This window comes from Streptosporangium nanhuense (genome assembly GCF_059358815.1).
Map to the genome: position 1 here is coordinate 1 of NZ_JCADBG010000004.1, position 230,686 is coordinate 230,686.

Annotated in this window: 175 protein-coding genes, 1 tRNA gene and 1 other RNA gene (1 of these 177 cut by a window edge); 84 read left to right on the top strand and 93 right to left on the bottom strand. The window is 71.9% G+C overall.

Translation table 11 applies throughout. The features are described from left to right. Positions 1-293: 293 nt before the first annotated feature. On the bottom strand, positions 294-1,274 hold the full coding sequence (locus tag AC5L38_RS09980) for a Gfo/Idh/MocA family protein (protein WP_495242468.1): 981 nt from the start codon (positions 1,272-1,274) through the stop codon (positions 294-296). A 130-nt stretch (positions 1,275-1,404) separates the two neighbouring features. After that, the gene (locus tag AC5L38_RS09985; RefSeq protein ID WP_495242469.1) at positions 1,405-2,988 is read right to left on the bottom strand and encodes a peptide chain release factor 3; all 1,584 of its coding nucleotides are present in this window, start codon (positions 2,986-2,988) and stop codon (positions 1,405-1,407) included. A 264-nt stretch (positions 2,989-3,252) separates the two neighbouring features. Between AC5L38_RS09985 and AC5L38_RS09990 the strand changes: the two genes are divergently transcribed. The 7 genes from AC5L38_RS09990 (at position 3,253) to AC5L38_RS10020 (ending at position 15,228) form a co-directional block, all read left to right on the top strand. Continuing rightward, positions 3,253-4,014, top strand: coding sequence for a PP2C family protein-serine/threonine phosphatase (locus AC5L38_RS09990; protein WP_495242470.1), 762 nt, complete (start codon positions 3,253-3,255; stop codon positions 4,012-4,014). A gap of 634 nt (positions 4,015-4,648) precedes the next feature. Further along, positions 4,649-5,263, top strand: a complete 615-nt coding sequence (locus AC5L38_RS09995; RefSeq protein ID WP_495242471.1) for a hypothetical protein — start codon at positions 4,649-4,651, stop codon at positions 5,261-5,263. Positions 5,264-5,276: 13 nt separating this feature from the next. After that, entirely contained in the window at positions 5,277-7,430 is a 2,154-nt protein-coding gene (locus tag AC5L38_RS10000; RefSeq protein ID WP_495242472.1) for a flotillin family protein, read from the top strand. Then, the gene (locus tag AC5L38_RS10005; protein WP_495242473.1) at positions 7,427-12,478 is read left to right on the top strand and encodes a DNA repair ATPase; all 5,052 of its coding nucleotides are present in this window, start codon (positions 7,427-7,429) and stop codon (positions 12,476-12,478) included. The genes AC5L38_RS10000 and AC5L38_RS10005 overlap by 4 nt, the downstream gene beginning before the upstream one ends. Before the next feature lie 72 nt (positions 12,479-12,550). Beyond that, on the top strand, positions 12,551-13,564 hold the full coding sequence (locus AC5L38_RS10010) for a hypothetical protein (RefSeq protein ID WP_495242474.1): 1,014 nt from the start codon (positions 12,551-12,553) through the stop codon (positions 13,562-13,564). 195 nt (positions 13,565-13,759) lie between these two features. After that, positions 13,760-14,122 (top strand): DUF488 domain-containing protein, encoded by a 363-nt coding sequence (locus AC5L38_RS10015; protein WP_495242475.1) that lies wholly within the window; start codon positions 13,760-13,762, stop codon positions 14,120-14,122. Between the two features lie 275 nt (positions 14,123-14,397). Beyond that, positions 14,398-15,228, top strand: coding sequence for a phosphoribosylaminoimidazolesuccinocarboxamide synthase (locus AC5L38_RS10020; protein WP_495242476.1), 831 nt, complete (start codon positions 14,398-14,400; stop codon positions 15,226-15,228). Between the two features lie 196 nt (positions 15,229-15,424). On the opposite strand, the gene AC5L38_RS10025 is transcribed toward AC5L38_RS10020, so the two are convergent. After that, complete coding sequence (locus AC5L38_RS10025) at positions 15,425-16,228, bottom strand: PP2C family protein-serine/threonine phosphatase (protein WP_495242477.1); 804 nt, start codon at positions 16,226-16,228, stop codon at positions 15,425-15,427. An 84-nt stretch (positions 16,229-16,312) separates the two neighbouring features. Here AC5L38_RS10025 and AC5L38_RS10030 point away from each other — a divergent pair, with 84 nt between their 5' ends. Next, complete coding sequence (locus tag AC5L38_RS10030; protein ID WP_495242478.1) at positions 16,313-18,232, top strand: HsdM family class I SAM-dependent methyltransferase; 1,920 nt, start codon at positions 16,313-16,315, stop codon at positions 18,230-18,232. Beyond that, a complete protein-coding gene (locus tag AC5L38_RS10035; protein WP_495242479.1) occupies positions 18,216-19,151 on the top strand; it encodes a serine/threonine-protein kinase in 936 nt (311 codons plus the stop codon). The genes AC5L38_RS10030 and AC5L38_RS10035 overlap by 17 nt, the downstream gene beginning before the upstream one ends. A 71-nt stretch (positions 19,152-19,222) precedes the next feature. On the opposite strand, the gene AC5L38_RS10040 is transcribed toward AC5L38_RS10035, so the two are convergent. Further along, positions 19,223-19,549, bottom strand: a complete 327-nt coding sequence (locus AC5L38_RS10040; RefSeq protein WP_495242480.1) for a hypothetical protein — start codon at positions 19,547-19,549, stop codon at positions 19,223-19,225. Between the two features lie 460 nt (positions 19,550-20,009). Between AC5L38_RS10040 and AC5L38_RS10045 the strand changes: the two genes are divergently transcribed. Continuing rightward, positions 20,010-20,891 (top strand): LysR family transcriptional regulator, encoded by an 882-nt coding sequence (locus AC5L38_RS10045; RefSeq protein ID WP_495242481.1) that lies wholly within the window; start codon positions 20,010-20,012, stop codon positions 20,889-20,891. Between the two features lie 46 nt (positions 20,892-20,937). Then, positions 20,938-21,906 carry an MBL fold metallo-hydrolase gene (locus AC5L38_RS10050; RefSeq protein ID WP_495242482.1) on the top strand — a complete coding sequence of 323 codons (969 nt, stop codon included), beginning with the start codon at positions 20,938-20,940 and terminating at the stop codon, positions 21,904-21,906. A 25-nt stretch (positions 21,907-21,931) separates the two neighbouring features. Here AC5L38_RS10050 and AC5L38_RS10055 read toward each other — a convergent pair whose 3' ends face one another. Both AC5L38_RS10055 and AC5L38_RS10060 read right to left on the bottom strand, forming a co-directional pair. Further along, complete coding sequence (locus AC5L38_RS10055) at positions 21,932-22,339, bottom strand: acyl carrier protein (RefSeq protein WP_495242483.1); 408 nt, start codon at positions 22,337-22,339, stop codon at positions 21,932-21,934. A gap of 105 nt (positions 22,340-22,444) precedes the next feature. After that, positions 22,445-29,101, bottom strand: a complete 6,657-nt coding sequence (locus AC5L38_RS10060) for an amino acid adenylation domain-containing protein (protein ID WP_495242484.1) — start codon at positions 29,099-29,101, stop codon at positions 22,445-22,447. Positions 29,102-29,588: 487 nt separating this feature from the next. Here AC5L38_RS10060 and AC5L38_RS10065 point away from each other — a divergent pair, with 487 nt between their 5' ends. Both AC5L38_RS10065 and AC5L38_RS10070 read left to right on the top strand, forming a co-directional pair. After that, a complete protein-coding gene (locus tag AC5L38_RS10065) occupies positions 29,589-31,058 on the top strand; it encodes a hypothetical protein (protein WP_495242485.1) in 1,470 nt (489 codons plus the stop codon). Between the two features lie 100 nt (positions 31,059-31,158). Continuing rightward, entirely contained in the window at positions 31,159-31,938 is a 780-nt protein-coding gene (locus AC5L38_RS10070) for a tyrosine-protein phosphatase (protein WP_495242486.1), read from the top strand. A gap of 91 nt (positions 31,939-32,029) precedes the next feature. On the opposite strand, the gene mshA is transcribed toward AC5L38_RS10070, so the two are convergent. Then, a complete protein-coding gene (gene mshA / locus AC5L38_RS10075; protein WP_495242487.1) occupies positions 32,030-33,307 on the bottom strand; it encodes a D-inositol-3-phosphate glycosyltransferase in 1,278 nt (425 codons plus the stop codon). Between the two features lie 593 nt (positions 33,308-33,900). On the opposite strand from mshA, the gene AC5L38_RS10080 reads away from it, so the two are divergent. Continuing rightward, positions 33,901-34,911 carry a hypothetical protein gene (locus AC5L38_RS10080; protein ID WP_495242488.1) on the top strand — a complete coding sequence of 337 codons (1,011 nt, stop codon included), beginning with the start codon at positions 33,901-33,903 and terminating at the stop codon, positions 34,909-34,911. 189 nt (positions 34,912-35,100) lie between these two features. Next, positions 35,101-35,952: an N-acetyl-1-D-myo-inositol-2-amino-2-deoxy-alpha-D-glucopyranoside deacetylase gene (mshB, locus tag AC5L38_RS10085; RefSeq protein WP_495242489.1), complete on the top strand. Its 852-nt coding sequence runs from the start codon at positions 35,101-35,103 to the stop codon at positions 35,950-35,952. A 51-nt stretch (positions 35,953-36,003) separates the two neighbouring features. Here the strand turns inward: mshB and ctaD are convergent, their stop codons facing one another. After that, entirely contained in the window at positions 36,004-37,671 is a 1,668-nt protein-coding gene (ctaD, locus tag AC5L38_RS10090) for an aa3-type cytochrome oxidase subunit I (RefSeq protein WP_495242784.1), read from the bottom strand. A gap of 452 nt (positions 37,672-38,123) precedes the next feature. Here ctaD and AC5L38_RS10095 point away from each other — a divergent pair, with 452 nt between their 5' ends. The 3 genes from AC5L38_RS10095 (at position 38,124) to AC5L38_RS10105 (ending at position 41,797) form a co-directional block, all read left to right on the top strand. Next, positions 38,124-39,494 (top strand): NAD(P)/FAD-dependent oxidoreductase, encoded by a 1,371-nt coding sequence (locus tag AC5L38_RS10095; protein WP_495242490.1) that lies wholly within the window; start codon positions 38,124-38,126, stop codon positions 39,492-39,494. A 62-nt stretch (positions 39,495-39,556) separates the two neighbouring features. Then, positions 39,557-40,522: an LLM class F420-dependent oxidoreductase gene (locus tag AC5L38_RS10100; RefSeq protein ID WP_495242491.1), complete on the top strand. Its 966-nt coding sequence runs from the start codon at positions 39,557-39,559 to the stop codon at positions 40,520-40,522. A 126-nt stretch (positions 40,523-40,648) separates the two neighbouring features. Beyond that, entirely contained in the window at positions 40,649-41,797 is a 1,149-nt protein-coding gene (locus AC5L38_RS10105; RefSeq protein WP_495242492.1) for an NAD(P)/FAD-dependent oxidoreductase, read from the top strand. Positions 41,798-41,981: 184 nt separating this feature from the next. On the opposite strand, the gene AC5L38_RS10110 is transcribed toward AC5L38_RS10105, so the two are convergent. Genes AC5L38_RS10110 through AC5L38_RS10120 form a run of 3 tightly spaced genes read right to left on the bottom strand, consistent with a single transcriptional unit; the run spans position 41,982 to position 44,598 of the window. Beyond that, positions 41,982-42,821 carry a class II fructose-bisphosphate aldolase gene (locus AC5L38_RS10110; protein WP_495242493.1) on the bottom strand — a complete coding sequence of 280 codons (840 nt, stop codon included), beginning with the start codon at positions 42,819-42,821 and terminating at the stop codon, positions 41,982-41,984. Beyond that, positions 42,821-43,726, bottom strand: a complete 906-nt coding sequence (locus AC5L38_RS10115; RefSeq protein ID WP_495242494.1) for a 1-phosphofructokinase family hexose kinase — start codon at positions 43,724-43,726, stop codon at positions 42,821-42,823. The genes AC5L38_RS10110 and AC5L38_RS10115 overlap by 1 nt, the downstream gene beginning before the upstream one ends. 2 nt (positions 43,727-43,728) lie before the next feature. Continuing rightward, positions 43,729-44,598 (bottom strand): SIS domain-containing protein, encoded by an 870-nt coding sequence (locus tag AC5L38_RS10120; RefSeq protein WP_495242495.1) that lies wholly within the window; start codon positions 44,596-44,598, stop codon positions 43,729-43,731. Between the two features lie 270 nt (positions 44,599-44,868). Here AC5L38_RS10120 and AC5L38_RS10125 point away from each other — a divergent pair, with 270 nt between their 5' ends. Then, positions 44,869-45,654 carry a DeoR/GlpR family DNA-binding transcription regulator gene (locus AC5L38_RS10125; RefSeq protein ID WP_495242496.1) on the top strand — a complete coding sequence of 262 codons (786 nt, stop codon included), beginning with the start codon at positions 44,869-44,871 and terminating at the stop codon, positions 45,652-45,654. Positions 45,655-45,851: 197 nt separating this feature from the next. Here the strand turns inward: AC5L38_RS10125 and AC5L38_RS10130 are convergent, their stop codons facing one another. From AC5L38_RS10130 to AC5L38_RS10140, 3 genes are all read right to left on the bottom strand, one after another. Beyond that, on the bottom strand, positions 45,852-47,159 hold the full coding sequence (locus tag AC5L38_RS10130; RefSeq protein ID WP_495242497.1) for an alpha-glucosidase/alpha-galactosidase: 1,308 nt from the start codon (positions 47,157-47,159) through the stop codon (positions 45,852-45,854). Next, positions 47,156-47,509, bottom strand: coding sequence for a carbohydrate kinase family protein (locus tag AC5L38_RS10135; protein WP_495242498.1), 354 nt, complete (start codon positions 47,507-47,509; stop codon positions 47,156-47,158). Before AC5L38_RS10135 ends, AC5L38_RS10130 begins: the two co-directional genes overlap by 4 nt. Before the next feature lie 653 nt (positions 47,510-48,162). Continuing rightward, positions 48,163-48,789 carry a class I SAM-dependent methyltransferase gene (locus tag AC5L38_RS10140; RefSeq protein ID WP_495242499.1) on the bottom strand — a complete coding sequence of 209 codons (627 nt, stop codon included), beginning with the start codon at positions 48,787-48,789 and terminating at the stop codon, positions 48,163-48,165. Positions 48,790-49,076: 287 nt separating this feature from the next. On the opposite strand from AC5L38_RS10140, the gene AC5L38_RS10145 reads away from it, so the two are divergent. Continuing rightward, positions 49,077-49,787 (top strand): helix-turn-helix domain-containing protein, encoded by a 711-nt coding sequence (locus AC5L38_RS10145; RefSeq protein WP_495242500.1) that lies wholly within the window; start codon positions 49,077-49,079, stop codon positions 49,785-49,787. Here AC5L38_RS10145 and AC5L38_RS10150 read toward each other — a convergent pair. The 3 genes from AC5L38_RS10150 to AC5L38_RS10160 all read right to left on the bottom strand — a co-directional run bounded on the left by AC5L38_RS10150 (position 49,769) and on the right by AC5L38_RS10160 (position 51,733). Next, positions 49,769-50,347 carry a dihydrofolate reductase family protein gene (locus AC5L38_RS10150; protein WP_495242501.1) on the bottom strand — a complete coding sequence of 193 codons (579 nt, stop codon included), beginning with the start codon at positions 50,345-50,347 and terminating at the stop codon, positions 49,769-49,771. The genes AC5L38_RS10145 and AC5L38_RS10150 overlap by 19 nt on opposite strands. A gap of 686 nt (positions 50,348-51,033) precedes the next feature. Further along, positions 51,034-51,108 (bottom strand) — tRNA-Arg (locus AC5L38_RS10155). A gap of 205 nt (positions 51,109-51,313) precedes the next feature. Continuing rightward, the gene (locus AC5L38_RS10160; protein ID WP_495242502.1) at positions 51,314-51,733 is read right to left on the bottom strand and encodes a C40 family peptidase; all 420 of its coding nucleotides are present in this window, start codon (positions 51,731-51,733) and stop codon (positions 51,314-51,316) included. Between the two features lie 774 nt (positions 51,734-52,507). Between AC5L38_RS10160 and AC5L38_RS10165 the strand changes: the two genes are divergently transcribed. Both AC5L38_RS10165 and AC5L38_RS10170 read left to right on the top strand, forming a co-directional pair. Beyond that, positions 52,508-53,509 carry a serine hydrolase domain-containing protein gene (locus tag AC5L38_RS10165; protein WP_495242503.1) on the top strand — a complete coding sequence of 334 codons (1,002 nt, stop codon included), beginning with the start codon at positions 52,508-52,510 and terminating at the stop codon, positions 53,507-53,509. A 258-nt stretch (positions 53,510-53,767) separates the two neighbouring features. Beyond that, positions 53,768-54,148 (top strand): response regulator transcription factor, encoded by a 381-nt coding sequence (locus AC5L38_RS10170; protein WP_495242785.1) that lies wholly within the window; start codon positions 53,768-53,770, stop codon positions 54,146-54,148. Positions 54,149-54,457: 309 nt separating this feature from the next. Here AC5L38_RS10170 and AC5L38_RS10175 read toward each other — a convergent pair whose 3' ends face one another. After that, positions 54,458-55,171, bottom strand: coding sequence for a TetR/AcrR family transcriptional regulator (locus tag AC5L38_RS10175; protein WP_495242504.1), 714 nt, complete (start codon positions 55,169-55,171; stop codon positions 54,458-54,460). A 265-nt stretch (positions 55,172-55,436) separates the two neighbouring features. Between AC5L38_RS10175 and AC5L38_RS10180 the strand changes: the two genes are divergently transcribed. Then, on the top strand, positions 55,437-55,859 hold the full coding sequence (locus AC5L38_RS10180) for a hypothetical protein (RefSeq protein WP_495242505.1): 423 nt from the start codon (positions 55,437-55,439) through the stop codon (positions 55,857-55,859). 43 nt (positions 55,860-55,902) lie between these two features. Here AC5L38_RS10180 and AC5L38_RS10185 read toward each other — a convergent pair whose 3' ends face one another. Beyond that, a complete protein-coding gene (locus AC5L38_RS10185; RefSeq protein ID WP_495242506.1) occupies positions 55,903-58,701 on the bottom strand; it encodes a helix-turn-helix transcriptional regulator in 2,799 nt (932 codons plus the stop codon). A 134-nt stretch (positions 58,702-58,835) separates the two neighbouring features. Here AC5L38_RS10185 and AC5L38_RS10190 point away from each other — a divergent pair, with 134 nt between their 5' ends. Continuing rightward, the gene (locus tag AC5L38_RS10190) at positions 58,836-59,456 is read left to right on the top strand and encodes a LysE family translocator (protein WP_495242507.1); all 621 of its coding nucleotides are present in this window, start codon (positions 58,836-58,838) and stop codon (positions 59,454-59,456) included. A gap of 86 nt (positions 59,457-59,542) precedes the next feature. On the opposite strand, the gene AC5L38_RS10195 is transcribed toward AC5L38_RS10190, so the two are convergent. Next, a complete protein-coding gene (locus AC5L38_RS10195; protein ID WP_495242508.1) occupies positions 59,543-60,289 on the bottom strand; it encodes an alpha/beta fold hydrolase in 747 nt (248 codons plus the stop codon). Positions 60,290-60,389: 100 nt separating this feature from the next. On the opposite strand from AC5L38_RS10195, the gene AC5L38_RS10200 reads away from it, so the two are divergent. Then, positions 60,390-60,944: a TetR/AcrR family transcriptional regulator gene (locus AC5L38_RS10200; protein ID WP_495242509.1), complete on the top strand. Its 555-nt coding sequence runs from the start codon at positions 60,390-60,392 to the stop codon at positions 60,942-60,944. Positions 60,945-61,192: 248 nt separating this feature from the next. On the opposite strand, the gene AC5L38_RS10205 is transcribed toward AC5L38_RS10200, so the two are convergent. From AC5L38_RS10205 to AC5L38_RS10220, 4 genes are all read right to left on the bottom strand, one after another. Next, positions 61,193-62,404, bottom strand: a complete 1,212-nt coding sequence (locus AC5L38_RS10205) for a hypothetical protein (protein WP_495242510.1) — start codon at positions 62,402-62,404, stop codon at positions 61,193-61,195. Between the two features lie 31 nt (positions 62,405-62,435). Continuing rightward, positions 62,436-62,822 (bottom strand): Rid family detoxifying hydrolase, encoded by a 387-nt coding sequence (locus tag AC5L38_RS10210; RefSeq protein WP_362679598.1) that lies wholly within the window; start codon positions 62,820-62,822, stop codon positions 62,436-62,438. Between the two features lie 50 nt (positions 62,823-62,872). Further along, a complete protein-coding gene (locus AC5L38_RS10215; protein WP_495242511.1) occupies positions 62,873-63,982 on the bottom strand; it encodes an alanine racemase in 1,110 nt (369 codons plus the stop codon). A 191-nt stretch (positions 63,983-64,173) separates the two neighbouring features. After that, the gene (locus tag AC5L38_RS10220; RefSeq protein WP_495242512.1) at positions 64,174-65,697 is read right to left on the bottom strand and encodes an N-acyl-D-amino-acid deacylase family protein; all 1,524 of its coding nucleotides are present in this window, start codon (positions 65,695-65,697) and stop codon (positions 64,174-64,176) included. 205 nt (positions 65,698-65,902) lie between these two features. Between AC5L38_RS10220 and AC5L38_RS10225 the strand changes: the two genes are divergently transcribed. The 3 genes from AC5L38_RS10225 (at position 65,903) to AC5L38_RS10235 (ending at position 68,886) form a co-directional block, all read left to right on the top strand. Further along, entirely contained in the window at positions 65,903-67,603 is a 1,701-nt protein-coding gene (locus AC5L38_RS10225) for a glycosyl hydrolase family 8 (RefSeq protein ID WP_495242513.1), read from the top strand. A 170-nt stretch (positions 67,604-67,773) separates the two neighbouring features. Beyond that, positions 67,774-68,541: a hypothetical protein gene (locus AC5L38_RS10230; RefSeq protein WP_495242514.1), complete on the top strand. Its 768-nt coding sequence runs from the start codon at positions 67,774-67,776 to the stop codon at positions 68,539-68,541. Positions 68,542-68,685: 144 nt separating this feature from the next. Then, a complete protein-coding gene (locus tag AC5L38_RS10235; protein ID WP_495242515.1) occupies positions 68,686-68,886 on the top strand; it encodes a hypothetical protein in 201 nt (66 codons plus the stop codon). A gap of 201 nt (positions 68,887-69,087) precedes the next feature. On the opposite strand, the gene AC5L38_RS10240 is transcribed toward AC5L38_RS10235, so the two are convergent. From AC5L38_RS10240 to AC5L38_RS10255, 4 genes are all read right to left on the bottom strand, one after another. Continuing rightward, a complete protein-coding gene (locus tag AC5L38_RS10240; RefSeq protein WP_495242516.1) occupies positions 69,088-72,642 on the bottom strand; it encodes a DUF4153 domain-containing protein in 3,555 nt (1,184 codons plus the stop codon). 186 nt (positions 72,643-72,828) lie between these two features. Beyond that, complete coding sequence (locus AC5L38_RS10245) at positions 72,829-73,518, bottom strand: response regulator transcription factor (protein WP_362679567.1); 690 nt, start codon at positions 73,516-73,518, stop codon at positions 72,829-72,831. A gap of 214 nt (positions 73,519-73,732) precedes the next feature. Then, the gene (locus tag AC5L38_RS10250; protein WP_495242517.1) at positions 73,733-74,713 is read right to left on the bottom strand and encodes a GNAT family N-acetyltransferase; all 981 of its coding nucleotides are present in this window, start codon (positions 74,711-74,713) and stop codon (positions 73,733-73,735) included. Between the two features lie 258 nt (positions 74,714-74,971). After that, a complete protein-coding gene (locus AC5L38_RS10255) occupies positions 74,972-75,958 on the bottom strand; it encodes a helix-turn-helix transcriptional regulator (protein ID WP_495242518.1) in 987 nt (328 codons plus the stop codon). A 62-nt stretch (positions 75,959-76,020) separates the two neighbouring features. Between AC5L38_RS10255 and AC5L38_RS10260 the strand changes: the two genes are divergently transcribed. Next, positions 76,021-77,139 carry an ATP-binding cassette domain-containing protein gene (locus AC5L38_RS10260; protein ID WP_495242519.1) on the top strand — a complete coding sequence of 373 codons (1,119 nt, stop codon included), beginning with the start codon at positions 76,021-76,023 and terminating at the stop codon, positions 77,137-77,139. Then, a complete protein-coding gene (locus AC5L38_RS10265; protein WP_495242520.1) occupies positions 77,136-77,885 on the top strand; it encodes an ABC transporter permease in 750 nt (249 codons plus the stop codon). Before AC5L38_RS10260 ends, AC5L38_RS10265 begins: the two co-directional genes overlap by 4 nt. Before the next feature lie 111 nt (positions 77,886-77,996). On the opposite strand, the gene AC5L38_RS10270 is transcribed toward AC5L38_RS10265, so the two are convergent. Then, complete coding sequence (locus AC5L38_RS10270; protein WP_495242521.1) at positions 77,997-79,622, bottom strand: class I adenylate-forming enzyme family protein; 1,626 nt, start codon at positions 79,620-79,622, stop codon at positions 77,997-77,999. A gap of 165 nt (positions 79,623-79,787) precedes the next feature. Between AC5L38_RS10270 and AC5L38_RS10275 the strand changes: the two genes are divergently transcribed. From AC5L38_RS10275 to AC5L38_RS10290, 4 genes are all read left to right on the top strand, one after another. After that, positions 79,788-81,356: a serine/threonine-protein kinase gene (locus AC5L38_RS10275; protein WP_495242522.1), complete on the top strand. Its 1,569-nt coding sequence runs from the start codon at positions 79,788-79,790 to the stop codon at positions 81,354-81,356. Between the two features lie 98 nt (positions 81,357-81,454). After that, on the top strand, positions 81,455-83,392 hold the full coding sequence (locus AC5L38_RS10280) for a protein kinase family protein (protein ID WP_495242523.1): 1,938 nt from the start codon (positions 81,455-81,457) through the stop codon (positions 83,390-83,392). Next, positions 83,385-84,935 carry a serine/threonine-protein kinase gene (locus AC5L38_RS10285; protein WP_495242524.1) on the top strand — a complete coding sequence of 517 codons (1,551 nt, stop codon included), beginning with the start codon at positions 83,385-83,387 and terminating at the stop codon, positions 84,933-84,935. The genes AC5L38_RS10280 and AC5L38_RS10285 overlap by 8 nt, the downstream gene beginning before the upstream one ends. 18 nt (positions 84,936-84,953) lie before the next feature. Continuing rightward, positions 84,954-86,285, top strand: a complete 1,332-nt coding sequence (locus tag AC5L38_RS10290) for a protein kinase family protein (RefSeq protein WP_495242525.1) — start codon at positions 84,954-84,956, stop codon at positions 86,283-86,285. Between the two features lie 64 nt (positions 86,286-86,349). Here the strand turns inward: AC5L38_RS10290 and AC5L38_RS10295 are convergent, their stop codons facing one another. Then, positions 86,350-86,817: a hypothetical protein gene (locus AC5L38_RS10295; RefSeq protein ID WP_495242526.1), complete on the bottom strand. Its 468-nt coding sequence runs from the start codon at positions 86,815-86,817 to the stop codon at positions 86,350-86,352. A 294-nt stretch (positions 86,818-87,111) separates the two neighbouring features. Then, on the bottom strand, positions 87,112-88,032 hold the full coding sequence (locus tag AC5L38_RS10300) for a winged helix-turn-helix transcriptional regulator (RefSeq protein WP_495242527.1): 921 nt from the start codon (positions 88,030-88,032) through the stop codon (positions 87,112-87,114). 263 nt (positions 88,033-88,295) lie between these two features. Here AC5L38_RS10300 and AC5L38_RS10305 point away from each other — a divergent pair, with 263 nt between their 5' ends. The 4 genes from AC5L38_RS10305 (at position 88,296) to AC5L38_RS10320 (ending at position 92,270) form a co-directional block, all read left to right on the top strand. After that, entirely contained in the window at positions 88,296-89,747 is a 1,452-nt protein-coding gene (locus tag AC5L38_RS10305; protein WP_495242528.1) for a carotenoid oxygenase family protein, read from the top strand. A gap of 70 nt (positions 89,748-89,817) precedes the next feature. Next, positions 89,818-90,987, top strand: a complete 1,170-nt coding sequence (locus AC5L38_RS10310; protein WP_495242529.1) for an acetyl-CoA C-acyltransferase — start codon at positions 89,818-89,820, stop codon at positions 90,985-90,987. After that, on the top strand, positions 90,984-91,964 hold the full coding sequence (locus AC5L38_RS10315; protein WP_495242530.1) for an LLM class F420-dependent oxidoreductase: 981 nt from the start codon (positions 90,984-90,986) through the stop codon (positions 91,962-91,964). The genes AC5L38_RS10310 and AC5L38_RS10315 overlap by 4 nt, the downstream gene beginning before the upstream one ends. Before the next feature lie 114 nt (positions 91,965-92,078). After that, complete coding sequence (locus AC5L38_RS10320; protein WP_329090742.1) at positions 92,079-92,270, top strand: tail-anchor membrane protein; 192 nt, start codon at positions 92,079-92,081, stop codon at positions 92,268-92,270. Positions 92,271-92,406: 136 nt separating this feature from the next. Here the strand turns inward: AC5L38_RS10320 and AC5L38_RS10325 are convergent, their stop codons facing one another. Both AC5L38_RS10325 and AC5L38_RS10330 read right to left on the bottom strand, forming a co-directional pair. After that, on the bottom strand, positions 92,407-92,715 hold the full coding sequence (locus AC5L38_RS10325; RefSeq protein ID WP_495242531.1) for a DUF3817 domain-containing protein: 309 nt from the start codon (positions 92,713-92,715) through the stop codon (positions 92,407-92,409). A 29-nt stretch (positions 92,716-92,744) separates the two neighbouring features. Beyond that, positions 92,745-93,614 (bottom strand): SURF1 family protein, encoded by an 870-nt coding sequence (locus tag AC5L38_RS10330; protein ID WP_495242532.1) that lies wholly within the window; start codon positions 93,612-93,614, stop codon positions 92,745-92,747. A 131-nt stretch (positions 93,615-93,745) separates the two neighbouring features. Between AC5L38_RS10330 and AC5L38_RS10335 the strand changes: the two genes are divergently transcribed. Then, complete coding sequence (locus AC5L38_RS10335) at positions 93,746-93,922, top strand: hypothetical protein (RefSeq protein WP_350971244.1); 177 nt, start codon at positions 93,746-93,748, stop codon at positions 93,920-93,922. Between the two features lie 375 nt (positions 93,923-94,297). Further along, positions 94,298-95,755 carry a flavin-containing monooxygenase gene (locus AC5L38_RS10340; RefSeq protein ID WP_495242533.1) on the top strand — a complete coding sequence of 486 codons (1,458 nt, stop codon included), beginning with the start codon at positions 94,298-94,300 and terminating at the stop codon, positions 95,753-95,755. Between the two features lie 85 nt (positions 95,756-95,840). On the opposite strand, the gene AC5L38_RS10345 is transcribed toward AC5L38_RS10340, so the two are convergent. Then, positions 95,841-97,595, bottom strand: coding sequence for a gamma-glutamyltransferase family protein (locus tag AC5L38_RS10345; RefSeq protein ID WP_495242534.1), 1,755 nt, complete (start codon positions 97,593-97,595; stop codon positions 95,841-95,843). Between the two features lie 130 nt (positions 97,596-97,725). Between AC5L38_RS10345 and AC5L38_RS10350 the strand changes: the two genes are divergently transcribed. The 7 genes from AC5L38_RS10350 to AC5L38_RS10380 all read left to right on the top strand — a co-directional run bounded on the left by AC5L38_RS10350 (position 97,726) and on the right by AC5L38_RS10380 (position 104,844). Continuing rightward, on the top strand, positions 97,726-98,853 hold the full coding sequence (locus AC5L38_RS10350) for a sensor histidine kinase (RefSeq protein WP_495242535.1): 1,128 nt from the start codon (positions 97,726-97,728) through the stop codon (positions 98,851-98,853). Further along, positions 98,850-99,497, top strand: coding sequence for a response regulator transcription factor (locus AC5L38_RS10355; RefSeq protein ID WP_495242536.1), 648 nt, complete (start codon positions 98,850-98,852; stop codon positions 99,495-99,497). Before AC5L38_RS10350 ends, AC5L38_RS10355 begins: the two co-directional genes overlap by 4 nt. 93 nt (positions 99,498-99,590) lie before the next feature. Beyond that, positions 99,591-100,214 carry a Uma2 family endonuclease gene (locus tag AC5L38_RS10360; RefSeq protein WP_495242537.1) on the top strand — a complete coding sequence of 208 codons (624 nt, stop codon included), beginning with the start codon at positions 99,591-99,593 and terminating at the stop codon, positions 100,212-100,214. Positions 100,215-100,357: 143 nt separating this feature from the next. Next, positions 100,358-100,876, top strand: a complete 519-nt coding sequence (locus AC5L38_RS10365) for an RNA polymerase sigma factor (RefSeq protein ID WP_495242538.1) — start codon at positions 100,358-100,360, stop codon at positions 100,874-100,876. Further along, on the top strand, positions 100,873-102,081 hold the full coding sequence (locus tag AC5L38_RS10370) for a TolB-like translocation protein (RefSeq protein ID WP_495242539.1): 1,209 nt from the start codon (positions 100,873-100,875) through the stop codon (positions 102,079-102,081). The genes AC5L38_RS10365 and AC5L38_RS10370 overlap by 4 nt, the downstream gene beginning before the upstream one ends. A 150-nt stretch (positions 102,082-102,231) precedes the next feature. Then, positions 102,232-103,278: a sulfite exporter TauE/SafE family protein gene (locus AC5L38_RS10375; protein WP_495242540.1), complete on the top strand. Its 1,047-nt coding sequence runs from the start codon at positions 102,232-102,234 to the stop codon at positions 103,276-103,278. A 114-nt stretch (positions 103,279-103,392) separates the two neighbouring features. Then, positions 103,393-104,844, top strand: coding sequence for a tetratricopeptide repeat protein (locus tag AC5L38_RS10380; protein WP_495242541.1), 1,452 nt, complete (start codon positions 103,393-103,395; stop codon positions 104,842-104,844). A gap of 71 nt (positions 104,845-104,915) precedes the next feature. On the opposite strand, the gene ald is transcribed toward AC5L38_RS10380, so the two are convergent. Then, positions 104,916-106,031, bottom strand: a complete 1,116-nt coding sequence (gene ald / locus AC5L38_RS10385) for an alanine dehydrogenase (protein WP_495242542.1) — start codon at positions 106,029-106,031, stop codon at positions 104,916-104,918. A gap of 229 nt (positions 106,032-106,260) precedes the next feature. Beyond that, positions 106,261-107,655 carry an aspartate aminotransferase family protein gene (locus AC5L38_RS10390; protein WP_495242543.1) on the bottom strand — a complete coding sequence of 465 codons (1,395 nt, stop codon included), beginning with the start codon at positions 107,653-107,655 and terminating at the stop codon, positions 106,261-106,263. 281 nt (positions 107,656-107,936) lie between these two features. Here AC5L38_RS10390 and AC5L38_RS10395 point away from each other — a divergent pair, with 281 nt between their 5' ends. Further along, on the top strand, positions 107,937-109,283 hold the full coding sequence (locus tag AC5L38_RS10395; RefSeq protein ID WP_495242544.1) for a M20/M25/M40 family metallo-hydrolase: 1,347 nt from the start codon (positions 107,937-107,939) through the stop codon (positions 109,281-109,283). A gap of 101 nt (positions 109,284-109,384) precedes the next feature. On the opposite strand, the gene AC5L38_RS10400 is transcribed toward AC5L38_RS10395, so the two are convergent. Continuing rightward, entirely contained in the window at positions 109,385-110,323 is a 939-nt protein-coding gene (locus AC5L38_RS10400) for a hypothetical protein (protein ID WP_495242545.1), read from the bottom strand. Between the two features lie 299 nt (positions 110,324-110,622). Between AC5L38_RS10400 and AC5L38_RS10405 the strand changes: the two genes are divergently transcribed. Genes AC5L38_RS10405 through AC5L38_RS10415 form a run of 3 tightly spaced genes read left to right on the top strand, consistent with a single transcriptional unit; the run spans position 110,623 to position 113,948 of the window. Further along, the gene (locus tag AC5L38_RS10405) at positions 110,623-112,461 is read left to right on the top strand and encodes a substrate-binding and VWA domain-containing protein (protein ID WP_495242546.1); all 1,839 of its coding nucleotides are present in this window, start codon (positions 110,623-110,625) and stop codon (positions 112,459-112,461) included. Beyond that, complete coding sequence (locus tag AC5L38_RS10410; RefSeq protein WP_495242547.1) at positions 112,461-113,192, top strand: hypothetical protein; 732 nt, start codon at positions 112,461-112,463, stop codon at positions 113,190-113,192. Before AC5L38_RS10405 ends, AC5L38_RS10410 begins: the two co-directional genes overlap by 1 nt. 9 nt (positions 113,193-113,201) lie before the next feature. Further along, the gene (locus tag AC5L38_RS10415) at positions 113,202-113,948 is read left to right on the top strand and encodes a PspA/IM30 family protein (protein ID WP_495242548.1); all 747 of its coding nucleotides are present in this window, start codon (positions 113,202-113,204) and stop codon (positions 113,946-113,948) included. Between the two features lie 181 nt (positions 113,949-114,129). Here AC5L38_RS10415 and AC5L38_RS10420 read toward each other — a convergent pair whose 3' ends face one another. Further along, positions 114,130-114,654 (bottom strand): cysteine dioxygenase family protein, encoded by a 525-nt coding sequence (locus AC5L38_RS10420; protein ID WP_495242549.1) that lies wholly within the window; start codon positions 114,652-114,654, stop codon positions 114,130-114,132. Positions 114,655-114,729: 75 nt separating this feature from the next. Here AC5L38_RS10420 and AC5L38_RS10425 point away from each other — a divergent pair, with 75 nt between their 5' ends. After that, positions 114,730-115,644 carry a LysR family transcriptional regulator gene (locus tag AC5L38_RS10425; RefSeq protein ID WP_495242550.1) on the top strand — a complete coding sequence of 305 codons (915 nt, stop codon included), beginning with the start codon at positions 114,730-114,732 and terminating at the stop codon, positions 115,642-115,644. 112 nt (positions 115,645-115,756) lie between these two features. Next, positions 115,757-116,401, top strand: a complete 645-nt coding sequence (locus AC5L38_RS10430; RefSeq protein WP_495242551.1) for a LysE family translocator — start codon at positions 115,757-115,759, stop codon at positions 116,399-116,401. A 174-nt stretch (positions 116,402-116,575) separates the two neighbouring features. Here AC5L38_RS10430 and AC5L38_RS10435 read toward each other — a convergent pair whose 3' ends face one another. Together AC5L38_RS10435 and AC5L38_RS10440 are read right to left on the bottom strand one after the other, a co-directional pair. Further along, positions 116,576-117,529 (bottom strand): aldose epimerase family protein, encoded by a 954-nt coding sequence (locus tag AC5L38_RS10435; protein ID WP_495242552.1) that lies wholly within the window; start codon positions 117,527-117,529, stop codon positions 116,576-116,578. After that, positions 117,526-118,497, bottom strand: coding sequence for a LacI family DNA-binding transcriptional regulator (locus AC5L38_RS10440; RefSeq protein WP_495242553.1), 972 nt, complete (start codon positions 118,495-118,497; stop codon positions 117,526-117,528). Before AC5L38_RS10440 ends, AC5L38_RS10435 begins: the two co-directional genes overlap by 4 nt. A gap of 495 nt (positions 118,498-118,992) precedes the next feature. On the opposite strand from AC5L38_RS10440, the gene AC5L38_RS10445 reads away from it, so the two are divergent. Continuing rightward, on the top strand, positions 118,993-120,165 hold the full coding sequence (locus AC5L38_RS10445) for a Gfo/Idh/MocA family protein (protein WP_495242554.1): 1,173 nt from the start codon (positions 118,993-118,995) through the stop codon (positions 120,163-120,165). Between the two features lie 287 nt (positions 120,166-120,452). After that, entirely contained in the window at positions 120,453-121,784 is a 1,332-nt protein-coding gene (locus AC5L38_RS10450; RefSeq protein ID WP_495242555.1) for a pectate lyase family protein, read from the top strand. Between the two features lie 398 nt (positions 121,785-122,182). Here the strand turns inward: AC5L38_RS10450 and AC5L38_RS10455 are convergent, their stop codons facing one another. The 6 genes from AC5L38_RS10455 to fdxA form a co-directional block, all read right to left on the bottom strand. Continuing rightward, entirely contained in the window at positions 122,183-125,914 is a 3,732-nt protein-coding gene (locus AC5L38_RS10455; RefSeq protein ID WP_495242556.1) for a family 78 glycoside hydrolase catalytic domain, read from the bottom strand. Between the two features lie 400 nt (positions 125,915-126,314). Beyond that, positions 126,315-127,781, bottom strand: a complete 1,467-nt coding sequence (locus tag AC5L38_RS10460; protein ID WP_495242557.1) for an aldehyde dehydrogenase (NADP(+)) — start codon at positions 127,779-127,781, stop codon at positions 126,315-126,317. Between the two features lie 212 nt (positions 127,782-127,993). Continuing rightward, on the bottom strand, positions 127,994-128,632 hold the full coding sequence (locus AC5L38_RS10465; RefSeq protein WP_495242558.1) for a hypothetical protein: 639 nt from the start codon (positions 128,630-128,632) through the stop codon (positions 127,994-127,996). Positions 128,633-129,058: 426 nt separating this feature from the next. Next, positions 129,059-129,790, bottom strand: coding sequence for a hypothetical protein (locus tag AC5L38_RS10470; protein WP_495242559.1), 732 nt, complete (start codon positions 129,788-129,790; stop codon positions 129,059-129,061). Between the two features lie 163 nt (positions 129,791-129,953). Beyond that, positions 129,954-130,403 carry a hypothetical protein gene (locus AC5L38_RS10475; RefSeq protein WP_495242560.1) on the bottom strand — a complete coding sequence of 150 codons (450 nt, stop codon included), beginning with the start codon at positions 130,401-130,403 and terminating at the stop codon, positions 129,954-129,956. Beyond that, positions 130,400-130,744, bottom strand: coding sequence for a ferredoxin (gene fdxA / locus AC5L38_RS10480; protein ID WP_495242561.1), 345 nt, complete (start codon positions 130,742-130,744; stop codon positions 130,400-130,402). Before fdxA ends, AC5L38_RS10475 begins: the two co-directional genes overlap by 4 nt. A gap of 56 nt (positions 130,745-130,800) precedes the next feature. Here fdxA and AC5L38_RS10485 point away from each other — a divergent pair, with 56 nt between their 5' ends. Further along, positions 130,801-131,394 (top strand): DUF2249 domain-containing protein, encoded by a 594-nt coding sequence (locus tag AC5L38_RS10485; protein ID WP_495242562.1) that lies wholly within the window; start codon positions 130,801-130,803, stop codon positions 131,392-131,394. A gap of 140 nt (positions 131,395-131,534) precedes the next feature. Beyond that, a complete protein-coding gene (locus AC5L38_RS10490) occupies positions 131,535-132,338 on the top strand; it encodes a class I SAM-dependent methyltransferase (RefSeq protein WP_495242563.1) in 804 nt (267 codons plus the stop codon). A gap of 172 nt (positions 132,339-132,510) precedes the next feature. On the opposite strand, the gene AC5L38_RS10495 is transcribed toward AC5L38_RS10490, so the two are convergent. From AC5L38_RS10495 to AC5L38_RS10515, 5 genes are read right to left on the bottom strand one after another with little or no spacing between them, the layout of a single operon-like run. Next, a complete protein-coding gene (locus AC5L38_RS10495) occupies positions 132,511-134,097 on the bottom strand; it encodes an acyl-CoA synthetase (RefSeq protein WP_495242564.1) in 1,587 nt (528 codons plus the stop codon). Positions 134,098-134,116: 19 nt separating this feature from the next. Then, positions 134,117-135,268 carry a thiolase family protein gene (locus AC5L38_RS10500; protein WP_495242565.1) on the bottom strand — a complete coding sequence of 384 codons (1,152 nt, stop codon included), beginning with the start codon at positions 135,266-135,268 and terminating at the stop codon, positions 134,117-134,119. A gap of 3 nt (positions 135,269-135,271) precedes the next feature. After that, positions 135,272-136,291 (bottom strand): thiolase family protein, encoded by a 1,020-nt coding sequence (locus AC5L38_RS10505; RefSeq protein WP_495242566.1) that lies wholly within the window; start codon positions 136,289-136,291, stop codon positions 135,272-135,274. Beyond that, the gene (locus AC5L38_RS10510; RefSeq protein WP_495242567.1) at positions 136,292-137,203 is read right to left on the bottom strand and encodes a Zn-ribbon domain-containing OB-fold protein; all 912 of its coding nucleotides are present in this window, start codon (positions 137,201-137,203) and stop codon (positions 136,292-136,294) included. Then, complete coding sequence (locus tag AC5L38_RS10515) at positions 137,193-138,755, bottom strand: acyl-CoA synthetase (RefSeq protein WP_495242568.1); 1,563 nt, start codon at positions 138,753-138,755, stop codon at positions 137,193-137,195. Before AC5L38_RS10515 ends, AC5L38_RS10510 begins: the two co-directional genes overlap by 11 nt. Positions 138,756-139,086: 331 nt before the next feature. Between AC5L38_RS10515 and AC5L38_RS10520 the strand changes: the two genes are divergently transcribed. The 3 genes from AC5L38_RS10520 (at position 139,087) to AC5L38_RS10530 (ending at position 143,371) form a co-directional block, all read left to right on the top strand. Further along, on the top strand, positions 139,087-139,902 hold the full coding sequence (locus AC5L38_RS10520) for a crotonase/enoyl-CoA hydratase family protein (RefSeq protein ID WP_495242569.1): 816 nt from the start codon (positions 139,087-139,089) through the stop codon (positions 139,900-139,902). Positions 139,903-139,983: 81 nt separating this feature from the next. Further along, a complete protein-coding gene (locus AC5L38_RS10525; protein WP_495242570.1) occupies positions 139,984-141,921 on the top strand; it encodes an ATP-binding protein in 1,938 nt (645 codons plus the stop codon). A gap of 238 nt (positions 141,922-142,159) precedes the next feature. Beyond that, positions 142,160-143,371, top strand: coding sequence for a cysteine desulfurase-like protein (locus AC5L38_RS10530; RefSeq protein ID WP_495242571.1), 1,212 nt, complete (start codon positions 142,160-142,162; stop codon positions 143,369-143,371). Between the two features lie 127 nt (positions 143,372-143,498). Here AC5L38_RS10530 and AC5L38_RS10535 read toward each other — a convergent pair whose 3' ends face one another. From AC5L38_RS10535 to pgfA (AC5L38_RS10550), 4 genes are all read right to left on the bottom strand, one after another. Further along, positions 143,499-146,840 carry a 3-keto-alpha-glucoside-1,2-lyase-like domain-containing protein gene (locus tag AC5L38_RS10535; protein WP_495242572.1) on the bottom strand — a complete coding sequence of 1,114 codons (3,342 nt, stop codon included), beginning with the start codon at positions 146,838-146,840 and terminating at the stop codon, positions 143,499-143,501. 383 nt (positions 146,841-147,223) lie between these two features. Then, on the bottom strand, positions 147,224-149,038 hold the full coding sequence (locus AC5L38_RS10540; protein WP_495242573.1) for a hypothetical protein: 1,815 nt from the start codon (positions 149,036-149,038) through the stop codon (positions 147,224-147,226). A gap of 57 nt (positions 149,039-149,095) precedes the next feature. After that, positions 149,096-150,211, bottom strand: coding sequence for an NAD(P)H-dependent flavin oxidoreductase (locus AC5L38_RS10545; protein ID WP_495242574.1), 1,116 nt, complete (start codon positions 150,209-150,211; stop codon positions 149,096-149,098). A gap of 246 nt (positions 150,212-150,457) precedes the next feature. Further along, a complete protein-coding gene (gene pgfA, locus AC5L38_RS10550) occupies positions 150,458-151,372 on the bottom strand; it encodes a cell envelope lipid trafficking protein PgfA (RefSeq protein WP_495242575.1) in 915 nt (304 codons plus the stop codon). 129 nt (positions 151,373-151,501) lie between these two features. On the opposite strand from pgfA (AC5L38_RS10550), the gene AC5L38_RS10555 reads away from it, so the two are divergent. Beyond that, positions 151,502-152,716: an acyltransferase family protein gene (locus AC5L38_RS10555; RefSeq protein WP_495242576.1), complete on the top strand. Its 1,215-nt coding sequence runs from the start codon at positions 151,502-151,504 to the stop codon at positions 152,714-152,716. Here AC5L38_RS10555 and pgfA (AC5L38_RS10560) read toward each other — a convergent pair. The 8 genes from pgfA (AC5L38_RS10560) to AC5L38_RS10595 all read right to left on the bottom strand — a co-directional run bounded on the left by pgfA (AC5L38_RS10560) (position 152,658) and on the right by AC5L38_RS10595 (position 166,038). Continuing rightward, the gene (gene pgfA, locus AC5L38_RS10560) at positions 152,658-153,719 is read right to left on the bottom strand and encodes a cell envelope lipid trafficking protein PgfA (protein ID WP_495242577.1); all 1,062 of its coding nucleotides are present in this window, start codon (positions 153,717-153,719) and stop codon (positions 152,658-152,660) included. The genes AC5L38_RS10555 and pgfA (AC5L38_RS10560) overlap by 59 nt on opposite strands. Continuing rightward, positions 153,716-158,041, bottom strand: coding sequence for an alpha-(1->3)-arabinofuranosyltransferase domain-containing protein (locus AC5L38_RS10565; RefSeq protein WP_495242578.1), 4,326 nt, complete (start codon positions 158,039-158,041; stop codon positions 153,716-153,718). Before AC5L38_RS10565 ends, pgfA (AC5L38_RS10560) begins: the two co-directional genes overlap by 4 nt. A 6-nt stretch (positions 158,042-158,047) precedes the next feature. Beyond that, positions 158,048-159,343, bottom strand: a complete 1,296-nt coding sequence (locus AC5L38_RS10570; protein WP_495242579.1) for a glycosyltransferase family 4 protein — start codon at positions 159,341-159,343, stop codon at positions 158,048-158,050. A 205-nt stretch (positions 159,344-159,548) separates the two neighbouring features. Next, positions 159,549-159,680, bottom strand: a complete 132-nt coding sequence (locus tag AC5L38_RS10575) for a hypothetical protein (protein ID WP_344745256.1) — start codon at positions 159,678-159,680, stop codon at positions 159,549-159,551. Positions 159,681-159,820: 140 nt separating this feature from the next. Further along, entirely contained in the window at positions 159,821-161,422 is a 1,602-nt protein-coding gene (locus tag AC5L38_RS10580) for a hypothetical protein (protein WP_495242580.1), read from the bottom strand. After that, positions 161,422-162,192 (bottom strand): FkbM family methyltransferase, encoded by a 771-nt coding sequence (locus tag AC5L38_RS10585; protein WP_495242581.1) that lies wholly within the window; start codon positions 162,190-162,192, stop codon positions 161,422-161,424. The genes AC5L38_RS10580 and AC5L38_RS10585 overlap by 1 nt, the downstream gene beginning before the upstream one ends. 213 nt (positions 162,193-162,405) lie before the next feature. Next, complete coding sequence (locus AC5L38_RS10590; RefSeq protein ID WP_495242582.1) at positions 162,406-164,634, bottom strand: acyl-CoA dehydrogenase family protein; 2,229 nt, start codon at positions 164,632-164,634, stop codon at positions 162,406-162,408. A gap of 135 nt (positions 164,635-164,769) precedes the next feature. After that, the gene (locus AC5L38_RS10595) at positions 164,770-166,038 is read right to left on the bottom strand and encodes a hypothetical protein (protein ID WP_495242583.1); all 1,269 of its coding nucleotides are present in this window, start codon (positions 166,036-166,038) and stop codon (positions 164,770-164,772) included. 134 nt (positions 166,039-166,172) lie between these two features. Here AC5L38_RS10595 and AC5L38_RS10600 point away from each other — a divergent pair, with 134 nt between their 5' ends. Both AC5L38_RS10600 and AC5L38_RS10605 read left to right on the top strand, forming a co-directional pair. Beyond that, positions 166,173-167,735 (top strand): AMP-binding protein, encoded by a 1,563-nt coding sequence (locus tag AC5L38_RS10600; RefSeq protein ID WP_495242584.1) that lies wholly within the window; start codon positions 166,173-166,175, stop codon positions 167,733-167,735. Between the two features lie 19 nt (positions 167,736-167,754). Continuing rightward, on the top strand, positions 167,755-168,876 hold the full coding sequence (locus AC5L38_RS10605) for a S1C family serine protease (protein WP_495242585.1): 1,122 nt from the start codon (positions 167,755-167,757) through the stop codon (positions 168,874-168,876). A 248-nt stretch (positions 168,877-169,124) separates the two neighbouring features. Here the strand turns inward: AC5L38_RS10605 and AC5L38_RS10610 are convergent, their stop codons facing one another. Further along, on the bottom strand, positions 169,125-170,195 hold the full coding sequence (locus AC5L38_RS10610; RefSeq protein WP_495242586.1) for a polysaccharide deacetylase family protein: 1,071 nt from the start codon (positions 170,193-170,195) through the stop codon (positions 169,125-169,127). A gap of 336 nt (positions 170,196-170,531) precedes the next feature. Here AC5L38_RS10610 and AC5L38_RS10615 point away from each other — a divergent pair, with 336 nt between their 5' ends. Together AC5L38_RS10615 and glpK are read left to right on the top strand one after the other, a co-directional pair. Then, a complete protein-coding gene (locus AC5L38_RS10615; protein WP_495242587.1) occupies positions 170,532-171,362 on the top strand; it encodes an MIP/aquaporin family protein in 831 nt (276 codons plus the stop codon). An 87-nt stretch (positions 171,363-171,449) separates the two neighbouring features. Further along, the gene (glpK, locus tag AC5L38_RS10620) at positions 171,450-172,967 is read left to right on the top strand and encodes a glycerol kinase GlpK (protein ID WP_495242588.1); all 1,518 of its coding nucleotides are present in this window, start codon (positions 171,450-171,452) and stop codon (positions 172,965-172,967) included. Between the two features lie 277 nt (positions 172,968-173,244). Here glpK and AC5L38_RS10625 read toward each other — a convergent pair whose 3' ends face one another. Together AC5L38_RS10625 and AC5L38_RS10630 are read right to left on the bottom strand one after the other, a co-directional pair. Beyond that, positions 173,245-173,613, bottom strand: coding sequence for a roadblock/LC7 domain-containing protein (locus tag AC5L38_RS10625; protein WP_495242589.1), 369 nt, complete (start codon positions 173,611-173,613; stop codon positions 173,245-173,247). A 75-nt stretch (positions 173,614-173,688) separates the two neighbouring features. Next, positions 173,689-174,600 carry a hypothetical protein gene (locus AC5L38_RS10630; RefSeq protein WP_495242590.1) on the bottom strand — a complete coding sequence of 304 codons (912 nt, stop codon included), beginning with the start codon at positions 174,598-174,600 and terminating at the stop codon, positions 173,689-173,691. Between the two features lie 494 nt (positions 174,601-175,094). On the opposite strand from AC5L38_RS10630, the gene AC5L38_RS10635 reads away from it, so the two are divergent. From AC5L38_RS10635 to AC5L38_RS10645, 3 genes are all read left to right on the top strand, one after another. Next, positions 175,095-175,460: a hypothetical protein gene (locus AC5L38_RS10635; RefSeq protein WP_495242591.1), complete on the top strand. Its 366-nt coding sequence runs from the start codon at positions 175,095-175,097 to the stop codon at positions 175,458-175,460. Between the two features lie 155 nt (positions 175,461-175,615). Further along, positions 175,616-175,816, top strand: coding sequence for a FitA-like ribbon-helix-helix domain-containing protein (locus AC5L38_RS10640; RefSeq protein WP_495242592.1), 201 nt, complete (start codon positions 175,616-175,618; stop codon positions 175,814-175,816). Next, positions 175,813-176,187, top strand: coding sequence for a type II toxin-antitoxin system death-on-curing family toxin (locus AC5L38_RS10645; protein WP_495242593.1), 375 nt, complete (start codon positions 175,813-175,815; stop codon positions 176,185-176,187). The genes AC5L38_RS10640 and AC5L38_RS10645 overlap by 4 nt, the downstream gene beginning before the upstream one ends. Positions 176,188-176,314: 127 nt before the next feature. Here the strand turns inward: AC5L38_RS10645 and ssrA are convergent. The 5 genes from ssrA to ftsE all read right to left on the bottom strand — a co-directional run bounded on the left by ssrA (position 176,315) and on the right by ftsE (position 181,134). Then, positions 176,315-176,699, bottom strand: a transfer-messenger RNA (tmRNA) gene (gene ssrA, locus AC5L38_RS10650). 318 nt (positions 176,700-177,017) lie between these two features. Further along, positions 177,018-178,913 carry a penicillin-binding transpeptidase domain-containing protein gene (locus AC5L38_RS10655; RefSeq protein WP_495242594.1) on the bottom strand — a complete coding sequence of 632 codons (1,896 nt, stop codon included), beginning with the start codon at positions 178,911-178,913 and terminating at the stop codon, positions 177,018-177,020. A gap of 2 nt (positions 178,914-178,915) precedes the next feature. After that, the gene (gene smpB / locus AC5L38_RS10660) at positions 178,916-179,383 is read right to left on the bottom strand and encodes an SsrA-binding protein SmpB (protein WP_495242595.1); all 468 of its coding nucleotides are present in this window, start codon (positions 179,381-179,383) and stop codon (positions 178,916-178,918) included. A gap of 121 nt (positions 179,384-179,504) precedes the next feature. After that, on the bottom strand, positions 179,505-180,413 hold the full coding sequence (gene ftsX, locus AC5L38_RS10665; protein ID WP_440067384.1) for a permease-like cell division protein FtsX: 909 nt from the start codon (positions 180,411-180,413) through the stop codon (positions 179,505-179,507). Positions 180,414-180,444: 31 nt separating this feature from the next. Next, positions 180,445-181,134, bottom strand: coding sequence for a cell division ATP-binding protein FtsE (ftsE, locus tag AC5L38_RS10670; RefSeq protein ID WP_012888192.1), 690 nt, complete (start codon positions 181,132-181,134; stop codon positions 180,445-180,447). A gap of 236 nt (positions 181,135-181,370) precedes the next feature. Between ftsE and AC5L38_RS10675 the strand changes: the two genes are divergently transcribed. Next, a complete protein-coding gene (locus tag AC5L38_RS10675; protein WP_495242596.1) occupies positions 181,371-181,562 on the top strand; it encodes a hypothetical protein in 192 nt (63 codons plus the stop codon). A 120-nt stretch (positions 181,563-181,682) separates the two neighbouring features. On the opposite strand, the gene prfB is transcribed toward AC5L38_RS10675, so the two are convergent. Then, positions 181,683-182,801, bottom strand: coding sequence for a peptide chain release factor 2 (prfB, locus tag AC5L38_RS10680; RefSeq protein ID WP_495242597.1), 1,119 nt, complete (start codon positions 182,799-182,801; stop codon positions 181,683-181,685). 75 nt (positions 182,802-182,876) lie between these two features. On the opposite strand from prfB, the gene AC5L38_RS10685 reads away from it, so the two are divergent. Further along, positions 182,877-183,971, top strand: a complete 1,095-nt coding sequence (locus AC5L38_RS10685; protein ID WP_495242598.1) for a DUF8094 domain-containing protein — start codon at positions 182,877-182,879, stop codon at positions 183,969-183,971. A gap of 97 nt (positions 183,972-184,068) precedes the next feature. On the opposite strand, the gene AC5L38_RS10690 is transcribed toward AC5L38_RS10685, so the two are convergent. From AC5L38_RS10690 to AC5L38_RS10700, 3 genes are all read right to left on the bottom strand, one after another. Further along, positions 184,069-188,949, bottom strand: a complete 4,881-nt coding sequence (locus AC5L38_RS10690; RefSeq protein ID WP_495242599.1) for an NAD-glutamate dehydrogenase — start codon at positions 188,947-188,949, stop codon at positions 184,069-184,071. Between the two features lie 587 nt (positions 188,950-189,536). Next, complete coding sequence (locus tag AC5L38_RS10695) at positions 189,537-189,716, bottom strand: zf-HC2 domain-containing protein (protein ID WP_389916463.1); 180 nt, start codon at positions 189,714-189,716, stop codon at positions 189,537-189,539. Between the two features lie 23 nt (positions 189,717-189,739). Then, entirely contained in the window at positions 189,740-190,279 is a 540-nt protein-coding gene (locus AC5L38_RS10700; RefSeq protein WP_329090583.1) for a sigma-70 family RNA polymerase sigma factor, read from the bottom strand. A gap of 159 nt (positions 190,280-190,438) precedes the next feature. Here AC5L38_RS10700 and AC5L38_RS10705 point away from each other — a divergent pair, with 159 nt between their 5' ends. The 6 genes from AC5L38_RS10705 to AC5L38_RS10730 all read left to right on the top strand — a co-directional run bounded on the left by AC5L38_RS10705 (position 190,439) and on the right by AC5L38_RS10730 (position 196,870). Next, on the top strand, positions 190,439-190,570 hold the full coding sequence (locus tag AC5L38_RS10705) for a hypothetical protein (RefSeq protein ID WP_389916461.1): 132 nt from the start codon (positions 190,439-190,441) through the stop codon (positions 190,568-190,570). 16 nt (positions 190,571-190,586) lie between these two features. Continuing rightward, positions 190,587-191,258, top strand: a complete 672-nt coding sequence (locus AC5L38_RS10710; protein ID WP_495242600.1) for a DUF4142 domain-containing protein — start codon at positions 190,587-190,589, stop codon at positions 191,256-191,258. Positions 191,259-191,263: 5 nt separating this feature from the next. Continuing rightward, positions 191,264-192,772 carry a DUF1996 domain-containing protein gene (locus AC5L38_RS10715; protein ID WP_495242786.1) on the top strand — a complete coding sequence of 503 codons (1,509 nt, stop codon included), beginning with the start codon at positions 191,264-191,266 and terminating at the stop codon, positions 192,770-192,772. A 143-nt stretch (positions 192,773-192,915) separates the two neighbouring features. Beyond that, entirely contained in the window at positions 192,916-193,755 is an 840-nt protein-coding gene (locus tag AC5L38_RS10720; protein ID WP_495242601.1) for a ferric reductase-like transmembrane domain-containing protein, read from the top strand. Further along, positions 193,752-195,209, top strand: a complete 1,458-nt coding sequence (locus AC5L38_RS10725) for an NADH-ubiquinone oxidoreductase-F iron-sulfur binding region domain-containing protein (protein ID WP_495242602.1) — start codon at positions 193,752-193,754, stop codon at positions 195,207-195,209. Before AC5L38_RS10720 ends, AC5L38_RS10725 begins: the two co-directional genes overlap by 4 nt. A 101-nt stretch (positions 195,210-195,310) precedes the next feature. Next, positions 195,311-196,870 carry an FAD-binding oxidoreductase gene (locus AC5L38_RS10730; protein ID WP_495242603.1) on the top strand — a complete coding sequence of 520 codons (1,560 nt, stop codon included), beginning with the start codon at positions 195,311-195,313 and terminating at the stop codon, positions 196,868-196,870. Between the two features lie 96 nt (positions 196,871-196,966). Here the strand turns inward: AC5L38_RS10730 and AC5L38_RS10735 are convergent, their stop codons facing one another. The 5 genes from AC5L38_RS10735 to AC5L38_RS10755 form a co-directional block, all read right to left on the bottom strand. Next, the gene (locus AC5L38_RS10735) at positions 196,967-198,970 is read right to left on the bottom strand and encodes an acetoacetate--CoA ligase (RefSeq protein ID WP_495242604.1); all 2,004 of its coding nucleotides are present in this window, start codon (positions 198,968-198,970) and stop codon (positions 196,967-196,969) included. A gap of 241 nt (positions 198,971-199,211) precedes the next feature. Then, positions 199,212-199,946, bottom strand: a complete 735-nt coding sequence (locus AC5L38_RS10740) for an HAD family hydrolase (protein WP_495242787.1) — start codon at positions 199,944-199,946, stop codon at positions 199,212-199,214. 285 nt (positions 199,947-200,231) lie between these two features. Further along, positions 200,232-200,864, bottom strand: a complete 633-nt coding sequence (locus AC5L38_RS10745; RefSeq protein WP_495242605.1) for an HAD family hydrolase — start codon at positions 200,862-200,864, stop codon at positions 200,232-200,234. A gap of 278 nt (positions 200,865-201,142) precedes the next feature. Next, entirely contained in the window at positions 201,143-201,649 is a 507-nt protein-coding gene (locus tag AC5L38_RS10750; RefSeq protein ID WP_495242788.1) for a DUF6912 family protein, read from the bottom strand. A 180-nt stretch (positions 201,650-201,829) separates the two neighbouring features. Further along, positions 201,830-202,474 carry an HAD family hydrolase gene (locus AC5L38_RS10755; RefSeq protein ID WP_495242606.1) on the bottom strand — a complete coding sequence of 215 codons (645 nt, stop codon included), beginning with the start codon at positions 202,472-202,474 and terminating at the stop codon, positions 201,830-201,832. 82 nt (positions 202,475-202,556) lie between these two features. Between AC5L38_RS10755 and AC5L38_RS10760 the strand changes: the two genes are divergently transcribed. Continuing rightward, positions 202,557-203,759, top strand: a complete 1,203-nt coding sequence (locus AC5L38_RS10760; RefSeq protein ID WP_495242607.1) for an acyl-CoA dehydrogenase family protein — start codon at positions 202,557-202,559, stop codon at positions 203,757-203,759. A 453-nt stretch (positions 203,760-204,212) separates the two neighbouring features. On the opposite strand, the gene AC5L38_RS10765 is transcribed toward AC5L38_RS10760, so the two are convergent. Continuing rightward, positions 204,213-205,883, bottom strand: coding sequence for a hypothetical protein (locus AC5L38_RS10765; RefSeq protein ID WP_495242608.1), 1,671 nt, complete (start codon positions 205,881-205,883; stop codon positions 204,213-204,215). A 132-nt stretch (positions 205,884-206,015) separates the two neighbouring features. Here AC5L38_RS10765 and AC5L38_RS10770 point away from each other — a divergent pair, with 132 nt between their 5' ends. Further along, on the top strand, positions 206,016-210,674 hold the full coding sequence (locus AC5L38_RS10770; protein WP_495242609.1) for a cation-translocating P-type ATPase: 4,659 nt from the start codon (positions 206,016-206,018) through the stop codon (positions 210,672-210,674). 66 nt (positions 210,675-210,740) lie between these two features. After that, positions 210,741-210,866, top strand: coding sequence for a hypothetical protein (locus tag AC5L38_RS10775; protein WP_495242610.1), 126 nt, complete (start codon positions 210,741-210,743; stop codon positions 210,864-210,866). 86 nt (positions 210,867-210,952) lie between these two features. On the opposite strand, the gene AC5L38_RS10780 is transcribed toward AC5L38_RS10775, so the two are convergent. The 7 genes from AC5L38_RS10780 to AC5L38_RS10810 form a co-directional block, all read right to left on the bottom strand. Beyond that, the gene (locus tag AC5L38_RS10780; protein WP_495242611.1) at positions 210,953-212,281 is read right to left on the bottom strand and encodes a glycoside hydrolase family 3 protein; all 1,329 of its coding nucleotides are present in this window, start codon (positions 212,279-212,281) and stop codon (positions 210,953-210,955) included. Positions 212,282-212,402: 121 nt separating this feature from the next. Then, positions 212,403-214,094 carry a phosphoenolpyruvate--protein phosphotransferase gene (ptsP, locus tag AC5L38_RS10785; protein WP_495242612.1) on the bottom strand — a complete coding sequence of 564 codons (1,692 nt, stop codon included), beginning with the start codon at positions 214,092-214,094 and terminating at the stop codon, positions 212,403-212,405. Then, positions 214,091-214,348 carry an HPr family phosphocarrier protein gene (locus AC5L38_RS10790; protein ID WP_389916433.1) on the bottom strand — a complete coding sequence of 86 codons (258 nt, stop codon included), beginning with the start codon at positions 214,346-214,348 and terminating at the stop codon, positions 214,091-214,093. The genes ptsP and AC5L38_RS10790 overlap by 4 nt, the downstream gene beginning before the upstream one ends. A gap of 28 nt (positions 214,349-214,376) precedes the next feature. Then, positions 214,377-215,051, bottom strand: a complete 675-nt coding sequence (locus tag AC5L38_RS10795) for an HAD family hydrolase (RefSeq protein ID WP_495242613.1) — start codon at positions 215,049-215,051, stop codon at positions 214,377-214,379. 143 nt (positions 215,052-215,194) lie between these two features. Further along, the gene (locus AC5L38_RS10800) at positions 215,195-215,659 is read right to left on the bottom strand and encodes a PTS sugar transporter subunit IIA (protein ID WP_495242614.1); all 465 of its coding nucleotides are present in this window, start codon (positions 215,657-215,659) and stop codon (positions 215,195-215,197) included. A gap of 203 nt (positions 215,660-215,862) precedes the next feature. Next, a complete protein-coding gene (locus tag AC5L38_RS10805) occupies positions 215,863-216,099 on the bottom strand; it encodes a PTS sugar transporter subunit IIB (RefSeq protein WP_495242615.1) in 237 nt (78 codons plus the stop codon). A gap of 64 nt (positions 216,100-216,163) precedes the next feature. Continuing rightward, the gene (locus tag AC5L38_RS10810) at positions 216,164-217,198 is read right to left on the bottom strand and encodes an SIS domain-containing protein (protein WP_495242616.1); all 1,035 of its coding nucleotides are present in this window, start codon (positions 217,196-217,198) and stop codon (positions 216,164-216,166) included. Between the two features lie 159 nt (positions 217,199-217,357). On the opposite strand from AC5L38_RS10810, the gene AC5L38_RS10815 reads away from it, so the two are divergent. The 3 genes from AC5L38_RS10815 to AC5L38_RS10825 all read left to right on the top strand — a co-directional run bounded on the left by AC5L38_RS10815 (position 217,358) and on the right by AC5L38_RS10825 (position 220,715). Next, positions 217,358-218,098 (top strand): GntR family transcriptional regulator, encoded by a 741-nt coding sequence (locus AC5L38_RS10815; protein WP_362837563.1) that lies wholly within the window; start codon positions 217,358-217,360, stop codon positions 218,096-218,098. Positions 218,099-218,426: 328 nt separating this feature from the next. After that, positions 218,427-219,848 carry a PTS transporter subunit EIIC gene (locus tag AC5L38_RS10820; protein WP_495242617.1) on the top strand — a complete coding sequence of 474 codons (1,422 nt, stop codon included), beginning with the start codon at positions 218,427-218,429 and terminating at the stop codon, positions 219,846-219,848. A gap of 309 nt (positions 219,849-220,157) precedes the next feature. Then, positions 220,158-220,715, top strand: coding sequence for an Rv3235 family protein (locus AC5L38_RS10825; RefSeq protein WP_495242618.1), 558 nt, complete (start codon positions 220,158-220,160; stop codon positions 220,713-220,715). 193 nt (positions 220,716-220,908) lie between these two features. Here AC5L38_RS10825 and secA read toward each other — a convergent pair whose 3' ends face one another. Then, entirely contained in the window at positions 220,909-223,722 is a 2,814-nt protein-coding gene (secA, locus tag AC5L38_RS10830; protein ID WP_495242619.1) for a preprotein translocase subunit SecA, read from the bottom strand. Positions 223,723-223,975: 253 nt separating this feature from the next. Between secA and AC5L38_RS10835 the strand changes: the two genes are divergently transcribed. Further along, positions 223,976-224,293, top strand: coding sequence for an HGxxPAAW family protein (locus tag AC5L38_RS10835; protein ID WP_495242620.1), 318 nt, complete (start codon positions 223,976-223,978; stop codon positions 224,291-224,293). 244 nt (positions 224,294-224,537) lie between these two features. After that, positions 224,538-225,734 carry a winged helix-turn-helix domain-containing protein gene (locus tag AC5L38_RS10840; RefSeq protein WP_495242621.1) on the top strand — a complete coding sequence of 399 codons (1,197 nt, stop codon included), beginning with the start codon at positions 224,538-224,540 and terminating at the stop codon, positions 225,732-225,734. A 188-nt stretch (positions 225,735-225,922) separates the two neighbouring features. Here the strand turns inward: AC5L38_RS10840 and AC5L38_RS10845 are convergent, their stop codons facing one another. The 4 genes from AC5L38_RS10845 to AC5L38_RS10860 form a co-directional block, all read right to left on the bottom strand. Next, entirely contained in the window at positions 225,923-226,627 is a 705-nt protein-coding gene (locus tag AC5L38_RS10845; RefSeq protein ID WP_329090540.1) for a response regulator transcription factor, read from the bottom strand. A 94-nt stretch (positions 226,628-226,721) separates the two neighbouring features. After that, positions 226,722-227,381: a ribosome hibernation-promoting factor, HPF/YfiA family gene (hpf, locus tag AC5L38_RS10850; RefSeq protein WP_495242622.1), complete on the bottom strand. Its 660-nt coding sequence runs from the start codon at positions 227,379-227,381 to the stop codon at positions 226,722-226,724. Positions 227,382-227,900: 519 nt separating this feature from the next. Next, positions 227,901-228,605, bottom strand: coding sequence for a ComF family protein (locus AC5L38_RS10855; RefSeq protein ID WP_495242623.1), 705 nt, complete (start codon positions 228,603-228,605; stop codon positions 227,901-227,903). Between the two features lie 430 nt (positions 228,606-229,035). After that, on the bottom strand, positions 229,036-230,686 hold the 3' portion of the coding sequence (locus AC5L38_RS10860; protein WP_495242624.1) for an LpqB family beta-propeller domain-containing protein. 98 nt of this gene lie beyond the right edge of the window; only the last 1,651 of its 1,749 coding nucleotides appear in the window; the start codon falls outside the window, past its right edge; it ends in the stop codon at positions 229,036-229,038.

Genomic DNA, 230,686 nt, shown 5'->3' on the forward strand with positions numbered 1-230,686 from the left:
CCGCAACCACCACGCCCGCGCAGGCCGGAGGCCTGAACCACCAGAGCGCAACTGAGACGGCCGTCCGGAACACCCGCCCACCGCAGCGAGCACCAACAACAACCACGAAGAACACCCGCCCACCACAGCGAACACCAACAACAACCACAAAGAACACCCGCCCACCACAGCGAACACCAAGACCAGCCACGAAGAACGCCCGCCCACCGCAGCGACCACACCGAGCGCACCCGGAAAACTCCGGGTGCGCTGAGAGGGAGCCGCTCCAGTGTCCGAAAAAGGGAAACGCTCGATCACTCGCCAGGAAAACGGACACCCACCTGCGAGCGGACCTCGTCCAGGATGCCCATCACGTCGAGAGTCGCCTGCCAGGGCATCAGCGGGCTCTCCAGCAGGCCCTCGCGCAGGCAGCGCATGGCCTCGGCCGCCTCGTGGAGCATGCCCTTCCCCTCGAAGGGGACGTGGAAGGTCTCCGGCTCGCCCTCCGTCGGGTGCAGGGTGAAGGTGTCGGGGCGGAAGAACGGGCCCGGCAGCTCGATCCGGCCGAGCGTGCCGGAGACGGACGCGGCGACCGGGCTGTGCGTGGTGATGCCGCAGGACAGCAGGGCGACCGCCCCGCTGTCGTAGCCGAGCAGCACGCCGGTGTTCTCGTCCACCCCCTCGGGGGTCAGCCGCGCCCAGGAACGCACCCCTGCGGGAGCGCCGAGCACCATGTGGGCGAAGGAGATCGGGTAGACGCCCACGTCGAGCAGGGCGCCACCGCCCAGTTCCGGGTTGCGGAGCCGGTGCTCGGGCGGGACGGAGACGGAGAACCCGAAGTCGGCGTGGACGGTCTGGACCGGGCCGATCGCGCCGCCCTCGACCAGTTCCATGACCTTGCGGACGGCCGGGAGGCAGCGCGTCCACATGGCCTCCATCAGGAACAGGCCCCGCTCCCGCGCGAGGTCGACCAGCTCGGCGGCCTCGGCCCGGTTGAGGGTGAACGACTTCTCGCACAGGACGGCCTTGCCCCCTTCGAGGCAGGTCCGTACGGCGTCGTGGTGGGCGTTCTGGGTGTTGGCGACGTAGACGATGTCCACCTCGGGGTCGGCGGCGAGTTCCGCCCAGCTCCCGTGGGCCCGCGGGATGCCGTGCCGGTCGGCGAAGGCCCGCGCGGACTCCTCCGACCGCGACCCGACCGCGACCACCTCGGCGTCCGGCAGGAGCTTCAGGTCCTCGGTGAAGGTCGCGGCGATGCCGCCGGTTGCCAGGATTCCCCACTTAATCGCGCTCATAACGACATATCTCACCACGAACGCCTGACGAGGGAGGCCCCCGGTACCCGGACCTCCCCGTCTCACCTCACACGAGCCCCGAACGAGCCCCGGATAAGCCCCGGACGACCCGTCTCACCTCACCGCGCCGTCAGCCGCGCGTGTCGGCGAGCAGGGCGTTCAGCACCAGGTCGGGGTTGTCGCGCATCACGCCGCGCATGCGCCACTCGTCGGTGAACAGCGCCAGCAGGGCGCCGTCGAGCGAGCGGGTGAAGACCTCCACCCCGCGCTGGCGGGCCAGGAACGGCGCCGACTCGGCGTCGGTGAGCCTGGCGATGCCGAAGTCGAGCCGGTCCATCAGGATCTCGGTGTTGAACTCGGCGGCCATCCGGTGCTTGACCACGTCGAACTGCATCGGGCCCACCGCGGCGAGCACCGGCGACTGGTCGCCGCGGACGTCGGAGCGGAGCACCTGGACCACGCCCTCGGCGTCGAGCTGCTCGATCCCCTTGCGGAACTGCTTGGAACGGCTGGAGTCGCGGACCCTGGCGGTGGAGAAGTGCTCGGGGGCGAAGCTCGGGATCCTCGGGAACTCGACGGCCGGGCCGTCGTAGAGCGTGTCGCCGGGGCGCAGGGCGCTGGCGTTGACCAGGCCGACCACGTCGCCGGGGTAGGCCTCGTCGATCGTGGCGCGCTCCTGGCCGAAGACCGACTGGGCGTACTTGGTCGCGAACGGGCGGGCGGTGGCCGCGTGGATGAGCACCATGCCGCGCTCGAACCTGCCCGAGCAGACCCGGACGAAGGCGATGCGGTCGCGGTGGGAGGGGTCCATGTTGGCCTGCACCTTGAAGACCAGGCCGGAGAACGGCTCCTCCAGCGGGCGCGGGTCGTCGGCGACGTCCGGGCGGGGCGCGGGGGCGGGGGCGATGTCGACCATGGCGTCCAGCAGGCGGCCGACGCCGAAGTTGGACAGCGCGGCCCCGAACAGCACCGGGGTCGACTCGTGCGCCTCGAAGGTCTTCTGGTCGTGGTCGGCGCCGATCGCGGAGAGCAGGTCGATCTCGTCCTTGGCCCGCTCCCAGTCGCCGCCCAGCTCCGCCAGCGCCTGCTCGGCGCTCAGGTCGGTCTCGATGGCCTTGGTGGCTCCGCCGGGGGTGCGGGTGTAGCGGACGATCCGGTCGGCGGCGCGGTCGGCCACCCCGTGGAAGAAGCCGCCGGTGCCGATCGGCCAGGTGATCGGCGTGGGCTTCAGACCGGTGCGCTCCTCGATCTCGTCCAGCAGCTCCAGCGCCTCGCGCCCCGGCCGGTCCCACTTGTTGACGAACGTGATCACCGGGATGCGGCGGTGCCGGCATACCTCGAACAGCTTCAGGGTCTGCGGCTCCATGCCCTTGGCCGCGTCGAGCAGCATGACCGCGCAGTCGACGGCGGCGAGCACCCGGTAGGTGTCCTCGGAGAAGTCGGCGTGGCCGGGGGTGTCGACCAGGTTGAACATGTGGCCGCGGTACTCGAACCGGAGCGCGGCGGAGGTGATGGAGATGCCCCGGGCCTTCTCCATCTCCATCCAGTCGGAGGTGACCCCGCGCCGCCCGGACTTGCCGTGCACCGCACCCGCCTGGCTGATCGCGGAGGCGTGCAGTGCCAGCGCCTCGGTCATGGTCGACTTACCCGCGTCAGGGTGGCTGATCACCGCGAACGTGCGGCGCCGAGCCGCCTCCTGAATGATCGCGGCCATTACTGATCTCCTAGCGATGCGTAAGGTGGGGAACTCCGGGCACAGTGCGGGGGCACTGAAGGGGCCCTTGGGTGGCACTGAGGGTGGCACTGAAACCAGCTTACGCGCCACCACAGGTGTCAACAGATGTGGCAACACTTCCCCAGGCCGCTTGCGCCACCATGGTGTTAAGTGGATCGTGGAACATCTCGGTTCGCCCTATGCCCATCCCAACTGTCCGAAAGCGGCTCAGCTCGTGCAACTCGACGATCTAGTGATGTGCAGATGATCACGCTGCGCTATACGGCAGGTTCCGACGTCGGCCGGATCCGGCAAGGCAACGAGGACGCCGCCTACGCGGGCGCCCGGCTTCTCGCCGTCGCCGACGGGATGGGCGGTCACGTGGGCGGGGAGGTCGCCAGTTCGGCGGCGATCGCCACCGTCGCGTCCCTGGACCAGGAGTGCCCCGGCGATCTCGCCGCCGCCGCCGAGGCCGGGGTCCGCAAGGCCAACCAGCGCCTGCGCGAGCTGGTCGAGGAAGACCCGTCGCTCACCGGCATGGGCACCACCCTGACCCTGATGCTCTGGAACGGCTCCCGCGTCGCCCTGGCCCACATCGGCGACTCCCGCGCCTACCTCCTGCGCAACGGTGACCTGTACCAGATCACCTACGACCACACCCTGGTCCAGACGCTGATGGACGACGGCAGGATCACCGCCGAGGAGGCCGCCCGCCACCCGCACCGGTCGATCCTGCTGCAGGTCCTCGACGGCGGCGACAACCTTGAGCTCGACCTCTCTCTCCGGGACGCCGAGCTCGGCGACCGCTATCTGCTCTGTTCCGACGGGCTGTCCGGGGTGGTCGACGCCGAACGGCTCCGCCAGGTGCTCGCCGAGGTCGACGACCTCGACGAGGTGACGCGTCAGCTGATCGCTCTCGCCTGCGAGGCGGGAGGTCCCGACAACATCACCTGTGTGGTCGCCGACGTGGTCGAGGGAGACCTCTCCGACGACCCGGTGGTGGTCGGCTCGGCCAACCCCTCGTAGCGGCCGTCCCCGTGACGGCCACCCCTGTATGACGGGCGGCCTCGCGTGGGCGGCCGACCTTTCGTGACGGGCACCCCTGCGTGAGAGGGGGAAACCCTCGTGGCGGGCGGCCCCCGTCCGGCGGACGACCTCACGCGGCGGGCCCCCGTGGCAAGCGGTTCCGGTACGCGGCGGGTTCTGGTCGCCGTCCGGGACAGCGGTTATCGTCGGAGATCCACGCTCCTCGCCGATCACCGCTTCGGAGGGATGTTCCTCATGTACAAGGAGTTCGCCATCGAGGCGATCGTGTGGCTCATTCCCGTCGTGATCCTCGTCGGCCTCGCCTACATGATCACTCGCCCCGCCTGACCTCCCGGGACGTCTCTCCGGGACAGGGCCGAGGACGCGGAGCCCCGCTCCCGTTCCTCCGCTTCTCCATGCCCCCGTTCTCCCGCCCCCGGGCCCTCCAACGCTTCCTGCCTCTCGCGCCCCGGGTGAGTCCCGCGCGCCGACGGCCCCTGTGAGCGGAAATTCATACGGATATTTGTCCATCTTGGGAACTATTCCCTTTAACTGAACTTTATCTGTATATAGTCACCCACACGTGCTCGGGGGAGCGCGTTCCGGTATGCCAGCAGGGGGATTTCACACGCCGATGGGCCAGTTCGTCGATGCCGCACTGTCTTTTCCGACCGTCCTGTTCACGTTCCTGCTCCTGGTGATCGTCGCGTACTGGGTGCTCGTCGTGGCCGGGGTGTTCGGGTTCGACGGTGGAGGCGACGGGGACGGGTCCGAGGCGACGGGGGCCACCGGCCTCCTGAGCGGTATGGGACTCGGCGGGGTCCCGGCCGCGGTGGCCGTCTCGCTGCTGGTCGCCGTCGCGTGGTTCGCGAGCCTCGTGGGCGGCACGCTGTTCACGAGCACCCCCGCCCTGGTCGCCGTACTGGTCGCGGCACTGGTCTGCGCCTGGGCGTGCACGCGCCTCGTCGTCCTGTCACTGCGGCGTCTCGTCCCGAAGGAGCGCGTCCCCTCCCGCGCCGACTTCGTGGGCCGCATGTGTGTCATCCGCACGCGCCGCGTGGGCCACGACTTCGGCCAGGCCGAGGTCACGTCCGCCGACGGCTCATCCGCTCTCGTTCAAGTACGACAGACCGGTGACGAGGTTTTCGCCGCCGGCAGCGTCGCCCTGATATTCGCCTATGACTCCCCCGGCGAGTTCTTCTGGGTGATGCCGTACGACGCGGAACTCGACCCTGATCGTCCTATTTAACCGAGGGACCACATTGGACGTCATCTCCACCGGGCTCGGCATCCTCCTCGCCGTCGTCCTCCTCGTCGTCATCGCCCTGCTCTTCATGATCAGCCGGCTGTTCAACAAGGTGGAACAGGGCAAGGCCCTGATCATCTCGAAGATCAACAAGGTCGACGTCACGTTCACCGGCGCCGTCGTGCTGCCCGTCTTCCACAAGTCCGAGCTCATGGACATCTCGGTGAAGACCATCGAGATCGCCCGTACCGGCCGTGAGGGCCTGATCTGTCGCGACAACATCCGCGCCGACATCCGCATCACCTTCTTCGTCCGGGTCAACAAGACCGTCGAGGACGTGGTGAAGGTCGCCCAGGCGATCGGCACCGCGCGGGCGAGCGACCAGGAGACGTTGCAGGAGCTGTTCAACGCCAAGTTCTCCGAGGCGCTCAAGACGGTCGGCAAGCAGCTCGACTTCGTGGACCTCTACACCCAGCGCGACCAGTTCCGCGACCAGATCATCCAGGTCATCGGCACCGACCTCAACGGCTACAGCCTCGAGGACGCGGCGATCGACTACCTGGAGCAGACCTCGCTGCTCTCCCTGGACAAGAACAACATCCTCGACGCGCAGGGCATCAGGAAGATCACCGAGCTGACCGCCATCGAGCACGTGCGGACCAACGAGTTCCAGCGGCGCGAGGAGAAGGAGATCACCCGCCAGAACGTGGACGCGCGGGAGGCCATCCTGGAGCTGGAGCGCCGCCAGGCCGACGCGGAGACCAAGCAGAAGCGCGAGGTCGAGACCATGCGCGCCCGCGAGGAGGCGGAGACCGCCAAGGTCCAGGCCGAGGAGCGGCTGAAGGCGCACGCCGCGCACCTGCGTACCGACGAGCAGCTCGGCGTCCAGCAGGAGAACCAGGCCCGCGAGATCGCGGTGGCGGCGAAGAACCGCGAGCGGGTCCTCGCCATCGAGACCGAGCGCATCGAGAAGGACCGCATGCTGGAGGTCATCGCCCGCGAGCGCGAGACCGAGCTGTCGCGCATCTCCAAGGACAAGGAGGTGGAGGGCGAGAAGCGCTCCATCGCCGAGGTGATCCGCGAGCGGATCGTGGTGGAGAAGACGGTCGCCGAGCAGGAGGAGAGCATCAAGCGCCTGCGCGTGGTCGAGGAGGCCGAGCGGACCCGCCAGGCTGTGATCATCCAGGCCGAGGCCGAGGCGCAGGAGAGCCTGGTCAAGGACATCAAGGCCGCCGAGGCCTCCGAGGCCGCGTCCAAGCACCGGGCGCGCGAGGCGCTGGTGCTGGCCGAGTCGCGGCAGCAGGCTGCCGAGCTCGACGCCCGCGCCAAGATCCGTCTCGCCGAGGGCGTGCAGGCCGAGGCGGCCGCCTCCGGTCTGGCCGAGGTACAGGTACGCGAGCGGGACGCCGCGGCGATCGAGAAGGTCGGCCGCGCCGAGGCCGCCGTCGAGCGGGAGAAGGCGCTGGCGGTCGCCGAGGGCGAGCAGGCCAGGGCGCACGCCGCGGCCACCGCGGTGCGCGAGAAGCTGAAGGCCGAGGCGGAGGGCGAGCAGGCGATGGCGCTGGCCGCCGCCGCGACGGTCGGCGAGAAGCTCAAGGCCGAGGCCGAGGGTCTCACCGAGAAGGCCGCGGCGATGGCCGCGCTCACCGACGCGACCCGCGCCCACGAGGAGTACCGCCTGCGGCTGGAGGCCGAGAAGGAGATCCGCCTCGCCGGGGTGAACGTCCAGCTCAAGATCGCCGAGGCGCAGGCCTCCGTGGTGTCGGCCGGACTGTCCAAGGCCAACATCGACATCGTCGGCGGCGACACCGTGTTCTTCGACCGGCTGATGAGCTCGATCACCATGGGCAAGGCCGTGGACGGCTTCGTGGAGAACTCCGACGTCGCCCGCACGCTGGCCGGGCCGTACCTGGACGGCTCCGCGAGTCTCCCCGCCGACCTGGGCAGGGTCCTCGGCTCGATCGACACCGCCGACGTGCGGAACCTCTCGCTGTCCGCGCTGCTGATGAAAATGATCAAGGAGGGCGGTCCCGACGCGGACCGGCTGCGCGGCCTGCTGAGCGAGGCCCAGGCGGCCACCACGACCGAGGTCCCCGTCGCCGCGCTCACCGGTACCAACGCCGGCGCCGGCAACTCCACCGGTAACTCCGCCGGTTCCGCCAAGCAGTGACGTCCTCCACGGCGGAGGCCGTCACCGGCGCCCCCGGCGAGGGGGCGGGGCTGGACGCGGGCACCTACGAGGTGCTCCGCGCCCGGCTGGCCGAGCAGGCCGCGGAGCTGGCCCGGCAGTCCGACGCGCTCAACGCCGAGCGCCTGGCGGTGTTCGGCGGGGCCGAACTGCGCCTGGTCGGCACCGAGCGGATACGCACCGAGAACAACTGCGTGCCGCGCGACATCGTGTCGGTCGGCGGGCTCATGCTCTTCGGCTACAACGTGTTCATCGGGATGAAGCCGGAGACGACCGTCGAGGACGTCTTCTCCGTGCACACGTTCGTCCGGGACGCGACGGGCGACGGCGGGGAGAGCGGGAACGGGTTCCGGTTCGACCCGGCGCCGATGTTCCGCGACCCGCGCTTCGAGCGGGACTTCGCCGAGCTCTACCGGTACTACCGGGAGACCCGGCTGCTCCAGCTCCGCCGCGTCGAGGGCAAGATGCTGGCCGTCTTCCAGACCGGCCCGCAGGACACCCGCGTGCTGCGCTGGCAGGTCGGGGGGGACGGCACGCTCTCCTACATCGACGACCGGGGGGAACGCGACCACACGTTCCCGCCCTCGCACGACTTCGAGTGGATCCCGGCCACCCGCGACGACCACGTGACGGGCCGCCACCCGCACATCTCGATCGGGGGCGAGGTGTTCGTCGAGACCGTCGGCGGCGACCTCACCATCAAGATCGAGAACAACACCGAGACCGGGGAGGGCGTCTACCGCGAGCCCGTCGCGGAGCCGCTGCAGAGCCTCGCCGACGCGGAGGTGCACCACGCCAGGATCGGCCCGCTGATCCTGCTGCGGGTGCGGCCGTACAAGGAGCCGGAGTGGCGGCACCTGGTGTTCAACACCCGGACCAAGGGCGTGGTCCGCCTCGACGGCATCGGGCAGGCCTGCCAGCGCCTGCCCGAGGACCAGGGGATCATCTTCCCCGGCGGCTACTACCTGTCCACCGGGGTCAGCAAGACGTTCGACACCGACGTTTCGGAGCTGGAGTTCGAGCGGGTCATCCGCTCCCCCAACGGCGAGGACGTGCTGTACGTCTTCCACGCCCGCGCCGAGGGGCGGTCGCTGCTGCTGCCGTACAACGTGATCCGCAAGCAGGTGGAGACACCGCTGTCCTGCCACGGGTACTCGCTGTTCGACGACGGCACGCTGGTCGTCTTCAGGGCCACCTCCGACGAGCCCACCCGCGTCCACCCCATGCAGGTCTGGCAGACGGCCTACCAGTCGGACCTCTACGCCGCCGGGCGTCCGGCCGGCACCGGGCCGCTGGAGCGGATCGGCAACGCGGAGCTGGTGCGGGGCATCTCCGACTGCCTGTCGGTGGCGCGGATGGTCGAGGAGATGGCGCCGTCCGTCCCGGTCTTCGAGGCGCTGATCGCCTCCTGCGCCCGGGCCTTCGACCACTACCACTGGCTGGGCGAGCACCGGCTGCGCGGCCCGCTCGCCGACCTGCGGGCCACCGCCGAGCAGGTGCTGGACGAGTTCGAGAAGGTCCAGTCGCTCACCCGGCAGGCCGCCGAGGCGCTGGAGGCCGCCGCCGCCGAGGTCACCGCGCTCGTACGGCACGCGCGCGGCGAGGCGCCCCGGTCCGCGCAGGGCTGGGTCGACCGGCTGGCGGAGCTGCGGCGGTCGCAGGGACACCTGGTGACCCTGCGCGAGCTGCGCCACGTCGACACCGCCAGGATCGACGCGCTCGACGCGGAGCTCGCGGCCGAGCTGGACAGCACCGCGCAGCGCGCGGCGGGATTCCTGCGGGGCGACGACGCCTTCGCCGGGTACCACGCGGAGGTCGAGCGGCTGGTCTCCGACGCGGGCGCCATCGCGACCGTGGCCGAGGCCGGGCCGATCGGCGAGCGGCTGGAGCGGCAGGCCAGGGGCCTGGAGATCGTGGTCGAGGTGGTCGGCACGCTCGACATCGCCGACGCCACCGTGCGTACCGCCATCCTGGAACGGGTCGGCGAGGTGCTCGGCGGGGTCAACCGCGCCCGCGCCACGCTGGAGGCCCGGCGCGGGGAGCTGCTGGCCGGTGAGGGGCGGGCGGCCTTCGCGGCCGAGTACGCCCTGCTGGGGCAGGCGGTCACCGGGGCGCTGGCGATGTCCGACACCCCCGAGCGCTGCGACGAGCAGCTGGGCCGCCTGATGCTCCAGCTGGAGAACCTGGAGTCGCGCTTCGCCGAGTTCGACGACTTCCTGGGAAAGCTGGCCGCCAAGCGGGAGGACGTCTACGAGGCGTTCTCCTCGCGGCGCCAGGCGCTGCTCGACGAGCGGGCCCGCCGCGCCGACCGGCTGGCCGACTCCGCGACCCGCATCCTGTCGAGCGTGCGGCGGCGGGTGGTCGGGCTGGCGTCGCTGGACGAGGTCAACACCTACTTCGGGTCCGACCCGATGGTGCTCAAGCTGAAGGGCGTGGCCGGGGAGCTGCGCGCGCTGGGCGACCAGGTGCGCGCGGAGGAGCTCGAAGGGCGGATCAAGTCCGCCCGCCAGGAGGCGGGCCGCGCCCTGCGCGACCGGCTCGACCTCTACAGCGACGGCGGGGAGACGATCCGGCTCGGCCGCCACCTGTTCGCGGTCAACACCCAGCCGGCCGACCTCACCCTGGTCCCCCACGAGGACCGGATGGCGTTCGCCGTCACCGGGACCGACTACCGCTCCCCGGTGCGCGACGCGGCCTTCGAGGACACCCGGCCGTTCTGGAACCAGCTGACGGTCTCGGAGTCGCCGGAGGTCTACCGGGGCGAGCACCTGGCCGCCTCGATCCTCGCCGCCGCCGAGGCCGGGGTGCCGACCATCCCGGGCGCCGTCTCTCCGGGCGCCGTCTCTCCGGGCGCTGTCTCCTCCGGCGGCGAGAGGCCGCTCTCCCTGGAGGCGCTGCACGAGGCCGCGGTGACCGGCGGGGAGCTGCTGGGGATCGTCCGCCGGGTGGCGGAGACCCGGTACGACGAGGGCTACGAGCGCGGCGTCCACGACCACGACGCCACCGCGATCCTCCAGGCCGCGCTCCGCCTGCACGCGGGGGCGGGGCTGCTCCGCTACCCGCCCGCGGCGAGGGCCGCCGCCCAGCTCTTCTGGGCCTTCGGCACCGACGAGGCCGCCCGGGCGACGTGGACCACCCGGGCGACGTCGCTCGCGCGGGCCCGGACCCTGTTCGGCGGGGTCGAGGCGGTCGAGGAGACCCGCGCCGCCCTCGGCTCCGCGATCGCCTCCTTCAGCCGGGGTCTGCGCGGCGACACCGGAGACGAGAGCCTCTTCGAGCTGGCCGGGGAGTACCTGTTCGAGGAGCTGCCGGGCAAGCCGTTCGGGTTCGTGACCAGCGCGGGGGCGCGGTCGCTGCTCGACCGGTTCGACCGGGCGCTGGGGCCCGCGCGCGGGGAGTTCGAGGACGACCTGCGGGCGCTCGGCGACGACCTCGCCGCGCGCCACCGCCTGGCCGAGGCGTGGCTCTCCGCCTTCGACGCCTCGGCTCCCGGCGCCGGGCCGGTTCCGGGCTCCGGACGGACTTCGGAGGCCGGGTCGGCGGAGCTGGTGGAGGCGGTGGCCGTACTGCTGTGCGAGGTGCCCCGGCACGACTCCTCGGCGGCGCTGACCGTCACGGTCGAGGGGCTGCTCGGCGCGCACCCCCGGATCTCCGGGCGCGCGATGGAGCTGCGCCTGGACGAGTTCCTCGCCAGGACCCGGCACTTCCGCCTGCACCGCGTCCCCGCGTACCGCGCCTACCAGCGGCGGCGCAACGAGCTGGTCGCGGCCGAGCGCGAGCGGCTGAGGCTGGAGGAGTTCCGGCCGAAGGTGATGACCGCCTTCGTCCGCAACCAGCTGCTCGACGAGGTCTACCTGCCGCTGATCGGCGACAACCTGGCCAAGCAGCTCGGCGCGGCCGGGGACGCCAAGCGGACCGACCAGATGGGCATGCTGCTGCTCATCTCCCCGCCGGGCTACGGCAAGACCACCCTCATGGAGTACGTGGCCAACCGGCTCGGGCTCATCTTCGTCAAGGTCAACGGGCCGGCCCTGGGCCACCTGGTGACCTCGGTGGACCCGGCGCGGGCGCCCGACGCGACGGCTCGGCAGGAGATCGAGAAGATCTCCTTCGCGCTGGAGATGGGCAACAACGTCCTGCTCTACCTGGACGACATCCAGCACACCTCCCCCGAGCTGCTGCAGAAGTTCGTCTCCCTGTGCGACGGCCAGCGCCGGATGGAGGGCGTCTGGGAGGGCAAGACCCGCACCTACGACCTGCGGGGCAAGCGCTTCGCGGTCTGCATGGCGGGCAACCCCTACACCGAGGCGGGCAAGCGCTTCCGCATCCCCGACATGCTCGCCAACCGCGCCGACGTGTGGAACCTGGGCGACGTGCTGTCGGGGCGGGAGGAGCTGTTCGCGCTGAGCTACATCGACAACGCGCTCACCTCCAACCCGGTCCTGTCGCCGCTCTCCACCCGCGACCGGGGCGACATCCGCCTCCTGGTGCGGCTGGCGCGCGGCGACTCGGGGGTCCGGGCCGACCAGCTCTCCCACCCGTACTCCCCGGTGGAGCTGGAACAGGTCCTCGCGGTGCTGCGCAAGCTGCTGCGGGTCCAGCGGGTGGTGCTGGCCAACAACCAGGCCTACATCGCCTCGGCCGCCCAGTCGGACGCGGCGCGGACCGAGCCGCCGTTCCAGCTCCAGGGCTCGTACCGGAACATGAACAAGCTCGCGGCCCGGGTCGTCCCGGTGATGAACGACGCCGAGCTGGAGGCGGTGATCGACGACCACTACCTCGGCGAGGCCCAGACCCTCACCTCGGGCGCGGAGGCCAACCTGCTCAAACTGGCCGAGCTGCGCGGCACCATGACCCCCGTACAGGCCGCGCGATGGGCCGAGGTGAAGGCAGCCCACCTGCGTTCCCAGGCCCTCGGCGGCGCGGAGGACGACCCGATGACCCGCGCGGTCGGCGCGGTCGGCCTGCTGGCCGACCGGGTGAGCACCGCCATCGAACACGCCGCCGACCGCCTGTCCCCCGAGGCGTGACGTTTTAGTTGGAGGCTTATACGAAATGTCGGGGGTGAACAGTGGCGGGGAGGGAACCCGGGAGGGAACACTGTGGCCTACCCCGACCGGCATCCGGGGGCGCGGCCCGGTGTCCCCCTCGGGGGGCGGCACGGCGGGCAAACGCTCGTCGATCCGGCCGCGCTCGCCGGTCCCGGCGGTCAGGTCGCTCCCGCAGGTCACGTCGCCCTCGCAGGTCCGGCCGCCTTCTCCGGTCCGGCCGCTCTCTCCGGTCCGGCCGCCGGATCGGGGCTCGCCCCCGGCGGGCGGGGTGACCTCGACGGCGACCCGACCTCGCCGTCCACCGGGGCGGCGCGTCCCGGACGGTCCGGGCGACACCCCCGGGGTCTGGTGATCGCGGTGGCGGCGACGGTCACGGCCCTGGCGGTGGTGGCCGGGGTGCTGCTCGCGCCGTCCCTGTTCGGCGAGCGGGAGGCGACGAACGCGGGGCGGACGGGGACGTCCCTCGACCTCGCGGCGTTCCCCCGGGTCGATGTCGTCGACCGGTTCACCGACGACACCTCCGGGCACTACGCCGCGTACCGGGAGAACAACAACGAGATCCTGCCGGTGACCACCGCCGGGGAGGGGAAGTTCGCCGGGACCGGCTCGGCGCCGTTCTTCGGCCTGGTCGCCGGGACCGGGAGGCCGTCCTCCGGCGAGGCGGTCAGCGTGCTGACCACCGGCACGTTCGCCGGTACCGGGCAGCCGGAGGACAGCGTCTTCGTGGGGTGGGTGAAGGGCGGGAACGACTACGTGACCGCCTGGTACAACAACACGCGCAAGGACACGGGGCTCAACGTCCGGGTGAACGGCACCTACCTGGAGACCCCCGGCCAGTCCGCGCTGGCCCTCGAACCCGGGGACCGCTTCGCGCTGCTGCTGTCCGGCAACATGGTCACTTCCTACGCCGAGACCGACGGGGTGTGGCACCGGCTGATCACCGCCGACATCGGCGACGTGCTCGCGACCCCGCAGGCGCGGCAGGATTACCGCTACGGCTTCGGCCTGCGCGGCTCGACCGGCACGATCGGCATCGCCGGGACGGAGGGCCGCAGCGCCGAGTAGGCGCCGCGTCCGGACAGTCGCCCGGGCCGCGCCCCTTCGCGAGAGCCGGTCCCCCGGGCCGTGGGTCCCGGGACCGGGCCATCGTCGGGATCCGCGAGGTGGGACACCTGACCCCGGATGGCCTCGACCCGTTGAACACCGACATTTGCCGCCACCTGTGGCTGCCGTCGCCGGTCGACCGGGAATGGTCACCGTATGGCTGTCAAACCAGAGGTGCGGGTGCGCCGGGTCTACGAGGAGCCGGTGCCCCAGGACGGTGCCCGGGTGCTGGTCGACCGGATCTGGCCGCGCGGGCTGTCCAAGGAGAAGGCGCGCCTGGAGGAGTGGTGCAAGGCGGTGGCGCCCTCGACCGAGCTGCGCACGTGGTACGGCCACGATCCGGCCCGGTTCGAGGAGTTCGGCCGCCGGTACCGGGCCGAGCTCGAGGATCCCGAGCGGGCCGCCGCGCTGGAGCACCTGCGGGAGATGGCGAGGAGCCGGACGGTGACGCTCCTGACCGCGAGCAGGCGGGCCGACATCAGCGAGGCCGTGGTCCTCGCCGACCTGCTGCGAAGCTGAGTGACGTCCTGATCCTCAGTGATGTCCCGATCCCCGGTGACGTCCCGGTCCTCGCCGGTCCGCCACGGCGTCGAAGGGTGCCGTGGTCCTCGCCGTCGTACCGCGAAGTCGGGTGCGGTGTCCCGTCGGGCCCGGCACGGGAGGACGAAGGCGGGGCCGGTCGTCCGGCAGGGCGGGCGCGGGGCGCCGCCCGGTGTCGAATACGGTGAGCAGGTGTCGGTCAGCGACCGGTGGCCCGCCGAGGGCCGCCGGGTCGAGCGAGAGCAAGGAACGCAGTGAAGCTTCTTCATTCCGGGAAGGTCCGCGACGTCTACGAGGATCGCGGGGACATCGTCCTCGTGGCGTCCGACCGGGTGTCGGTGTACGACGTGATCCTGCCCACCCCGATCCCCGACAAGGGGAAGATCCTCACGCGGCTGTCGCTGTGGTGGTTCGAGCAGCTCGCCGACATCGTGCCCAACCACGTGATCTCGGCGACCGACGTGCCCGCCGAGTTCGAGGGGCGTGCGGTGCGGTGCCGAAGGCTGGAGATGGTGCAGGTCGAGTGCATCGCACGCGGCTACCTGACCGGCAGCGGGCTGAAGGAGTACCGGGAGCACGGGTCGGTCTCGGGCGTGCCGCTGCCGCCCGGGCTGGTCGACGGCTCCAAGCTCCCCGAGCCGATCTTCACCCCGAGCACCAAGGCCCCGCTGGGGCAGCACGACGAGCCCATCTCCTTCGAGGACGTCGTCTCTCAGGAGGGCGCGGAGGCCGCCGAGGAGTTCAGGCGGATCACGCTGGAGGTCTACCGGCGCGGCTCCGAGCTCGCGGCCGAGCGGGGCGTCATCATCGCCGACACCAAGATCGAGCTGGGCCGGGCCGCCGACGGCACGCTCGTGCTCGGTGACGAGGTGCTGACCTCCGACTCCTCCCGCTTCTGGCCCGCCGACCGGTGGGAGCCCGGCCACGCGCAGTTCTCCTTCGACAAGCAGTACGTGCGCGACTGGGCCACCGGCACGGGCTGGGACAAGAAGGAGCCCGCCCCGGAGGTGCCCGCCGAGGTCGTGGAGGTCACCCGGGCGCGCTACGTCGAGGCGTACGAGCGCATCACCGGCAAGACCTGGTGAGCGCCGGAGGGACGTGACCCGCTGACGGTGCCCGCCCGCACCGTCCACCGGCTCCCTGCCGGCTCCCTGTAGGCGTCATGTCGGCTCCGAGCCGGCTGCGGACCGGCTGGCTGCGGACCGGGCACGGGGTCGTGCGGGCGCCGTGCTCTCGCCGCGCCCGTTCTCGCCGCGCCCCCGGGGCCGAGGGCCGTACAGGTCAAAGGGAGAGTCTCCGCTCGACCGCGGCGCCCACGATGGCCGGGCCCGTCTGGGCCGCGTCGGTGGGCGCCCCGAAGTCGGCCACGACGCAGGTGATGTTGTCGGGGCCGCCGCCCCGGTTGGCCAGGTCGATGAGCCGGCGGACGGCCTCGTCGGGGTCGGAGATCTCGGTCAGCGTGTTGAACAGGGTCTCGGGTCCGACCACGGCGGTCAGGCCGTCGGAGCACAGCAGGTAGCGGTCCTGCGGGTAGGCCTCGCGCAGCGACAGGTCCAGCTCCCCGTCGCCGGTGCCTTCGAGGACCCGCAGCACCATCGACCGGCGCGGGTGCTCGGCGGCCTGCTCCGGGGTGATCCGCCCCTCGTCCACCAGCGACTGGACCAGGGTGTGGTCGTGGGTGATCTGGTACAGGGCACCGTCGCGCAGCATGTAGGCCCGGGAGTCGCCGACGTGGGCCAGGGCGAAGGTCGCGCCGTCCCAGAGCATGGCGGTCAAGGTGGTTCCCATGCCGCGGAGCGTGGGATCCTGCTCGCTCATGTCGCGCAGCGTGTGGTTCACGTCCCTGGCGGCGCCCTTGAGCGCGGCGAGCAGGTCGACACCACCGGCGGGCAGGGTGTCGTCCAGCTTCGCCATGGCGGTGACGGCAAGTGAGCTGGCGACCTCTCCACCCGCGTGACCACCCATGCCGTCGGCTATGACAAGCAGGCGCGCACTCGCGTAGCCCGAATCCTCGTTCGCCTCACGGCGGACACCTACGTCGGAGCGGGCCGCGTAGCGCAGTGCAAGTGGTTGGTTCAGTGCCATGAGGGCAGTAAATCATTGGTTGAAGCACTTCACAAGCAAAGTCGTTGTAGACCGTTGCGGCACAGTCAACTACTGTGGCCATCCATGGAGGAGAGCCAGGAGATCACCGTGAACGCGGGCGACATCGCCCGGCTCGCCGGGGTCGGCAGGGCAGCGGTGAGCAACTGGCGCCGCCGCCATGAGGACTTTCCCCAGCCCGTGGGCGGCACCGCCTCCAGCCCGCTGTTCTCCCTGCCCGAGATCGCCGTGTGGTTGCGCGCGAACGGCAAGTCATTCGAGTTCTCGCTCGGCGACCTGGTCTGGCAGCGGATGCGCACCTCGGTCGACGACCTCAGGCTGGGCGAGCTGGTGGCCAAGGTCGGCGCGTTCCTGCTGTTCCTGCGCCGCGAGCCGACCGCCTGGCGTGATCATGGTATGAAGTCTCTCACCCGCGTGGCCGAGGTGACGACGGACCTCCCCGGCTCCGCCGATCTCCGCCTGGACGACGTGGCCCTCGTCCGGCTGGTCGCCGAACTGGCCGCCGAGCACGGCCCCCTGGAGGTCTTCGAGTTCCTGTTCGGGCGTTACGCCGAGGCCCACTCCCGCCAGCTCCCGGTCACCAGGGACGACGTGGCCGCGCTCATGGTCCGGCTGGCGGCCGAGGACGGGGGCGTCGTCCTCGACCCCGCGTGCGGCGTCGGGACGCTGCTGCTGGGCGCGGACTCCCGGGCAGGGCGGAGGACCGTCCTGATGGGGCAGGAGATCAACGAGACGAACGCGCTGCTCACCGCCGTACGGATGCTGCTGCGCGGGGCCGAGGCGCGGATCGTCGCCGGTGACTCCCTGCGCGAGGACCGCCTGGCCGGGGAGCCCGCCGACGCCGTGGTCTGCGACCCGCCGTTCAACGAGCGGGTGTGGGGACACGAGGAGCTCGCCGGCGACCCGCGCTGGGAGTACGGGCTGCCGCCGCGCGGGGAGTCGGAGCTGGCCTGGGTGCAGCACTGCCTGGCCCGGGTGAGGCCGGGCGGCCTGGTGGCGATCCTGATGCCCACCGCCGCCGCCAGCCGCCGTCCCGGCAAGCGGATCCGCGGCAACCTGCTCCGGGCGGGGGCGCTGCGGGCCGTGGTGACGCTGGCGCCCGGCGGCCCCGACCTGTGGATGCTGCGCAGGCCCGACGGCGGGCGTCCGCCGTCCCAGCTGCTGGTGGTGGACGCCGGCGACGACCTGTCGATCGTGGAGCCCGCCTGGCGCGCGTACCTGGAGAACCCCGAGGCCGAGCTGTCCGGCGAGAGCCGGACGGTGCGGATCATCGACCTGCTCGACGACGAGGTCGACCTCGCCCCGTCCAGGCACCGCCCGCAGCACGGCGGCCTCGACTTCCTGCGCGACTTCACCGACGCGCTGGCCAGGTTCAAGGAGACCTCGGCCCTGCTGCCGGACGCCACGCCCGCCCTCCAGCCGCTCGCCGAGCGGCAGGACCTGCCGACCACCACGGTCGGCGAGCTGGCCAAGGCGGGGCTGATCACGATCCTGCAGGCACCGGCGAGGATGTCGGCCGACGAGGGCCCGCTCCCGGTGCTGACCGCCGACGACACCGCGGCGGGCGCGCCGCCCTCGGGCCGCACCACCCTCGACCCGGCCCTGGTCATGATCAGGCCGGGTGACGTGGTGACCACCGTGCTGGGCGCGGTCAGGGTGATCACCCACAGTGGCGCGGCGCTCGGCCCGCAGCTCACGCTCTACCGGGTCGACCCGCAGCGGCTCGACTCCGGGTTCCTCGCCGGTTTCCTGCGCTCGGCCGACGCGGCCAGGGTCCATCCCAGCTCCAGCCGCCTCGACGTGCGGCGGGCGCGGGTGCCCATGCTGCCCCTGTCCGACCAGCGGATGTACGGTACGGCCTTCCGCGAGCTGTTCGACCTGGAGGACAGACTGCGCGAAACGCGGACGCTGGGGGAAACGCTGATCCGGCTAGGCTTTGACGGACTGGTCGACGGTCATCTCCGGCCGTGTGACCAAGGAGCGTGACGCCCGCAGGTCCAGGGGAGGGTCGATGGTCATCGGCGACCGATACGTGCTCGACGACCTTCCTCTCGGCCAGGGAGGCATGGGGGCCGTCTACGGCGGCCACGACAAGCATCTCGACCGCCGGGTGGCCGTCAAGTTCCTGAAGTTCCTCACCGGCCCCGACGAGGAGCTGAAGCGGCGTTTCCTGCGCGAGGCCCGCATCCTGGCCAGGCTGGAGCACCCCGGCGCCCCGGTCCTGTACGACTTCGGCACCTTCGACCAGCGGCTGTTCCAGGTGATGCAGTTCATCGAGGGCGTCACCGTGGCCGACGTGGTCAGCGAGCACGGCCCGCTCCCGGTGCCGTGGGCGGCGGCGATCGCCGCCCAGGCCTGCGCGGTGCTGACGGCCGCCCACGCGCTGTCCATCTACCACCGCGACCTGAAGCCGACCAACCTGATGCTCTGCCCCGACGGGAGCGTGAAGGTCCTCGACTTCGGCCTGGCCGTGCTCCGCGAGTCCGGCTCGACCCAGTTCACCCGGGTGGGCCAGATCCTCGGCACCCCGTCGTACATGGCGCCCGAGCAGATCCAGCGCGGCCTGTCCGGCCCCCGCAGCGACCTCTACGCCCTCGGGTGCGTGATCCACGAGATGCTGACGGGCCGCCAGCTGTTCACCGGGCCAACCGAGTACGCCGTGTTCGAGCGCCAGGTGAAGGAACGCCCGCCGGAGGTGCCCGGGGTCCCGGACGAGCTGAACCGCCTCGTCGCCGAGCTGCTGGAGAAGGACCCCGACGACCGCCCGCCGGGCGCCGACGTCCTCTACGAGCGGCTGCAGCCCTTCGCGGTGGACCTGCCGATGCTTCCGGGCTTCCTGCACCCGCCGTCGGTGCCGAGCCCGGGGCGGATGTACGCGCGGATGGTCGGCCGGGTCCTGGGCTGACGGGCTCGCGGCCCCCGCCTCCGGAGGGCGCCGGGCGACGGCCGCGCTCCCACGTCACAGGCGTCCTTCACCTACGCCTTCGGTGCGTAGTACAGGTCGTTCAGGTCGCTGCCGGGGTTGTAGACGCAGTAGTAGTCGCGCCCGGGGTGGCTGGCGTGAGCGCTGACCTCTTCGTACAGGCAGCCGTAGCAGTTGCCCTGGCTCATGACGTACGTGCTGCCGGGGCGTACGGAAGTCGGGAAGTCACAGTGGTTGACCGCGACCGGCGTCGGGTCCCGCGTGGCACCGCCGGCGGTCCCGGCCGCGCACCTCGGTGCGAGCAGCACGCTCAGGCCGATCGCCAGCACGACGCTCGTACCGATGAGCGCGATCACCCGAGCGAGGTCGCCCTTCTTCACGAACATCTCCTTCCATAGCCGATCCTGATGATTGCGACCGCGTGGTCGTGGTGTCCGCCGGAGCCGATCTCCGGCCGGACAGCGCCCTGACCGGGGGCGACGCCCCCTCGGTCTCGCGGCCGGGACGGTTGGGCGGCGGGCGAAGGGGTAGGGGCCGGGCAGCGAGTCGAGGCCGGAGAGCCGGGTCCACGTGCGATGACTCCGGTGACTTCCACCGGGCCGCCCCGGGGAGCGCCGAGCTCGATCGGCGGCGGAGCGTTCACCGCGTCGACGCGCGACGGGCCCCGGAGAAAGGGGTGGCACAGGTCAGGCTTGATACGAATTTCGGCTGGTCATCGGGCTGCATGTAACCGTTTGGACCAATCTTTCATCAAGTTTCGTCATACGTCCAAGGCTTGTTCCGACGTCATCGATGCCCTCCAGGCATCGATGGACAAGGCCTGGCGGGAGCGGTGCTCGAATGGATCTCGATCTGCGCAAACTGCGCTACTTCGTCGCGGTGGCGGAGCGGCTGCACTTCGGCCGGGCGGCCGATGCGCTGCACATCACACAACCCGCGCTCTCCCGGCAGATCAGGCAGCTGGAACATGACGTGGGCGTCGCGCTCCTCGTCCGTACCAGCCGGGAGGTCACCCTCACCCCCGCGGGCGAACAGCTCCTGAGTGACGCGGGGCGGCTGCTCGCCGCCAGCCACGCGGCCCGGGACAGAGCGCGCCGCGCCGGCGAGACCGGGCACCACCTGAACCTCGGGTTCATGCTCGGCATAGACACCGCTCCGGCCCTGCGACGCTTCGCCGAACGCCGCCCCGACGTGACCGTCCACATCAAACGCCTGCACTCGAAGGACCGCAGCGAGGCACTGCTCGACGGCCGCGTCGACGCCGGCCTCGTCCGGCTCCCCCTGATCTGCGACGGGCTGAGCACGATGTTCCTGTACACCGAGCCGTTCACCGTCCTGCTGCCGGCCGACCACCCCCTGGCGGCCAAGACCTCGCTGAGCGTCGACGACATCGCCGACGAGCCCCTCCTGCACTACGCCGACGCCGACCCGGCGTGGAACGCCTTCTGGAGGATCGACCCGCGCCCCGACGGGACCCGGCCCCGCTCCGGGCCCGCCGTGCACGACATCGAGGAGATCGTGGAGTACGTCCGGGTGAGGCGCGGTGTGGCGTTCCTCCCGCCCTCGATCAACTTCCTGTTCCCGCGGTCCGACGTCGTCTACGTCCCGGTCGCCGACGCCCCGCCGAGCACGGTCGTGATGGCCTGGGAGAGCGCCCGGCACTCCTCCCTGATCACCGCCCTGGCCGAGGTCGTCCGGGAGGCCGTGCACCCCAAGCGGTGAACCGCAGGCCGTCCGCCTGCCCCGGTGATCGGGGAGAATACGGCCCGTGGAAGGTCGATGGGTCGAGGTCGCGGACCGGGTGCTGGTGCGGCGGTACGCCGAGCTGGACCTGTCGGTGGGGCTGGTCGTGGGCGACGGCGGCTGCCTGGTGGTCGACACCCGGGGAGACGAGCGGCAGGGGGCGGAACTGCTCGCGGAGGTCAGGCGGATCACCCGCGACCCGTGGACGGTGGCGATCACCCACTCGCACTTCGACCACAGCTTCGGCACCCGCCCCTTCCTCGGCCGCCCCGTCTGGGCGCACGAGGGCTGCCGCGCCGACCTGGTGGAGAACGGCGAGCGGGCCAGGGACGAGTGGACACGCTACTACCGGGACCTGGGGCGCGCGGACGTCGCCGACGACATCGCGAGGACCGAGATCGTGCCGCCGGACCACCTCGTGACCGACCGGGCACGGCTGGTCGTCGGGGGCCGCCCGATCGTCCTGGCCCACCTCGGCCGCGGCCACTCCGGCAACGACCTGGTCGTCCACGTGCCGGACGCCGGGGTGACCTTCGCCGGGGACCTGGTGGAGAACGGCGCGCCACCCGCCTACGAGGACGCCTACCCCCTCGAATGGCCCGCCACGGTCGCCGCGCTGCTCGACCTGCTCGACCTGCTCGACCCGCTCGACTCGCTCGACCCGCTCGGCGGCGGGTCCGGCCGCGCGGCCCTCTCCGGGCACGGCACGGCCCCTGGTCCTGTGCCCGCTCCCCCCTCCGGTCCCGGCCTTGGCCCCGACTCCGCCCCCGCCCCCGCCCTCGCCTCCGGTCCCGGTGGCGCGGTCGTCGTTCCCGGGCACGGCGACCCGGTCGGCCGCGCGTTCGTCGTCGCCCAGCACGCGGAGATCTCCGCTCTGGCCCGTCTCTGCGAGCGGGTGACCGCGGGCTCCCTGTCCCCCGCCGACGCCGTGCGCCTGTCGCCGTACCCCGAGGAGACCACCAGGATCGCCCTCGGCCGCGCGGGCCACCCCTGACGAGGGCCCTTCGACGGTGGTCCCCTCAGGAGCGGGTGAGGCCGTCCAGATAGGCGGTCAGGGAGTCCAGGTCCTGGAGGAACCAGCTGTCGCCGCCGAAGTCGATCATGATGTCCAGCTCCGCCTCGATGGCGTCGACCAGGCGGATCGTGGCGATCGAGCTGACCCCCATGGCGACGAACGAGGTGTCGGAGCCGAGGATCTCCCGGGCGGAGATCTCCCCGTCACACGCCGTCGACAGGGCCCCGGCCAGCCACACCCGCAGGGAGTCCCCGGAAAGGGGAGCGCCCTCCCCCGCCGCCCCCTCGGGCTCGGGCCGCTCGGCCAGCGCGGTCTGCCCGGCCGGACCCGCGGGGCCCGCGGGACCGGCGGGCTCCACCGGGTCGGCCGGACCCGCCGGACCCGCCGGACCGGTGACGTCTGGGTGACTCATTCGTACCTCCAGTGGGAGATCCCCGGGTTCCGGTCCCGGGAGGGCGTCGGGTCCTTCCCCGGGCCGCCGCCCTTCGTGGGGGCGGAGGGGAAAGGGGTGAGGTGGTCAGGAGCCGTCCGTGCCGAGCATCCGGGCGACCTCCTCGTCCGTCAGCGCGGACAGCTCCTCCATGAGGATCCGTTCCACCACGGCCGCGAGGTCGGCCACCGTGCGGCTCCTGAAGAGCTCGCGGACGGGGACGTCGATCCCGGCGACCGTGCGCAGGCGGGAGCCGACGCGCACGGCGAGCAGCGAGTGGCCGCCCAGCGCGAAGAAGTCGTCGAGCGCGCCGACCTTGCCGACCCCCAGCACCTCCTGCCAGACGCCCGCCACGAGGATCTCGGCGTCGTCCCTCGGCTCCACGAAGGCCCGCTCCTCGCCGAGGCCGAGGTCGGGCGCGGGGAGCGCGCGGCGGTCGATCTTCCCTCCGGTGGTCACCGGCAGCTCGTCCAGGGTCACCCAGACGTCGGGAACCATGTACGGCGGGAGCGCCGCGGCGAGGTCGCGCCGCAGCTCCGCCGGGTCGGCCGGACCCGCGACGTAGGCGACCAGCCTGTCCTCGCGGGCGATCACCGCCGCCTGCCGCACGCCGGGGTCGGTGAGGAGGCGCCCCTCGATCTCGGCGGGCTCGATCCTGAACCCGCGGACCTTCATCTGGTCGTCGACGCGGCCCAGGAACTCCAGCATGCCGTCCGCGCGCCACCGGACCAGGTCCCCGGTGCGGTAGAGCCGTCCCGCCTCCGGATCGTCGAGGAAGCGCTCGGCGGTCAGGTCCGGACGGCCGAGGTAGCCCCTGGCGAGCCCCGCACCGCCGAGGAGCAGCTCACCGGCGACACCGGGCGGCACCCGGCGGAGCGCCTCTCCCGGGGCGCCGTGCGGCGTACGGTCCGGGTGCCCGGAGACGCCGGGCGGCGTGCCCTGTGAGTCTCCCGGGGCGCCGGACGGTGTGCGGTGGCCGCGCGGGTCGGCGACGACCGCCCGGGTGCCGCCGATCGGGCGGCCGATCGGCGGGCGTGCCCCGGTGTCGGCGGGGCCGAGGTCGGCCGCGGTGGCGATGATCGTGGCCTCGGTGGGCCCGTAGGTGTTGACCAGCCTGACCCGGTCGCCGAACCGCTCCCGCCAGCGGGCCACGGCCTCCGCGTGCACCTGCTCGCCGCCGAGGATGACGAGCCGCAGCCGTTCCGGCCAGGCCACCTCGTCGATCTGGTCGACCAGCCGGTGCCAGTAGGCGGTCGGCAGGTCCAGCACGGTCACCTCTCGCCCCCGGGGTCCGGCGAGCACCTCGGGAAGGGTGACCGCGCCGCCCGGCAGGAGTTCGAGGGCCGCCCCCGAGGCCAGCGCGGGATAGATCTCCTCCGCGTGCGCGTCGAAGCCGATCGCGGCGAACTGGACCACGCGGTCTCCCGGCCCCAGCCCGTACGCCTCCCGCATCCAGGCCACCCGGTCGGCCAGGGCCCGGTGCTCCACCACCACGCCCTTGGGCTGCCCGGTGGACCCCGAGGTGTAGATCACGTACGCGGCGTCGTCCCCGCCGGCGGGACGCGCGGCCTCCCGCGGCTCCCCGGGCTCCAGGTCGTCCAGGAGCAGCACCGGGATGTCCACCGGTAGCGGCCGGGCCGCCAGCAGGAGGGCCGCTCCGCTGCCGGACAGGATCGCCCCGACCCGTTCCGCCGGGAGTTCGGGGTCGACGGGCAGGTAGGCGCCCCCGGCGCGCCACACGGCGAGCAGCGCCGCGACGACGTCGATCGACCGGTCGGCCAGGACCGCGACGACCGTCTCCCGTACGACGCCGTGGCGCCGGAGCAGGGCGGCCAGCGAGGCGACGCGGAGCTCCAGGCCCGCGTAGGTCAGCGTCTCGTCGCCGCAGCCCACCGCGGTCGCGTCCGCGTGCGAGGCGGTCGCCGCCGCGACGAGGTCCGGCACGAGGGGGCCCGGGACGTGTGCCGCCGCCTCCTCGTGGACGCGCAGCCGGGCATCGTCCTCGCCGGTGCGCAACGGCAGCGCGGAGAGGGCCCGGCGGGGGTCGGCGGCGACCGCGCGGCACAGGACGGCGAACCTGCCCGCGAGGCGGGCGACGGTCTCGGCCTCGAACAGCTCCGCGTCGTAGCCGAGCGCCAGGAAGAGCCCGTCGTCGTCGCGCCACATCTCCAGCATGAGGTCGAACTTGGCCTGCCGGTACCCGGCGTCGAAGAACTCCAGGGCCAGGTCGGCGAAGGAGTCCCGTGTGCCGTCGTCCTGGCTGTGCAGGATGGCCATGGTCCGAAAGAGCGGCGTGCGGCTCAGGCCGCGCTCCACGTCCAGCTCCGTCACGAGCTTCTCGAACGGCACCTCCTGGTAGGCCATCGCCTCCAGCAGGATCGTCCGCGTACGGCCCACGAGGTCGGTGAAGGAGGGGTCTCCCGACAGGTCGCCCCGCAGGACCAGGGTGCTGGCGAGATAGCCGACGACCGGCTCCAGCTCGACGCGGTCACGTCCCGCGTAGGAGGAGCCGACCATGATGTCGTCCTGGCCGGTGTGGCGGGCCAGGAGCACCTGGTACGCGGCGAGCAGCACCATGAAGAGGGTCGCCCCGCACTCCTGGGCCACCTCCTCCAGCCGCGCGGCGAGGTCGGGTGGCAGGCGGAAGGCGTGGGACCCCCCGCGGTGGGAGGAGACCGGCGGGCGGGGGTGGTCGAGCGGCAGCTCCAGCACCGGGGGGTCGGCGAGCCGCTCGCGCCAGTAGCCGAGCGCCGCCCCGTCGTCGTGGCCCCGCTGCCAGAAGGCGATGTCCCCGTACGTCACCGGCGGCTCGGCGAGGCCGTGCTCGGTCCCGTCCCTGTGCGCGGCGTACAGGGCGGCCAGGTCGTCGGCCAGGACGTTGAGCGACCAGCCGTCGCCCGCGATGTGGTGGAGGATGACGCAGAGCACGTGGTCGTGCTCTGCCAGGCGCAGCAGGCTGACCCGCAGCGGGGGCGGGCCGGTGAGGTCGAAGGGGGCGTTGGTCCGCTCCGCGACCAGCCGCCGCGCCTCCCGTTCCCTTTCCGCGATTCCAGGGAGTCCGGCGAGTCCCGCGATCCCCTCGCCGCTCTCCCCTCCGGCGGGCCGCTCCCCCCGTACACCGCCCGCCGTCTCCGGGCCGGAGAGGTCGATGTGCTCGATCAGCGGGCCGGTCGCGGGGTCGGTGATCGCGACCGGCCCGCCGTCCACCTCCGGGTAGCGGGTGCGCAGGGTCTCGTGCCGCGCCGCCAGGTCCCGGAGAGCATGCTCCAGCGCGGCGATGTCGAGATCGCCGCGCAGGCGCCAGACGGTGAACATGTTGTACGCCGCGTCGTCCGGATCGAGCCGGTGCATGAGCCATAGCCGCTCCTGCGAGGGCGAGAGCGGGGCCGGCGCACCGTCGGGGCGCGGGCGCAACGGGGTGGCACGGCCGTCGCGGTCGTCCGCGGGGCCGGACACGGCGGCGTCGACGGTCTCGGCGAACCCGGCGATCGTCGGCCGGACGAACAGCTCCCTGATGGGTACCTCCACGCCGAGCAGCGCCGCGATCCGCGCGGTGACCTTGACCGCGAGCAGCGAGTGCCCGCCCAGGCCGAAGAAGTCGTCGTCGGCGCCGAGCCGGTCGACGGCCACGCCCAGCACCTCGGCGAAGATCTCGGCCACCCGCCGTTCCAGGTGGGTCTCCGGCGGCCGGCCGTGCCCGGCGGACGGCCTGCCCGGCGCGGGAAGCGCCTTGCGGTCGACCTTGCCGTTCGGGGTGAGGGGCAGCGCGGGCAACGGCACCACGACCGCGGGCACCATGATCGCGGGCAGCGACCGCGCGACGTGCTCCTGGAGCCCCGCGAGGTCGGAGGGCTCCGACGGTTCCGCGCGGTCCGAGGCCTCCGCGGCCTCCGCGGCCTCCGCGATGTCTCCGGTGCCGGCCTCGTCTCCCGCCTCGGTGCCGGCTCCGGCTTCGGCTCCAGCTCCGGCTTCGGCTCCGGCTTCACGGTCCTCGGGGGTGACGGGTGCGACCCCGACCACGTACGCCACCAGGGTGTCGTCGACGATCGCGGCGACCGCGCGGGAGACCCCGGGATGGGTCTCCAGGGCGGCCTCGACCTCGCCCAGCTCGATGCGGTGGCCCCGCAGCTTCACCTGGCCGTCGGCCCGGCCGAGGAACTCCAGCCGCCCGTCCGCCAGCCATCTCACCCGGTCGCCGGTCCGGTACAGGCGCGATCCCGGGGGCCCGGACGGGTCGGGCAGGAAGCGCTCGGCGGTCAGGCCCGGCCGGTTCAGGTAGCCCCGCGCCAGTCCCGTCCCCGCGATGAACAGCTCGCCGACCACCCCGACGGGCACCGGGTCGAGCCTCTCGTCGAGCACGTGGACACGGGTGTTGTCCAGCGGCCTGCCGATCGCCACCGCCCCGGGCTCGGCGGGTACCGGCTCGCGGGTGGACCAGATCGTCGTCTCGGTGGGCCCGTACACGTTCCACATCGCCTGTACGCGCCCTCGCAGCGCGCGGGCGAGGGCGGGCGGCAGCGCCTCGCCCCCGGCCAGGGCGGTCACCCTCGGCCCGTCGAACCCCGCGTCGAGGAGCGCCCGCCAGCCCGACGGCGTGGCCTGGACGTGCGTCACGCCGTGCGCGGCGGCGAGCCTCACCAGCGCGAGCGCGTCCGACGCCTCCCCGCCGCCCGCGACGACCACCCGGGCGCCGCTGACCAGCGGGAGGAAGAACTCCAGTACGGAGATGTCGAACGACAGGGAGGTGAGCGCCAGCCAGACGTGGCCGGGCCCGGAGCCGAGCAGGTCCTTCATGGCCAGCAGCAGGTTGACCACGGCGCGGTGCTCGATCGCGACCCCCTTGGGGCGGCCCGTCGAGCCCGACGTGTAGATCACGTACGCGAGGTCGTCCGGCGTCGCGAGCGGCGCGGGGGGCGTGCCGGGTTCACCGGCGAACGCCAGGGGGTCCTCTACGAGCAGGACCCGGGCGGCCCCCTCCGGAAGCCGTCCACGCACGCGCTCCTCGGTGAGGAGCAGTTCCGCGCCCGAGTCGCGCAGCACGAAGGCGAGGCGCTCGGCGGGGTAGTCCGGGTCGAGGGGCAGGTAGGCGCCGCCCGCCCGCATCACGGCCAGCAGCGCGACCAGCGTCTCCAGCGAGCGGGTGGCGCACACGGCCACGACGGCACCGGGCCGCACGCCCTCGCGCCGCAACCGGTTGGCCAGCCGGTTGACGCGCGTCTCCAGTTCCGCGTACGTCAGGCTCCGCCCCCCGCACGTGGCCGCGACCGCCCCCGGCTCGCCCGCGACCAGGTCGTGGAGGGTGGTCTCCGGGCGCGGGACGGCGGTGTCGTTCCAGGTGGTGAGGGTCAGCTCGCGTTCGGCCTCCGGGGGGAGCCCCAGCTCCGACAGGCGCGTGCCGGGGTCCTCGACGGCCCTGCGCAGCATGGCCGCGACGTGCTCGGCCATGCGCTCGGCCGTGCCGTGGTCGAACAGGGCTGTGCTGTAGACGAGGGAGAGTTCGAGGTCTCCGTCCCGTCTCCCGAACTCCAGCGACAGGTCGAACATCGCCGATCTCGCGTCGCCCATGTCGACCGGTTCCGCGGTGACGCCGGGCAGGGTCAGCGCGGTGCCGTGGAAGTCGTGCAGGACGAGCTGGGCCTGGAAGAGGGGCGTGCGGCTGAGGTCCCTGGGGACGTTCAGCTCGCTCACCAGCCGGTCGAAGGGCAGGGCCGCGTTGGTGTACGCCGCCAGGGCCGCGCGGCGGACCCTGACGAGCAGTTCCCCGAAGGTCGGGTCGCCCGACAGGTCCCCGCGGATCACCAGCGTGTTGAGGAAGAGCCCGACGAGCGGCTCCAGCTCGTCCCTGTCCCGCCCGGCGATCGGCGTGCCGACGCAGACGTCCTCCTGGCCGGAGCGGCGTGACAGCAGGACCAGGTACACCGCGAGCAGCACCATGAACGGCGTGGTGCGCGTGCGCCGGGCGAGCCCGTCGACGCCGTCGGCCAGCTCGGCGGGGAGCCTGAGCAGGGCGCGGGCGCCGTCGGCGGTCCTGACCGCGGGACGCGGCCGGTCCGTCGGGAGCTCCAGCGTCGGCGGGTCGGCCAGCCTTCGCCGCCAGTGGTCGAGCTGCTCGTCGGCCGGGCCGTCCGGACGCTCGCGCTGCCACAGCGCGAAGTCCGCGTACTGGATCGGCAGCGGCGCGAGCTCCGGCCGCTCACCGGCCAGGAACGCCCCGTACAGCGTGGCCAGCTCGCGCGCGAACACGCCGACCGACCAGCCGTCCACGGCGATGTGGTGGAACACGACGTAGATCGTGTGATCCCGCTCGGACAGGCGCAACAGGCCTGCCCTGAGCGGCGGCTCGCCCGCCAGGTCGAACCGCCGCTCGATCTGCTCCCGGACGAGCCGCGCGCTCCGCGCCTCACGTTCCGCCTCGGGAAGATCCGACAGGTCCAGCAGCTTCAGGTACGGCTCGTCGCCGGGCGGGCGGGGCTCGTCGACGACCTGGACGGGAGCGCCGTCCCTGCCGGGAAAGCGGGTCCGCAGGATCTCGTGCCTGGCCACGATCCCGGCGAGCGCCCGCTCCAGGGCGTCCGGGTCGAGCGGCCCCCCGAGCCGTTCGGCGATGAAGATGTTGTGGGCGCCGCCGCCGCCGGCCCGCTCCAGCCGGTCGAGGAACCACATGCGCTCCTGGCCGAACGAGAGCGGCGACTCGCGGACGCCGTCGGAGCGGGGAGCGATCCCGTCCCGCGCGAGCATGCCCATATCTAGGCCTCCCGCCGGAGAGGCGAGGGAACCGTTCTCGCGACGGCCTCCCTGCTGGCGGATCGCGAGCCCGAAAGGAGATCCCTCATAATCACGACAAAAGACTGTCAGAGAAAAACATAAATCCGCAAGGAGTAGACATTTAGCCTTGAATGCCCATATCGCCTTCGAAGAAGGCGCTGACTTCGCTCCGGAGCGTCCGCGCCGTGCCGGACGTGCCGCTGACATCAAGTTGCCCGGCACTAGTTGCCGGTGCCCACACCACGAAGGCGCGAGGCGGGAGGTTGACCACGCCCCCGCCGTGAGTGTCTGATTCGTTGTCGGCGAGCGGCTCCAGGGGCGGATCACGCGGCTCGCCGGATCGCGCCGGACACGGTCCGGGCGTTCGCCCACCACGTTCTCTCCCCCCGCTCGCCGCCGCGTCCGGATCGCCGATCGGACTCCGGCCCCGGGAGAGGTTTCCGAACATTCGAAGGCGGGGGCGCTGTTGACCGGACCCGGCTGGTCTCCGGACGCGAGGGTGGTACGCGAGGGGCCGCTCACCTGGGCCCAGCATGAGTGGGTCCAGTGGATCCCCACCGACACCGACACCTCCTACGAGGACAACATCTGCGCCGCCGTACCAGGACGGAACCTGCCCGTCGCCCAGGTCGCCTCGGCGGTACGCGACGTCCTCGCCCGGCACGAGGGGCTGCGGTCGCTGGTCCGCCGCGCGGGTCGCGAGGACAGCCTCCAGTACGTCTGCCCGGTCGACGACCGGCTGGACGAGGTGATCCAGGTGATGGAGGACGACGCGTCCTTCAGGCGGCGGTTCGACACCCCGTGGCGGCGCACCTGCTTCAGGATCGGCGAGCAGTGGCCCGTCAGGGCCGTCCTGGACGCGGCCGGTGGGCGCGTGCGCCGGATCGACCTCGTCGTCGACCACGTCGCGATCGACCCCTGGGGGATGCGGGTCCTCTGCGACGACCTCGACCACGCGCTGCGCGCGCGGGCGGCGGGCCGCGAGCCGTTCGGATCCGGCCCCGCCGCCGAGCAGCCGATCGACGTCGCGCTCTCCGAGACCTCCCCCGCCGGGCTGGCCTACCAGCGGCGGGCCCTGGGGTACTGGGAGCGGCGGCTGGGCGAGATCGGCAAGGCGCTCGACGGCCACGTGCCCCTCGCGCCCTCGCGAGCCCCCCTCGGGCCTCCCGGCGAGTCCGATCAGGGGGAGTTCCGCTCCTGCTGGCTGGCGTCCCGCCGCGCGGGACGGGCGGCGGGGGCCATAGCGCGGGCGACGGGCGTCTCCCCCTCCGCGGCCTTCCTGCTCGCCTTCGGCGCCGCCGTCTGCGCGGTGGAGCGCTCGCCGCGGGCCGGCATCTTCGCGATCTCGGCGAACCGCTTCTCCGCCGGGGCGGGACGGTCGGTGCGCAAGGCCACCATGACGATGCCCGTGCTCCTGCCCGCCGTGTCCACCGGGTCCTCCGGGTCCGCTGCGCCCGCTGCGTCCGCCGACTCGCCGGGGGCCGCGTACCGCGGGGCGCTGGCGGACTGCGCCGCCCAGCAGTTGTCCGGCCACCGGTTCGCCAACGCCGATCCGTACGCCACGGAACGGATGTGCGAGGAGATCCTCGGCGACCTGTACAAGACCGGGGTGGCCTACCCCCGGTTCAGCTACATGGACGAGGGGGTCGCCGACGACCTCAACACGCTGTGGCCCGCGGGCGACGACGGGTTCCCCGGCGACGGGGACGACCGGACCGTCACCTTCTCCCCGCCCCGCCCGCTGGGCGCCCGCTACATGATGACCGTCCTGCACCGTCCCGCGGGCGCCGTGTTCAGCCTCCAGTGGAGTGACGCGACCGGCTGGGGGGAGACCGCGGAGGACATGCTCCTGTACATCGATGACCTGATGGTCTGGGCCGCGTCGGGGTGCGCGGGAAGCCCTCCGGAACTCGGCGTCGCGGGCCCGGCGACCTGACCGGGGACCTGACCGGGGAGGACCTGACCCAGGACGGCCTGACAGGGAACGGCCGCCGTGAACGCGGCGGTGGCACGACGAGACACCGGGAGGCCCCCAGATGGACGCTCAACGTGACGACCGAGATCACCGAGGACCGGCGGTCTCCGCAGACGCCGCCGCCCGCGACCGGCACCTCGACTGGGACGGCTGCCACAACGTCCGCGACCTGGGCGGCATGCGCACCGCCGACGGACGCGAGACGCTCTGGGGCGCCCTCGTCCGCTCCGACGCCCCAGAGCGCCTCAGCCCGGCCGGATGGCGGGCGCTCGCGGACCACGGCGTCCGCACGGTCGTCGACCTGCGCAACGACGGCGACTGGCGGGGCGGCGCGGTGAGCCGTCCCGCCGGTCTGACCACGGTGCGCGTGCCGCTGGACGACCGGGGGGACACCGAGTTCTGGGCCGGGCTCACCGGCCTGTACGGCACCCCCCTGTACTACCGGCCCTTCCTGGAGCGGAAGGCGGAGCGGTGCGCCGCCGCGATATCGGCGATCGCCCGCGCCGAGCCCGGCGGGGTCGTCGTGCACTGCATGGCGGGCCGCGACCGCACCGGGCTCGTCACCCTGCTGATGCTCGCCCTCGCGGGCGTGCCGGCCGCCGACATCGCCGCCGACTACGAGCTGAGCACCGAACGGCTGCGGCCCCTCTTCGTCAAGCTCGGCGAGGCCGACGAGAGTCCCCGGATCCGGGCGGCGCTCGACCGCGCGAACACCACGGCCCGCGAGGTCGTCATGGCCACGGTCGAGTCGCTCGACGTCGAGTCCTACCTGCGCGCCGCCGGGCTCGGCGAGGCCGACCTGGTCGCCGCCCGCGACCGGCTCGTCGGTCCCGCCACCTGAGCGACGCCCTCCACCGTGCCGGCCCCTGGACGACGCACCCCGCCGCATCCGCTCACACCGACGACGAACCCGCCACGCCCCGCCACGCCCGTCACCTGGACGGTGCCGCCATCCGGGCGGCGTCGGCGTACACCTCCGTCAGCCTGTCGACGGCCTGGTCCCAGCCGAACCGGGACGCGTGGGCGAGCGCGCCCGCGCCGAGCGCCCGCAGCAGGCGGGGCGCGGCCACGAGGTCGCCGAGCACGCGGGCGTACGCGGCCGGGTCGTGCCCGTCCACGAGCACGCCGGAGACCCCGTCCCGCACCGCGGTGCGCAGGCCGCCGACGGCCGCGGCGACCACGGGGGTGCCGCACGCCTGGGCCTCGACGGCCACCAGGCCGAACGTCTCGGCGTGGGAGGGCACCACGACGGCGGTCGCCGCCCGGTACCAGTCGGCGAGCCTGGGCTGCGGGCAGGGCGGCTCCAGCCGTACCTGACCGGTGAGGCCGAGCGTGGCGGCGAGCTTGCCCAGGTGGTCCGGGCGGCCCCAACCGGCTCCGCTGGGCCCGCCCACGATCGCCACGACGAGGCGCCCGGCGAGGCCGGGGGTGCGGCGGATCATCCCGGCCGCGGCGTGCAGCAGGACGTCCGGCGCCTTGAGGGGCTGCACCCTCCCGGCGAACAGCAGCACGACGGCGTCCGGGGGAAGGCCGAGCGCGCGCCGGGCCTCGGCCCGCGAGCCCGGCCGGAACAGGGACAGGTCGACGCCGGGGTTGACGGTCCGCACCCTGGCCGGGTCGGCCCCGTACAGCGTGACCAGCTGGTCGGCCTCCTGCACGGTGTTGGCGACGAGCCGGTCGGCGGCGGCCACCACCTCCGTCTCCCCCGCGATGCGCCCGGCGGGCTCGGGCTCGTCGCCCGCCGCGAGCGACGCGTTCTTCACCGCGCCGAGCGAGTGCATGGACTGCACGAGGGGAACGCCCCAGCGCGCCTTGACGGCCGCCCCCACCCGTCCGGCCAGCCAGTGGTGGGCGTGTACGAGGTCGTACCCGCCGCCCGGTCCCCGGCCGGCTCCCGCGCGCAGCATCTCGGCGGTGAACGGGCCGAGGGTGGCGGGAAGGTCGTTCTTGTCGAGTTCCCTGGGCGGTCCCGCGGCCAGGTGCCTGACCAGCACGCCCGGGGCGAGCTCGGCCAGCGGCGGCGCGCCCGGGGCGTCGGCGCGCGTGAAGACGTCCACCTCGACGCCCAGCGCCGCCATCCGCCGGGCGACCTCGACGATGTAGACGTTGAGCCCCCCGGCGTCGCCCCCGCCCGGCTGGGCGAACGGGGAAGTAAGGACGCTGACGGTCGCGATCCTCCGGGGAAGGGGAAGGCGTCGCGGCACGGGCATTCACCTCCGCTTGAGCATTCGCCCGGGGCGCGTCGTTCTCCGCTCCCGCGGCTGGGAATCTCCGGCGACCGGAACCCCGGCACCGGTGCCGGGTTCTCGGGCGGCGCGGCGCGAGCCGTCCCGCCTCCCGGGTGACCGCGCCGTACAGGATCTCGGCGGAGGCATGGAGGAGTCCGGCGAGGTACGGCTGCCGCACGCGGCGCCCCCGCCGTTCTCCCGGGACGGAATCCGGAAGTCGTGCCCGGCCGCCGTGGGATCACGGGGGGCCGGGTGTGGTCGTCGCGATCCGGCGAGACGCGCCGGTCGCGAACTGTGAATGATCAGACACTCTCGCCCGCGGCGTCGTCAACCTGTTGACGCCGACGTCACGGCGCAGGACATTGGCAACAATTGGCCACCCCGATGGTGCCAGCGCCCTGGTGTGCGGTTACGTTCGCGGCCCTCGGAAGAGGCCCGGTGGCGGCTTTTCCTGACCGGCCTCCCTCCGGCGGCAATCCGGAAAGCCATCCAGACAGTTCCTCACAACTATCTAGCAATGTTGTGCAATTTTCTGGCACACTCTGGCAAGAATAGCCGCAAGGGGGATAAGGCTTGTGGGTGGACTATCTGACCAACTACGTGCCCTGGACGAGGACACCGCCTCCGTCTACTTCAGGGCACTTCACCGGGGCCATGTCGGTAAGGCCCGCGACGTCGCCGAAGAACTCGGCCTCGACCCCCGCACCGTCGAGGACGCGATAGAACGGCTGACCCGCCTGCACCTGCTCCGGCCGGAGCCGGGACATCTGACCAACCTCGTGCCGGTGAACCCGGAGATCGCCGCCGCCTCGCTGATATCGCCGATGGAGACGGAGATCCACCACCGGCGCGACCTCATCACCGGTATCCGCACGCAGATGCACTCCCTGATGCACGGATACGACGAGGTGCAGCGCACCAGGAAACCGGCGAACCCGGTGGAGTCGCTGCCCGACGGCGCGGCCGTGCGCGGATCGCTGCACATGGCGGCGGAGGCGTGCGAGCGCGAGATGCTGAGCGTCGAGCCGAACGCGCCCTCCTGGGCCGACCTCGACGACACGCTGACGCGCAACCTCGCCATGCTGGAGCGGGGGGTGCGGCTGCGGATGCTCTACCAGCACAGCGCCCGCGCCGACCTGCCCACCAGGGGGCACATCAAGAAGCTCATCGCGGCCGGTGCAAGCGTGCGCACCACGCCCCAGCTGCCCAACCATCTCGTGATCTTCGACGGGGAGATCGCCTTCATGTCCCGGCCGGGCGAGGAGGGTGCGGCGCCGGGGGCGGTCGCCGCACGCGACCTGTCCGTCGTCGGGTTCCTGTCGGAGGTCTTCGAGCACCTGTGGAACTCCGCGACCCCCTACTCCGCCACCGACCTGGGCTACCAGGGCGCGACGGACGAGATACAGCACGCCATCGTCACCTTGCTGGCCCAGGGCTTCACCGACGAGGCCGTCGCCCGCAGGCTGGGGATGTCCGTGCGCACCTGCCGCCGCCACATCGGCGCGCTGCTGCAGAACCTGAGCGCGGTGAGCCGGTTCCAGGCCGGGATCCGGGCCGCCGCGAGCGGGTACGTCGACGCGCGGTGACCCCCGCCGGAGGCCCGGTGGCGGGCCCCGGCGGGACGGCCACCACGGAACCCGGCGGGACCGTCACCACGGCCCCGGCGGGACCGCCACCGCGGAACCCGGCGGGACCGTCACCTCGGAACCCGGCGGGACCGTCACCTCGGAAACGCGGGGCCATCACCACGGAAACAGAGAGGGCCGAGCGGAGCCATGCCGTACGACCGTCGCATTCTCCTCGTCCACGCCCATCCCGACGACGAGTCCATCGGGACGGGCGCCACGATGGCGAGGTACGTCGCCGAGGGCGCGCACGTCTGCCTGGTGACGTGCACCCTGGGCGAGGAGGGTGACGTGGTCCCGCCCGAGCTGGGCCACCTCGCCGCCGGGCGGGAGAACCGGCTGGGCCCGTACCGCGAGGGGGAGCTGGCGGTGGCGTGCGCGGCCCTCGGCGTGGACGACCACCGCTTCCTCGGCGGGGCCGGACGCTGGCGCGACTCCGGCATGATGGGCTCGCCGTCCAACGACCACCCCGGCTGCTTCTTCCGCGCCGACCTCGACGAGGCCGCCGGGGAGCTGGTCCGCGTGATCAGGGAGGTCAGGCCCCAGGTCGTCGTCACCTACGACGACAACGGCTACTACGGCCATCCCGACCACATCCAGGCCCACCGGGTGGCGTGGCGGGCGTTCGAGAAGGCCCCCGACCCGGCCTTCGGCGAGGGCGAGCCGTGGCGGCCCTCCCGCTTCTACGTCACCGCCATGCCGCTGGAGGAGCTGGAGCGGGCGGTGGGCACCGGGCCGTTCAAGCGGGTCGGCTCCGTCGAGGAGTTCGGCTTCGGCGTCCCCGGCGAGCGGGTGACGACGCGGGTCGACGCGAGGGCCCACCTGGGCGCCAAGATCACCGCGCTGCGCGCGCACCGCACCCAGCTGAGCGTGGACGGCTCGTTCTTCGCGCTCTCCGACAACGTGGGGCAGCCCGCGCTGGGCGTGGAGTACTACACGCTGCTGGCGGGAGAGCCGGGCCCGCCCGGCGAGGACGGCCGCGAGACCGGCCTCTTCGGCTGACCCACCCTTCCGCGGCACCGCCGGCCGCGGGAGGGCTCGGCGCGGGCGGAGTCAGATCTCCTCCTTGAGCCCGGAGGTCGGGTCGAGCTGGCGCGGCTGCGTCCCCACCCTCGGGTGGTGCAGGTCGAAGGCCGGCCGCTCCGAGCGGATGTTCGGGATGGAGGTGAAGTTGTGCCGGGGCGGCGGGCAGGAGGTGGCCCACTCCAGCGAGTTGCCGAAGCCCCACGGGTCGTCCACCGTCACGCGCGGAGCGTGGCGGGCGGTGTACCAGAGGTTGTAGATGAACGGCAGCGTGGAGGCGCCCAGCAGGAAGGCCCCGACCGAGGAGATCACGTTGAGGTCGGTGAAACCGTCGACCCCGCTGTAGTCGGCGTAGCGGCGCGGCATGCCCTCGGCGCCCAGCAGGTGATGGACGAAGAAGGTGGCGTGGAAACCGATGAACAGCGTCCAGAAGTGCCACTTGCCCAGCTTCTCGTTCAGCATCTTGCCCGTCATCTTCGGCCACCAGAAGTAGAAGCCCGCGAACATCGCGAACACCACGGTGCCGAAGACCACGTAGTGGAAGTGCCCGACCACGAAGTAGGAGTCGGTCACGTGGAAGTCCAGCGGCGGCGAGGCCAGGATCACCCCGGTCAGCCCGCCGAACAGGAACGTCACCAGGAAGCCGAACGCGAACAGCATCGGCGTCTGGAACGACAGGTGCCCGCGCCACATGGTGCCGACCCAGTTGAAGAACTTCACCCCGGTCGGGATCGCGATCAGGAACGACATGAAGGAGAAGAACGGCAGCAGCACCTGGCCGGTGGCGAACATGTGGTGCGCCCACACCGTCATCGACAGGCCCGCGATGGCGATCGTCGCGCCGACCAGGCCGATGTAGCCGAACAGCGGCTTGCGGCTGAAGACGGGGATCACCTCGGTGATGATGCCGAAGAACGGCAGCGCGATGACGTAGACCTCCGGATGGCCGAAGAACCAGAACAGGTGCTGCCAGAGCAGCGCTCCCCCGGTCCGCGCCTCGAAGATCTGGGCGCCGAACCTCCGGTCGGCCAGCAGGGCGAGCAGCGCGGCGGCCAGCACCGGGAAGGCCATCAGCACCAGGACGGCGGTCAGCAGCGTGTTCCAGGTGAAGATCGGCATGCGGAACATCGTCATTCCGGGAGCCCGCATGCAGATGATCGTGGTGATGAAGTTCACCGCCCCCAGGATCGTGCCGAGCCCGGACATCGTCAGCCCCACGATCCACAGGTCGCTGCCCAGCTGCGGGGAGTAGGCCCCGGTGGAGAGCGGCGGATACCCCGTCCAGCCGAAGTCGGCGGCGCCCCCGCTGGTGAAGAAGCCGAAGCTCGCGATGATCCCGCCGAACAGAAAGAGCCAGAAGCTCACCATGTTGAGCCGGGGGAACGCCACGTCGGGCGCCCCGATCTGCAGCGGCATGACCACGTTGGCGAACCCGGCGAACAGCGGCGTGGCGAACAGCAGCAGCATGAGGGTGCCGTGCATGGTGAACAGCTGGTTGTACTGCTCCCGGGACACCAGTTGCATCTCGGGGTAGGCGAGCTCCGCCCGGATGACCATCGCCATCAGCCCGGCGAACATGAAGAAGACGAACGCGGTGATCAGGTACATGTAGCCGATGACCTTGTGGTCCGTGCTCGTGAGCCAGCGTACGACGATCGAGCCCGGCGCCTTCCCGCGCGGTGCCAGCGGTGAGGTCAGCGGCTCCTCGCGTGACTGCTCGAAGGTCGTCACGACCCACCCCCCTCGAACCGGCCCGCCCCCGGACCCGCACGTTCCCCGAACCGGCCCGCTCCCGAACCGGCCCGCCCCCGGACCCGCACGTTCCCCCGAACCGGCCCGCTCCCGAACCGGCCTATCCCACGAACCGGTCCGTTCCCGAAGTGGCGCGGCATCCGATTCCCGCCGCCTTCCCCCGGCCATCCCCAGGGAAAGCGGCTCCCACTCGCCCGCGCCGTCATCTTGCCCGCGCGATGACCTGGCGATTAATCCCTCTTGTCCGCCTTCCCGCTCCCGCCCGCCCCACCGCCCGACGGCACGGGTCCGGCCCGGCCCGTACACGCCGTCCGGGCAACATCGGACGGCGCGTCGTGCTTGACCCGGGGGCAGACAGGGCACTCCGCTGGAAACGGAGTGCAGAAAGGAGCAACCTCATGGCCCAGCGACAACGAGTCGTCGTGATCGGAGGAGGGTTCGCGGGTTTCACCGCGGTCCGCACCCTCTCCCGGATCGCGAAAGGGGCGATCGAGATCGTCCTGATCAATCCGACCGACTACTTCCTCTACCTGCCCCTGCTGCCGGAGGTCGCGGCGGGCATCCTCGACCCCCGCAAGGTCGCGGTCCCGCTGGCGGGCAACCAGCCCGGAGTGCGGCACCTGCTCGCCACGGTGGACACCGTCGACATCGAGGCGCGCCGCGTGAAGTGCACCGACACCGAGGGCAACCACCGCGAGCTGGGCTACGACCGCCTGGTGGTCGCGGTCGGCAGCGTCAACAAACTGCTCCCCGTGCCCGGCGTCGCCGAGTACGCCCACGGCTTCCGCAGCATCGCCGAGGCCCTCTACCTGCGCGATCACCTGATCCGCCAGATCGAGCTCGCCGACGCGTCCGACGACCCCGAGGAGCGTAAGGCCAGGTGCACGTTCGTGGTCGTGGGCGCCGGGTACACCGGCACCGAGGTCGCGGCGCAGGGCCAGCTGCTCACGCTCGACATCCGCGGGCGGCGGCCGGGGCTGCGCGACCAGCCGGTGCGCTGGATCCTCGCCGACATCGCCCCGCGCATCCTCCCCGAGCTGGACGAGCGCCTGTCCCGGACCGCGCACCGGACGCTCTCCGAGCGGGGCATGGAGATCCGCACCGGTACGAGCGTGGCCGAGGCGACGGCGGAGGGGGTCAAGCTCTCCGACGGGGAGTTCGTGACCACCAGGTCCCTGATCTGGTGCGTCGGGGTGCGCCCCGACCCGATGGTGGAGTCCCTGGGGCTGCCGACCGAGAAGGGGCGCCTGCTCGTCGACGAGTACCTGAGGGTCCCCGGCCACCCGGAGATCTTCGCCTGCGGCGACGCGGCCGCCGTTCCCGACCTCACCCGGCCGGGCGAGTACACGGCGATGACCGCCCAGCACGCCACCCGCCAGGGCAAGCGCGCGGCCCGCAACATCGCCGCCTCCTACGGCCACGGGCAGCTCCTGCCGTACAAGCACAGCGACCTGGGGTTCGTCGTCGACCTGGGCGGGACCGGCGCCGCCGCGAACCCGCTGGGCGTGCCGCTGTCGGGCATCCTGGCCAAGGCGGTCGCCCGGGGTTACCACCTGCTGTCCATCCCGCGCAACCGGGCGCGCATCGCGGGAAGCTGGTTGCTGGACCTGCTGGTGCCCCGCCAGACCGTCCAGCTGGACGTGGTCCGCAACCAGGCGATCCCGCTCGGGCACTCCACCCCCGAGGCCTCCCACGGCTCGGACGGGAAGCCGTCGAAGACGGGTGCCTCGCGGAAGGCGAAGGCCGCGTCGAAGACAGGGAATTCGTAAAGGACGGCGAGATCTTCGGCTCTCCCGGCGATGCTTCCGGGGAGCCGGGTACGGGGCGGGGTATGGCAGAGATCGGTTACACGATGATGTGCGAGCAGACGCCCGCCAGGCAGCTGGTCAGGGACGTCACCACCGCCGAGCGGGTCGGCTTCGACTACGCGGTCATCTCCGACCACTACTTCCCCTGGCTGGAGGAGATGGGTCACTCCCCTTACGCCTGGTCGGTGCTCGGCGCGGCGGCGCAGGCCACCCGCCGGCTGCCCCTGATGACCTACGTGACCTGCCCGATCATGCGCTACCACCCCGTCGTGGTGGCACAGAAGGCGGCGACCATGGGCGTGCTGAGCGAGGGCCGCTTCACGCTGGGACTGGGCGCCGGGGAGAACCTCAACGAGCACGTGATCGGCCACGGCTGGCCCTCGGCCGACACCCGGCACGAGATGTTCCGCGAGGCCGTCCAGATCATCAGGGAGCTGTTCGAGGGCGACTACGTCAACTACCGCGGCGAGTTCTTCGACGTCGACTCGGCCAAGCTGTTCGACCTGCCCGACCGGCCCGTCCCGCTGGCGATCGCCGCCTCCGGCGGCCGGTCGGGGAGGATCGCCGCCGAGCACGGCGACGGGCTGGTCGCCGTCGACCCCGACCCCGACCTGGTACGCCTGTTCTCCGGGGAGGGCGGCACGGGCAAGCCCGTCTACGGCCAGCTCGCCATCTGCTACGACCCCGACGTGAAGGCCGCCAGGGAGCGGGCGCACCGGCTGTGGCGCTGGTCGCTGTCCGGGTGGAAGGTGATGGCCGAGCTTCCCGGGCCCGTCAACTTCGCCGCCGCCGCCGAGACCGTGCGGCCCGAGGACGTCGCGGCGAAGGTGCCGTGCGGTCCCGACGTGGACGCCGTGGTCGAGGCGGTACGCGCCTACACCGACGCCGGTTTCACCCACGTCGCCCTGGTCCAGATCGGCCACGAGCACCAGGACGCGTTCCTCGAATGGTCGGAGAAGGAGCTGCTCCCCGCCCTGAGCGACCTCTAGCTCCAGCCACCGGTCTCCGCATCCGTGCCCCGGGCCCGTTGCCCGCCGGGAGTGCCGGAACCCGCCGACCCGCGGCACCCGCCGCGACGGCGGTTCCCCCCGGGCGTACGGGGAAGGCTCACCGGGGTGGATGACGTGTGGGATCTGGTGGTCGTCGGCGGCGGGCCCGCGGGAGCGGCCGCCGCCCTGCGCGCGAGACAGCTCAGGCCCGAGGCGCGGGTCCTGCTGCTCGACAGGGCCGACTTCCCCCGTGACAAGGCCTGCGGCGACGGCATCGCCGCCCACGGGCGCGACGAGCTCGCCCTGCTGGGCGTTCCCGACCTCATCGCCGACTACCGGCCGACGCAGCGCCTGGCGGTGGTCTCCCCCGGTGGCGCGCGCGTCTCGGCCACCTCCGCCCGGCCCAACCACGTCGTCCCCCGCAAGGTCTTCGACGCCCGCCTCGTCGACGCCGCCCGCGCCCGGGGCGTCGAGGTCCGCCGCCACCAGGTCCGCTCGCTCGCCGTCCTCGGCGACCGCGTGGTCCTCGACGGCACCGTCGCCGCCCGCGCCGTCGTCGCCGCGGACGGGGCCAACTCGACCGTGCGGCGCCTCATCGGCATCTCCCCCTCCCCCGAGAGGCACACCGCGATCGCCGTGCGCGGCTACGCCGACGTGCCCGCCGACGACGACGTCCAGTCCATCTTCATGCAGCGGGACGGGTGGCCCGCGTACGCGTGGTCGTTCCCGATCGGTGACGGCACCGCCAACGTCGGCTACGGCATGCTCCTGCCCCGGCTGCACGCCACCGGCCTGCCGGGCAAGGAGGTGCTGCACGGCAGGCTCGCCGAGCTGCTGCCCCACGTGAGCGCCCGTGACCTGCGGGCCCACCACCTGCCCCTGTCCCCGGGCCGCCCGAGGCCGGGCTCCGGGCGGGTGATGCTCGCCGGTGACGCCGCCGGTCTCATCAACCCGCTCACCGGCGAGGGCATCTTCTACGCGCTGCTCTCCGGCCGGCTCGCCGGGGAGGCCGCCGTCCGGGCGCCGGGCGATCCGCTGCCCGCGTACCGGCGCGGGCTGGGCAGGGCCCTCGGGCGGCACCTGCGCACCACCGACGTGCTCGCCCTCGCCTCCCAGTCACCCGGCTTCATCGACGCCGCGATCGACACCGCCGCCCGCCGCAAGGAGGTGTTCGACCTGCTGGTCGACGTGGGGCTCGGCGCGGGCACGGTGCCGATGCCGCTGGCGCTGGCCGTGGCCCGGCGCTGGCTCCTGAACACCGTCCGGCGACGCTGAACCCGGGCTCCGGCGGGCACCCGTCCGCGACGCCCACCGGCCCCGAGCACGGCACCCGACCGGCACCGACCACCGAGCACCGAGCGGGCACGGCGACCGACCGGCACCACGCGCCGGCACCGCGCGACGCGTCCGGCCGCGCTCGACGGGCACCGGGCACAGAGCAACGGGCGGTGCCGGGTGGCTAGTCCCGGCCGGAGACGACGCGGAGCAGGTGGGCGGTCTCGGCGGCCATGGCCTCCCGCGCGGCCTTCAGCCGGGACCTGGGGTCGGCGCCGGTGGACCCGTCCGCAAAAGAGTCGTGGAGCGCCCCGGTGAACGCGACGTTCAGCGCGGTCCCGATGTTGATCTTCTTGATCCCGGCGGCGACGGCCCGGCGGAGCTCGTCGTCGGGCACTCCCGAGGAGCCGTGCAGGACCAGCGGGACGGAGGCCGGCAACGCCGCGCGCAGCTCCGCGATCAGGTCGTGGTCGAGCCTGGCGCTGCGCGAGGTCATGGCGTGGGAGCTGCCCACCGCCACCGCGAGGCCGTCGACCCCGGTCGCGGCGACGAACGCGGCGGCCTCGGCGGGGTCGGTACGCGCGCCGGGCGCGTGCGCCCCGTCCTTCCCGCCCACCTCGCCCAGCTCCGCCTCCAGCCACAGGCCGTTCTCGTGCGCCCAGCGCGCGGCGGCCTCCGTCCTGGCGAGGTTGGTCTCGTACGGGTCCCGCGACGCGTCGTACATGACCGAGCCGAACCCCGCCTCGGCGGCCTCGTGCAGGAGCGCGTCCTCGGTGACGTGGTCGAGGTGGAGGGCCACGGGCACCGGGGCGGCCTCCGCGAGGGCGCGCGCGGCGGCGGCGAGGGGGTGCGGGCGGCCGAGGCGGAACCGTACGGCGTTCTCGCTGATCTGGAGGATCACCGGAAGCCCCTCCCGCCCGGCGGCGACCACGACGGCCTCGGCGTGCTCCAGGGTGATGATGTTGAAGGCGCACGCCCCGCCGTCGGCGGAGGCGACGATCGAGGCTGTCGTGGCGAGTGGCATTACGTCTCCTGGGACAGGGCGCGGTAGGCGGCGAGGTCGACGGTTCCGGCGACCGGGGACAGCACGGCGGCGGCCGACAGCGCGACCGCGTCGGCGAGGACGGCGGGCCAGTCGACCGGGCCGGGGTCGAGCAGCGCCCTGGCGAGCGCGGCCGCGGCGGCGTCCCCGGCGCCGGTGGGGTTGCCCGGCAGCCGCCGGGACGGGCGGGCGGACCAGCTGCCGCCGGGGGTGACGGCGAGCAGGCCGTCCGCTCCCCGGGAGACGACCACCGCGCCCGCACCCGCGCCGAGCAGCCGCGACGCGGTCTCCTCCGCGGGGCCGGGGCCGGCGACCCGTTCGAGTTCGGCGGCGTTCGGCTTGACGACGTCGGGGCCCGCGGCCACCCCGAGCCCGAGGGCCTCGCCGTCGGTGTCCAGCAGCACGCGCGCGCCGAGAGCGCGGGCGCCCGTCACCAGCTCGGCGTACGCGCCGGGGGCGACTCCGGGCGGCAGGCTGCCCGACAGCACGACGACCCGGGCGTCCCGGCACAGCTCCAGGAACAGGGCGCGGAACTCCCGCCACTCCCCCGGGGTGACGGCAGGTCCCGGCTCGTTGAAGATCGTGGCATCACCGTCCGCGACCACCGTCACGGTCCGGCGGGAGTCGCCCGCCACCGGCGCGAAGCGGGCCGGGACGCCCTCCGCCGCGAGGTCCGCGGTGATCCGCGCGCCGGTGCTCCCGCCCGCCAGCCCGGTGGCGACGACCCCGGCGCCGAGGGTGGCGAGGACGCGGGCGACGTTGACGCCCTTGCCCCCGGCGCGGTGGTGGACGGCGGTGACGCGGTGCGTGGCGTTCGGCACCAGCGCCTCCACCTCGTAGGTGACGTCCAGCGCGGCGTTGAGGGTGACGGTGACGATCTCGCCCATGACTACTGGAGGATCACCGAGCGGGTCAGGTTGCGCGGGGTGTCCGGGTCGAGGCCACGTGAGCGGGCCAGCTCCACCGCGAGCCGCTGGGCCCGGATCAGGTCGGCCAGCGGGTCGAGGGCGGTGGCCGTGGTCAGGGCCCCGGTGCGGGCGACGTCGTCGAGCAGGTCCTCCTCGCCGCCGAAGAACCACACCAGGCTGTTCTCGTCGGCGATGCTGATCGGTCCGTGCCGGTACTCCATCGCGGGGTACGCCTCCGACCAGGCCAGCGCGGCCTCCCTGAGCTTCAGGGCCGCCTCCTGGGCCAGGCCGTTGGTCCAGCCGCTGCCGAGGAAGGTGAACTGCCGCCGCGAGAGCGCCCCCTCGGGGAGCGGCGTGGCGAGCGCGGTCTCGGCCTGGGCCGCGAGGTCGGCGGGGGCCTCCCCGAGGTGCGCGCGGAGCAGGGCGAGACCGCTGGTGGCGAAGCGGGTCTGCACCACCGAGCGCTCGTCGGCGAACTCCAGCGCGATCACCGTCCCGGCCAGGCCGGTCACCGGGGTCGCGGGGTCGGCGGTGACGGCGACCGTCGGGACGTCGCCGGCCGCTTCGAGGGCGTGCAGCACCTCCGTCGTGGTCCCGGACCTGGTGATCGCCACCAGCCGGTCGTAGCGGCGCGCGGGCAGCTCGGAGGCGGGGAAGGCGTCGGTCTCCCCCTGCCCCGACCGCTCGCGCAGGACCGCGTAGGCCTGTGCCATGTAGAGCGAGGTGCCACAGCCGATCACGGCGACGCGCTCACCCGCCTCCGGCAGGCCCGCCGGGTTCGCCGCACCGAGATCCAGCGCCTGACGCCAGCACGCGGGCTGGCTGGCGATCTCCCGCAGGACGTACGTCACGTGCGCCTCCTCATGGATGCTTATTTATGCTTGCAACATGCCATATTTGAGCATGTATGAGCAATAGTAATTGTTTCAATGCTCGATACGCTTCGCGGAGCGGCACAGGCAGGAACGGGCGGGACGGCGGAAACGGGCGGGGCCGGCGAGAACGGCCGGAGACGGCAGGGACCTCGCCGGGCGGCCGGGGGCTCGCCGGACGACGGCCCGGGACGACCACGAACGGCCGGGAACGCGCGGGGACGCGCGGAAACGGCGAGGAGGAAGCTCATGACGAGCCACGACCGGTGGAACGCGCTGCTCGCAATCCTGGCGAGGGACGGCAAGGTCGAGGTGGACGCCGTGGCCGGTGAGCTGGGGGTGTCGGCGGCCACCATCCGCCGCGACCTCGACCATCTCGACCGCCAGCAGATGCTGACCAGGACCCGAGGCGGCGCCGTCGTCAACGCGATCTCCTACGACCTGCCGCTGCAGTACAAGGCGGCGCGGCACGCGCCGGAGAAGCACCGGATCGCCACGGCCGCGGCGGCGCTGGTGTCGGCGGGCGCGGTCGTCGGGCTGAACGGCGGCACCACGACCACCGAGGTCGCCCGTTCCCTGGCGACGAGCGCCGACCTGCACCGCCAGGGCGGCGAGCCGAGCCTCACCCTGGTCACCAACGCGCTCAACATCGCCAACGAGCTCGTCGTGCGCCGGCACGTCAAGCTGGTGGTCATCGGGGGCGTCGCCATGCCCGCGTCGTACGAGCTGATCGGGCCGCTCGCCGACGGCGTGCTGCGAGAGGTCTCGCTCGACGTCGCGATCCTCGGCGTGGACGCGCTCGACCCCGAGCGGGGCGCCTTCGCCCACCACGAGGGCGAGGCCGGGATCAACCGGCTGATGGCCTCCCGCGCCCACCGGGTGGTCGTCGTGGCCGACTCCTCCAAGCTCGGCATGCGGGCGTTCGCCAGGATCTGCCCCTGCGACGACATCGACGTCCTCGTCACCGACGGCGACGCCCCCGCCGTCACGGTCCGCCGCTTCACGGACGCCGGGATCGAGGTCATCCAGGCCTGAGGACCTCCGGGGGCACCCGGAGGTCCCCGGGGTGGCCGCCTCGGGGACCACCGAAACGGCCACCGAGACGGACGGTCACCCCTTGAGGCCGCTGAACGACATGGTGGCGATGAAGCGCCGCTGGAGGCACGGCCCCGTGGAGCAGGAAACCCAACCCGTGAGGGATGGAACACCCGGTTCTAACCGCAGGGAAGATGTCAACACACACTCCTGAGGGGTTCGGGGAGCAGGTCGCCGTGGGCGCGGACCAGGTCGTCGCAGAGCTCCCAGATCTGCTCGACGGTCAGGGAGGCGGCGGCGTTGGGGTCGGCCATCACCGCGTGCCGGACGTGCTCGGGGCGACCCTCCACCGCGGCCCGCACGGTGAGATCGTTGACGTTGACGTACGAGCGGTTGAGCGCGGCGCACTGCGCGGGAAGCTCGCCCACCGCGGTGGGCCGCACGCCGAGCGCGTCGACCAGGCACGGCACCTCGACGACGCAGCCGTCCGGCAGGTTGGAGATCAGCCCCTTGTTCACCACGTTGCCGTGGATCACCCGGGGCGTCCCCGTCGCCATGCTGTGCACGATCTGCGGGGCGTACTCCATGGTGGCCTCGACCTCCAGGGACCTGCCCGCCCGCAGGGCGTCCCTGGTCGCCTCGTAGCGGCGCACGTTCTCCTCGCTGATGCCGAGGTAGGCGCCCACCGGGACGCGCAGCCGCTCCACCTCGGCCGGGTCGCGCAGGTACCACGGCACGTACTCGGAGGAGTGCTCGCTGGTCTCGGTCGGGTAGTAGCCGAGCCGCCGGTACATGTCCACGCGCACCCGGCGCAGCAGCCCCGGGTCACGGGCGACGGCCTCGTCGAGCCTGGGGTAGAGGTCCTCGCCCCCGGACTCGAAGCGCAACATCCACGCCTGGTGGTTGACCCCGGCCGCGAGGTAGTTCACCTTCTCGAACGGCACGCCGACCAGCCCGGCCAGGTCGTGCGCGGTCCAGAAGACCGAGTGGCACAGGCCCACGACGTTGCGGACCGGCGTGGCGGCGGCCAGGTACCAGACGTTCATGGCCATCGGGTTGGTGTAGTTGAGCAGCCAGGCGTCCGGGCACACCTCGGCGATGTCCCGGCCGATGCCCTCCAGCACCGGGAACGTGCGCAGCGCCCGGAAGATCCCGCCGACCCCGATCGTGTCGGCGATCGTCTGGCGCAGGCCGTAGCGGGCGGGGATCTCGAAGTCGATCCGGGTCGCGTCGATCATGCCGACCTGGATGATGTTGATGACGAAGTCGGCGCCCTCCAGGGCGCGCCGCCGCTCCAGGTGCGCGGAGATCTTCGCCGTCCTCCCGCCCGGTCTCGTCCCCGTCCCCGCGATGAACCGGGCGGCCGTCTCGGCGGTGTCGAGCCGTTCGGGGTCGATGTCGTGCAGGGCGATCTCCAGGCCGTCCAGGTCGGGGAAGGCGAACAGGTCGGCCAGCAGGCCCTGGGTGAACACGACGCTGCCCGCGCCGAGGAATGCGATCTTCATGGGAGATGAACCTCGTCCCAGAGGGGCTGGGCGGCCGTACCGCCCGCCGCACGAGTGGATAGGGAGCCGCAGGCCGCGGCCACGCGCATGCTCGCCCGCAGGGTCAGGCCGCGCAGCCTGGCGGCGAGGAAGCCCACGTTGGAACTGTCACCGGCGCCCACCGTGTCGACCGGGTCGGCGGGCGGCGCACCGACGTGCACCAGCCTTTCGCCAGGGCGGGCTGCAGGAAGTACGAACCCGCCGCCCGCCACCAGTTCCTCCCGCTGCCCGTACGCGAGCCCGCGCGGCGCCCCGGAGAGCACCACGTCCGGGTTGGCGTCGCCGACGACCAGCAGGTCGAACTCATGCACCGCGGCGGGCGACACGACGGGTCTCCGGGTCGAGCCTCCGCCTCGGGGCGTCGGAAGCGAGCAAATGGCCCTGGTCCCAGGCCTGAGCGGGGACGAAGGCGGTCGCGGGAGCGGAGAGGGGGACGGCCGGAAGACATGGAGCGGCGGAAGAACCCGGGGAGACCGGGGAGACGGTTACTCGGAGGCGCATGTGACTCCTCATGACGGAGTTCGGATTCGTGATGGCCTGCGCACTGTTCCGCACTCTCCGCCAGCGCCCTCGCCACGGGCGCCGGAGTGACAAGGCCCATAACCGTAGGACTCATGTCAGCACGCGAGGTTCGTCTCTCCTCTCGTTTCGTCACAGAATTGCGCGCTTGTGCGTGAAAAGCAACCGTTTCAATCATTAAAAATCGGTCACATGGCCATCACCGCCCGAAACAACCCACCCAGCACCCCGGCAGGACGCGAGCGACTCACCCCGCGAAGAGCAAGAAGGACAACGAGGGCACAGGGGATACAGGGGGCACAGGGACATGAAGGGCGCGCAGAGCACAAAGGGCGCAAAGGACGCGAGGGGACGCTGGACGGCGCCGCCTCCCGCCGTCCAGTACCGATCCACATTTCCAGGCCCGCCGCTCCTGACCGGAGGCGTCCTGCTCAGAAGCCTTCCGTCACGGCCGGACGGCCAGCACCCGGAAGCTGACACCGCGTGTCATCCGGGACACCGACTCGATCCGGAAACCGGCCTGCTCCAGGAACGGCCGGGGGTCGCGGGTGAGGTAGTCGGCCTCGAACCGTACGAACGCCGGTTCCACCAGCCGCATCCCCGCCCGGATGATCGGATTGCTCGACGGCCCGTGCTCGGCCAGCACGAACCGTCCCCCCGGCTTGAGCACGCGGTAGGCCTCGCGCGCCGCGGCCGCCGGGTCCGGGATGGTGCACATCGTGAACGTGGACAGCACGGTGTCGGCGACGCCGTCGGGCAGCTCCAGGCGCTGCACATCGCCCTGCCGCAGCTCCACCCGCCCGCCGAGCCCTTCCCGCGCCACCCGCCTCCGCGCCAGATCCAGCATGCGCTCGGACAGCTCGATCCCGGTCACCTCGACGTCGGCGCCGTACAGCGGCAGGTTGAGCCCGGTGCCGACCGCGATCTCCACGGTGCGGCCGCGCGCCTGCCCGACGGCCCACTCCCGGCTCCCCGGAAACAGGCGCCGCTCCCAGACCCGCATCTGGTCGTCGTAGCGGTCCGCCATCCGGTCGAACACCCGCCGCACGTCGGCGTCAGTGGTGGCACGCATCAAGCACCCCTTCCGGAACGGGAACCCCGAACGATCGTTTCGCCGCCTCGGGACGGCGAAAAGTCACCCTCACCGCGGCGATGACCACACCACCGTCGTCCTGCCGAGCCCCCGCCCGCCTGTCGTCACGCTCTGCCCGACCGGCCGGACGCCCGGTCTCCCTGTAACGAACCGGCCTCCGGCACGGTTCCGGCGGTCCGGCATCCATCTGCCCGACCTGGCGAGTGTCGACACACGACGGTCGAAAACGGGATGGAAAGGGAGGGTGCAGCGCGTATCCTTCTTGCGTGCCATTGCGGTTCGAGACACGCGCGTCCGACTCGTCGTGGATCGACACCGTGTGGACCTCCGCGAGCGAGCAGGTCACGGAGATGACCTCCGTCGCGACGGCGTGCTGGGGTCTGGTGTTCTGGCAGCGTGAGGGCACGGCGTACGCGAGCGTTTCCGGCCCCGAGACCAGGACCGGCACCGCACCGGTGCCGGAGGACGCGACCTTCGTCGGTATCGAGTTCGCCGTGGGCACGTCGCTCCGGGCCGTGCCCACGCCAATCCTGGTCGACGGGGGCGCCGATCTCCCCGACACCACGCGCGGCACCTTCCGGCTGGACGGCGTCCGCTGGGAGACGCCCGGCCCCGACGACGCCGAGGCCCTGGTCGACCGTCTTGTCCGCTCCGGAGTCGTGATCCGCGACCCGCTCGTCACCGAGGTACGCCGAGGTCATCGCCCAGCGGTCTCGGAACGCACCGTCGAACGCCGGTTCCGTGCGGCGACCGGCCTCACCCAGGGCGCCGTACGGCAGATCGAACGCGCACGCGAAGCCTCGACCCTCCTGGCCACCGGCGCCCCGATCGCCGATGTCGTCTCCGGGCTCGACTACTTCGACGAGCCGCACCTGGCCCGCGCGCTGCGCCGCTACGTCGGCCGTACGGCGCGACAACTCCGCGAGGGCACCGGCGGTGTGATCGCCCTGAGCCTGGATCAGCTGACGACGTCGTAGATCAGCTTCACGATGCCGTTCGGGTAGGCCGCGGACTCCCGGAGGGTCAGCGTCTGCTTGGCCCTGTCCTCCTTGCTGAACAGGCTCTTGCCCGCTCCGAGCAGCACGGGGAAGACGAGCAGGTTGTACCGGTCGATCAGGCCCGCGTCCGACAGGCGCCGGGCGAGCTCCGCACTCCCGTGGATGAAGATCGCACCGCCCTCGCTCTTCTTGAGCTGGACGATGTCATCGACCGAGCGCAGGATCGTCGTCCGGCCCCACCCCTCGACGAGGGCGTCGTCGGACAGCGTGGTCGAGACCACGTACTTGGGCAGTTCCTTGTAGGCGGCGTGGTCTTCCGAGTCACGCCAGACCGGCGCGAACACCTCGTAACTCCGGCGGCCGAACATCAGCGCCGTCGTGTCCTCAAGCTCCTCGCCCTTGAGCGAGAAGGCCTCGGGCAGGAACTCGATGTCCTCGACCACCCAGCCGCCGCTGCGGTGCCCCTCGTCCGGTCCACCGCCCGGAGAGTCCAGGACGCCGTCGAGCGAGACGAACCCCGTATAGACCAGATCACGCATGTACTTGTTCTCCCCATGGTCAGGCGACGAGGTCGCCGTACAGATCGTTGAGTGGGCCGCGGCGCCATGCCGGCACACCGCGGCAGATCGCTCACGCCCATGCATGCTAGGAAGCGGCCACCGCGGCCGTCTTGTACAGAAACGACTGCGGCACGGCTCCGTTCCGCCGGAACGGGCGAGATTTCCGATCGAGCGCCACGCCAGGTGCCCGGACGACCGCCAAGATCAGAATAACCGCCGCCCAGGGCCGTGACGATCCCATGAGATCCGGTCCGCAGCCGATGGGCGCAGCGGCGGTATCCGTTCCCTGTCGGGGTACGGCTCCTCGTTCCCCGGCAGGGGCGAGTCCGGGTCCTGCCGATGCAGGCGTAGCGCGTGGTCGAACAGAGGGGTCTGGGGTCCGAGCGGTCCGGGCTCGGTCGTCACGCTCACCGGCGGACGGAGGACTCGATTCTTTCGATCATGTTCAAGATGATGCCGGCGCGAACCGGCCATAGGCAACAGAGCACCAGATGACCCAACCCTGCCTCGGACGTCCGGCTTGAGCCGAGCGGGGCGATCATGTCCCACGGCTGCCCCGTGGCGTTCGTCGTCCGGCATCTTCGCCCGTCGCGGAGCGGCAAGGCCGGATCACCGCCATGGCAAGCGAAAGGCCAGCTCAGACGATGTCTGAACTGGCCTTCGGTTGGTGCCCCCTGCAAGATTCGAACTTGCGCTCCCGGCTCCGGAGGCCGGTGCTCTATCCCCTGAGCTAAGGGGGCCAACGCGTGATTACATTACCAGCATCCTGGGGGGAACCGACACTCGGTTAGGGAAGTGAGTGATCTCTGGAGCGGGTCGCGGGCGACGGGAAAGCCGAAGGTGAGAGGTCATCGGGGCAACCGGGTGCCGACGGGGCGGCACGGGCCCGCGCCGCCGGACGGGGGCGGGCCGGTGGACGAGGGCGGGCCGGTGGAACAGGGTGAGTCAGCGCGGGGTGGGGCGGACGGCGCCTCGGTAGCGGGAGAGGTAGTAGGGCGAGGCGGCGAAGTCGGCCGTCCTGACGACGTCGCCGCTCTTGGGGGCGTGGACCATGACACCGTCTTTGACGTAGACGCCCACGTGGGTGGGGTCTCCGCCGCCCCCGCCGAAGAAGACCAGGTCTCCCGGACGGAGCCGGGGGAAGGGCACCCGGCGGCCCTGCCTGAACTGGGCGCCGGTGTAGTGGGTGAGCCTGGCCCCGGCCTTGGCCCAGGCGTGCAGGGCGAGCCCCGAGCAGTCGAAGCCCCCGCCGGTCGGGCCCGTGCTCGAACCGCCGCCCCACACGTATGGCCTGCCGACCTGGCGTAGTGCCGTGACAACCGCGATCCGACCCCGCAGAGCCAGAGCTCTTCCGCGTGAGGACACCGCCTTTCCTCGCGAAGGCGCCGCCCGCCCGCCGGAAAGGGCCTTTCCCCGAGAGGATGCCGCCCCTCGGCCGGAGGGCGCTTTGCGCCCTCCATAGGGGCTCTGCGACCGCCTGGCACCCGCCCGCGAGGGTTCCGGCCGGGAGGAGGGCCGCGAATCTTCCTGCTCCGCCGAGGATGACGAGCCGACCCACACATCCGAGACGTCCGATGGCTCCACCGGCCCGCCCGCTTCTGGATCGGAAGAGTCGAACGCCCACTCATCGGCCGCTTCCGAGGGCCCGGACGGCCGTTCGTCGATCGGGGCCGAGGGCGAGATCGGGAAGCCTCGCGAGGACGTCGATCGGCCGCCGCCCGCGCCCGGAGAGAGCGGAGACCATGGCTCGCAGGCCGCGGCGAGGGCGGCGCGGATCTCCTCCGGCAGCCAGTGAGGGGTGCCGTCCGGTGGAGTGGCCGGGGAGAGGGAGAGGAGGCGACCCCAGGCGTCGCAGGCTTCCTGGGAGAGGCGGGGCGCGGGGAACGGGGAGCTTCCCGCGAGGGCCGCCGAGAGGATGGTGACGGTGACGAGTGCCGTGATCACGCAAGCCCTCCTTGGGCTCGATGAAGGATCGAGGCCCCAGGATCGGCGGAGGGAGATGATCACCAACAAGCCGAACGGAGTTCTGTGAATAACCCCGCCGAATGACATCTCCCTGTGGAAAACCGCGAGTATCCACATCCAGCGGGGGAACCGCGCCACATTGCCGCCAGGATGTGCGTCAACTATGGTTGACGCATGGACGACAGGCGATCAGCGGCCTCGTACGGTGACGGAGAACTCGCGGCGCGGCTTCGTGAGCTCGTGGGTGACCGGCACCCTGTGATCACGGTCGCGACGGTCTCGCCCCAAGGGATGACGGTGGCGAGCGTGGGCGCGCCCCTGAGCGCGGATTTCGAGATCGGCTCGATCTCGAAGGGGGTCACGGGCCTCCTCTACGCCGACGCGCTCGCGCGCGGAGAGATCCGTACGACGTCGACCCTCGGCGAGTTCCTGCGGCTCGACGGGACACCGGTGGCGGGGGTGACGCTGGCGTCGCTCAGCACGCACCGTTCAGGGCTGCCGAGCCTGCCCAGGTCGGCGGCACCGTGGCGGCGGACCCTCGCGCTGTGGCGGCACGGGACGAATCCCTACGGGGAGGACCTCGAACAGCTCCTCGCCCAGGCACAGGGGGTGAGGGTCGGAAAACCGCGGGCTCGATACTCCAACTTCGGGTTCGAGCTGCTCGGCCACGCGATCGCGCGCGCGGCCGGGACGAGCTATCGCGATCTCGTCCACAAGCGGGTCGCCGAGCCCTTGGGGCTCGGCGTGTTCTACACGCCTTCGGACCCGGACGAGCTGCTGCCCGGCGCGGTCATCGGCAGGAGCAGGTCGGGACGGGTACGGCAGCCCTGGACGGGCGAGGCGCTCGGACCGGCGGGCGGCATCCGGGCGTCGATCGAGGACATGGCGCGCCTGACCTCAGCCCTGCTCGACGGCACCGCCCCCGGTGTCACGGCCCTCGACCCCGTGGCGAACCTCTCCGGGCCTGCGGTGCGCGTCGGCGCCGCGTGGATCACCGTCGAGGTGAAGAGGCGTTCCGTCACCTGGCACAACGGCGGCACCGGCGGGTTCCGTACGTGGCTCGGGGTCGACCGCGCGGCGGGCACCGGGGTGGTCGTCATGTCCGCGACCTCGGTCTCGGTGGACCGCCACGGGTTCGACCTGCTGGCCGGGCTCACCGGAGAGGAAGGCCGATGATCATCGGGAACCGGCCGCCCCCGGCCACCGCGACCGGCGTGCATGACCGGCGCGGCCGATGTACGAACCCCCTTCGCTTTCCACGAGAACTCCGGGCTCGGCGGACCCGCCCCCTGGGACGGGCAGGGGCCGGAATTCTCGTGGAAAAGCGAGAAACATCTGTCGCCTGTGGATGACCGTGCGTACACATCTTCGGAAACCCGCGCGGGGGCGGGAGAGAGGAGTTAGCCTCACGCCGTGGGAGAGGTTCTGGGCAGGGTGTTGGTAGTGGATGACGACGACGTCATCCGGCAGCTCATCGCGGTCAACCTGACCCTGGAGGGGTTTCAGGTCGACACGGCCTCCGACGGGCAGGATTGCCTGGACCGGGTGCTGGACGTGATGCCCGATGTCATCACGCTGGACGTCATGATGCCCAGACTGGACGGCTGGATGACCGCCACCAGGCTGCGCAACGACGAGGGGACCCGCCATATCAAGGTGGTCCTGATCACCGCGCGGGCACAGGAGGACGACAAGCGGCGGGGCCTCGGAATCGGGGTCGACGCCTACCTCACGAAACCCTTCGATCCCGCGGAGCTGATCCAGGTCGTCCGCGAGCTGGCCCTGAGCGCGCGCAGCGGCCAGCGTAAAACGTGACCTCGACCGCACACGGCGATCAGCGCGGAACGTGACCTCGCGGAGCCGTTCGGGGCGGCCCCAAGAAGCCGATCAGGGCAACGCCTGACCCGCGAAGCCGATCACGACCGGTCTCCCGCGCCGGGAATCCTGTCCGTACGCGGGCCTGTCATCGGCTCTCCGCACCGCCTCCATCGTGGCCAGGGGTTCACGGCGTTCCTGATCGAACCGGGCAAGAGATCCCTGACGGCCTCGGCGCCCACATGGTCCGCGACAACCGCTACGACCGCCACGACCGCCACGCGAAAAATCCTGCGCCTTCCACGGCCGTCATCCTCCCCCGCCGGAACTCCGGCCGCCCGCCGTGCTGACCACGGCCTCGACCTCCTCGGCCAGCAGGAGACCGGCGTCCATGCCCATGCTGTCGAAGGCGCCGGCGATCTCGAGCGAGACGAGTCCGTGGACGCGTGACCAGCAGAGCACCCCGAGCCGGAGCGCCAACGGGGTGACGTCCGGGGGTGCGCCGATCGCCTGTCCCCATCGCAGCAACGACTCGTCGAGCGGGGTGCCGTCGGCGGGGGACGGCGGTGCGATCTCCTGCAGGGCGATGATCAGCGGGAGCATGCCCTGGTTGACCGCGGCGATCCCCTCGGGGGAATCCCGCGCGGCGGGCGAGCGGTCGGAGAAGAGCATCGCGTATCGGCGCGGAAGGGCCAGCGCCCAGCGCCGCCAGGCCTCGGCGATGAGGGCGATCCTGGATCGGGCGTCCTGTTCCGCCCCGCTCCGCGCGGCCGACGCGACGGTGGATCCGAGGTCGGCGTAGGCGTCGACGACGAGCGCTTCCAGCAGCGCTTCGCGCGAGGGGAAGTAGCGGTAGAGCGCCGGCGGGCTCATGCCCATGGCCTTGCCGACCGACGCGATCGACACGTCGTTCGTCCCGCCGGTGTCGAGGAGTTCGAAGGCGCGCTGCTTGATCTCGTCGATGGTCTGCCGGCGGAGCCGTTCGCGGCGGGTCGGGCCTTGGGTGTTGGCGTTCACGGACACGTCCAGAGTGTAACCCCGTTGCGGTCAATACGAGCAGACGCTACAGTTAATGCTCGTAACAAAAATTACTGGTCGTCGCGAATGGGCTCGCCATCGGCGGTGAGGCTCGGTCCGCGACGGCGACACGGCCGGTGATCGCGGAACGCGGTCAAGCCGTCCGGCGGCCTCGGCGCCGCCGGACGGCGCCTCCCCGGCAGCCGGTCGAGCCCGCATGTCGTGTGGTCGCGGTGTGCCCGTGACACCCCTCTCGATACAAGGAGTTCTCATGACCGTTGGAGCCGACATCTCCACCACCGTCGAGTCCCCGGCCCCCTGGGCGGATCGGATCGGGCGCGCGCTGATGGCCCTCGACGCGGTCGCGACCCTCGTCGCGTTCGCGGGCGGAGTTATGATCATGACCAGCGTGGCCGACGATCGCGTCATCACCGAGGCGTGGCGGACGTTCGCCTACATCGTCTTCGCGGGACTGTGGGCCATCCTCGCCGTCGCACCGCGCCGGCAATGGGGCCTGTGGGAGCTCCTGCTCTTACAGAAGGGCGCGATCACCGTCTACTCCTTCGCGATGTGGAACATGCCCGACGCGCCGCAGACGGCCCTCATCGACCTCGCCGTGACGGTGACGACCGCGGTGGCCTATGTGCTGTGCCGTGGCTGGTACGCATGGCGAACCGGCACCCCGGGCCGATGAGCGGCGGACGGCCCGCCCTCCCGGACACGACGGGATGTGGTGGTCAGAGCAGGCCGTCGCGGTGGGCCACGGCGGCGGCCTGGGTGCGGGAGGAGACGCCCAGCTTGCCCAGGATGTTGGAGACGTGCACGCTCACCGTCTTCTGCGCGATGAACAGCCGCTCGCCGATCTCGCGGTTGGGCAGGCCCTCGGCCACCAGGGCGAGCACCTCCCGCTCGCGGGCCGTGAGCACGGTCGGCGGCGCGGAGGTGAAGCGCGCCCTGCGTCCCAGCTCCGCCAGGGCCTCGCCGAGCGGCTGGGCCCTCAGTGACTCGGCGGCCTCGACGGCGAGCTTCCACTCCTCCAGGGCCGCGGCGCGGTCGCCCTCGACGAGCAGCGCCTCGGCCAGCCGCCACCGCGAGCGCGCGACCTCGTAGACGAACCCGAAGTCGAAGGCTTCGACCACCGCGCGCCACGCCGCGACGTCGAAGCGGCCGTGCGCGCGGTGCCGTTCGGCCTCCGCCCTGGCCAGCCAGGCCAGCCCCTCGGGGCCGAGCGGGCCGCGCCGGACGGAACCGGGGCCGACGGCGGCGGGCACCCTGGCCCGCTCCAGGAACGCGTCGGCCTCGCCGGGGCGTCCCAGGTCCGTCAGCGCCCACAGGGCGGTGCCGCTGAGCCGGATCACGGCGGGGTCGTTGGGAAGCAGGGCGTCGAGCCCGGCGCGGGCGTGTTCGAGCGCGGTCTCGGGGTCGCCGCGCCACAGGGCGTGCTCGGCGGCCAGGCCACGGCTCATGGCGATGACCGTGACGTCGTCGTGCCAGAAGGACTTCAGCCAGGACAGGCGGTCCTCGACCACGGGCAGGCCCCTGGCCACCTCGACGAAGAGCGCGAAGGACGACAGGAGCGCCTCCTGCGGGGTGCCGACGCGGACGGCGAACCCGGAGGCGACCTTCTCCGCCAGGTCCCACTCCCCCGCGACGTAGTGGATCATGAGGCGCAGGAAGCGCAGGTCGGTGCCGAAGGTGCTCCAGTTGAGCCCGCTCTCGCTCGCGAGCCGCAGCCCCCGGTCGGTGGTGACGGCCGCCTCCGCGAGGTCGCCGCTCTCGTACTGGACCCGGGCGTAGGTGTAGATGGCCCGCAGGTCGATGGCGAGGTTGCCCGAGCTCTCGGCGCTCGCGCAGGCGAGCAGGTCCTTGGCCCGGGGAATGTCGTCGGCGAGCGCCGCGAGGGCGGCGAGGGTGATCAGCGCGCTGGTCTCCGCGTCTGCGGCGTCGCTCGCGCGGGCCGTCTCCAGGGCGCGGCGGGCCATCGCCTCGACCTCGTCGTGCCGTTCGGTCCAGTAGAGCGAGCGGGCGTAGGTCGCGAGCGCGCGGGCGCGCACGGGCCCCTCCGGCGCCGCCTCGACGGCCGCGTACGCGGTGGCGATCGCGCCCTCGGCGTCCTCGGTGTCGATGAGGTAGTACGACAGCCGCTCGTTGATCTCGGCGGACGGCGGGAGGCGCCGGAGCTGGGAGATCGCCCGGTGGTTGTCACCGCTGTCGGCCGCCGCGGCGGCGCTGCGCGCGGCGAGGCCGACGTGGTCGATCCCGGCCAGCCGCTCGGCGTCCGGGACGCGGTCCCAGAGCCCGAGCGCCCGGTCGAAGTGGCGGTGCGCCTCGGCGGGAGCCCCCAGCCGCTCGGCCCTGCGCCCGGCCTCCACGGACGCGGCCAGCGCCCCGGGCAGGTCGTGACCCGCCAGGTAGTGGTGGGCGAGCTCGGCCGCCGCCCCTCCCCGGGCGGTCAGCAGGCGGGCGAACTCGGCGTGCATCCTGGTCCGCTCGCCGGGCAGCAGGTCGTTGTAGACGACCTCCTGGAGAAGCGCGTGCCGGAAGGCGTAGCCGTACTCCCCGTCGGGGCGGAGCAGGCCGCGCGAGACGATCTCCCGCATGCCCTCCTCGAAGGCCAGGTCGTCGAGGCCGGAGGCCTGCTGGAGCAGGTCGTGGTCGGCCCGGCGGCCCGCGACGGCCGCGCCGCCGAGCACCCGCTGTGCGTGGTCGGAGAGCAGCTCCGCCCGGGAGAGCAGCAGGCCGGCCAGGCCGTCGGGGATCGAGGAGCCCTCGGAGGCGGCGTCCAGCAGCTCCTGGGCGTAGAAGGGATTGCCCTCGGCCCGGTCGACGACCTTCCGCATCACACCGGCGTCGGTGCCGCCGAGCGTGGCCAGGTAGTCGGTCATCTCGTGACGGTCGAGAGGCTCCAGCTCCACCGGCGTCACCGAGGGGAGACGCTTGAGCTCGGCGAGGACCCGGCGCAGCGGGTGGCGGCGGTGGAGGTCGTCGGTGCGGTAGGTGCCGACGAGGCAGACGCGCTCGGTCTGCAGCATCCGGCTGAGGAAGATCAGCAGGTCGCGGGTGGACTGGTCGGCCCAGTGCAGATCCTCGAGGACCAGCAGCACGGGCCGCGTGGACAGGAAGCCGAGCACCGAGCCGAAGAGCTGCTGCTGCGTCAGGCCCGACGCGCTCTCCCCGCCGGAGTCGGTGCCGCCGGGCAGCAGCCTGCCGAGGACCGGCCGCGCGTCGAGCGCCGCGCGCAGCTCCCCGCGCGCCGAGCGCAGGGCGTCGGCGAGCGGGAGGTACGGAAGGGCGTCGCCGAGTTCGGCGCACTGGCCGACGAGCACGGCGAACCCGGCGGCCTCGGCCCGCTCGGCCAGCTCGGTGATCAGGCGGGTCTTCCCGATGCCCGCGTCGCCCCCCACGAGGGCCACCCCCGCCTGCCCCGTGGCCGCGGTGTCGAGCACGGCGGCCAGGCGATCGAGCTCCGCCGATCGCCCGATCAGAACGCTCCGCGTGCTTCTCCACCCCACGTCGGCGAGTATCGCACGGGGCACCGACGGAATCGACATTCCAGCAGCAGGCCCCCATTGGTACCCCAGAAGGGAACGAACACGGACCGATTGGTACACCAAAGGACCCGCGCAATGGTCCTGACGACGAGGACCGGGACGACCCTAGGCTCGGGGGCATGATCTCCCCGTCCACACTGCTGATCTTCTCGCTCGCCTCGCTGGCGCTGGTCCTGGTACCGGGCCCGAACCACGTCTACATCATCACCCGCGCCGTCTCGCAGGGCCGCGCCGCCGGCGTGGCGAGCGCGTGCGGCGTCGAGGTGGGCACGATGGTGCACATCGCCGCGGCGGCCGCCGGCCTGTCGTACGTGATCGCGCGGTCGGCGACCCTGTTCAACGTGATCAAGTGGGCCGGCGTGGCCTACCTGGTCTATCTGGGCATCCGGGCGCTGACGAGCAGGCAGGAGTTCACGAGCGGGGAGGCCCCGCCGCAGCCGCTCCGGTCGATCTTCTTCGAGGGCGTGGTCGTCAACGTGCTCAACCCCAAGGTGATCCTCTTCTTCCTCGCGTTCCTGCCCCAGTTCGTGGTGCCCGAGGCGGGCGCGGTGCCGCTGCAGATCGCCGTCCTGGGCGGAATCCTGCTGCTCCTGGGCCTGCTCTCCGACCTGATCTACGCCATGGCCGCGGGCGCCGTCGGCGGGCGGCTGAGGAGCAGGGCCCCCCTGATCGGCCGGGCCAGCGGGATCGTCTACCTGGGCCTGGGCGTCGCGACCGCCCTCTCCGGCCGCTCCACCTGACCCGGCCGCTCCGCCCGGACGTACGGGCAGCGGCGGCCCGTCTAGACGCTCGGGTTCGCCTGGGCGTACGGGAGGCGGCGGCCCCTCTAGACGCGCGGGTCCGCCTGGGCGTACGGGAGGCGGTCCGCCTGGTCGCACAGGTCGCCCACCAGCCTGGCCAGCGGTCCCGGGGCCGCCATCACGCCCAGGTGCCCCCGGCGGGGAACGAGGATCAGCCGCCCGTTCCGGCAGGCGCGCAGGAAGTCGCGTTCGTGCACCCGGAACGGGTCCCGGGTGCCGTTGACCAGCCACACGCGCCCCGGGTACGCGGCCAGCGCGGCGAGCTGGTCGTGACCGGCGACGGCGTCGACGACCTGGGGCATCACCTCGCAGAAGAGCCCTCCCGCCACCATCGCCTCCCCGACAGGACCCGGCAGGAGGCGGCGGAGGCCGTAGGCGCTGATCCGGTTCGCGAGCGAAGGGTTCCGCGCGGCGAGCGAGGCGGCGAACCGGTGGGGCCCGGCCGCCGAGCCGAGGGCGGTGCATCCGACGGCCATCAGCCCGGCCACCCGCTCGGGGAAGCGCTCGGCGACGGCGATGCCGACGTATCCGCCGAGGGAGAGCCCCGCCACGAGAGCCCGGCCGCCCAGCGCGTCGACGGCGTCCGCGACCGCCGAGGCCGCCGCGTCCATCGTGAACGGCTCGCCCGCGCGGGTGCCGTGGCCGGGCAGGTCCACGGCCGTCACCGGGCGGCCGAGATGGGAGAGGTGGGAGACGACGGGGTCCCACATGGTCGCGCTGAGCCGGATGCCGTGGATGAGAACGACGGGGAGCGCAGGGAGCGCAGGGAGCACAGCACGCCTCCAGAGGGTCGTCCTGGTTGGAGGGGTACTCCGGCCAGGGCACTGCCTCGATTAAAACACAACGCACCGTTGCGTTGCTATAGTTGCCCGCATGGCACCGCGCAAGGAACAGCAGATCTTCCAGGCGACGCTCGAACTGCTCGCCGCCAAGGGCTACGAGGGTCTGACGGTGGAGGGCGTGGCCGAGCGCTCGGGCGTCAACAAGACCACGATCTACCGGTGGTGGCCGTCGAAGCCGGCACTGCTGGCCGCCGCCCTGGTGGAGGCCGACCTGCTCGCGGTGGAACCGCCGGACACCGGCGGCCTCAGGGGGGATCTGGAGGCACTGGTCCGCGGGATGACCACCCTGCTCACCCGCCCTCCCGCCGCGGACGTCGCGGTGGCGGCCCTCGGCGCCGCCGTCCACCATCCCGAGCTGGCCGAGGCGGCCCGGCACTTCTTCGCCGACCGGTTCGCGCGGGAGGAGGCCGTCTTCGAGCGCGCGCGACGGCGTGGCGAGCTGTCCGCGGCGGCCGACCCCATGCTGATCGTCGACCTGCTCGCCGGAGCGGTCTGGCTGCGCGCGGTCTTCCGCGGCCTGCCCCTCGACGACGACTTCGCCGCCCACGCCGTGAGCACCGTCCTGGACGGCGCGCTCGCCCCCTGACGACCTCGCCCCGCCAGCAGACCGAGGCCCGCTGATCGGCCCGGACCTGCTGGTCACCCCGGACTCGCTGGTCGACCCGGGCCCGCTGGTCGGCCCGGACCCGCTGGTCGCCCCGGACTCGCTGGTCGCCCTGGACTCGCTGATCGGCCCGAACCCGCTGGTCGACCCGGGCCCGCTGGTCGGCCTCGGCTCACGGATCGGTTCCGGTCCGTCCGGCCGTTGACCGGTCCCGCGAGACCGGGCCGGCGTCAGGCGGAGAGGGCGCCCGGGATGCGGTCCAGGATCGGGTAGGGCATCAGCCCGTACGCGTAGAAGTCGACCGCGTCCGCGCCCGAGGCCCGCACGGCGCGGACCTTGGCGGCGAGGCGGTCCGCCGAGTCGGTGTCGGGAAGGCCCGGCCGCAGGACGACCCGCAGCTCCTTGTCCTTGCCCGTCGAGCGCCGGTAGGCGACCACGTCGTCGGCGACCCTGGCCGCGTCGCGGGCGTAGGCGAGCACGCCCAGCGAGGGCACCAGGTCCCCGAGGGCGACCAGGTCGACGCCGAGCTGCCAGGAGTCGTGCGCGGCGAGCCCCGGCGAGGGCAGGCCGTCGGTGTAGCCCTTGACGGCGCCGGTGGCGTCGAGGAAGACGAGGCGCGAGCCCTCGTCGGTGACGGCGGTGGAGACCTCGGAGACCAGCGAGGTCACCACCTCCGAGCGGGCCCGCGCGTAGGCGACCACCTCGGGCCCGGCGTACGCGGTCAGGGCCGCGCGGGTCACCTCGCCCTGGGCGGGAGGGTCGCCGTCGAGCACCGCGCCCACGATCCTGGAACACTCCTCGCGCGCCACCTCGGCGTTGACGCCCAGGTCGGCGGCGCGGCGCATGCAGAAGCCGCAGAAGCACAGGCCGAGCAGGAAGGCGTCCATCGGCCCGAGCGGGACGAAGCTGCGCTCGTGGTGGTAGCCGTGGCCGAACGTGCCGAAGTGCAGCGCCTCGGCCACCACGCTGTCGACGCCCTGCCTGGCCACCGCCCGGCCCAGCGCGACCGCGTACAGGCGCACGTCGGGGTGGGAGGGACACAGGTCGGCGGGCGAGCCGCGGTCGCCGAAGCAGTTGCGCACGGTCACGTCGGGGTCGGCCAGGCCGAGGGTGGTGTTCTGCAGGAAGACGGTCCAGCCGTGCAGCGCGAGCCCGCGTTCGGCGGTGGCCCGGCGCAGGGCGGCCAGCGGCTCGTCCTCCGCGCCGTTCTGGACGGGCGGGACGAGCCGCAGGCCGTCGAACAGGTCGGCGGGCGGCGTGAAGTGCGCGCCGTCGCTGCGGAGCGTCACCCGGGAGCGGCCGTGCGGGGTGACGTCACGGGCACGGTGGTAGGCCGCGGCCACGGTCACGCCCGTCACGCCGTACCCGGTGATCCGGTCGAGGACCGCATCGAGGCCCTCCCCGCGTACGTCCTCGACGTAGACGTATAGCGAGCTGTCCAAGCCGCCGCCCTCCCATGAAGTCGGTCAGACTCTAACGCGGCTTGTAGGCCACGAAGTCGATCTCGACGAGGATGTCCATCAGGTCGGAGCCGACCGTCGTGCGGACCGGGTACGGGCGGGTGAAATACGACTTGTACACCTCGTTGTAGGCGGCGAAGTCACGCTTGAGGTGCTCCAGGTGCACGGTCGACTTCACCACGTCGTCGAAGCCGAGCCCGTGCGCCGCGAGGATCGCGCCGAGGTTGCGCATCACCTGGTGGGTCTGCTCGGCCACGTCGGTCCCGACGACCTCGCCGGTCTCGGGGCTCAGCGGTCCCATGCCCGAGGTGTAGACGAAGTCGCCGACCACGAGGCCCTGCGAGTACGCCCCGACGGGCGCCGCGCCCTCGTCGGTCCTCAGCTCCTGCTTGTCGCTCATCTCACCAATCCTCAACAACGGAAGAACCTCAGCAACGGAAGAACAAGAAATCAGAAGAAGGTGTTTATCAGATCGACGACGACATACTCCTCGTCGACCACCGGAATGACCCGCCACTTGTCGAAGGCGGTGCACGGGTGGGAGATGCCGAACGACACCAGGTCCCCCGGCGCCACCGGCGAGCCCGGCGCCAGCCGCAGGACCGCGTGCTGGTCCTGGACCTTGAGCACCGTCGCGTCCGCGACGGCCCCGCGCGGGATCGGCAGCCCCTCGTCGAAGGGCGCGTCGCGCTTGCCGAAGCCGACGACGGCCAGACCGGGCTCGGGGACGCTCAGCACGTGCGCCCAGATCTCCAGCGCCGCGCGCAGCTCCCCGTCGATCCGGGTGTACGGGGTGCGCTCGCGGTAGTAGCCGTCGTCGTGGGAGACGTAGGCGCCGCTGCGCAGCATCACCCTGGCCTGGCAGGCGGCGAGCTCGCGGCCGATCACGTCGAACCACTGGCTGCCGCCCACCGACAGGATCGGGTCGCGCACCCGCAGGTGCTCCAGCGCCTCCAGCAGCCGGCGCAGGTAGGCCCGCACCTCCGCGGCCGAGCCCAGCGAACCCTCGTACCCGGCGACGCCCGCCAGCTCCACGCCCTCGGCGGCCTGCGCCGCCGAGGTGACCTCCAGCAGCTGGGCGAGGGTCCGGCTGCCGCCCCGCCCGCCCTCGTGGCCGAGCTCGGCCAGCACGCGGAACGGCCTGGGCCCGGCGTGCCGGGAGAGCGCCTCGACCCCGGCCGTCGAGTCGACGAAGCAGAGGAACTCGAACGCGGGATCCTCGGCCAGCTGGGCGGCGATCGCGGCCAGCCCGGCCGGGTCGAAGACCTGGTTGGCGAGGACGATCCGCGAGACGCCGAACTCGCGCAGGGTGAGCGCCTGGCTGGGGGTGGCGACCGTCAGCCCCCACGCGCCCGCGTCGAGCTGCGCCCTGACGAGTTCGGGCGACATGGTGGTCTTGGCGTGCGGGGCGAAGGTGAGCCCGTACTCCCGGGTGAAGGTCGCGAGGGTGGCGATGTTGTGCTCCAGCGCGCTGCGGTGGGCCACCATCACGGGGAAGGTGAACGCCCCGCCGAACAGCGAGGCCCCCAGCGCCGCCCCGGAATCCACGATCCCCTTCACGTGCCGTCCCCCTCCGGTCGCCTCGGCGGACCCGCCGGCTCACCGGCCACCGGATCCGGGCGCGGAGGATCACGTCCCCCTTGGCCGCCCTGAGGACCCTATCCTCACGGCGGCCTCTCCAGGGCCGTGCCCTCGGGGCCTCCAAGGGACCATCGGAGCTTCTCAAGAGACCACCGGGGCTTCTTGAGGGATCAGGGGCGCAGCGCCCTGCCGGGGGTGGCGCCGGTGAGCTCTCTTCCGGCGAGGACCGGGACGCCGGAGACGAGGACGTCGCCGATCCCGGTGGCCGGGGTGCGCGGGACGGCGTACGTGGCCAGGTCGGCGACCGCGGTGGCGTCGAGGACGGCCAGGTCGGCGACCTGCCCCGGGCGGACGAGACCCCGCCCCTCGAGACCGAAGCGGCGGGCCGGGTGCGAGGAGAGGTGGACGACGGCCTGCTCCAGGGTCCAGTCGCCGGTCTCGCGGACGTGGTGGCCGAGCATCCTGGCGAACGCCCCGTAGCCCCGGGGATGGGGGTGGCCGCCCACGTAGATGCCGTCGGAGCCGCCGGTGTGGGCCGGGTGGCGCAGGACCGCGCGGACCGACGCCTCGCCCTCGGGGCCCTCGTCGGGGCGGGCCGACACGCATCCGGCCTCCAGCCGGGTGTCGATCAGGATCCTGCGGCAGAACTCCCCCGGCTCCAGCCCGGCCTCGGCGGCGGCGTCGGGCAGCGTCATCCCCTCGGCCCACTCGGCGCCGGGCACGTGGGAGAAGGTGATCCTCGGCCAGAGCGTCTCGTCCCATTCGATCGGCTCTGACTCCAGCAGCTCCAGCGCGCGGACGGTGTCGGCGGCCGGGATCCACGAGGGCAGCGCGACCATCGCCAGGATCGTGCTGCCCCGCAGGTAGGGATAGGTGTCGAAGGTGATGTCGATCCCCGTGATCCGGGCCTCGTCGACCAGCGGCAGGAGCGTGGTGGCCGGGCCGTGATAGTGCGAGACGTGCACGGCGGCGCCCGAGCGCCGGGCGATGTCCATCACCTCGGCCATCCCTCCGGGGGCCGCGGCCCCGTACCCGCGCATGTGCGTGACGTACGGCAGGTGGTCCAGCGGCGCGCAGAGCGCGGCGATCTCGGCGGCGTCGGCGTAGCGGCCCGGGGCGTACTCGAGCCCGGTGGAGAGGCCGGAGGCACCCTCCGACAGGCCGCGCTCGACGCGGGCCAGCATCGCGGCCAGCTCGTCGGCGGTGGCGGCCCGCTCGGCGGCGCCCATCACGTCGTGGCGGATCGTGCCGTGCGGCAGCAGGTACGCGGTGTTCAGCGCGGTCGCCCGGTCGTAGCCCGCGAGCAGCTCCCCGACGCCGATCGGCCCGTCCGCCGAGGGGTGGACGCCGTTGACGGCCGCGAAGTAGCGGGTGGCGTAGGCGAAGGTCTCCGGGGTGGTGGAGGGGGCGAAGGAGAGCCCGTCCTGGCCGAGGACGAACGTGGTCACCCCCTGGCGGAGCGCGGCGAGCTGCACCTCCTTGTCGAGGACGAGGGCGTCGCCGTGGGCGTGGCAGTCGACGAGGCCGGGCATGACGTGGCGCCCGGCGGCCTCGACGACGATCGTGGCGTCCGCGCCCTCCAGGCGGCCCACGGCGGTGATCCTGTCACCGTTGACACCGACGTCGGCCCGATGGGCCGGGGCTCCGGTGCCGTCGAGCACCCAGCCACCCCTGATCAATACATCGAACGACATGTCGGGATTCAATCACTCGGATGGTCTTCGCCACATCCAGCGCGCACCTTCGTTCTGCCTGCCCACGTCCTGGATTTCCCCTCGATCGTGGACCGGGGGAATTTGGGCCCCCCACACCCCTTGACCGTAATGTGTCAAAGGTGGTGCCATCTTTCCCTAGTTAGGAATCTTTCCTAACTAGATGATCGCAGAGAGGGCACCCCCTGTGCATGCGAGACCGCGTCTCCACCGCCCCTCGACCGTCCTGGCCCTGGCAACGGCGTCGGCACTGATCGCATCGGTGTTCGTGCTGGCGGCCCCGCCCGGCTTCGCCGCCGACTCCCTGCTCTCCCAGGGCCGCCCGGCCACCTCCTCCTCCGACGAGGACTCCACGCTGCCGCCCGCCGCCGCCTTCGACGGGAACACCGGCACCCGCTGGGCCTCCGCCGAGGGCCACGACCCCGAGTGGATCCGCGTCGACCTCGGCGCCTCCGCCACCATCTCCCGGGTCAAGCTGACCTGGGAGGCCGCGTACGGGAAGTCGTACCGCGTCGAGGTCTCGCCCGACGGCTCCAGCTGGACCCCCGCCTACTCGACCACCACCGGCGACGGCGGCGTCGACGACCTGTCCCTGTCCGGCACCGGCCGCTACGTGCGGATGTACGGGACCGCGCGGGGCACCTCCTACGGCTACTCGCTGTACGAGATGGAGGTCTACGGCAGCACCGGCGGCACGACCCCGACCCCCACGCCGACGGTCACCCCGACCCCCGGGGGCCCCGGCGTGCCGTTCGGCTCCCACAAGATCCCCTACGCGTCCGGGATCCTGCGCCCGACCGGCGCGCAGGCGACGCTCGACCAGAAGGTGATCGACTACTACCAGCGCTGGAAGGCCGCGTTCGTCAAGCAGAACTGCGGCAACGGCTGGTACCAGATCATCTCCCCCGACGCCGACCACCCGTACGTGGCCGAGGCGCAGGGCTACGGCATGGTCATCACCGCCACGATGGCCGGGGCCGACCCCGACGCGAAGAAGATCTTCGACGGCCTGGTGAAGTACGTCCTGGCCCACCCCTCGTCGATCACCCCCGGCCTGCTCGCCGCCGAGCAGAACACCGCCTGCCAGAGCGTCAACGGCGGCGACTCCGCCACCGACGGCGACCTGGACGTGGCCTACGGCCTGCTGCTCGCCGACCGGCAGTGGGGCAGCTCGGGCACCTACAACTACAGGCAGCTCGCGATCAACCACATCAACGCCATCAAGGCCGGCGAGGTCAACGCGACCACCAAGCTGATGAAGCTCGGCGACTGGAGCAGCGCGGGCGACCAGTACTACTGGATCAGCCGCTCCTCGGACTGGATGATCGACCACTTCAGGGCGTTCCGTAAGGCCACCGGCGACACGACCTGGGACACCGTCCGCACCAACCACCAGAACCTGATCGCCTCCCAGCAGTCGGCCTACGCCCCGAACACGGGCCTGCTGGCCGACTTCGTGGTCGACACCAACACCACCCCGAAGCCCGCGCCGGGCGAGGTGCTGGAGTCCGCCAACGACGGCAAGTTCTGGTGGAACGCCTGCCGCGACCCGTGGCGGATCGGCAACGACGCGGTGACCAGCGGCGACGCCAAGTCGCTCGCCGCCGCGCGCAAGCTCAACACCTGGATCAAGGGCAAGACCGGCGGCAACCCGAACAACATCGCGATCGGCTACGCCCTCAACGGCACCCAGATCTCCAGTGGCAGCGCACCGGCCCACTTCGCCCCGTTCGCGGTGGCGGCGATGACCGACTCCGGCAGCCAGGCCTGGCTGGACGCCCTGTGGAACAAGATGCTCAACACCCCGTTCACCGCCAACGACTACTACTCGACCAGCGTCCAGCTCCAGGTCATGATCACCGTGACCGGCAACCACTGGGTGCCCTGACCCTCACCTGAACCAACGCGGCCCCCGCGCTCGGGGCGGGGGCCGCGTCCAGGCCGACGGACCGGGACAGGGAAGTCGGAAGTGGAACCGGTGACCGCCGTTCCTCGTTGATCACATGGAAACCCCCCCCCGAGATTCGAGAGAATTTGTTCCCAGGCATTCTCCGACCGTTGTGCACGGCCCTCGCCGCCGTCCTGTTGACCGGCTGCACGTTCGATCAACCGGTGCTCTTCCCCGTGCGGACGACCTCCGAGCCACCGGACCTCACAGAGGACACGGAGGACACAGAGGACACAGAGGACACGGATGAGCCGGAGGACGTCATCGAACCGGAGGAGGAGCCGTCGTACATAGTGATCTGCGTCAGGAAGCGAACACGGATTCGCGTGACCTATCGTCCGTGTGACGACGCCGAATCCAGATATGCCTGGTATTTCATACCGGCAGAGGCGAGAGTTTCGGCCACCGGCGAGAAGGTGAAGGGTGGCTCCTTCAGGGACCCGGGTTACGAGGGCAGCCGTGCCCGCGCCCGTGGAGGTCTCGGCTTCGAGGCGGCCATCTCCCACAAGGAGCGGGTCGAGGTGTGCGTGAGGCGGAGTACGCGCATCAGGGCGGCGGACAGCAGGTGCGACGACTTCGAGAAAGGTCTCGCCTGGTACCGCATTCCCCTCGACGGCCACGTCCCCGCGCTGGGCGGGAAGGCCGAGGGCGGCTCTTTCTACTCCACCGGCACCGAAGAGCTCCGGGCGAGCGAGAAGGGCGGTGCGGCGGCCAAGGCCGTCATCGAACCCGACGAGCCGAACAACCTCACCCCCACGAGGGCACCTCGCTGCACCTGGACGGTCAACGGAAGGTGCGCCAGTTCGACCACCGGCTGTGGCCACGGATTCTGCGGGCACAACGGAGGTCATCCCGGCATGGTCCCCATGAGACCTTGATCGATCCTGTCAGGAGCGCACAGGCGTTCCCGGCCCAAAGGGTTGAGAGCCCAGATACGCGACGTCGAGAGGACCGCGTTCGCCCAGCGCCGGGCACCTGCCGGAAACGGCCGCTCCTTCCCCGGCCCGGGGCCAGGGCTGAGCATGACCGAGAACGAACCGGTCGCGCGGGACGTCGCCGCGATGGACGAGGCCGAGCGCGCCCAGTGGTTCCATGACAACCGTTGTCCGGCGAGGAGACCCGGCAGCTCCAGGATTCCGTCCTGGACATCGTGGAACTGCTGGAGCGCGGTGGCATCGGACTTGACGCGGCGGCGGACGAACGCGATCGATCGCTGGTTCTGAAATCACCGCGTCGTCCGCGAAAGAAGAAGGTCGAAGCCGGAAAGCAGTCAAGGAACCGAACCGTGCACACCGGCTCGGGGCGGCACACGGTCACACGTCCGGCCGGTGCCCGGCGACGCCTCACCAGGGCCGGACACCTGGTGAGACGCCGTTTCGCGTGGCCGGCGAGGAAGCACCGTGAGATCGGTCCCCCGGGGCCGCTCAGTCCTGGTACGGAGTCTCCAGCCGGGAGGGTGTCTGCGGGCATGAGACGCCCCTGTTGACCGGGCGCCGTTCCAGCAGTTCCCTCGCCTCGCGGCGGGCCAGGTTCCAGCCGTTCCAGGGGTCGGGCCCGGCGAGCTCGTTGGCCGCGACCACGTCCCGCAGGACGCAGCTGCGGGCCGGTTCCGGCAGCCTGTCCAGGGCGGGCACGGCCTCCGCGCCGAGGTCGCCCAGGTACGCGAGGTCGACCCGCTCCACGCCCCGTACGGCGATCTGGGTCTCCGCGACCCGCAGGTCGGGGTTCCAGACCGCGAACGCCAGCAGGGAGGCGCTCGTCATGATGACGACGGTCCTGGGCAGCCAGCGCGCGTGCCCGCGTCCGGTGAGCCGGGCCGCGCCCGCGGCGAGGACGAGCGCGAAGATCCCGCCCAGCCACAGCACCGTGGCCGACACCGAGGCCCGCAGCCGGGAGAGCCCGTAGACGTCGGCGTACAGGTCCAGGCGGTGCAGCGCGGAGAACAGGATCACCAGGGTCAGCACGCAGAGCACGCCGAGCAGCCCGGCCATCAGCCAGCGGTCGAACCCCTTGAGCTCCAGCGTCCCCGAGGCGACCGCCACGATGGCCAGCACGAACACGCTGACGACGACGAGCTGGAAGAACCCCGAGCGCGCGTACTCGGCGTAGGTCAGGCCGGTGGCCTCCAGCACCCACCGGGTACTGCCGAACAGCACCGTCAGCTGCATACCCACGAACGTGGCGAACAGCAGGTTGAGCGCCGTCAGCGGGGTCACCCAGAGGCCGCGGCCGACCGTGACCTTCAGGTCGGGGGCCTTCGGCTCGGCCACGGGTCGCAGGCCGACCAGTACCGAGGAGGCGACCACGGCCGCGAAGACGACGAAGAGGAGGATCCGCAGCGGCATCGACTCCGCCCACGCCTGCGCGCTGAACACCCGCTCGACGGCCTCGGCGAAGACCGCGTCCGCCGAGGCGAACAGCGCCCCGAAGACCACGAGCAGCACGACGGTCAGGCCGCCCCCCAGCAGCACGGGCACCACGCGGCGGCGGGACGCGAGGCCCTTCAGCCTCGCGCCGAGGAACCACGGCACCGGCAGCAGGCCCAGGACCACCGACGCGCCGCCCCTGATCACCCCGAGCCAGCCGCGCCCGGCCCCCGACAGGGCGAGCGCGGCCGTCAGGAACCCGGCCAGCAGGAGGATGCCGACCAGCCAGTCCGCGTCCCTGAACATCACCGTCGCGACCAGCCCGTAGGCGATCGCCCCCATCCCGGCCGACCACGGGTTGATCCTCCTGCGCGCCGCGGGGATCGCCGCGATCCCCATCGCCGCGGACACCAGCACGATCCCCAGCCCCGCCCTGCTGTACGGCACCGCGACCGCGGCGAGCGCCCCGACGGCGGCCGACACCGGCAGCACCCACCTGGGCGTGTCCGGCAGCTCGGGCCGCGGGAAGATCGGCGGCGCCTCGTACCCGCCGGGAGCACCCGGCCCCTTCCCCCCGCCCGGCGCCTCGCGTTCGACGGGAGCCGCGGCCCCCCTGCCCCCGCCCGGTTCCGCCGGACCTCCCGGCCGGGAGAGCGCCGGCGAACTCGTCACCCCTTCCCCGTGCGGCGTCGCCGGAGCGGGTACGGTGACGCGCTGCGCGACGGGCCCCCGCGCCGGAGGCCGGTGCGGGGGCGGCTCGGCGGGTGCCAGGAAGTCGCCGGTGGGCGTGGTGGCACCGATGACCGTGCCGATGAACGCGCCGATGGCGAAGACAACGCCTCCGGCGAACCCGCCCAGCAGGGGGTCGACGCTCGCGAGGGCGATGCCCACGAGCACGGCGCACACCAGCCCCCCGACGCCACCGAGGAACACCCCGATGAACGCTCCCGGCCAGTTCCGCATCACGACCGGCCTCTGGCGCGCGCTCCCCTGCCGGGCGAGAACGGGCCTCGGGGGGTACGGCTGCGCGGGAGGCCGTACGGGGAGAGGGAGAGAGGGGGTGACGGCATCGGGGACGACGGCTCCGTGGCCCGCTCCCGAGTCCGTTTTCGAGTCCGCTCCGGTGGCCGTTCCGGGGACCGTGCCAGGGATCGGAGGGGCGGGCAGCGGCCCGGACGTCGTCACGTCGCGCTCGGAGCCCTCCGGGACCTGACCCGGGACCTGGACCTGGCCCTGGACCTGACCCGGGACCTGCCCCTGAGCCTGGTCCGGGACCTGGCCGGAAAGCACGGCCGTGACCGGGGCGGAGGTGCCGGAGGCGGCGGGGATGCCGGAGGCGCCGATGGTCCTGGACGCCTCGCCGGTCTCGCGAGGTCCGGATGCCCAAACGGGTCCCGCGGCCTGCCCGGCCCCGGCCGTCTCACGGACCTCGGGTGCCCGACCGGCCTTCCCGGGTTCCCCGGCCGGGGGCCCCTCGGCGGCCTCGCGGCGTCCGGACGGCGTACCCGCCGCGTACGGGACGGAGGGCGGCGCGGGAGCCTCACCGGAGGAGACCTCGTCCGGGGCGGCGGCGTCCACCTCCGAGGGGAGGGAGTCCTTGTCGGTGGGAGACGGGGGGTTCATCTCGATCCTTTCCGGAAGGTCGGCCACGACGTGGCAGCCGACACCGTCGTCGACGTGGATGGAACCGCCGTGAAGTTCGACGATCTCCTTGGTGATGGCCAGGCCGAGCCCGGCGCCGCCGTCGTCGGCGGCCCGGCCCGCGTCCAGGCGCGAGAAGCGCTCGAACGCCCGCGCCCGGTCCTCGGCCGCGATCCCCGGCCCCTGGTCCCTCACCCGCAGCCGGACGCCCTCTCCCCTGGCCGTGGCCGTCAGCACCACCAGCCCTCCGGCGGGGCTGTGCCGTACCGCGTTGTCCAGCAGGTTGGCGAGGACCTGCGCGAGCAGGTCGGGATCGGCACGCAGGCTCAGCCCCTCCGGGACCTCGCAGCGCGCCACCACGCCCTCCCTGGCCAGTACGGCCTCCCGCAGGGCCTGCTCGCACAGCGGGCGCAGCTCGACGTCCTCGCGCTCGATCAGCCGGGCCCCGGACTCCAGGCGGGACAGGTCGAGCAGCTGCGCGACCAGCCGGCCCAGCCGTTCGGTCTGGGCGAGCGCGGTGCCGAGGGTGACGGGGTCGGGCTCCGAGACCCCGTCGACCACGTTCTCCAGCACCGCCCGGAGCGCGGTGATCGGCGTGCGGAGCTCGTGGCTGACGTTGGCCACCAGTTCCCGCCGCTGCCGGTCCACCTCGCCCAGGTCGGCGGCCATCGCGTTGAAGGCGCGGGCGAGCTCGCCGACCTCGTCACGGGAGGACGCGGTGACCCGCAGGCCGTACCGGCCCTTGGCGATGGTCTGCGCGGCGGCGGCCATCTCGCGCAGCGGCTTGGTCATCCCCCGCGCGAGCAGCTGCACCATGATCATCGCGAACACCGCGGCCACCGCGACGCGCACGTTGCGCGAGTATCCGGCGTTGATGCCGACCTCGTTGACGACGAACGCCGCCACCACGGCCAGCAGGATCACCAGTCCGAGCTTTATCTTGATCCGGCCCAGGAAGTCGAGAGGTCTCAATGGTCGGCGCTTCTCGGTGTTGGAGTGGAAGTGCATACGAGTGTCTGAGTGACGGAGAGGACGATCGGTTCTCCTCCGGACGCGAGTGCCGCCCTTTCGGGGTGTACGAGCACCGTCGTACCGGAACGTCGCCGTTCACGGTTTGACGGGGGGTGTGCGAGCACGGCCGTACCGGAACGTCGCCGTTCACGGCTTGACGAGGGCGTAGCCGACGCCGTGGACGGTACGGACGACGCCGGGGCCGAGCTTGCGGCGCAGGGCCCGCACGTGGCTGTCGACCGTGCGGGTGGCCGCGGCCTCGGAGAAGCCCCATATGTCGGCCAGCAGCCGCTCCCGCTCGAAGACCTGGCCGGGACGCTCGGCGAGGCGGCAGAGCAGGTCGAACTCGGTCCTGGTCAGCTGGGCCTCGGTGCCCCGCACGTAGACGCGGCGCTCCGCCGTGTCGATCTCGACGTCGGCGAGGCGGATGACCGTGTCGGCCACGGCCAGCTGGGAGGCCCGCTCGACCCTGCGCAGCAGCGCGTGCACCCGGGCGACCAGCTCGCGCATGCTGAACGGCTTGGCCATGTAGTCGTCGGCCCCGACCCCGAGTCCCACGAGCAGGTCGGTCTCCTCGCCCAGCGCGGTGAGCATGAGCACCGGCACCGGCCTGGCCGCCTGCATCCTCCGGCACACCTCCAGCCCGTCGAGGCCGGGCAGCAGCCGGTCGAGCACCACCACGTCGGGCCCCGTCCTCGCGTAGGCGGCCAGCGCCGCCTGCCCGTCCCCGACGACCTGCACGTCGAAACCCTCGGCGGCCAGCCTGTGGCGTACGGCCCGCGCGATCGTCTCGTCGTCCTCGACCACGAGGACGCGTCGTTGCTGAGGGGTTGCCATGCCCGGCAGCGTAGACCTGAGCCGTGCAGAAGACCTGTGGCGAATTGTGAAGATTCTGCGCACCCGCTGGTCAGAACGGACCACCGGGTGGGGTCCTCGCGCGTGCGAGGCCCCCACCCGGGCCGGAGAGGCCGGAACCAGAGGGGAAGGTCAGGGAAGAAGGTCAGGCGGTGAGCCGGACCTCACCCGAAGGCGTTCGTCCACATCCCCGCCGTCAGGCGAGGATCAGCCGGCGGCCGGTGACCCGGTAGCCGATCCGGGCGAACGAGGCCGCCATGGGCGCGTTGCCCACGTCGGTGTTGTCCTTCACCTCGGGCTCGCCCTCGGCGGCGAAGATGTGCAGCGCCTCGGTCACCAGGTCGTCTGCGTAGCCGTGACCCCGGTGGGCCGGGTCGACCCCGAGGTAGCCGATCGTGGCGTTCCTGGAGTTGCGCGTCGCCATCACGATGCCGACGAGCTCCCCCGACGCGTCGCGGGCGAGCCGCCACCGGTGGCGCCCGCCGGGCATGTCCGCGACCTCGGCCAGGGTCTTCCCGGCCGCCGCCCTCGCGCCGCCGTCCGCGACGTTGCGCCGGTCCCAGTCGTCGAGGCTGCCCTCGGCGATGCGGGCCAGCAGGTCCACCACCACCTCGTCGTCGTCGGCCGGGGCGAAGGTGAGCCGGGCCGGCCTGGGCGGCAGGCCGTACTCGGGGAGCCAGCTCAGGTTGAGCCGCTCGACGGTCCGCCGCAGCCCGGCTTTCTCGGCGGCGGCGATCCGGTCGGAGGCGTCCGCGAACGCGTCGGGGCGCTCGCGCCAGTCGGAGGGCAGGAACAGGTGGTAGTCGGGCCGCGCCCCGGACGGGGTGGCGTACCCGGGCGTGACCAGGGCCGCGTACGCGGCTCGCAGCAGGGCGGCTCCCACCTCGACCCGGTCGGGGCCGGACCCGGGGTCGAGCCAGTCGAGGCTGAAGGGGTGCTCGGAGCCCGGCGGGCCCCAGAAGGCGGCCCTGGCGACGACCTCGTCGCCGCGCAGCGCGACCCAGACCCATCCGGGCCGGTAGCCGAGCTCGTCGAAGGGCAGGTGGCGGGCACCGACGCCGGAGGCGGGGAGCGGGCCGTAGCGGTGGAACAGGTCGAACTCGCCATCTTCGAGCGGGCGGAACCTCAGGTCGGGCACAGAAAGATCGGACAGGTCGGGCACGGAAAACTCGGACAAGCGAAACTCCAGAAAGCGAATGCGCTTCCCGGGCTCAGGCGGCCTGTCGCCCGAGGCGGGAGCGCGTGACCAGGATGGCGAACATCTGCTCCTCACCTCCTCACACTCGAAGGGACGGTCAGGCTACCGGCGTGCCCGGCGCGGACTCAACCGGATAAGCGGCCTCAACCGAATGAACGGCCTCGACCGGATGAAAGGACGCGCGGGCGGACCGTTCGCCGGTGTCACCCGACGGACCTCGGTGTCCCGTTCAGGGCGTCACGCCTCCCCGTTCTCGCCCTCCGTGCCCCCGCTTCCCGCGCGGGCGAACCGTTCGGCGGTCGCGCGCAGGTAGTCACGGAACCCGGCCGGCCGGACCACCTCGAAGTCCGCGCCCAGCGCGGCGAGGACCAGGACCGGCCACTCCATCCCGTCGGCGTTCATCAGCAACCGGCACGACCGGTCGTCGACGGCCTCGACCGTCCCTCCCAGGGGTGACACGACACGCTCGACGTCGGCCGCCGGTACCCGTACGACGACCTCGATCTGGTACTGCGCCGGCATCGACGTGATGCTGTCGCGGACGAACGCCCCCGCGTCGCCGCCGGGCAGCTCGCGCGGGCGGAAGCGGGCCCCGGTCGGCTCCGCGCCGGTCAGCCGGTCGACGCGGAAGGTTCGCCAGCCGTGGCGCTCGACGTCCCAGGCGACGAGATACCAGCGGCGTCCCAGCGACACGAGGCGGTGCGGCTCGACCAGCCGGGTCGTCCGGTCGCCGTCGCGCGCGGTGTACTCGAACCGCAGCCGCTCGTCGTCCCGGCACGCCTGGGCGATCGCCGTCAGGGCGAGCGAGTCGACCGTGGGCCCCCCGCCGAAGACGGCGGGGACGGTGTAGGCCCGCAGCGCGTCGACCCTGCGCCGCAACCGGGGCGGCATCACCTGGACGACCTTGGTCAGCGCCCGCACCGACGTCTCCTCGATACCGGCCACGGCGCCGCCGGCCGCCGTACGCAACCCGACGGCGATGGCCACCGCCTCCTCGTCGTCGAGCAGCAGGGGCGGCATGGTCGCACCGGTCTGGAGCTGGTAGCCGCCCGCGACGCCCCGGTTGGCGTCGACCGGGTAGCCCAGCTCGCGCAGCCTGTCGACGTCACGCCGCAGCGTCCGCTCGCTCACGTTCAGCCGTTCGGCGAGCTCGCCGCCCGGCCAGTATCGATGGGTCTGCAGCAGGGACAGCAGCCGCAGCATCCGCGCGCTCGTGTTCGCCATGAATCCAGGTTCCCGCCGATTCCGGTCAGAAAGTGGCCTGAATGGATTCTAGCGTGGTCCACATGAACAGCACGATGATCCGCACGAGCGGGCTGACCAGGCACTTCACCGTCAGGAAAGAGACGGTCGAGGCGGTACGCGGCCTCGACCTGCACGTCGCCTCCGGCGAGATGGTGGCACTGCTGGGACCGAACGGGGCGGGAAAGTCGACCACCCTGCGGATGCTCACCACGCTGCTCCCCCCGACCTCGGGCAGCGTGGAGGTCGCCGGACACGACGTGACGACCGGACAGCGCGGCGTGCGCTCCCGGATCGGCTACATCGGCCAGGGCAACGGGGCCGCGCACAACCAGCGGGGCCGCGACGAGCTGATCAGTCAGGGCCGCGCGTACGGGCTCGGCGCCCGCGCGTCACGCGACCGGGCGGCCGAGCTGATCGCCTCCCTGGACCTGGAGGGCGTCGCCGACCGGGTGGTGTCGTCGCTGTCCGGCGGCCAGCGACGGCGGCTGGACATCGCGATGGGCCTCATCCACGCCCCTGACCTGCTATTTCTGGACGAGCCCTCCACCGGCCTCGACCCGCAGAACCGGGCCAACCTCTCGGAGCACATCCGCGCGCTGCGCGCCGAGCACGGCACCACGATCGTCCTGACCACCCACTACCTCGACGAGGCCGACCAGCTGGCCGAGCGGGTCATCGTGATCGACCACGGGCGGGTCATCGCCGACGACACCCCGGCGCGGCTCAAGGCCGACCACGCGGGCGACCGCGTCACCCTGACGTTCGGCGGCGAGCGGGACGCCCTGCGGGCCGTCACCGAGTCGCTGGGCGTCGTGGCGGGCGCGCGGGTCGAGCGGACCGGCGCGCGGGTCGTGATCGAGGTGGCCGGTGGCGTCCAGCTCGCGCCGAAGCTGCTGCGCGGCCTGGACGAGGCGGGTGTCGAGGTGACCGGTGTCGAGGTCACCAGCCCCACCCTCGACGACGTCTTCCTCAACCTGACCGGCCGCAGCCTCCGCGAGGACGGCACCACCGGCACCACCGGCACCGGGACGGCGGACCCCGGATCCGAGAACCCCGGGGCCGTAGGACCCGGCGGTAGGGAAGCCCGCACCCCGAAACCCACGACCGCCAAGCGCGCCGCCGGGTCCGGCGTCGTCACCCCCGAGGAGAGCACGGCATGAGCGGCACCACGATGGTCACCGACACCCTCACCGTCTTCAACCGCGAGCTGCGCCCCGTGCTGCGCGACCCGTTCTCCGTGATCTTCACGATGGTGCAGCCGCTGTTCTTCCTGGCGCTGTTCGCGCCCCTGCTCCCGGCCGTGGAGGGCGGGTCCGCGCTGCAGTGGTTCGTCCCCGGCATCGTGGTGATGTCCTGCCTGTTCGGCACCTCCTCCACCGGGGCGAACCTGCTGTTCGAGATCCAGACCGGCTCGCACGAGCGGATGCTCGTCTCCCCGCTGCGCAGGCCCGCCCTGATCGTCGGGCGGGCCCTGAAGGAGATCGTGCCGACGCTCGCCCAGACGGTGGTCGTCATCGCCGTCACCATCCCGTTCGGGTTCCGCCCGAACCTCGTGGGAGCCCTCATCGGCCTGCTGGTCCTCGCCGTCTTCTGCGTGGGCCTCGGCGCGCTCTCCTACACGCTGGCGCTGGCGTCCAAGGACAGCGAGTGGATGTTCTGGGCCGTCCAGCAGACGCTGCTCTTCCCGCTGATGCTGCTCGCCGGGATGCTGCTGCCCATCGACGGCGGCCCCGGCTGGTTGCAGGCCCTCTCGCGGCTCAACCCGCTGACGTACGTCGTGGAGGCCGAGCGCGCCCTGTTCAACGGCGAGATCGTCTCGGCGGCCACCGGCGGCGGCCTGGTCGCGGCCGTGGTCGTGGCCGCGCTGGGCCTGTTCGTCGGCACCCGGGCCATGCGCCGCGCCTGACTACGCCAAGGCGAGCCCGACGCGCCGCGCCCCGGCACCCGCCGGAGCGCGGCGTCACGGCGTCACGGCGTCGCGGCTTCGCGAAGGAGGACCACGGCCGCCGCGCCGGTCTCAGCCGTTCGCCGCCAGCGACTCCTTCAGCTCCCGCTTGAGGATCTTGCCCAGCGGGTTGCGGGGCAGCGCCTCGACGAGCTCCAGGCGTTCGGGGAGCTTGTACGAGGCGATGCCCTTGTCCCGCAGGTGGTCCACGACCGAGGCGAGGTCGACGGTCTGGCCGGGTCTGGGGACGAGCACGACGCATACCCGTTCACCGAGGACCTCGTCGGCGTAGCCGACCACCGCCACCTCGGCCACCGCCGGGTGCCCGGAGACCAGCGCCTCCAGCTCGGCGGGCGCGATGTTCATCCCGCCCCGGATGACCAGGTCCTTGGCCCGGTCGACGTAGCGCAGGTACTGCCCCTGGTCTCCGGCGATCTCGAACACGTCGCCGGTCATCAGGTAGCCGTCCCCGTCGAACGGGTCGGCGGCGGCCGTGCCCGGCAGGTAGCCGGAGAAGACGGTCGGCCCCCACAGGTGGAGCTCGCCGGGGACCCCGGCCTCGACGATCTCGTTGCCGAGCGGGTCGACCAGCTTGGTCCTGGTCGCGCCGAGGGTGCCGGGCCAGCCGGCGCCCGGGGCGTCGGGCCGGGGGAAGAAGCGGGCCCTGTCCTCGGGGTCGGGCATGCGCACCGGGTCCGAGAGGAGCGCGACGCCCTCGTTGGAACCGAAGAAATTGATGATCGCGATGCCGTGCCGGTCCTGCCAGCCCTTGACCATGGGCGGGGGCAGCGGCGCCGAGCCCGAGCCGATCCGGGTCAGCGTGGTGAGGTCGGTCCTGGCGAGGATCGCCTCCTGCTGGAGCAGCATCGTCAGCAGCGCGGGCGGGGCCAGGGTGTAGGTGACGCCCTCGGCCGCGATCTGCCCGAGGTAGGTCGGCAGGTCGAACGGGTGGTGCTGGACGAGCACCGCGCCGGTCCTCAGCCAGGGCAGGAAGACCCCGCCGATCCCCGCCATGTTGACCATGGGGAAGGGGTTGAGGATGACGTCGTCCTCGGTGAGGCCGGGAGCCTCGGCACAGGTGGACGCGACCGCGAGCCAGTCGTAGTGGCACCTCGGCACCCCCTTGGGAGTGGCCTCGGTGCCGGAGGTCCAGCAGATCGTGACGGGGTCGGCGGGGTGCGCCTCGTACGGGACGCCCGGCCCCACTTCCGGGGATGCTGCCGCGGTGTCGAGGTCGGCGCCCCAGGTGAGGGCCGGGATGCCCTCCGGCACGCGGGCGGCGGCGGTCGTCGAGGTGACGAAGACCGTGACCTCGGCGAGGGCGCAGAGCTGGTTCAGCTCGTACTCGCGGTACTGCACGGGAAACGGCGTGAGCACCGCGCCCACCCTGACCACGGCGAGGAAGGTGACCGCGAGCTCCACGCTGTTGGGCAGCTGGACGGCGACCACGTCCCCGGGACCGACGCCCCGGCCGCGCAGCACCCCCGCCACCCGGTCGACCTCGGCGTCCAGCTCGGACCAGGTGAGCCTCTTGACCTCACCGGGCAGCAGGTCGGCCTTGTTGGACGGGTCGGCGATCGCGAGGGCGCCGGGACGGGCGCTCACCTGGGCACGTAGCAGCTGGTCGATGGTGTCTCCGGTCCACCAGCCACCGGCGGTGTGGTGGTCGATCCGCTCTTGCGTGTGCAGGCGCTTCATCGCGGCTCCAGAGGCGTCGTGAGAGTGCTCGTGACACTACGAAAACAGAAGCTAGGGGTCAATGGATGAGGCGTAATCATCGTTCATTGGTTCATGTGCCACTAAGTGACTATGTTGCTGTCCGCGATGGGATAAGCGAACGGGGTGAGCGGGATCGACACTCGAGTGCTGGCAGGCCGTTACCGGCTCCTCAACCCTCTCGCCGAGGGTGGGGCCGGCACGGTCTGGCTCGCCGCCGACGAGACGCTCGGCCGTGACGTGGCGGTGAAGGAGGTACGGCTCCCGCCTGACCTCGACCCCGCCAAGCGGCAGGAGGTCTTCGCCTCGGCGATCCGGGAGGCGAACCTCGCCGCCCGGCTCAAACACCCCTCGATCGTGACCGTCCACGACGTGGTCGTCGACCAGGACCGGCCCTGGCTCGTCATGGAACTGCTGTCGGGCGCGTCCCTGGAGCAGACCGTCCGCGACCGTAGACCGCTGCCCGCGCACCAGGCGGCCAGGATCGGCGTGGGCATCCTCAGCGCGCTCGGTGCCGCACACGCCGCCGGGGTGGTCCACCGCGACGTCAAGCCGGGCAACGTCTTCCTCACCAGGACCGGCAAGGCCGTCCTCACCGACTTCGGCTTCGCGGTCGCCGAGGGCGAGGCCACCTCGGGCCGGACCGGCCACCTGGTCGGCTCGCCCAACTACATCGCGCCCGAACGGCTGCGCGGCGAGCGCGGCGGCCCCGCCTCCGACCTGTGGTCCCTCGGCGCCACGCTCTACTTCGCCGTCGAGGGGGTGCCGCCGCACCCGGCGGAGACTCCCATCGCGGCGATCGGCAAGGTGCTCACCGAGCCGCCGAGGCCGCCGGAGCGCGCGGGCGAGCTGGGCCCGCTGCTGACGCGCATGCTCGACCCGGTCCCCGAGGCCCGGCCGTCCTTCGAGGCCGCCGCCCACGCGCTGGGAGAGCTGGCCGCCGGTCGTTCGGTCACCGAGACGCCGTCCGCGCCGTCCGCGCCGTCCACGCCGTCCGCGCCGTCCGTCACCCCGCCGTCACCCGCCCCCGTACGGCCGCCCGAGCCGCGCCCGAGCCGCACGGCGGTGTGGGCCGCCGTCGAGACGGCCGGGATCGCGGTGGTCATCGCGGTCACCTTCGGGGTGACGTTCCTGATGACCTCGGACCCCACGTCCGCCGAGAAGCGGGTCAGGCTCAGCGAGAGTCCCGGCGCCTTCGCCACGCCGGTGGACGTGTGCAAGCTCATCCCCGGCTCCATGGCCAGGCAGCTGCTGCCCGCGCTGGCGGGCGAGGGCAAGCCGACCAACGACGGCGGCTGCCAGTGGCCGGTCAGGGGCATGGGGATGGAGGTGCGCCTCTCCGGCGCCGACCAGTGGGGCAAGAGCCCGCGGCAGGCCCACGAGCTGTTCGTGAACCGGCGCCAGAGCGTCATACCGAGCGGGGAGAACGCCTGGAGCTGGCCGGAGATCCAGGCCGGCATCCGCTCCTCCCGCTCCACGGCGCCGACCGCGGTGAAACCCGTCGGGGACGAGGCGTTCGGCTACGACGTCTACGAGAACCGCAAGACAGGCAGGCTGGAGCAGAGCTACGTGGTCGTGCGCGTGGACAACCTCGTCCTCGACGTGGGTTACACCGTGGTGGACGGCAGCAAGGACGGCCCGGCGATCCAGGCCGGCGCCCACACCACCGCGACGTGGATCGCCAACGCGTTGAACAAGCAGAAAGCGAGCGGATGAACCATCCAGACGTCCCTCGATCGCAGGGCAGGCACGCGGGCGGGCCCACCGCCCCTCCCGCGCCGGGCCCCGGGATCGCCGGAGCCGAGGGCCCGCCGATGCTTGAGCAGAGCTCCCTGGAACAGGTGATCGCCCGGTTCGGGCCGATGTCCCCGCAGCAGGCCGCGGTGGTCGGGGTGGCCGTGCTGGACCAGCTCGTGGCGATGCACCGGCAGGGCATGCTGCACGGCGACGTGCGGCCGACTTCGGTGCTGCTCGGCCCGTACGACCAGATCGTCCTGGCCTCGCCCTCCCTGCCCTCGTCGCTCTTCACCTCTCCCGAGGGGGTGACCAGCCCGGCCGCCGACCTGTGGTCGCTCGGCGCGACCCTCTACACCGCCGTCGAGGGACGTGCGCCCTCGCCCGGCGGCTCCCTGGACAACGCGGGCCCGATCGCGCCCGTCCTGTTCCACCTGCTCGCGGGCGACCCCGGCCAGCGGCCCGACCCGGGCACCCTGCGCGGCGCCCTGATCGAGGTCTCCCAGTACCGTCCCGAACCTCCGTCCGCGCCGCCCCCCTCGGGTGCGTTCCCGCCGCCTCCGGGTGGCTCGCTGCCCCAGGGGCCCTCCGGCCCGGGGGCGTCCGCCCCCTCCGTTCCCTTCCCTCCCGCCGTTCCCTTTCCCGCCGCACCAGGGACCCCGGCGGCCTTCGGGCAGGCCCCCCTCCAGGGAGCCGGCGCGCCCGGGACACCGGGACCGCACACCGCGACCGGGCCGGGAACGACCGGCCCCATCGTGACCGGACCGGGAACGACAGGACCGGGAACGGCGGCGGGGCCGGGCACGGGCACGGGCACGGCCGCCGGACCTCAGGGTCGCGACACGATCCCGCCGCTCGGGAGTCCCGGAACCGCCGGAGCTCCCGGAACCGCCGGAGCCGTCGGAGCTCCCGGAGCTCCCGGAGCTCCCGGAGCTCCCGGAGCTCCCGGGACCTCCGGGGGACAGGAGGACGGCGGGGTCGCCCCCGCCTCCGAGGGGGACGTGACCGCGCCCTTCAGGAAAACCCTGACCGACCAGATGTCCGACATCACGGCGAGACTCCCCCAGCAGGACATCCCCGTACCCTCGCAGGCCACGCTCTCCTCCTCCCCGGGCATGCCGATCGTCTGGCAGGCCCCGCCCCCGGCCCCGCCACGGCAGGACGCCCCCCACCAGGGCCCGCCCCACCCCGGCGCTCCCCGGCAGGAGTCGCCCCGGCAGGGACAGCCCCCGGCCGGCCCGCCCTTCCCTCCCGGCCCCACGCCACCTCACCCGAACCCGCAGGACGCCCCCACCTCACACGAACCGGCCCCCCTTCCCCCTCCCGCACCGGGGGGCGCCTCCGCCGGACCTGCGACGCGGACGACGGGGGTGCTCGTACCCCGGCCCGTCGTGGCGCTGACCGGTGTACTGCTCTTCGGCATGGCGGTCACCATCGGCGTCCTTCTCACCTCGGTGGTCACGAACTCCGACGAGACCTTCGCCGCCGAACCCTCCGGCGCCAAGGGCCGCTTCGCCACGGCTCCCCGGGCCTGCAGCCTGCTCGACGACAAGCAGGCGAACGAGGTCGTGCCGGGGTTCAAGAGCTCGGAGGTCGAGCACTCCGCGTGTGACTGGCTGAACCGGCACGACTGGCGCAAGCCCAACGTGGAGAAGTACGACCTGCGGGTCCGGCTGATCGCCCAGAAGCAGGACGGGGCGGAAGTGACCAGGGCGCGGGAGTACCTGGCGGGCAAGAAGAAGGAGGTCGCCGACAAGGGCCAGTTCTCCACCCCCAAGCCCGCGCCTCCCACGGACCTGCAGGGCGTCGGCGAGGAGGCGTTCAGCTACGGGACGTCCAACTCCATCAACCTGTACGGCGGCTCCTACAAGGCGACCGTGGTCTTCCGGATCAGCAACCTGATCGCCGAGGTCCAGTACGAGCGGGGCAGCGTCAAGGAGGACCCCGACGGGAAGATCACCGAAGGCGCGCTGAAGGTGGCCCGCTGGCTCACCGAGTCCCTGAAGACCGATGACTGATCGGGTGGCCGGCCCGCTGCCCGTGCTGGCGGGCCGCTACCGGGCGGTCGCGAAGCTCGGGGCGGGAGGGATGGGCGTGGTGTGGCGGGCTCGCGACGAGCTGCTCCACCGCGAGGTGGCGATCAAGGAGGTCAGGCTCGCCCCGAACCTGCCCGAGGCGCAGCGCGCCGAGGCGCGGGAGCGCACGCTGCGCGAGGCGCGCGCCGCGGCCCGGCTGGGGCACCCGTCCATCGTGGCCGTACACGACGTCGTGGCGCAGGACGGCCGCCCGTGGATCGTGATGGACCTGGTCGACGGCCGTTCGCTGGAACAGGCGGTCCAGGACGAGGGGCCGCTGCCGCCGCGGCGGGTGGCCACGATCGGCCTGGCCGTGCTGGACGCGCTCGCTCTCGCGCACAGCCGGGGCATCGTGCACCGCGACGTGAAACCGGCCAACATCATGCTCGCCAGGAACGGCGGGGTGCTGCTGACCGACTTCGGCATCGCCACCCTGGAGGGGGACGTCCAGCTCACCTCCCCTGACGCGCTGGTCGGTTCCCCCGCGTACATGGCCCCCGAACGGCTGCGCGGCACCGGCGACGGCCCGGCCACCGACCTGTGGTCCCTGGGCGCGACCCTGTACACGGCCGTCGAGGGCCGCAGCCCCTTCCGGCGCGACACCTCGGCCGCGACCATCGGCGCGATCCTCACCCAGGAGGCGCCGCCGCCCCGCCGGGCGGGGGACCTGACCCCGGTGCTCGTCGCGGCGCTGGTCAAGGACCCCCGGCAACGCCTTGGAGAGGCCGGGCTGCGTACCGCCCTGCGGCAGATCTCCCAGGGACTCCCCCCGCAACCGCTCCCGCAGCCCTCGCCCGGCCCGTCCCGCTCCTCGCAGGAGACCGTGCCCGCGAGACGGGCGGCCCCGAGCCGTCGTACCGGCCTGATCGCCGGGGGCGCGCTGGCCGCGGTGGCGCTGCTGGCGACCGGGGTGGTCCTGCTGACGACGACCGCGGACGACCCCGGGGCGTCGCCCCGGCCCTCGCCGTCCGCGCCCGGCGCCGGGCGGTTCGCCGCGGTGCCCGACGCCTGCTCGCTGCTGTCCGCCGCCCAGAGCCGGGCCGTGGCGCCCCGCTCGACCCCGGAACCCGCGTCGAGCTTGATGGAACTGGAGGAAGGGGACTCCTACTGCGACTGGGGTGATTCGTCGGAGGCCCGCTGGTTGCAGCTCTCGCTGACCCACAAGGCGCCCGTGAGGGCGAAGGCCGCCCCGGAGGTGGCCCGCGAGTTCTTCGCCTCCGAACGCACCAGGGTCGTCGCCGACAGGGGGGAGGGCCTCCTGGGCGAGACCGGCGCCCTCCGGAACGTCACCCGGCTCGGCGCGGAGGCCTTCGCCTACGACGTGCGCGCGCTGGACCGGATCCACTCCACGATTCGTTTCCGGATCAGCAACCTGCTGGTCGAGGTCGACGTGTCACGGAAGGGCGAGCGTCCGGACGCCACGCTGCGCGGGCAGGCCCTCCGCGTCGCCCGCCAGGTCGCGGAGAGGCTGAACAGCCGTGACTGAGCACCCGGGGCGACCGGTATGACCGATCCGAACCTGCTGGCCGGACGCTACCGGCTGCTGGAGCGCCGCGACCGGGCCGGGACCACCTGGCGCGCCCGCGACGAGCTGCTCCAGCGCGACGTCACGGTCACCGGGATACCGCTCCCGCCGCCCGGCCCGGACCGCGACCGGCTTCTCGGCCGGATCCGCGCCACGGCCGACTTCAGGCACCCGAACGTCATCACCCTGCACGACGTCGTCTCCTCCCCCGACCGGGTGTGGCTGATCCTGGAGTCGGTCGAGGGCCGCTCGGTGCTGCAGACCGTCCGGGCCCGGGGACCGCTCAGCTCCGAGCGGGCGGCCGAGGTCGGCCTGCACGTGCTGGACGCGCAGGCCGCCGCCCACGAGCGGGGCGTCCACCTCCTGGCCGGCCCGCAGAGCGTGCTTCTCACCCCGGACGACAGGGTCGTGGTCACCGGCTTCGCCATCTTCGACGCCACCGACGAGCTACGCGACCTGGGCGCCGTCCTGTTCACGGCCGTCGAGGGGCAGGCGCCGGGCCCCGGCCCGCGCACCGGGCCGAACCCGGTGTACGGCACCGACCCGGCCTCGGCGGACACCGGCCTCACCCCCGTCCCGGGTGGCACCGGAGCGGTGAGCGCCGGCCCGCTCGCTCCGCTGCTGGAGGGCTTGCTGGGGGCCGACCCCGCCCATCGTCCGGATGCCGCCACGACCCGCACGATCCTGCGGGAACTCACCTCCCGCCCCGCCGAACCCCGCCGCCGTACGGGCCTGCTCCTCGCGGGCGCCACACTGGCCCTCCTCGCCGGGGGCGGTGCGGTGTTCTGGCTCTGGCCCGGCACCGAGGCCCGGCCTCAGGAGAAGGCTCCGGCTCCGCTGCCCACCTTCTTCGCCAAGGCTCCGGACCCGTGTTCCCTGATCTCGGAAGAACAGGCCGGCCGGCTTTACCTGGCGCCTTCGCCGTCGAGAAAGAAAGCCGCGTGCAGTTGGCCGGCAGCGGACACGAAGGCGCCCGGCGGTCTCCGGAACTCACTGGAGATATCTGTTGTCCACCGACCGGAAACGGCGCTCGCACACGCGAGTTACCTTCGCTTTCTTTCAAGGGACGCGAAGGACTCGCGGAACGTGAGCGCCCCGCTCGACGTGCCGGACCTCGGTGACGAGGCCTACATTCTCCAGCTCAGCAACGGCCATTCGAGCGTGAACTCGGTGATTGTCTTCCGGGTGGGCAACGTCGTGGCGGCGCTGCAATATCACCGATTCACCGTCCCGGACACCGGCGGCAGGGGGCGCGCCGGGGCACTCCAGGCCGCCCGCTGGGCGGTGGACTCGCTTCGCGGCCCGAGATGAGTTCCGCGCCTCCTCGACCGGCAGGAGGCGGAAACCTTCCTCTCGCGAACGGCGAAGGTCACCGCTAGCTTTCGAAGGGGATCTGCCAGGAACCGCACCTCCTGCTGCTTCCGGCGTTGCTGGTGCACGCCGCGCCCTCGACGCGCACAGCGCCGACGGTGGGCACGGACACGGTGGCAGGCGGAGTGCTCGACGAGCCGGCCCTCAGCGCCTCGGCGAGCAGGATGGTGCGGGTTCCGCTGTTCGTGATGACACGGGCCCACAGCTCGGACCTTCTCCCGTCAGGCGCCTCGTCCCGGATCACACTTCCCCCGAAACTGATCCGGCCCTCACCGAAGGAACCGTAGGTGGACCAGCAGACCCCGATGGTGCCGGAGGCGGCGGGCCACCCGTCGCTTCCCTCGGGTCCGTTGAGACCGGCGCTTCCGCATCCGTCGGCCCCGGCCGTCCGGGCGCTGGAAGCACCCGCGCCCCCGATGGCCAGCACCGCCAGCGAAGCCGACACGGCGATCAGCACGGTCGCGCGTCTCACCCGTCCAAAAGACATTTCCTGCCTCCGATCAAAGCGACGCACCAGAGCGTGGGTTTTCACTGCTGCGGCATTCCGGGAAGCCACATCTCTCGGCCGCTCACGGTAATTGTCTTCGCCGTTCAAAACCAGGGGCCATTGTATGCGTACCGTGACGCCCGGCATCGATGTCTGTTCAACTGCTTACAACCCACAAGGCGAGCACCCACTCCTTCGACAACCGCGGCCCGCCACGCGACGATTACCGGAAAAACAACCCGAATCACCGTGACACCACGAGAAAGTCGCGACGCACCCTTACTCGGGCAGGACGAAACGGACCTCGCGCCGCTGGAGCGGCCGGCCGCACGCCCTGCACAGCAGGACCGGCTGGAAGGCGGCGCCGCAGAGCGCGTGGGTGATCGACAGGGCCGAGCCCTCGGGGGCGGGGAGTTCGCGCTGGGCCCAGTCGACCAGGAAGGCGAAGACCTCGAAGAAGGCCAGCCCCTTGTCGGTGAGCCGGTACGAGCCGTCGGGCCGGGCGTCGAAGACGCGCAGCTCGACGAAGCGGCGCAGCCGGTCGGTGAGCACCGAGGGCGCGATGCCGAGACCCGACTGGAAGTCGACGAAGCGCCGGGTACCCAGGAACGCCCCGGCCAGGACGCTGGTGCTCCACCGGTCGCCCAGGATCTCCATCGAGGCCGGGCAGTAGCCGATCAGGTCGGGCGAGGCGTCGGAGCGGACCGTGCGGCGGTGCCGCCTCGGCGGGCCGATCCTGGAGAACGTGGCCAGCGGGCCGGGCTCGGTCCGGGTGTCGCGGGCGCTCATCGGCTCCAGGCAGGAACCGCACCCGAGGTAGGGCTTGGCGTCCTGCCCGCACTGCTCGTGCAGCAGCGGCGGGAGCCGCCCCGGGGCGACCCAGTCGCGCTCCCACGCCTGGATGGCCACCAGCAGGGCCCACAGCTGGAGCCCGCGCTCCGTCAGCCGGTACTCGTAGCGGGTGCGGCCGTTGCGGTACGCCGACAGCTCGAAGATGCCGTGGTCGACCAGTTCCCTGAGCCTGGCGGCGAGGACCGACTCGGAGATGCCCAGCGCGTCGCGCCAGCCGGCGAAGGTCCTGATCCGCAGCAGGAACGCCCGCTGCAGGATCAGCAGCACCCACCGGTCTCCCAGGATCGCCAGCGCCTGCCCGATCGCACTGAGCTCGGTCCGCCCCGGCTCCCGCCCAGTGCCGTTCACAGCGTGTCCTCCCGATGGATGGTCGCGTGGTCATGTTCGTCGTCGACGGTCGAATTCGTGCCCGTTTTCAACGAACACGGCGATGTTCGTCGCCATCAAGCATGATCTTGCCCGTTTTCGACGAGCACGATCATCCCGCTCCCGGCGAAACCGCCAAACTACCAACCCGGCACCGCGGGGACGGCCCGGCGCCCCTCCTGGCCACGCCACCTGCGGAGAACGGGCGTTGACGAGCTGACTTCTTCTATCGTAGCTTCAAGGACATGGCGGAACCTGTGGTGGTCATGGACGAGTCGGGCGAGCCGAATCCGTACCTGCTGGGCGTCTACGCGCCGGTCCAGGACGAGATCACGGCCGAGAACCTCAAGGTCATCGGCGAGATCCCGAAGGATCTCAACGGCGTCTACCTGCGCAACGGGCCCAACACGCGGTTCCCTGTGAAGGGGCGCTACCACTGGTTCGACGGCGACGGCATGGTGCACGCGATGCACTTCGAGAACGGCAGGGCCCGCTACCGCAACCGCTACGTCAGGACCAGGGCGTTCGAGGCCGAGTCGGCGGCCGGGCGGTCGCTGTGGACCGGCGTGATGGAGAACCCGAAGGGCAACCCGTTCGGCAACACCCGCGGGCTCGGCCTCAAGGACTCCGCCAACACCGACGTGGTCTTCCACCGCGGCCAGGTCCTCACCACGTGGTACCTGTGCGGCTCCCCGTACGGCATGGACCCCCTCAGCCTGGAGACGCTCGGCGTCGAGACCTTCCTCGACACGCTGACCGGCGACTTCATGGCCCACCCCAAGGTCGACGAGCGAACCGGGGAGCTGTTCTGGTTCGACTACGGGCCCCGCAGGCCGTACCTGCGCTACGGGGTGGTCGGCGCGGGCGGGTCGGTCGAGCACTGCGTTGAGCTGGAGCTGCCCGGGGCGCGGCTGCCGCACGACATGGCGATCACCGAGAACCACGCGATCCTCATGGACCTGCCGCTCTACCAGGACATGGACGCCGCCCGGCAGGGCCGCTACAAGCTCACGTTCGACCGGGAGCTGCCCTCGCGCTTCGGCGTCATCCCCCGGCGCGGGCAGGCGCACGAGATCCGCTGGTTCGACGCGAAACCCTGCTACATCTACCACGTCGTCAACTCCTGGGAGGAGGACGGGGAGATCGTCCTGGACGTCTGCAGGGTGGGCCGTCCCGCGCCCGCCGGGAGCGGCAGCCCGCTGGCCCGCATGATCTCCTACCTCAAGCTCGACGCGCGGATGTACCGCTACCGCTTCGACCTGCGCACCGGCCGCACGTCGGAGGGGTTCGTGGACTCCGACCACAACACCGAGTTCCCCTCGATCGACGCCCGGCTGACGGGCCTGCGGTCGCGCTACGCCTACAACGTGTCGGTCAAGGACGCCGCGACCAACCTCTTCGACGGCCTGGTCCGCTACGACAACGTGACGGGCGGCAAGGAGACGTACTACTACGGCGAGCACCGCTACGGCAGCGAGGCCCCGTTCGCGCCGCGCGACGGCGCGACGGACGAGGAGGACGGCTACCTCGTCAGCTTCGTCACCGACGAGCGCGAGGGCACCTCCGAGGTGCAGGTCCTGCACGCGGCGAACCTCGCCGCCGGGCCGGTCGCCCGGATCGTCCTGCCCCAGCAGGTGCCGCTCGGCTTCCACGCCACCTGGGTACGCGCGGACCAGCTGAAAAGCGCGACCACGTGAGGAGCGGCCACGTGAGGACCAGCCACGGGAGGACCGCGCACGACATCGACATCCGGCAGGAGCGGAACAGATGACGACATATATCTACGAGACGGTCAGGACTCCCCGGGGCAAGGCCAGGCCCGGCGGGGGGCTGGCGGACGTGACGCCGCTGACCATGCTGGAGAGGCTCCTGGAGGCCCTGCGCGAGCGGACCGGCGTCGAGCGGGCGGACGACATGATCGTCGGCTGCGCCTCGCAGAACGCCGAGCAGGGCGGCAACCTGGCCAGGACCGCGGCGCTGACCGCGGGCTTCGACGCGCCGGGCATGACCGTCAACCGCTACTGCACCTCGGGCATCGACGCGGTCCGCACGGCCTTCGCGCTCGTGGAGTCCGGGCAGAGCCGCGTCGTGGTCGCCGGAGGGGTCGAGTCGGTCTCCCGGGTGCCGATGTTCTCCGACGGCGGGCCGCTGTGGGCCGACCCCGCGGTGGTGGACAGGGTCGGGTCGATCCACATGGGCATCGCGGCGGACCTGGTCGCGACGGTCGAGGGCTTCGAGCGCGAGGAGCTCGACGCGTACGGCCTGCGCACCCAGACCCTGGCCGCCGAGGCGTGGGCCGCCGGGCGCTACGAGCGCTCGCTGGTGCCGGTCGGCGGCCTGCGGCACGACGAGCACGTGCGGCCGGGCGTGACCCTGGAGGCGCTCGCCGCGATGGGCCCCGCCTTCGCCGGCCAGGACGACCAGGACGCCATCGTCCGCAGGCACCGCCCCGAGGTCGGCGAGCTGCGCCACCTGCACACCCGGGGCACCTCCCCCAGCCTGTGCGACGCGGCGGGCCTGCTCCTGGTCGGCTCGGAGGCGGCCGGCGCGGAGTTGGGCCTGCGCCCCAGGGCCAGGATCGTCGGCACCGCGACCGCCTCCGTCGACCCGGTCACCATGCTCACCGCGGGCCAGCTCGCGGTCGAGCGGGTCGTCGCCGGGGCCGGGCTCACCCCCGACGACGTCGAGGTGTACGAGTTCGCCGAGGCGTTCGCCGCGCTGTGCCTGAAGTTCCAGCGGGACCTGAAGGTCGGCGAGGACCGCTTCAACACAGGCGGCGGCACCATCGCGATGGGCCACGCCTTCGGCGCCACCGGGGCCATCCTGATCGCCGCCTGCGCGGACGAGCTCGAACGCCGCGGGGCCAGATACGGCGTCGCCGCGGTCAGCGGGGCCGCGGGCAGCGGTTCGGCCGTGCTGCTGGAGCGTGTCGCGTGAAACTGGGCGTCTCCCTGGGCCTCTGGCAGGACCGGCCCGCCGAGGAGGCCCTGCTGACCGCGAGGGCCGCCGACGAGCTGGGCTACGACGAGCTGTGGGTGGGCGAGATGGCCACCTACGACGCCTTCGCGCTGGCCACCGCGGCCGGGCTGGCCACCGGCCGGATCGGGCTCACCGTCGGGCCGCTGGCGGTGGCCGTACGGGACCCCATGATGATCGCGATGGGGGTGGCGTCGGTGGCCTCCCTGGTCGGGAGGCCGGTGAACGTGGCGGTCGGCACGTCGAGCCCGCTGGTCGTCGAGGAGTGGCACGGCAGGTCGCGGGCGCGGCCGGCCGCCGTGCTGCGGGAGGCGGTGCGGGCGCTCAGGCCGCTGCTCGATGGCGACAAATCCGATTTTTCAGGGGAATGTGTGAAGAGTCGCGGCTATCGGCTCCGGCTCCCGGCGCCCCGCGCCGAGCTGACCGTGGCCGCCTTCGGCGCCTCCGCCGTACGGACCGCCGCGACGGCCGACCGGATGGTGCTCAACCTGATCACCCCCGCCTCCGCCGCCCGCCTGACCGCCGGCCTCCGCGCGGCGGTTCGGACGGCACCGGCCCGGGAACAGGGGGACGCGGCACCGGCGCCGAGGGTGGCGGCCTGGGTGACGGCGGCGATCGACCCGGGGCGCGAGGCGGTCGACCGGATCCGGCGCGCCGTCGTGGGCTATCTCGCCGCGCCCGGATACGGCGAGATGTTCGCCGAGGCCGGGTTCGGGGACGTGGTCGCGTTCGCCAGGACCCGCCCGCACCCCCGCGAACTGCTGGCGGCCGTCCCCGACGGCCTGCTGGAGTCGGTCGCCCTGCTCGGCGACGTGGACACGGTCCGTGAGCGCCTGCGCGCGTACGCCGGCGCGGGCGTGGACGAGGTGGCGCTGGTCCCGGTCAGCACGGACGCGGACCCCGGCGGCGTGGCGACGCTCAAGGCACTGGCCGGATAGCAAAAATCACGATATATCTCGGTTGGAACCACGCCGGTAGGTCCACACGTTGGACCGGCGACGCACAATGAACTACAGACGGGGCGCCCGCCCCGCGTTCGGAGGATGTTGAGGATGTCGCCCGTCCAGAAGTACGCGATCGGCGCCGGAGCAGTGGTGTTCCTGTCGTGGCTGTTCCTGCCAGGTTTTGTGACGCTGCTGGTCCTCCTGGGCGTCGTGGCCGCCCCGGTCGTCGGCTACCTGATGCTCGACCCCTCACAGCGCGAGCGCCTCAAGCGCTCGCGTCGCCGGGGCCTGGGCCGCTGACGCGGCACGCGACCGCATGCCACGGCACGCCACGGCACGGCACGGCCCGGCCACGCGGAACCCGCGTCTCCGGGCCGGACCGGGGCCGGGCCGCTCAGGCCGGGCCGCTCAGGCCGGGCCGCTCAGGCCGGGCCGCTCAGGTGGCGGTCGCGAGCTCCGACTCCACCCGGCGGGTGACCCTGCGCTCGAACACGAACGAGAGCAGCGGCACGGTGCCCGCGAGCATCACCCCCAGGATGTACGACCACGTCCAGCGCGCCTTCATGCCCAGGTTCATCGTGGCCACGAGATAGAGCATGTAGAGGAAGCCATGGATCGGAGAGACGATCTTCGATGGCCCCTCGATGCCGAAGCCGTACCTGAGCACGATGCAGGTGACCAGGACGAGCAGCATCACGCCGACGATGTAGGCCAGGATGCGAAAGGGCTTGAGAGCGGATTCCACGGTCGGTTACCTCGGTCTTGGGGTTCGGTTCACGGGGCGGTACGGGCTGGTAGGGCGGGAATCTCCGGCTCGGGCTCCGGACCCGTCCCGGCCTCGGGGGCAGCGGTCCCGGGACCGGGGACGGCGTCGGGATCGGGGCCGGAGGGGGCATCGGGGCCGGAGTCGTGCTCGCGGGTGCCGCCGCGCAGCGCGTCTCGGACGAAATGCCACCACATGAAGACCGCGAACAGCCCGAAGATCCACCACTGGGCGGCGTAGGCGAGGTTGCGCCAGGTGAGCCCGCCCGGCTCGGTCGGCGGGGGAACACTCACCGCCCTGGCCGCGATCTCGGGAGCCGGCGACTGGGTGGCGGCCACCACGAACCCGTCGCGCAGCCTCGTCCCCCGCCAGACGTTGATCAGTTCGGCCGACGAGACGGTCAGCACCTGTCCCGGCGGCAGCTGCCGCGTCCGGCGCTGGACGCTGTCGGTGCTCTCCGAGGGCTGCAGGCGCCCGCTCACGGTCACCCTGCCCCCGGCGCCCCCGGCCGGAGCCGTGACGGCGGGATCCCCCGCCGTGGCCACCCAGCCGCGTACGACCGGGATGGAGGTGCCGTCGCCGAGGTCGAGCGGCGCGAGCAGCCACAGGCCCCCGTCGCGCTCGGCCACCAGGAGCTGCTTCGAGGCGTCGAAGGTGCCCTCGGCGGTCACCCGGCGGCTGACCTTGTCGGTCGTCAGGTGCTTCCCGGGCTCGGTGAGGGTGGCGACCGCCACGGGGGCGGGGTCGAGCAGCGACTGCGGCTTGCCCGACTCCTCGAAGACGCCGAGTTGCCACCTGCCCAGCAGCCCGCACACGACGAGGGCTCCGACCGCGAGCAGGTGAAGCACCACCACGCGGGCGGAGAACAGGATGCGGAGCATGACACCACGCTATCCGCCCCCGCGGCCGGTCCCGCCCCCAGCACCCGCCCTTGGCCGGGCGCCGGACTTCCTTCCCGTGAAAGTGGACAAATCAGTGTTGGAAGGCATGCCGTATCGCTAAAGTCATCCCCATGTCTGATCCTCAGCCGATTGACCCCGCGGGCAACACCCAGGCGTTCCGTGCGTTCGCCCAGCGCAAGGACCCGGAGGCCGCTCCCGAGAAGCGGTCGCTCGCCCTGCCGATCACGGCGGCGGTGGTGGTCGCGGTGCTGGTCGTCGTCGCCGTGGCCGCATACCTGCTGCTCTAACGCTCCGAGGGTCCCCAGCGCCGATGGCATCGCCCTCGGCGCTTTTCGTGTGTCCAGGAGGTCGTGTTCCCGGAGGCCGTGTTCCCGGAGGCCGTGTCCCGGAGACCGGGCTTCCGGAGGCCGGGCTTCCGGAGACCAGGAGGACACCGACCGGTCGGTCCGGAACATTCCGTCACGGCGCGAGGATGGACGGCACGAGAATGGACGGCACTCTCCCCGCTCATTACATTGGACGAATAATCCAATAGAAACGAGTACAGTGACGCTCTCATCACCACGGCCGGGACCGGTGGAGGACTCGCGCCGCCCGAGGGCCCTCGCCGACGAGCTGCCGCCGGGAGAGCCGCGGCGGGCGGCGGGGAGCGAGGAGGCCCGATGAGCACGCACCCCGGGATCACGATCATCGGCTCCGGCTTCGCCGGGCTGGGGATGGCGATCAAGCTCAAGGAAGCCGGTTACCACGACTTCGTCGTCCTGGAGAAGGCCGGCGACCTGGGCGGGACCTGGCGCGACAACACCTACCCCGGCTGCGCCTCCGACGTCCCCTCGCCCCTGTACTCCTTCTCGTACGAGCTCAACCCCGGCTGGTCGCGGATGTTCTCCCCCCAGGCCGAGATCCAGGACTACCTGCGGGCCTGCGTCGAGAAGTACGGCCTCGCCCCCCACCTGCGCTTCGGCGCGGAGGTCGTCGGGCTGGAGTACGACGACGCGGCGCGCGGCTGGCGGGTGGAGATCGCCGGGGGCGAGATCCTCACCACCAACGCCGTGGTCTCGGGCACCGGCCCGCTGCACGTGCCCTCGCTGCCCGCGATCCCCGGCCGCGAGAGCTTCGCGGGCCCGTCCTTCCACTCGGCCGAGTGGGACCACTCGGTGGACCTCACCGGCAAGCGGGTCGCGGTCATCGGCACCGGCGCGTCGGCGGTCCAGTTCGTCCCGAGGATCGCCGGACAGGTCTCCCGCCTCCACGTCTTCCAGCGCACGCCTCCCTGGATCCACCCCAAGCCCGACTTCCCCTTCTCGTCCCGGGCGAGGCGGCTCCTCGGCCTGCCCGGCGCCACCCGCGCGCTGCGCAACGCGATCTACTGGGCGCTGGAGGGCCGCGCGCTGGGCTTCACCGTCGACCCGCGCCTGATGGGGGCCCAGAGGAAGACGGCGCTGCGCCACCTGGCCGCCCAGGTCCCCGACCCGGCGCTGCGCGCCAAACTCACCCCCGGCTACACGATCGGCTGCAAGCGCGTCCTGATCTCCAGCGACTACTACCCGGCACTGGGCAGGGACAACGTCGAGGTGATCACCGACGAGGTGCGCGAGATCAGGGAGAACTCGATCGTCGACTCCACCGGCAGGGAGATCGAGATCGACGTGCTCGTCTACGGCACCGGCTTCAGGACCGTCTCCGCGCTGAACGAGCGCCGGATCGTCGGCAGGAACGGCAGGAGCATCCAGGACGCCTGGAAGGACGGCGTGCGGGCCTACTACGGCATCACCGTCGCCGGGTTCCCGAACCTGTTCCTCCTGCTCGGTCCCAACACCGGCCTGGGCCACAACTCGGTCGTCTTCATGATCGAATCCCAGGTCCGGTACGTCCTCGACTGCCTGCGCCTGCTGTCCAGGACGAGGGCCAGGGCCCTGGACGTCCGCCCCGAGGCGCAGAACGCCCACAACGACCGCCTCCAGAGCCGCCTGAGCCGCCGCGTCTGGAACACGGGCGGCTGCGGCAGCTGGTACCTCGACGAGCACGGCGTCAACAGGGCCATCTGGCCGGGCTTCACCTTCGAGTACTGGGCACGCACCCGCACGCCGAACCGCGCGGCCTACGAGCTGATCCCCTGACCCGCTGGCCCGCCGGCCCGCCGGCCGTTCCCGGCGACGCGGTCGGAACCGCGCCGCCGGGGTCGGCACCGCACGGGCGGGGGTCCTACCTGCGCCCGCTCACCACCAGCGCGCTGCCGCCGCCGCGGCGGGTCGGCTCCGCGACCGCCTGGAGCTTTCCGTGCCGCAGGAACTCGACCGCCGTGGCCGCGCCGATCTCGGGGTTCAGCACGAGGCTGTGGCCCCGGGCGGTGAGCTCGGCGCCGTAGCGGTCGATGAAGCCCTGCTCGGCCTGGGTCTGGGCGGTGTTGCGCTGGGTGGCCCGGGGCGCGGCGAGCGCCTCGGGGAGCGACATGCCGAGATCCCAGCGGTTGACCAGGATCTGCAGCACGGTGGTGATGATCGTCGAGCCGCCGGGGGAACCCAGCGCGAGCAGCGGCCTGCCGTCGTCCAGGACGATCGTCGGCGCCATCGAGGAGCGGGGCCGCTTGCCCGGCGCGGGCAGGTTCGGGTCGCCGGGAGCCGGGCCGAAGGTGAAGTCGGTCAGCTCGTTGTTGAGCAGGAAGCCCCGGCCGGGGACGACGATGCCGTTGCCGCCGGTCGACTCGATGGTGATGTTGTAGGCGACCACGTTGCCCCACCGGTCCGTGACCACCAGGTGGGTGGTCTCCGGTCCCTCGGGAGCCGACGGGGTGGCCTCCGCCGAGGGCGCGGGCGCGCACGGCCCGTACGTCCCGTCGGGGTTGCCCGGCGCGGCCGGGCTCGTCAGCGCCCGCTCGCCGATCAGGCAGGCGCGCTCCTTGGCGAACCCGTCGGACAGCAGTTCCTTGAGCGGGACGCCCGGGATGTCGCCCACGTACCTGCCCCGGTCGGCGAAGGAGAGCCTGGACGCCTCCAGGTACTCGTGCTCGCCGACCTCCGGCAGGGCCTCAAGGATGTTGAGCGCCTCGCCGACCGTCGATCCCCCCGAGGACGGCGGCGCCATGCCGTACACGTCCATGCCCTTGTACGTCACCTTCGTGGGCGGCCGTTCGAGCGCCCGGTAGGCCTTCAGGTCGGGCAGTTCCATCAGCCCCGGCCGCACGTTGCGGGTGGAGCCCGGGGTGACCGGCGGCTTCTTGACGGTGGCCACGACCTCGGCGCCCAGCGATCCGCCGTACAGCCACTCGCCGCCCTGCCTGCCGAGCCTGCGGTAGGTGTCGGCCAGCTCGGGGTTGCGGAAGGTGGAGCCGACCGGCGGCGGGGCACCGCCCGGCAGGTAGAGCTTGGCCGTGGAGGTGAAGTCCTTGAAACGGGCGGCGTTGGCGGCGGTCTGGTCGTAGAAGGTCTGGTCGACCTTGAACCCCTCGGACGCGACCTCGATCGCGGGCCTCAGCGCCTGGCGCAGCGAGAGCGTGCCGAACCTGCGCAGCGCCAGCTCCCACTGGGCCACGCTGCCGGGCACCCCCGCGGACAGCCCGCTGGTCACGGCCTCCTCGAACGGGATGCCCTCCAGCGAGGTGGGCCCCATCGCCTTCGGCGCGGTCTCCCGGCCGTCGATCGTGTGGACCTTCTTGCGGCGCGCGTCGTAGTAGACGATGAACCCGCCCCCGGCCAGCCCGGCCGAGTAGGGCTCGGTCACGCCCAGGGTGGCCGCGGCGGCGACCGCCGCGTCCATGGCGTTGCCGCCCGCGCGCAGCACGCCCAGCGCGGCCTCGCTGGCGTCGAGGTCGACGGTCGAGACCGCGCCCCCGTACCCCTCCGCGACCGGTTTCTTCTCGACCCGTGGCGCCTGTGGAGAGGCGGCGGCGGGTTGGACGAGCACTAAGGAACTTCCCACCAGGATCCCCGCCAGGGGGGTGGCGAATCGACGATTGATCATGAGACCTCCCGCAGACAGCTTGACTCAGCCCGTGAGCCTTGTCAGCCCCTTCCCTACCGCGGGGGATGTAGTACCTCATGCCTCACGAGACGGACGCGCTCTTCGGACAGGCGCACGTACAGTGCTGAGCGTGCACGCCAAACCCCGCTGGGCCGAGGTCCTGCTCCCCCTGGTCACGGGAGTCTTCCAAGGTGCGGCCACTCGCGGCGTGCAGTGGTGGCAGGTCCACGACCCCGGCATGCTCAGGGTTCCGCTCGACCCGCTGGGCTGCGCGCTCGTGCTGGCCGGACCCCTGGCCCTGATCGTACGCCGCCGCCACCCGGTGCTCTGCCTGGCGGTCGCGGCGGGCTCGACCCTGGTCTTCGTCGGTCTCGGCTACCCCTACGGCCCGGCCTTCCTCAGCCCGATCATCGCGTTCCACACCGCCGTGGTGAGCGGCCACCGGCGGGCGGCCTGGTCGATATGGGGCCTGGCCTACGTGTTCCTCGTGGTCTACACGTCCTGGCTCGCCCCCGTCCGTACGCCCGGCTGGCTCCACGACCTCACGGTGGGCGCGCTGATGGGCCTGATCCTGGTGGTGGCGGAGTTCTCGCGGACCAGGAGGGAGCGGCTGGCCGAGCGCGAGCGGGTGAAGGAGGAGGAGCTGCGGCGGCAGGCCAGCGAGGAGCGGCTGACCATGGCCCAGGAGCTGCACGACGTGCTCGCACACAACATCTCCCTCATCCACGTGCAGGCGTCCACCGCGCTGCACCTCATCGACGACCGGCCAGAGCAGGCGCGGACCGCGCTCACCACGATCAAGCAGGCGTCCAAGGACGTGCTGACCGAGATGCGGTCGGTGCTCAACGTCCTGCGCGACGGCGCCCCCCGCTCCCCCACCGCCGGGCTGGACCGGCTCGACGAGCTCGTCGAGCGCAGCGGGCTGCCGGTCACCAAGGAGATCGTCGGCGAGGCGGGGCCGCTGCCCCCGGAGATCGACCGGGCCGGGTACCGCATCGTGCAGGAGGCCCTCACCAACGTCACCCGGCACGCCCCCGGCGCGTCGGTCACGGTCGTGCTCGGCTACGAGCCCCGCGCGCTGACCGTCCGGGTCACCGACTCCGGCGGCGACGCCCCCGGGGAGAGCCTGGGCGGCGGGAACGGCGTCCCCGGCATGCGGGAGCGTGCCGCCGCCCTCGGGGGGACGCTCACCGCCACGCACCACGGCCGGGGCTTCCGCGTCGAGGCCCGGCTGCCGATCCCGGAGGAACCCCGATGATCAAGATTGTCCTCGCCGACGACCAGGCCCTCGTGCGGGCCGGGTTCCGTGCCCTGCTGGACGCGCAGCCGGGGATGACCGTGGTGGGCGAGGCCGCCGACGGGGCGCAGGCCCTGCGGCTGGCCGCCCAGCACCGGCCGGACGTGGTCCTGATGGACATCCGCATGCCCGGCATGGACGGGCTGACCGCCACCCGCGAGATGCCCCCCGGGCCGAGGATCATCATCCTGACGACCTTCGAGCTGGACGAGTACGTCTTCGAGGCCCTGCGCGGCGGTGCCAGCGGCTTCCTGGTCAAGGACACCGAACCGGCCGAGCTCATCCAGGCCGTCCGGGTGGTGGCCGAGGGCGACGCCCTGCTCTCCCCCGGCGTGACCCGCCGCCTGATCTCCGAGTACGCGACCCGGGCCAAGGAACCGCGCCACACCCGCGACCTCGGCCTGCTCACCGACCGCGAGCGCGAGGTCCTCGCCCTGGTCGGCACCGGCATGACCAACGACGAGATCGCGGGCGCGCTCTTCATGAGCCCCGCCACCGCCAAGACCCACGTCAGCCGGACCATGACCAAACTCCACGCCCGCGACCGCGCCCAGCTGGTCGTCATCGCCTACGAATCCGGCATCGTCCGCCCCGGCTGGGTCTGACGTCCCACATCCCGGTAAAAGCTCGCGCCAGCCCGCCCCACTTGCGATACTCAACGTGTTCATCAGAACACGAAGGGACATATCGTCATGGTCATGACATCGCGACGGAGCCACGCCCAGCTGCGCCCCTCCCCCGAGACCTCGTCCCAGCCCCTGCCAGGAACGGCGCGCGAGCTCTTCGACGCGCTCCCGCAGCTTCCAGGGCTGCGGACCGAGATCATCGATGGGAGACTGGTCGTGAGCCCGATGGGCAGCCCCGAACACGCCAGAATCGCGATGCGCCTGTATCGCGCCCTCCTTCCCCTCATCGAGGAGAAGGAGTGGGACGGTTTCAGCGGCAACGTCGACGTCTGCATAGACGGACCGCGTGACCCGGTCGTTCCCGACTTCGTCCTGGCTCCCGCCGACTGCCCGCGCTGGGGCGCCCGCGAGCTGCTCTCCTCCGGTCTCCTCATGGTCGCCGAGATCGTGTCCCCGGGCAGCGTCGTCGACGACCGCGACCGCAAGCCCGTCATCTACGCCTCCGGCGGCGTCCCCGTGATGCTCCTGGTCGACCCCGTGGCCGCGCCCGCCACCGTGACGGTCCTCAGCGACCCCAAGGAGGGCGAGTACCGCACCTCCACCCGGGTCGAGATGGGATCACTCCTCCACCTCCCCGAGCCGATCGGCTTCACCCTCGACACCTCGGTCTTCGCGGAGCCCCGGACCACGCCGTGAGGAGCGGAACGCACGCCACGGGCGGCGGGCAGGACGAGAGCGGACGTCTCCCGGCGGCCTCGGCCGGTCGGGCGGGGGCGCGGATTCCCGATTTCCCGCTCCCGGTGAGGCAGCGGATCGGGGCCGGTGCGCGTTCTTAGGGCATGAACGGTGAGATAGTCGCTCTCGCCTCCACCCCGCCCGGCGCCGAGGCGGTACTGACGAGGCTGTACCGCGAGCACCGGCTCGCCCTGGTGCGCCTGGCAGTGCTGCTGGTCGGCGACCGGGAGGCCGCGGAGGACGTCGTACAGGACGTCTTCTCCAGGTTGCACGGCAAGGATCCCGGAACACTCACCCTGACATACGTCCGCGTCTGCGTGCTGAACGCCTCGCGCTCGGTCCTGCGCAGGCGCGGCGTCGCCGCCAGGGCGGCGCCGGGGCGGCCGGAGGAGCCGGTGGACTCCGCGGAGACGGCCGCGCTGCTGGGCGAGTCACGCCAGGAGATGCTGGCCGCACTCGGCCGGCTGCCCAGGCGGCAGCGCGAGGTCCTCGTCCTGCGCTACTACCTCGACATGTCCAACGCCGACATCGCCCAGGCGACGCGCGTCAGGGAGAGCACCGTGCGGTCCACCGCCTTCAGGGCCCTGGAGCGGCTCGAACGCGAACTGGGGGGCAAGGCATGACCGACATCGAGGACCGCCTCAGGGACGCGCTGGCCGCGAAGGCCGGGAGCGTGCGGGACGACGGGCGGCCCCGGCCCCTGCCCGCGCCGCACAGGCCGTCCGGCGCCAGGTGGTGGATGCCGGTCGCGGTGGCGGCCGCGATCGTGACAGTGGTGGCCGCCACCGTCCTGGGAGCACGTACGATCGCGCCGCCCGCTCCGGCGGTCCCCGCGGTCTCGGCGGTCCCGACGGTTCGGCCGACGCCCCAGGCAAGCTCTTTCGCGCCGCCGGTCAAGCAGGTGTGGCCGGGCGCGGTGCACGAGATCCCGACGGCGGCGCCGGGCGGCCGGGTGTTCACCCCGGACGTGTTCGTCACCGACCGGGTCGTGGCCGGGCGGGGGCTCACCAGGAACCGGCTCGACGGGATCTGGTCCTACGACGTCGACGGGCGGAGATTCACCCGGATCGCGGCGCTCAAGGACCTGAACGTGATGAACGCGCCGCTGGTCTTCGGCGACGGCTACCTGGCGTGGTCCGCACTCCGCGGCCGCGTGACGGAGATATGGGCGGTGCCGGTCACGGGCGGCGTCCCGCGGCGGATCGCCTCGGTCGCGGCCGTGCTGACCGACGACAACAGTTACCACGGGATCGACCTGGCCATCGCCGGCGGCATGGCCGTGTGGTCGCCGAGCAACAGCGGCGGCGTCTACCGGGCCCCGCTGACGGGCGGGAAGGCGTCCCTGGTCGACGGCACGAGAGGCTCCCACCTGGTCGACTGGCCGTGGGCCGGGTGGCCCGAGCCTGACGCGATGGGCCATTCCGTCGGCCGCCCGATGGAGCACCTGAGGAACGTGCTCACCGGGGAGACCCGGGACGCGGCCCCGCCCCCGGGAGCGGCGTCGTGGAACGACTGCGGGGTGACGTGGTGCTTCAACGGCGCCGAGGCGTGGAGACGCGACGGAACGGACCGGCACGGGCTGCCGGGGCTGGCCCGCGGGCGTCTCTACTCGGGCCGCTTCGTCCTGCTCCACCAGAAGGAGCGCGGTGGCGGGGGTGCGAGCTCCGTGCACGACGTCGCCACGGGACGCACCGGCCTGCTGTTCCCGGTTCCGACCCGCCGGGGGGACAAGGCCGCTCCCACCCTGTACCTGCACAAGGGCGTGTTCCGGTACCGGTCGGGGCCGGGCACACAGGTCCTCGTCAACCTGAACGCGGCCGGCCGATGAGCTCCGCCGCGACGTGGCGAGCCCCCGGACCCACGGCCGCCTGACACCCGGACCACCGCCAGGAGACCGGAAACCTGTACGCGCGGTAAGGACAGGGTGAGCGCCCGGTACGGAAAGGTCACCTCCGGCCGTTCTCCGGCGAGCTTACGTTTGGTCGGTGGGGATCTGGATGGTCACCGGGGACGTCCGCTGAGCGCGGGACCGGCCGCGCTGTTCGCCGGGGGGCTCGCCGCGGGACTGGTCGCGGGCACGGCCTCGTGCGCGGCCGTGCAGGGCGGCCTGCTCACCGGCCTCACCTCCCGTGACCGCTCGACCGGCTGCGGCGGGCGCGGCAAAACCGGGGCGGGTCCCTCGGGTGTCACAGTCGTCGCGCTGTTCCTCGCCGGGCGCCTCGCCTCCCACCTGGCGGCCGGGGCCCTGCTCGGGCTGGCCGGGGCCGCGGTGCGGCTGGGTCCTCAGACCAGGGCCGCGCTGCTCGTCGCGGCCGGGATCGCGGTCGTGTTCTTCGGGCTCCGCATGTTCGGCCGCGGGCCGGAGGACGGATGCCGTCCGGACACCCGGTCAAGCGGGCGCAGGTTCCCGCGCGGCGTCGCATCCGGGATCGCCGCCCCCGTGCCCAGGGCGCTGGCGCTCGGTGCCGCGACGGTCCTGCTGCCGTGCGGGGTGACGCTCAGCACCGAGATGGTCGCGGTCTCCAGCGGGTCGGCGCTGGGCGGGGCCGCGGTGATGGCGGGGTTCGTGGCGGGGACGGCTCCCGTGTTCGCCCTGCTGGGGCTGGCCCTGCGGCGGGCCGCGACGACCAGGCTGGCGGCGCTGGCGGGGGTCGTCGCGCTGGCGGCGGGCCTGTGGACGATCTCCTCGGGGCTGAGCCTCGGGGGATGGCTCCCCGGATCCGGCGGCCCGGCGATGGCCGCGGCCGGTCCGGCGGAGGCGGCCGTGCGCTCCGGCGGCGTCCAGCGGATCGAGATCCGGGCCACCGGCCACGGGTACCGGCCGGGCGTGGTGACCGTCCGCGCGGGGGTTCCCACCGAGCTCGTCTTCCGCCTCGAGGGCGTCCCCGGCTGTACGCGGACGCTCACGATCGACGGCCGCGACGTGGCCCTGCCCGCCACCGTACGGCTCGGCGCGCGGGAGGCGGGTTCCCTGCGCTACGCCTGCTCGATGGGCATGTACGTGGGATTCGTGCGCTTCGTCTGAGCACCGGGAACCGGGCACCGGAGGGTCGGATCGGTGCGGGAGACGGACCGGCGAACGTACCGGAGAGCGGAAGTCGCGATTACCCTCCGCAACCGAGCGGTTACGTGAAACCCTGTGATCCGTCGGCTGCGCGACGTCGGCGAGGAGGGTGACATGGGGTGGTGGCCCGACGACCCGGAGGCGACCGCGGGGCTGGTGCCCACTCCCCGGAGCACCGAGCACGAGAACGACACGGACGGCGAGACGGTGCTGCTGCTCGCCGCGCACGGCGGTGACGTGCAGGCCGCCCACCAGCTGGGCCGCCACTTCGCGCAGCGGGGCGACCGCTCGGCGGCGCGGCACTGGTGGGAGCGCGCGGCGGCGGCGGGAAACCTCGACAGCGCCTACAACCTGGGAATCTGGCACGAGAAGCACGGCACCCCCGCCGAGGCCGTGCGGTGGTACGAGCTGGCCGCGAACGCCGGGGACGTCGAGGCCGCGGTGAACCTGGCGACCCTCCTGCTGGACCAGCACGGCGACGTCCCCGCCGCCCGCCGGTGGTTCGAGACGGCGGCCGGGGCGGGCTCCCGCGCGGCGACCAGGCGGCTCGCGCTGCTCTGCGAGGACAACGGCGAGGCGAAGGCGGCCGTCGAGTGGCACCGCAGGGCCGCGATGGACGGCGACCTGGCCTCGGCCCACGATCTCGGATTCCTCGCCTACGCCTCCGGCGAGGAGGACGAGACGTTGCGCTGGTGGGAGCTGGCCGCCCGCGGCGGCCATGCCGACGCCGCCTACCACCTGGGGCTGTTCCTCCAGGCCAACCGGGATCCCGAGGGGGCGGAGGCGTTCTTCCGGCTGGCCGCCAGGAACGAGCACCCCGGCGCCGCGTCCCAGCTCGGCGGGATCGCGCTGTCCCTCGGCGACCTGCGCACCGCGCGCGCCTGGTTCGAGCGGGCGGCCTGCACCGGCAGGATCGACGACCAGCGGACGGCCGGGTTCGTGTGCGTGGAGATGAGCGACGCCCAGGGGGCCGGCCACTGGTTCAGCCGGGCCGCGGCGGGCGGCGACCCGGAGGCCGCCTTCAATTTCGGTCTGCTGCTCATCGCCGAGCACAGCGACCTGCAGGGCGGGCAGCACTGGTTCCGCCAGGCGGCACAGGCCGGGCACCACCGGGCCGCGGTCGAGCTGGCCGCGCTGCTGTCGGCCGCGGGGTTCTCCCGCGAGGCGGAGCGGTGGCTGGCCGATCCGCCCTCTCCCCCGTGGGGCCGGACCACCGAGCCCGAGCTCGTCGCCCGCGCCGAGCTGGCCGTGGCCGCCGTCGCCCGGCGAGGTGGCGCGCCCCTGAGGGTCGCCGACCTGACCGAGATCCTCGGCACCTGGGATCTCGTCACCCGGCCGCTGCGCGACCACACCGACGTCACCGCGTGGCTGACCGAGCGGAGCGGGCTGCCCTCGGGCGCGATCGAGCACCTGGCGTCGGTGCGGGCCACGCTGTTGCGCCCCGGCGGCGCCCCCTGGCCGACCCCGGTGGAGATCGAGCACGTCCTGGTCACCGCCCGCGCCCTGCGGTCCGGCCTGTCACCGTGACCGGCGCCGCCCGCCCGCCGGGAACCGTCCGCGTCCCGCGCCGCTGAGGCGCGGGACCCCGGGATCCGGGCTCAGGCGGCGATGACCTCGGAGACCGGCACGTACGGCAGGTCGAGGGCGATGGCGACCTGCTCGTTGGTGAGCCGTCCGGCGTGGGTGTTGAGGCCCAGCGCGAGGGAGGCGTCCCCCTGGAGCGCGGCCTTCCAGCCGAGACCGGCCAGCTTGACCGCGTAGGGCAGCGTGGCGTTGGTCAGCGCGTAGGTGGAGGTGTTGGCGACGGACCCGGGCATGTTGGCCACGCAGTAGAAGATCGAGTTGTGGACCTGGTAGGTCGGCTCGGCGTGCGTGGTCGGGCGGGAGTCCTCGAAGCAGCCGCCCTGGTCGATGGCGATGTCGACGAGCACCGAGCCCGGCTTCATCCGGGAGACCAGCTCGTTGGAGACCAGGGTCGGGGCCTTGGCCCCGGGGATCAGCACGGCGCCGATGACCAGGTCGGCCTCCAGGACCTCCTTCTCGATCGCGTACGAGGTCGAGACGAGGGTCTTGAGGCGGCCCTGGTAGATGGCGTCGACGAAGCGCAGGCGGTCGATGTTGAGGTCGAGGACGGTGACGTCCGCGCCCATGCCGACCGCGATCTGCGCGGCGTTGAGCCCGGAGACGCCCGCGCCGATGACGACGACCTTGGCGGGGGCCACGCCGGGCACGCCGCCGGGCAGCACGCCGCGCCCGCCGTTGAAGCGCATGAGGTTGTAGGCGCCGACCTGCGGGGCGAGCCGGCCCGCGACCTCGGACATCGGGGCGAGCAGCGGCAGGGTGTTGCCGACCTGGACGGTCTCGTACGCGATGCCGGTGACCTGGCGGTCGAGGAGGGCGTCGGTGCACTCGCGGCCGGCCGCGAGGTGCAGGTAGGTGAAGAGCACCTGGCCTGGGCGCATGCGGTGGTACTCCTCCGCGATGGGCTCCTTCACCTTGAGGATCATCTCGGCCTGGCCCCACACCTCGTCGGCGCTGTCGAGGATCTTGGCCCCGGCGAAGAGGTACTCCTCGTCGGTGAGGTGCGAGCCGAGGCCCGCGTCACGCTGGATGTAGACGTCGTGGCCGTGACGGACGAGCTCGTGCACGCCGGCCGGGGTCGCGGCGACGCGGTACTCGTGGTTCTTGACCTCGGCAGGCACGCCGATCTTCATGGGATTTCCTTTCGTCGTTTCGACGGAGTGGCACGGCGAGGCTTTCGCGGGTGCGGTGCGGCCTCACTCCGGCGGACCTGGCGCCGGGAGAGGCCGGGGTGTCGCGTCCCACTGGTCCTGCGGACGGCGACACGAAGGCAGGACGGCACGAGGGGTGCGGCCGCCGGTGGGTACGGCGCGTCCCTCCGGGCCGCCCGTGGCGGTCCGGAGGGGGCGCGGCCGTGCGCGCTCAGAGGCGGCTCCATGCCTCCGTCAGCACCGAGTGGAGGATGGACTCGATCTCGTCGAACTCCTCGGGGCCGCAGATGAGCGGCGGGGCGAGCTGGATGACCGGGTCGCCCCGGTCGTCGGCACGGCAGTACAGGCCGGCCTCGTAGAGGGCGGGGGTGAGGAAGCCCCTGATGAGGCGCTCGGACTCCTCGGCGTCGAAGGTCTCCTTGGTGGCCTTGTCCTTGACGAGCTCGATGCCCCAGAAGTAGCCGGAGCCGCGCACGTCGCCGACGATCGGCAGGTCGCGGAGCTTCTCCAGGGTGGAGCGGAAGACCGGCTCGTTGCGGGTGACGTGGCCGAGCAGGTCCTCCCGCTCGAACAGGTCGAGGTTGGCCAGCGCGACGGCCGAGGACACCGGGTGGCCGCCGAAGGTGTAGCCGTGGGCGAACATCTCGGTGCCGTTCTTGAACGGCTCGAAGAGGCGCTCGGAGGCGATCATGGCCCCGATCGGCGAGTAGCCGCTGGTCATGCCCTTGGCGCAGGTGATGATGTCGGGGACGTAGTCGAACTTCTGCCCGCCGAACATGGTGCCGAGACGGCCGAAGGCGCAGATGACCTCGTCCGAGACGAGCAGGACGTCGTACTCGTCGCAGATCTCGCGCAGGCGCTTGAAGTATCCGGGGGGCGGCGGGAAGCAGCCGCCCGCGTTCTGCACCGGCTCGACGAAGACGGCGGCCACGGTGTCGGGGCCCTCCATCTCGATGGCGCGGGCGACGCGCTCGGCGGCCCAGTAGCCGTACTGCTCGGGCGTCATGCCCGGCACGCCGGTGATCTCGTCGGCACGGTAGTGGTTGGTGTTGGGCACCCTGACGGAACCCGGGACCAGCGGCTCGAACATCTGCTTGAAGGCCGGGATGCCGGTGATCGACAGGGCGCCCTGCGGGGTGCCGTGGTAGGCGATCTGGCGGCTGATGACCTTGTGCTTGAGCGGCTTGCCGGTGATCTTGAAGTACTGCTTGGCGAGTTTCCACGCGCTCTCGACGGCCTCGCCGCCACCGGTGGTGAAGAAGACGCGGTTGAGGTCGCCGGGGGTCTCGGCGGCGAGACGCTGGGCCAGCTCGACGGCCTTGGGGTGGGCGTACGACCACAGCGGGAAGAACGCCAGCTCCTGGGCCTGCTTGGCGGCGGCCTCGGCCAGCTCGCTGCGGCCGTGACCCGCCTGGACCACGAAGAGCCCGGCGAGGCCGTCGAGGTAGCGCTTGCCGTGCACGTCGTAGATGTAGGAGCCCTCACCCCGCACGATGATCGGCACCTCGGCGCCCTCGTAGGAGCTGTGCCGGGTGAAGTGCATCCACAGGTTGTCCTGCGCGGCCTTCATGAGCGAGGTCACGTCGGTGTTTTCAGGGTGCGTCATCACGATCTTCCCTCGTTGAGCTGAGCTTCCAACAGTCTGCCTGCCAGAACAGCTCTTGCCAAGTGAAAACGTGGCATTAAAGTACGAGAACCTCGGAATCCGCAAAACCCTCATGTAACAACGACGAAATCCGCGATCAGCCGAGAAGAGCGCCGGATCATTGCCCAAACCCCGGTTCCACTTGGCGGAACCCTGGCGTGCTGGAATCGTGCGCGAGAGCGGCCGTACCTGCGGTTGTGATCCAATAGGACGCACCAGATATTGAGATGCGAGGGAAAGTCGTGACTCCTGACGAGATCGAGAACGCCGTCACCGCCGGCATGCCCCAGGCGGTGGCGGACCTCAAAAGGCTCGTCTCCATCCCCTCGGTGGCCTTTCCCGGCCATCCCGAGGAGCCGGTGCACGCGGCCGCCGCGGTGACCGAGGAGCTGCTGCGCAGCACCGGCCTGCCGCGCGTCCAGCAGATCCCCGTCGAGGGCAGCTTCCCCGCCGTCTACGCCGAGGCCCCCGCCCCGCCCGGCGCGCCGACCGTGCTCCTGTACGCGCACTACGACGTGCAGCCCACCGGCGATCTCGCGCTCTGGCGCACCCCGCCCTTCGAGCCGACGGAGGTCGACGGCGCGATCCACGGCCGTGGCGCGGCCGACGACAAGTCGGGCGTCATCTCCCACGTCGCGGCGCTGCGCGCCTTCCAGGGGCGCTTCCCGGTCGGCGTCAAGGTCATCATCGAGGGCCAGGAGGAGTACGCCGGCGAGCGCCTGGAGTCCTTCGTCGAGCACAACCCCGAGCTGTTCCGCGCCGACGCGATCGTGGTCGCCGACACCGGCAACCCCCGGGTGGGCGACCCGGCGGTGACGACCTCGCTGCGCGGCATGGGCGCCTTCACCGTCGAGGTGCGCACCCTCAAGGAGTCGCTGCACAGCGGCTCGTTCGGCGGCGCCGCCCCCGACGCCCTCGCGGCGCTGATCCGGATGCTGGCCGCCCTGCACGACGACCACGGCGACATCCGCGTCCCCGGCCTGCCGCGCGGCAGCTTCCTGGGCTCGGGCCCCTCCGAGGAGGACTTCCGCTCCACCGCGGGCATCCTCGACGGCGTCTCCGCGATCGGCTCCGGCTCGCTGGCCGACCGGCTGTGGGCCTCGTACGCGATCACGGTCACCGGCCTGGACGTGCCGACGGTCTCCGGCGCCATCAACGCCGTCCAGGCCGTCGCCAGGGCCCGGGTGACCGTGCGGGTGCCCCCGGCCGGTGACCCGAAGACCACCGTCGAGGCCGTCGTCGACTTCCTGCGGCAGGTCGCCCCCTGGGGTGTCCAGGTGGAGGTCGGCGACTACACCATGGGCTCCGGCTACCTGGCCGACACCGGCGGCGCGGCCCGTTCCGCGCTGAACCGGGCGATGGAACGTGCCTTCGGCCGTCCCCCGCGCGACGTCGGCGCCGGTGGCTCGATCCCGCTCGTCTCCACCTTCGTCAGGCAGTTCCCCGCCGCCACGATCCTGCTCTTCGGCGCCGAGGACGACGACGCGGCGATCCACGCCCCCAACGAGCGGGTGAACATCGAGGAGCTCCGCCGCACCGCCACCGCCGAGGCGCTCTTCCTTCAGGAGTACGGCTCCGCGGCGTTCTGACGACCGGGCGCGAAGGCGGCAGGGTGCGGGCAGGGTACGGGCAGGTGCGCCGGTGATGCCTTCGGCGCGCCCTGGCTCACACCTGGCGGCCACCTGGCGGCTCACACCGGGTCGACGAAGACCAGGGGCAGCTTCAGCCACATGTCGACGCTCACCTTGCCGCAGGCTCCCGGGCTGCACCAGGAGTCGCAGTTCGCCCAGGCGCCGATCGTGACCGTGTAGGGACGGTCGGCCTCCATCAGGAAGCCGATCTTGAGCTCGGCGGGCGCGTAGCCTCCGTCCCAGCTCTCGACGGGCGCCCCGCCGCTGATGCTCCCGTTGGAGATCTGCGTGGTGGAGAAGCCGACGACCGGGTTGCCGTCCTGCCAGACCCCCATCTCCAGCCCCCAGCGGAACCACGCCTCCCCGTCGCCCCAGAAGCTCGTCGGCCCCTCCAGCCTGGTCTGGTACTCGTACCTCATGAAGGGCCGCACCTCGACCGTGGTGGCGGTCCGCGCCCGCAGGACGAGGTTGAAGCCGTACGCCCCGTAGGCGTAGTCGGGTTCCCCGTCGATGGACTGCACCCGAAGGGCGTACTCGTCGGCCGGCTCGTGGCCGTACACGAGGGACCCCCAGGTGTTTCCGATCTCCCAGTGTCCGTACGACTGCCCGGTGAAGGCCAGTGTCTCCCCGCCCGGCACGATCTCCGAGCCGGCCATCGCGTCGAACGACGACCGGGACGCGTGCCGCCTGTCCGGCGGCGAGGCGAGGTCGTGCGGTACGGAGGCGGAGCCGTCCGGTGAGGAGGTGGAGTCGTCCGGCTCGCGGGCGGCGAGGAGCCGGGCCGCCTCCCGCCCGGCCTCGTCCTGGGTGACCAGCCGCTGGAGGGTCTCCCCGATCGTCCTTCGCGCGGCCTTGCTCGACACCGCCCGCTCCCGCTGGACCTTCAGCCCGGCCTCGGCCATCTCCTGCCGCGCCCGGGTCGCCTTCCGCGTCTCGGCCTGGACGACCGCCTCGTCGACGACCTCGACGATCCCCCGCCGTTTCCGCGTCTCCTTCACGCCAGTGCCCCTTCCCGTCGTCCGGTGCCCGTTTCGAGAGCTCCAGCGTCGTCCGGGGGCACCGGGTCGCACATGAGTACGTCCGTACTCATCCGGTCCCGGCGTGCTCTGGCTCATCCGGTCCCGGCGTGCTCCGGGCTCACGGCGGGAAGCGAAGGGGTTTCCGGAGTCGCCGCGGGCGGTCCGGGATTCCCCGTACCCCCACTGGTTTCCGAGACTCGCGACGAACTCCGGCCGCGGAGAACTCTCGGGGCGATTCGTTCGTCGGATAAGTACAGACATCCCCCCGGGAGGCAGGGTTGTATCAGCAACCGCAGCGTCGGCGGAGGAACTTCGCCCCGTTCATCGTCGCCGTCATTCTCGCCGGAGCCCTGATCGTCACCCTGCGGATCCTCGTCGGCGCGAACGATCCCGGGGCCAAAGCGGCGGGCGAGGCCACCGAACAGCCCGCCGAACAGCCCACCAAGGTCTGCGAGGGGGGCGTCACCCTGACCGTCGCCGCCTCGTCGGAGAAGGCCGAGCTGCTCAGGACGATCGCCTCCGGCTACAACGGCAGGCGGGTGGGCGGGCACTGCGCCGACGTCGTCGTCGAGACCAAGGCGAGCGGCGGCGCCATGCAGGCGCTGGCCAGGGGCTGGGACGAGCGCCAGGACGGCCCCCGCCCCGACGTGTGGTCACCCGCCAGCAGCGGCTGGATCACCCTGCTCCAGCAGCGCGCCGCGGCGAACGACTCCGCCTCCCTGGTCGCCGCCGACAACCCGTCGATCGCCAAGACGCCGCTGGTCGTCGCGATGCCCCTGCCGATGGCCCAGGCGCTGGGCTGGCCGGGCAAGAAGCTCGGCTGGTCCGACGTGCTCGCCGTGTCGGCCGGGTCGTGGGCGAAGTACGGCCACCCCGAATGGGGGCGGTTCAAGCTCGGCAAGACCAACCCCAACTTCTCCACCAGCGGCCTGAACGCCACCGTCGGCGCCTACTTCGCGGCGACCGGCCTGTCCGGCGACCTGTCGGAGAGGAACGTGGCCGACGCGAAGGCCAGGGACTTCGTACGGGGCGTGGAACGTTCGATCGTGCACTACGGCGACACGACGCTGACGTTCCTGTCGAACCTCCAGCGGGCCGACGACGCGGGCGCGGGCCTGAGCTACATCTCCGCGGTGGCCGTGGAGGAGAAGTCGGTCTGGGACTACAACCAGGGCAACCCGACCGGTGACCCCGCCACGCTGGGCAAGCACGCCAAGCCCAAGGTGCCGCTGGCGGCGATCTATCCCAAGGAGGGCACGCTCATGTCCGACAACCCGTACGCGGTGCTGAACGCCCCGTGGGTCGACGACGCCAAGCGCGCGGTGGCGGCCGACTTCCTGGCGCACCTCCAGGCTCCGGCGCAGCAGGCCAGGTTCGCCGAGTTCGCCTTCCGCTCGCACGACGGCAAGGCGGGAAAGCTCATCACCCAGGCGAACGGGCTGCTGCCGGCCGAGCCGAGGACGACGCTGAGCCCGCCCGCCCCGAACGTGCTCGACAAGATGCTCACCGGCTGGGCCGACCTGCGCAAACCCGCGAACGTCCTCCTGGTCATGGACGTCTCGGGCTCGATGGGCGCCTCCGTGCCCGGCACCGGCAAGAGCAAGCTCGACCTGGCCAAGCAGGCCGCGATCAACGCGCTGCCCCAGTTCGGCCCGCACGACAAGGTGGGACTGTGGATGTTCTCCACCCAGCGGGACGGCACGAAGGACCACCTGGAGCTGGCTCCGCTGGCCACCGTCGACGCCGCCCAGCGCGAGAAACTGCGCGCCAGGCTCGACGGCCTCACCCCCGACGGCGGCACCGGCCTGTACGACACCGCGCTCGCGGCCCACGAGCAGGTGCGGAAGCTGCGCAGCGGTGACGCGATCAACGCGGTGGTCTTCCTGACCGACGGCAAGAACGAGGACCCCGACAGCCTCTCCCTGGAGAACCTGCTGCCCGACCTGCGTACCGAACCTGGCCAGGAGACGGTGCGGATGTTCACGATCGCCTACGGCCAGGACGCCGACCTCGGCGTGCTGAGGCAGATCTCCGAGGCGACCACCGCCGCCGCGTACGACTCCCGCGAATCCGGAAGCATCGACCAGGTGTTCACCGCGGTGGTGTCCAACTTCTGATGGTACGCCTCGCCGACGAACTCAGGGAACCGTGGGGCCTGCTGCTGGCAGCGACCGCCGGCGGCGCCGCGTGGGCCGTCAGCGTGCACCCGGCCGCCGCCGTGTTCGTGGGCGTGGTCGTCTGGCTGTCCAGGGCGGGCGTCGCGACCCTGCAGGACCGCGGACGCGGCGGCGGGCTCGCCGTCACCCCCGGCAGCCCGGAGGAGTACTGGCTCGACCGGGCCGGATCGGCCGCGCACGGCTTCGGCGAGCTGAGCGCCTCGATGGAGCGTGGCCCGCTGGCCGGGCGGATCGCGCTGATGCGGCCCCGGATCGACGACTCGACCGCCACGCTGCGGCGGCTGGCCGAGCAGGCCTCGCTCACCGGCGTCGCGCTGGCCAGGTTCGACCTCGACGGTCTCGGGCGCGAGCAGGCCAGGCTGACGCGGGCCCGCGAGCGGGCGGGGCGCGGCCTGAGCCAGGACATCGACCGCGCCCTCGCCTCGCTGGCCTCCCAGCGGGCCGTGGTCGAGCGGCTCACCGCGACCCGGGAGCGGGTGCTCGCCCGGATGGAGTCGAGCGCCATCGGCATCGAAGGGCTCCTCGCCCGCCTGGTGGAGCTGTCGGCGGTGTCGGCGAACGGCCCGCTGGAGCCGCTCCGGGTGCTGGACGAGCTCGCCGACACCCTCGAAGGAGTCCGCCAGGGCCTCCACGAGACCGAGCAGATCACGCGCGACGCGCTGGATCGATAAGGAGCCCTCATGTTCAAGGTCATCCGTCGGGCCTGGCGCTATCTCGTCTTCGCCCTCTCCGGGCGGCTGGACGAGCTGTCCGACCCCCGGGTCCAGATCGAGCAGGCCATCCAGGAGGCCAAGGAGCGGCACCGGCGGCTGAGCGAGCAGGCCGCGGCGGTGATCGGCAACGAGCGCGAGCTGGAGATGAGGCTCGCCCGCTCCATGGAGGAGACCGACAGGCTCCAGGCCAACGCCCGCCAGGCTCTCCTGCTGGCCGAGCGGGCCCGTGCCGAGGGCGACGAGCGCAAGGCCCTGTCGTACGAGGACTCGGCCCGTGCCTTCGCCTCGCGCCTGGTGGCGGCGGAGGGCGCGCAGGGGGAGTCGCGGCTGGCGCACGAGCGGGCCGCGCGGGCCTCGGCCCAGGCGCGGGCCGCGGTCGAGACCAACGCGATGGCCCTGCAGAAGAAGATCGCCGAGCGGATGCGCCTGCTCTCCCAGCTCGACCAGGCCAAGGTGCAGGAGGAGCTCAACAGGGCCATGGGCGACCTGTCCGGCCTCACTCCCGCCGACGAGACGCCCACCATGGACGAGGTACGCGACAAGATCGAGAAGCGCTACGCCCGCGCCCTGGGCGAGGCCGAGCTGACCTCCGGCTCCGTGGAGGCCCGGATGATCGAGGTCGAGCGCGCCGCCGCCGACGCCGAGGGCGCCGCCCGCCTGGAGGCCATCAGGAAGAGCCTGGACTCGGACGGCAGGCCCGAGATCGGAAGATGACGGGGGATGGGCCCGGCTCGATCTCGACGGGGAAGCCGGGCCCGTGATCCCCGCTCACCGGACGGGCGGGGCGCGGGACGACCTTGTTCAGCGGGACGGTCCTGGCCGGCGGGACGCTCCTGGCCGACGCGGGACGCTCCCGTTCAGCGGGACGACCCTGGCCGATGCGGGACGCTCCCGTTCAGCGGACGGGCAGCTCGTAGACGCGGCGGACGCTGGTGGGGGCGTCGCCGAGGTCGGCCCCGTAGATGTGCAACGAGATGGCCGTCTCGTCACCCGTGTTGTGGACGCGGTGGATGTCACCGGGCGGGGCGAAGCCGCTCACCTCACCGGTCTGGTTGGCGGCCCTGCCGATCTCGGTCAGGTGGTCGCCGTGGTCGCGGTAGAGGGTCTCGTACTCCACGCCCTGCAGCACGCCGAAGACGCACCACGCGATGTGGTCGTGGATCACGGTCTTCTGTCCGGGCCGCCAGACCACGGCCACGATCGAGAAGTTCTCCTCGGCGTGGAGGGTGTGGCCGACGTAGCGGTCGGGGTCGCCGAGGCGCTCCTCCTCGGTGAGGATCCCGGGGGAAGGCAGCCGTTCACGCAGCAACCCGGCCACGGCGAAGGCCGTGGTCCGAGGGTCGGCGGACGGGTCGACGAGGTCTCGGACCCCGGCGACCAGCTCGGCCAGGCCCGGGCGGGTGAGCGTCAAGGTTGTCATGCTTCAAGGATGCGACAGGGAGATCCATAACGTCTAATGCCCATCTTCCTGGTTATTCATAGATAAAGTTAATACATGCTCGATATCGTGCGTCTTCGCGTCCTCGCCTCGGTGTCCCGGCACGGCTCGGTGACCGCGGCGGCGAGGGAGCTGCACTACTCCCAGCCCTCGGTGAGCCACCACCTCGCGAAGCTGGAGGCCGAGACCGGGGCCAAGCTGATCCAGCGGGTCGGCCGGGGCATCCGGCTGACCGAGGCGGGCCGGCTGCTCGCCGAGCGGGCCACCGAGATCATCGGCCGCCTCGACTCCGCGTCCGCGGAGCTGTCGGCGCACGTGGGCCTGCGTGCCGGGCGGGTCAGGCTGGCCGCCTTCCCCTCCGCCCTGGGGACGTTCGTGCCGGAGGCCGCCGCCGTCCTCGCCGAGGGGCACCCCGGCCTGGAGCTGCGGCTGACCGAGACGGAGCCCCCCGACGCGCTGCGCATGCTCAAGGCCGGCTACGTGGACGTGGCGGTCATCTTCCGCTACGACGAGACCGCCCCCGAGCCCGACGGGATCCGGCTGCTCCCCCTGATGGACGACCCCAGCTACCTGATCACCGCCGGTCCGGCCGGCGAGCTGACCTCCTACCGCGACTCCCGGTGGATCGGCGGCTGCGACCGGTGCCGGACCCACCTGCTGGAGCTGTGCGCCAGGGCCGGCTTCGAGCCGGAGATCGCCTTCACCACCGACGACGTCGTCGCCGTCCAGGCCCTGGTCGCCGCGGGGATCGGGGTGAGCGCCCTGCCGGGGCTCGCCCTGCACGCCCACCGGAACCCGAAGATCAGCACGACCGAGCTTCCCTGCTCGACCCGCCACGTCTACGCCGCCACCTACGGCGAGCCCCCCGACCCCCCGGCCACCACCGCCCTGCTGACCGCCCTGACCTCGGTGACCTCGGTGACCTCGGTGACCTCGGTGACGTCTCCGCGGGCCCTTGTGGAACACCCGTGATCTGCCCGGCCGGGCCCTCCTGACGGCCTGACGGCACGGCCCCCGCGGGCGAGCACCGTCCGGCGGCGAAAATGGGAGGCGCGGGGAAAACCGGTGAGCCTACGATCCGGGCATGCCAGATCTGCCCGCTCTCGCGCTCTTCGCCGCGGCGACCCTTGCCCTGCTGCTCGTCCCGGGGCCCGCGGTGCTCTACATCGTGACCCGCAGCGTCGCCCAGGGCCGGTCCGCCGGGCTGGTGTCGGTGCTCGGCATCCACCTCGGCTCGCTGGTCCACGTGGCCGCCGCCGCCCTGGGCATCAGCGCCCTGCTCGCGGCCTCGGCGACCGGGTTCACGGTCGTGAAGTATCTCGGTGCCGCCTACCTGGTCTGGCTGGGCGTGCGCAAGCTCATGACCCGCCCGGCCGGGGAGGAGTCCTTCGAGCCCCGGATCGACACCAGGTCCCGGATGTTCTGGGAGGGCTTCGTGGTCAACGTCCTCAACCCGAAGACCGCGATCTTCTTCCTCGCCTTCCTGCCGCAGTTCGCCGACCCGCAGGCCGGGCCGATCGCCCCGCAGATCGTGCTGCTCGGCCTGATCTGGACGGTGCTCGGCATGGCCAGCGACGGCGCCTTCGCCCTGCTCGCCTCGGCCATGGCCGGCCGCCTGCGCCGCTCGGCCCGCGCCCGCCGCCGCCTGGACGTCACCAGCGGTGTCGTCTATCTCGGCCTGGGGGCCGTCGCGGCCCTCAGCGGCGAGCACTCCACGGCCAGGGCCTGAGGGGGAGGTCGCGCGAGCACGACCTCCGCCCGCCGCCATGCCCACGGGAGACGCTGACGGCTCGCGGGACCGGGACCGGGACCGGGCCCGGCCTGGTCGGCGAGGGGCGGGTCGCCGCCCCTCGCCGGCCCTCTGCTTCCGGCTGCTTCCGGCCCGCCGGGGCTACCGGGGCCGTCAGGTGAAGCGGTAGGTGGTGGTGGAGGCGAACCGCTCGCCGGGGCGCAGGACCACCGAGGGGAAGTGCGGCTGGTTGGGCGAGTCGGGGAAGTGCTGGGTCTCCAGGCACAGGCCCGCGTGCTTGCCGTACGCGGTGGCGACGCCGTCCAGGAAGTTGCCCGTGTAGAACTGCACGCCCGGCTCGGTGGTGGTGACCTCCATGGTGAGGCCTCCGGCCGGCTCGCGGACCTCGATGCCGCCGCGCAGGACGTAGCAGTGGTCGTAGCCGCCGCCCAGCAGGGGGTCGGCGACGCGCTCGCCGATCTCCCGCGGCGAGGTGAAGTCGAACGGGGTGCCGGCGACCGGGGCGATCTCCCCGGTCGGGATCAGCGTGGCGTCGACCGGCAGGTAGTGGTCGGCGTCGATGCGGACCACGTGCTTGAGGACGTCGCCGCCCCCGGCGAGGTTGAAGTAGGAGTGGTTGGTGAGGTTCAGCACGGTCGGCGCGTCGGTGACCGCGTGGTAGTCGAGCCGGATCGCGTCGCCGGTCAGCGTGTAGGTGACCGAGGCGGTGAGCGTGCCGGGGTAGCCCTGCTCGCCGTCCGGGCTCACGTGCTCCAGGGTCACGGCGGTGCCGGAGGCGTCGGTGATCCGCCAGACCCGGGTGTCGAAGCCGTGCGGCCCGCCGTGCAGGCTGTTGGGGCCGTTGTTGACCGGCAGCTCGTGGTCGCGGCCGTCGAGGGTGAAGCGCCCGTTCGCGATGCGGTTGCCGTACCGGCCGACCACGGCGCCGAAGTAGCGGCTGCGCGTCAGGTAGTCGCCGAGGTTGTCGTAGCCGAGGACCACGTCGCGGCCGGAGACCTCCAGCGACTGCAGGATCGCCCCGTAGCTGAGGATCGCGGCGCGCATCGGCCCGTTCGACAGCACGTGCCGTTCGACCCGCTCGCCCGACGGGGTGGTTCCGAAGCTCATGTGCGCACCTCTCCGGTGGATTCACGGACGACCAGGCTGGTGTCCAGGGTGGCCAGGGTAGGGGTGGCGCCGTCGCCGAACGACTGCAGCAGCAGGTCCACCGCCATCCGCCCGGCGGCGGCCGTGGGCATGGCCACGGTGGTCAGCTTGGGCCGGTTCAGCCGTCCAGGGACGATGTCGTCGACGCCGACGACGCTGATGTCGTCGGGGACGCGCACGCCGCGCTCGTACAGGCCCTCGATGAGACCGATGGCCACCAGGTCGTTGTAGGCGAGCACGCCCGTCACCCCGGAGGCGACCACCTCGGCGGCGACGGCGAGGCCGCCCTGCTCGGTGGGCGCGTTCGGGCCGAGGATCACCAGCTCGACGCCCTGCGTCGCGGTGGCGGCGGCGCGCATCTCGCCGCTGGTCCAGGAGCCGCTCGGCCCCAGGAGCAGGGCGATCCTGCGGTGGCCGAGGCCGGTCAGGTGCTCGATCGCGAGGCGGGCGCCCTGGCCGACGTCCATCAGTATCGTCGGCATGCCCTTCACCCGCCGGTTGACCACCACGAACGGCACGTCGGCGTGCAGGCGCTCGATGACCCGGTTGGACAGCCGGGGGCTGCAGAGCAGGACCCCGTCGACCTGCTTGGCGAGGGTCTGGATCAGCTCCTCCTCGACCTGCGGGTCCTCGTCGGTGTCGGCCACGAACACGTGGTAGTCGCGGGCCCTGGCGTGCGCCTGGGCGGCCTTGATCAGCGGCGGGAAGAACGGGTTGGAGATGTCGGCGACGATGAGGCCGATGTTGTGGGTCCTGCCGGTGGTGAGGGCCCGCGCGGCGCGGTTGGGGCGGTAGCCGAGATCCTCGGCGACGGCGAGCACGCGGTTGCGGGTCTCGGTGTTCACCAGATGCGGCGCGGAGAAGGTGCGGGACACCGTCGAGACGTGCACTCCCGACGCCCGCGCCACATCCCTGATCGTCGCTGCCACCTTGCTCCTTCGCCCTGGGCCGGCACCGGGCCCTGAAGCACATTAGTGCAAGCGGTTGCGTGACTGTCAACGCCGGAATCGGATGCTTTGCGAAGCGATACGGGATCGGCCATGCGCCCCTGGCTATCAGAAATACCGAAAAATCCGCAGATGGGCAACGCTTTATGAAATTGGGCCCTTGACGTTGCTGGAATATGTCCGCAATGTTTCTTGCAACCGGTTGCAGCGCGCGACGCCGACCTGGAAGGAGTCACCGGCGATGGCAGTCACCACGGCGAATCCCCCATGCCCGTGACGGCGAGGCCCCGGCACCGGTGACGCCCGTGGCGGCGGTCCCCTGACGAGTGAGGAGCGGTGAGCGGCCGATGACACGAACACGCGGAAGAGCTCGCCGGACCGACCAGGTCCGGCCCGGCGCCGGTCGGGCGGTGAGCGGCCGATGACGGTGCGGCGGGCCCGGCCCGGCGAGCGGGGACTGCGATGGGAGATGGCGTGATGGAACCGGTTCGCGTGGTGCTCGCCGGGGCGCGCGGGCACGGCTGGTGGCACCTGTCGAACGTGCGGCGGCTGGCCGGGGCCGGGCTGGTGGACCTGGTCGGGGTGTGCGACGTGCGGCCCGTCGGCGACCTGCCCCGGGGGGTGGAGTTCTCCGGCGACCTGGTCGAGCTGATCGGGCGTACCGGCGCCGAGGTGACGATCCTGTGCACGCCCATCCACACCCACGCCGAGCTGGCGGAGAGGGCGCTGCGCGCCGGCTCGCACGTGCTGCTGGAGAAGCCGCCCGCCGCCACGTACGAGGACTACCTGCGGATCGCCGAGGTGGCCGGGGAGACCGGGCTCGCCTGCCAGGTGGGGTTCCAGAGCCTGGGCTCGGGGGCGATCCCGGCCGTCCGGCGGATGGTCGCCGAGGGGGCGATCGGCCGGGTCACCGGGATCGGCGCGGCGGGCGCCTGGGAGCGCCCCTACTCCTACTACGGCCGGGTGCCGTGGGCCGGGAGGCGCGAGGCCGGCGGCGTCCCGGTGATGGACGGCGTCCTCACCAACCCGCTCGCGCACGCGACCGCGACCGCGCTGGCCGTCTCCGGCGCGGGGGTCGAGGACGTCGAGGTCGAGCTCTACCGGGCCAACGCGATCGAGGCGGACGACACCTCGTGTGTGCGGGCGCGGATGGACGACGGCACGGTCGTGACGGTCGCGGTCTCGCTGTGCGCGGACCGGCGGCACGAGCCGTACCTGATCGTGCACGGCGAGAGCGGGCGGATCCGGCTGACCTACACCGAGGACCGGGTCGAGTTCGACGGGACCTCGGTCGTCCATCCCAGGACCGACCTGCTGGAGAACCTCGTCGCGCACGTCCGCGACGGCGCAGGCCTGCTCGTGCCGCTGGAGAGGACCGCCGGTTTCATGCGCGTCCTGGAGGCGGTGCGGCTGGCGCCCGAGCCCCTGGCCATCCCGGACGTGTTCCAGGAGGTCGGCGACGAGCGCCGGGTGCTGCCCAGGATCGCCGAGGTGACGGCCGCGAGCGCGGAACGGCTCGCGCTCTACTCGGAACTCCGGGTGCCCTGGAGCGGGCTCCGTCCCAGGGCGTCCGGCTGCGGCCTGCCCGACGCGGCGCGGCCGGCGCCCACGCGGTCACGACATGTCGACGGACACGACACGGAGAGGTAGAGAGCAGATGATCACACGCTCGAAACGCCCGGCGGTCCCGAGACCGGCGTGAAACCGGAATTCCGGAAGGTCCCCCGGGGCGCCACGGCCCCCGAGGACCTCCCGGACACGTTCGCGGCCGAGCCGACCGAAGCGCAGGCGTCGTACGAGCAGCGCGACGGCGGCCGAGCCGTCAAAGCGGGGCGGGCGCGTCCATCCCTGACCTGGGCGCGCCCGCCTCCACCATCCGGAAGGCTCTCGGGGGCCGTACGGAGCCTCCCTCCCACCTGACCTGCGGAGGAACACCCGTGAAACGAGCCGTCGCGCTCACGACCCTGCTGTCCCTGGCGGTCCTCGCCGCCCCGCCCGCGTCCGCCGGCGCGCTGGCGGCCGACGTCCCGGAGACCGCCGCCCCGTCCTCGCCGGAGACCGCGAAGCGAAGGCCCGACCTGGGCCGCCAGACCCTGCCCGCGAACGACGGCTGGGCCGCCGAGGGCACCGGCACCACCGGCGGCGCCGCCGCGCCCGCGTCGAACGTGCACGTCGTCACCACCCGCACCGAGCTGGCCACCGCGCTCGCCGCCCCCTCACCGAAGATCGTCTACGTGAAGGGGACGATCGGCACCGACAGGACCTGCGCCGACTACGCGACCGGCGGCTACACGCTGGAGGCCTATCTCGCCGCGTACGACCCGGCGGTGTGGGGCAGGGAGACCGTTCCCTCGGGCCCGCTGGAGGAGGCGCGGGTCGCCTCGGCCGCCAGGCAGAGCGCCAACATCAAGCTCAAGGTCGGCTCGAACACCACCGTCGTCGGCCTCGGCGGGAGCGCGCGGATCCGGGGCGTCAACCTGCACGTCGACAAGGCCGACAACGTCATCATCCGCAACGTCCACTTCGAGGACACCGCAGACTGCTTCCCGAAATGGGACCCGACCGACGGCGCCGAGGGCAACTGGAACTCCCTCTACGACAACATCTCGGTGACCGGCTCGACGCACGTGTGGGTGGACCACAACACCTTCAGCGACGGCGACAACCCGGACTCGGACCAGCCTCGGTACTTCGGCAGGCCCTACCAGGTGCACGACGGGCAGCTCGACATCACCAACGCCGCCAACCTCGTCACGGCCTCCTGGAACCGTTTCTCCGGCCACGACAAGACGATGCTGATCGGCTCGACCAACAACCCGGCGAACGACACGGGCAAGCTGAAGGTCACCGTCCACCACAACCACTTCGACGACGTGCTCCAGCGGCTGCCACGCGTGCGCTTCGGCCAGGTGCACGTCTACAACAACTACTACGAGATCCCCGACGCCTCGACCTTCGAGTACGCCCTCGGCGTGGGCGTGCAGTCGCAGATCTTCGCGGAGAACAACTTCTTCCGGCTGGGCCGGGCGGTCGCCCCGGCGGACCTGCTCTACAACTGGGGCGGCACCACCCTCACCGCCAGGGGGAACGTGCTCCGCGTCGGCGGCAGGGTCACTCCCGTCGACCTCGTCGCCGTGCACAACGCCGCCTACGACCCCGACCTCGGCACGGACGCGGGCTGGACCCCCGTCCTGCACACGGCGATCGAACCGGCCCGGACGGTGGACCGCTCGGTCTCCCGGCACGCGGGCGTGGGCGAGGTCCACTGAGAACCGTCACACGCGGCCGTGGACGGCACCCGCCGAGAACCGTCACTCGCGGCCGTGGGCGGCACCCACTGAGAACCGTCACACGCGGCCGTGGGCGGCACCCGCCGAGGACGTCACACGCGGGCGTGGGCGGGATCCGCTGAGGACCGCCGCACGTCCCCGGACGGCCCGCGGTGGCGTCCGGGGCCCCTGACGAGCCCGGCGGATTCGGACGGACACCGGTTGGCCCCCGGAAGCCCGGCGAATCCGGCGGACGTCGAGGGACGCCCGAGGACACCCAGGGACACCTGAGGACCCCCTGGTGCACCTGGGGACACCGCGGGACCCGGTGGACCCGGGTGGCTCGTGAACGACGAGCCGCCCGGGTCCGCCCTTTCGGACCGGTTCCTCTCTCGTCGTCAGGCGGGCGCCGTGAAGGTGTAGGAGCCCGCGCCGAGCCGGAAGACGGCCGCGCCGCCCTCGTACCCCACGGGCACCGCCTCCGGCGGGCCGGTGACCGCCGCGGCCGAGGCCGAGGGGACCCGGACGGTGGCGGTGGCGTTCGCCGGGATCTCCACCCGCAGCGTCAGCGTCCCGCCGCCGATCGACCAGTCGCTGAGCGCCCTGCCGTACGGCGTCCGCAGGTCGGACCTGCCCGAGGTGAGCCCGCCGCCGGGGCGCGGCGCGATCGTGATCCGGCGGTAGCCGGGGTCGCCGGTGTCCGGCCCCAGACCCCCCACCGTCCGGTACAGCCAGTCGCCCACCGAGCCGAGGCCGTAGTGGTTGAAGGAGTTCATCCCCGGGTCCTGGAAGGAGCCGTCGGTGCGGATGCCGTCCCAGCGCTCCCAGATGGTGGTGGCCCCGCGACCGCTCATGTACCCCCAACCGGGATAGCCGGGCTGCAGCAGGATCTGGTACGCGGTGCCCAGGTGACCGTGGTCGGCCAGGACGGGCAGCAGGTTCTCCACGCCCAGGAAGCCCACGCTGAGGTGGCCGTCCCGCGACGCCACCTTCGCGGCGAGCCTGTCCGCGACCGCCTGGGCCCGGTTCTGCGGCACCATCCCGAACGACAGCGCCAGCACGTACCCGGTCTGGGTGTTGCCCGACACGGTTCCGTCGGCGGCGACGAACCTGGCGGTGAACGCCTGGGCCACCTGGTCGGCCAGGGTGCCGTAGGAGGCGGCGTCGGCGGTCCGCCCGGTGGCCGCGGCCATCCGCGACAGCAGCCGGGCGCTGTACCCGAAGTAGGCGGTGGAGATCAGGTCGTTCGCCGTGTTGTCGTTGACGTTCAGCCAGTCGCCGTAGGTCTCCTGGTTGCGGATCAGGTCGGCTCCCGAGGTGGAGCGCGAGTAGTCGACCCAGCGCTTCATCCCCGCGTAGTGCTCGTCGACGACGCGCAGGTCGCCGTAGCGCTGCCACAGCGTGTAGGGCACGATGACGCCCGCGTCCGCCCAGCCCGCCTTGCCCGCGCCGCAGCAGACGTCGGGGACCACGTCGGTGAAGGCGCCGTCCGCGCGCTGCGCGTCGGTCAGGTCGTCGGAGAACTTGTCCAGCAGGCCGTGGACGTCGAAGTTGAACGTCGAGGTCTGCGCGAAGATCGCGATGTCGCCGGTCCAGCCGAGCCGCTCGTCGCGCTGCGGGCAGTCGGTGGGCACCGACAGCATGTTGGAGCGGGCGCCCCACACGATGTTGTGCTGCAGCCGGTCGACCAGCGCGCTGGAGGAGTCGAAGGTGCCGGTCGGCGCGCCGCCGGTCCAGGCGGCCCGGCCGGTGAGGCTCGCGGTGGTCGGCGTGCCGGGGAAGCCGGTCAGCTCCACGTACCGGTAGCCGTGCACGGTGAACCTCGGCTCGTACACCTCGTCCGCGCCGGTCCCGGCGAGGGTGAACCTGTCGGTCTGCCGGGCGGCGCGCAGGTTGGCGGTGTAGATCGTGCCGTCGGCGTTGAGCACCTCGGCGTGCCGCATGGTCACCGTGGTGCCCGCCGGACCGCGTACCCGCAACCGGTTCCAGCCGGTGAAGTTCTGCCCCAGGTCCACCACCCACACTCCGGGCCTCGGCTGGGTCACCGACCGCGCGGCGATGTCCTGCTGCACGACCACGCCCGGGTCGACGGCCGACACGAGATTGGGCTTGGCCTCCGCGCGCACCCGCACCGCGCTCCAGCCGGAGTCGTCGAACCCGGAGGCGTCCCAGCCGGTACGGGCGGCGCGGGCGTCGTACTCCTCGCCGTGGTAGAGGTCGTCGGCGGTGATCGGCCCCGGCGCGGTGCGCCAGGAGGAGTCGGTCAGCACGGTGGTCTCGGTGCCGTCGGTGAAGCGGACCCGCAGCTGCGCCGAGTACCAGGGCTGGGTGCCGTACCTCTGGCTTCCGGCGAAGCCCAGCGATCCGGCGTACCACCCACGGCCGAGCTGCGCGCCGACGGCGTTGTCACCCTGGCGGACCAGCGAGGTCACGTCGAAGGCGCGGTAGGCCAGGCGCTTGTCGTAATCGGTCCAGCCTGGGGCGAGGACCTCCTGGCCGACCCTCGTGCCGTTGATCCGGGTCTCGTGCAGACCCAGCGCGGTGACCAGCAGCCGCGCCTCGGCCACCGGCTTGCCGAGCGAGAACCCCTTCCTGACGTACGGGGCCGCCTCGGCGGCCGTGACGTTCGAGGCCCACGGCCCGGAGCCGTAGGCGGCGACGACGCGGGCCGCGGGCCAGGAGGCGTCGGAGAAGCTCGGTTGCTCCCAGCCGGACGGGCCGCTCTGCGAGGCCTTCCACGCCCCGTCGGTGACGATCCGCGTGGTAGCGCCGCCGACGACGACCTCCAGCGCGGCGATCGCCCCGGCCGGGGAGACGGTGGTGTTCTGGGTGGAGACGGCCAGCGTGTTGGTCCCGGCCTGGAGCCGGGGGGCGACGTCGACGACCGCGGCGGACTTCCAGGAGTCGGTGGCGCGCGGCGAGGTGGCGACCTGGACGCCGTTGACCCACACGTCGGCGGTGTCGTCGCCGGTGACGGTGAGCCTGGCGCGGGTGATCGCCCCCGAGGGCAGCGTGAACTGGCGGCGCAGGAACCGGGTGGCCTGCGGCGCGCTCACCGCCGGGTCGCCCTCCGGGTACCAGATCCAGCTCGCGCCGGACAGGCCGGGAGCGGTGCCGGGCGCGCCGACGAAGGCCGCCCGCCACTCCGTCGCCGGGGCGAGCAGGCCGGTCTCGAACCAGTGCGCCGGGCCCCACCCGGCGGCGCGGCCCTGGGTGTCCCAGACCCGTACCCGCCAGTGGTAGCGCGTCTGGGAGGCCAGCGCGCCGCCCCCGTAGACCGCGTCCACCGACTTCCCTGACACGACGCGCCCGCTGTCCCACACGTCGCCGGTACCGGCCTGCGCGCGGGCCTCCGTCGAGGCGACGATGATCTGGTACGCCGCCTGGATCTGCCCGGGGGTGTTCGAGGTGAGCTGCCAGCCGAACCGGGGCCGGGCGGCGTCGACGCCGATCGGGGTGGCCCGGCGCTCGGTGACGGGCGCGGTGACCGTGAGCGGCGAGGCGGCGGCGAGGTCGGGGGCGGCGACGTCGCTGTTCCAGGGGGTGATGCCGTACGTCCCGGAGACGGCGGCGGCCGGCCAGGAGGAGTCGGCGAACCCGGGCTCGGTCCAGCCGGGGGTGACCGTCTCGGCGGCCTTCCAGGCGCCGTCGGTGACCAGCTCCACCGTGCCGCCCGCGGTGACGACCCGAAGCCTGCCGATCACCCCGGCCGCTCCGGCCGCGGTGTTGCGGGCCGCCACGGCGAGGGTGTTGGCGCCGGGACGGACGGCCGCGGCGAGGTCGACGTAGAGCGACCGCCGCCAGGAGTGCTCGGCCCGGGGCGAGGTCGCCAGCGGGACCCCGTTGAGCCAGACGTCGAGGGTGTCGTCCCCGGTCGCGACGAGCTGCGCCTCGGTGACGGCGCCCGCCGGGACGGTGAACGTACGCCGCAGGTAGCGGGTGCCCGCGGGGACGGACTGCCGCGCGTCCCCGCCCGGCGACCAGATCCAGCCGGCCCCGGCGAGCCCGACCGGGGCGGCGGCCCGCGCCGGGGCGGCGACGGCGGGCAGCAGCCCCGCCACCAGCGCGCAGAGGGCGAGTGTCCATAGGACCGTGCGTAACCGGGTGGGATGGAGGGAGGGGAATGGCATGCCGTCTCCTTGCGATCCGTGGGGGGCGAAAAGGCAGGGCGAACCAAGACGGAGTAAATCGATTTAAAGCTGACTGGACAGTAGATCAGCATTTCGTGGCCGTCAATGACCGATTAACGCGACATTTCCGACAGATCCCCACCCAGGTAAAACGTTTTTTGTTATTACGTTTTAATAGGCAGTTAGGGCAAGCCGAAACAGGCCCCGCGCCGGAGCGGCGCGGAGCCCGGGTGATGCGGAGCCTGTGACACGGAGCCTGTGACACGGAGCCGAAACGGCGTGAACGGGAACGGTGCCGAGCCGGTCTCCGGGGCACCCCGGAGACCGGCGGGACCGCCAGACAGCGGCACCGTCAGACAGCGGGACCGTCAGACGATGGGAACGCCAGGCGTCGAAAACCTCAGGCGCGTCCCTCGACGAGGACCCCGTCGACCCGGCGAGGGATGCCCAGCGGGTTGTCGTCGCGCAGCTCCGGCGGCAGGAGCGCGGCCGGCCAGTCCTGGTAGGCGGTCGGCACCAGCCACCTGCGGATCGCGGCGGCGCCGACCGAGGTGTGGGCGGCGGCCGTGCTGGCGGGCCAGGGACCGCCGTGGTGCATGGCCCAGCGGACCGCCACCCCGGTCGGCCAGCCGTTCCAGATCAGCCGCCCCGCCTTCTTGAGCAGCACCTCGGCGCTCCCCCGCGCCTCGGCGGGGTCGGTCGCGTGGATCGTGGCGGTCAGCGAGCCGTCCAGCCTCTCCAGTACGGGAGGCAGATCCGCGGGGTCGGTGTAGACGACCACGAGGGCGGCGGGGCCGAAGCACTCCTCCACGAGATCGGGCAGGTCCGCGGCGAACGTCGTCAGGTCGGTGACGAACACCTGCGGGGTCACCGCGAACGCCCCCTCGCCCGGCTGCCCCTCGGCCAGCGGGGTGAGCTTGCCGAGCCTGGCCAGCCCGCGCAGGTAGCCGCCCTGCATCCGCTCGGTGAGCATCGGCCCGCCCACGGTCGCGGAGACGGCCTCGGAGACCGACACCAGGAGCTCGGTGTCGTCGGGGACGAACACCAGGCCGGGGTTGGTGCAGAACTGGCCGGTGCCGAGGGTCAGCGAGGCGGCGAACCCCTCGGCGAGACCCTCGCGGGCCGCCGAGGGCAGCACGACGACGGGGTTGACGCTGCCCAGCTCGCCGTAGAACGGGATGGGGTCGGGACGCTCGGCGATGAGCGCCTGGATGGCCTTGCCCCCGGGGATGGAGCCGGTGAACCCGACGGCCGCCACGGACGGGTGCCCGGCCAGCCGCTTCCCCGCGTCGAGCCCGCGGACCAGGCCGAGCAGGGCCGGGTCGGGCAGGGCGCGCCGGATGATCTGCCACGACAGCTCCGAGGTGGCCGGATGCCCGTCGTGGGCCTTGACCACCACCGGGCACCCGGCGGCGAGCGCCGAGGCCGTGTCACCGCCCGCGACCGAGAAGGCGAACGGGAAGTTGCTCGCCGCGAAGACCCCGGCCACGCCGGGCAGCGGGTGGTTCATCCGCCGCAGGTCGGGGATCGGCGGCTGGGCCGTCGCGTGGTCGATCACCGCCTCCACGTGCCCGCCGTCGCGCAGCACCTGGGCGAAGAGCCGGAACTGGCCGGCGGCCCGCCCCACCTCCCCGCGCAGCCGGGTCTCGCCGAGCGCGGTCTCCTCGTCGGCCGCCCGCCAGAGCTCCTCGACGTTCGCCTCCAGCGCCGCGGCGACCGCGTCGAGCGCCACCGCCCGGTCCGCGGAACGCCAGGCGTGCCCGGCCGCGAGGGCCGCCCCGACGATCGCGTCCACCTCGTCGTCCGAGGTCAGGGGGAAGGGATCGCCGACGGACTCGCCGGTCCTGGGGTCGATTGAGTGGATCAAAACGAAAGCCTTTCCTCAACGGATCCTGCCACGCCGGACCATCCTCCTAAGGTAAGCGCTTTCCGTCACAGTGGCCACCCAGGGGGATCCGCTCGCCCTCGTCGCCCACGCCCCGAACCGACCCGCCAGGCAACGGATCGTGTCATCCAACCGGTCGTTTCAATATGAGCTGGTGGGGGATCGGCCATCGGCGAGTTGCCACGACGGCCTGATCACCGATCGGCGGATGACCGCCCGACCGTCTTCTGCGCGTTGATGACCGCGAGTACCGAGTCAACCAGTACCGCGACGGAGCGCCCGCCGCCCGCGTCGATGCGGTCCAGCCCCAACCTGTCGACGGCATCGACCATGAGTGTCTGGTAGCGATCCGTGCGGGCCAGGAACTTGTCCATCAGACGCTGTTCCTCGTCCGTTGCCGCCTCGTAGCGGCCGGCCGCATGCACCCGAGCGCGTACGACGGCGTTGTTCGTGGTGAGCCACACGGCGGCCGTGCGCGGGATCTCCAATTTCGCGACGTTGACGGGCCAAAGTGCCGAGCCCTCCAGGACCAGGCCCGCCCTGGCGCTGCCCGCGGCCGCGTAGGTCGTGATCAGCTCTTCGACGCGAGGCCACAGCCGTTCGTAGTGGCCGAGAACGGACGTGATCAGCTCGTCGACCGTAAGTGATACGTAATGCTCGGCGACGTGCGCCGGCACCTCTCGCTCCGGAGTTCTCCAGGGCCGCCCGGGGTGCCGGGCCAGAGTGTCCGTCGACAGGCACTCGAACCCGAGCTTTTCCGCCACCGCGTGGGCAACGGTCGACTTTCCGACGTTCGACGTCCCGCCGATCAGCACCACCCGCACATCCTGCACGCCGACGACCCTACCTGTGGGCGAAAAAGCACACCGACCAACCCGGTACGCCGATCACCCCCTGACGGCACCCTCGGGCCGGATCACGACCACCCGCACACCACGCCGCCGCATTGCACGAGGGCGTGCGTGAACGGCACAGGAGTACCCGCCGTGCGCTTCGCGAGGGAGACGTCGGCCAGGGACGGTGAAGGCGTACGACCATACGAACCGGCTCGCCGCGTGCGCGCCCCGGGCGTACTCGACCACCTGGCCGTCAGCCGTACCACGGCTCCACGAGTGGCGCGGCGGCACGGCGACCAGCCTTCCGTGCCGTCGTGCTCACACTCCCCGCGGGCGGGGGTGCGCGAGCAGGGGCCGTGACGGGCCGGCTCGGCCGCGCGCACGGCCTCGGCGAGCGCGACCGCCTGCGGTTCCCGGCTGAAATCAGGGAAGCACGGCCTCCCAGCGGGCGATCAGGGTCTTGCCCCCGGCGGTCACCGTCACGTTGTCCCCCGCCTTGCCCAGGGCGGCGCGCAGCGTCGTCGCCTCGCCTCCCCGGTAGGTCCGGGTGCCGAAGTTGCCGCCCGTCGCGGCCTCGATCGGCGTGGTGATCCCCTCGGGCCAGGTCGCCTGCCGGATGGGCCGGGTGCTCGGATCCTCGTACATCGTCACCGTGATCGGCGCGGTGACGTCGGGGGTGCCGGTGGAGCGGATTCGGGCGGTCAGCTTCGAGAGGCGCCCGGTCGCGGCAACGATCGGCTCGTCCTCCGGCTTCGGTGTCCCCTCCAGCCGGGTCTCGTGCTTCTTCCCGCCGGAGTCGACCACGGTGACGACCGCGAAGGGCTGGTCGGTGGCTCCCCCGGTACGGTCGATCGTGCCCTCCCGCCCGGCCAGGGATTCGACGAGCCCGGCCCGCAGGTCGCGCAGCTCGGCCGCGGGGAGCGGGACGACGACGAGTTCCGCGTCGCGCAGCGAGACGGCCCGCCCGTCGGCGGTGATGCTCATGCTGTCGCCGCCGTCGCACGTCATCCCGCCGCAGCTGACGTACCGGACGACGACGACACCCGGCCGTTCCACGGCGGGCGCGGTGGTCTCGACGATGGCGGTGGTGCCGTTCCCCGAGCAGCCGATCGCGAGGAGGAGCGGGAGCAGGACGACGGTCCGCAGAAAACGCATCACACCTCAGGAACGGATCGGGCACCCGGGCGGTTCACGCCTCACCGGGCCGCGCGACCTTCTTCCCGGCTTCTCTCCGGAGCCTTCTCGGGCCTCTCAGGCTTCTCCCGCCCCCGGATCCTCGCGTAGCTCTCCGGACCTGCGAGCCGGACACCGGCGAGGTTCAGATCGCCAGGAGCATGACCCCGGTGACGACGAGGGCGACGACCTTGACGATCTCCAGGGCGATGTAGGCGTGGTGGCCCTTCGAGCGGGGCGCGTCCCGCCCGGCGAGGATCCGATCGGACCTGCGCGCCAGCCGTGGCCGTACCACCGCCAGTTGCACGGCCAGGGTCAGGACTGCGACCACCGCCGGGGTGACGGCGCCGGACGGCGGGAGGCCGGAGACGACGGCGGTCTCGACCGCCAGCACGCTCAGGAGCGCGGTGGCGAGAACGGTCTCGGCCGTGTTGAGGGCGCGGAAGACCAGCCGTCCGATGCCGAGCCCGATCCTCGTGGTCACGCCGGGGGCGCGGAACTTCAGCGGCGCCTCCAGGAAGGAGATCGCCAGCACCATTCCGAGCCAGACGAACGTCACGGCGGCACCGATGGAGAGCGCCTGCGTCTCGGTCATGGGTTCTGCCGTGGAAGCGCCGCGACCAGGGGGGTGTCGACTCCGAGGGGGCCGAGCTTCGCCGCGCCTCCGGGTGACGACAACGGCTCGGGCCGGCCCGGCAGGGGTTCGGCGAAGAACCTCGCGTTGTCCGCCAGGTAGGGCCGCAGCGCCCCGGGGAGATCGTCCTCGTAGTAGATCGCCTCCACCGGGCACACGGGCTCGCAGGCGCCGCAGTCGACGCACTCGTCAGGATGGATGTAGAGGCTGCGCGCGCCCTCGTAGATGCAGTCCACCGGGCACTCCTCCACGCAGGCCCGGTCCAGCACGTCCACACATGGCTCTCCGATCACGTAGGTCATGGACTTGAGTTTATACAAAATCTAGTTGTATAAATAGGGCGACGAGAGGAAAACCCATGAACGACCAGGAACTTGACGTACGGCCCCTGAGCAAGCCCGACAAGCATCCGACGATCTTCGCGACCTACGGGGCCCTCGCCGTCGGCGACTCCTTCGTGCTGGTCAACAACCACGACCCCCGACACCTGCGCGACGAGTTCGAGGCCGAGTACCCCGGCGGGTACGGCTGGGACTATCTCGACAAGGGCCCCCAGACCTGGCGAATCCGGATCACCAAACTGGCCTCCACCCCTCTGCCCCGCGTCCTGCACGACACCGGCACGATCACCCCGGGCGTGACCGGCGCTGCCTGGAAACTGGGGATGCGCGAGCGCGACCTGGACTCCAACGTCATCCAGCTCGCCCCCGAGGCCGTCATCGACGCGCACACCGGCCCGGATCTCGACGTCCTGCTGCACGTCCTGCACGGCACCGGCCGGCTCACCACCGAACGCGACACCCTGGACCTGCGGCCCGGCGCGCTGGTGTGGCTGCCCCGGCGCTCCCTGCGTGCCTTCACCGCCGGACCCGACGGGCTGAGCTACCTCACCGTCCACCGAGGCCGCCAGGCCCTGGTGCTGGAGCCCGTCGTCGGAAGCCCCGGCCGATGACCACGGCCCCGCTCCCGCCCACGCCCGGGTCACGGGCGACCGGCCCCGAACCGTGGGGGGACGGTCCTGAACCAGAGGTGACCGGTCCGGAATCGCAACCGGACGGCCCGGAACCATGGGCGACAGGCCGGGAACCGCGAATGGACGGCCGGGCGTCCCTGCCGGGCGACCGCGCCGCCGCCGACGCGCCGGGCCACTCCCTCCTCGCCCGCCTGGGCAAACGCGTCCTGCGCCCAGGCGGCGCCGAACTCACCCGGGTCCTCCTGACACGGGCGGAGATCACCGGTGCCGACGTGGTCGAGTTCGCCCCCGGCCTCGGGCGTACCGCGCGGGAGATCCTCGACCGGCACCCGCGCTCCTACCTCGGCGTCGAGCGGGATCCGGTGGCGGTGGCCACGGTCGGCCGCGTCGTCGCCGGGCACGGCACCGCCGTCCTCGGCGACGCCGCCGCGACCGGGCTGCCCGGCGCCTCGGCCGACGTGGTGATCGGCGAGGCCATGCTCACCATGCGGGGCGACCGGGCGAAACACGCCGTCGTCGCCGAGGCCGCCCGCCTGCTGCGGCCCGGTGGCCGCTACGCCGTCCACGAACTCGCGCTCACTCCCGACCTCCTGCCCGAGCCGGTCAAGACGGGCATCCGCCAGGCTCTCGCCCGGTCGCTCAAGGTCAACGCCCGTCCTCAGACGATCACCGAATGGCGGTCCCTGCTCCAGGCGCACGGGCTGGTCGTCGAGCGGGCCGACACCGCTCCCATGGCCCTGCTGCGTCCACGGCGAATCATCGCCGACGAGGGACCGCTCGGCGCGCTGCGCTTCGTCCGGAACCTGCTCGCCGATCCCGACGCCCGCCGGCGCGTCCTCGCCATGCGCCGCACCTTCCGGCTGCACCGCGACCACCTGACCGCCGTCGCCCTCATCGCCAGAAAACCCTCTCCGGGCCCCTGACCGCCGTCGCCGTCATCGCCCGCGAACCCTCGCCGGCCCCCCGATCGCCACCGCCGTCATCGCCCGCGAACCCTCGCCGGCCCCCCGATCGCTCATCGGCTCGCCAGGGGACACCGGGAAGCGGGCGACACGGAAAGAGGACGCCGGGAGGCGGGTGACACCGACAGGACCGTCAGGAACGGGCGGCCTCGGCGGTCGTCCTGGCCCAGCGGTAGTCGGCCTTGCCCGCCGGGGAGCGGACCATCTCCTCCACGAAGGCGAAGGTCCTGGGCACCTTGTAGCCGGAGATCTTCTCCCGGCAGTGGGCCTCCAGTTCCTCGGCCGTCGGCGCCGTGCCGGGGCGCGGCTCGATCACCGCCGCCACTCGGTTGCCCCACCGCTCGTCCGGGATGCCGGTCACGACCGCGTCGAAGACCGCCGGGTGGCCCTTGAGCACCGCCTCGACCTCCTCGGGGAAGACCTTCTCCCCTCCGGTGTTGATGCAGGCGGCCCCCCGGCCGAAGATCGCGATGGTGCCGTCCTCCTCGACCTTGGCCATGTCGCCGGTGAGCAGCCAGCGGACGCCGTCCTTGTCCGTCACGAAGGTACGGGCCGTCTTGGCCTCGTCCTTGTAGTAGCCGGAGGCGATGCGACCGCTCCTGGCCACGGTGCCCAGCTCGTCCGAACCGGGCTTGACCGGTTCGAGGGCCTCGTTGAGCACGGCCATGGTCGCCTGGGGGTTCGCCTGGTAGCGCAGCCCGGACTCGGGAGAGGAGCCGGGGACCGCCGAGGCGGTGTAGCCGGACTCGGTGGAGCCGAAGCTGTCGATGAGCATCTTGCCGGGCAGCAGCTCCTCCAGCCGCTCGCGCACCGAACCGCTGAGGATCGCGCCGGTGGAGCTCAGCACGAACAGCGAGGACAGGTCGTAGGCGCCGGTGGCGATCTCCTCGACCAGCGGGCGGGCCATCGCGTCCCCGGTGATGTTGAGCGTCAGCACCCTCTCCCGCTCGATCGTCCGCAGCACGTCGGCCGCGTCGAACTTGCGGACGTACGCGATCGTGCCGCCCATGCACCAGGTGATGAAGGTGCCCATCTGGGCGGCGCCGTGCATCAGCGGGGCCGCGGCCATCATGGTCATCTCGCCCGCGGCGGCGGCCGCCTCGACCACCTCGCCCGGGGTGGCGCGCGGCTCGCCGTAGGGGTTGCCGCCGCCGAAGGCGAAGAACAGGTCCTCGGTGCGCCACATCACGCCCTTGGGCATGCCGGTCGTGCCGCCGGTGTAGATGATGTAGAGGTCGTCGCCCGACCGCTCGGGGAACCCGCGCGTCTCCGGCTGCCCGGCCAGCGCCTCCTCGTACGGCACCGCGCCCTCGACCCGGGACGGTCCCCCCACCGCGATCAGGTGTTCCAGGGCGGGGGCGTCCGGGGCCGTGGCCGCCACCCGGGCGTCGAACTCCACGTCGAACAGCAGGGCCACGATGTCGGAGTCGCGGTAGAGGTAGAGCAGCTCCGCCTCGACGTAGCGGTAGTTCACGTTGACCGGCACCGCCCGGATCTTGAGGGTGGCCAGCAGCCCGGCCACGTACTCGATGCCGTTGTACAGGTGGATCCCGACGTGCTGCCCGGGGCGCACGCCCCTGCCCCGGAGGAAGTGGGCGAGCCGGTTGGCGTGCGCGTCCAGCTCGGCGTAGGTCATGCGACGGTCGCCGCAGATGACGGCCGTGCGGTCCCCGACCGCGTCGGCGACCCCTTCGAACAGATCCGCGTGGTTGAACTCCATTCGCACCCCTCCTGGGGGATCAGGGTTTGTCGCTGCCGACCATCCACATCGCGAAGAACTGGGCGCCTCCCCCGTACGCGTGCCCGAGGGCCCGCCTGGCGCCGTCCACCTGGTGCTCCCCCGCCATCCCCCGCACCTGGAGCGCCGCCTCGGCGAACCGGATCAGCCCGGAGGCGCCGATCGGGTTGCTCGACAGCACGCCGCCCGAGGCGTTCCACGGGGTGTCGCCGTCCAGGGCCGTCGCCCCGGACTCGGTGAGCTTCCAGCCCTCACCCTCGGCGGCGAAGCCGAGGTTCTCCAGCCACATCGGCTCGTACCACGAGAAGGGCACGTACACCTCCGCCACGTCGATCTCCCGGCGCGGGTCGGTGATCCCGGCCTGCCGGTAGACGTCGGCCGCGCAGTCCTTGCCGCCCTGCGGGTTCACGGTGTCGCGGCCCGCGCGGAAGATCGGCTCCGAGCGCGACGCCGCGCCGAGCACCCAGGCGGGGGTGCTGCCGGTGAGCTTGTCCTCCGCGGCCAGGACCATCGCGCAGGCGCCGTCGGAGGACGGGCAGGTGTCGAGGTAGCGGATCGGCTCCCAGAGCATCGGGGTCGACTCGACCATCTTCCGGTCGATGCCGGGGATCCTCAGGTGGGCGTACGGGTTCTTCAGGGCGTTGCGCCGGTCCTTGACGGCCACCAGGTGGCCGATGTGCTCGGGGGCGCCGGAGCGGCGGATGTACTCGCGGATGTGCGGGGCGAAGTAGCCGCCCGCGCCGACGACCAGCGAGGCGCTGAACGGCAGGTGCGTGGAGAGCGCCCAGGTCGCGTTCGACTCCGACTGCTTCTCGAAGGCCACCACCAGCACCCGGTCGTGCACGCCGCCCTGGATCAGCGAGGCGCCGACGAGCGCGGTGGACCCGCCGACCGAGCCCGCCGTGTGCACCCGCATCATCGGCTTGCCCGCGGCGCCCAGCGCGTCGGCGAGGTAGGCCTCGGGCATCATCACGCCCTCGAACAGGTCGGGCGCCTTGCCGATGACGACCGCGTCGATGTCCTTCCAGGTCAGGCCCGCGTCCTCCAGCGCGCGCTGGGCGGCCTCGCGGACCAGCCCGGCGAGGGAGACGTCGCGCCGCTTGGTCGTGTAGTGAGTCTGGCCGACACCGATGACGGCGCAGGGGTTGCCCATCTTTCATGCCTCCATCACGGTGACGAGGTTGTGCTGGAGACAGGGGCCGCTCGTGGCGTGACCGAGGGCGCGGCCCGCGGTGCCGTCCATGACGCGTCCGGCGGCCTCGCCGATCCTGATGAGGCCGGTGGCCATGACCGGGTTCGCGGCGAGGGGGCCGCCGCTGGGGTTGACGCGCGTGCCCCGCGGCAGCTCCAGCGCCTCGCGCAGGACGATCTCCTCGTGGCTGAACTGGACGTGCAGCTCGGCCACGTCGACGTCACCCTTGCCGACCCCCGCCGCTCGTGCGGCGTCGGCGGCGGAGGCCGACCGGGCGAGGTCCCTCATGCCCAGGTAGTGCGGCTCTATGCGGTGGGCGATCCCCGTTATCCACGCGGGACGCTCGCACAGCTCCCTGGCCAGGTCACCGGCCGCCAGCACCACCGCGGCGGCGCCGTCGGTGATCGGGGCGATGTCGTACGGCCGCAGCGGCGCGACCTCCGCCTCCTCCCCGGCAGGATCGGGCAGGTCGAGGGCGTAGGGGTTGGCCCTGCCGTCGGCGCGGCTGCGCCGCACGATCTCGTCCAGCTCGGCCCGGTCGGCCCCGGTGGCCGACGCCTGCAGCGCCGCGAAGGAGACCTGGTCCAGCCCGAGGGGGGCGAGGTAGTACGGGTCCAGCTGGAGCGTCATGATCTCCCGCAGGTCCCCCTGGGACGACTTGCCGAAGCCGTAGACCAGGGCCGAGTCGACGTCGCCGTGCTGGAGCCTGACCCAGGCCTCGTACAGCGCCCAGGCCGCGTCCATCTCGACGTGGCTCTCCGAGATCGGCGGCCAGGCGCCGAGCGCGTCGAGCGCGGAGACGAAGGAGAACGGCGCGCCCGCCAGGTAGTCGCACGAGCCCGAGCAGGTGAAGCCGAACCTGCGCAGCCCGGTGGCCGCCCTCACCTCCTCCAGCGGGGGCAGGATGAGCTCGGCCTCGCTCTGTCCCTCGTCGACGGCACTGTGCCGGGTCTGCGCGAACGCGACGACCGCTATCTCCCGCATCTACAGCTCCGCGTCCGGCTCGCCGGTGGGGGCGAACCACTTGATGTTCGACATGGACATCGTCCGCTCCTCCTCGGGCACCCACACGGCCCGCACCCGCATGCCCTGGCGCACCTCGTGGGCCGGGATCCCGCCGACCAGGGCGATCATCGGGATGTCGGTGCCGTCGAGCTGGATGTACGCCGAGACGAACGGCACCTCGGGGGCCCGGGGGTCGGGCAGGTTGTTGATGGCGAAGGTGGTGATCGTGCCGGTGTCCGGGACGACCGTCTCCTCGGTGATCGCCACCCCGCACTCGGGGCAGGACAACCGGTAGGGCACGTAGACCTTGTGGCAGGTGCCGCACCGGCAGCCGATGAGGACGCCCTCGGCGACGCCCTCCAGGAAGCGGGTCAGCGCCCGGCCCGGCGTCACGGTGTACTCGACGCCGACCTCGGAGACGATCCTGGTGACCTCGGGGACGAAGCTCTCGATGTCGGTGATGTGCCCGGTGCGCCCGGCCCGCCAGCGGGGACGCACCCGCAGCCCGGGGCGCATCGCCCTGGCGTCCCCGGCGTCCACCGCGTGCACCAGCGAGGTGTCGGCGCCGTCCAGCCGGATCAGGGCCCAGGCGAACGGCCGGTCCAGCGGGTGGTTCTTCCTGGGGGTGGTCACCCACGCCCAGCTCTCCACGGTGCCCGCGGGGCCGACCTCGACGAACTCCCCGGTCACGGCGTCGCCGGTCTCCGGGTCGTACTCCAGCGGCGGCACCAGCGTGCGCCCGCCCGCGGTGCGGACCCCGACGAGCCGCCCGTCCCGCAGCTCGGTGAGGAAGCGCCCGATCACCGGCCCGGTCGTGCGGGTGTATCCGCCGGGGAACTCCAGCACGTGCCGCGCCCGCAGCGGCGCCGGGGTGTCTTCGCTAGATGGCACGTTCGTGTCCCTCCCAGTACGGGTCACGCAGCTTGCGTTTGAGGAGCTTGCCGTTGGGCTCGCGGGGCATCTCCGCGATGAAGTCGACGGATTTGGGCCACTTCATCCTCGACAGGCGGCCCCGCAGCGACTCGATGAGCTCGTCCGCCAGCTCGGGCGAGGGGGCGACACCGGCCGCGGGCTCGACCACGGCCTTGATCTGCTCGCCCCACTCCTCGTCGGGGATGCCGAACACGGCCACGTCGGCGATCTTGGGGTGGACCATGAGCTCGTTCTCGATCTCGGCCGGGTAGATGTTGGTCCCGCCAGAGATGATCATGTCGGCCTTGCGGTCGCAGAGGAAGAGGTAGCCCTCCTCGTCCAGGTAGCCGATGTCGCCGACGGTGAAGTGGTCGCGCAATCGGTTGGCCGCGGTCTTCGCCGGGTCGCCCTTGTACTCGAACTGGACGCCCATCATCTTCATGTAGATGGTGCCGGGGGTCCCCGTCGGGACGGGCTCCAGGTTCTCGTCCACGATGAGCAGCTCGCTGATCGGCCAGGCGGTGCCGACGGTGCCGGGGTGGCTCCGCCAGCCCTCCGGGGTGGCGATGGTGCCGCCGCCCTCGGTGGCCGCGTAGTACTCGTAGATGCAGTCGCCCCACCACTCCAGCATCGCCCACTTGACGGGGACCGGGCAGGGGGCGGCGGCGTGGATCATCCACCTGAGCGAGGAGAGGTCGTACTTGGACCGCACGTCGTCGGGGAGCGCGAGCAGGCGCTTGAAGTGGGTGGGGACCATGTGCGAGTTGGTCACCCGGTACTTCTCGCAGAGCCGCAGCGTCTCCTCGGCGTCCCACCTGTCCATGTAGACGAGCGTGTGCCCCATCTGCAGGGCCGTCCCCCCGAACTGGGTGACGGCGGTGTGGTAGTTCGGCGAGGTGACCAGGTGGACGTTCTCCCCGCCCGGCGTGATGCCGAACAGGGTGAGCAGGAACGTCATCAGCTCGGCCCCGTCGTCGGGGTCCAGGCCGCTGAGCGGGCGGCGCACGCCCTTGGGCTTGCCGGTGGTGCCGGAGGTGTAGTGCATGGTGGCGCCCGCCGTACGGTCGGCGGGGGCGGTGTCCGGCTGCCCGTCGGTCAGCTCCGCGACGGGCCGTGCCCCCTCGACTGCCCCCTCGACCTGCCCGAAGGCGAAGACACGGTCGGCGGCGATGCCGGACTCGGCGGCGCCGCGCATGCCCTCCTCGGCGTAGCGCTCGTGGACGAAGAAGGCGCGCGCCTCGCTGTCGGCGACGATGTAGCCGATCTCGGGGCCGGTGAGGTGCCAGTTGATCGGCGTGTAGTACCAGCCGGCCTGGAGGGCGGCGAGATAGAGGGTGAGCCCGTCGGAGCCGTTGGGCACCAGCCCGCAGATGCCGTCGCCCGGCTTGAGGCCGAGCTCCCTCAGGCCGTGGACGAGACGGTTGGCGCGGGCGAGCAGGTCGCCGGCGCGGTGTTCGGTGCCGTCCGGATCGACGGCGGCCACCCTCTCGGGGTCCGCCTGCGCCAATCTCCAGAAACCGAGCGTACCCATCGGAAATCCTCTCGGTGGAAAGGCCTCGGCACGCCGGAGTGAATCACGTTCTCTTTATCGCGACAAGCCCTGGCGGAACGGGGTATTCAGAACAAGAATCTGTTCTTGTACGCATGGGCAGACTAACCCCGGGAGGTACGCCTAGCAAGCGCTTGACTCAGCCCGTGCCCCACCCTTTCAATGCAGGATCGGCACCCCCGGGGGCGCCCCGCCCGACACCCGGACCCACCCTCGCGGGGAACCGACCGGAATCCCTCCCCCATCTCGGGCGGGAACGCTACGAGTCCAGAATTTCCCATCAGGCACCTGGTGAATCAACGGAGGTCGTCCCGTGGAACTCCTGCCGATCAGCACGCCGCACTGCCGGGTCGAGCGTGACGGCCACGTCGTGGTCGTCACCATGGACCGGCCCGAGGCGAAGAACGCGCTCTCCACCGACATGCTGGTCGGCCTGGCCGACGCCTGGGCCTACGTCTCGGAGGAGCCCGAGGTCCGCGTCGCCGTGCTGACCGGCGCGCACGGGACGTTCTGCGCGGGCGCCGACCTGAAGGCCATGGGCAGCCCGTCGCAGGACGCCCGGGTCAGGGAGCGGGCCGCGGCCATCCCCGACTTCCACTGGAAGGGCCTGCTGCGCGACTCCGGCGCGCTGCCGACGAAGCCGATCGTCTGCGCGGTCGAGGGGTACGCCGTGGCCGGGGGCACCGAGCTGCTCGTCGGCACCGACATGCGGGTGGTCGCCGAGTCCGCCACCCTCGGCCTGTTCGAGGCCCGCCGCGCCCTCTTCCCCATGGGCGGCTCCGCGATCCGCCTGCCCCGCCAGATCCCGTACGCCTTCGCCATGGACATCCTGCTCACCGGCCGCGCCGTCACCGCCCAGGAGGCGTTGTCCATGGGCCTGGTCAACCGGGTCGTCCCCGACGGCCAGGCGCTGACGGCCGCCCTGGAGATCGCCGCCCAGATCGCCGAGTGCGGCCCCCTCGCCGTCCAGGCCATCCTCCGCACCTACCGCGAGACCCTGGGCCTGCCCGAGGCCGAGGCCCTGAAGGTCTCCGACACCATCGGCTGGCCGGTCATCGGCTCCGAGGACGCCAAGGAGGGCTCCCGAGCCTTCCGCGACAAGCGCCCGGCCACCTACCGGGGCGAATGACCCTTCCCGGTCTTCCGTACGGCGCGTTCCCGTCCGGCGGTCTTCCGCGCGATCTCGTACATGGCCTGGGATAGTGGCCATGTGCGCACGATTCACATCGAGGCCAAACCAGATCACCTCCTTCGCCTCGCCCGCCTGAAGGATCCGGTGGGCGCGGTCGCGGAGATGATCTGGAACGCGCTGGACGCCGAGGCCTACACCATCACGGTGAACGTCGAGACCAACGAGCTGGGCGGCATCGAGTACGTCAGCGTCAGCGACGACGGACACGGCATGCCGAACGCCTCCTGCGAGAAGGACTTCAGCGGGCTGGGCGGTTCGTGGAAGACCAAGGCCAAGGTCTCGCCCGAGTTGAAACGTGGACTGCACGGTCACAGCGGACAGGGAAGGCTCCGCGCCTTCGCCCTGGGCGAGCAGGTGCGGTGGGTCACGGTCGCCAACGCGATCGACGGCCGGACGGAACGTACGATCATCAGCGGCACCATCGACCGGCCCGCGGACTTCGACATCTCCGAACCGGACTACGTGGACGCCCCGATCGGGACGCGGGTCGAGGCATCGGTGCCCGCGGACTATGTCAGCCGACTGGTCCAGGACGACACCGCGCAGCAACTGGCCTCGATCTTCGCCCCCTTTCTCGCCGCGAACCCCGATGTGAGCATCGTCTACCAGGGAAAGCGGCTCGATCCGGCGACCGTCTGGGCCGACATGGAGCAGTATCCCGTCTCCTGGCACAGCGTCCCCGAACAGCCGGACCCCCTGCTTCGGGTCATCGAGTGGCGCAAAGACGTCGGCCGGGTGCTCGCCCTCTGTGACGCCAACGGCGTGGTCCTGGACGAGGTCTCACCGGGAATCCAGGCCCCGGGTTACCACTTCACGGCGTATCTGTTGTGGGACGGCTTCGTCGAGCGTCGGAACGACCTGCATCTGGCGGAGCTGGACGAGATCTCCGGCCTGCTCGAAGCGGCCAGGGAGAAGCTGCGCGCACATTTCCGTGACCGCGATCGGCAGCGCAGGGCCCGGCAGATCCAGGAGTGGAAGCAGGAGGACGTCTACCCCTACCCCGGGGAACCCACGGAGCCCGCGCAGGCGGTCGAGCGTCAGATGTTCGACGAGGTGGCGACCACGATCGCCCGCCGCCTTCCCAGCTCTCAGCAGAGCCGGAAAACCACCCTCCGGCTCCTCAAAGAGATCATCTCTCATGATCCCAGCGGGCTCTACCCGGTGCTGGACGAGCTGTTCCGGCTGCCTCAGTCGGAACAGGAGGAGCTCAAGCGCCTCCTCCAGCGGACGAGCCTCTCCGAAGTGATCAAAGCGACGGGACAGGTGGCCGACCGACTGGACTTCGTCGCCGCGCTCAAGAAGCTCCTCTTCGAACCGGAGATGAGCAGGACGCTCAAGGAACGAAGTGAGCTTCACAAGCTTCTGGAGCGCGAGACCTGGGTGTTCGGGGACGCGTACGCGCTGATGGTCAGCGACCAGAGCCTGGACGCGGTGCTCGTTCGTCATTTGAAGGCGCTGGGCCGAGACCCGGAGACCGAGCGGCCCGATCCGGTGCGCAGGGAAGACGGCCGGCAGGGAATCGTCGACCTCATGCTGGGCAAGGCGCACCGAGGGAGTTCCGGGCGAGAGCACCTCGTCGTCGAACTCAAGGCTCCCAAGGTGAGGATCGGCCAGGCGGAGGTCGGTCAGATCAAGAGTTACGCGCAGGCGGTCGCCGACGATCCCCAATTCCGGGATGCTCGTGTCTCCTGGGATTTTTGGGTCGTCTCCACGCAGATGGACGACATCGTCCGGCGGGACGCGACGGCCCCAAACCGCCCGCCGGGGTGCATCGCCGAGTGGGAGGGCGGCATCCGCATCTGGGCGAGGACATGGAGCGAGATCATCGACGACTGCGAGGACCGTCTCCACTTCTACCGCGACCGCCTGAACCACGATCCGGCCACGGAACACGCGATGGAGTATCTGAAGCGGGTTCACGGCTCGGTGATCCCCCAGGCAGCCGAGCCGGTGTAACGACCTCCGGAGGAAAGACGCTGACCTGATCCACTCTCACGCTCGGCGGATGTTCGGGAAACAGCTCATCTCCGCTGACAGCGGAACCCGCCGATTTCCCGAACAACGGATCCGATCCACCACAGCCGAACCCGCTGCCCAAGGTTTGAGGACAGGCCCCTGGCCTCGTACCGTGAAGGTCAGCTCCAACGGGGACGCCTGGCGGAACACCGATGTCGACAGCGATCCTGGAGGTTTCATGACATACGACGTGGCGGCCGTACGGGCGCGTTTTCCCGCTTTGGACGAGGGGGCGGCGCACTTCGACGGGCCGGGGGGTTCGCAGGTGCCCGCGCCGGTCGCGGAGGCCGTGGCCGGGGCGCTGCGGGCCGCCGTCTCCAACCGGGGGGTGGAGACGGCCGCCGAGCGGCGCGCCGACGGGATCGTGGCCGGGGCGCGCCGGGCGATGGCCGACCTGCTCGGCGCCACGCCGGGCGGCGTCGTGTTCGGCCGGAGCATGACGCAGCTCACCTACGACATGGCTCGCGCGCTCGCCAAGGAGTGGGGTCCCGGTGACGAGGTCGTGGTCACCACGCTGGACCACGACGCGAACATCCGGCCCTGGGTCCAGGCCGCCGAGGCGCGCGGGGCCACGGTGCGCTGGGCCGACTTCGACCCGGAGAGCGGCGAGCTGGCCGTCGACGCGATCGCGGGCCTGCTCACCGGGCGCACCAAACTGGTGGCCGTCACGGCCGCGTCGAACCTGCTGGGCACCCGTCCGGACATCCCGGCGATCGCAGAGCGGGTGCACGGGGCGGGGGCGCTGCTCTATGTCGACGGCGTGCACCTGACGCCGCACAGCCTGGTCGACATCGGAGAGCTGGGCGCCGACTTCTACGCCTGCTCGCCGTACAAGTTCCTCGGGCCGCACCTGGGCGTGCTCGCCGCCGACCCCGGCCTGCTGGAGACCGTCCGCCCCGACAAGCTGCTCCCCTCCAGCGACGCGGTGCCCGAACGCTTCGAGCTGGGCACGCTGCCGTACGAGCTGCTCGCCGGTACGACGGCGGCGGTCGACTTCCTGGCCGGTCTCGTGCCGGGCGAGGGGACCCGCCGCGAGCGCCTGGCCGATTCGATGACCGCGCTGGAGGAGCACGAGCGGGCGTTGCTCGACCGGCTCGACGCCGGTCTGGCCGGGATCGCCGGGGTGACCTCCTACGGCGCGGCGTCGCGCCGCCGCACCCCCACGACGCTGTTCTCCGTCGACGGCGTCAGGCCCGCCGACGCCTACCGCTTCCTGGCCGAACGCGGCGTCAACGCGCCCGCGAGCAACTTCTACGCCCTGGAGTGCTCCCGGCGCCTGGGCCTCGGCGACACTGGGGCGATCCGGGCCGGGATCGCGCCCTACACCGACGAGTCCGACGTGGACAGGCTCCTCAAGGGCGTCCAGGAGCTGGCCGGGAAGGCGCTGTAGCCCGAGCGGTGGCCGGGGGCGGCCGGGGGCGGCACGCTCATGGCCCGGCAGGCCGCCCACGCGCGGGGAGCGGGACGGCCTGCCGGGCCATGAGGTCGAAGGGTCAGGGGGTCAGAAGGTCAGGGGGTCAGGAGACGGGTTCGATCCAGATGTTGCGGAAGCGGGGGTTCTCGCCGGCGTCGCCGTGGTCCTGGAGGCGGATCCCGCCCGACGCCGCGTTCTCCGGGATGTTGTCGCCCGTGCCGCCGTCGACGGCCACGTCGTCGTGCACCACCACGCCGTTCCAGACGACCGTGACCCGCGCGTTGTCGGTCTTCACTCCCGCGCTGGTGTAGCGGGCCGCGCGGAAGGTGATCTCGTAGGTCTGCCACGTCCCCGAGGCGGTCGCCATGTTGCGGTCGGGCGCGCGCTTGTTGTAGATCGCGCCCGCCTCGTTGGCGGCGAGTGTGGTGTCGCCGAACGACTCCAGCACCTGGACCTCGTAGCGTTCCTGGAGGAAGATGCCGCTGTTGCCGCGCTGCTGCCCGGTCACGTCCGGCGGATACTCCGGCTCGTACCACTCGGCGTGGAGCTTGAAGTCGCCGAACGTCCGCCGGGTGCGGATGTCGCCGCCGTAGGACTCCACGTGGCCGTTCGCGACCGGCCAGGTGGCCGTCCCGCCGGCCCGCTTCTCCCACGCCGCCAGGTTGGACCCGTCGAACAGCGTGATCCGCTCCGCCCTCGACACGGAGATGTGGTCGAGGTTGACGTTGCCCGTGTCGCCGGAGTCGTACCTGTAGGCGATCGTGTTCGTGCCCCGGGTCAGGTTGAGCGGCTCCGTCTGGACGGCCCAGGCGTCCCAGCCGCCGGTGGCGGCCAGCCGCACCTGCCTGACCTTCACGCCGTTGACGTACACGCTCACCGACCTGCCGGCGTCGGACGCGTAGCGGAGCCCCACGTTGTGCGGGCCGGTCGAGTCCGACCACACGGAGAACGACGTGCTCGCGCCCGCGTTCCAGTAGCCGTCGACGAAGCCCTTGTAGGTGTAGCCCTGGTGGTTCTGGTTCGCCTTCGCGCCACCGCCCAGCGTGGCGTTCTCCGCCTCGAACACCCGTTGCGCGGCCACGGTGATGGAGTCCAGGTTGACGTTGCCCGTGTCACCGCTGTCGTACCTGTAGGTGATGAGGTTGGCGCCTTCCTTCAACGTGAGCGGTTCGACCCGGGTGGCCCACAGGTCCCACGTCCCCGTGGTGGGCAGCGGCACCTGCCTGACCTTGGTCCCGTTGACGTACACGCTCAGGGTCTTGGTGCCGGGCGCGGGGTCGGGGCCGTTGGAGTAGCGCAGGCCCACGTGGTAGGTGCCCTCCCTGGGCACGCGCACGGCGAACTGCGTGGCCGCTCCCTGGTTCCAGCTGCCGTCGACGAAGCCGCTTCCCGTGTAGCTCAGGTGGTCGGTGTTCAGCTTCGCGCCGCCGCTGTGCGAGGCGCTCTCGGCCTCGTACACGGTGTCGGTCTCCGGGCCGTTGACCAGGCTGTTGAGCGTGTACCAGGCCTCGGTGCTCCACAGCGGCTGCCCCGACGCCGAGGCGAACGGGCGCGGCGACCGCAGGTGCACCACGCGTCCCGCCTTGAGGCCCGCGATCTTCAGCGTGACCTTCTTCTTGTCGGAGCTCAGGTCCGCGGAGGTGACGTTCAGCGGCTCCTCGTCCACCTTGGGGCCGCCGTAGGTGGAGGACGCGACGTACCGCCACTGGGTGGCCTGGTACTTGGCCGCCAGCGACGCGGCGGTCCCGTCCGACAGCGGCTGGGTGTACTCCAGCTCGAAGCCGCCCTCGATCGCGCGCATCCTCAGGATGTCGAAGGCCTTGTCGCCGCTGGGGGTCAGCTTCTGCAGCCCGTAGGTGAGCTTGCCCGTCTGGCCCCAGTTACCGCCGGCGCCGAGGCCTCCGGCGTAGACGGCGCCGTCGGGGCCGAGGCTGATCCGGTTGACCCCGGCCTCCAGGCCCTGGGTGAGGCGGAAGACCGCGCCCTGGTACTCGCCGTTGACCTTCTCCAGGAAGCCGCGCTGGAGCCCGCCGTAGGTGACGTCGCCGAACAGCATCTGCCCCGCGAACCTGCCCTCCTTCACGAGCAGCGGCGTGCTGGGGGAGTTGGCGATCTCGTTGTGCGGCAGCCAGAGCACCGGCGCGCTCACCGGGTTGTTGTCGAACCGGCCGTCGGGGTTGTTGTAGTGGTTGAAGAACCGGTCCTTCTTGACGTGGACGAGTTTCGAGGCGGGCAGCCAGCCGCCCTGGTTGTCCATGACGAACAGGTCGTCGTTCGGACCCCAGCCGAGCCCGTTGGGCGTGCGCAGGCCGCCGGCGACGTACTCGATCGCGCCGGTGGCCTTGTCGACCTTGATGGTCGTGCCCCTGTCCGGCGCCGGCTGCGGGTCGGTGGAGGCGCCGCCGTAGTTGATGGCGACGGAGAGGTTGATGTAGAAGTGGCCGTCACGGTAGAGCATGCCGAACGCGAACTCGTGGAAGTTGCCGCCGAACGGCCAGGTCGCCACGGTCCTGAGGTTGTCGGCGACCTCGTCGCCGTTGGTGTCGTTCAGCTCCACCAGCCGGGACTTCTCCGACACGTAGAGCTTGCCGTCCACGTACTTGATGCCCATGGGCTCCTGGAGCCCGCTGGCGATCTTCTTGGTGGTCACCTGCGCGGGCGAGGTCTTGCCCGTGACGTTGTCGAGCAGGTAGACCTCGCCGAGCGTCTTCTCCGAGCCGCCCCACGTGGCGATCGCCAGCCGGCCGTCGGGCAGCCAGTCCATCGCGCTCACCTGCGGCTCGAAACCGGCCGGTCGCAGGTCGGTGAGCGTGAAGTCGGGGTGTACCGACTCCAGCGGCAGCCCGTCGCCCGGGGAGTCGGCGCCGCTCTCGCACTCCTTGCGCCCGGGGGCGGTGACCCGCACCACGTCCGCGTCCGTGCTCAGCACCGAGTTCGGCACGACGGTGAACCCCGAGGCGCCCGGCGGCTTCCACTCCAGCTTGAGCTGCTGGCCGTACAGGTGCTCGAAGTGGTCGACGCGCAACGCGTGGTAGCCGGCGGTCAGGTTGATCGTGCCGTCCACGGCGATCGCCGCGTGCCGCCCGTCGTTGGTGATCACGACGGTGTCGTCGATGCGCAGCCGGGAGCCGTCGTCACTGGTGAGCCGGAACTCGTACGTGCCCGCGGCGGCGATGGAGATGTTGCCGATGGCCTCGGTGACGAACGTGTCGACCAGGCCGAAGTCGGCGTCGGAGGTCCAGTCGATCGTGGGCATCAGCTTGTCCACGTTGGGCGTCTGGCCGGGCTTGAGCGTGCAGAGCTTGGACAGCTCGACCTGGACGTCGTAGGTGCGCAGGGTGACGCCCGGCTGCTGCGGCGGCACCGCCGCCTGGGCCTGGGCGGGTACGACGAGCCATGAGAGTGCGGTGAGCACCAGGACGGACAACAGGGGGGATTTCCGCATGGCCGGTTCCATCTCGGTGAGGGTGCCGCGTGCGGCGCGGCGTGGGGGTGTGGCGGCACCGCCGGTGTGGCCGGTCGGATGGCGGGTGCCGGGGTCTCGTTCGTTGTGACAGGGAGGGGCTAATGCCGCTCTGCGCCGTAATCTAAAGGAAGATCTTCCGCTTGCCCATACCTTTTTGCCACAAATCGACGAAAGTCGTGACTTGTTCGACAGAAGGGTGCGGGCGCCGGGATCCCCGTCGCCCGGCGGACCCCGGCATCGACCCCACCACCGGCCGGCCCGTCACCCGGTCACCTGTTCACCCGGTCACCGGGTCACCTGCTCACCTGCTCACCTGGTCACCGATCGCCCACGGCCACCGGCCGGACTCCGGGCATGCCCGCCTAGCGCGGGACCGGGCCGCCGAAGAGGCCGCCGATGACGCAGACCTGGGCGTCGGCCGACAGGATCTCCAGCCGTACGGAGGCACCGGGGGCGGTGAAGGGGATGTGGATCCTGCCGACCCCCTGCTCGAAGACGACCTCGGTCTCCTGCTCCCCCACGCGCACGTAGGCCGCCGTCCTGGCGCTGGAGCGGTAGTCCAGGCCGAGGACGACCAGGCCGCCCTTGTGCGAGAGGGGGACCGAGATCGTGCCGCCCCGCTGGGGGAAGCAGCCGCCGGGGGCGGCGACGTAGGGGCCGGTGAGGCGGGCCGGGACGAGACGGCGCCCGGCGCGGTCGAGCACGAGCGGGGCGGCGGCGGGCCGGGGGTTGCGCATGAGGGCGGCCAGCTCGGGCGGGGCCAGCGGGCTGAGGGTGAGGTTGCTGAGTCCCTCGTCCCCGTACCCGAAGCCGAACTGGTCGTAGGGGGTCTGCTGGGGGTAGACGTCGCTGCCCGGCGGGGCGGCGGCCAGCGTGGTCCGCACCGAGGCGAGGTAGGAGCGGATCTCGGCCCGTCCCGGCTCCGTCCCCGTCACGTATCTGTGCGCGGAGTAGACGGAGCAGGCGGCGATCCCGGCCGCCAGCAGCGCGCAGGCGGTCCTGACGGCGGCGCGGGCCGGGATCCGCCTGCGGTACGGGCGCGCCTCGCCCAGCAGCGGGAGCATCGCCAGCCCCAGGCAGAGGGCGATCACCGGGGTCACGTCCGCGAGGTAGCGGGCCTCCTCTCCCAGGGCGCGGTCCAGGGAGCGCCCGGCCAGGATCGGCACCATGAGGACGGGCGGGTAGACGGCGAGGATCAGCCACGCCTTCCACGCCCCGCGCCGGAAGAACAGGGTGACGGCGACGACCACCGCGACGAGCGCCCAGGCGGCGACGATCATCAGTTGCGGCGGGACCGCGTAGAACTTGAACCACCAGGGCCCGGGGCCCCCGGCCGCGAGCACCGGGAGGGTGACGCCCAGCATCCGCGCCGTCGCCCGGCCCGCCACCTCCGACGCCGGCGCCCCGATGCTCTGCCCGTGCAGGCGGTCGAGCTGCAGGACGAACAAAACCGAGTAGGCGCCGGCCATGACCGCGTACGCGCCGAACACGACCGCCAGCGAGCGCAGGCGCTCGCGGACCGGGAAGTACAGGACGGTGACCAGCACGAGCAACAGGGGGATGGCGAAGACGGCCTTGAGGTGGAAGGAGCCGAGCCCGAACAGGAACCACGCTCCCGTCACGAACGCGTCCACGCCCCGCCCCGACCGCAGGAACGTCACGTGGGAGGCGACCGCCATCGCGATGGCGATCTGCAGCGGCAGGGCCTGGACCGCCGCCGCCCACCAGTAGAAGGCGGGCAGGGCCAGCGGCGTGAACAGGTAGAGGGAGAGGGGCACCAGGATCGCCCAGCGGGCCCCGAACAGCACGCGCAGCATGCGGTACACGGCGAGCGAGGCGGCGAGCTGGAAGAGCAGCAACGCCGCCGCGGTCACCGTCCAGTCGTACGCGCCGAGCGAGGTGACGACCTTGTTGGCGATCATCCCGACCGGCATCACGTGCGCGGAGTAGACGCCGAAGAGGTAGTCGAGCCCGAACGGCTCGGCCGCGGCCCGTCCCACCATGTTGAGGTCGTCGCCGAAGAAACCACCCCGCTGCAGGACCACGGCCCGCCAGACCAGCTGGGCCACGACGAGGACGAGCGCGACGCCGAGCACCCGCCGGTTCCCGGGGAAGGGCCGGGAGGCCCTCGTCAGGGGACGGGTGGCACGGTCGGTGACCTGGGGCGACGCCATCATTCTCCAAACTCATCGGCTCTGATGAGTTCTTAGCCCATTCGTCCAGGTATGAGCTACCTACTCGTCGGTAATGCGGCCCAATCGTTCCATTGCCTCGACGTACTGCTCGATCATGCCGAAGACGACGTCCCTGGTGGACCTGACCTGGTTCATCGTGCCGATGATCTGCCCGGCCGGGAAGGTCGCCAGCTCGGTCGCGTCGGAGCGGCCGATCCGGCGGAGCGCGTCGGAGATCAGCATGAACTGCAGCGGCATCGGGAGCGTGCCGGGCGACTCCTGGGACTCCCAGGCCTCGGTCCACTCGTTCCTGAGCAGGCGCGCGGGCTTGCCGGTCCAGGACCGCGAGCGCACGGTGTCGCGCGAGGTGGCCGCCAGGATGCGCTGTTTGACCACCTCGGAGGTGTCGGCCTCCTCCACGGCGAGCCAGATCGACCCCGTCCACACGCCCTCGGCGCCGAGCGCGAGCCCGGCCGCCATCTGACGTCCGTCGCCGATGCCGCCCGCGGCCAGCACGGGGACGTCGACGGCGTCCACGACCTGCGGGATGAGGACCATTGTGGAGATCTCCCCGGTGTGGCCGCCCGCCTCGGTGCCCTGGGCCACGACGATGTCCACGCCGACCTCGACCTGCTTGATCGCGTGGCGGGGGGTGGAGGCGAGCGCGGCGACCTTCACCCCCTTGGCGTGGGCCTGCTCGACCACGTCGGCGGGGGGCGGGCCCAGCGCGTTGGCGAGCAGCGCGATCGGGTGCCGCAGGGCCACCTCGACCTGCGGGCGGGCGGTGGCGTCGGTCCAGCCGAGCAGCACCCTGCCCGCGTCCGCGTCGGCCGACAGCGGCGGCACGCCGTGGGAGGCGAGCAGGCCGTCGACGAAGTCCCGGTGCCCCTGGGGGATCATCCCCTGGAGCCGTCCCACGAGGTCCTCGGGGGAGTCGACACCCAGGTCGGAGCCGGCGTACGAGGCGGGCATGACCACGTCGACGCCGTACGGCTTGCCGTCGACGTGGTCGTCGATCCACTTGAGCTCCATCTCGAGCTCCTCGGGGGTGAAGTAGAGGGCGCCGAGCACGCCCATGCCCCCCGCGCGGCTTACCTCGGCGACGACGTCACGGCAGTGACTGAAAGCGAAGATCGGCAACTCTATACCGAGCATGTCGGTAACACGTGTCCGCATACCCCGACTGTACGACCGGCCGGGAACAAACTGCAACGTGTTCTATTCCAGAACATTTCTTCTGGCCGGAACCCTAAGCTACTCGTGAGTAATGAAGTGGGAAAAAGGTGGAACGCGTTCCAGTGATGTTGTGTCTGGAACGACGAAGGAGGGAGGCCGCGGGCGTGTGCCCGCGGCCTCCCTCCTTCGTCATCTCAGGGGCCGTCACTCTGCCGGAGGACCCCCGTCGAGACTGGAGGACCCCCGTCAGACGCTCTGGCGGCGCCTCATGAGCAGGAAGCCGACGACGACCAGGACCAGGCCGCCCACCAGGAGCGCCGCCGGGATCGTGGTCCGCAGCAGCGTGATGGTGTTCCTGCCGTCGACCGCGTTCTTGACCAGGTCGTCCTGGGTCTGCTGGGTCATCTTCGCGGTGGCGACGAAGGCCAGCGAGCGCTCGACGCCGTCCTGGGTCTTGAGCACCTCGTGACGCTGCTGTTCCTGCCGCACCGGCGAGCCGGTGGCCGGCTCGATCCAGAAGGTGTTGACGCCGTCGTAGATCCGGTCCACCTGCACGTCGCCGGTGTCGTCCATGCCGAGGACGGAGGCCGGGGCGGTGATGGTGTCGGTCTTGGTCGGCGGGATGGCCTGCTCGAACCGGTAGACCGACAGCCCCCCGACCTGCTCCTCGCCGACGAACTTGGCGTCGAACGCCTTGCCGGTGGTCGAGTTGAACACGCTGTACGTCTTCTTCTCGACGTCGAACGGCCACTTGTAGATCTGCCCCTGGAGCTGCACGGGGGTCTTGTCGATGTTGACGTCGCAGCAGTTGACACCCTCACCGGTGTACTTGTTGAACGCGCTGCGGCGCTCGCTGAAGGAGATGAGGGGGTTCTGGTTGGTGACGTCGTTGACCGCCATGGCCTCTTCCCAGACGACCCGGTCGCCCTCGGCCGCGGCGACGTCGCCCCTGGTGGTGACGGTGATGTCGAGGTCACCCGTCATCACCTTCAGGTCCCCGGGGCTGAAATACTGGGCGTCGACGGCCTCCAGCTTGCTGATGCCGTACTGGTTGGCGGGGGCGGCGATGAGGGTGGACGCCACCTGGAACCGCACGAGCGGCGCGAGAACAATAAGGAATGCCCCGATTCCGATCAACACCAAACCGATGACGCGACGCATCGCTCCTCCAGGGGCCGTGCGCTGTATAGGTGTCCGAATCGCCCTATAACATGTTCCATTTCGCGATATGTTAGTGCCGGGAATCATCTACGTCACCAGGGATGCCAAAAAGTGACCGAAACAGGTTCTATGCCGGTTCACCGGGCGCCGACCGGCGGGGACGTGCGGGACCTCCCGGTGGTCGGCGGGCATCTCGACGCCATGGACGGCGTCCGCGCGGTCGCCTCCTTCGGCGTCCTGGTATACCACGTGGCGAGCACGACGGGTGCGTCCCTGCGCGAGGGTTTCCTGCCCGCGCTGCTCTCCCGGGGCGACATCGCGGTGCCGGTGTTCTTCTTCCTCTCCGGCTTCCTGCTCTACCGGCCCTGGGCCCGGGAGGCCATGGAGGGCGGGGCGCGCCCCGGCACCGGCGACTACCTGTGGAAGCGGGCGCTGCGCATCCTGCCCGCGTACTGGCTCGTGGTCGCCGTCGCGCTGTCGCTGTGGTCCTGGCCGCAGGCGGCCGACCCGGTCAGGTGGCTGCCCTTCCTGCTGCTGGTGCAGAACTACGTCCCCGACCCGTGGTGGGGCGGCGCGAGCCCGCCGGGGCTCGGACAGATGTGGAGCCTGTCGGTCGAGATGACCTTCTATCTCGTCCTCCCGCTGATCGCCGTCGCGCTGCGCGCCCTGGCGCGGCGCGGTGCGGACCCGGTGGCCAGGGCCCGGCTGCTGCTCACCGGCATCTGCGCGCTCGCCCTGGTCTCCCCCCTTTGGGCGATCTTCAGCCACGTCCCCGTGCACCGGCCCGAGCTCGGGCTCTGGCTCCCCCGGTCGATGCTCTACTTCGCGACGGGCATGGCGCTGGCCGTCGTCTCGCTCTGGGCGCACGCCGAGACCGACCCGGACGCACCGGTGCGGCGGCTCACCAGGGGGCTGCGCGAGTCGTGGGTGACCTGCTGGATCATCGCCGCCCTCGTCTACGCCGTCGCGGCCAGCCCCGTCGCGGGGGGCCGCCTCTTCGAGATCCAGGACCTGTGGACGGACATCTTCGAGATGACCCTCTACACGGTCTTCGTGCTGGCCCTGCTGGCTCCGGTGGCCCTGCAGACCCCCGAACCCTCTCCCCTGCGCTCGCTGCTCGGCAACCGGGTGATGCGCTATCTCGGCCGCATCTCCTACGGCGTCTTCCTGTGGCAGTTCGTGGTGATCGTGGGCTGGTACGAGCTGACCGGCCAGCAGAGTTTCACCGGCGGCCTGCTGACGACGCTGGTGGTGTGCACCGCGCTCACCGTGCTGCTCGCCGACCTCAGCCACCGGCTGGTCGAGGCTCCGGCACTGCGGCTCCACCGTCCTCGCCGCCGCTGACCTTCTCCCCGTCCTCGTCGCCGTCCTTCTCGCGAGGGCCGTCCACGTCCTCACCCTCGGAGCCCGCGGGAGCGGGGACGCGTGCCTGCACGCGCAGACCCGCCACCAGCAGCAGCGCGCCGAGTACGGCGCACGACAGCGGGATCACCTGATTGACGAGCGTCGTCCAGCGGCGGAACTGACCCGCCTCCCCGGCGTTCCACCGCTCGTCCCCGGCGCTGGTGCGCATGTCGGCGGCGAGCGCGACCAGCCGCCCCCGGCCGTCGGGGGTGCGCAGGGTCTTGACCAGGTTCTCCCTGATCCCGATCACCATGCCGCTCTCCGGCTCCACCCAGAAGGTGCGGCTCCCGTCGAGGTAGGCGTTGACGGGGAACGGCTTCGCGCCGCCCGGACCGCCTCCCAGGCCGAGCACCGACCCGGGCAGCTCCATGGCCTGCTGGACGAGCCGCTCGTTGACCAGCCGCTGCGCGTAGCGGTTGACCCGGACGCCGTACAGCGTCTCGATCCCCTCGAAGCGGGCGGCCACCGGGCGCCGGACGAGCGGGTCGTAGACCGGGTAGGCGACCGGCCGGGCGCCGAAGGGCCAGCGGAACACCAGCCCGCGCGGGGCGGGGTTGGCGTTCTCGTCGACGTAGTTCTCGCAGCAGTTGACCGCCTGCCCCGTACGGCGGTCGAAGGCGGCGCGCCGCTCGTGGTAGTCGACGCGCTGCCCGTCACGGGTGGCGAGGGAGACGAACTCGGTCCACACGGCGACATCGGGCGTGGACCTGACCGTGTCCCCGTACCTGGCCACGACCGTCTCCAACGGGACGCCCCGGTGCGTGCGCAGGGTGGCGGTGTCGAAGTAGGAGCCGGACTCGGTGGTCAGCTTGGTGATCCGGTCCTGCTCGGCGGGCAGGACCAGGCCGCTGGGATAGATGTAGAGGCGCACCAGCGCGGCCAGCGTGAGCAGGAAGGCGCCACCGGCCAGGAGGAGCACGCCGCGCAGCCTCTGGTCGATCATCGTCGCTCCGCGGGTTGGAGGGGACCGTCCTGCGTCCGTGCCCGTGCCGGCAGCCACGGGCGGGGCGGCGACGGCACGCGCGCCGCGGCGAGCAGCAGGCCCAGCACGACCAGGCAGAGGTACTGCGCCACCACCTCCCCGGCGTCCCCGCCGTAGCCGAGCGCGAGACCGGCCGCGCCGAGCGTCGCCGCCACCGGGAACGGCGTGAGCAGCACCCGGCCCATCCGGTACGGCAGGCCGCCCGCGCTGTGCCCGGCCCCGGCGACGCCCCGCAGCCACAGGGCGAGCGCCGCCACCAGACCGGCCAGCGCGGCGCCGGCCCAGCCCTCGGCCAGGAGGCCCAGCGCGGGGGCGAGCGGCCACAGCCAGGCCGCGCGCGGTGCGGCGGGCGGCGACACGGGAAGCGCGCGGGACGGGCGGGCGCGGGCCAGGGCGAGCACGAGGACCAGCGCGACCAGCGCCCAGCCCGCGATCAGCGACGTGCGGTAGAGGCCGTCGGGGGCGTACGTCATCACGACGGTCCCGCTCCCGGGGGGCAGCAGCCACGCCTGCCGCCAGCCGTCCAGCCGGGCCGGTTCCAGCACGCGCCCGCCGAACGACGCCTGCCAGCCCCGGTTGAAGTTCTCGCCGAGCGCCAGGTAGGAGGGCTCCGTCGTGGAGACCCTGACCCGGCGCTCCCCGGCGTCCCACCTCTCGACCGTCGCGGCCCGCAGGGTCACCGGCGCCGCCGCGCTCCCGGTCCCGGTCCCGGCGAGGCTTTCCGCACCCCCGGTACCCCCGGCACCCCCGGCGATCTCCGCGCTTCCAGCGCTCTCGGCCCTCCCGCTGCTCCCGCGCTCACCGCTCCCGGTGTTCCCGCCGCCTCCGTCACTCCCGCGCTCACCGCTTCCGGTGCCTCTGGCGCTCCCGGTGCCACCGCCGGTGGCGCGCAGGACCATCGAGTCGACCCGGAAGCCCTGGAGCGCGGCGGCGCGCACCCGCAGCGTGCCGCCCTGCGCCCACACCGCCTCGCAGGCCCGGTAGCCGACCGGGCGGCCGTCGAGCAGGTCGCCCAGGGTCCCGCTGTGGATCTCGGTGGGCGTCTCGACCCCGTTGACGGTGAGCGTCGGGCCGAACCCGCAGGGCATCCTCACCGGCTGCGCGTCCGGGGTGGGCAGCGGCGCGACACCCGGGATGGCCACCCCGAGCACCTCCATCCGCCAGGAGCCGAGGGCCGCGAAGGTGAGTTTCACCCGGCTCGCCCTCATCGGCGCGAAGCGGATCCAGCCGTCCTTCGAGGCCCAGGCGTACCGGACGCCGCCGTCGGTCTCGACGGTGACCCGGACCGGCGGGGCGCCCAGCCTGGTGTCGGGGAAGTCGACGCGCAGCCGGGACAGGGTCACCTTCCTGCCCAGCTCGGCGGAGAGCGAGGGCGTCAGGTCCTTGTCCCCGGCGTACCAGATGGTCCTGCGGTCGTCGTCGAAGGCCGCGTAGGCGCCGGTGGCCGGGACGTCGCCCGCGGTGGAGGAGGCGGTGGCGCGCGGGAAGCTCCCGGCGGGCATCAGCACGGTCTCGGCCACCCGCTGGTCGGTGAGCACGGCCCTGCCCTCCAGCACGCGCCTTCCGGTGGCGACGGGCACCGACCGGTCGAAGGCGTAGCCGTCCTCGCCCACGAAGCGCAGCCTGTCCGAGCAGGTCCAGGCGTAGGAGCCGAGCATGCAGCCGGGGGCGGTGTCCGTCCGGCTGGTCACGACCGTCTGCCCCGGTGAGGCGGGGTCCGCGGAGGAAGCGCCAGGCACCACGAGCGTACGCCCGGGGCGGACTCCGGGGATGGACAGCTCGGTGATGCCGACCCGGGGGTTGGGGTCGCGCAGGACGCCGGTGACCCGGATCCGGATCCGGGACGTCCTGCCCGGCGGGACGTTCAGCTTCTCCCACAGCGAGGTGAGGCCGAGCCGGGTGCGCACCTTTCCGGTGTCGGTCTCGACCATGACCTCCGAGACCGTCACCGCGTTCTCGGAGCGTTCGAAGACGGCCTGCACCGAGGGCACCGAGATCGGCTCGGCGAACTGGACCTCCAGCCACTGCTCGGTGGGCGGCTCCCAGCCGGTGGAGCGCCAGCCGGTGCGCAGGTCGAAGTCCACCGCGGAGTACGGCTGCTGCCCGCCGTCGCGGGTCCCGGGGGTCACGCCGAGCCTGGACTGCGAGGAGGAGGCGGTGACGCCCTTGATCCCGGTGAAGACCGCGACGGTCTTGGGCTCGGCCCACGCCGGGTCGGTGAGATCGTAGGCGGGCCCTTGGCCCTCGTAGGGCTCGTCCGGCGTCATCGTCTCGCCGTACGGCCTGCGCAGGTCGCTCACCACCAGCTCGCGCCGCCGCATGGTGTCGGTGAGCACGGTGTCGGCGGCGGGGATCGTGTCCGCGCCGGGGTCGTCGCCGAGGATCACCGGCCGGTCGTCGTCGAGAACGCCCTCCTCGGCCATGGTGAGCAGCGCCTCGGGGCCGCCGGAGACCCGCAGCGGCCGTTGCGCCGCGACCGTGCCGACCACGGGACGCGCCCCGGCGACCTCGTAGATCTCCAGGGACGTGTACGGCTGGTCGAGCCAGCCCGCGCCGGTCGAGGAGTCCTCGAACCCGACCGTGGGCCCGAAGCCGCGCACCCGGTTCAGGCCCGGAGAACGGTCCAGCGCCTCGTGCACGCGGGCGGGCCACGCGTCGCCGAAGGCGACCCTGTCGAGGTCGTTGCGGATCAGCAGGTAGCGCACGCCCATCCGGCGCAGGGTCCGGGTGAGCCCCTCCGACCCCTGCCCGTTGGCGAAGCGGTCGTCGATCGCCTTGACGAGCCGGTTGGAGCCGGCCGTGCCCCACGGCACGATCGTGTTGCTCACCCAGCGGGCCTTCTTCAGCAGCGGCTGGAACGGCTCGTCGAGCGGCCGCCCCCAGGTGTACTCGCCGCGCCTGGCTCCCGGCAGGACCAGCACGGTGCCCTGGTCGGCCCGGTCGTCCAGCCAGGAGGCCGCCTGCCGCCAGTGCTCGGGAACGTCGGCGAACGCGCCGCTCGGGGCGATGCCCGCGGTGGCGACGGGGACGAAGGTCAGCCCGACCAGCCCGGCCCCCGCCACCGCGACGGGGAGGCGGACGAGGGCCCTGCGCGCCCCCACGTACGAGACGAGCGCGGCGAGGCCGAGCACCAGCGGCAGCCGTACGAGCGCGTTGAACTTGTGCAGGTTGCGGAACGGCGCGAGCGGGCCGTCCAGCAGCGCCCTGATGGGCTCGGCGAGCGGCCCGGCGTGCCCCGCGGCGAGGATGGCGACGCCCACGAGCGTGGTCAGGAGCAGGAAGGCCCGCTCGGGCGTGCGCGCGAGGGTGAGCCCGGCCAGCCCCAGCCCGGCGACGAGCGCGGTGACCAGCACGAGCCAGGGCGTCGTGGCGTGGTCGTAGGCGGCGGGCAGGAAGGGGCGGCCGTCCACCGGCAGGAAGGCCACCCAGCTGTTCATGCCGCGCAGCACGTTGGTGAGCGAGCCCACGACCGTGGTCGTCCACGCGTTCTCGGTGAACGGCATGAAGGAGAAGACGTACCGGCCGAGCATCACCAGGGGGACGAGCCACCAGAACGACACCGCGGCGATCGCGGCGAGCCACCAGGCGATCAGCCGCCGCTTGCGCGGGCCGCCCGCCCGGGTCAGCAGATAGATCATCGGTACGACGAGCACGGCCAGCTCGGCGGCGGCGTTGATGCCGCCCGCGAACAGGAACGCCAGCGCCGACTGGCCGGCGGCCCTGCGCGGGCTCGTCTCCCCCCGCGCCCCCTTGACGAGGAAGAGCAGCACCCAGGGCAGGACGGCGCTGGGGGCGAACTCCACCGAGTTGAACCCCATGAGCGCCTGCGCGTGCGGGGCGAGCGCGTAGGCGAGACCGGCCAGCACCCCGGCGAGCTGCCCGCCGATCCGCAGCGCCCTGGCCACCTGGGCGACGCCGACGAAGGCCACGCACAGGATCAGCGTCACCCAGAGCCGCTGCACCACCCACGGCGGCATGCCCGCGTTGATCAGCAGGGTGTAGAAGGGGCCCATCGGGAAGATGTAGCCGTACGCCTGGTTCTGCAGGTGTCCCAGATAGTCCTGGTCCCACATGTTCAGCGCCTGCGACAGGAAGCCGATCGGGTTGATCGGCATGTCCAGCTTCGTCTCGGCGATGAGCATGCCCGGCGCCATGTTGAAGGCGACGGCCGCCAGGAAGAGGCATCCGGCGAGCAACCTGAGCCTGCGGCGGATCCCGGTGTCGGAGGCCCCGAACGTCGCGGGAGGCGCGGTCAGGCGGGCGATCCACGCCTCAGAGGTCACGGACACTTATGGCGGGTCGGTCTCACCCGTGGCGAGACAGGGATCGGATACATGGAGGTGACGACCGTTTTTGGATAGTTCTGTGGTGATTAATCCGGTCATCGTAGCGCCCGTTCTTCCCCACGTGAACTCGGCGGCCCAGAGCCTGCACGCCTGCTGGATCTCCTCGCGCCTGGCCGGGTCCGACAGTTCCCGCAGCGCGCGGTCCACCACGTCGGCCAGCGCCTCACCCTCCCTGACCAGCCAGCCCGTGACGCCGTCGCGTACCGAGTCGCGCAGTCCCGCCACGTCGAAGGCGACCGTCGGGACGCCGAGCGCGGCGGCCTCGATCACGGTCAGCCCCCAGCCCTCGAACTCCGAGGCGGTGACGTTGACCCGCGCCGCCCCCAGGATCGCGTTCTTGGCGGCCTCGGGCAGGAAGCCGTGCAGGTGGACCCGGTCCTCCAGCCCTCGGCGGGCGGCGTGGGCGGCGAGCCGCTCCCGCTCGCCACCGCGCCCGATGACGTGCACGTGGATGCCGGGCCAGGTCTCCTTGAGGTCACCGGCGAGGTCCACCACCCGCTCGACGCGCTTGTGGCCGACGAGCCTGCCGAGGTAGACCACGGCGGGATCTCCCGTCGTGTCCCCGACGCTCGCGACCGGGCGGGCCACCGGGCTGCCGTTCGGGATGACCTGGATCGGCGCGAGCCAGCCGAGCCGCTCGCGCAGCTCGTTCCTGGAGGACTCCGAGACGGTGACGGTCGCGCGGCGCCGGTAGACGAGCCGGGCGACCGGCCCCTCGACGAAGCAGCCGATCCGGGCCAGCCAGCGCGGGAAGAAGGCGTGGAACTGGCGGTCGTGCACGTGGTGCACCAGGGAGACGACCGCCGTGCGCCGCCGCACGACCAGGGGGGCGAAGAAGGGGATGCCGTTCATGCAGTCGATGACGGCGTCGAAGTTCCGGCGCCGCCACAGCATCCAGAGCGGGACCAGCAGGTAGACCAGGAACGGGTTGCCCATCCGCCGCAGCGCGATGCCGTCGCGCTCCTCGGCCGCGGGCTGCCCGGGCTCCCTGGAGGTGACGAAGGTGACCGAGGCCCCCTGCCCGACCAGGTAGCGGCTGACCTGCCAGGCGTACTCCTCGGCGCCGCCCGCCACGGACTGCAGCGGCTCGCGGAAGTTCAGGACGGCGACGCGCACCCCGCGCATGGACGGCCGCTGCCGTCCCGTCGCGGCCACCAGGCCCGCGGCGGGCGGCGGGCCCGAGGCCCGGGGGGTCGCCCTGGCGCCCTGTCCGGCCACGACCACTCCTATCTCCTGCATCTCCTGTGACTCCGTGTGGCACACCCCTGTACGACGGGTGTCCGGGGAACCGCCGCCGTACGGCACGCGAGAAAGGCGTCGGGGGGAATCCGCGCATGCGGCGGCCAAGCCCTGTCGCGTCGACGTGACCCGGAACGGGTTTCCCTCGCGTCGAGGGGTTCCGGCGGTCAGGTGGCTGCCGGGGCCGTGCGACGGCCCCGGGCCGTCACCTGGTGCCGTAGTTGTAGAGCGGTCTGTTAGGCGGCTCGGGGGTCGGCGCCGCGACGTTCGTGACGGCTACCGAGGCTCCGACCGCCAGCACCGCCCCTACCGCCAGAGCGGCAATCACTCGCAACACTCGAGTTCTCCCTCCAACGCGTGGTCGTGCGGTCTGCCCGACAGTAGAACCTGATACAGGTCTTCAGCTAGTCAATCGGTAAAAATGTGATAAATAATGTTACCAGCTGGTAAATCACGACATAGTTGCATCTCAACGGATCAGAGGCGGAAGAGAAGCAGGTCCTGACCAGCGAAGATCAGGCGTGCGCCGGGAAGCCTGGCGCGGAACAGGTTCTCGTTCGATCTCTGGACCAGCACGTGGCTGATCCCCTCCGCGGCCAGCGGCCCGGTCAGCGGGCCGGACCCCGCGAGGACCGCGCCGACCCTGCGCGCCAGCGGGTCCTCGGTGGCGAGGGTGAGCGTGCGGCCGTCCCCCAGCCCGACCGGCAGGCCGTCGTTCCAGACGACCCTGCGCTGGAAGAGCTTGACCGCCGGGTCGAGCACCACCCGGCCCCCGTTCCAGCCGAACGCCCGGTAGGCCCCCCACGGCAGCGTCAGCAGCGCGCCCGGCGCGGGATCCGCGTCCACGATCCTCTGCACCCTGGACCAGTCCGGGGGGTACTCGGCCGCGACCAGCCGGCCGAACGCCCCCAGCGCGAAGGTGGGCAGCACCAGCAGGGGCAGCGCGAGCATGCCGGGGCGGACGGCCGGGGCCAGCCGCGCGGTCACCGCGGCCAGGCCGACCGCCTGCAGCAGGACGAAGGGGGCGAGGTAGAGCTGCCCGTCGCGCAGCGGCCCGAAGCCGGGCCACAGCCCGACCATCGCCTCCACCGCCCCCGGCAGGAAGGCCCCGGCACACCCCACCGCGAGCCCCGCCGCCGACGCGACCGCCAGCCCGCCCCAGTACGCGGGCCGCCCGCCGTCCACCCCGTCACCTTCACCGGAGTCCCTGCCGCTTCCCTCCACCGGGGCCTGATCCCGGTGACCGCGCCCCGCGACCGGCCACCCCCCTTTGAGCAGGGCGTACCCCGCCACCGCCGCCACGGCCACGGCCAGCCGGACCAGGGCCGACCACCAGGTCTCCTGTCCCGGTACGGCGGCTCCCGAGTTCCACACGCCGCCGAGGGTGAGCAGGCTGCCGAGGGTGCCCAGCGGCCCGTCCGCGCGCGGCGCGAAGGCCCGCACCCCGGCGGGGTCGGTGACGGCCGCACTGCCCAGCGCCGGGACCAGCCACGGCAGGCTCAGCACGGCGACGACCAGCAGGGCGCGCGGGGCCCGGCGGCCCGCCACCGGCAGCACCGTCATCGCCGAGACGAGCATCGCCTGGAAGCCCCCGGCCGCCGCGGGGATCAGGGCGAGGGCGGTCCTCCAGACCCCCTCGCGGGTGACCGCGCGCACCGCCCACGGCAGGCCCGCGTACCCGAGCAGCAGCGCCCACTGGCCGAGCAGCAGCCGCTGGGCGAGGTAGACGTTCCAGGCGTAGAACGCGGCGGCGGCCAGCCGGGCGACCCGGCGCTCCCCGGGCACCAGGGCCGCGGCGCCCGTCGCGGCGAGCACGAAGATCCCGAGCAGGATCGCCTTCTGCGCGATCTGGGCGGGAAGGACCGACGACAGCAGGGCCGCCACGAGGTCGCTCGGCACCGCGCGGGGGAAGCCCGCGCCGGTCGGCGAGATCGCCGGGATCGGCGGGTCGGGCACGAACACCATGTCGTAGCGGAGCACGAAGCCGGGGCCGAGCGCGGGCCAGAGCGCGAGCACCCCGAGGACCAGTCCCAGCAGGGCGGGGGCCAGGAGCGGGGTGGAGGCGCGAAGGGCGCGCACTAGCGGGCTGCGGGGCGGAACAGCACCATGTTCACGTACTCGCCGCCGGGCTTGAGCAGGCGGGAGATGAAGCTCCGCTCCACCTCGCCGACCGCCGCCTCCTGGTGGGCGGCCAGGTCGAAGCCGTCCAGCGGGACCCAGTTCCCGCCGGTGAGCACGGAGCCGGTGTAGCCCCACTCGGCGAGCTGGTCGACGACCAGGCCGATGTCCTGGTGCCGGGTCTCCAGCTCGACGAGCAGGACGGGCCGGTCGCGGTGAACGGTCCGCTCGGCGCCGCGCAGGGCGGCGAGCTCGTGGCCCTCCACGTCGACCTTGATGAACCGGACGTCCTTCAGCTCCAGCTCGTCGATGGTGACGGTCGGGACGTCCACCGGGACACCCTCCCCCTCGCCGTGGACGAGCGAGGCCGTGGCCTCCGCTCCCCGCCCGCCGCCGGGGATCCACAGCCGCGCCGTGCCCGAGCGGTCCGAGGCGCCCGCCGCGATCACCCTGACGTCGGGAAAGGTCCGTTCGAGCATGGCGGCCAGGCGGGGGTTGGCCTCGATCGAGACGACGTCGCAGCCGAGCCGCCGCAGCTTCGCGGTCCACGGCCCGTACCAGACGCCCACGTCGACGGCGGTGCCGCCGCGCGGCGCGAACTCCTCTGCGCGGGCCAGCTCGGCGTCCAGCCGGGGGTAGACCCGGCGGATCACGGCGCCGAACCAGCGCAGCGGGACGGCGCCGGCGACGGCGCTCCGCACGACCACACCTGGCCGGAACCGCATCGACATGCGCGAAGCCTAACCGAACGGTCAAGACCCGCCACGAACTGGACGTAACGGGTCTTGACGGGCGACGCCCGCCCGCGAGATCACGGGCGGGCGAGGGCACGCCCCACGACGACACGAAGAGACGGCACGAGGAGGGCGGCCCTCCCGGGACGACGTGAGGGCGGCACGTGCCCGCCGCCCTCACGGGCGAGGTCCCCCGCTACGGCACGCGGGTCACTTGCCGGGCTCGGGGTCGCGGGGCAGCCCGAGCATGCGCTCGGCGATGATGTTGAGCTGCACCTCCGTGGTGCCGCCGTAGATCGTCATGGCCCGGGTGGAGAGCACAGCGCGGTTCCAGTAGCCCGCGTCGCCGAGCTTCATGTCGGCGGCGATGACGGCCGAGGAACCGAGCAGCGAGACCGCGCACTCCGAGACGTGCTGGGCGTGCGAGGTGGACAGGAGCTTGCGCACCGAGGCGTCGGCACCGGGCTCCAGGCCGGTCAGCTGCTTCAGGGTCACCCGCAGGCCGAGCGCGGCGATCGAGTGGCCCTCGCAGACGACGTGCGCCAGTTCCTGGCGCTCGGCGGGGGTGAGCTCCCTGCCGAGGCGCCCGGCCAGGCCCAGCAGGTCGGGGACGGACGAGCCGGTGCCGCCGGAACCCGACGAGAGCGAGACCCGCTCGTTCGACAGCGTGTTCCTGGCGACCTTCCAGCCCTGGCCCACCTCGCCGACGACCAGGTCGTCCGGGACGAACACGTCGTCGAGGAAGACCTCGTTGAACAGGTTCTCCCCGGTCATCTCGGTGAGCGGCCTGACCGTGACGCCGGGGCCCTTCATGTCGACCAGGAAGTAGGTGATGCCCTCGTGCTTGGACCCCTCGGAGGAGTTGCGGGCGATGCAGATGCCCCACTCGGCGAAGTGCGCCACGGAGGTCCAGATCTTCTGGCCGTTGAGCCGCCAGCCGCCCTCGACCTTCTCGGCCTTCATCTGCACGTTCGCCAGGTCGGAGCCCGCGCCGGGCTCGGAGAAGAGCTGGCACCAGATCATCTCGCCGCTCAGCGTGGGCGGCAGGAAGCGCTCCTGCTGCTCGGGGGTGCCGTACGAGACCAGCGAGGGCACCACCCAGGCGCCGATGATCATCTGGGGCAGCCTGACCTTGGCGGCCTTGAGCTCCTGGAAGATGAGTACCTGCTCCAGCGGCTTGGCGTCGCGGCCCCAGGGCCTGGACAGGTGCGGCATGACGTATCCGGCGCTCGCCAATGCCCGCTTCTGCTCCTTGCCCTCCAGCGCGGCGAACCCGGCGATCTCGGCGCGGATGCCCTCGCGCAGCTCGGCGGCCTCCTCGGGCAGCTCGATCTCCAGCTCCCGGCTCACCCCGTTCAGGGCCAGCTCCGCGACCGACTCGGCCCACTCCCCCGAGGAACCCAGCAGGGCGCGCAGGGTGAGCGCGCGGCGGTAGTACAGGTGGGCGTCGTGCTCGTAGGTGTAGCCGATGCCGCCGAAGATCTGGATGGCGTCCTTGGCGCAGAGCACGGCCGCGTCGGGGGCGACCACCCCCGCGATCGCGGCGGCGTACGCGAGCTCGTCGGCCGAGACCTCCGTCTCGGTGCCCGTGCCGTCGGTGGCGCGGGCGGCGTCCCACACGGTCGCGCGGGCCTGCTCCAGGGCGACGAGCATCCGGGAGGCCTTGTGCTTGACGCCCTGGAACTGCCCGATCGGGCGGCCGAACTGCACGCGGACCTTGGCGTACCCGGCGGCGGCGCTCACGCACCACGACGCGAGGCCCGCGGCCTCCGCGCCGAGCAGGATCGCGGCCAGGTTGAGGACCCCGGGCCCCTGCAGCCCGTCGAGGACCCGTCCCGCCGGTACGGTGACCGCGTCCAGCTCGACCTTGGCCACCCCCCGGGTCACGTCGAGCGCCCTGACCGGGGTGACGGTCGCGGCGGAGGCGTCGAGCGCGACCCACTCCTCGCCGCGGTCGGTGCTCACCGGGAGCACCAGGACGTCGGCCAGCGTGCCGCCCAGGACCAGCTCGGCGGTGCCGCCGATCGTGAGGGCACCGTCCTCGCCCCGGGTGCCGGTGATCGCGGCGCCCAGCGCGACCGCGCCGGTCAGCGTGCCGTCCGCGAGGCCGGGCAGGAGCTCGGCGTGGGCCTTGCCGTCGGAGGCGAGGATCACGGCACTGGCGAGCACCGTGGGGACGTACGGGCCGGGGGCGACGTGCTCGCCGAGCGCCTCGACGGCGACGGCGGTCTCCAGCAGGCCGTAGCCGCTGCCGCCGTGCTCCTCGGGGACGTGCAGGCCGAGCAGCCCCTGGCCGGCCAGCGCCGCCCAGAAACCGGGGCGCTCCTCCCCCTCGGCCGCGACGGCGGCGCGCACGACCTCGGACGGGACGTTGCGCTCCGCCCACCTGGTCACCGACTCCCGGAGCGCCTCGTGCTCCTCGCTCAACCCGATCGCCATGACAGCCTCCAGACAGGATTCAATGCCAGAACCATATTCTAGAAGGTACTTCCATCACAACGCGCGGCCCCCATCACCGGGTACGCCGCCCTCGCGGATCGGTCCGGGAAGCCCCCGGGAGCCGGGGGGAGCGCGTCAGAGGGCGCGGGCGCTCGCCATCAGGGGGGCGATGTCGGCCCAGAGCCGCTTGCGCGTGTCGGGCACGGTCACGAAGAGCACGGAGGGCTTGCGGCGGCCGACGTCGATCACCGCGAGTGCCGCCTGGGAGACGCGCTTCTCGCCCTTGACCTCGTAGGTGACCCGGTAGCCGAGCATCCACCCCTTGCCCGCGGCGGTCCGCTGCGAGGCGGTCCAGGCGACCTTGCCGCCCGCGGGGTGGTGGTTGCGGATCGTCCACCTCACCGCGTTCAGCGCCGCCCTGCGGTAGTCGGCGTCGCTCTTGAGGGCCTTGGCCGGGGTGGCGCCGGGAAGCGGCCCCGAGGCGATGACCGTACGCGGCAGCCGGGCCGTGCCGACCTGCTGGCCGACGGAGAACGACGGCACGGCCTTGGTCACCCACGGCGCGCCCAGGCTGACGTAGGTCAGCGCGGACCTGGTGTCGGTCACCGCGCCCAGCACCACGCTCGGCCTGCCCGGCAGGACCCGCAGGGCGGTCGCGCCCGGCAGGGCGGGCAGCGTGATCGGCGAGACGGTCGGCGAGGGCTTCGCGGTGGGCAGCACGGCCCGGCCGACCCCGGCCGGATCGCCGGGCTCGTCACCGGAGAACAGCACGAAGATCAGGACCACGATGACACCGGTGAGGGCGGCGGCCCCCAGGCTGTAGGCGACCCGGATCGGGATGTCGCCGATCCGCATCAGCAGGCCGCCGGACCTCTTCGCCCCGCCCCTGGCCTCCGGGCCACCCGCGCCGCCGGGCCCGCCCTGGAGAGCCGACTCCCCGAACACCTCGGGCCGCTGGGCCGCGCCGGGCCACCCCGCCGCCACGCCCTGCCCGTCCTGCGCACCGGGCCCGTCGCCGTTCCCGTCGCCGGTGCCCGCCCGGGCCCCGGTGCCCGGACGGCCGGGCATCCCGTTCCTGTCGGGACGCCAGGGGCCGGCCGATCCGCCTACCTGCCTGACCGGGATCGTGCCGAGCCCGCCCGGCTCGCGCACCTGACCGGCGTCCGCCTCCGGCTCGTCGCGCCGGTCGCCGGGCGCGGCCAGGGGGCGGGGGAACGATCCAGGGGGCCTGGAGACCAGAGCGGTCTCCTCGCCGTCGCCGATGGGGAACCTCCGGGGCACCCGGGGGCTGATGATCGAACCGTCCTCGGCGGGAATGGCGGGTATGGGAGCCGTGGGCGCGTCATATGAGGGGATGTATCTCTCGTGAGAGCGCCCGGAGGAGTTGCCGCCGACGTCCGCCATACGCGTCAGGTTATGTCACGACGGAAAGATTCGACGCATCGTCGTTTATTACGCTTCGGCCACGAGGTGTGCATCAGCCCAGGTAACCGTCTTTCCCCTTCCATGAACAGAATGTCGTTCTGTATGGTCGCGCCATGAGGGCTACGAGGGGCTTCTACGAGATCGCGGCGGCCGATCCCGGACGCGTCGCCGTCGTCGCGGACGCGACCGTGACCGGGGACGCGACCGTGATCCGGGACCCGGCCGCGACCGGCGACCCGGCCGCGAGCACGACCGCGGGCGCGCGCCCGGCGGTGACCACGACCTACGGCGAGCTGCACGAGCGGGTCAACCAGGTCTCGCACGGCCTGCTGGCGCGCGGCACCCGGCCGGGGGACACCGTCGTGACGGTCCTGCCCAACGGGGTCGACGCGATCACGATGATGCTGGCGACGTACCAGGTCGGCGCCTATCACGTCCCGGTCAACTGGCACTACACGGCCGAGGAGATCGGCTACATCGTCGCCGACTGCGCGGCGCGGGTGGTGGTGAGCTCCGAGCGGTACGGGCACGCGGTGCCCGGCGGGTTCGTGGAGACCGGCGCCCTGGCCGAGGGCCGGCCGGTCACGCCGCCCGAGGCGCGCAGGGTCGGGTCGATGATGCTCTACACCTCGGGGACGACCGGAAAGCCCAAGGGCGTGCGGCGGCGGCTGATCGAGCTGAGCCCCGAGGACCTCTACCCGATCCTGATGCGCAAGGGCTGGCGGCACTTCGGGCTGCCGTTCGACGGCGTCCACCTGCTGCTGTCTCAGCTCTACCACTCGGCGCCGTACGGCCAGGCGATGATGGCCCTGCAGTTCGGGCACACCCTCGTGGTGACCGAGCGGTTCGACGCCGAGGAGACGCTGGAGCTGATCGAGCGGCACCGGGTGACCAACGCGTTCATGGTGCCGACCATGTTCCACCGGCTGCTGGCCCTGCCCGCCTCTACCAGGACAAAGCACGATTTATCGTCATTGACGCATCTGTATCACGGCGCCGCGCCCTGCCCGCCCGCCACCAAGCAGGCGATGATCGAGTGGCTCGGCCCCGTGCTGTGGGAGTACTACGGCTCGACCGAGGCCGCCGTCGCCACGATGGTCTCCTCGGCGGAGTGGCTGGAGCGGCCGGGCACCGTCGGCCGGGCGATCGACGGCATCGCGTTCACGATCATCGGCGACGACGGCGCGGTGCTCCCGCCCGGCGAGCCCGGCATGGTCTACATCGGCGGCATCAACCACTTCGAGTACCACCGCGACCCGTCCAAGACCGCCTCCACGATGCTCGGCGCCCTCTACACCCCCGGCGACATCGGCTACCTGGACGAGGACGGCTACCTGTTCCTCTGTGACCGGCGCACAGACCTGATCATCTCCGGCGGGGTCAACATCTACCCGGCCGAGGTCGAGGCCGTGCTCCAGGAACACCCCTCGGTGGCGGACGTGGCGGTGATCGGCGTCCCCGACCCGGAGTGGGGCCAGCGCGTCGTCGCGCTGGTCCAGCCCGTGCCGGGCGCCGTCCCCGGCGCGGAGCTCACCGGGGAGCTGCTGGCCCACTGCGACTCCCGGCTGGCACGCCTCAAACACCCCCGGGTGATCGAGTACCGCGACCGGCTGCCGCGTACCCCCACGGGCAAGCTCAGCCGGAGCGACCTTCGTAATAAGTATCTTCCTGCCTGAGCTGGGCAAATACCCCTGTATGGGGGGATCAACGACAGGCACCGCGCTGCTGGCGGCCGCCGTCATGACGCTCGCGGGCTGCGGCCAGGACCTGCGACTGCAAACGGCGGGGACGGCGGGCTCGCCCGGCGCCCCCACACCCGGCGCATCGGCGAGCACCTCCGCCGAGGCGTCCCCGAGGGGCTCCCCCAGCACCCCCGGCCCCGTCCCGGACGCCCTGGAGGCCGCGTACGAGCGGACCATCGCCAGGGTGCTGCCGTCCATCGTGCAGATCACCACGGGGGAAGGCCTCGGCTCGGGGATCGTGTACGACACCGCCGGGCACATCGTCACCAACGCCCACGTGGTCGGGTCCGCGAGGAGCTTCAAGGTCACGCTCGCCAACGGCGGCACGCCGCGCACGGCGCGGCTGGTCGACTCGTTCGAGCTGGGCGACCTGGCGGTGATCAAGGTGGACGACCCCACCGGGCTGAAACCCGCCGTCTTCGGCGACTCCGCCAGGCTGCGGGTCGGCGAGATCGTGATGGCCATGGGAAACCCGCTCGGCCTGTCGGGCAGCGTCACCGAGGGGATCATCTCGGCGCTGGGCCGCACGGTCACCGAGCCCGGGGGCGAGGGCTCGCCGGGCGCGACGATCAGCGGGGCCATCCAGACCTCCGCGCCCATCAACCCGGGCAACAGCGGCGGCGCCCTGGTCAATCTCAGGGGCGAGGTCGTCGGCGTGCCGACCCTGACCGCCGTCAACCCCGAACTCGGCAACGCCCAGGCCCCGGGCATCGGCTTCGCGATCCCGGCCAACACCGTCAAGGACGTCGCCACCCAGATCATCAGGGACGGCAGGGTCACCAACACCCGCAGGGCCGCGCTCGGCGTCGTCGTACGGACCGTGATCGACATGAGCGGGCAGCCCGCGGGCGTCAGCGTCGTACGGGTACAGCGGAACAGCGGCGCGGAGCGGGCGGGGCTCAAGGCCGGGGACCTGCTCGTCTCGGTCGACGGCATGCCCACCCCGTCGACCCAGGAGCTGGCGGCGGTCCTCGCCCAGCTCAAGCCCGGCCAGGACGCGAAGGTCGAGATCCTGCGCCCCGACGGCTCGACGCGCACCGTGGTCGTCCCCCTGGAGGAGCTCCCCGGCGGCTGACCCTGGTCACCCCTGGGGTCACACCGGGGGACCGTCCTGGGTGCCCGGGACGCGGGGACCCAGGACGGCCGGGACGACAGCCCCGGAAGAATCGGGGAGGGTCCGGAAGAGCCCGGAAGAGTGGGGCCCCGGGGCCGCCCGGTCGGTGGGAGCGGGCGGCCGGGCCGGCGCCAGGCCGGCGCCAGGTCGGCGCCGGGCGGGTGTCGGGCCGGTGCGGGCCCGGCGATGCCGGGCCGGACGGCACCGGGTCAGTAGGGCAGGACGCGGTCGGTGAAGGACTTGGCCACGAAGGGCGCCTTGAACTTGGGGAAGGCGACCGTCTTCACGTCGCCGTCGGAGGTGTAGCGCTCGTCGGCGTTCGTCTTCAGCCAGTCGAGCCAGGCCACGGAGCAGAACTTGGCGCAGTCGCCCTTCTTGTCCATCGAGCGGATGCGCGGGATGCCCAGCGGGTCGAACTTCTTGTTGAACGGCGACAGCGCCGGGGTGTAACCGGCGAGGAACACGCCGCCGTAGTCGTAGGAGACGTCCCCCGAGGAGCCCTTGCGGCCCCACTCCTTGGTGTCGGGCTGGTTGCCGTACGGCAGGGCCAGCGTGACCGGGGGCACCTTGATCAGGCCGGTGATGAGCCGGTGGCCCGCCGCCACCTCCGAGGTGACCGCCTTCTTCGGCTTGCCGCGCAGGCTGAGGTGGTCGCGGGTGTGGTTGCCGATGTCGAATCCCTTGTCGGTGAGCCAGAGGAGCATCTGCGCCCCCTCCTCCGGCGTCGCCTTGCCGAACATGTCGCGCGTGACGTAGAACGTTCCGACGCCGCGGAAGCCCGGGTGGGTCTTGGCGACGTCCTGGAGGATCGCGACGGCGGTGTTCGGCCTGGGCAGCCCGCTCCCGTCCAGCTCGAACTGCGAGGGCGAGGAGTCGTCGAAGGTGAGGACGACAGGGTGCTTGCCCGCCGGGATGTCCATGCGGCCGGTGACGAACTCGGCCGCGGTGACCGCGACGTAGTCCTCCTTGGCCAGCCGCTCGAGCTCGGTGCGGAACTGCTTGGGGGTGCGGTCGTCCTGGGTGGAGGGCTTGTCGACCACCCGGTGGTACATGAGGACGGGCACCTGCCCGAGCTCGTTGGCCTTGACCTTGGCCGCCGCCTGCGTCTTGGCCTTGAGGAGGTTGGCCTGCGAGGCCGCGGCGGCCGACGCCTTGGCCGCGGCCGCCACCCTGGCCCTCTGCTCGTCGTTCTCGTCCGGTCCCGTCGATCCACATCCGGCCAGCACGACCCCCGTCGCGACGACGACCACACCGGCCCTGCCCACTCTGAGACGGCCCATCGAATTCCTCCAAAGCGCACTGACGATACGCTTCTCATCCCCGTCTGACCTGCGGGTTGACCTCCGTACCCGGCAAAGGTTCCCGCCTGAGCGGCCCTGGGCGGCCTCGCGCGGCTCCACCCGGGACTGGGCCCTCACAGCCGGGGACGCCGGACGGTGACAGGGATCTCACCGAGCGGAGATATCGCAAGTGCGGACGTTGACGGATATTCCGGTCACGTTACCGATGACTTAGATTGTTGACCAAAATTCAACAATTTCGTCACTTTACCGTTGACTGCCCTGGAATTCCCGCCTACCGTCCGGGCATCCGTGCGGCGTTGTGAGGGGAAGAACATGGCGGAACGCCTGAAGAACCGGGGGCTTGTCGGCGAGCTGGCGGCCGAGTTCGTGGGCACCATGATCCTGATCCTGTTCGGGGTGGCGGTGGTGGCCCAGGTCGTGGCGGCCGAGATCGGTGACCACGACAGCATCGCGTGGGCGTGGGGGCTCGGCGTGACCCTGGGCGTCTACGTCGCGGGACGCATCAGCGGGGCCCACCTCAACCCCGCCGTCACCATCGCGCTGGCCGCCTTCAAGGGATTCTCCTGGCGCAAGGTGCTGCCGTACTCACTGGCGCAGACCGCGGGCGCCTTCGTGGCGGCTCTCATCGTCCGCTTCAACTACAGCGAGGTGCTGCAGAAGGCCGACCCCGGGCTCACGATCAAGACCCAGGGCGTCTTCTCGACCCTCCCCGGCAACGGGAGCCTGCCCGTCGGCACCTGGGGCGCCTTCCGCGACCAGGTGATCGGCACCGCGATCCTGCTCCTGCTCATCCTCGCCGTCTCCGACGCGCGCAACTCGGCCCCCCTGGCCAACCTGGCCCCCTTCGTGGTCGGCCTGATCGTGGTGGCCATCGGGATGGCCTGGGGCACCAACGCCGGGTACGCCATCAACCCCGCCCGCGACTTCGGGCCGCGACTCGCCTCGTACCTCACCGGATACGAGACCGCCTGGCAGGATCAGTACGGCCAGCTCTACTTCTGGGTGCCGATCGTGGCGCCCGTCATCGGGGGTCTGATCGGGGCGTTCCTGTACCAGGCCCTGATCGCCAGGTTCCTGCCCCCCGAGGACGCCGGTCCCGAGGTGGGGCGGGTGCCGTCCGACGAGGGGACCGCCCCCGCCTGAACGGGAGCGGGACCGCGACCACGATCGGGAACCGTTACGGGGAGAGCGGCAGATCTCCCGGAGAGTCTCACAGAGGAGGCACCATCCATGCCTGACTTCGTCGGAGCGATCGACCAGGGAACGACGAGCACCCGATTCATGATCTTCGATCATGGCGGCAACGAGATAGGCCGGCACCAGCTCGAACACGAGCAGATCCTGCCCCGGGCCGGATGGGTCGAGCACAACCCCACGGAGATCTGGGAGCGCACGCGGGCGGTGATCGAGACCGCGATGAACAGGGCGGGCCTGGCCGCCTCCGACCTGGCCGCGCTCGGCGTCACCAACCAGCGCGAGACCGCGGTGGTCTGGAACCGCAGGACCGGGCGCCCGTACCACAACGCGATCGTCTGGCAGGACACCCGCACCGACCGGATCGCCTCCGCCCTGGACCGCGACGGCAGGGGCGACGTCATCCGCCGCAAGGCGGGCCTGCCCCCGGCGACGTACTTCTCCGGCGGCAAGATCCAGTGGATCCTGGAGAACGTCGACGGGGTGCGCGAGGCGGCCGAGGCCGGAGAGGCGATCTTCGGCAACACCGACACGTGGCTGCTGTGGAACCTGACCGGCGGCACCGACGGCGGCGTGCACGTCACCGACCCGACCAACGCCAGCCGCACGATGCTGATGGACCTGGAGACCCTCGACTGGGACGACGAGCTGCTGTCCTTCTTCGGCATCCCCCGTCAGATGCTGCCGTCCATCGCCCCCTCCTCCCACCCCGGCCTGTACGGCACCACCCGCGCGAACGGCCCGCTGAATGGGGAGGTCCCGCTCTCCGGCGACCTCGGCGACCAGCAGGCCGCCACCGTCGGGCAGGTCTGCTTCGGCGTCGGCGAGGCCAAGAACACCTACGGCACCGGCAACTTCCTGCTGCTCAACACCGGCACCGAGCTGGTCCGCTCCCAGAACGGCCTGCTCACCACCGTCTGCTACCGCTTCGGCGAGGAGCCGCCGGTGTACGCGCTGGAGGGCTCCATCGCGGTGACCGGCTCCGCCGTGCAGTGGCTGCGCGACCAGCTCGGCATCATCTCCGGGGCGGCGCAGAGCGAGGCGCTCGCCCGGCAGGTCGAGGACAACGGCGGCGTCTACTTCGTCCCCGCCTTCTCCGGCCTGTTCGCGCCGTACTGGCGGTCCGACGCCCGGGGCGCCATCGTCGGCCTGTCGCGCTTCAACAACAACGCCCACCTGGCGCGGGCCACCCTGGAGTCCATCTGCTACCAGAGCCGCGACGTGGTCGAGGCGATGCGGCAGGACTCCGGCGTCGCCCTCGACGTCCTGCGCGTCGACGGCGGCGTCACCGCCAACGACCTGTGCATGCAGATCCAGGCCGACATCCTCGGCGTGCCCGTCTCCCGGCCCGTCGTGGCAGAGACGACCGCCCTGGGTGCCGCGTACGCGGCGGGGCTCGCCGTCGGCTTCTGGAAGTCGACCGAGGAGCTCAAGCAGAACTGGCAGGAGGGCCGCCGCTGGGAGCCCCGGTGGTCGGACGAGCAGCGGGCCACCGGCTACGAGAGCTGGAAGAAGGCGGTCGAGCGCACCCTCGACTGGGTCGACGTGTCCTGAGCGACCGGGTCCGGGTCCGGTCCGGGTTCGGGTTCGGGTTCGATCCGGGTTCGGGTTCGGGTCCGGGTTCGGGTCCGGGTTCGGGTCCGGGTTCGGGTCCGGGTCTGGTCCGGGTCCGGTCCGGGTCCCCGGGCGGGTCCGGGCCCTTGGCCCCGGCCTGGCCCCTGGTCCTGGCCTGGCCCCTGGTCCTGGCCGGATTCCTGGTCCTGGCCGGGCCCCTGGACCGGCCCGGGTCTACGGCCCGGGTCTTTTGTCCGGGCCACCGGCGGGGTCCCGGTCAGGCACCGGCGAGCAGCGCGCCCAGCCTCTCGACCGTGGGCCGGGACTCCACGTGCAGCCGGGAGACGTCCAGCCCCTCGTCGGCGAGCACGACGAGCAGCGCCTCCTGGCGGACGGCGTAGACGACGATGTATCCGCTGCGGCAGCGGATCACCACCTCACGAAGCTCCCCCATGCCCACCTCGTAACCGGTGCGCTTGCCCAGGCCCAGCGTGGCGGCGGCCAGGGCCGCCAGCACCTCGGGCCTCGCCCCCTCGCTGTCGGCCGCCACGAGGAGCCCGTCCACGGACGCCACCGCCGTCTCCAGCACCCCGGTCACCTGATCACGCAGGATCTTCAGCTCGGCGAGCACCGCTTGCTTGGTCATCGGATACCTCCAGCGTGGGGCCCCCGGGTTTCGGCCCCGGGGAGACAAGGGCGCGGCACGGTGCCGCCTGGTGCGTCACTCACCGGCAGGACCGGCCTCTTTTGCCTCCTGCGGCAGGGATCTCGGGGCGAGCAGGGGCCGCGCGGGGACCTGTCCTCCCCCGACCAGGGCCAGTACCTCGTTGATCTTGCTGGTGCCCGGGCGGCGGCGCGGCAGCCGGGTGGCCGGGTTCTCGTCCTCGTCCTCCTCGGGCGCGGGAACGGAGGGCCCCGCTGCCGCGGAGCCGGGACCGCCGAGGTCGAGCACCCTCTCCTCGACCATCCTGGCGATCTCGCTCATCACCGCGAACAGGCCCTTGCCCAGCACGAAGGCGATGTCGCGCGGCGTGCGGCGGCCGTTCGCCCGCTCCAGGACGGCGCGGCGGATGCGGTCGGAGCCGAGCAGCGTGGGAGCGGGAACCACCGGCGGCACCGGCCTGACACGCATGGACAGGCCGATCTCCCGCCAATGCTCCGCGTGCCCCATCCGGCGCGCGGTCTCCCGCGCCAGCCGCTCGTGCCCGATGCCCGGCAGGACCGGCAGCAGCGGCAGACGGTCGCCGGGGCCCACCGACTCGGCGGCGCACGACTCGACGCCGGAGAGGACCATGGCGAACACCGCGTCGAAGAGCGCGGCCAGGCACACCGCCTCCAGGGCCGCCTCGCCGATGACCCCGCGCCCGGCGAGCTCGGCGGCCAGCCGGTCGGCGGGGGCGCCGGTCGTGTAGGCGTCGGTCCAGTCCTTCTCCGACACCCGGCCCGACCGCAACAGCAACGACTCCGGCCCGGGGGCCGCCGGGGTCGTGGCGCCCACCACGAGGCCGTCCCTGATCCACAGCGCCCCTCCCGGGCCGCCCTCGACGCGGAGCACGCCGGAGAACCCCTCGCGTGAGAGCCGGAGCAGGAATCTTCCGATCTCGCCCAGGACCTCCGGCTCCCCGGCGGTCACGCCGTCATCCCGTTCCGGGAAGGGGAGCGGCCCACCGCTCCGCGGGACGGCATCGGCTGGGTCACGGCCGACGACGGCACAAGGTCACCTCTGGTTCTGCTCGCGGGGGGCGAGTCGTTCACGTACGGGATGTGGACCGGCCTTCGCCACTTCGTCCCCCAGGTCTTCCACGGGCGCGCCCGGCCGGGAGAGGGCGTGGCCCCGGTGCCACCGCGCACCCCCGGGCTGACCCGGAGGGATCCGGGGCGTCACGCGGGCCACCCGCGTTCCGCGGGCCGGCACCGGTCGCACCCCGACCGGGGACTGAAGCGCTAGGTATGTCCCCGGATGAGCCGATCATCCGCTACTACACCATATTGCACTTCACTAACGGTAGTAGATAAGTGTACTTTACGTATCTGCAGCCACAAATTGGCTCGCCTGGACGTCTGATCGGTTGCCCGCGTCTCCTGGCGAGGTGCCGGGACGCACGCGCCCCCCCTGGAAAGAAGCTCATGAACATCGAAACCGCCCTCAAGGAAACCATGACGATCGACGGCGCCGTTGGCGCGGCGCTGGTCGACTACGAAAGCGGCATGTGCCTCGGGACCATCGGAGGCAGCCGTGACCTCGATCTGGAGGTGGCCGCCGCGGGCAACACCGAGGTCGTCCGGGCCAAGGTCAGGACCCTCTCCGCACTGAACATCAACGACGCCGTCGAGGACATCCTGATCACGCTGGCCAAGCAGTACCACATCATCAGGCTCCTGTCCGACAGCAGCGGCCACACCTTCCTCTACCTGGTGCTCGACCGCGAACGCTCCAACCTGGCCCTGGCCAGGCACCACCTCAGGCGCATCGAGAACGCGCTCACCATTTAGAGCTCACCATTCAGAGCTCACCATCTGAAGCTCACCATCTGGACACGCGGGGAACCACGGGGCGGCGTCACGGCCGGGGGCGAGTTCGTGCGGCAGCGGGGACCCTCAGAAAATGACGCCATTTTCCGGTACCACTTCTGGGTACCATCAAGATCATGGACCTTCGCCTCCGCCTTCCCGACGAGACCCACCGGCGGCTGCGCGCCGCCGCCGACGAGAACGGCAACAGCCTCAACGCCGAAATCCTGATCGCCGTCGAGGAGCACCTGGAGCGCGGGCAGACCGGCGCGGTGCGGGCCATCGCCCGCAAGGTCGCCAGGCGTGACGCCGAACTCCTCGACAGGCTCTCCAGATGACCGTCTACCTCACGAAGGCCGACGTTCTGGCCATCGCCGAGGAGATCCTGCCCTCGGTCGGCCTGCGGGACGGCGGCCAGTTGCACGCGGCGGTGCTCAGACCGCAGACCAGCGTCTTCGGGGACGACGCCTACCCCGACCTGTGGACCAAGGCCGCCGCGCTGATGCAGAGCCTGATCATCGGCCATCCCCTGGTCGACGGGAACAAACGGCTCGGCTGGACCTCGGCCGTCGTCTTCCTGGAGCTGAACGGCGAGACGCTGAGCGGCGCCGACGCCGACGCGGCCGAACCCCCCGTGATCGCCGTCACCACGGGAGAGCTGGACGAGGTGACCGAGATCGCCGGGCGACTCCGCGCGCTGGAGCCGTAGTCCACGGCGGAGCGCGCGCCGAAGCCCTTCGAAGGGTCCGCGGGAACGACGAAGGGCGGCCGGGGCGGCACGTGGCCGACCCGACCGCCCTTCGGCGATCTGCTCCGCGCGTTTCGACGCGGAACGGGGGTGGAGGTGGCGGGAATCGAACCCGCGTCCTTCAACTCCAAGACAGGGCTTCTCCGGGTGGAGCCTGCTGTGCTTTTCTCAGCCCCGGCAATCACGCAGGCAAGTTGCCGACGGGCTCAGCCACTGTAAGATTTCCCGATCTTCCCCGTGGCCGGGTCGATCGGTTGAGCCTCCTAGCGATGCCGGATCCGGGCCGGAGGCGCTCCCGGGCCGGCAGAAGTCACTCGCTGCTTAGGCGGCGAGTGCCAGGTTGCCCTGGCTGACTTCGGAGTGCGTCTTATTGGCACTTGTTGGTCGCGGTCACAGTGTTAACGAGGTTATGTCCGCAGTCCTCGACCCGCTTCACCTGACTTGTAAAGCCAAAGTCGAAACCAGTCACCCCCTGTTGAGTTTTCAACACGACCCCGAGGGGCCGAGCTATCCGAAGATACCTCTTGCAACACGGCTGACGCGAATCGAATTCCCGCCGGGCGCGCCGGTCCCCGAACGCCGAAACCCCGGGGACGCCCGCGAATGGCGAGCGTCCCCGGGGTCGACCGGCAGGGTCGAGCCGGTCCTGACGGCAGGGCTTCCCCCGAGATGAAGCCCTGATCTCATCACAGCGACCGGGTCCGCAACCCCCCAAGCGGAGCCCGGTCACTTAGAAGGACGCAAACAAGACACTCCATGGTTGCTCGGAGTGAAAAGAATATTCCGGAGAGTCACAGACCGGCGTGGAGCCCCTTGAAGAAGCGCCCGGCGACGGCCGCCCCGGCCGTGCTGTCGGAGCTCTGCGCCAGCACGGCGACGGCGACGTCCCCCTGCCACCCGACGAACCAGGAGAGCCGCTTGTTCTTCTGCGAGGCGGAGGCGGTGATGCCGTGGACGGGGTCGCCGAGGGCCGCGGCGGAACGCGCGGAGCCCGCGGTCACCCCGCTGCGCATGAAGGCACGGAGGGTCTCGATCGTCTTGTCGTCCAGCTTGACCGGGTCGGGGACCTTCGTCGGCTTGGTGTCGTCGGTCGTGGGGTCGGCCGTCTTGGGCTCGGTGACCAGGACCGGCGGGCGCCAGGTGCCGGAGGCGACGGCCCCCGCGACCAGCGCCATGGACAGCGGGCTGACCAGGACGTTCTGCCCGGTGATCGCCTTGGCCGTGGCCGCGTCGTTCTTCAGCGGTCGCATGGAGCCGCTGAACGACTTCAGCGGGAGGCTCCAGGGCACCCCGATGCCGAACTTCCTGGCGTCGGTCGTCAGCTCCGCGCCGTCGATCCTGCGGGCCAGCGCGGCGAGCGCGGTCACGCAGCCGGTGGCGAAGCTGCTCTGCAGGGTCGGCGAGCCTCCCGCGGGCCCGCCCTCCTGGTGGAACTCGGCCCCCCCGACGGACCTGTCGGCCGGGCAGGCCACCTTCTGCTTGGGGTCGATCTTCGCCCTGAGCATGCCCTCGACGGTCGTGATCGAGAACGCGGTCCCGGCGGGGAACCTCCCGAGGAGGGGGGGCGGCTTATCCGGGTTGTTGTACTGCTCGGTGCTCGACACCGCCAGGATGTCGCCGGTCGAGGCCTGGACCGCGACCAGCATGCCGGGGGTCCCGCCCAGCAGCGCGCTGTCGGCCGCCTTCTGGTGGGAGCGGTCGAGCGTGGTCCGGACCGGCGAGGTGGCGCGGTCGGGCCGCCACTTCTTGAGCTCGGTCACCTTGAGCGTCTTGAGGTCGACGGTGATCACACGGGTGTCGGTCGAGCCGGTCAGATGCTCCTGGTACGCCTTCTGCAGGCCGGTCCTGCCGACCGTGTCGCCGGCCCGCTGCGGGCCGCCGAGCTGCTGCTCGCTCTCCGCGGTGACGGCGGTGACGGTGCCGACGATCTGGGTGGGCGAGGCGGGGGCCACCGCCTGGTCCTGGGCGGAGAGGGTGAGACCGGGGATCGCCTCCAGCTGCCCCTGCAGCTGCCGGAACTTCGTACGGCTGAAGGTGACCAGCGGCACCTGGAGGTTGGGCGGCGCGGAACGGATCCGGCTCAGCAGGCGGTCCTGCGGGAAACCGGTCATCTTGGAGAGCTTCTCGCAGAGCTCGTCCGCCTCGCCGCCCTTCAGGTTGGACGGCACCACGCTCGCCACGTGCAGGACGGCCTTCTCCTGCAGCGGGTCACCGTTGCGGTCGAGGATCGGCTGGCGGCCCTCGGGGGTGACCTTCACGGCGAACCGCTCGCCCTCGCGCAGCTGGGGGTGCAGGACGCTGGGCGACCAGCGCACCCGCCACTGGCCGTCGACCAGGTGGAGCGGCAGCTTGCCCTCGTACTCCCACAGGGGGTTGTTCTCCCCCAGGTCAACCTCGGCGTCGAAGTCGGCCTCGACCTCGTCCGCCGCGCGCCGCATGCTCTTGACGTTGAAGCGGAACGAGGCCGCGTCGAGCTGGAGCTTGGCGTCCTCCAGCGCCCGGCTGACCACCTTCTGGTCGCCGTCCGTGCGCCTGGCGGCGGCGGCGTAGTCGCCCGTCTGCCAGCCGATCAGGAAGTCGCGCACCGCCTCGTGGGCCGAGGGCTCCTCGAAGCAGGCGGACAGCATGGGAGCCGTCGCCACCAGCGCGAGCGCGGCGGCGGCGGTTCGCCGGGCCCTGCCCCTCACGATCACCTGCTCCTGTGCCTGAGCGCGCGCGCCATCTCCCGCTTGGCCTGGTTCTCGGCCAGCGTCTGCCGCTTGTCCCAGTCTTTCTTTCCCTTGGCGAGGCCGATCTCTATCTTGGCCTTGCCGTCCTTGAAGTAGATGGCGAGCGGCACCAGGGTCAGGCCGCCCTCCTTGGTCTTGGAGACCAGCTTGTCGATCTCCTTGCGGTGCAGCAGGAGCTTGCGGGTTCGGCGCGCGGCGTGGTTGGTCCAGGTCCCCATGGTGTATTCGGGGATGTGGACGTTGATCAGCCAGGCCTCGCCGTCCTTGATGACGGCGTACCCGTCGAGGAGGGAGGCACGGCCGAGCCGCAGCGACTTGACCTCCGTGCCCTGGAGCACGAGACCAGCCTCGTAGGTGTCCTCGATGTGGTAGTCGTGCCAGGCACGCTTGTTCTGGGCGATTACCTTACGCCCGGTCTCACGTGGCATGCCTGGAGCCTACCGGTGACCGGAACCGCGGACCGCGCCCGCGAGCGCGTACGGGACCTGGATCGGCGCGCGAAGGCGCCACGCTCGCGGGACGGTGACGACGGACGGGGACACGGGATCGTCACACCCGCAGGTAGCGGCGGAGGGTGACGAAGGAGGCCAGCACACAGATGAGCACGCCGAAGACCATGGTGACGCTGATCACCGAGGCGACCGTCTCCCAGGACAGCTGGCTGTTGGGAGAGAGGTAGAGCTGCACCCCGTCGAAGAGGAAGACCTTGCTGACGATCAGCAGCATCGCGGCCAGCACACCGCCGATCAGGCCGGCGATGACGCCCTCCATCACGAACGGGAGCTGGATGTAGAGGTTGGAGGCACCCACCAGCCGCATGATGCCGGTCTCCCGCCTGCGGTTGTACGCCGAGAGCCTGACCGTGTTGCCGATCAGCAGCGTGGCCGCGAAGACCAGGATGATCGCCACCACCAGGGCCGCCCAGCGGAGCTTCTCCAGCAGCCCGAAGAACTTCTCCAGCAGCTCCTTCTGGTTGACCACGTTGGAGACCCCCGGGGCGCCCTTGACCGCCTCGATCACCGGCCCGTACGCCTCGGGGTCCTTGAGCTTGACCCGCAGCGACTCGGGCATGTCCTCGACCTGGATGGCCGAGAGCAGCACGGTGTTGTTGGCGTTCTGGTCCCGGAAGTTCTTGTAGGCCTCGGTCGCGTTCTCGACGGCGACGGACTCGACCTGGGACATGCCCTCGATGGTCGCCTTCAGCTCGGCCTGCTCCTGGGCGTTCACGCCGCCGCTGCCCTTGCACTGCGGGAAGGGGTCGTTCTTCTTGCACAGGAAGACCGAGACCTCGACCTTGTCCGCCCAGAAGTCCTTCATGCTGTTGATCTGGGAGTTGATCATCAGACCGACGCCCAGCAACGCCATGCCGATCGCCACGGTCACGATGACCGCGATGGTCATCGTGAGGTTGCGGCGGAGGCCGATCCAGACCTCGGAGAAGATGAAGTTTGCCCGCATGCTCTTCCTGTCGCTCTATCCGGTCCTGGTGTCAGTACGCCTGGCCGTACACGCCTCGCGACTGGTCACGGACGATCTTTCCGTCCTCCAGTTCCACCACCCGCTTGCGCATGGAGTCGACGATGGCCGCGTCGTGCGTGGCCATGACGACCGTGGTGCCGGTCCGGTTGATCCGGTCGAGCACCTTCATGATGCCGATGCTCGTCGCGGGGTCGATGTTCCCGGTCGGCTCGTCGGCCAGCAGGATCATCGGCCGGTTGACGAACGCCCGGGCCATCGCGACCCGCTGCTGCTCGCCACCGGACAACTCGTCGGGCATCCGGTGTGCCTTGCCCTCAAGGCCGACCAGCTCGACGACCTCCGGGACCACCTTACGGATGAAACGCCGGGGCTTGCCGATGACCTCCAGAGCGAACGCGACGTTTTCGTACACGTTCTTGTTCGGGAGCAGCCGGAAGTCCTGGAAGACACATCCGATCCGGCGGCGCAGGTGCGGGATCTTGAAGTTGGACAGTCGGGCGAGGTCCTTGCCGGCCACGTGGATCGCGCCCGAGTTGGGGCGCTCCTCCTTCAGGACCAGGCGGAGAAAGGTCGACTTCCCGGACCCCGAGGGGCCGACGAGGAACACGAACTCGCCCTTGTCGACATCGACGCTGACGTGGTCCAGCGCGGGCCGGTTCTGGTTCGCGTAGACCTTGGTGACATTATCAAAATGGATCACGGGCGCATCACGGCATGCCAGTCTAGGGGTTAGAACGGTCACAGGAGTGGCAGAGGGCCACTTCCGCCTCTCGCCGGCCGGGGGGCGCCGGTCTTTTACTCCAGATCGACGTTCCGGTTGGCCGGTGCCCAGTCTAGGGGGAAGACTGGCATGGAACGTCCATAACGGAAACAAAACGATTCGGCGCCTGGTAACGACCGCATAAAGTGGTTCTGACCTCGAAGAGGGAGGACGTCATGAGCTGTGAAGACCTGGTCTGCGCGGGGTGCGCTCACCCCGTGGCCGAAGGCCGCTGCCCCCGCTGCCGCGCGTACCGCGATCGGATGCACCAGAACTCCTTCGGAGGCCTGACCCCCGCGATGCTGTCGCTGCTGCTGATCGCGCTCTTCTTCCTCACCCTGGCCCTGAAGCACCTCAGCGGCACCTGACCGCCCTCGCGGGGCCTCGCCCCGGAGACGGGCGGGAACCGCGTCACGGGCGCCCAGAGGCGCCCGTGAGCGAGGTCTCCGGCCGCCTCGCCCCGCTCCCGCACGGCGGGAGAAGACGCCCTACTCGTCGGCGCCCGACTCCTGGCGGCGGGTCCAGCGGATCTCGGCCTCGATGAAGCCGTCCAGGTCGCCGTCGAGCACCCCGCTCGGGTTGCCCTCCTCCGCGCCCGTCCGCAGGTCCTTGACGATCTGGTACGGGTGGAGCACGTAGTTACGGATCTGGGTGCCCCACGACGTGGTCGACTCGCCCCGGATCTCGTTCAGCGCCGCCTTCTCCTCCTGCCGCTTGCGCTCCAGCAGCTTGGCCTGCAGGACCGCCATCGCGGTCGCCTTGTTCTGCAGCTGCGACCGCTCGTTCTGGCAGGAGACCACGATGCCCGTGGGCAGGTGGGTCAGGCGGACCGCGGAGTCGGTCGTGTTGACGCCCTGGCCGCCGGGGCCCGAGGAGCGGTAGACGTCGACGCGCAGGTCGTCCTCGTTGATGTCGATGTGGTCGGTCGTCTCCACGACCGGCACCACGTCGACGCCCGCGAAGGACGTCTGGCGCCGGCCCTGGTTGTCGAACGGGCTGATGCGGACCAGGCGGTGGGTGCCGTGCTCGCCGCGGAGCGTGCCGTACGCGTAGGGGGCCTTGACCGTGAAGGTCGTCGACTTGATCCCGGCCTCCTCCGCGTAGGAGGTCTCGTAGACGTCGGTCGGGTAGCCCTTGCGCTCGGCCCACCGCAGATACATCCGCTGGAGCATCTGGGCCCAGTCGGCGGCGTCCACGCCACCGGCCTGTGACTGGATCGTGACGACCGCCTCGCGGGCGTCGTACTCCCCGGACAGGAGGGTGCGGACCTCCAGGGCGCCGATGTCGCTCTTCAGGGACTCCAGCTCGCGGTCGGCCTCCTCCCGCGTGTCGTCGTCCTCCTCGTCGGCGGCCAGCTCGTACAGGACGGAGAGGTCGTCCAGCCGCCGCCCCAGCGACTCGATCCTGGTGACCTCGCCCTGGAGGTAGGAGAGCCTGCTGGTGACCTTCTGGGCGCGATCCTGGTCGTTCCACAGATCGGGCGCGGCGGCCTGATCCTCCAGCTCCTCGATCTGCTTGCGCATCGCGCCGAGGTCGAGCACGTCCTGGATGCTGTTCAGCGTCCCGGTAAGCTCGTTGATCTGTTCTGCCGGATCGATGAGTGCCACGTCTGTAAAGGGTACGCGACCGCCGAACCCCATACGGCAAGTACGTGTACGGCGCGCACCCCCACCATGGCTAGCATGGCCCGCATCGGGGAGCATCGGGAGGTGGACGTGCGCGAACACGGGCGACGTGGTGTGCTCGCACTCGCGCTGGCGTTGATCACCGCGACGGCCGCGACCGTGGCGTGCTCCGGTTCCGGCGACGCGCCGCCGGAACGGAGCGCCTCGACCGGCGGTGCCACGCCGGCCACCCCCGCCGCGTCCGTTCCCGCGCCGCCCCGGGTCACGCTCGCCGAGGCGGGGAAGGCGCTGGCGGGCGTCGTGGGCGCCGACGGGGTGCTGGGAGCGGCGGAGCCGCACCTGGACGCCGACCGCAGGCTCATGCAGGAGCAGACCCGCGACGGGCAGAGGGCCCTCACCTCGGCGGCCTTCAACGGCTCCGCCGAGGCCCTCCCCCACTACACGTGGGGCACGCCCCGGCTGCTGGTCCCGCGCGACCCGCGGGGCCCGCTCTGGTTCGCCGCGGTCGTGGACCGCGAGGAGCCCTCGGGCCGGGTCCGCACCGCCGTGCTGACCCTGGTGCGGCAGGACGGGGAGGACTGGCAGGTCAGCTCGACCTCGCTGCTCGACGAGGGCGTCCGGCCCCCGGTGGTCGCCACGGACGCGGAGGGGTACGCCACGGCGCTGGGCGAGGAGGACGCGACGCTGGCCATCAGCCCGCGGCTGATGGCCCCGCTGCACGCGACCTCGGCCGAGGAGGGCGAGCGGGGGTTCGCGGCGGGGCTGATCGAGGAGGGTCCGCACACCACCGGCTTCGCCGACGAGATCACCAGGAGCCGCACGGACGAGAAGGCGGACGACTGCCTGGGCTACGACTCGATCTTCGCCGCGAGCGACTACCCGGTGCACGCGCTGCGCACCGCCGACGGCGGCGCGCTGGTCCTCTACTCCCTGATCAGGACGACGACACGGACGATCAGGATCACGCCGTGCGGGTCGGACATCCCGATCCCGCCCGAGGCCAGGAAGCTGGCGAAGGAGCGGTTCATCCTCAAGGAGCTGCGCACGGTGGAGACGCAGCTGTACGTGAGCACCGTCCCGACCAAGAGCAGCGGCCGGCCCGCCAAGGTCATCGGCTATCTCGGCGGCCTCACCAAGGTCACCACGGCATAGCCCGCTCTCCGGGCCCCGTACCGGAGCCGGCGGGTGACGTGCCCCCCGGCCGGGCCCCGGTGCGGGGCCCGGCCGGGCGCAGAGGAGGCCGGGCGGGTCAGGCCTCGGCGTGCGGGAGGTTGATCGTGGCCACCAGCGTGCGGATCGCGCGCAGTGCCACCGACAGCGTCGCGAGGTCGAAGTTGTCGCTCTCCCAGATCTCCGACAGGGTCTGCCGCGCCCGCGAGACCGCCGCCGAGTTGGCCTCGGTCCAGCGCGCCAGGCGCTCCTCGGGCGACAGGCCGGGCGTGCTGTGCGTCAGGACGTCGTGGGTGAGCGCGGCGTGCGCGGCGTAGAGGTCGTCGCGGAGCGCGGCCCGCGCCATGGAGTTCCAGCGGCTGTCCCTGGGCAGCGCGACGACGCGCTCGCGCAGCCTGGAGAGCTGGAGCCGGTCGGCGAGGTCGAAGTAGACCTCGGCGACGTCGTGCACGGGACGGCCGGTGCGTGAGGCCACCTCGACCAGGTCGAACGTGGAGTAGGCGGGCACCATCGCGGCGACGCGCTCGGCCAGCTCGGACGGGACGCCCCGGGAGACGAAGGCGTCGCGCCGCTCCTCGAAGGCCGACAGGTCGGACCCGGTCAGCAGCTTGGGCAGGTGCGGCAGCAGTCCGTTCATGCCCTTGGCGAAGAAGCCGACGGTGGAGGACAGGTCGAGCGGCGGGCGCCGGTTGCCCAGCAGCCATCGGGTGCCCCGCTCGACGAGCTTGCGGGCCTCCAGCTCCATCGCGATCTGGGTGGAGGTGTCGACCTTGTTGTCCAGCTCCTCGATCTGGCGCCAGAGGCTGGGCATGTCGAACACCTCCCGCGTGACCAGGTAGGCGCGGGCGATGTCGGGGGCGGACGCGCCGCTCTCCTCGCCGAGGCGGAACATGAAGGTGGTCCCGCTGGAGTTGACCAGGTCGTTCACCACCCCGGTGGTGATGATCTCCCTGCGGAGCGGGTGGCTCTCCATGTAGGGACGGAGCCCGGGGTCGCGCAGCGCCGACGGGAAGTAGGACACCAGCCAGGACGCCAGGTAGGGGTCATCGGGCAGGTCGGAGGCGAGTATCTCGGCGTCGGTCACCAGCTTGGTGTAGGCGAGCAGCACCGAGAACTCCGGCGCGGTCAGCCCGAGGCGGGCCTGGCGCCGCTCGGCGAGCATCTTGTCCGACGGCAGGAACTCCAGCTGCCGGTTCAGCAGCCCGGCCCGCTCCAGCCTGCGCAGCTGGCGCGAGTGGATGTGCAGCATCTCGGGGGCCTGCTCGCGGGCGGCGGCCAGCACCACGTTCTGGTCGTAGTTGTCGCGCAGGACCAGCCCGGCCACCTCGTCGGTCATGTCGAGGAAGAGCTGGTTGCGCTGCTTGTCGTCGAGCTCCCCGTCGCGGACGGCCCGGTCCAGCAGGATCTTGATGTTGACCTCGTGGTCGGAGGTGTCCACCCCGGCGGAGTTGTCGATGAAGTCGGTGTTGACCAGGCCGCCGTTGAGCGCGAACTCTATCCGGGCCAGCTGGGTGAAGCCCAGGTTGCCGCCCTCGCCGATCACCTTGCAGCGCAGCTCGGCGGCGGTGACCCGCAGGCCGTCGTTGGCCTTGTCGCCGACGTCGGCGTTGGACTCGCTCGACGCCCTGACGTAGGTGCCGATGCCGCCGTTCCACAGCAGGTCGACCGGGGCCCGCAGGATGGCGCTGATCAGGTCGCCGGGCGCCAGCGACGTCACGTCGCCGTCGATGCCGAGCGCGGCGCGCGTCTGCGCGGAGACGGGGATCGACTTGGCCGTACGGGGCCAGACGCCGCCTCCCTTCGAGATGAGCGAGGTGTCGTAGTCGTCCCAGGAACTGCGGGGCAGCGCGAACAGCCGGGCGCGCTCGGCGTAGCTCGTGGCGACGTCCGGCTGGGGGTCGACGAAGATGTGCCGGTGGTCGAACGCCGCGACCAGCCGGATGTGCTGGGAGAGCAGCATGCCGTTGCCGAACACGTCACCGGACATGTCGCCGACCCCGGCCACGGTGAAGTCGGTGCTCTGGATGTCGACGCCGACCGTGCGGAAGTGGTACTTGACCGACTCCCAGGCACCCCGGGCGGTGATGCCCATCGCCTTGTGGTCGTAGCCGATCGAGCCGCCGGAGGCGAAGGCGTCGCCCAGCCAGAAGCCGTACTCCTTGGCCACGGCGTTGGCGATGTCGGAGAACGTCGCGGTGCCCTTGTCGGCGGCGACCACCAGGTAGGTGTCGTCCTCGTCGTGCCTGACGACGTCGGCGGGCGGGACCACCGCGCCGTCGACGAGGTTGTCGGTGAGGTCGAGCAGGCCGGAGATGAACATCCGGTAGCAGGCGATGCCCTCGACCAGGGTCTCCTCCCGCGACCCCGACCTCGGCGGGTTCTTCACGACGAAGCCGCCCTTGGAGCCGGTGGGGACGATGACGGTGTTCTTCACCATCTGCGCCTTCACCAGCCCGAGCACCTCGGTGCGGAAGTCCTCCATCCGGTCCGACCAGCGCAGCCCGCCCCGCGCGACCTTGCCGAAGCGCAGGTGCACGCCCTCGACCCTGGGCGAGTAGACGAACACCTCGAACTTGGGCCGGGGCAGCGGCAGCACGCTGATCGACGGCGAGTCGAGCTTCAGGCTGACGTACGGCTTGCGCTCGCCGTCGACCCGCTGGAAGTAGTTGGTCCGCAGGGTGGCGCCGATCATCTCCAGGTAGGCCCGCAGGATCCGGTCCTCGTCCAGCGAGGCCACGTCGTCCAGGGCGGCGAGGATCTCCTCGTGCAGCGCGTCGGACAGGTCGGAGCGGACCTCGGCCGGTCGCCGGGGGTTGAGCCTGGCCTCGAACAGGCGCACCAGCAGCCGGGCGAGCCGCACGTTGCCCATCAGCACCCGCTCGATGTACTCCTGGCTGAACGTGGTGCCCGCCTGGCGCAGGTACTTGGCGTAGACGCGCAGGATCTCGGCCTGCTCCCAGGTCAGCCCGGCGGCCAGGACGAGCCCGTTGAACCCGTCGCTCTCCACCCGCCCGGCCCACAGGGCGCCGAACGCGTCCTGGAAGAGCCGCTTGAACTCGTCCCTGTCGACCTCGGGCGAGGGCGTGTAGCGCAGGCCGAAGTCGTAGATCCAGGCGTCCTTGGTCGCCGGGTCGTTGTCGCGGTCGATCTCGTACGGCCGCTCGTCGACCACCTCCACGCCCATCCGCTGGAGCAGCGGCAGCACGCGCGAGAGGGAGACGGGCGCGCCGAGGCGGTAGAGCTTGAAGCGGCGCTCGCCCTCCGAGGCGTCGTGCGGCTCGTAGAGGTTCATCCCGATCTCGTCGGAGGAGGCGGCCAGCTCCTCCAGGCGGCGCAGGTCGGCGACCGCCATCCGGGCGGGGAAGTCGGCCTTGTACCCCTCGGGGAACGCCGGGGCGTAGCGGCGGACGAGCTTGGGCGCCTCGTCCTCGGGGCTCAGCTCGGTGATCGCGGAGGCCAGGTCGTCCTCCCAGGACCTGGTGGCGGCGGCCAGCCTCGCCTCCAGCTCCTCGACGTTCACCGCGTCGGCGCGCAGCGGCCTGCCGCGCTCGCCGCGCACCACCACGTGCAGCCTGGCGAGGGCCGACTCGCCGATCATCGCGCTGTAGTCGAAGGAGGTGCCGCCGAGCGCCTTGAGCAGGATCTCCTGCATCTTGATGCGGATCTTGGTGGTGTAGCGGTCGCGCGGGAGGTAGACCAGGCACGAGACGTAGCGGCCGTAGTCGTCCGGGCGCAGGAAGACCTTGACCTGCTTGCGCTCGCGGAGCCTGAGCACGCCGAGGGCGATCGGCAGCAGCTGGTCCACGGAGGTCTGGAAGAGCTCGTCGCGGGGGAAGGTCTCCAGGATCTCGATGAGGTCCTTGCCGTCGTGGCTGTCGGCGGTGAGCCCGGCGAGCGTCAGCACCTCGGCCAGCTTCCGCCTGAGCACCGGGACGCGGGAGATCGACTCGCTGTAGGCCACGTGGGTGAAGAGGCCGAGGAAGCGCCGCTCGCCGACGACCTCGCCCGAGGCGTCGAAGAGCTTGACGCCCACGTAGTCGAGATAGGCGGAGCGGTGGACGGTGGCCCGGGTGTTGGCCTTGGTGATGATCAGCATCTGCTGTTTCTCACGGGCCTTGGCGCGCAGCTCGGGGGGGAGCGCGGCGAAGCTGCCGGAGTCGGCGCTGTCGTTGCGGAGGATGCCCAGCCCGGTCCCGGGCATGGGGTGCAGCCTGTCGCCCTCCTCGCCCTCCTCCAGGCGGTACTCGCGGTAGCCGAGGAAGGTGAAGTGCCCGTCGGCCAGCCAGCGCAGCAGCTCCAGGCTGTCCTCCACCCCGGCGGGGTCGAGGGGCGGCGGGTTGGCCGAGACGTCCTCGGCGGTCCGCAGGGCGAGGGCGCGCATCTTGACGAAGTCCTCGACGGCGCCGCGCACGTCCTCCAGGACGCGCTGCAGGTCGGTCTCGATCGCCTTGAGCACGGCCGGGTCCTTCTGCCGGTCGATCTCGAAGTGCATCCAGGACTCGGCCAGCACCTGCCCGGTGACGTCCTCGTCGCCGGACCCGAGCAGATTGCCCGTCATGTCCCTGCGCACCCGCATCTGCGGGTGGACGACCAGGTGGGTGCCGATGTCGTGGCGGTCGAGCTCCATCGTCACCGAGTCGACGAGGAAGGGCATGTCGTCGGTGACGATCTCCACGACGGAGAACCCGGGGTCCCAGCCGTGCTCCTCCGCGGTGGGGGTGTACGCCCGCACCAGGGCGCGGCCCTGGGGGCGCCGCTCGGCGAGCCTCCGCTGGGTCGTCGCCGGGCCGTACACCTCCGCCAGGTCGCGGCCGAGCAGGTCCTCCGGGGCGACATGCCGGTAGTAGAGCCGCAGGAAGGCGAGCGCCTCCTCCACGCTCGCGTGATCGCCGCCGGGTGTGTGCGCGCACGTCTCCGCGGCACTCCTCAGCAGCTCGTCCTTGGCCTCGTCGAGCGGCATGTCGCTCTCACTCCTTTGTGAGGGGTTGTGCATAGTTGGATGGAAATCCATGGCGAAAGTCATGATTTCCGGGGAGATGGTGCCCAGCGAAGCGGCAGTGATGTCACGCGCGCCCGCCTGGACGCGGCACCGCCCGGCCACCGGCCCCGCTCCCGGAGGATCCGGGCCCGCTCCCGGAGGATCCGGGCCCGCTTCCGGGGCATCCGGGCACGGGACGCCCGCCGCACGGCGGCCGTCTCGTCACGGCTGATCGGGATCTCGGCCAGGCGCCACGGCTCGTCTTGGGAACCGCGGTCTCTCGCCGCTGCCGGCGGGGAACGGAAGGGCTCCTGGTCGGAGACGTCGGGTTCTCCCTGCGAGGTGGCGGTAGGGCAATCATCCCACAGGGTCGCCTCGGAACGGCTACGGCGCCGCCGGGCGAGTCTGGCCCCGCTTCCGGCGCCTCGCCCGGCGGGCGGGGCCATCCGGCCCGCACTCCGCCCATCGGGCCTGGCCCGTGGCACGACACCTCCAGTGGTCATCTGTCCCGATCCTCGTTGACCGGGACACACCACCGCTCCTGATACCACCCCAAAACCCGTCAAACGTCAATGTGATGTCCGGTCGTCGTCCAGGGCATTGGAGCGGTCCCGCTTCACCACATCGAGGAGTCCGGGAACCTCACTGAGTTCCCGGAGCTCGACCTGACACTCCTCGCACGTCATGAGATGGCTCTGGAACGCCTCGTGGTCCTCTTCGTCGAGAACCCCGAGCGCGTACGCCGCCACGTCATGATGCGGGGAGGGGACCATCAGCTCGCGACACCTCTCTCCTTCAGGACCTTTCGGAGAGCCCGGATCCCGTAGTAGAGCCGGGACTTGACCGTACCCGGCGGTATCCCGAGGATTTCCGCCGCTTCGTTAATCGTACGGTCCCGTAGGTAAGTCTGCTCGATGACTTCGCGGTGTTCTGGGGACAGTTCTCGCAACGCCTCGGCGACGATCATCGCCTCCAGCGCGCGATCGGCCCCGTCGGGAACGGGCACAGCGTTCGCGTCGGCGGGTTCGACCTCCTGTGGTCTAGTACCTCGCCTGCGACGACCGTCGATGACGATACGGCGGGCGACGGTCAGGAGCCAGGCCCACAAAAGGCCGGGCTCTCGTTGCAACCTTCCTGCGTTACGCCAGGCTCGGACGAGCGTCTCCTGGACGACGTCCTCCGCCCATTGCAGATCGTTACCGGTGGCCTTACGCACATGGCGGAGCAGGGGTACACCGAACTCCCGGTACAGATCTTCTACCAAGAGGACATCGGTGTCCGCGCTCTCGAACCGACTGTCGAGTTGACGCACGGGCACATCTTTACACCTTCGTTATGAGTCCCGTCTGCAACTCTGGCAACTCCAGTCATTTCTAACTATCTCATCACTTCTTCTGAACCACCCCGGGCGGCGCCGCGTACCTCCCTCCAAGTGCGCCCGCACCGGCGGGCCTCGGGGAAAGGAAACGACATGGCAGTGCGGCACATCCCGTGGCCGGTCGGAGCTGTCCTCCTCCTCACGCACCCGGCCCCCCACGGGCCGGGCGGCACGTTCGCCACCACGCCGGGCGCCGAGAAGGCCCTGGTAGCGGCCATTCTCTGAGAGCGGAACCGGGCCCATGTTCAGATCACTGTTCCGCCGCTTCAAGAACGGCGAACCCCTGCTGTTCGGAGTCTTCATCGCGATCGCCGCCGTGGCGGTCGTCCTGATCACCCCGCCCGGCGGCGGGGCCTCCGCCGCGCAGGGCTGGACCCAGACCCCGCAGGGGCCGCTGGGCCCCGCCGACCGCGACCTGCTGGTCAAGGTCCGCCTGGCCGGTCTCTGGGAGATTCCCAGCGGCCAGCAGGCCCAGCAGAAAGCCGCGAGCAAGCGGGTGAAGGAGGTCGGCATGCACCTGATGACCGACCACCTCAAGCTCGACGAGGAGGTCCGCGCCCTCGCGGCGAAGCTGAACGTGACGCTCCCCGACCAGCCCAACGCCGACCAGCAGGGCTGGATGGCGCAGCTGGCGGCGGCGAAGTCCGGCGCCGAGTACGACCTCCTGTTCGCCCAGCTGCTGCGGGCGGCTCACGGAAAGGTCTTCGTGGTGGTCGCCGGCGTGCGGTCCGGCACCCGCCAGGACCAGGTCAGGACATTCGCCCAGCGGGCGGTCGAGGTGGTCATGAAGCACATGACCCTGCTGGAGAGCACGGGGCTGGTCGACTACTCGGACCTGCCCGAGCCTCCGGTGCCCTCCCCGCCGCCGCCCGTCTCCGCTCTCGACACACCTGTGAGGAGAGAAAACGCTTGAAGATCATGAAACGCTCGCTCGTCTCCCTGTCCGCGCTGGCCCTGGCGGCCAGCACGCTCACCACCGTCACGTTCACGGTGGCGGTCACCGCCCCCGCCTACGGTGACCACTGCGACCCCGCCGAGCAGAACCAGAACCAGCAGAACCAGCGGAGCCAGCAGGACCAGAACCAGAACCAAGACCAGCAGAACCAGAACCAGGAACAGGCGCCCCCCGCGCAGGACGCTCCCGCGCAGGACCAACCGGCCCAGGACCAACCCGCCCAGGACCAACCGGCGCAGGACCAACCGGCCCAGGACCAGCCCGCTCAGGACCAGCCCGCCCAGGACCAGCCCGCCGACGCGCCCGCCGCGGGCGGAAGCCTCATCCAGGCGTCGCCCACCGAGCCGGCCGCCCCCGAGCAGCCCGCCGACCAGCAGAACCCGGACCAGCAGGGCGACGCGAACCAGCAGAACCCGGACCAGCAGAACCCGGACCAGCAGGACGACGCGAACCAGCAGCAGAACCCGGACCAGCAGGGGAACGCGGACGCCAACGCCCGCCGCAGGCCCAACCAGAACCCCACCACCCCCCCGCCGAACAATCCTCCCGCGACGCCCACTCCCAGCGCGACCCCCGCTCCCCCGCAGGACGACGAGGAGGCCGAGTGCGCCGACCTCGGGCCGTTCCCCGAGGACTTCATCGACATCCGGCAGGTCCCGCGGAACGTCCAGGAGCCCCGGACGCGGCGCGGCGGCTCCGGCGGCGTCTTCACCTCCCGGTGCGGCACGAACCGTAACGGCCACCGCAACTCCGACAACTTCATCGTGGCCCCCGGCGTGTCCAACGGCGCCCACCACGTCCACGACTACGTCGGCAACCTGTCGACCGACGGTTTCTCCACGGACCAGTCCCTGGCCGCCGCGGGCACCACGTGCGCGCTCAACGACCGCTCGACCTACTTCTGGCCGGTCCTTCGCGACCGCACGAGCGACGCCAACGTCGACGACCCGGACGGCAACGTCGGCACCATCATGCAGGCCCGCCAGGTGAGCCTGCAGTTCCGCGGGAACCCGGTCTCCAGGGTGAGCGCGATGCCGCGCTTCATCAGGATGATCACCGGTGACGCCAAGGCCGCCACCAACGGCGGCGCGAACGCCCTCGCCAAGTGGAGCTGCACCGGCTTCACCAACCGGATCACCACCAAGTACCCGCTCTGCCCGCGCGGCAGCCAGCTCGTCCGGATCCTGGACTTCCCCAGCTGCTGGGACGGCCAGAACAACGACAGCGCCAACCACCGCACGCACGTGCTGTTCCCCGACGGGAACGGCGCCTGCCCGTCCGGCACCAGGGCGATCCCGCAGCTGCGGATGACCCTGGTCTACGCCACGCCCCGCACGGCGTCCTTCGCGCTGGACGCCTTCCCCGAGCAGCGGCACAACCCCGTCACCGACCACGCCGACTTCGCCAACCTGATGCCCGACCGGCTCATGAGGTTCGCGGTCGACTGCATCAACCGGAACCGTCGCTGCTGACGGTATCCCTTCGAGACCGCCGCCCCCCGTCTCCGCGCCTCTTCCACACCCCGCGGAGACGGGGGGCGGCATCTCGCGATATCAGAGTCCATCACCCTCGGACGCAGAAGCCGTCCGAGCCGGTTCGCAGACAGGAGCCATAGGTGGGTAACAGACGGACTCCGAGACACACCCGGGCGGAAGCCGGGATCAGTCTCGACCAGAGGCCCGCCAGGATCGGTCTCGGCGTCACGATCACGGTCTCCGTGGTCGGACTCCTCATGCTCGGGCGGACAGCGCCCGGCATGGAGGTGGCAGCCGCCATCCGTGGTGTCTTCTCGTTCTTCTCGGGCGTGATCGCCCTCGTGTCCCTCACCGCGACCGTGGCGCTCGGCCTGCTCTCCGCCGACCGGATCGTGCTGCCGGTCCTGGGCAGGATCCGGTCGCAGCTCGTCCACCGGGCCGCCGCCATGCTCGGCATGGGCTTCCTCGCCATCCACGTCATCATGAAGATCATCGAAAGCAGGACCTCCCTCGCCTCCGTGGTGGTCCCGCTGGGCGCGAGCGGCCAGAGCCTGTACGTCGGCTTCGGGGCCATCGCCTCCGACCTGATGATCGTCGTCTTCCTCACCGGGGTCGCCCGGGCCAGGTTCGCGGAGAACCGCAGGCCGTGGCTCTGGCGCATGCTGCACGGCTCCGCCTATCTGGCGTGGCCGATGGCGGTCCTGCACGGGCTGACCGCGGGCCGCGCCCCCGCCGAGTGGGTGACCTGGAGTTACGTGGTCTGCCTGGTCGCGGTGGGAGCCGCCCTGCTGATCAGGGTGATCTCCGAGCTGCAGCCCAAGCCGATCCTCGTCCGCGAGGAGATGCCGGTGGAGGTGCCCGTCGCCGCGGACCTGACCCCGCCCACGAGCATCACGCCGCCCACGAGCATCGTCGGCCGCATCCCGCGCCTGGTGCGTGAGGACCCGCCGGAGCTTCGTCGTATCGGAGATGTCGGATGATTCCCTACCGCGTACCCCCCGTCCGCCAGTTAGGGCCCGCCCGGCTGACCGCCGGGCTCGAGGACTGCCGCAGGATGGACCTCGCCGAGCATCGCGACATGCACGGCACGGCGCCGGGCATGTCCGGCGAGGAGCTGGCGGCGCTCGCCGACGAGGTGGACATGCGCGGGCGGGGCGGGGCCGCGTTCCCCTTCGCCCGCAAGGTCCGCGCGGTGCTGGGCAAGAAGGCGGAGAAGATCGTCCTGGTCAACGCGGCCGAGGGCGAGCCCGCGAGCAGCAAGGACACGATGCTGCTCACCAGGACCCCCCACCTGGTCATCGAGGGCGCGCTGCTCGCGGCGGGCGCGATCGGCGCCAAGCAGGTCGTGATCGCGACCGTCGAGGGCGGCATGGGCCAGGCGTCCGTGGCCGCCGCCGTCGAGGAGCGGGGCATCAGCGGCCAGGTCCGGGTGGTCGGCATCGTCGAGAGGTTCATCTCCGGCGAGGGCGGCGCGCTGGTCCGTTCGGTGAACGGCCTGGTCGGGGAGCCGCCGGGCCGCAAGGTCAGGGCCGTGGAGAGCGGCGTGAACGGGCTGCCCACCCTGCTGTCCAACGCCGAGACGTACGCACAGCTCGCGGTCCTCGCGACCCTGGGCGCGGAGCGGTACGCCGACGTCGGCACGGCGCGCGAGCCGGGGACGGTCCTGCTCACCGTGGGCGGCTCCGCCAAGGCCCCGGCCGTGGTCGAGGTCGCGACCGGCACCCCGCTGTACGCCGTCCTGGACGCCTGTCAGGCCTCCACCGGCGACGGGGTGCTGGTCGGCGGCTACCACGGCGCGTGGCTGCACGCGGACGCGGCGGCCGTGGCGACCGTCTCCCGCCAGGGCATCGCGGAGGCGGGCGGCCAGCTCGGCGCCGGGATCATCGTGCCGCTCGGCGGGGAGACCTGCCCGCTCGGCGAGACGGTCAGGGTCGCCAAATACCTGGCCGCCCAGTCGTCGGGGCAGTGCGGTCCCTGCCGTCTCGGGCTCCCGGACGTCGCGCAGTCGATGGCCGAGCTCGTGAACGGGTCGGCCTCCGCCCTGGACGAGCTGCGGAGCAGGGCCGCGAGCGTCAAGGGCAGGGGCGCGTGCTTCCACCCCGACGGGACGTCCAGGTTCGTGCTGTCGGCGCTGGACGCCTTCCCCGAGGACATCGAGGAGCACCTGCTGCGCGGCAGCTGCGGGCGCCCGGTGCTCGGCGTGCTCCCCCTGCCCCCGCAGGAGAACGAGCCCGAGGTGAAGCTCACCGTGGACTGGACCCGGTGCCAGGGCCACGGCCTGTGCGCACAGCTCGCCCCCGACCTCGTCCACCTCGACGAGCACGGCTACCCGGTGTTCAGCCGCGACACCGTGCCCACCCAGTTCCGGCGGATGGCCCGCAGGGCCGTCGAGATGTGCCCGGCCCTCGCGCTGCGGGTGGCGCAGGGCGCGTGAACCGCATCCATCACCCCAGGAGTAACGCGAATGTGACGAACCGGAAGGGCGGTGCGGTCGTCCTATCGGGAAGGTGACACCGAACCTCGGGGAGTAACGACATGCGAACCCCTCCGGACAGGCGGGCATTCCTCCGGACCGGCGGCCTGGCCGCCCTCGCACTGGGCGCTCAGGGCACACCCGCCCTGAGCGCCACCGGCATGACCGGCCACAGTGTCACCGGTGCCACCGGCGCCACCGGCACGACCGGCCTCAATGGCACGACCGGCTCGGGCGCCGCGAGCGCGCCACGGCCCGCCGACTGGCGGGCCCTGGCCGGCGGGCTGGAGGGCAGGCTCGTCCGGCCGGGCGACGCCGCGTACGAGGGCGCGCGCAAGCTGTTCAACCCCGCCTTCGACGCGGTCCGGCCGTCGGGGGTGGCCTACTGCGCCAACCCCTCCGACGTCGCCGAGTGCGTCGCCTTCGCGCGCCGGCTGAGGCTGCCGCTGGCCGTACGGTCCGGCGGGCACTCCTATGCGGGCTGGTCCACCGGGACCGGCCTGGTCCTCGACGTCTCCCGGATGAGCAAGGTGAGCCACGCCTCGGGGCGGGCGACCGTCGGGGCGGGGGCCAAGCTGATCGACGTCTACGACAAACTGGCCGCGAGCGGGGTCAGCGTCCCCGCCGGGACCTGCGCCACGGTCGGGGTGAGCGGGCTGGCGCTGGGCGGCGGGATCGGCGTGGTCTCCAGGAAGTACGGCCTGACCTGCGACGTGATGGAGTCGGTCCAGATCGTCACGGCCGACGGGCGGCTGCTGACCTGCGACGCCGACCACAACGCCGACCTGTACTGGGCCTCGCGGGGCGGCGGCGGGGGCAACCTCGGCGTGGCGGTCTCCTTCGAGTTCCGGACCCACCCCACCCGCGAGGTGACGGTGTTCTTCCTGCACTGGCCGTGGTCGAAGGCGGTCAGGGCCCTGCGCGCCTGGCAGGCGTGGGGGCCCTCGGCGCCGGACGCCATGTGGTCGGGCATGCACCTGAGCCGCAACGGCGGGACGGACGTGGAGGTCGTCGGGCTCTACCTCGGCGGCAGGGCAGGTTGCGAGCGGCTGCTCGACAGGCTGGCCGACGCGGCCGGGTCCCCGTCGTCGAGCCACGTCCGGCAGACCTCCTACCGCCAGGCCATGCTGACCATGGCTGGCTGCGGCTCGCTCTCGGTCACCCAGTGCCACCTGGGCGGCTCCCTGCCGGGGCAGACCCGGGGCGGGCGGCTGTCCAGGGACACCTTCAAGGCCAAGTCGCACATGGCCTACCGCCCGCTGTCCGAGGCCGGGGCCAGGGCCCTGGTCGCCCAGGTCGCCCGGCCCGGCGAGCACACCGTGCTGCTGGACGCCCTCGGCGGCGCCGTCGCCAGGGTCCGCCCCGAGGCCACGGCCTTCCCGCACCGGGCCGCCCTCTACAGCGTGCAGTACTACGCCCACCGCTCCGGGGCGGCCGGCTGGGCCAGGACCGCGCACGCGGCGATGCGGCCCCACTTCGGCGACCACGCGTACGTCAACTACGTCGACCCGGAGCTCGGCGGCTGGCGCGCGGCCTACTACGGGGGCAACGCCGCCAGGCTCGGCCAGATCAAGGCCGCCCGCGACCCGGGCCGCCTGTTCCGCCTCCCCCAGGGAATCTGACCTCAGGGAATCCGGGCCGCCCGTTCCTCTTTCCCCGGGGGATCCTGAACGCCCCTTTCTTCTCCCCCGGAGGCCGGGAGCCCCGGGGCGCGGGGGTCAGTGCCGTGTGACGTCGGCTCCCGGGGCGAAGTGGGCGAGGACCTCGGGATTGGCCATGGCGTCGAGGTTGGCGGCCTTCTCAGGGGCGACGCCGAGGAGGATCTTGCGAATGGGGACCTCCAGCTTCTTGCCGCTGAGGGTGCGGGGAATGCCCGGGACCTCGATGATCTCGTTCGGCACGTGGCGGGGGGAGAGCCCTTCCCGCAGCTCCCGGCGCAGGCGCGCGACCAGGTCGTCGTCCAGGGTCGCCGTCTCGGCCATGGTGACGTACAGCAGCAGGCGGCCCTCCTGCCCGAGCTGGCCGGTGTCGATCACCAGGCTGTCGGTGATCTCCTCGAAGCGCTCCACCACGCGGTAGAACTCGCTGGTGCCCATCCGGACACCGCCCCGGTTCAGGGTCGAGTCGGAGCGGCCGTAGATCACGCAGCCACCGTCGGGAAGGATCTTGATCCAGTCGCCGTGCCGCCAGACGCCGGGATACTCGGAGAAGTAGCTGTCGCGGTAGCGGGACCCGTCGGGGTCGTTCCAGAACATCACCGGCATCGACGGCATCGGCAGGGTCAGCACCAGCTCGCCCACCTCGCCGACCAGCGGCACGCCCGACGGGTCGAAGGACTCGACCCGCGCCCCCAGGCAGCGGCACGGGATCACCCCCGCCCGGACCGGGAGCAGCGGCACGGCGCCCACGAAGCCGGTGCACACGTCGGTGCCGCCGGAGAACGAGCCGAGCTGGACCTCCGGCAGCGCGTCGTGCACCCAGGCGAACCCCTCGGGCGGCAGCGGCGAGCCGGTGGACCCGAGCCCCCGCAGCCGGTCGAGGCCGGACGGTTCGAGACCGGCCTTCATGGACGCGATCACGTACGGAGCCCCCGTGCCGAAGTAGGTGACCCCCTCCTCCGCGGCCAGCCGCCAGAGCGCGCCGGTCTCCGGGTAGGTCGCCGCCCCGTCGTAGAGCACCACCGCCGAGCCGACCAGCAGGCCGCCGACGAGGTAGTTCCACATCATCCAGCCGGTGGTGGTGTACCAGAAGAAGACGTCGTCCCGGCCCAGGTCCTGGTGGAAGGAGAGCGCCTTGAGGTGCTCCAGCACCACGCCGCCGTGACCGTGCACGATCGGCTTGGGCAACCCGGTGGTGCCCGAGGAGTAGACGATCCAGAGCGGGTGCCCGAACGGCACCGGCTCGAAGGCGAGCGGCCCCGCGACGGCGCGCACCTCCGCCCAGCTCACCGTACGGACCCCGTGCGCGGTCACGGTCTCGTCCGGGGGCACCGCGCCCTCGTCCGGGGGCACCGCGCCGGAACCCGGCGTGCTCCGCGCGGCCCGGGACGGGACGCGGACCTGTGCCACGAGGGTCGGCAGCTTGGCGGCGATGTCCTGGACGACCGTGCTCCGGTCGAAGCTCCTGCCGTTGTAGTCGTAGCCGTCGACCGCGACGAGCACCTTCGGCTCGATCTGGGTGAAGCGGTCGATCACGCTGGGCGCGCCGAAGTCGGGCGAGCAGGAGGACCAGATGGCGCCCAGGGATGCGGTCGCCAGGAAGGCGATCAGCGCCTCGGGGACGTTCGGCACGTAGGCCGCGACCCGGTCGCCCCGCCCGACGCCCAGCGCGGCCAGCCCGGTGCGGACCCGCGCCACCTCCTCGGCCAGCTCCCCGAGGGTGAGCGCCTCGCGCCCGCCCGCCTCGTCGCGGGAGACCACCGCGAGCCGCCCGGGGTCGTCGGCGGCCCCGCGCAGCGCGTTGGCCGCGTAGTTCAGCGTCGACCCGGCGAACCACTCGGTGCCGGGCATGCCCCCCGACATGACGGGCCCGTCACCGCGCTCCCCCACCACCTCGAAGTAGTCCCAGATCGACGTCCAGAACTCCTCCGGGGCGTCGACCGACCACTGCCACAGGGACTCGTAGTCACCGGTCCTGCCCAGCCACTCCGCGTAACGGGTGACCTTGGCGTTCCTCACGATCTCCGGGGACGGCTCCCAGAGCGGCGCACCTTCCTCAACCATGGCCCCATCCTCTCGGCGCCCCACCCGAATGTCATCCCCCATGGCCACACACCCTCCGGCCTCCCCGTGTGGGACGTCCACGTACGAATCCCTCCCCGGGGACGGGCAGCGGCCTCGCCACGGACACGAATCCCGGCCGGACATGTGGGGCCGATCAGCGGCGAGGGCCCCGCACGACTTGTCTCGTGCTGCCGTGGGGGCCGGCGGCCGGCTCGCCTCGTACGGCCCGAAGGTCCGGTGGTCAGCGGCCCGCGGGGAAGTGGCCGGCGCGCCGGGCCGGGGAGGTGAGGCCGGCCACGGCGGCGACGACCTCGGAGGGGTTGGAGAGGTCGGGCAGGACCACGTCGGCTCCCGCCTCGTGCAGCTCGGCCGGCAGGGAACGTCCCGAGGCGACCCCGATGATCGCGGCCCCGGCGATCCTGGCGGCCTGGACGTCCCTGGCCGAGTCACCGATCAGCACGGTGTTGTGCCCGTCGAAGACCGCCCCGTACTTCCGTTTGGCGCGGCCCTGGGCGACCTGCAGGAGGGTGGCCTTGGGATAGACCTCCTCGCCGTAGCCGCCGATCTCGAAGTCGACGTGCTTGTCGAGGCTGAACGCGGTCAGCTTGTGCACCGCGTTGCTCTTGATCGTGCCGGTGAGCACCGACTGGACCACGCCGTCGAGTTTCGCGACGGCCTTCAGCGCGTCGCGGGCGCCGGGCATCATCCGGCCGTCCTTGGCCAGGCTCCTGCGCCGCGCCCCGAAGGACCCGGCCAGCGCGTCGAGGAACCGGGGAAGGTGGTCGTCCTCGGCGACGATCCCGTTGATGGCGAGCATCTCGAAGACGATCTCGGAGTCGGGACGCCCGTTGGCCTGGGTCAGCTTCACCAGCGGTCTTCCGGTGACACGGCGGAAGGCCTCCGCGTATGCCTCCCGGGTGACGATCGACACGTCGACCAGCGTGAGGTCGATGTTCCAGAGGACGAGGCGGTTGATCGGGGGCCTCCCGGAATGGGTGCGGATGCCCAGGGTAAGGCCCTGGGCGCACGGCGACCGCCTTCGATACCGAAAGGATCCGTTTGCCGGTTCTCGTGAGGCCGCGCGTGAGGCCGCACGTGAGGCCGCGCGCCGGGTCGCTCCCGCGAAGCCGCGCCGGACCGTGCCCACGAGGTCGCGTGGCGGGCCGTGCTCATGGGATCGCGCGACGGACCGTGCTCACGAGGCCGGATGACGGACCGTGCTCGCCAGGTCGCGGACGGGCGGCCCTCGCGTGACGGGCCGTCAGGCGTGGTCGAGCGCGTTCTCCAGGGTGTCGACGACCGGGACGCCGAAGGCCATCAGGTCGGCCCGGCTGGTCATGCCGCCGGTGTAGAGGACCGCGCGTGCCCCGACATGCTGGGCGGCGTGCGCGTCGTCCAGGCTGTCGCCGATCACCAGCACGTCGGCCGGGTCGATGCCGAGCGCGGCGAGGTGGGCCACCATCGATTCGGCCTTGTGCCCGCCGGCGTCGCCGCGCAGGCCGTCGATCCGGACGAAGTGGTGGTCGATGCCGAATTCCGCGATCTTGGGAACCAGCCGCTCGTGCGCCCACATGGACAGCAGCGACTGCTTGCCGCCCGCGCGCTCCCAGCTCTGCAGGGTGGAGAGGGCGTCGGCGGCCAGCTCGCACTCCAGCATCAGCCGGTGGTAGCTCTCGTGGAAGCCGAGGTCGAGCCTCTCCCACTCGCCGTCCTCGAGGGCGCGGCCGAGCATCCGCTCGTAGGCGGCCCAGATCGGGCGCGTGTAGACCGCTCGGAAGCGGTCGGCGTCGTAGGAACCCAGTCCGTACGGCTCGAACACCGCGTTCGTCGCACCGACGACGGCGTCGATGTCGTGAAACAGCGTGCCGTTCCAATCCCAAACAATGTGTCTCATATTGCCATCCAGAATAGCGAAAATCCCCGCCGGAGCGGCGGCGCTACAGGGGCACCGGCCCGCGCGGGGAGCTCGCCGCGCGGACTCCCGCCCCAGGCCCCCGGTGGTGCGTGCGCCGGAAACACGGGCGCCGGACTCCAGGCGTGCGGGCCCCGGGAACACGGGCGCCGGACCCCGGGGTAGGGGGCAGCCGGGCTCCGGGCTCCGGGCGGGGAACGGAGGACGCGGGACGAAGGCCGAAGAGCGAAGGGCGGAGGGCGGAGGGCGGAGGGCGGAGGTCAGCCGACCAGGTCGGGGATCTCCTGGGTGGCGTACCACAGGAGCTCGTTGGCCTCGGCGCCGTCCACGGTGAAGCGGGCGTCGTCGTCGCCGCGGTCGGCCGCGGGCAGCGCGGCGAGGGCGGCCTCGACATCCTTCACCGCCGACAGGTCGTCCACGTGGACGGCGGCGATCAGCCCCAGCGGGACCGCCGCGGCGAGCCGCACCCGGGCGCGCTCCTCCAGGTCGGCGCTCGCGCTCACGCCGCCCTCCGGCACGTCGACGGCGACGACGACCCGTCGTGCGGCGACCTCCACCCCGTCGGCGCGGTCGGCGGCCAGCATCCGCAGGGAATCCCTCGCCGCCTCGGTCAGGGCGACGTACTCCAGTTCCTCGGTGTCACCCGAGACGTACCACTCGATCAACGCGGGGGTCACCGCGTAGCCGGTCAGCGGGGCCGGGCCGAGCTCCCCCACGGTGGCCACGCGGGCCAGCGCCGGGAGCGTACACGGCAGGTAGACGCGCATCCATGCCTCGATCTGTCTCTCCGACATCGGCGCCGCTCCGGCGCCGATTCACGCATCGAGTGTGCCAGTAACCGCGACCCCCGGTGATATCGCCCGCGCGGAGCGACACGATCCGGAACGGGCCGCGCTCCCCGTCGGGCGGGGTGCCCGGTGGGGCGGGAAGACGAGCGACGGGACGGGTCAGCGGAGCGAGACCCGGAACAGGGTCTCCAGCTCGGAGATGGTCAGCTCGGGGTCGCGGTGGTGCACGCCGACGATGCCGAGCCGCCGGGCGGCCTCGATGTTGGCCTCGATGTCGTCGACGAACACGCACTCCTTCCCGGCCAGGCCGATCCTGCCGAGTGCGTACTCGAAGATCCTCGGCTCGGGCTTGCGCATGCCGATCTCTCCGGAGATGACGACCTCGTCGAAGACGTCCTCCCAGCCCTCGCGGGGGTACTCGTTCGCCCAGGAGTTGGAGAGCAGGCAGGTGCGCAGCCCCGCGGCACGGGCCTCGCGGAGCATCTCGTACATCGGCTCGACCCGGTGGAAGCGGGAGAACATCCTGGTCAGCAGCCCCTCGGCGACCAGCGGCACACCGTCCACGGTGATCAGCCTGGCCGCCAGGTCGCGCTCGAAGTCCAGGCCGGAGATCTCTCCGCGCTCCAGGGCGTGAATCATGTTCTCGCCGTTCCTGGAGTTCTCGTACGCGTGCACGATGAGCTCGCGCATCACCTCGCGGTAGTGGGCCTCGTCGAGATTCTCGGCGACGATCCACTCGGCGATCGCCTCGGCGAGACCGACCGTGAGCACGCCACCCCAGTCGATCAGCACGCCCTTCAGCATCTGTCCTCCTCGATGAAACGGGTTCCAGAGTAGGCGTGGACCGGTGGACGGCCGAAGAAGGGGTGGTGCCAAACTGGCCGCCATGGACTTCGCGCTCAGCGACAAGGCGCAGGAATACCTCGCCAATCTGACCGACTTCATGACCACCCACGTCTACCCGGCGGAGCCGGTCTACCACGCGTGGCGCCGGACCCGGGGGCACGACAGCCACGAGTTGCCGCCGGTGGTGGAGGAGCTCAAGTCCGAGGCACGCTCGCGCGGTCTCTGGAACCTGTTCCTGCCCGCCGAGTCGGGCCTGTCGGTGCTCGACTACGCCAGCCTGGCCGAGGTCACCGGCCGCTCCATCGACCTCGCCCCCGAGGCGCTGAACTGCGCGGCCCCCGACACCGGGAACATGGAGGTCCTGCACATGTTCGGCTCGCCCGAGCAGCGGGAGCGGTGGCTCAAGCCGCTGCTCGCGGGCGAGATCCGTTCGGCGTTCGCGATGACCGAGCCCGCGGTGGCCTCCAGCGACGCCACCAACATCGCCACCTCCATCACGCTCGACGGCTCCGAGTACGTCGTCAACGGCCGCAAGTGGTTCATCACCGGGGTGGCCGACCCGCGCTGCGAGATCCTGATCGTGATGGGCAAGACCGACCCCGGCGGCCCCCCGCACCGCCAGCAGTCGATGATCCTGGTCCCGATGGACACGCCGGGCGTCGAGGTCGTACGCCACCTGCCGCTCTTCGGCTACCAGGAGCAGCACGGCCACTCCGAGATCGTCTTCACCGACGCCCGGGTGCCCGCCGCGAACCTCGTCGCGGAGGAGGGGGACGGCTTCCGCATCGCGCAGGCCCGTCTCGGTCCCGGCCGCATCCACCACTGCATGCGCGCCATCGGGATGGCCGAGCGCGCACTGGAGCTGATGTGCGCCCGCGCCGCCAACCGGGTGGCCTTCGGCCAGACGCTGGCGCAGCAGGGTGTGGTTCAGCAGCAGATCGCCGAGTCGCGGCTCGCCATCGATCAGGCCAGGCTGCTCACCCTGAAGGCCGCGTGGATGATTGACACGGTCGGCGCGAAGGCCGCGGCCTCGGAGATATCCGCCATCAAGGTGGTCGCCCCGAGGATGGCCTGCGACGTCATCGACCGCGCCATCCAGGTCCACGGCGGCATGGGACTGTCCGACGACGTCCCCCTCGCGACGATGTACGCGCAGGCACGCGCGATGCGCATCTTCGACGGCCCGGACGAGGTCCACCTCCGCACCGTGGCGCGCCGCGAGCTCAAGCCGTACCTCTCCTAAATCATCTCGAAACGGACACTCAGGGACAGACTGTCCGGAGATTCATCCCCTAACATCCGATTCAGCGAGCGTTACGCGTTTCGCGGCCCCAATACGAGGAAGATTACGAGAATGGCACTCCGGCCATATAACCGCACGTAGAAGGCATGATCGACCTCCTGCGGGCTCCATTTGCACCTTCCCTCGGTTCCCATGAGGAGGGATCATGGCAGTAGCTCAGACGAGCCGGTCACGCGCCCGTACGGCGCAGAGACCGACCACACCCGCAACGTCCACCACGCATGCCCAGGCAAGCAGGAAACAGGACGGCAACTCGCTAACGCTCAAGCTTCCGATGCTGACCGTGCAGCTACGACCGCCGCATGTTCACATGCCGCACGTCAGCAGGCAGGAGGCGGGACAGGCCGTCGACACGGCCAAGTCGTTCCTTCCTCCGGCCGAGCGCATCGTCTACTACGGAGGGCTCGGCGCGCTCGCGGTGGCGGGGTTGCTCGAATGGCCGGTAGCGGCCGCCATCGGGGTCGGAACGGTGATCGCGCAGCGTGCTCGCGGAAAGGGCCGGTCGTCGAGTCCGGCCTCCAGACCCGCGATCTCCGCGTCCGGCTCCTCGACGACCACCTCCGGATCCGGAGGCTCCGCGTCCCGGTCCACCGGTTCGACATCCGGATCCCGGTCCACCGGTTCGACATCCGGATCCCGGTCCACCGGTTCGACATCCGGATCCCGGTCCACCGGTTCGACATCCGGATCCCGGTCCACCGGTTCGACATCCGGATCCCGGTCCACCGGTTCGACATCCGGATCCCGGTCCACCGGTTCGACATCCGGATCCCGGACGACCGGTTCGACATCCGGATCCCGGACGACCGGTTCGACGTCCAGGTCCCGGACCACTCCGGCGTCCCGTACGACATCGGCCGCGTCACGCACCGCGTCCAAGGCCGCGAGCACGGTGTCCCGGGCCGCGGGCACCGCCGCGTCCCGCACCGCGGGTGCGGCGAGCCGGGTGGCCGGCACCGCGACCCGCGCGGCGGGTACCGCCGCCTCCCGGGCGACCGGTGCCGCGTCACGCTCCACAGGCTCCACGGGCTCCACGTCCCGGAGCCGGACAGCCGGTTCGACGTCCCGGACGTCCGGTACGACCTCGCGGGCGAAGAGCCCCACCTCGCGGGCCCGGAGCGCCACATCGCGCGCCACGGGCACCACGAGCCGCGCGACGGGCACCACCACCTCGCGGACCCGGAGCGCCACATCGCGCGCCACGGGCACCACGAGCCGGGCGACCGGTGCCGCGTCACGCGCCACAGGCGCCACGTCCCGCGCGACGGGCACCACGAGCCGGGCCAAGAGCCCCACCTCGCGCACCCGGAGCACCACATCGCGCGCCACGAGCACCACCTCACGCGCAGGAGGCACCACCTCGCGGGCCCGGAGCGCCACATCGCGCGCCACGGGCACCACGAGCCGCGCGACGGGCACCACCACCTCGCGGACCCGGAGCGCCACATCGCGCGCCACGGGCACCACGAGCCGGGCGACCGGTGCCGCGTCACGCGCCACAGGCGCCACGTCCCGCGCGACGGGCACCACGAGCCGCGCGACGGGCACCACGAGCCGGGCCAAGAGCCCCACCTCGCGCACCCGGAGCACCACATCGCGCGCCACGAGCACCACCTCACGGACCACGAGGCCCGCGTCCCGCGCCGCGGGTGCCACGAGCCGGACAGGCGGTACCACCGCCTCACGGACGACCGGCACCACGGGCACCACGAGCCGGGCGACGGGTGCCACCGCCTCCCGGGCGAAGAGCACCACCTCTCGCACGGGAGGAACCACCTCCCGTACGGGAGGAACCACCTCGCGGACCACGAGGCCCGCGTCGCGCACGTCGGCGGCCGGCTCGCGAACCGCGAGCACCGGTTCCCGGGCCACCACGGCCACCGCGCGCTCACGGGCCGCCACCGCGTCCCGGGCCACGAAGCCCGCGCCCAGGACCGCGAGGCCCGCCGCACGGACGGCGAAGCCCGCTTCGCGGACCACGAAGCCCGCGTCCCGGGCCACGACGTCCGCGTCGCGACGGACCGCGACGCCCACGTCACGGGCCTCGGCGTCCGCTTCCCGCACCGCGGGCGCCACCTCCCGGGCGGGAAGTTCGGCCCGCGGAAGATCGTCCAAGTAATCGCAGCGATGGGGCCGATCAGGCCACGCGTAACCAAGGCCTGATCGGCCCCGTCATCTTGCCTGCCGGAGATCTGAATGTTCGTGCCCCGCCTGCTGTCCGTACCCGCGGAAACCCTCTGGAACGTCGTACCCGACGCGATCAAGGTCGTGCCCGCCGCGGTCATGAACGCCCTGCCGCGTTCGCGCGGGAAACGGGCCTGCCCCGGAGGGCTCCATGTCGACCTGCACGCGATCGGCTCACCGGGCAGCGAACCGAGGGCCCGGCGGCTGGAGAACGCGCTGCTGAAGCTGGAGGGAATCGAGCGGGCGGAGGTCAACGGCGTCCTCGGCTCCATCTTCGTGGGCTGCGACCCGGGATCGATCGACATGGAGAAGCTGCTGTCGATCATCGAGGCGCTCGACGGCGAGGACCTGGGGGACGACGACGATGACGATGATCTGACCGACGGCTACGACCTGGACGAGGACACAGAAGACACAGAGGACATAGAAGACGCCGGGGAAGCCGAGGGCACGGAAGACGAGGCCGGATCCCCCGGATCCCCCGAGCAGGGGTTCCTCGCTTCCCAACTGGTGAAACACCACACCGCCAGGCTGGTGGAACGGCACACCCGGGCCGGCATCCGGCTCGGCGCGAGCCTGGTCGGGGCGGGCATGGCGTTCGCCGGGCACGCGGTGCGCGCACCCTCGGTCCCACCGATCTTTCCCGCCCTGCTGGGCCTGGCCGAGTCCACTCCCAGGGTCCGCCACGAGCTGGAACACCGCCTCGGCGGCCCGGCCACCGTCACCCTGTTCACGACGGCGAACATCATCACCCACACGCTGGCGCTTCGCCGGGTGGGGATGGTCGTCCAGTCGGTCACCGCGACCAGCCGCTACATCGAGGCGCGCGACACGCTGCGGGCCTGGGAGGCGCGCCAGCACGAACTGGCGTCGCGAAAGGGCTCCTACCGCCACATCCGCACGGCCGGGAAACCGCGTCCCGCCCCCTTGGCCCACAGCCCCGTGGAGCGGTTCGAGCGTGTCGGGAGCCCGGTGGCGGCCGGTGCCTCCGGGCTGACGTACCTTCTCGGCGACGGCCACGCCCGTGCCGTCGCCATGCTCACCGCGACGACGCCCAAGGCCGCGAAACTGGGCCGCGAGTTCTTCGCCGCCGCGATCGGGCGCGCCCTGGCGAGACGCGGCGCGATCGTTCTCAACGAACGCGCCCTGCGCCGCATGGACGGCGTCGACACGGTCGTCCTCGACGCCGACGTGCTCGGCACGGATTCGTGGGAGATCGAGCGCATCGTTCCCCTCGGCGCCCTGGACGCCGCGAACGGCGAGGGCCTCGACGGGCTGCGCGCGCGGCTCCTCACCCTGCTCGACCTCGACGACCCCGGCGCGCGGCGGGCACGCGACGCGTGGAAGGCCGAGCCCCTCGCGGGCCCGGCCGGGCTCGTCGCGGCGGAGGCCGAGGACTGGGAGGCCCGGGGGATCCGGGCCGTCCGCGTGACGAGGGACGGTGTTCCGGCCGCCCTGGTCGGCCTGGCACCGCTGGTCGACCCGCTGGCCGACGCGATCGTCGCCGCGGCCCGGGGCGCGGGCGCCGTGGCGCTCGCGGGAGGCGGCGAGGAACTCGGCCTGCGGCTCGGCATCGACGAGATCGTGCCGGGCGGTTCCCGGCTGGCCCGGTCGGTCCGTGCCCTCCAGGCGGACGGCCACGGGGTCGCCGTGGTGTCGGCGCGCCGCATGGCCGCGCTGGCCCAGGCCGACCTGGGCATCGGCGTGCTGCGCGGCTCGGGCCGGGTGCCCTGGGACGCGGACGTGATCGCCGAGCTCGAGGAGGTCCACCTGCTCCTGAGCTGCCTGGGGCCGGCGAGGAAGACGAGCGAGCGCTGCGTGTGGCTCACCGCCGCGGGAACCGCCGCCGGAGGCGTGCTGGCGACCCTCGGGCCCGCGGAGGAGTCGCAGCACAAGGCGCAGCTCGCGAGCAGCTGCACGTCGGTGGCCACCCTCGTCACGGGCGGCTGGGCGGGCTGGCACGCCGGGCGGGAGACCGCGCCGATCCGGGTCGACCGGACTCCCTGGCACGCGATGCCCGCCAAGGAGGTCCTGGCCCTGCTGGGCTCGTCGGTCAGCGGGATCAGCGAGGCCGAGGCCGCGCGGCGCAGGTCCTCCACGGGCTCGGGAGAGCCCCAGGGCCCCGATTCGCTGCTCCGCGTGTCCGCCGAGGAGCTGGCCAACCCGCTGACCCCCGTCCTGGCGGCCGGGGCGGGCCTGTCGGCCCTGGTCGGCTCGGTCTCCGACTCGGTGATGATAGGCGCGGTCGTGCTCGCCAACGCGCTCATCGGAGGGGGCCAGCGCTACAGCGCCGACCGGGCGCTGCACCGCCTGACCGAGGCGGTGGCGATTCCCGTACGCCTGCGCCGCCCCCGGGAGAAGGCGGGCGCGGCGGGAAAGGCCGGCACGGCGGAGAAGGCGAGCGCGGCTCGCTCCGCCAAGGGCGGCTCCCACGAGAAGGCGAGCGCCACCCGGCCCTACGAGCAGCTGACCGCGACCGTCGACGACCTCGTACCCGGCGACGTGATCGAGCTGCGCGCGGGCGACACCGTGCCGGCCGACTGCCGCGTGCTCAAGGCTGTGGGCCTGGAGATCGACGAGGCCGCCCTGACCGGCGAGTCCCAGCTCGTCACCAAGTCGCCGGAGCCCGTCAACTCGCCCGCCATCGCCGACCGCAGCTCGATGGTCTACGAGGGGACGACGGTGGCGGCCGGCAGCGGGCTGGCCGTGGTGGTCGCGGCGGGAGAGACGACCGAGGCGGCCAGGACCGCCAGGCTCGCCTCGGAGGAGCCTCCGGTCACGGGCGTGCGGCTGCGGCTGCGTGAGCTGAGCCGTCGGGTCCTCCCGGTCGCGGTCGGGTCCGGCGTCGTCCTGCTCGCCGCCGACCTGTTGCGCGGCAACTCCGTGCCGCAGGCGCTCGCACCGGCGGTGAGCCTCGCCGTCGCCGCCGTACCGGAAGGGCTGCCGTTCGTCGCCTCGGTCGCGGAGCTCGCCTCCGCCCGGCGGCTGTCGACCCGTAACACCCTGGTGCCCAACCCCTCCACGATCGAGGCCCTCGGCCGGGTCAACGTCCTGTGCTTCGACAAGACGGGGACCCTCACCGAGGGGCGCATCAGCCTGCGGTGCGTCTCGGACGCGCAGGACGAGCGCACCCTGGAGGACCTCACGCCCGAGCTGCGGCACATCGTGACCGTGGGGACGCGCGCGTGCCCGCGGCACGACGAGGGGCGCCCCATCCCGCACCCCACCGACCGCGCCGTGCTGAAGGGCGCCGAGCAGGTGGGCGTGACCGAGAAGGGGAACGGGAGCTGGGAGCGGGTCGACGAGCTCCCCTTCGAGCCGGGACGCGGCTACCACGCCGTGCTCGGCAAGGACGCCTCCGGCTCGCTGCTGAGCGTCAAGGGCTCCCCCGAGATCATGATCACCCGGTGCACGTCCATCCTCCGCGACGGTCAGGTGGTCCCTCTCGTGGACCACCTCGTGGCGGAGATCGAGAAGGAGCTCGACCAGCTCGCCCGGCAGGGCTACCGGGTGCTCGCGGTCGCGGAGCGCCCCGCCTCCGACCGCCGCGACCTCGACGAGTCCCGCATCCAGGACCTGTGCTTCCTCGGCTTCCTCGGCCTGGCCGACCCCGTACGGCCCACGGCCGCGGAGAGCGTCGGCCGCCTCACGCGGGCGGGCGTGCGCATCGTCATGATCACCGGTGACCACCCGAGCACGGCTGAGGCGATCGGCGCCGAGCTGAACGTGCTGAACGGCGGACGGATCATGACGGGGCCCGAGCTGGACGAGATGGACGACGACACCCTGGTGGAGGCACTGCCGGACGTGACGGTCTTCGCCAGGACCACCCCGGCGCACAAGGCGCGGATCGTCAGCTGCCTGCGCCGGACCGGCAAGGTCGTCGCGGTCACCGGCGACGGCGCCAACGACGCCCCCGCGATCCGGGGCGCGGACGTGGGCATCGCCCTCGGATCCCGCGCCACCCCCGCGGCGCGGGCGGCGGCCGACATCGTCGTGACCGACGACCGCATCGAGACGATCGTCGACGCGATCATCGAGGGCAGGGCGATGTGGGGCTCGGTCCGCGACGCCCTCAGCATCCTGCTCGGCGGCAACATCGGCGAGATCGCCTTCGCGGTCGGATCCAGCCTGGTCAGCGGCGGGAACGTGCTGAACGCCCGGCAGCTGCTGCTGGTCAACCTGCTCACCGACATGCTGCCCGCGATGGCGGTGGCCTCCCGGCCTCCGACTGCCACCAGCCCGGAGAAACTGCTGGACGAGGGGCCGGAGGCCTCGCTGGGCGCCTCCCTGACCCGCGACATCTACCTGCGCGCCGCCACCACGGCGAGCGCGGCGGGCCTGGCCTGGGCGATCGGCCGGGTGACCGGTACGCGCGGGCGGGCGGACTCCATGGGGCTGGTCGCGCTCGTGGCGTCGCAGCTGATGCAGACCCTGGCCCTGAGCAGCCGGGATCGCCTGGTGGTGCTGGCCTCGCTCGTGTCCCTGGGCGCCCTGGGCACGGCCGTCTCGGTCCCGGGGCTCTGCCGGTTCTTCGGCTGCCACTATCTGGGGCCCGTGGGGTGGACCATCGCCCTGGGGAGCGCCGCCACCACGACGGCCGCCGGGGTGGCCTTCCAGGCGTCCACACGCGGAACGTCACCGAACGTTCACCAAACAGAAACCTCATGACTGGTGACTTAGACTCTCTTGGTGTGAATTATCGCCTTAAGTGCTCTTTCTCCCTGTGAGGTTGTTATGTCCGGATTCATCTCCACCGTGCTCGCCAAGGCGGCCGTCATGCTGATCGAGGCCCTGCTCACCCGCATCATCCAGTCGCTCGTCATCTCCCTGGCCAGGACCGGCAACCTCCAGCTCGCCTGACCGGACCTCGTGCCAGGGGCCCCCTGATCCTCCTTCTCAGCGGGCTCCCGAGGTGACTCGGCAGGCCCGCGAGCCCCTGGGGTGACTCAGCGGGCCTTCGAGGTGATGAGCCGGGCGACCTTGAGGTGCTCGGCCGAGCGGAGCACCCGCTCGGCCTTCGCCGGGTCGGCGATCGGCGCCTCGTCCAGCAGGCCGCGAGCGGCCTTCAGCTTCAGCAGCCGCCGGACGGACTGGTCGAGCCGGGCTCGGGAGATCTTCCCGGACGCCACCGCGGCCAGCAGCGCCCGGTGGGCCTCGCGGTAGTCCGGCGGCATGAGCAGCAGGTCCACCCCGGCCTGGATCGCCCGTACCGCGACCTCCCCGTCCTTGTACTTCTTGCGTACCCCCGCCATGTCCAGCGCGTCGGTCGAGACGACCCCGTCGAAGCCGAGCTTCTCCCGGAGCAACCCGGTCAGGATCGGCTTGGACAGGGTGGCCGGGTCGCCCGAGGGATCGAGCTCCGGCATCACGACGTGCGCGCTCATGATCGCGTCGACGTCCTTGTCGATGGCGGCGGCGAACGGCGGGGCGTCCAGCCTGTTCCACTGGGAACGGGAGTGCTTGATCACCGGCAGGCCGGTGTGGCTGTCGACACCGGTGTCGCCGTGGCCGGGAAAGTGCTTGGCCGTGGCCCCGATGCCCGCGTCGTGGAAGCCCTGCACGGCGGCGGCGACCATCGGCGCGACCTTCTTGGGGTCGGAGCCGTACGCGCGCGGGCCGATCACCGGGTTGCGCGGGTTGAGGTTGACGTCGGCGACGGGTGCGAAGTCGAGGTTGACGCCCAGGGCGCGCAGCTCGGTGCCGGTCACCTTCGCGGCCCTGCGTGCCAGCGAGACGTCGCGGGTCGCGCCGATCACCGACGCCCCCGGCAGGGGGGTGACCAGCGGGGCGAGGCGGGAGACCTTGCCGTTCTCCTGGTCGGTGCCGATCAGCAGCGGGATCTCGGGGGACGCCTTCTGCAGCCCGTTGGTCAGCGCCACGATCTGCCGGACGTTCTTGACGTTGCCCGCCCAGGGAAAGAGGATCACCCCGCCGGGGCGGTAGCGGGCGACCATCTTCGCCGGGGTGTCCACCCCGAACCGCGCCTGGTTCTCCCCCGACACCGTGTCGGCCGACGGGCCGTACAGCACGGGCATGAAGAGCTGGCCGACCTTCTCCTCCACGCTCATCGAGGCGAGCACGCCCTCCACCCCCGCCGCGTCCAGCGTCGCGGAGGCCGCGGGAGGGGCGGACGCCTCGGAGGACCTGGCGGGTACCGCCGCGTCGGCGCTCGCGGAGGTCTCTCCCGCCCGCGTGGCACCGGACGCGGGCGGAGCGCTCCTCCCCGTCCCGGCACATCCGGCCGCCATCGTCGCGATCACTGCGATACCCGTCACACGTCTCCACCGAGCCATGCCGCTTACGCTATCCGGGTCCGTGCCCCGCTGCCCGCGCGTCCATCCGGTCACCGGCGGCCCTCCCGGCCCGTACGTCACCCATGAGGGAAGTCCGCCCACGTCACAGCGCCAGTCCGGCAAGGCCCGGCAGGTGCGAGCGCGCCTCGGCGCGCGCGTCCTCCGGGGAGGAGGCGGCCCGCGCGGCGTCGGCGGCCAGGTGGCACTGCTGCCGCGTGTGGCGCGACAGCGCGGCCCGTACGGCGGGCAGCGCCGGAGCCGACATCGACAGCGACGTGATCCCGAGCCCGACGAACACGCAGGCCAGGGCCGGGTCGGCCGCGGCCTCACCGCAGACCCCGCACGGCCTCCCGCGCCCGGCGGCGCCCGCCGCGGCCAGCGCGACCAGGTCGAGCAGGGCGGGCTGCCAGGCGTCCTGGAGCCCGGTCAGCGCCCCCAGCTGCCGGTCGGCGGCGAGGGCGTACTGGGCCAGGTCGTTGGTGCCGACGGAGAGGAAGCCCGCCCGGACGGCCAGGTCGGAGGCGCGCAGGGCCGCCGACGGTATCTCGACCATCACTCCCGCGGACGGCAGCCCCGCCGCGTCGCAGGCGTCGGCGAACCAGGCGGCCTCCTCGGCGGTGGCCACCATCGGCGCCATCACCTGGAGCCTCGCCGTCGAGCGCGCGGCCGCCGCGGCCAGGGCGGCGAGCTGGGTGTCCATGATCTCCGGATGTGTCCTGAACAGCCGCAGCCCCCGCTCCCCCAGCGCCGGGTTGGGCTCGTGCTCTCCCGGCGCCAGGAAGGCGAGGGGCTTGTCGGCCCCCGCGTCGAGCGTCCGCACGGTCACTTTGCCGCCGGGGAAGGCGTCCAGCACCTCCAGGTAGGCGGCCTCCTGCTCCGCCGCCGAGGGCGCCTCGGCCCGGTCGAGGAAGAGGAACTCGGTCCGGTAGAGCCCGACCCCCTCGGCCCCGTGCTCCAGCGCGGCCGCCACGTCGCGGGGCCCGCCGATGTTGGCGAGCAGCGGCACGGCGTGCCCGTCGGCGGTCGTCCCCGGCCCCGTGGCGGAGGCCAGCACGGCCTCCCGTGCCGCGGCGGCGTTGCGCGCTTCGAGGACCTCCTCGCCGGAGGGCGCGGGCCGTACGAGGCCGGAGGCCCCGTCGACCAGCACCGGCGTGCCCTGCGCGATCGAGGTCGCCCCCGGGCAGGCCACCACGGCCGGCACCCCCATGGCGCGGGCGAGGATCGCGGTGTGGCTGGTCGGGCCGCCCTGCTCGGTGACGAAGGCCGCCACCACGTCGGGAGACAGCAGCGCCGTGTCGGCGGGCGCCAGGTCACGGGCGACGAGGACGTACGGCTCCCCGGTGCCCTCGGGCACGCCGGGCAGGGGACGGCCCTCGATCACCGCGATGGCGCGGTCCCTGATGTCGTCCAGGTCGGCGACGCGCTCGCCGAGGTACCCTCCGGCGGCGGCGAGCATGTCGCGGTAGTGGCCGAACGCCTCGTAGACCGCGCGGGCCGCGGCGGTGCCCGCCTCGACCAGCGCGGCCACGCCGTCCGCCAGGCCGGGGTCGCGGGCCATCATGGCCTGCGCCTCCAGGATCTCCCCGGCCTCACCGCCGGCGCGGGCCCCCCGCCCCTCCAGGTCGGCGGCGACCCGCTCCAGCGCCCGCCCCGCCAGGGCCAGCTCCGCGGCGGCGTCCTCGGCGGTCCCGCCGTGCCGGGAGCCCGGGGCCGGGACGGTCGCCTCGTACGCGAGCACGTGGGCGGGACCGACACCGACCCCGGGGCTCACCCCCACCCCGGTGAGGGTGTTCACGGCGCCGACGCGATGGCCGCCAGCTGGTCGAGAAGCTCGTCGGCTCCCTCGCCCTCCGCTCTGATCACCACCGTGTCGCCTTCCCTGACGTCGAGGGAGAGGACGGCCAGGATGCTCTTGGCGTTCACCGGCTCACCGCCCGCCTTGGCGACGGTGACGTCCAGGGACGCCTTGGCCGCCGTCTGGACGAACGTCGCGGCGGGCCGGGCGTGCAGGCCGACCTCCGACTTGACGGTGACTTGGCGCTCGGCCACGTGTTCCTCCCGGAAGTTCGCCCGCGGTCTAGACCGCGGGATCATTGATGGTCGGCAGGGGCCAGTCGACCCCCGTCAGGTCCGCGACCACGAGATCGGCCCCGGTCAGCTCAGTGCCCGGGTGCGTGGTCGCTATTCCCACACACGCCATGCCCGCCGCCTTGGCCGCCGCGATCCCGGCGATGGAGTCCTCGAACGCCACACAGTGTGCCGGATCGACCGACAGGCGCGCGGCGGCGAGGAGGAACCCCTCGGGGTCCGGTTTGCCCACGGTCACGTCGTGGGCGGAGACGATCGTCTCCAGCAGGTCGCGGATGCCGACCTGCGCCAGCCGCTCCTCGGCCCAGTCACGGCCGGCGGAGGTGACGACGGCGATCGGCGAACCGTACGCCGCGACCCTGCGGACCAGCTCGGCGGCGCCGGGCACCGGCACGATGTCGGGCAGGCCGGGATGGTCGTGGAAGGAGAACGCCTCCTCGATCAGGTCGTCGATCCGCTTGCCGGGGAAGAGATGGGCCCTCTCGGTCAGGACGTCGCGCCCGCGCCGTCCCATGAACCCGCGCAGCACGACCTCGTCGTGGACCACTCCGTGGTTGTCGAGCAGCATCGACCACGCGGCCATGCTCCGCCGCTCACTGTTGATCAGCGTCCCGTCCAGATCGAAGAGCGCCGCTTTCCTGGGCGGTCCCACTGTCGTTCCCACTCTCTTCCCCACTCCCGGCTCCCGGCCTCGCGGCCGGTGCCCTGTGATCGGCTCTTGGCTCCCGGCCTCGTCGCCGGTGCCCCGTGATCGGCTCTTGGCTCCCGGCCTCGTCACTGACGCCTCGTGACCGGACCCGAGCGACCTCAGGCCGGATCGCCCGGATCGCTCCACTCGAAAAGCTCGTCACCGGCGTCGACGGCCCCCGTGGCGAGGCCGGTGACGGCGCCCGCGGCGGCGTCCAGCGCCACGACCGGGCAGATCGGGCAGCGCCCGCCCGCCTCGATCCCGGCCGGGTCCCACGCCACCACCGGTTGCCCGGCGCCCACCCGGTCGCCCTCGGCCACCAGCGGCTCGAACCCCTCACCCCTGAGCTCGACCGTGTCGATGCCCAGGTGGACGAGGACCCCCCGGCCGTCGTCGCCGACGACCACGAACGCGTGCGGGTGCAGCTTGACGATGGTGCCCGCGATGGGAGAGAGCACCCGGCCGGGCGCCCTGTCCGGCTCGATCGCCATGCCGGGCCCGACCAGCCCCTCGGAGAAGACCGGGTCGGGCACCGAGCCGAGCCTCACGGCCACCCCCGCGACCGGTGCCAGAACTGTGGTCACCGCACCCCCCTCGGCATGCCGCCGCCCGCGAGGACGGCCCGTCCGCGCGCCCGGCCGACCGCGTGTGCCGTCCCGGGCGCACCCCGCCCTCGCCGGCCCTCGCCGGCCCTCGCCGGCCCTCGCCGGTCCCTGTCGGCCCCTGTCGGCCTCCGCCGGCTCCCGTCAGCCCTGATCAGCCGACGTCGGCCGTCGTCCGGCCCCGCTCAGCCCATGATGTCCTCGATGTCGCTGGCGATCGTGTCGGCCTCGGGACCCACCACCACCTGGACGACGTTGCCCGCCGCCATCACGCCGTGCGCGCCGGCCGCCCTCAGTGCCACCTGGTCGACCTTGGAGGCGTCGCGCACCTCGGTGCGCAGCCGGGTGATGCACGGTTCGATCTCGATGATGTTGTCCGCACCACCGAGTCCAGCGATGATCGCGTCGGCGTCGGCCGCCATGTCGCCCTCCAGATGTGATCACCCTGTTCCCAAGGCTATGACCAGGCTAAAGGACATGTCGCGATCAGTCGGTCTGCGTCACCTTGTTGAGACCGCGAGGGGCGTCGGGGTCGATCCCCAGCCGCCGCGCGAGCGCCTCGGTGAGCAGCTGACCGGGGACGATGAGGCCCAGCGGGGCGACCCACTCGGGAAGGTCGGGGCCGTTCAGCGCAGCGGTGGAGACCGAGGACAGGGCGGTGCCGCCGCCGACCGTGTAGGCCGAGGCGCCCGCGCCCGTCACCCGCTCGGCGAGCGCCACGGTGCCGGCCAGGGTCGGGCCCTCGCCCGCCGCGACCAGGATGGCCGGGGTGTCCTCGTCGACCACGGCGATCGGGCCGTGCAGCAGGTCGGCGTACGACAGGCCCATGGCGTGCAGGTAGCACGCCTCCTTGAGCTTGAGCGCCAGCTCCAGCGCGGTGGAGAAGGCGAGTCCCCGGCCGGAGACCACGACGCCCGGCTTGTCGGCCAGGCCCTCGACGATCGCCTCCAGGTCACCCGGGTCGCCGACCAGCTTCTCGACCGCGTCCGGTACCCGCTGCAGGTCGGCGGCGTCGACGTTCGCGCCGAGCCCGAGGGCCAGCACGGCGAGCGCGGCGAGCTGGGTGGTGTAGGTCTTGGTGGCCGGGACGGCCTTCTCCTCGCCCGCGACCGTGCACAGGGCGAGGTCCGCGGCCTGGGCCAGGGGGCTCTGCTCGCCGCCGTTGGTGATGGCCACGGTCTTGGCCCCGCAGTCCTTCGCCCACGCGAGGGTCTCGACGATCTCCTCGGTCCTGCCCGACTGGGACAGGGCGACGGCAAGGACGCCGTCGAGGTCCAGCCTGCGCCGGTAGGTCGTCGCGATCGAGGGAGCGGCGAGGGTGGAGAGCCTGCCCGTGTGGGCCTCAGCCAGGTAGCGACCGTAGACTGCGGCGTTGTCGGAGGTGCCACGGGCGATGAACAGCAGCTGGCGGGTCTGCCCCGCGAGCCGCTCCACCTCCCCGATCCTGGGGAGGAGGGCGTCGAGCGTGGCTCGCAGCGCGGCGGGCTGCTCGGCGATCTCGCTGCGCATCTTGGTCGTCATCTCGCGCTCATCCTTCGGTTCGGACGGACGAGACCGGGCCGTTATCGATCCGTCTCCGGTCCGTACGTTGACACCCTTTTCCGGCCTGTGGTCTAGTCCGGACTAGACCAGTACGAACCATAACTCATGCGACATCTCAGATCGAGGGGGGAGGATCCTGTGGCCCAGATCGATCCGGACAGCCCGGTGCCCAAATACTTCCAGCTCCGGGAGATCCTGCTCGATCTCATCGAGAACAACGAGCTGGCGATCGGCACGGCGATCCCGTCCGAACGCGAGCTGTGCCAGCGCTTCGGGCTGTCCCGCATGACCGTCCGGCAGGCCGTGGACCACCTGGTCTCCGAGGGCAGGCTCCAGCGGGTGGCGGGCAAGGGCACGTTCGTGGCCCGCCCCAAGATCGAGATGTCCCTGCGGCTCACCTCCTTCAGCGACGAGATGCGCGCCAGGGGCATGGAACCCGGCTCCCGCGACCTGGACCGGCGGGTGGTCAGGGCGAGCGCGCACCTGGCCAGGGAACTCGGCATCCAGCCGGGTGACGAGGTTCACTTCATCGAGCGGCTGCGGACCGCGGCCGACGAGCCCATGTGCATCGAGCGGGCCCACATCCCCGTCTCCCTCGCGCCCGACCTCGACACCCACGACCTGACGGGCCGCTCCCTGTACGCCCTCCTGGAGACCCGCTACGGCCTGGTGCTCGACGCCGGCGAGCTCACCATCGACGGCGGCATCGCCGACCCCGGGGACGCCGACCTGCTGAAGTTACCGCGCGGCGGGGCCGTGCTGCTGCTCCAGCGGCGCTCCTTCGCGGGAGGTGTCTGCGCCGAACTCGGGGTGTCCACCTATCGCGCCGACCGCTACCAGCTCCGTACGATCCTGGAGATACCGGCCCGCCGCGCCTGATCCCGATGCCCGCCCGCCCGACCACGTCCTGCCCGCCGCGCCCGTTCCGGCCACCACCCGGCCCCGGCGGCGCCTCACCCGCTCCGACCGCGACCCACCCGCTCCGATCACCGCCCCCCGGCCCTTCACCCGCTCCGGCCGCGACCACGGCCCGCCCGCTCCGATCACCGCCCGGCTCCACCGGCGCCTCACCCGCTCCGGCCACACTCTCCACCAGCCCGTTCCGATCACCGCCCGGCTCCGCACCGCCGCCGTCACGTCCCGTCCGGTCCCGCGCGACCGCCCCCTTCGCAGCCCTCCTCCCTTCCAGCCCCTGGAGGAAAGCCCGATGAGCCCTTCCTCGGCGGACGCGGGCCTGCCCGCCGCCCAGTCGTCCGGCTCCGCCGCGATGGGCGTGCTCCAGCGCCTGGGACGTTCCCTGATGCTGCCGATCGCGGTCCTGCCCGCCGCGGGCCTGCTGTTCAGGCTCGGGCAGGACGACCTCCTGGGCCGGACCGACAGCGCCCTGCTCGACGACGTGGCCCGCGTCGTCGGCACCGCGGGCGGCGCCCTGTTCGACAACCTGCCCATCCTGTTCGCGATCGGCGTCGCCATCGGGTTCGCCCGCAAGGCCGACGGCTCCACCGCCCTGGCCGCGCTCGTCGGCTACCTGGTCTTCCACGCCGTCAGCATGAACATGTTCTTCATCCTCTTCGACGCCGACCTGAGGCAGTCCATCACCACGGAGGTGTTCGACAGGGCCACCCCCGGCGTCCCCGACGCGGTCCTGAACCTGGGCGCGCAGAACCCGACCCGGGTGCTCGGCGGCATCGTCATGGGCCTGGTCTCGGCGCTGCTCTGGCAGCGCTACCACCGCACCAAGCTGCCGACCTGGCTGGCCTTCTTCGGCGGGCGCCGCCTGGTGCCGATCCTCACCGCCTTCGCCGGGCTCGTGATCGGCGTGCTCCTCGGCTTCGTCTGGCCGGTGCTCGGCGGCTGGGTGCGCGCCTCGGGGACCTGGCTCGCCTCCAACAGCGAGCTCGGCGCCGGGATCTACGGCATGATCAACCGCGCCCTGCTCCCGCTCGGCATGCACCACATCGTCAACAACGTGATCTGGACCCAGGTCCCCGAGTGCGTGGTCGACGGCAAGAAGCTCGCCGGGGACCTGATCTGCTTCAACAACGGCGCCGTCGGCTACGGCGGCTTCGAGGCCGGTTTCTACCCGGTCCTGATGTTCGGCCTGCCCGCCGCCGCGATCGCCATCTGGCGGGCCGCGCCGCCGCACCGGCGCACCGCGGTCGGCTCGATCATGATCTCCGCGGCGCTCACCGCGTTCCTCACCGGGATCACCGAGCCGATCGAGTTCGCCTTCATCTTCGTGGCGCCGGTCCTGTTCGTCATCCACATCCTGCTGACCGGCGTCTCCATGGCCCTCGCCTCCGCGCTGGACGTCAAACTCGCCTTCAGCTTCTCCTCCGGGCTCATCGACCTCGGCCTGTACGGGACCGCGCCCAACGCCCGGGGCGTACCGATCATCATCGCGATGGGGCTGGTCTACGCGGTGATCTACTACACCGTGTTCAGCTTCCTGATCAGGAAGCTGAACATCATGACCCCTGGCCGCGAGCCCGAGCCCGACGTCGACTCCGGCGAGCCCTCACCCCCGGCGCGCGGCAGGACGGACACCGACCCCTCCCCCACCGGAGAGGCACGCCCCTCTCCCACCGAGTCTCTCCCCAAGTCTCCCCCCGAGCCGACCTCCACCTGAGCCGGCCTCCACCCGGAGGGCGCGCCTCGCGCCCCCCAAGCCGGCCTCTCCCGGAGCGACCTCCATCCGGGCCGGTCTCCACCCGGAAGGCGCGCCGAGCGGTTTCGGCCGTCCGCCGGAGATCGCGGCTCTGGCCACAACCCGCCCCCTCGCGGGACCGACCGCTCCAACCCGAGGTCACCTTCTCCGCCCAACAGGGCGAAGCGACCAGGATTTCCGGGAAGTTGGCGGGCGACGTATCTGGACGGAGGGCCGGAAACTCCCTGATGTGTCAGTTCTTCCACTCAAGCCGAGCACATCGGAGTTCCCATGTCGCCCCCACGACGCCCGGCATCCCTCCCCAGGATCGCGCCCTCCCCCACCGCCGAGCCGCCCTACGACGACGACCGCCCCGCCGGTGACACCCCGGCCATGCCGCCGTACGTGCAGGGCACCCTCGCCCTCGCCCTCGATCCCGGGGCGCCGGGCCCCTCCGCCGGGAGATCGCCGGTCTGGGGCCCGCCCGGCGCGGTCCCCGACGAGCGGCGGCTGCGGGCCCTCGCGCAGGCCGTCGCCGAGATCCTGTCCGGCAGGCGCCCTCCGGCGAGCGTCTCCTGCCACCTGACCGGAAGGGTCCAGGCCGAGCTGGCGCGGAGCGGGAAGATCATCACCAGCACCCGCCCGCCCCGGGTGGGCCGGGCCCACGTCTCCCAGCCGGAGGACGGGGTGGTGGAGATGTGCGCCGTGGTCGACTGTGGCGACCGCTCGCGCGTCCTGGCGCTGAGGCTGGAACGCAGGGGCGTGCGGTGGCTGTGCACCGAGTTCGAGACCACCCCCGACCCGCGTCCCGTACGGGCCGGCCACCGGACCGCGCCCGCTCGCCCCTGAACGGCCTCCGACCTGCCGTTTAGAGCCGTCACCCGGCCGGTCGCGCTCGTCCCCCGCGACCGCGGCGCCTCGGACACTCACCGGTCACCGGGCCGCGCCAGCGACCGAGCGGACGACGAGGCGGCGCGAGGCGGCGAGGCCCGGACACGCCGGAGGGCCCGCACCGTGCGTGGTGCGGGCCCTCCGGTGGCGGTCAGACCTCGACGTGCTTGGGGTCGCCGTGGCAGCGCTTGTACTTCTTGCCGGAACCGCAGGGGCACGGCGCGTTGCGCTCGACGTTGCCGTACGCGTCACGCTCGGCCTTGGTGCTGATCCGGGTGTGCTCCACCTCGCCGCTCTCGCCCGGAGCGGTGTACTCCAGCTCGGTGGGACGCTGCGGGCCGCGCAGGCCGCGAGCGATGATCGAGCGGGTCTCCGCGATCGCGGCGTCCTCGGAGTGGTCGTGCTCCTCGACGATCGGGTTGCTCTGCACCTCGACCTCGAGGTTGAACAGGTAGCCGACCGACTCCTCCTTGATGCCCTCGAGCATCTGGGAGAACATCTCGAAGCCCTCGCGCTGGTACTCGATCAGCGGGTCGCGCTGGGCCATCGCGCGCAGGCCGATGCCCTCCTGGAGGTAGTCCATCTCGTAGAGGTGCTCGCGCCACTTGCGATCGAGGACCGACAGGATGACGCGGCGCTCCAGCACCCGCATGCCCTCCGGGTCCATGGCCTGGGCGTTGATCTCCTCTTCGCGACGGTCGTAGGCGGCCATCGCGTCGGCCTTCACCTTCTCGGTGAGGAACTGGGCGGTCAGCTCCTCGCGACTCCCGGCCTCCTCGATGAGCTGCTCGGCGGTGACGCTGATGGGGTACAGCTGGCCGAGGGCCTTCCACAGCTTGTCGAGGTCCCACTCCTCGGCGAATCCCTCGGAGGTGGCGCCCGCGATGTACTCGTCGATCACGTCGTTGACGAAGCCGCGGATCTGCTCGTGCAGGTCCGCGCCCTCCAGCACCCGGTGACGCTCGGCGTAGATCACCTTGCGCTGCCGGTTCATGACCTCGTCGTACTTCAGAACGTTCTTGCGGATCTCGAAGTTCTGCTGCTCGACCTGGTGCTGGGCGGAGGCGATGGCCTTGGAGACGATGCCCGACTCGATCGGGACGTCGTCGGGGATGTTGAGGCGCGTCATGATCATCTCGACCCTGGCCGAGTTGAACAGGCGCATGAGGTCGTCCTCGAGCGAGAGGTAGAAGCGCGACTCGCCCGGGTCGCCCTGACGGCCGGAACGACCGCGGAGCTGGTTGTCGATGCGCCGCGACTCGTGCCGCTCGGTGCCCAGGACGTAGAGGCCGCCGAGGTCGGTGACCTCGTCGTGCTCGGCCTGCACGGCCGCCTTGGCCTTCTCCAGCGCCTCGCCCCAGGCCTTGTCGTACTCCTCCGGGGTCTCGACCGGGTCGAGGCCGCGGGCGCGCAGCTCCAGGTCGGCGCGGAAGTCGGGGTTGCCGCCGAGCATGATGTCGGTGCCTCGACCGGCCATGTTGGTGGCCACGGTGACGGCGTGCTTGCGGCCCGCCTCGGCGATGATCGCCGCCTCACGGGCGTGGTTCTTGGCGTTGAGGACCTCGTGCTTGACGCCCTTGCGCTTGAGCTCCTTGGCCAGGCGCTCGGACTTGGCGACGCTCGTGGTGCCGACCAGCACCGGCTGGCCCCGCTCGTAGCGCTCCTTGATGTCCTCGACGGTCGCCATGAACTTGGCGTCCTCGGTCTTGTAGACCACGTCGGCCTGGTCCTTGCGGACCATCGGCCGGTTCGTCGGGATCGGGACGACGCCGAGCTTGTAGGTCTGGTGGAACTCGTTGGCCTCGGTCGCCGCGGTGCCGGTCATGCCGGAGAGCGTCTCGTAGAGGCGGAAGTAGTTCTGCAGCGTGATCGTGGCGAGGGTCTGGTTCTCGTCCTTGATCTTGACGGCTTCCTTCGCCTCGATGGCCTGGTGCATGCCCTCGTTGTAGCGGCGGCCGTGCAGGACTCGACCGGTGAACTCGTCGACGATCAGGACCTCGCCCTCGACGACGATGTAGTCCTTGTCCTTCTTGTAGAGCTCCTTGGCCTTCAGCGCGTTGTTGAGGAAGCCGACCAGGTGGGTGTGCTCGGGCTTGTAGAGGTTCTCGATGCCCAGCCAGTCTTCGACCTTCTCCACGCCGGACTCGAAGATGCCGACCGTGCGCTTCTTCTCGTCGACGGCGTAGTCGCCGGTGTTCTCCTCGCCGTCCTTGCCCTCGGTGCCCCTGCGGAGCCGGGGGACGATCTTGGCGAACTCGGCGTACCACTTGCCGGACTGCTCGCCGGGACCGGAGATGATCAGCGGCGTCCTGGCCTCGTCGATGAGGATCGAGTCGACCTCGTCGACGACGGCGAAGTGGTGACCGCGCTGGACGCACTCCTCCAGCGACCACGCCATGTTGTCGCGCAGGTAGTCGAAGCCGAACTCGTTGTTCGTGCCGTACGTGATGTCGGCGTTGTACTGCTTGCGACGCTCGTCGGCGGGCATGTTGGCCAGGATCACGCCGACCTCGAGACCGAGGAAGCGGTGGATGCGGCCCATCTCGTCGCCGTCACGCTTGGCCAGGTAGTCGTTGACCGTGATGACGTGGACGCCCTTGCCCGAGATGGCGTTGAGGTAGGTGGGCAGCGTACAGGTGAGGGTCTTGCCCTCACCGGTGCGCATCTCCGAGATGTTGCCCATGTGCAGGTTGGCCCCGCCCATGATCTGCACGTCGAAGTGGCGCTTGCCCAGCACCCGCCGGGACGCCTCGCGGACGGTGGCGAAGGCCTCGGGAAGCAGGTCGTCGAGGGACTCGCCCTCGGCGTAGCGCTGCTTGTAGTCGTCGGTGAGCGCGCGAAGCTCGGCGTCGGTCAAGCTCGTGAAGTCGTCTTCAATGGAGTTGACCTGGTCGGCGATCCGCTTGAGCTTGCGCAGAAGCTTGCCTTCGCCGGCGCGAAGAATTCTATCGAGAAAGGCTGGCACTTTAGGTAAAGCTCCTCGCAGGTCTTCCGCGGCCGGACCGGCCCGGCTGAGGACGAGACATGGTTCTCCGCTGCCATCGTAGGCGGTTCCGCCACCAGACACAGCCACCCTGAAAGACGCTCTTGTGGCCCATGGAGTTCCTTGCCCGCTTCTTTGAGAGAGTAGGACCAGCTTCAGAGGGTATGTCGCCCTTTGCCACGCCCTCGATGGATCCTTCGCGGGCGCGTCGCCGTGCCTGGGAGGAGAAGCCGTGATGGCGGAGGACACGCGTCAGACGACTGGCGGTACCCACGAGGCCGGAGGGGGCGACGGCGGCCCCGCGGTCCACCAGGGCTCCGGCGGCCACGGGGGCCGGGCGTCGTCATGGCTGGCGGTGACCGTGATCCTGCTGGGCTTCACCATCGCGGGGGTCGCCCTTTGCCTGGGCCCGAACTGGTTCGTCTTCCTGATGGGCACGGCGGTCTGCGTCATGGGCGGCGTCCTCATGCTGGTCTTCCGCGTCTTCCAGGACATCGTCCTGGAGGCCCCTCGCGAGATGAGCGGTGGAACCAGCCGAGGCGTCCTGGACTGACCGGACTGACCCGGCCGGCCGGACCGACCGGACCGACCGGCCCCCGGCTCGACGGGCTCACCCGCCCCCGGTCGCCCCCGGTCGTCCCCGGTCTCCCTCGGCCGTCCCCGTCGACGAGGCGTCACGTTCAACGTGACTCACCCCGGTTGATCCCGGCTGCGGACAGCCTGACACCGGCGTAGCCTTTTCGTCGGTGTCAGGCGCTAGCCTCGGCCACGACGTGTTGTCTCCCCCTGGGGCGGTCATGCAACTCTCTCTTTCCTCCGACGAGGCCCGTCGCGTCATCCTGCGCGCCCAGGGGTTCCTGGGCGCTGAGGCCCGGCGGGGCGGCGCCCCCGCGACCCTGCGCCGCCTCGGGGCCGTCCAGCTCGACACGATCTCCGTGCTGGCCCGCTCCCACGAGCTGGTCGCGTACGCCCGCCTCGGCGCCGTCGGCAGGCAGGAGGTCGAGCGGGCCTACTGGGACGAGCCCGCGCGGGCCTTCGAGTACTGGTGTCACGCCGCCTGCATCCTCCCGATCGGCGACTGGGCGCTGTACGCCTTCAGGCGGAGGTATTTCCGCGCCAGGAAGTTCCGCTGGCACGAGGTGCCCGACAGCGTCGGCAAGGTGCTGAACCTGGTCCGCGAGAGCGGCCCGGTCACCACCGCCGACATCGGCGGCGCCAAGAAGGGCGGCCCGTGGTGGGACTGGTCCGACTCCAAGATCGCCATTGAGTGGCTGCTCGACACCGGCGAGGTCGTCTGCACGCGCAGGGTGGGCTGGCGACGCGTCTACGACCTGGCCGAGCGCGCGGTCCCCGCGGACCTGCTGGCCGAGGACCTCTCCGACGCCGAGTGCGTCACCCGCCTCGCCGGGATCGCCGGGGTCGCGCTCGGCGTGGCCACCCGCGCCGACCTCGTCGACTTCCTGCGCCTGAAGGCGCCCGAGGCGCGGCTGCTCGACAGGTGCCTTCTCGACGGTTCCACCGGGCTGGTGCCCGTCCGCGTCGCGGGGTGGCCCGAGCGTGCCGCCGACGCCTGGGCCGACCCGGCCGCGCTGGAGACCGAGCCCAGGGGCCGCCACCGCACGACCCCGCTCTCCCCGTTCGACTCCCTCGTCTGGGACCGCGCCCGCACCGCCCGCGTGTTCGGCTTCAACCACCGTCTTGAGGCGTACGTGCCCAAGGAGAAGCGCGTCCACGGTTACTTCACGATGCCGGTGCTGGCCGGGGGCAGGCTGATCGGCCGGATCGACCCGGCCCGCGAGGGGGCGACGCTGGTGGCCCGCCAGGTGAGCCTAGAACCCGGCGTCGCGCCGGGCAGGGGTGCCGCCTCGCTCGCCGACGCCCTCCGGGAGGCCGCGAGCTGGGTCGGCTGCGAGGCCGTCCGGGTCGAGCGCGTCGATCCCCTCCTGGCCGGCCCTCTCCAGGACGCCCTGAACCGGGACGCTTCCCGAGCCTGAGGGCTTCTGCTCGGTTGAGCCGTCTCCCGAGCCGCAACACCGGCTCAGGAGGCCGGGCCGGAACACCGGCGTCAAGGCGCCTGATCGGAGTGCCCGGCCGGAATGCCGAGCCGGGAGACCGGGCCGGAGCCGCCCCTGGACGTACCGGAGTGCGGTGACCGTCAGACGGTCACCGCACCGGCTACGTCTCAGGTGATCTCAAGCATCCGCTCGCGGACCGCGTAGACCACCGCCTCCATCCTGGAGTGAAGCTGAAGCTTGTCCAGGATGTTTCTGACGTGGTTCTTCACGGTGTTCTCCGAGATGAACAACTGCTTGGCGATCTCGCGGTTGTTCATCCCCTTCGCCACGAGGCGAAGCACCTCCATCTCCCGCTCGGTAAGGCGCGGAACGGGGAGCTGCGGGGGCCGCTCGGCCTCCTTGCGGCTCATGTTGGCGAACTCGCTGATCAGTTTGGCGGCCATCGCCGGGTTGATCAGCGACTGTCCTTCGTGGACGCCGCGGACGGCCTCCGGGACCTCGTCGAGCTGGACGTTCTTCAGCAGGTAGCCGGTGGCACCCGCCTTGATCGCCTCGAAGAGATCCTCCTCCTCGTCACTCACCGTCAACATGATGATCCGCGTGCTCGGCACCGAGGCCTTGATCTCACGAGTGGCCTCGATACCGCTCCTCCGGGGCATCCGGACGTCCATGAGCATGACATCCGGAGTGAGGCGGTCGGCGAGTTCGACCGCTTCCTGCCCGTCGCTCGCCTCGCCGACAACCTCGATGTCCGTCTCCGCTGCCAGCGCCATCTCCAGGCTGCGGCGGATCAGCGCGTGATCGTCAACGATCAGCACGCGAATCGGTTCGCCGCGTCCGGTCGGGCCGGTTGCGTCGTCGGGTTCCGTCACGCCTCCTCCTCGGGGGGCCAGAGCCGGTGGACCGCCATGATTACACGGGTTTCATGGTCCTCGGTTGGTCGGAGAGGATCTTCGAACGCGTTCGTCAGGGCTCAACGAGCCGCAGCACGCCGTAGTTGTACCCCTGTCGGAGGTATACGACGCTTGGCTGCCCGCTCTCCTTGTCACGGAAGAGATAGAAATCGTGCCCCACCAGTTCCATCTCAAGAAGTGCCTGATCGACCGTGATCGGATCGGCCTCGTGGAACTTCTCCCTGACCATCAGAGGCCCGTCACCATCCATCTGGATCGGGATGATGCTCTCGTCCTCCGGAACGTCCGTCTCGGCCTGGAAGTCGGCCGGTGACTGCTCCGTGAGCAACTTGGCCGGGGCGCTCTCGAACGACTCGGCGAGCGCGGTGGCCGTCAGTTCCGCGACCGACGGCGGGCAGTGGTTCCCGTGGTGGATCTTCCTGCGATCGGCGAGGCGCCGCAGCCGTCCTTCGAGTTTGCCGAGTGCGATGTCAAGGGCGGCGAAACGGTCGTCGGCCGAAGCCTCCGCCCGGACCGCGGGACCACGTGAGTGGATGGTGAGCTCGACTCGCTCTCGCTGGTCGACGATACGGGGATTACTTTCCTTGGACACCTCCACGTCAACGCGAATGAGCTTGTGGTCCAAACGCTCGATCCTGGCCAGCTTGGTGTTCACGTGGTCACGGAATCGGTCACTCACTCCGGTGTGCCGACCCTTGACGATGATCTCCATGCACAGCCCCCCTTCGAATCTCGACGGTGGTATTGCGACACCCGCTCGGCCGACCTGGTCTTCGTCCCCACATCCGCCTGCTGAGGGTTTCGCAGCTCTTTGCCACTACATGCCCTTCTCTTCTGGCAAGGAACATCTGGCTCCTTGGGAAGGCAGGACTTACCTCTAAGCCGCACCGTGATCGATCGACGAAAAGTCGTCTTACGTGGACCGTTTGGCCTGCGGCTGGCATCGGCTAGCCGGGCCGGCCTCCCGAAGGAGGTCGGTCCGGTGCAACCACGGACCCGAGCGGGTGCCATGGCTCAGACGCTATCCGCATCACGGCCGAATGTCAGCCTGACGATCGGCCAAAGGATCACTTTGCGTAATTCACGGCCGGGCAAACGGCTCTCGGGCCGCCCGTGCCCGCCGGTCGGGGCGTTGCGGGGGAAGGCCTCCGGTGTTCGTTGAGCAGCCCGGAGAGCACCGTCAGGACAGTGAGGTGTGGCTCCCGGGTGAGACCGGGAGCGGGCCGCCGTCTCACCCTCCGTAACGATCACCGGATTTGGATCTTCGGCGTGTCGCGGCGACCGTGGCGGCGAGGGAGGGCGTCACCCCCGCCTCGCGCATCGCCCTGGCGGCCTCGGCGAGCGTCGCACCGGTGGTGACGACGTCGTCGACCAGCACAATCGCCTCCGTACCGCCCCAGGAGCGCGGCACAGGCGCGTTTCGGCCGACCGTGACCGTGAAGGCGGCGGACAGGTTCGCGGCCCGCTGGAGGGAGCTCAGGCCCGCCTGGTCGGCGACACGGCGGCGCTGGGTGAGGACTCGCGCCACGCTCGCGGGCCATCCGGCCTGACGGAGGTAACCGGCCGCCAGCCCCGCGAGCCGGACCACCGGGTCGTGCCCGCGGCGCCTCAGGGCCGGGCGGGCGCTGGGCACCGGCACCAGCAGCACCGGCCGCTCTCCGGCCGCCGTGGCGACCGCCAGGGCCAGGGCCCCGGCCAGGGGAGGGGCGAGGGCGGTGCGGCCGCGCTCCTTGTAGGCGATGATCGCCCGCCGCACGGCGGGGGTGTATTCGGCCGCCGACCAGCACTCGGGCAGGCCGGGCGGAGCGGGATCGGGCATCCGCGAGGCGGGCGCTCCGTGAAGCTCCGCCGCGCATCGGGGGCAGACGAGGGCGCCCGGCGCGTCGCATCCGGCGCAGCGGGGCGGCAGGATCAGGTCGAGCATGGCGGTCGTCACGGATCCAAGGTTTCAGATGGCACCGACAAAAAGCCCAGTCCAGAGTACCGGAGGGGGGTTCGGTGCCCGCCGGGAGACCGCGGCCGGGTCCGCCCGGAGCCGGGGCGGCCGGCTGAAAAAACGCCTCGACCCAGGGCGAAGGCGACACGTTCCGAACCACGCACCGCCGAAGCACGAGGACTCCCCCGGCACGAAGACGACGCCTCCCGAACCACGCACCACCGGAACACGGACCACTCCCCGAAAACCCGCACGCCACCGGGCGAGCCAACCGACACGACCCGGTGCCAAGGCGACACGTTCCGAACCGCGTACCGCCGGAACACGGGTCGCTCGCCGGGCGAGCGCGTCCCGCAGGACCCGCTCGCCCGGCGAGTCCGCGGGCCGGGCCGGCCGTGCCATGGGGGGCCGGCTCCTCGACGCGGGCGGTTCAGCCCAGGGGGAAGGCCGGGGAGGAGGGGCCGTTCTCGGTGAAGTCCGTGGTCCCGGTCTCGTTCTTGACCAGCGGCTCCCACTTGGTGGAGTTCCAGAACAGGACCTGCCGGGCGCCCTGCTCGTCCCTGGCCCCGGCCAGCAGGGTGCCGTCCAGCGCGGTGATGCTCTCGATCCGCGAGTCGAAGGGCAGGGACCTGGTCGCGGCGGTCACCGAGGCTTCGAGCAGCTCCGACTTGCCGGTGAGCGCGTACAGGGTCTTGCCGTCCTTCCAGGCGATGTCCTTGATCGTCCGGTTGCCGTCGGTGTCGATCACGGTCTGGAGGTTGGCGATGCGGGTGTTCTCCCGCTGCCCGACGATGGTGCCGACCTGGACCTGCTCGCCCAGCCCGTCCCTGACGACCACCGCGACGTGCACGCCGTCCCGCGCGATCTTCAGGGACCCGATGTGGAACGTCTCCAGGTCGGGGGCGGACACCCGGTAGCGGTGCTTGTTGTCGCCGTCGTGCCGGTTGATGATCGAGGTGTGGTCGTTGGGCCGGTCGACCGTCCAGAGCGTGTGGTAGCGGTCCCAGGTCGGCGGGGCTAGGGAGACGCCCGTGGCCCACACCCGCCACTCGCCGCCCGCGACGAGCGGCGCGACGGAGATGTTCCTGCCGTCCCCGGAGAGCGCTGCCACCTGCTGCACGGGCTGGCCGCTGATCGCCGGGCGGGTGAGCCCGACCCCCTTCTGGCCGGCCCTGCCCGGCACGACCCGTCCGACGTTCTCCTTGTCCAGCAGCCGCAGCGCGCCGTCGGCGAGATAGAACGGGGAGACGGCGTCGGGGGTCGTCCAGGGGTCGAAGTTCGACTGCTCCTGGGCGTCGATCCGCAGCGGCGCGTCGGGGTAGTACGGCTCGCCGTTCACCTTGACCTCGAAGCCCCAGCCGCCCTTGGTGAGCGCGGCGAGGGTCGCGGCGAGCTGGGCCGACATCGGGTCGATCAGGTCGGAGTCCACGCGTCTGGTGAGGTCGACGACGACCCTGTTGTTCTCGATGGTGACGTCGATGAGCTCGGTGTCGGCGAAGGCGGTGCGCACCGCGCCCTTGAGGGAGCTGCTCGGCCCCCGCAGCAGCCGCTCGACCGTCGTCTTGGCGAAGTTGGCGCCCGGGTCGATCGGCACCCGCACCTGGTCGACCACCAGCCCCTTCCACTGGGAGTCGAGGAAGTACAGGTCCACGGGCAGGTAGCCGCGGGCGACGTCGGCCTCGGACAGCAGGAGGCCGTCGGGGGCCGCGCTGATGCGCCACTCGCCGGCCGCTCCCCTGGCGAGGGTGAAGGGCTGGTTCAGCGGGCCGCCACTCGGGCGGTACCGGCCGTCCTGGTCGATGATGGCGGTCTTGGTGCCCTTGAGCGTGACCTGAGCCTGCTTGTCCTCGTCCCGCAGGGGGGCGAACTTCTCGTAGTCGCCCTGCCGGTAGACCGTGACGCCGCTGTGCGGGTTCCACTTGGCGGCGAAGTCGCCGGTGAGGTATTTGCGGGCCACCTGGAACCCGGAGTCGTCGAGGCTCGCCATGGCCGCGCGGAAGCCGGTGACGACCTCCTCGGGCGACCAGTCGGCCTTCGGCGCCATGGCGATGACCCGCGCGTACGGGTCGCCCAGCGGGCTG

Coding starts and splice junctions, on each gene's coding strand:
- AC5L38_RS09980 (WP_495242468.1), bottom strand. CDS start 1,274: ATGAGCGCGATTAAGTGGGGAATCCTGGCAACCGGCGGCATCGCCGCG.
- AC5L38_RS09985 (WP_495242469.1), bottom strand. CDS start 2,988: ATGGCCGCGATCATTCAGGAGGCGGCTCGGCGCCGCACGTTCGCGGTG.
- AC5L38_RS09990 (WP_495242470.1), top strand. CDS start 3,253: ATGATCACGCTGCGCTATACGGCAGGTTCCGACGTCGGCCGGATCCGG.
- AC5L38_RS09995 (WP_495242471.1), top strand. CDS start 4,649: ATGGGCCAGTTCGTCGATGCCGCACTGTCTTTTCCGACCGTCCTGTTC.
- AC5L38_RS10015 (WP_495242475.1), top strand. CDS start 13,760: ATGGCTGTCAAACCAGAGGTGCGGGTGCGCCGGGTCTACGAGGAGCCG.
- AC5L38_RS10025 (WP_495242477.1), bottom strand. CDS start 16,228: ATGGCACTGAACCAACCACTTGCACTGCGCTACGCGGCCCGCTCCGAC.
- AC5L38_RS10030 (WP_495242478.1), top strand. CDS start 16,313: ATGGAGGAGAGCCAGGAGATCACCGTGAACGCGGGCGACATCGCCCGG.
- AC5L38_RS10045 (WP_495242481.1), top strand. CDS start 20,010: ATGGATCTCGATCTGCGCAAACTGCGCTACTTCGTCGCGGTGGCGGAG.
- AC5L38_RS10055 (WP_495242483.1), bottom strand. CDS start 22,339: ATGAGTCACCCAGACGTCACCGGTCCGGCGGGTCCGGCGGGTCCGGCC.
- AC5L38_RS10060 (WP_495242484.1), bottom strand. CDS start 29,101: ATGGGCATGCTCGCGCGGGACGGGATCGCTCCCCGCTCCGACGGCGTC.
- AC5L38_RS10070 (WP_495242486.1), top strand. CDS start 31,159: ATGGACGCTCAACGTGACGACCGAGATCACCGAGGACCGGCGGTCTCC.
- mshA (WP_495242487.1), bottom strand. CDS start 33,307: ATGCCCGTGCCGCGACGCCTTCCCCTTCCCCGGAGGATCGCGACCGTC.
- mshB (WP_495242489.1), top strand. CDS start 35,101: ATGCCGTACGACCGTCGCATTCTCCTCGTCCACGCCCATCCCGACGAC.
- AC5L38_RS10095 (WP_495242490.1), top strand. CDS start 38,124: ATGGCCCAGCGACAACGAGTCGTCGTGATCGGAGGAGGGTTCGCGGGT.
- AC5L38_RS10100 (WP_495242491.1), top strand. CDS start 39,557: ATGGCAGAGATCGGTTACACGATGATGTGCGAGCAGACGCCCGCCAGG.
- AC5L38_RS10110 (WP_495242493.1), bottom strand. CDS start 42,821: ATGCCACTCGCCACGACAGCCTCGATCGTCGCCTCCGCCGACGGCGGG.
- AC5L38_RS10115 (WP_495242494.1), bottom strand. CDS start 43,726: ATGGGCGAGATCGTCACCGTCACCCTCAACGCCGCGCTGGACGTCACC.
- AC5L38_RS10125 (WP_495242496.1), top strand. CDS start 44,869: ATGACGAGCCACGACCGGTGGAACGCGCTGCTCGCAATCCTGGCGAGG.
- AC5L38_RS10130 (WP_495242497.1), bottom strand. CDS start 47,159: ATGAAGATCGCATTCCTCGGCGCGGGCAGCGTCGTGTTCACCCAGGGC.
- AC5L38_RS10140 (WP_495242499.1), bottom strand. CDS start 48,789: ATGCGTGCCACCACTGACGCCGACGTGCGGCGGGTGTTCGACCGGATG.
- AC5L38_RS10150 (WP_495242501.1), bottom strand. CDS start 50,347: ATGCGTGATCTGGTCTATACGGGGTTCGTCTCGCTCGACGGCGTCCTG.
- AC5L38_RS10165 (WP_495242503.1), top strand. CDS start 52,508: ATGGACGACAGGCGATCAGCGGCCTCGTACGGTGACGGAGAACTCGCG.
- AC5L38_RS10180 (WP_495242505.1), top strand. CDS start 55,437: ATGACCGTTGGAGCCGACATCTCCACCACCGTCGAGTCCCCGGCCCCC.
- AC5L38_RS10190 (WP_495242507.1), top strand. CDS start 58,836: ATGATCTCCCCGTCCACACTGCTGATCTTCTCGCTCGCCTCGCTGGCG.
- AC5L38_RS10200 (WP_495242509.1), top strand. CDS start 60,390: ATGGCACCGCGCAAGGAACAGCAGATCTTCCAGGCGACGCTCGAACTG.
- AC5L38_RS10210 (WP_362679598.1), bottom strand. CDS start 62,822: ATGAGCGACAAGCAGGAGCTGAGGACCGACGAGGGCGCGGCGCCCGTC.
- AC5L38_RS10220 (WP_495242512.1), bottom strand. CDS start 65,697: ATGTCGTTCGATGTATTGATCAGGGGTGGCTGGGTGCTCGACGGCACC.
- AC5L38_RS10235 (WP_495242515.1), top strand. CDS start 68,686: ATGACCGAGAACGAACCGGTCGCGCGGGACGTCGCCGCGATGGACGAG.
- AC5L38_RS10245 (WP_362679567.1), bottom strand. CDS start 73,518: ATGGCAACCCCTCAGCAACGACGCGTCCTCGTGGTCGAGGACGACGAG.
- AC5L38_RS10255 (WP_495242518.1), bottom strand. CDS start 75,958: ATGGCGAACACGAGCGCGCGGATGCTGCGGCTGCTGTCCCTGCTGCAG.
- AC5L38_RS10260 (WP_495242519.1), top strand. CDS start 76,021: ATGAACAGCACGATGATCCGCACGAGCGGGCTGACCAGGCACTTCACC.
- AC5L38_RS10265 (WP_495242520.1), top strand. CDS start 77,136: ATGAGCGGCACCACGATGGTCACCGACACCCTCACCGTCTTCAACCGC.
- AC5L38_RS10270 (WP_495242521.1), bottom strand. CDS start 79,622: ATGAAGCGCCTGCACACGCAAGAGCGGATCGACCACCACACCGCCGGT.
- AC5L38_RS10280 (WP_495242523.1), top strand. CDS start 81,455: ATGCTTGAGCAGAGCTCCCTGGAACAGGTGATCGCCCGGTTCGGGCCG.
- AC5L38_RS10285 (WP_495242524.1), top strand. CDS start 83,385: ATGACTGATCGGGTGGCCGGCCCGCTGCCCGTGCTGGCGGGCCGCTAC.
- AC5L38_RS10290 (WP_495242525.1), top strand. CDS start 84,954: ATGACCGATCCGAACCTGCTGGCCGGACGCTACCGGCTGCTGGAGCGC.
- AC5L38_RS10305 (WP_495242528.1), top strand. CDS start 88,296: ATGGCGGAACCTGTGGTGGTCATGGACGAGTCGGGCGAGCCGAATCCG.
- AC5L38_RS10310 (WP_495242529.1), top strand. CDS start 89,818: ATGACGACATATATCTACGAGACGGTCAGGACTCCCCGGGGCAAGGCC.
- AC5L38_RS10320 (WP_329090742.1), top strand. CDS start 92,079: ATGTCGCCCGTCCAGAAGTACGCGATCGGCGCCGGAGCAGTGGTGTTC.
- AC5L38_RS10330 (WP_495242532.1), bottom strand. CDS start 93,614: ATGCTCCGCATCCTGTTCTCCGCCCGCGTGGTGGTGCTTCACCTGCTC.
- AC5L38_RS10335 (WP_350971244.1), top strand. CDS start 93,746: ATGTCTGATCCTCAGCCGATTGACCCCGCGGGCAACACCCAGGCGTTC.
- AC5L38_RS10340 (WP_495242533.1), top strand. CDS start 94,298: ATGAGCACGCACCCCGGGATCACGATCATCGGCTCCGGCTTCGCCGGG.
- AC5L38_RS10345 (WP_495242534.1), bottom strand. CDS start 97,595: ATGATCAATCGTCGATTCGCCACCCCCCTGGCGGGGATCCTGGTGGGA.
- AC5L38_RS10355 (WP_495242536.1), top strand. CDS start 98,850: ATGATCAAGATTGTCCTCGCCGACGACCAGGCCCTCGTGCGGGCCGGG.
- AC5L38_RS10360 (WP_495242537.1), top strand. CDS start 99,591: ATGACATCGCGACGGAGCCACGCCCAGCTGCGCCCCTCCCCCGAGACC.
- AC5L38_RS10365 (WP_495242538.1), top strand. CDS start 100,358: ATGAACGGTGAGATAGTCGCTCTCGCCTCCACCCCGCCCGGCGCCGAG.
- AC5L38_RS10370 (WP_495242539.1), top strand. CDS start 100,873: ATGACCGACATCGAGGACCGCCTCAGGGACGCGCTGGCCGCGAAGGCC.
- ald (WP_495242542.1), bottom strand. CDS start 106,031: ATGAAGATCGGCGTGCCTGCCGAGGTCAAGAACCACGAGTACCGCGTC.
- AC5L38_RS10390 (WP_495242543.1), bottom strand. CDS start 107,655: ATGACGCACCCTGAAAACACCGACGTGACCTCGCTCATGAAGGCCGCG.
- AC5L38_RS10410 (WP_495242547.1), top strand. CDS start 112,461: ATGGTACGCCTCGCCGACGAACTCAGGGAACCGTGGGGCCTGCTGCTG.
- AC5L38_RS10415 (WP_495242548.1), top strand. CDS start 113,202: ATGTTCAAGGTCATCCGTCGGGCCTGGCGCTATCTCGTCTTCGCCCTC.
- AC5L38_RS10420 (WP_495242549.1), bottom strand. CDS start 114,654: ATGACAACCTTGACGCTCACCCGCCCGGGCCTGGCCGAGCTGGTCGCC.
- AC5L38_RS10425 (WP_495242550.1), top strand. CDS start 114,730: ATGCTCGATATCGTGCGTCTTCGCGTCCTCGCCTCGGTGTCCCGGCAC.
- AC5L38_RS10430 (WP_495242551.1), top strand. CDS start 115,757: ATGCCAGATCTGCCCGCTCTCGCGCTCTTCGCCGCGGCGACCCTTGCC.
- AC5L38_RS10435 (WP_495242552.1), bottom strand. CDS start 117,529: ATGAGCTTCGGAACCACCCCGTCGGGCGAGCGGGTCGAACGGCACGTG.
- AC5L38_RS10445 (WP_495242554.1), top strand. CDS start 118,993: ATGGAACCGGTTCGCGTGGTGCTCGCCGGGGCGCGCGGGCACGGCTGG.
- AC5L38_RS10455 (WP_495242556.1), bottom strand. CDS start 125,914: ATGCCATTCCCCTCCCTCCATCCCACCCGGTTACGCACGGTCCTATGG.
- AC5L38_RS10470 (WP_495242559.1), bottom strand. CDS start 129,790: ATGCGTTTTCTGCGGACCGTCGTCCTGCTCCCGCTCCTCCTCGCGATC.
- AC5L38_RS10475 (WP_495242560.1), bottom strand. CDS start 130,403: ATGACCGAGACGCAGGCGCTCTCCATCGGTGCCGCCGTGACGTTCGTC.
- fdxA (WP_495242561.1), bottom strand. CDS start 130,744: ATGACCTACGTGATCGGAGAGCCATGTGTGGACGTGCTGGACCGGGCC.
- AC5L38_RS10485 (WP_495242562.1), top strand. CDS start 130,801: ATGAACGACCAGGAACTTGACGTACGGCCCCTGAGCAAGCCCGACAAG.
- AC5L38_RS10490 (WP_495242563.1), top strand. CDS start 131,535: ATGGACGGCCGGGCGTCCCTGCCGGGCGACCGCGCCGCCGCCGACGCG.
- AC5L38_RS10495 (WP_495242564.1), bottom strand. CDS start 134,097: ATGGAGTTCAACCACGCGGATCTGTTCGAAGGGGTCGCCGACGCGGTC.
- AC5L38_RS10500 (WP_495242565.1), bottom strand. CDS start 135,268: ATGGGCAACCCCTGCGCCGTCATCGGTGTCGGCCAGACTCACTACACG.
- AC5L38_RS10505 (WP_495242566.1), bottom strand. CDS start 136,291: ATGCGGGAGATAGCGGTCGTCGCGTTCGCGCAGACCCGGCACAGTGCC.
- AC5L38_RS10515 (WP_495242568.1), bottom strand. CDS start 138,755: ATGGGTACGCTCGGTTTCTGGAGATTGGCGCAGGCGGACCCCGAGAGG.
- AC5L38_RS10530 (WP_495242571.1), top strand. CDS start 142,160: ATGACATACGACGTGGCGGCCGTACGGGCGCGTTTTCCCGCTTTGGAC.
- AC5L38_RS10535 (WP_495242572.1), bottom strand. CDS start 146,840: ATGCGGAAATCCCCCCTGTTGTCCGTCCTGGTGCTCACCGCACTCTCA.
- AC5L38_RS10540 (WP_495242573.1), bottom strand. CDS start 149,038: ATGATGGCGTCGCCCCAGGTCACCGACCGTGCCACCCGTCCCCTGACG.
- AC5L38_RS10545 (WP_495242574.1), bottom strand. CDS start 150,211: ATGCGGACACGTGTTACCGACATGCTCGGTATAGAGTTGCCGATCTTC.
- pgfA (WP_495242575.1), bottom strand. CDS start 151,372: ATGCGTCGCGTCATCGGTTTGGTGTTGATCGGAATCGGGGCATTCCTT.
- AC5L38_RS10555 (WP_495242576.1), top strand. CDS start 151,502: ATGCCGGTTCACCGGGCGCCGACCGGCGGGGACGTGCGGGACCTCCCG.
- pgfA (WP_495242577.1), bottom strand. CDS start 153,719: ATGATCGACCAGAGGCTGCGCGGCGTGCTCCTCCTGGCCGGTGGCGCC.
- AC5L38_RS10570 (WP_495242579.1), bottom strand. CDS start 159,343: ATGCAGGAGATAGGAGTGGTCGTGGCCGGACAGGGCGCCAGGGCGACC.
- AC5L38_RS10585 (WP_495242581.1), bottom strand. CDS start 162,192: ATGTCGATGCGGTTCCGGCCAGGTGTGGTCGTGCGGAGCGCCGTCGCC.
- AC5L38_RS10590 (WP_495242582.1), bottom strand. CDS start 164,634: ATGGCGATCGGGTTGAGCGAGGAGCACGAGGCGCTCCGGGAGTCGGTG.
- AC5L38_RS10595 (WP_495242583.1), bottom strand. CDS start 166,038: ATGGCGGACGTCGGCGGCAACTCCTCCGGGCGCTCTCACGAGAGATAC.
- AC5L38_RS10600 (WP_495242584.1), top strand. CDS start 166,173: ATGAGGGCTACGAGGGGCTTCTACGAGATCGCGGCGGCCGATCCCGGA.
- AC5L38_RS10605 (WP_495242585.1), top strand. CDS start 167,755: ATGGGGGGATCAACGACAGGCACCGCGCTGCTGGCGGCCGCCGTCATG.
- AC5L38_RS10610 (WP_495242586.1), bottom strand. CDS start 170,195: ATGGGCCGTCTCAGAGTGGGCAGGGCCGGTGTGGTCGTCGTCGCGACG.
- AC5L38_RS10615 (WP_495242587.1), top strand. CDS start 170,532: ATGGCGGAACGCCTGAAGAACCGGGGGCTTGTCGGCGAGCTGGCGGCC.
- glpK (WP_495242588.1), top strand. CDS start 171,450: ATGCCTGACTTCGTCGGAGCGATCGACCAGGGAACGACGAGCACCCGA.
- AC5L38_RS10625 (WP_495242589.1), bottom strand. CDS start 173,613: ATGACCAAGCAAGCGGTGCTCGCCGAGCTGAAGATCCTGCGTGATCAG.
- AC5L38_RS10635 (WP_495242591.1), top strand. CDS start 175,095: ATGAACATCGAAACCGCCCTCAAGGAAACCATGACGATCGACGGCGCC.
- AC5L38_RS10640 (WP_495242592.1), top strand. CDS start 175,616: ATGGACCTTCGCCTCCGCCTTCCCGACGAGACCCACCGGCGGCTGCGC.
- AC5L38_RS10645 (WP_495242593.1), top strand. CDS start 175,813: ATGACCGTCTACCTCACGAAGGCCGACGTTCTGGCCATCGCCGAGGAG.
- smpB (WP_495242595.1), bottom strand. CDS start 179,383: ATGCCACGTGAGACCGGGCGTAAGGTAATCGCCCAGAACAAGCGTGCC.
- ftsX (WP_440067384.1), bottom strand. CDS start 180,413: ATGCGGGCAAACTTCATCTTCTCCGAGGTCTGGATCGGCCTCCGCCGC.
- AC5L38_RS10675 (WP_495242596.1), top strand. CDS start 181,371: ATGAGCTGTGAAGACCTGGTCTGCGCGGGGTGCGCTCACCCCGTGGCC.
- AC5L38_RS10685 (WP_495242598.1), top strand. CDS start 182,877: ATGGCCCGCATCGGGGAGCATCGGGAGGTGGACGTGCGCGAACACGGG.
- AC5L38_RS10690 (WP_495242599.1), bottom strand. CDS start 188,949: ATGCCGCTCGACGAGGCCAAGGACGAGCTGCTGAGGAGTGCCGCGGAG.
- AC5L38_RS10705 (WP_389916461.1), top strand. CDS start 190,439: ATGGCAGTGCGGCACATCCCGTGGCCGGTCGGAGCTGTCCTCCTCCTC.
- AC5L38_RS10710 (WP_495242600.1), top strand. CDS start 190,587: ATGTTCAGATCACTGTTCCGCCGCTTCAAGAACGGCGAACCCCTGCTG.
- AC5L38_RS10715 (WP_495242786.1), top strand. CDS start 191,264: ATGAAACGCTCGCTCGTCTCCCTGTCCGCGCTGGCCCTGGCGGCCAGC.
- AC5L38_RS10725 (WP_495242602.1), top strand. CDS start 193,752: ATGATTCCCTACCGCGTACCCCCCGTCCGCCAGTTAGGGCCCGCCCGG.
- AC5L38_RS10730 (WP_495242603.1), top strand. CDS start 195,311: ATGCGAACCCCTCCGGACAGGCGGGCATTCCTCCGGACCGGCGGCCTG.
- AC5L38_RS10735 (WP_495242604.1), bottom strand. CDS start 198,970: ATGGTTGAGGAAGGTGCGCCGCTCTGGGAGCCGTCCCCGGAGATCGTG.
- AC5L38_RS10745 (WP_495242605.1), bottom strand. CDS start 200,864: ATGAGACACATTGTTTGGGATTGGAACGGCACGCTGTTTCACGACATC.
- AC5L38_RS10750 (WP_495242788.1), bottom strand. CDS start 201,649: ATGCGCGTCTACCTGCCGTGTACGCTCCCGGCGCTGGCCCGCGTGGCC.
- AC5L38_RS10755 (WP_495242606.1), bottom strand. CDS start 202,474: ATGCTGAAGGGCGTGCTGATCGACTGGGGTGGCGTGCTCACGGTCGGT.
- AC5L38_RS10760 (WP_495242607.1), top strand. CDS start 202,557: ATGGACTTCGCGCTCAGCGACAAGGCGCAGGAATACCTCGCCAATCTG.
- AC5L38_RS10770 (WP_495242609.1), top strand. CDS start 206,016: ATGTTCGTGCCCCGCCTGCTGTCCGTACCCGCGGAAACCCTCTGGAAC.
- AC5L38_RS10775 (WP_495242610.1), top strand. CDS start 210,741: ATGTCCGGATTCATCTCCACCGTGCTCGCCAAGGCGGCCGTCATGCTG.
- AC5L38_RS10805 (WP_495242615.1), bottom strand. CDS start 216,099: ATGGCGGCCGACGCCGACGCGATCATCGCTGGACTCGGTGGTGCGGAC.
- AC5L38_RS10810 (WP_495242616.1), bottom strand. CDS start 217,198: ATGACGACCAAGATGCGCAGCGAGATCGCCGAGCAGCCCGCCGCGCTG.
- AC5L38_RS10820 (WP_495242617.1), top strand. CDS start 218,427: ATGAGCCCTTCCTCGGCGGACGCGGGCCTGCCCGCCGCCCAGTCGTCC.
- AC5L38_RS10825 (WP_495242618.1), top strand. CDS start 220,158: ATGTCGCCCCCACGACGCCCGGCATCCCTCCCCAGGATCGCGCCCTCC.
- AC5L38_RS10835 (WP_495242620.1), top strand. CDS start 223,976: ATGGCGGAGGACACGCGTCAGACGACTGGCGGTACCCACGAGGCCGGA.
- AC5L38_RS10840 (WP_495242621.1), top strand. CDS start 224,538: ATGCAACTCTCTCTTTCCTCCGACGAGGCCCGTCGCGTCATCCTGCGC.
- hpf (WP_495242622.1), bottom strand. CDS start 227,381: ATGGAGATCATCGTCAAGGGTCGGCACACCGGAGTGAGTGACCGATTC.